Origin of the sequence: Bradyrhizobium sp. SZCCHNR1051 (assembly GCF_032489615.1) — a bacterium.
GTDB lineage: Bacteria > Pseudomonadota > Alphaproteobacteria > Rhizobiales > Xanthobacteraceae > Bradyrhizobium.
This window is the reverse complement of record NZ_JAUEYJ010000008.1, coordinates 54,129-277,576: the sequence shown is the minus strand read 5'-3', so window position 1 is coordinate 277,576 and position 223,448 is coordinate 54,129. Positions and strand designations below refer to the sequence as shown.

The following is a 223,448-nucleotide window of genomic DNA, read 5'->3' as shown; positions in this document are numbered from 1 at the left end:
GCGCTGTCGACCCGCCAGTCGATCGCGGTGTCCGCGCTGTCGCTCGCCAACCAGTCGCAGGCGAGCGTGCTGCAGCTGCTGCGCTGATCCGCAGGCATCGCATCTCGACAACGAAGGCGGCGGGGGAAACCCCGCCGCTTTTCATTGGAGGGGACGAGGAGGGGGGCCGACGGTGCGGATGGCGTATTGCGACGAGCCCGTCAGGACAAAAAAGCCGGCCCGCCATGGGCGGGGCCGGGCCTTCGATCTACGATGTGTTCGGCGGAGGCTCAGGCCGCCGAGCTCACCGGCTTGTCCTGCTGTTCGGCTTCAGCCTGCTCGATCAGCTTCTTCTCATAGGCGACGAGCTTCTTGGCTTCCTTCAGCGCCTGGTAGAGATCGCCGTTGAGGATATGGCCGTTGATCGCCTCGATGATCGGCCAGGCGCTCGGCACCGTCGTGATGATGTCGCGCAGCAGGTTGAAATAGGTGCCGTGATCCGCGTCTGCCCCCGGCGAGATGTACATCAGCTGGACCGCAAGATAGACGAGCTTGGCCGGCGTGTCGGCCGTCTCCGGCGTCAGGATGTCCTTCTCGCGCAGGATCGGAATGTTCTCGCCGTCGATCAGGAGACGCGCGCGCTGGTCGGTGTTGGTGATCACGCAGGAGCCGATGATGATGCGCTCATGCGGCTTCAGTTCGACTTTCAGGGCCATTCTCATTCTCCGTTGCCGCATCGGCGTGGCGCCGAACCTGCTGCGTCGAGGCCGATGACCGGTCCAGCTGCCAGTCTAGATCGCGCGGGGAGTCTGCGCGCTCGATCGGTCGGCGCGCAGCAATCCTTTCCGATCATGGTTAACGGACGGTAAACGGCCGCGCACGCCCGGCGAATATGCGGTGTTTTCAAGGTGATCCGCGGCGAATCACCTCTGCGCGGCCGTGCCGATGCCGCGCATCGGGGACCGCGAGCGGCCGTGACTTCACTGTTTGTTAGCCGCTCGCATTTACCTTAACGCCCGTCGCCCGGTGGTGCAGTCACCGACGGGCTTCGCCTTGATCCTGAATGGATCGGGCAGTTTGTTTCACACCAGAAGGGTATGAAAATGTCAGGTATCGTCCTCTCGGCGTCGGTGCGTCAGAATCTGCTCTCGCTTCAGTCGACGGCTCAGCTCCTCGCCACCACCCAGAACAATCTCTCCACGGGCAAGAAGGTCAACTCGGCGCTCGACAATCCGACCAACTTCTTCACCGCCCAGGGTCTCGACAACCGCGCTTCCGACATCTCCAATCTGCTCGACGGCATCGGCAATGGCGTGCAGGTGCTGCAGGCCGCCAACACCGGCATCACCTCGTTGCAGAAGCTCGTCGACAGCGCCAAGTCGATCGCCAACCAGGTGCTGCAGAGCTCCGTGGGCTATTCCACCAAGTCCAGCGTCACCTCGGCGGCTCTGACCGGCGCGACCGCCACCGACCTGCTCGGCTCCAGCTCGACAGCTGTGACCGGCTCGGTCGTGAACAACGACAATACCTCGAGCGCGGTGGCGATCACCGGCTCGACCAAGCTGTCGGGCACGGCGGGCACCGCGTCGAACAACCTCGCCACCGGCATCACCTCGGGTGAGACGCTGGTCGTCAACGGCACCACCTTCACCTTCGTCACCGGCACGTCCTCGACGGGCACCAGCATCGGCATCGGCGACAGCGTCAGCAACCTGCTGTCGGCGATCCAGACCCAGACCGGCGTCACCGCGTCGATCACGGCGGGTGCGATCACCTTGACGCCGCCGGCGGCGGGATTGACGCTCTCGGGCAGCACCGGCACCTTGGGCAAGCTCGGGCTGACTGCTGTCGGCGACGGCTTGTCAGGTCAGACCTTGACGATCGGCGCGACAGGGGGAGGCACGGCGACGAGTGTCACGTTCGGTCTAGGGACAGGGCAGGTCAAGTCGCTGAACGATCTCAACACCAAGCTCGCAGCCAACAACCTGCAAGCCTCGATCGATACCACCGGCAAGATCTCGATCACCACGACCAACGACGCGGCTTCGGCCACGATCGGTGCGATCGGCGGTACGTCGGCTGCATCCAGCCAGGCCTTCAACGGTCTGACGGCGGCGGCTCCGGTGGCGGATGCGACCGCGCAGACGCAGCGCGCGAGCCTGGTCTCCCAGTACAACAACGTGCTGGCGCAGATCAACACCACCGCGGCCGACGCTTCGTTCAACGGTGTCAACCTGCTGAACGGCGACACGCTGAAGCTGACCTTCAACGAGAACGGCAAGTCGACGCTCTCGATCACCGGTGTGACCTTCAATACCGGCGGTCTTGGTCTGTCGACCCTCACCTCGGGCACCGACTTCCTCGACAACAACTCGGCGAACAAGGTGATCACCCTGTTGAACTCGGCGAGCTCGACGCTGCGGTCGGAAGCCTCCACGCTGGGTTCGAACTTGTCGGTGGTGCAGATCCGTCAGGACTTCAACAAGAACCTGATCAACGTGCTGCAGACCGGCTCGTCGAACCTGACGCTGGCCGACACCAACGAGGAAGCGGCCAACAGCCAGGCGCTGTCGACCCGCCAGTCGATCGCGGTGTCCGCGCTGTCGCTCGCCAACCAGTCGCAGGCGAGCGTGTTGCAGCTGCTGCGCTGATCCTCAGGCATCGCATCTCGACAACCAAGGCGGCGGGGGAAACCCCGCCGCTTTTTTTCGCCTGGTTTGGCCGTCCGGCCCGTATCAATACTGGCACGGAACCGGACGCGAGTGGAGCCAAGGATCGCAACCAGTCGTTAAGCAAGAAATTTAAAGCGCCATTAACCATGTTTTAAAAGTGGCTGGACTAGAACCTCCTGGTGAATAACTAGGAAGGTTTCACACATATGTCCGGTATCGTTCTCTCGGCTTCGGTTCGCCAAAACCTGCTGGCGCTGCAAAACACCGCATCGCTGCTGGCCACGACTCAAAACAACCTGGCCACCGGCAACAAGGTCAACACGGCGCTCGATAACCCCACCGAATTCTTCACCTCGCAATCGCTCAACAACCGCGCGAGCGACATTGCGAATCTGCTCGACAGCATCGGCAACGGTGTCCAGGTTCTCCAGGCTGCGAATACCGGTCTCACCTCGCTTCAGAAGCTCGTCGATAGCGCCAAGTCGATCGCAAGCCAGGTCCTCCAGGCCCCGACGGGGTACACCACCAAGTCGAGCGTGACCTCCGCGGTCATCTCAGGGGCGACGGCGAACAACCTGCTCGGTAGCTCCTCAAACAATTTCGTGACCGGCAGCGCGGTCAACAACGACAACCTCAGCTCGGCCGTTGCGATCACCGGATCCACCAGGCTGTCGGGTACGGCGAGCTCGACCTCGAACGACCTGGCGAGCAGCGTCACCACCGGCGATACGCTCGTGGTCAACGGTGTCGTGTTCACCTTCGTGGCCGGCTCGGTCTCGGCCGGTACCAACATCGGCGTCGGCGACACCGTCAGCAACCTCCTGGCTGCCATCGATTCGGTGACCGGAGCCACCGCAACGCCGTCCACGGTGGCAGCCGGCAAGATCCAGCTGGCGACAGGCACGGCGCAGGATCTGACAGTATCGGGCACGGCCCTGGCCAAGCTCGGATTGACCGCCGGCACGACCACACGAAATCCGCCAGCCTTGACAGGACAGACGCTGACAATTGCCTCGACAGGAGGCGGCGTCGCAACGAACATAACGTTCGGCACAGGTGCTTCGCAGATCTCGACGCTGGCACAGCTCAATACGGCTCTCGCGACCAACAACCTGCAGGCCAGCCTGAGCACGACGGGTCAGCTTACGATCCTCACCACCAACGAAGCGGCATCGTCGACGATCGGCGCGGTCGCCGGCTCTTCGACCGCGGCCAGCATGGCCTTTAACGGCGTGACGGCATCGACCCCGGTGGCCGACACCAACTCCCAGACGACGCGTGCCGGCCTGATCGCGCAGTACAACAACGTCCTGGCGCAGATCAACACCACGGCGCAGGACGCCTCGTTCAACGGCATCAACCTGCTCAACGGCGACACGCTCAAGTTGGTGTTCAACGAGACCGGACGGTCCACGCTGAACATCACCGGCGTGACCTTCAACAGCACCGGTCTCGGCCTATCGGCGCTGGTGGTCGGAAGCGACTTCCTCGACAGCAACTCGGCCAACAAGGTGCTCACGACCTTGAACAGTGCATCGACTGCGATCCGCTCTGAAGCGTCGTCGCTCGGTTCGAACCTCTCGATCGTGCAGATCCGTCAGGACTTCAACAAGAACCTGATCAACGTGCTGCAGACCGGCTCGTCGAACCTGACCTTGGCCGACACCAACGAGGAGGCGGCCAACAGCCAGGCGCTGTCGACCCGCCAGTCGATCGCAGTCTCCGCGCTAGCGCTGGCCAATCAGTCGCAGGCGAGCGTGCTGCAGCTCCTGCGCTGAGCGCGAACGCGCTGGAATGATATCTCATCGAAGCGGCGGGCCATGCCCGCCGCTTCTGCTTTTGGCTATGCCGTGCGTGGCAGCGCGGGTCTCCGTTCGATGTCGGTGGGTGAGCTGCGTGAAGGCGCCGTTGTTCGTGTAGTTCGCGCCGCCGAGGCGTGATGAACAACGTACGATCCTCGTCCGGACATTTTGAATCATCGCGTTCGCAAGAAATTAAGAGGTGCACCAAACAAGGCGATTTGCGGTGCTCCGTGACGCTACGAAACGAATTCCGCTAACGGCCGCTAACCATATTTTAAAGGCACGCAAAGTACAAAACCTGAGCAGTTTGGTCGTGTCCCTGCGTCAGTCCGGAGTAGTTGATGTCATATGCCGCTCAAGCCTATGCCCGCACGTCGCAGACGACGGCATCACCACGGGAGATCGAAGCTCAGGCTCTGTTGAAAGCGGCACGGCAGCTGCAGGAAGTCCAGGCCAATTGGAGCGGCCCTGATCGCAACATGTACAAGGCTCTGCTCTTCAATCGTCGCTTGTGGACGATCTTCATGAGCGCGATGGAGGCGGACGACAATCCGAATCCGCTCGACATCCGCCAGAACATCGCCAACATCGGCGTGTTCGTGATGAAGCAGACGATCGAGATGCAGATGGATCCGGATCCGGCGAAGCTCAAGTCGCTGATCGACATCAACTGCCACATCGCCGCGGGATTGTCCGGGCGGAGCTGACCGTCGGGGACAGGGGCGGGTGGCGCGTCGTCATGACCGATGTCACCAGCATCCTGTCTGCGTCCTACAAGTCGAACCTGCTCAGTACGGCGCGAAGCAACAGCAAATACGTGGCCGTCGATCCGACGCTCTATCAGGGCGGCTGGAGCGGAAAATATGCCAACGGGAAGTCGTTCACGGTCTCGGTCTCCAACGTCAAGGGCTTTCACACCAAGGTTCGCGACCAGGGCGAGGGCGTGAACAAGTATCAGGACGTGCTGATCAGGGATAATGCGTTGGGGATCGGCGGTACGAAGTTCACGCTGACCGGCAACGGCAAGGCCCAGATCAAGAACGTGGTCACCGACGCCGCCTCGGGCCAGACCTATCTCGACACCGCCTACGCGACCCGGAGCAGTTGATCCGCCAAAGCTGCGCCGCTCGATATGACAACGCCGCCCGGTGAGGCGGCGTGCAGGCGGCGGCGGAATGAAGCGGTCGCCCCGTGGGGGCTCAGGCGGTGCGATCGGTCGCCACGACGCGCGGCACGTCCGCCTTCTGCATATCCTTCTGCAGGTCGAGCGTGTTGAAGTAGGCCCGGCGGCGCAGCACGGCCTCATCCGGATATTGGGTCACGACCTGATCGGTCTTGCGGTTGACCACCTGGAACACCAGGGCGGCAGCGGCGCGATCGTAATAGGCCTGCCGCGACACCGACAGATCGTTCGCGACGTTGACCGGGACGTCGTTGCGCACGGAGGCGCCGGGCTCGGCCGCGGTCACGGTCTGGCTGGGAGGAAGGTCCGTTGGAACAGCGCTCACCACCGCCTGGCTCGACGGCGGAATTATCGGAACGGACGCTGGCGTCCCTACCGCTCTTACGCTGAAATCGGAACTCATGGCAGCCTCCTCATGGCCATCGAGTCAATTCCCAACCCATCCCGCTTGCAACTATGCCGATGACCAATCAACGTTATGTTAGGAAATAGGATGAACGGCGCGTTGTGATTCGCCTGGGCCTTTTAAGCTTATCCGAGCGTTAAACGGCGACGGCCGCGCGGCCCTCGAGGCGGCGCGGCGCTGCAATGCAGTGAAGGGTGCCGGTGGTGAGGCTCAGAGCGTCCGGCTGACGGCGAGCGGGGTGAGGTGCCGCGCGCCCGGGGCGGCGCGGCGGCCGCCGGCGGTATACGTGCTGGGGATGTTCTTGCGCTGAACCTCGGCATTGACGCCGCGCACGATCTTTTCCGAGATCGCGTGCGCAGTCGCCAGCACGGTCAGGTTCACCTGCAGCAGGGCGCGGAAGGTGTCGTGGTGACGGTGCAGGGTGGCGAGCAGCTCCGGCGCGGTCTGCTTCATGAACTCCTGGCTCGCCTTGAGGCGGCCCACGGTCGTGACGTAGTGGCGGGACAGCTCGGTCTTCTTCGGGCCGAACGCCATGCCTTCGCGCAGCTTGCCGGCGCGAACCAGCTCGGTCTCCTGCTCGATGACCGCGATCAGCTCGCTCATGACGCTCACCATCTCGTCGGCGAGCGCGCGTGCCTCTGCGGCGCTGGTGGCGGCGGCGTAGGTCGTCTTCTTCGCTTGGCCCTGTGCGGTCATTTCATAACTCCCTTCGGCGTGAGCGTTTGCCGCCCACGCGCTTGTCACGCGAACATTTACGCTTTGCCGTTGGCGCCGGAGCTGCTGCCGGCCTGTTGCAGGATGAGTGTGCGGAAGACGTCGTTGGAGATGCCGACGCCGCCGGCTTTGGCGAAGTTCTTGGAATATTGCTCCGTCAGCATCGAGCGCCAGACGCCGGTGCCCGGCGTGTCGCCGAACGGCCCTTCGCCCTTCACTCCGCTGGTCATCTGCGAAAACATGCTGTTGAGGAACATTGCTTCGAAGTCGGTCGCCGTCGCCTTGGCCCTGGCCTGCGCCTTGGGCGAGACCTTGGTCAGGGCCTCGGCGAGATCGAGATCGGTGCGCGGCGCGGTGACGGCCGCGGCCGTCGGCATGTTGAGAGCGACGCGGCCATGATAGGAGTCGATGAAGGACGTCGCCATCACATCACCTCGATGTCGGCTTCGATCGCACCCGCCGCCTTGATGGCCTGCAGGATGCTGATCAGGTCGCGGGGACCGATGCCGAGGCCGTTGAGGCCGTCGACCAGCTGCTGCAAGGACACGCCGTCCTTGACGACCGCGAACTTCTTGCCTTCCTCGGTGACACCGACGCTGGTGCGCGGTGTGACCACGGTGCGGCCGCGCGACAGTGGATTGGGCTGGCTGACCTGCGGACTTTCGGAGATCGTGACGGTCAGGTTGCCTTGCGCCACGGCGACGGTCGCCACGCGCACGTCGCGGCCCATCACGATGATGCCGGAGCGCTCGTCGATGACGATCTTGGCGGCGAGATCAGGATCGACCTGCAACTGCTCGATCTCGGTCAGGAAGGCGACGACGTTGCCCTTGAACTCGGCGGGAACGCTGAGCTGCACCGTCGACGGGTCGATCGGCTCGGCGGTCTTGACGCCGAGGAAATCGTTGATGGCGGCGGCGATGCGTTTTGCGGTGGTGAAGTCGGCGTTGCGCAGGGCGAGCCGCACGTTCGGCAGCCGGTTCAGCGCGAACTCGATCTCGCGCTCGATGATGGCGCCGTTGGCGATGCGGCCGACCGTCGGCACGCCGCGCACGATCTTGGCGGCCTCGCCCTCGGCCTGGAAGCCGGAGATCGCGAGCGAGCCCTGCGCCACCGCATAGACGTTGCCGTCGGCGCCGAGCAGGGGGGTGACGAGCAGGGTGCCGCCCTGCAGGTTCTTGGCGTCGCCGAGCGCGGACACCGTGACGTCCATGCGCGTGCCTTGCGTCGCGAATGGCGGCAGGTTGCCGGTGACCATGACAGCGGCGACGTTGCCGGTGCGGATGGTGGCGCCGCGGATGTTGACGCCCATGCGCTCGAGCATCGCCTGCAGCGACTGCTTGGTGAACGGGATGTTGTTCAGCGTGTCGCCGGTGCCGTTGAGGCCGACCACGAGGCCATAGCCGATCAACTGGTTCTGGCGCACGCCCTCGATATTGGCGAGATCCTTGATCCGCGAGGTCGCATTCGCAGACATGACGGTAGATGCCAGCGCCAGCACGGCGGCGCAGGCGACCTGAAACAGGCGCGTGGTTCGGACGCGTCGCATCCTATGCTCCCCTCGAACTCTTCAAGTGATCACTCGGCCACTCCCATGACCGCATGATCGACGTTAACTATGCGAGCGTCGTGCCACGGCGATGCTCCGGGCTAACTCATTGAAAGAGTGTGAAATCGACTCGAAGCTTTGTCGCGGTCCAGGGGTGCTCGGGGGGAACGAAGCTGCCGCCCCGGCAGAATTTGCCGGGCCGTTTACGCACCGTTAACCACGGCGGAGCCAATCTCCCGCTCGACACGCGAAGCTTGCGGGAGCCATCGATGCGCATCTACGGACCGAACGGCACGACCCTGGGCTCGTCGACCAGCAGCACGCGGAAGGCCTCGTCCAGCGGCTTCAAGCTGCCTGACGTCGGCACCACGCAGGACACGCGCGCGACGCTCGCGCCGAAGCAGACTGCGAACATCGATGCGCTGCTGGCGCTGCAGGGTATCGAGGAGGAGCCGGCGGAGCGCCGCAAGCGCTCGGTCCAGCGCGGCAAGCGCGCGCTCGACGTGCTCGATGATCTCAAGCTGACACTGCTGTCCGGCAAGCTCGACACCGCGATGGCGCTGCGGCTGCGCGATGCCGCGGCCGACCTGAAGCAGACCTCGGGCGACCCGGGACTGGATGCGATCCTCTCCGAGATCGAGCTGCGCGTCGAGGTCGAGCTCGCCAAGGCCGGGCGGAGCTGAGACGCTTCGCGCGTTCAAGCCGCCTTCGACGGCTGTTGCGCGTCGTAGCGCCGCTGCGCGGCGGTGACCTCCTTGAGATGGCGCTCGGCCCAGTCGCGCAGCGGATCGACCGCGGCGGCGAGCGTCAGCCCGAGCGGCGTGATCGAATATTCAACGGTGACCGGGACGGTCGCGATCGCGCGCCGCCGCACCAGGCCGTCGCGCTCCAGGCTCTTCAGCACCTGGGACAGCATCTTCTGCGAAATCCCTTCGATCGACCGCCGCAACTGATTGAAGCGCAACGGTTCGTTGCGCAGCAGGATCAGGATCAGCACGGCCCATTTGTCGCCGACGCGATCGAGGATCTGTCGCGTTGGGCAGTCGGCCGAATAGACGTTCGCGGCTCTCATCGGTTACTCCGGCGTGACCAGGTGATCTTAAAGTGCGCTCTTAACACCAGCATTCGTTCCGCTATCTAGTCACTATCGGATACCGAGGCGGCTTCGTCCAGATCTCGGATCCGACCTCGTGATCTCGAACATAGGAGTTTCCCCATGAAGATCGCCGTCGCCGGCGCGTCCGGCCGTGCCGGGTCCCGCATTACCGCCGAGCTGGCCAGCCGCGGCCACCAGGTCACCGGCATCGCCCGCAACCCGGAGAAGATCGCCGGTCACGCCAACGTCAAGGCGGTGCGGGGCGATGCCAACGACCGCGCCGCGCTGGCAAAGCTCTGGGCCGGCCATGACGTGGCGATCAGCGCGATCCATTTCTCGGCCAGCGATGTCGAGACCCTGATCGGGGCGGCCAAGGACTCCGGCGTATCGCGTTACCTCGTGGTCGGCGGCGCCGGCTCGCTCGAGGTCGCGCCGGGTGTGCGGCTGGTGACGACGCCCGGCTTTCCGGCCGCCTACAAGGCCGAAGCGGAGAAGGGCGCCGCGTTCCTCGATCGTCTGCGCCAGGAGAAGGAGCTCGACTGGACCTTCCTGTCGCCCTCGGCGATGATCGATTTCGGCGCCCGCACGGGCAAGTTCCGGCTCGGAACGGACCAGTTGCTGGTCGATGCCGACGGCAAGAGTTTCATCACCTTCGAGGACTTCGCGGTCGCGATGGCCGACGAAATCGAGCGTCCGGCGCACCGGCGGGCCCGTTTCACGGTCGGTTACTGAGGCCGTCCACGGCGTCCCGCCGGCTGCGGCCGAATTTGCCTGTGCAACGGCCCGAACGGCGGGGCGCCCGTGCCGATCGAAATATTGTCTGTCACATGAGGCCGCTATATAACGCGGCCGCGAACGGGCGTATTCCGTCCGCCGGTGCCGAAACCGGCGCCAGCACGTACAGATGGGCTGACCTTGGAAAAGTTGAAGAACTACAAACCTTCCGAAAAAGAGCCTTTCATGAACGAACGCCAGCGCGACTATTTCCGCGCCAAGCTGCTGGCATGGAAGGAGGAGATCCTGCGCGAATCGAAGCTCACCCTGCAGGCTCTGCAGGAGGAGAACGTGAACCATCCGGACCTCGCCGACCGTGCGTCGTCCGAGACCGACCGGGCGATCGAGCTTCGCGCCCGTGACCGCCAGCGCAAGCTGATCTCCAAGATCGACGCGGCGCTCCAGCGCATCGAGGACAACACCTACGGTTATTGCGAGGAGACCGGCGAGCCGATTTCGCTGAAGCGGCTCGAGGCCCGGCCCATTGCGACGCTGTCGGTGGAGGCGCAGGAACGCCACGAGAAGCGTGAAAAGGTCTATCGCGACGAGTAGGTCGCGACACTGACCTGAACGAGCGGGGATTGCGGCCGCCTGCCGGGTGCGGCCGCAGTATCTGTTGACGGCTGAGACGGTGCTTGTGCGATCCGCACAGGCTGTGCGGGAGCGAGCGCAAGCGCCTTTGGTTTTCCGAACGTCAGGAACTTTTTCGCGCCTGCTGAATTAACTGCGGTTCCATCTCGGAACGCCGCGGGGAATCATGGGCGAGCCGGACATAGCCAGAGGCGCGCTGGCGACGATGCAGCGCTCCTACGGCGCCCTGAGCATCAAGGGACGCCTCCTTCTGCTGGCCGGCATTCTGTTCCTGCCCTGCGTCGGACTGATTGCCTATGTCATCGTGTCGATGGCGCAATCCGCCGACGCCTCGATTCGGCACGGCCTGTCCTATGCCGCGCAGACGATCTCCGGAGCTGTCGACGCCGAATTGCGGCGCTATATCGCGCTCGCCGAGGTGCTGGCCAAGTCTCCTGATCTCAGCGCGGCCGATCTCAGCGACTTCGAGGCGGAGGCGCGCCGCGTCGGTGCGGTCAGCGGCGAAGGCTGGATCATCGTGTCGGACGCGAGCGGCCGCATCCTGCTCAACACCGGGGCGACGCCGGGCAAGCCGCTCGGCGAGCGCACGCCCGAAGGCCGGCACTCGCAGGAGCGCGCTTTTCAGTCAGGAAGGCCATCGATCTCCGACATCTTCACCGGTCCCAATTCCGGCGCGTGGGTGGCGACCGTCGATGTCCCCGTCGTCAAGGATGGCAAGCCGTTCCGTTGCCTGTCGATCGCCATGCCGGCCGCGAACTACACCCGGCTGCTGGCCCAGCAGCAACTGCCGGCCGACTGGCTGGTCGGCATCATGGACGGCCAGGGCCGCTACATCTCGCGCATTCCGAAGAACGCCACCACGATCGGGCAGCCGGCGTCGGCCGGCTGGCGGGCGACTGCCAAGGCCGAGGGGATCGCGGAGTTTCCGTCGATCGAGGGCGATCGTGTCATCAACGCCAATGCGCGTCCCCAGCTGAGCGACTGGACTGTCGGGGTCGGCATCAAGCAGGCGGCTTTCGCCCAGGCGATCTCCTCGACGGTGCAGACCGCAACCATCGTGGCGACGACGATCTGTGCCCTGGCGCTGCTGCTGGCGGCCGGCATCGGCCGAAGCATCGCCCGGCCGCTCGAAAGCATCGCCGTCAAGAGCGCCATCCCCGGCGAGGCCGCGCCCTCCGATCCTCCGGAGGTCCGGGCGCTCAACGCCCGACTGGCTGCGGCCGAAAAGGCGCAGGCGGAGAGTGCGCGCGTCATCCAGGAGAATTTCGGGATGCTCGCCCAAGCCAGGGACGACGCGTCGCGCACGGCCGGGCAGCTCAAACTCGCCGCGAAATACGGACGGCTTGGCACCTTTACCTGGGACGGCAGATCCGGCGCCAGCCACTGGTCCGACGAGATCGAGGAGCTCTATGGCCTCCAGCCGGGCACGTTCCCAGGGACCTATGACGCCTGGCTGGCGCTGGTGCATTCCGAGGACCAGGCGCGTGCCGATCGGGACAACAAGCAGGCGCTGATCACCGGCGAGCTCGATTCGGAGTGGCGAGTGGCGCTGCCCGACGGCTCAATCCGGTGGATCGAGGCGCGCGCCCGCATGTTGGGCGGCGAGGGCGGCGGCGATCCGTACATGATCGGCGTCAACATCGACGTCACCGCCGCGAAGGAAGCCGACCGCAAGCGCGAGCTGCTCGTGCATGAGCTGGCCCATCGCGTCAAGAACAGCCTCGCCGTGGTGCAATCGCTGGCGCATCAGCTGCTGCCGCGGCACGACGCCAAGGTCCGCGACTTCACGTCACGCCTGCATGCGCTAGCGACGGCGCACACGAGCCTTGCCGAGAACGACTGGCAGGGCGCCGATCTCGCCGCCCTCATCAGGAGTCAGGTCGCGCCGTTCGCCAGCACACCGGATCAACTCGCCACCAGCGGCCCCGCCATCCTGGTCCCGGTCGAGCTGACGACGCAGCTGGCTCTCGTCATCCACGAGATGGCCTGCAACGCCAGCAAATATGGCGCGCTCACCACGCCCAACGGTCACGTCGATGTCAGCTGGTCGTTGGCCCAGGACGCGCTGCATGTCCGTTGGCAGGAGAGCGGCGGCCCGCCGGCGCGCGAGCCTCCGGTGGTCGGCTTCGGCAGCCGGCTGCTGACCCGCACGGTCAGGCATCTGCAGCGCACATTTGCCGAGAGCGGGCTGACCTGCCAGTTCGAGCTGCCCTGGCTCACGACACGTGACGAGAGCTCGATGGCCGCAACGGGCGAGGCGAGTTGAGCGTCAGCGCGCGAAGCGCCGCTCGGCTGGTCCTGACATGGCCTCACATGGCCTCGCCATCGCGCTCTGCCATACCGCGTCCGGGATATCGGCGCAGAGACGGCAATTCCGATGAGCGAGGTACTGGTTATGGGCGGCTGGTCGGTTGAAAGTGCTGCTTGCGCCCGTGGCCGCGCCGTCTCAAATTGTTGATGAAGCTGAGATGGGAGCCAAAATCTCGTTAATAAACAATCCGTTCACCATAAATCCTGCGATGCCGGTTCGGGCCGCGGGCCAGGGGAGTTGAAGGGCCATGGGAGCAGACGAGATCCTTGCCGCTGCGCAACTGATTGTAGATGCCCGCAAGCGGCGGGCGCCCTTGGGCGCTCTGCCGCCGCAGCTTCAGCCGAAGGATGAAGCTGCCGGCTACGAGATCCAGCGTGAAGTCCATTGGCTGCTCGCCGAACAGGCCGGTGACTTCGCTGGCTACAAGATCGGCTGCACCAGCAAGGTGATGCAGGACTATCTTGGTATTCCGCATCCCTGCTCCGGCGGGGTGTTCGCGCGCGGCGTTCACCAGACGGGGGTCGGATTGCGCACGGCCGACTTCGTCCGCGTGGGCGTCGAATGCGAGATCGCCGTGCGGCTCAAGCACGACCTGCTGCCGTTGGACGCGCCGTTCACCATGGATCGTGTCGTCGAGGCGATCGGCGACTGTCATGCGGCGATCGAGATCGTCGACGACCGTTATGTGCAATGGCAGACGCTGGGGGCGCCGACGCTCGTCGCCGACGATTTCTTTGCTGCCGGCTGCGTCCTCGGCCCGGCGCTCCCGCGCGCTGCCGTAGCGGACTTGGCCGCGGTGCAGGGCCGTGCCATCGTCAACGGCACCCTGGTCGGCGAGGGCACCGGTGCGGATGTGCTGGGACATCCGGTCCACGCGCTGGCCTGGCTTGCCAATCATCTTGCCGCCGGTGGTGACGGGCTCGAGGCCGGACAGCTCGTGCTGACCGGCAGCCTGGTCAAGACGATATGGCTGAGCGCGGGCGACCGGGTGCGGATGGAGCTGGACGGCCTCGGTGTGGTCGAGGCGGCGTTCATGTGATCCCGCGTCGAGGAAGACCTGCCGATCTCTGAGCGGGGCGTTGCTCCGCTCCAGCTAGACGAGCTCCATGCGCAGATGACGGCCTACGGCTCTGGCGGCGCGCGCCAGCGTGCCGAGCGTGACGGATTCATTGTCGGGATCGAGCAGCCGGTCGAGCTGGGCGCGGCTGGTCTCCATGCGGGCCGCCAGCTCGGTCTTGGAGATCGCCTCGCGCTTCATTAGCTCCTCGAGCTGCCGTACCAGCACGCGCTTGATCGCGCGCGCCGTCACGGTCTCGTAGAGACCGTCCTCCTTCAGAAAGTCGTCGAAGGCAGAGCCGACCTTGCCGGCAGTCTTAGGTGCGCGCATCACGAAATGTCTCTCATGCGTTTGACGGCCAATTCGATATCGGATGCCGGAGTCTTCTGACTCTTCTTGATGAAGGCATGGAGCAGGATCATCCGGCCGTCTCGCAAGCAAAAGATCACACGGGCGATCCGGCCCTGCGTGAGGCTGCTGCGAACCTCCCACAGTCCATGACTCAATGGCCGACACAGAGGAAGCCCGATCGGCCAAGCAAACTCGACGTCCTTGATATCCTCGCCGAGGATCCGACGATCCTCGGCAGGCAATTCCTTGAGCCAGTCCCGGACGGGTTCGCGGCCGGATGGCAGCGCGTAGAAGAACGCCGGTAGCCGTTTCATTGAAATGTACCATTTTTGGTACGTTCTGCAACAGGGAAAATGCTGAGCAGGCTCTCAGTTGATCGCCAAGTGAACGACACTTGTCTAGGCAAGTAAACGAACACGGCCTCCGGCAGGGGAGCTACCGGAGGCCGTGTATACATCGCCCGCTGCGCCTAGGTTCGCATTGGGCAATGTGGGAGCTCGCTTTCAGAGAAGGGCGGCGGCTGCGGATCATCTCATGACCAGTGTCGCGCTCGGCCAAGTCCTTGTCTGACCCTCCGGGGAGGGATTTTCATCGTGTCTCTTCATCCTTGTCCGATTGCCGACCCAAGACATTCAGGTCGGAGCTTTCGCGGCGACCGGGTGTGGTTGGATCCGCCCGGCCTTTCGATGTGATCTTCGCCTCAGAACGGCAGCAGGATGTCCATCACCTGCTGGCCGTAGCGCGGCTGCTGGACGTCGGAGATCTGGCCGCGGCCGCCGTAGGAGATACGGGCCTGGGCGATCTTGGTGGAGTCGATGGTGTTGTCGCTCTGGATGTCCTCGGGCCGCACGATGCCGGCCACGATCAGCTCGCGGATCTCGTAGTTGACCCGGATCTCCTGCTTGCCTTCGACGACGAGGTTGCCGTTCGGCAGCACCTGCGTCACCACCGCGGCGACGCTGGTGGTCAGGGATTCCGAGCGCTGGATGGTGCCCTTGCCGTCGGAGGACGAGGTGCCGTCGGCGGTCAGGATGCGGCCGGGCAGCACCTTCTGCGCCTGCACGCCGAGCGTCTTCGCGCCGATGAAGTCGGTGATGCCCGAATCCTCCTTGTTGGTGCGGCTGCGCTGGGTCTCGTTGGCGAAATTGGCCTTGTCGGAGATGCTGACCGTGACGGTCAGGAGGTCGCCGACCTGACGGGCGCGCTGGTCCTTGAAGAAGGCGCGCGAGCCGTTGCGCCACAGCGAGTTCGGCGCGTAGGACACCGTCTCGGGCTTGGGCATCGGCATCTGCACCGGCTTGTAGCCCGGCTGTGTGGTCGGGTTGTCGATCTCCGTCAGCTTCGGCCGCTCGCCGATCTGCGACAGCCGGTCGATCGAGGAGCATCCGCCGGCGATCGACAGCACTGCGAAGGAGACCGAGACCAGCGCAACCCGGCGCAGGCTCGAGGCGCCCCGACCATCAAACTTGAACTTCGACATGAAACTTACTCGGCTTTCGGGGTGGCGGAGGTGGGAAGGCGGCTGGCGACGGCGACGGGCGCGGCGATGTCGGCTTCGGAGGTCTGCGCCGGCTTGGCGACGGCGATGTCGACGGAGACCTGGCCGCGACCCGAGACGCGGCCGGTCACGGTGCGCTTGGACTGCAGATTGAGCACGCTGACGACGTCGCCTTCGGTGCCCGACTCCAGCGCCTTGCCGCGCGTGGTGAGATAGATGCCGGCGGTCTGGTAGATCAGCGTGACCGCCTGGTCGCGCTGCACGAGGTCGGGCTTGGCGAGGTCGGTGGTCTTCAGCGCCTGGCCGGCGCGCACCGCGCGGCGCATCTGCATGCCCACTGCGAGCTCGCGCGAGGCAGGCTCGCCGCCGCCGAGCTCGGCGCGCGGCCGCCGCTCGGTCTGCAGGTCGCCTGAGCGGATCATCTCGTTGCGATCGATGTTGCGGGTCAGCACCACGGCCTCGACGGTCTCGATCGCCGTGCCGGTGTAACGCAGCTTGGTCGGGCTCGCGCCATTGGCATGGCCGAGCTCGAAGGTGATGTCGAAGCGGCCGCTGCGGGGGTCGAAGCGGGCGCTGGTCGGCGCCAGCGTGCCTGACGTCGAGGCCTCGAATTTGAGATCCTGCACCGGCTGGTCGAAGCTGATGCTGAGATTCGCGGCATCGCCAAGTCCGTTGCGGTGATCGAGCGCCTGGGCCACTGCAGTGCTGATCTCCTTGGCGTCGATGGCGCGGGCCAGCCGCGTGACCGCGACCTCCTTGATGTCGCGGACCTCGACGCCGATGACCTGGTGGGTGCGCAGGGTCGCTATCACCTGCGCGGCCGGCAGCACGCCGGTCGTGCCGAGATCGGGCGCGCGGTAGACGGCGATGTTGGCCGCGACGCCCGCATTGTCGATCAGGTCGCCGACGCGCACGATGTCGCCGGTGACGTTGACGGTGGAGCGCAGCACGGGCGCCTTGATCTGGTCGTCGGCCTCGCCGGCCAGCGCCGACAGCGCGGTCGAGGCGAGCAGGGCGGCTGCGAGCAGGAAGGGACGGACGGTGCGGGTCATGATGGCGATCTCCCTTCGAACCTCAGCGGAACAGCGCAGTGGTCGACTGCAGCATCTGGTCGGCGGCCGAGATGACCTTGGCGTTCATCTCATAGGCGCGTTGGGCGGCGATCAGCTCGCTCATCTCGCTGACGACATCGACGTTGGCCTGCTCCAGGCTGCCCTGGGTGATGCTGCCGAGGCCATCCTGGTTGGCGACGCCGTCCTGCGGTGCGCCCGACGACGGCGTGTCGGTGAACTGGTTGTTGCCGACCGGCTGCAGGCCGGCCTTGTTGATGAAACGGGTGACCTGGAGCTGGCCAATGATGTTCGAGGTGGTCGAGCCCGGCAGCGTCACCGAGACCTGGCCCTGGGCGTTGACGGTGATGCCCGAGGCGTTCTGCGGGATCGTGATCGTCGGCTGCACCGGGTTGCCCTGCGCGGTGACGATGCGGCCCTGATTGTCCATCTGGAAGGTGCCGTCGCGGGTGTATTGGAAGGTGCCGTCGGGCATCAGGATCTTGAAGAAGCCCTCGCCCGAGATTGCGAGGTCGAGATCGTTGCCGGTCTGCGACAGCGTGCCTTGCGTCATCGAGCGCGGCGTGCCGACGGTCTTGACGCCGCCGCCGATGTCGATGCCGACGGGGAGGATCGTGCCCTGGTCCGACGACTGCGCGCCGACGCGGCGCATGTGCTCGTAGATCAGGTCCTGGAACGCCACCGTCTGCTTCTTGAAGCCGGTAGTGCGGAGGTTGGCGATGTTGTTGGAGATCACCTGAACGTTGAGTTCCTGTGCCGCCATTCCGGTCGCAGCGGTGTGAAGCGCCTGCATGTCACGTCTCCTTCAAGATCTGTCAGGCCGGAACGTCGGCGAGTTTCTCGATCGCGTTCTTGCGCAGGTCGCTCTGGACCTGCAGCATGTTGGCGACCTGGGTGTAGGCGCGCATCACTTCGACCATCTTGCTCATCTCGCCGACCGCGCTGACGTTCGACTTCTCGATGTAGCCCTGCTGGATGGTCGACTTGGTGTTCTGCTGCGGGATGGCGCCGGCGGCGGCGGCGTAGAGGTTGTTGCCCTGCTTCTGCGCGGCCTGCGGATCGGCGAAGTTGACGATGCGCAGCTTGCCGCGGATCGAGTCGGTGCGGTTGACGCCCTCGACCACCGTCACGGTGCCGTCGGGCGAGATGTTGATGTCGTGGTCGGTCGGCTGAAACACGATCGGACCGCCGGTGCCGAGCACCAGGTCACCGGCGGAGGTGACGAGCTGGCCGAGGTTGTTCATGTGCAGGTTGCCGTCGCGGGTGTAGCGCTCGCCGGCCGCGGTCTGCACCGTCAGGAAGCCGTCGCCCGTGACGGCGACGTCGAGCGCGTTGCCGGTGCGCTGCATCGAGCCCTGCGAGAAGTCGCGATAGGTGCCGCGGTCCTGGACATAGGACACCCTGCGGGCGGCGCCCGGAAAATTGTCTTCATGCGCGCCGGAGGAGAGATACTCCTCGAACAGCTGCTGATCGGCCTTGAAGCCGTTGGTGTTGACGTTGGCGACGTTGTTGGCAACGACGTCGAGCTGCCGCTCCAGCACCATCTGCCGCGACAATCCGATGAGAAGCGCATTCTCCACCGGTCGATCTCCCCTCTTAACGAATCCCGTTCGCGGCACCTCTCCCAAGGCGGTCTCGACCGGGTCTTCAACGAACCGTTCAGCTCTCCCAAGCCGGCGGGTTCGCAAGGGGTACAGCGAAAGCCGTGCCAACTCTGAATCTATCGATAAATCAACGATTTGGATTTAAGCCCGGGTTCAGAGCGCCCGGCAATAACGTCTCGCTAACCATAATTGCCCGGCAAGTTTTTCCCACCGCCTCGGCAAAAGAAAGCTTCCGTTAACCATTGTTACCGTAGCGTTCCCTCAACAAAGCGCAGATGCGCTGGGAGCGTTGGTTTCGCGTCATTAAGCTTTCTGGCGGCATCGGCTCGATTTTCCGGAAGGATCCGAAAGCCATGGCCGAGAACGACGCCGGAGCAGGCGAAGGCGAGGAGCAAGCAGGCTCGCCGAAGAGCAAGCTCAAGCTGATCATCATGGTCGTCGGCGCGCTGGCGCTGCTCGGCGTCGGTGGTGCGGCCTATTTCTTCTTCTTCAGCCACAAGAACGACGAGCATCACGCCGAGGCGGCGCCGCCGCCGAAGCCGCCGGCCTTCGTCGAGGTGCCGGACCTTCTCGTCAACCTGGTCGGCAATCCCGGCGACCGCGTCCAATATCTGAAAGTGAAGATCGTGTTGGAGGTGAAGGAGGAGAAGCAGGTCGAGACGATCAAGCCGACGCTGCCGCGCGTCACCGACATCTTCCAGACCTATCTGCGCGAGCTCCGGCCGAGCGACCTCAACGGCTCGGCGGGCCTGTTCAGGCTCAAGGAGGAGCTCACCAAGCGGGTCAACGTCGCGCTGGCGCCGAACCAGGTCAACGCGGTGTTGTTCAAGGAAATCGTGGTCCAGTAAGGCAAAGAAGCTCAACGATCATGGCGGGCAACGATCAAGTCGACCAAGATGCGATAGCCGCGCAATGGGAAGCCTCGCTCGACTCGGAGGATCCCACAGAGGCCGCGGAAGCCGCAGCAGCCAATGAACTCACCGAATCGATGGCCCTGCAATGGGCCGCGATGGTCGAGGACGGCAGCCGCGATTTCGGCGCCACCAAGAACGGCGGCGAGCGGGTGCTGTCGCAGGAGGAGATCGACAATCTCCTCGGCTTCACCGCCGGCGAGGTCAGCCTCGACGACCATTCCGGCATTCGCGCCATCATCGATTCGGCGATGGTTTCCTACGAGCGTCTGCCGATGCTCGAAATCGTCTTCGACCGTCTGGTGCGGCTGATGACGACCTCCTTGCGCAACTTCACCTCCGACAACGTCGAAGTCTCGCTCGACCGCATCACCTCGGTGCGCTTCGGCGACTACATGAACTCGATCCCGCTGCCGGCCGTGCTGTCGGTGTTCAAGGCGGAGGAGTGGGAGAATTTCGGGCTCGCCACCGTCGACTCGACCCTGATCTATTCGATCATCGACGTGCTGCTCGGCGGCCGCCGCGGCAACACCCAGCTCCGCGTCGAGGGCCGCCCCTACACGACGATCGAGACCAACCTGGTCAAGCGCCTGATCGAGGTGGTGCTGAGCGACGCCGAGCAGGCGTTCCGGCCGCTGTCGCCGGTGCGCTTCACCATCGATCGGCTCGAGACCAATCCGCGCTTTGCCGCGATCAGCCGGCCCGCCAACGCCGCGATCCTGGTGAAGCTGCGGATCGACATGGAAGACCGCGGCGGCAACATCGAGCTGCTGCTGCCCTACGCGACGATCGAGCCGATCCGGCCCGTGCTGTTGCAGATGTTCATGGGTGAGAAGTTCGGCCGCGATCCCGTCTGGGAAGGCCACTTCGCCACCGAGATCACCAAGGCCGAGATCGCCGTCGACGCCGTGCTCTATGAGGCCGACGTGCCGCTGAAGCAGCTCATGAAGCTGAAGGTCGGCGACACCCTGCCGCTCGACATCCGTCCCGATGCGCTGGTCGCGGTCCGCTGCGGCAGCACCATGCTGACGGAGGGGCGGATGGGCCGGGTCGGCGACCGCGTCGCGATCCGTGTCACCAAGAATTTGCGCAAGCCGAATACGACCCTTGCGATGTTCGAAGGCTCCGAAGGCCAGAACAAGTTGATGGAGGCCCAATGAACCACTCCCTCGGATTGATCATCGAAAGCCTGGTGGCGGTCCTATTGGTGCTGACCATCGGCTATTGCATGCTGCTGAATTCCAGGCTGAAGCGGTTGAAGGCGGATGAGCATTCGCTCAAAGCCGTGATCGCGGAGCTGATCACCGCGACCGAGATCGCCGAGCGGGCGATTGGCGGCCTCAAGCTCGCCGTGCGCGACGTCAACGACAATCTCGGCAATCAGCTCGCCGCCGCGACGCAGATGTCCGACCAGTTGCGCAAGCAGCTCGCCGAGAGCGACGGCGTGGTGCGCCGGCTGTCGCGCATCGCCAGTGCCGCGCGACCCATCACCTCGCCTGAAGCCGCGCCCGAGCCGGCGCCTGCGCCGGTGCCGGCGATCACGACCGAGCCGGTGCGCGTCTCCGGTGCCAAGGCGGTTGCCGCCGCGGCCCAGGCATTCTCCGAACGTCGAAGGACTGGTGGCCTTGCCGCATGAATGCGTTTCGTAACATCCGCGTCATTCCCGTCGTCCTGATCGCGGTGGCCTGCCTTGCGGTCCTGAAGGTGGCCGGCCTCGTGATCGATGGCGGCTACGTTTTCGACTATGACCCTCACCCGACCAAGCGGTCCTGGGCCCAGGAGAACCTGGGCTATCCGGGCCGCGAGGACAATGACATCGTCACCGGCTCCACGCACGGCGCACCGAAGGAGAAGAAGGAGGAGGCGCCCAAGCCCGCCGCTCCGGACACTAAGCCCGAGGGCGTGGTGATCAAGCCCGAGGAGAACCAGCAGCAGGTGTCGCCGGCGGAGAAGGCGATCCTCGAGCGGCTGCAGTCGCGTCGCCAGGAGCTTGACGCGCGTGCGAGAGAGATCGACATCCGCGAGAGCCTGTTGCGCGCCGCGGAGCAGCGCATCCAATCCAAGACCGAGGAGATGAAGGCGATCGAGGGCCGCATCTCCGGCGCGCAGGCCGCCAAGACCGAGGCCGACAACGCCCGCTTCAAGAGCATCGTCACGATGTACGAGGGCATGAAGCCGAAGGATGCCGCCAAGGTGTTCGACCGGCTCGAGATGTCCGTCCTGATCGAGATCGCCTCGCAGATCGCGCCACGCAAGATGTCCGACATTCTCGGACTGATGACGCCGGAGGCGGCCGAACGGCTCACCGTCGAGCTGGCGCGCCGGGCCGGCGCCGACAGGCCCGAGACCAGCGCCGAGCTGCCGAAGATCGAAGGCAAGATCGTGCCTGTGAAGAGCAATTGAGCCGCATGTTTAATGCGCCCTTAAACGCCGGCACCTAGATTTCCGGCGTGGCGGGGCAGGCGTATCCGTCAAGTTGCGGATGTCGAACCGGAAGCTTGTGACCATGGCGCGCACGACTCCCATTGGATTGCGCTCGAAGGCCCGCGCACGGGCGCGCGCCGGCCTTGCGCTGCTGTCGGCCATCGTCATCGGCCTGGTGCTGTCCACGGTCGCGGCAGGCGCTGCGCCGGTGCCGGGCGAGGCCAGCCTGTCGGCTCAGGACGGCTATGCGCGGCTGGTGCTGAAATTCGCCGAGGACATCAGCGCCGACGTCACCACCGCCGGCTCGATTCTGCTGATCAGGTTCGATCGCGCCGCCACCGTTCCGATCGACCGCTGGGTGGATGCGGCGCCCGACTACATCTCATCGGCCCGCGGCGACCCCGACGGCTCGGCGCTGCGGTTGTCGCTGTCGCGCAAGGTCCGCGTCAACACCATGACCGCGGGCGAACGCGTCTTCATCGATCTGTTGCCCGACAGCTGGACCGGCCCGCCGCCGCCGCTGCCGGCCGAGGTCGTGCGCGAGCTCGCCGAGCGAGCGCGCGCCGCCGAACGGGCGCTGCGGCTGCAGCGCGCCGAGGCGGAATCGAAGAAGCGGCCGCCGATCCGCGTGCGCGCGCTGGTGCAGCCGACCTTCGTGCGCTTCGTGTTCGAGATCCCCGACGGTGTCGGCATCTCCTCGGTGCTCAACGACCAGAAGCTCTCGCTGTTCTTCACCGCGCCGCTGTCCTTCGATCTCGCCGACGCCAAGCTCGTCGCGCCGCCGAACGTCGCCGCGATCAACCAGCGCATCGACGGCAGCAGGACCGTCGTCGAGCTCGGCCTGGTCGGCGAGGTCGACGTTCGCGCCTTCCGCGAGGAGAAGAACTACAACATCGACGTCGCCTATCAGCAGCCGGACAAGAAGGTCTCCGCAGTCTCCTCGGACACGCTGCCGGGCGCCAAGGCGGCCGCGGCCGAGAAGCCCAACGGCAGCAAACCCAATGGCGACAAGCCGAAGCAGGCTGCGCAGCCCGAGATCGTGCCGCCGACCTCCGACACCATCGCCAAGGAGATAAAGACGGAGACCAAGCCGGCGCCTGCGGTCGCGGCGCCAGCCACCGAGCTCGCAGCCGAGCCTGCGCCGTCGGCAGCGGCTGCTGCCGCGCCGGCCGCCGCGAAGGCCGAAGCCGCGCCCGAGGCCCCCAAGCCTGAAGCTGCTGCGCCTGAAGCTGTCAAATCCGAAGCAGCCAAATCCGAGCCAGCGAAGTCCGAGGCGATGAAGCCGGAGGCGGGCAAAGCCGAAGCCGCTAAGCCTATCGAGACCAAGTCTGCCGAGATCAAGTCTGCCGAAACCAAGGCCGCCGAAACCAAGCCGGCCGAGAAGGCAGCTAATGGAGCCGCCACCCTGGAGGCCCTGCGCGACAGTGAGGGCCTGCGGCTCACCTTCGGCTTCGGCCAGGTCACGCCGGCGGCGCTGTTCCGCCGCGGCGACACGGTATGGATGGTGTTCGATTCGACCAAGCCCGTCGACGTCGAGCCCATCCGCGCCAAGGGCGGCGCCATCATCGGCGAGGTCAACAGGATGCCGCTCGACAAGGGGCAGGCGATCCGGATCCGTCTCAACCGCCCGCAGATGCATTCGCTCGGCAGCGACGATGGCGGGCGCAGCTGGAACCTGTCATTCGCCGACAAGGGCCTGACCAATCAGCAGCCGCTGATGGTGATGCGCAACGTCACCGATCCCGCGCTCGCCAATGTCATGGTGCCGCTCGCCAATCCCGGAGCCGGCATGCTGCACCGGCTGACCGACCCGGATGCCGGCGACACGCTGCTGGTCGTGACGGCGCCGCCGCCGATCCGCGGCTTCATCAAGCGCCAGGATTTCGTCGACCTGTCGCTGCTCGATTCGATCCACGGCATCGCGGTGCGTCCGAATTCGGATGACGTCGCCGTCGAGATCGCGCCCGACAAGGTGATCCTCGGCCGGCCGGGCGGGCTGACCCTGTCGTCGATCGGCTTCTCGCCGGAGCGGGCGCCGACCGCCGTACGGCCGATGTTCGACATCGACGAATGGCAGCAGAACCAGACCCAGCCGTTCGTGCCGCGCGAGGATCTGCTGATCAAGGCCGCGGCGAACGCCGAGCCGGAGCGGCGGGCGCAGACGCGGCTGGCGCTGGCGCGCTTCTACATGGCGCGAGCGATGTATCCGGAAGCGCGCGGCGTCACCAATCTGATGATTTCCGACGCCGACCCGCGCACCGACGAGACCGCCATGCTGATGATCCACGCGGTGGCGAGCATCCTGATGGGCCGGCCGGACCAGGGACTCAAGGATCTCGCCACTCCGTCGATCGGCAATAATTTCGATTCGCAGATGTGGAAGGGCCTCGCCTTCGCCCGCCAGGGCAAGTTTGCCGACGCGCGCGAGAAGCTGAAGAACGTCGAATTCGCCATCGCCTCGCTGCCGCTCGACCTGCAGCGCGTCGTGATCGCGGATGCGATGAAGTCGGCGCTCGAGATCAAGGATTTCGCCGGCGCCGCCAAGCGGCGCGCCGAGCTCGACGTGATCGGCGTGCCCGCGGACATGAAGCCCGACATCGCCGTGCTGCGCGGCCGGCTCGCCGAGGCGATGGCGCAGGAGAAGGATGCGCTCGACGACTATCGCTTCGCCGTCAATTCCGACGACCGCCTTGCGGCCGCGGAGGCCAAGCTGCTGGAGATCAAGCTTCTGCAGAAGCGCGGCGAGATCAAGCCGCCGGACGCGCGGAAGGAGCTGGAGACCTTGCAGGCGATCTGGCGCGGCGACGCCATCGAGGTGCAGACGTTGCAGATGATGGCGCAGCTCTACGAGGAGGCGGGGCGCTATGCGGACTCGCTCGAGGCCGCGCGTCAGGCCACCCGCCTGATGCCCAACTCCGATTTGGCGCGGCAGGCCCAGGATGCAGCCTCCCGCCTGTTCTCGCAGTTGTTCCTGAACGGCAAGGCCGACGAGCTGCCACCGGTCGATGCGCTCAGCATCTTCTACGGGTTTCGCGAGCTGACGCCGATCGGCCGCCGCGGCGACGAGATGATCCGCAAGCTCGCCGACCGCTTGGTCGGCATCGATCTGCTCGATCAGGCCGCCGAGCTTCTGCAATACCAGGTCGACCACCGCCTCGAAGGCGCGGCGCGCGCCCAGGTCGCCGCGCGTCTCGCCATGGTCTATCTCACCAACCGCAAGCCCGAACGCGCCATCGAGGCGCTGCGCACCACGCGCATCGCCGATCTCGCGGGCGAGCTGCGCCAGCAGCGGCTGCTGCTGGAAGCCCGCGCCAACAGCGACATCGGGCGTTACGACCTCGGACTGGACATCATCAGCAACATCAGCGGCCGCGAGGCGATCCGGCTGCGCTCCGACATCTACTGGGCGTCGCGGCGCTGGCGCGAGGCGTCCGAGCAGATCGAGCTCTATTACGGCGATCGCTGGCGCGATTTCCGCCCGCTCAATCCGGCTGAGCGCGGCGACATCCTGCGCGCCGTGGTCGGCTATGCGCTCGCCGACGACGCCATCGGCCTCGCCCGCTTCCGCGAGAAATATGCGCCGCTGATGACCGGCGAGGCCGACAAGATCGCATTCGACGTCGCCAGCAAGCCGGCGAGCGGCTCCAGCGCCGAGTTTGCCCAGATCGCGAAGATGGCGTCGAGTGTCGATACGCTCGACGGCTTCCTGCGCGACATGCGGGCGCGCTTCCCGGATGCCACCGGCAAAGGACCGGACGGCGCCAAGGATGCTGCGAAGGCCCCGTCGGAGGCGACCGGCGCCTTGCCGCGCATCCAGGGCGTCAAGCAGGCGATCGCGGGTCGATGACGTCGTGCGTCAAGGCGTGGAGCCGGAGGACCTGGCGACATGACGAAGCCGACCAAGACCGAAGCCGAGCTCATCGCGATGGCCAAGGCGGAGCTGAAGGCGCGGGTCGGTTGTCGCGACGGCATGGCGATCTCGGTGCTCCGCTGGGGCACCAAATGGGAGCTCTGCGCCAAGGCCGATCCCGGCACGGCGACGCGCCCCGGCTATCCGGAGAGCATGTCGACGCTGGTGAAGATCAGCGACGAGCTGAGCAAGCAGTACGATGTCGTGGGGTGAGCGATTCTGAATCCGTCCGAAGCGCGCCAAGACGAAAGTTCGAGACTGCTTTGCGAAGCCAGTGGATCGGTAATTGTCTTGTTCGTTCAGTCAGAGCGATGCGGCGCAAGCGCTTCGATGATGCGGCAGTCGGCAACGGTGCCGTGCTTGCAGCGCCCTATGACATCGGCAAGTTCGTCACGCAGCGCCACGAGGTCTGAGATCTTGCGTTCGATCTCTGCCAGGTGTTGGCCTGCGATGACGTCAACCGCTTCGCACGAGCGGTCTCGCTGATCGGCGAGATCCAGCAGGTCACGGACTTGGTCGATGGAGAAGCCCAAATCGCGGGCACGCCGAATGAAGCTCAGTCGCCCCAGTTGGTCGTTGTCATAGGCTCGGTAGTTGCCCTCGGTTCTCGCCGGAACCGGTAGCAGACCGATCCGCTCATAGTATCGGATCGTCTCCACCTTGGTGCCGGTCCGCTTCGCGAGGTCTCCGATGGTCAGTCGTGACATGGCTTGACCCTGTAGTGGCTACAGGGTCCATATAGGACGTCGCATCATCTTGTAAGAGGCGACGATATGGCTGGTTGTCATGATGACTGCTGTTCGTCTTCCCCTCCGAGGGAACTGGACAGCCCCCGCTGGCGTCGTGCGCTCTGGATTGCGTTGGCCATCAACGGAGCCATGTTTTTGGCCGAGATCGCAGCAGGCGTGGCGGCCGGGTCGGCCTCGCTGCAGGCGGACGCAATCGACTTCCTCGGTGATACGGCCAACTATGCGATCAGCCTCGGAGTGGCGGGACTCGCGTTGACCTGGCGAGCACGCGCCGCCCTTCTGAAGGGCTGGTCGCTCGTCCTGCTTGGCGTCCTTGTCCTTGCCTCCACTGTCTGGCACGCAATTGCAGGCACCCTCCCGGAGGCGAGGACGATGGGGGTCGTCGGCATGCTCGCTCTTGTCGCCAATGCAGGCGTGGCCGTCATGCTCTACCGTTTCCGCGTCGGCGACGCGAATATGAGGTCGGTCTGGATCTGCTCCCGGAACGATGCGCTCGGCAACATCGCCGTACTCGCGGCCGCAGCCGGTGTGTTCGGCACCGGCACGGCGTGGCCGGATCTCATTGTGGCGGCGATCATGGCCGCGCTTGGTTTGAGCGGTGGCTGGCACATCATACAGCGAGCTCGCGTCGAGTTGCGCGGCTCCTCCACATCGCGCCCCGTCGCAAGCCCAATCCGGGCGAACTGATCGAGGGTACGCCTCAATGGGAGACACGAGCCTACTGCCTCTCGCTCATCATGACAGGTGAAACCTACCCGCCGTAGCTCTGCACCAGGCTGCCGGCCACCAGCGACCAGCCGTCGACCAGCACGAAGAAGATCAGCTTGAACGGCAGCGACACCACGACCGGCGGCAGCATCATCATGCCCATCGACATCAAGACCGAGGCGACCACGAGGTCGATGATCAGGAACGGCAGGAACAGCAGGAAACCGATCTCGAAGGCGCGCTTGAGCTCGGAGATCATGAAGGCCGGCACCAGGATGCGCAGCGACAGGTCGTCGGGCGTCGCCGGCGACGGCTCGCCCGAGAGGTCCATGAACAGCTTCAGGTCCTTCTCACGCACGTTCTTCTGCATGAAGCCGCGCAGCGGCACCGAGGCGCGCTGCAGCGCGTCCTCGACGCCGATCTGGTTCTCGACCAGCGGCCGGATGCCGTCCTCATAGGACTTCTGCAACACCGGCCCCATCACGAACGCGGTCAGGAACATCGCGAGCGCGATGATGACCGAGTTGGGCGGGGCGGTCGCAGTGCCCATCGCCGTGCGTAGCAGCGACAGCACGACCACGATGCGTGTGAACGACGTCATCATGATCAGGATCGACGGCGCGATCGACAGCACCGTGAGCAGCGCGATCAGTTGGACCGCGCGTTCGGTGACGCCGCCACCGCCGGCGCCGAGATTGATGCTGATGTCCTGCGCAGCAGCACGTCCCGCCAGTAAACCGGCGGCAGTCAGAACAGCGATGAAGACAACTCTACGCGGGGGAAGCAGCGATCTCACTGAGACGACTTCGGACGTCCGAGCAGCGAGGCCATCTCGTCCTCCAGATTCTCGAAGCTGGTCTTGACCGGTGCGGCTTGCGCCGGAGCCGGCTCGCTGCGTGCGGCCGCCCGGGGACCCGAGGCTGGACCAGCCGACGGATCGGCCGATGGACGCCGCAGCGCGGCCTCGAGCCGTTGCGCCATCTCGGCCAGATTGGCTTCGGCGCTCTGATCGGCCGCTGCGGGCGGCGGCGCAACCGGCGGCGGGGGCGGTGGCGGTGGCATCTGCGCAATCGGCGGCAGCGGCGGCGCCGCCACGCGTTCGACGCGCTCGGCTGCGCGTTCAGCGCTCCGCACCGGCGGCAGCCGGGGCCCCTCGGAGGGGCGCGGCGCCTCTGCCGGCCGTTGCGGCTCGGCGGGGCGCAGCGGGCGCGGCATCACCGGTTCACCGCGGGGCGCCCGCTCGGGGCGCGGCTCCAGGCGGGCTTCGTCGCCGCCGCGCGGCTCTCCACGGACGTCTGCCCGGAGGTCCTGGCGGGGATCGGGACGGCGCGGAGGGAGCGGTGATTCCGGCGGGAATGCCGGTGCCGGCTCACGCCGCTCAGCAGCAGCCGGCCCCGTGCGGCGAACCTCATCGATGAACGACGGCCGCATCGGGCGCTGCGGCGGCTCCGGCATCTGCGGCTCGGCATGCTCGGCGGCCTCGGTCTTCGGCTCGTTGTCGGCCCAGGACGGCGCATCCGGCAGCGGCGCGATGCGCGCCGCCGGCCGCTCTTCATTGATGCCCGGCCGCTGCGGCAATTGCTCGCGCGCCGGCATGGCGCGCACGATGTTGGATTCGACCACGATGTCGGTCGGCCCGCCGATCATCAAAAGATGCTCTATGTTGTCACGGCGCACGAGCACGAGACGGCGGCGGCCATCGACGGCGGCGGCATCGATTACGGCAAGCCGGGGCATGCGGCCGCGATTCGGGTTGGTGCCGAGACGATTGCCCGCGAATCGACGGACCAGCCACGCGGCGAGGCCGATCAGAGCCAGCACCGCCACGAATGCAAAAAAGAACGTCAGTGCCTGCATCTCTGTCCCCGGCAAATACCGCGTCCTTTCGAAGTCTCTCGTCTGTCCAACGCATCGCCGGCAGCGAACGGAGCTTCAGAACCGGAACCAACCTGTTAACGCATGACGGCAGGAACTGCCGCTCGGCCTCTTAATAACCCATGAATCGGCCGGGCCAAAACGACTTCTTGGCGAGCCGCGCCGTCCCGTAATGATGCATCGGTCGGCTGGGACCCCGGCACTTTCCTAAGAAATCGTCAAAACCCCGGGATTGTCCCGGTGGGCATCGCACCGTTTCTTAACTCCTTGTTAACCATATGCACGGCAATTTCTACCTACCCAAACCGTCCGGTAGCCGGACATAACCGAGCAGCGCCATGTCCATCAACGATCTCCCCGTGTTGTCGGCGTTGCGGACCAAGATGCAATGGCACCAGGAGCGCCAGCGCGTGCTGTCGGAGAACGTGTCCAATTCGGATACGCCCAACTTCAAGCCGAAGGATCTGGTTGAGCCGAAGTTCGATTCAACCGGCCAGGCGGTCGGCGGCTTTGCGCCGCTGTCGCTGACCCGGACCAGCACCGCGCACATCGCACCGTCGTCGGGCGAGAGCGCGAGCTTCGACCAGAACCGCAAGGCCGGATTTCAGACGAGGCCCGCCGGCAACGCGGTGAGCCTCGAAGAGGAGATGCTGAAGGTCTCCGCCAACCAGATGGACTATGCCGCGGCAACCTCGTTGTACGGCAAGAGCCTGCATCTGTTGAAGACGGCGATCGGCAAGGCCTGAGCCGGAGTTGAGGACGGAGACCGACAAGCATGGCAAACGACTCCAGCGATTTCCTGCGCTCGATGAGCATTGCGACCTCCGGCCTGCGTGCGCAGGCGGGGCGTATGCGCGTCATTTCCGAGAACATCGCCAATGCCGATTCGACCGCCGCCAAATCGGGTGGCGATCCGTATCGCCGCAAGGTCCCGACATTCACCTCGGCGCTCGACCGTGCGCTTGACGCCAAGGTGGTGGCACTCGGCAAGGTGGTGCCCGATCAATCGTCGTTCCGCGTCAAATACGACCCCAGTAACCCGGCCGCGGACGCGTCCGGCAATGTCAAGTACCCCAACGTCAATCCGCTCATCGAGATGACCGACATGCGCGATGCACAGCGGTCTTACGAGGCGAATTTGAACATCATCGGCGCCACGCGCCGCATGATCCAACGCACACTCGACATTCTGAAGACCTAGGACAGGAACGAAAGTCATGGCCTCCCCAATCTCCGCAGCTAATGCCTATGCGAATTCCGCCCGCGTGCTCGACGCCGGCGGCTCGAGCGGTGCCTTCGGCAGCCTCGGGCGCGTGCGCGACGTGCTAGGCAGCGGCAACGGCGCCGACAAGGGTGGTCCGTCGTTCAGCGCGGTGCTGAAGGATGCGATCGGCAGCGTGATGGAGGCCGGACGCAAGTCGGACAGTCAGGCGGTCGCGATGGCCGCGGGCAAGGCGAACGTCATGGATGTCGTCACGGCGGTCGCCGAAACCGATGTCGCGGTGTCGACGCTGGTGTCGGTGCGCGACCGCGTGATCCAGGCCTATGAAGACGTGATGAAGATGACGATCTAGGCGCAGCTCGTAACGCATCAGGGATTTGCCGTCTGCCGCGACTGCGCGCGATGCGCGATGAGGCGGGTGCCGGACCGGAACCGATCGACAGTGAGGAACGACAGGACATGACAGGAGCTGAAACGCTCGATGTGGCGCGCGATGCGATCTGGACCATCGTGCTGGTCTCCTCGCCGCTGATGGTGGTCGGCCTCGTCGTCGGCGTGGTCGTCTCCCTGTTTCAGGCGCTGACGCAGATCCAGGAGCAGACTCTGGTGTTCGTGCCGAAGATCATTGCGATCTTCGTGACGCTGCTGCTGGCGCTGCCGTTCATGGCCGATGCCCTGCATTCGCACATGATGCGGATCTCGTCGCGAATCATCGGCGGATGAGGCAATGTCCGGGGCAGCAGGGCTAGCCTGCGTGAGGGCGCTGCGAGCGGTCGCGAGGAGCAGTGCGGGGGGCGCTGCTGCTTTCGGCCGTGAGCTGGCGGCCTTTCGGGCGAACTCTTCGCAAGCTGTCTCGTCGCAGGCTGTCTCTTCAAAGACCGTCGTGCCGCACCAGCATGCGGTCGAAAGGGCCGTGACGGCGGACGATGCGCATCGATATTTCCTTCCTTCCGGCGCTGGCCGCCGTGTTCATGCTGGCCTTCGCGCGCGTCGGTGCGATGGTGATGCTGCTGCCGGGCCTCGGCGAGGTCAACATCCCCGTCCGCATCAAGCTCGCGACCGCGCTGCTGCTCACGATGATCGTGCTGCCGCTGCACCGTCAGGCCTATCAGGTCGACCTGCAGGCGTTGTCGCCGCTCTTGGTGATGATGGTGCACGAGATCGTGATCGGCATCGTGCTCGGCGCGACGGCGCGGGTGACGCTGTCGGCGCTGCAGGTCGCGGGCTCCGTGATCGCGCAGCAGATGGGGCTCGGTTTCGTCACCGCGGTCGATCCGACGCAGGGCCAGCAGGGCGTCCTGATCGGCAACTTCCTCACCATGCTCGGCGTGACCCTGCTGTTCTCGACCGACAGCCATCACCTGGTGATCGCGGCGCTCAGCGACAGCTACAAGATCTTCGCGCCGGGCGAATTGATCCCGAGCGGCGACGTCGCCTCGCTGGCGACCAAGGCCTTTGCCACGGCGTTCAAGATCGGCCTGCAATTGTCGGCGCCGTTCCTGGTGTTCGGGCTGGTCTTCAACATCGGGCTCGGCGTGCTGGCGCGGCTGATGCCGCAGATGCAGGTCTATTTCGTCGGTGCGCCGCTCTCGATCCTGATCGGCTTCCTGATCTTCGCGCTGGTCCTGACCGCGATGATGGGAACGTTTCTCGGCTATTTCGAAGGCGTCATGCACGAGATGATGCCGCGGTGAGGGGGCCGATCGATGTCCGATGAGGCCGATTCCGAAGACAAAACAGAAGACCCGACGCAAAAGCGGCTGGACCAGGCGCTCGAGCGCGGCGACGTCGTCAAGAGTCAGGAGCTCAACACCTGGTTCGTAATCGCCTCCGCGACCTTGGTGATGTCGACCTTCTCGGGCTCGATCGGCACCGCGGTGCTGGTGCCGATGCGCAACCTGATCGCCAATTCCTGGATGATCCACACCGACGGCGCCGGCCTGCTGGCGCTGGCGCGCAGCCTGTCGTTCGCCGTGATCGCGGCGATCGGCGTGCCGATCCTGATGGTGATGCTGGCGGCGATCGCCGGCAACATGATGCAGCATCGCCTGGTCTGGTCGGGCGAGCCGATGAAGCCGAGCCTGAGCAAGATCTCGCCCTTGGCCGGCGCCAAACGCCTGTTCGGCAAGCAGGCCGCGGCCAATTTCGCCAAGGGTCTCTTCAAGCTCGTGCTGCTCGGCACGGTCATGGTCATGATCCTGTGGCCGGAGCGGCTGCGCTTGGAATCGCTGCTGCATATGGACGTCAGCGAGCTGCTCGGCGTCACGATGTCGCTGACCACGCATCTGATGGGCTCGGTGGTCGCGCTGCTCGCGCTGGTCGCGATCGGCGACTACCTGTTCCAGTACCGGCAATGGTACGAGCGGCAGAAGATGTCGGTGCAGGAGATGAAGGAGGAGTTCAAGCAGTCGGAAGGCGACCCGCACGTCAAGGGACGCATCCGGCAGATCCGGCAGCAGCGCATGAAGAAGCGCATGATGGCCGCGGTTCCAAAGGCCTCCGTGATCATCACCAACCCGACCCACTACTCGGTCGCGCTGTCCTACGAGCGCGGCATGTCGGCCCCGGTCTGCGTCGCCAAGGGCGTCGACAACATCGCCTTCAAGATCCGGGAGGTCGCCAAGGCGCACGACATCCCGATCGTCGAGAACGTGCCGCTGGCGCGCGCGCTCTACGCCACGGTCGAGATCGACGAGGAGATCCCGGTGGAACATTATCACGCCGTCGCTGAGATCATCGGCTACGTGATGGGGCTGCGGCGCAACCTCTCGGGGCGCCCGCGATGACAACCGATTCGGTCCACGGACGGACCGCAAAATACGGATAAATCATGGAATATCGGCTTGACGGGCTTGCGCTTGACCCGTCGATTCAGGCAGGTGGAAGGGGGAGCCGCGCGAACGGGCTGGGGCTCCCAGCCGACAGGTCGCGTCCCCGAGCCATGAGCGCCGATTCCGACAACGATGGGTTACAGGATCAGGTGGGCCTGCCGGAGCGGCCGCGCCGCAGCGGCAGCATTCTGCTGATCCTGCTGGTGGCGTTCGGTCTCGTCGCGGTCGCGATCGCGTTGATGACGATCGGCCGCGCCCAGGCACAGCCCTACATTCTCGGGCTGCTGTCGCTGCTCGCCACCGTCGGCCTGTTCAATCTGTTCGCGTTCGCCGCCGGCATCGTCCGCTTCGCCGACAAGGCGACCGACGATCCGGTGATGGGCGCGATCGCCGATCACGCCTTCGATGGCCTCGCGGTGACCGATCCGCGCGGCCATGTCGTCTACGCCAACGCCGCCTATCTCAGCATGACGGGAGCGGCGACCGCGCAGGAAGCGCGTCCCGTCGAGCGCGTCTTCATCGGCAATCCCGACGTCTCCGAAGCGGTGTTCCGCCTGCTCAAGGCGGCGCGCGAGGGCAAGCGGCAGCAGGAGGAGGTGCGCATCACTGCGGCCGAAGGCGCGCAGGGGCGCTGGCTGCGGATGCGCGTGCGCCCGCTCGGCCAGACCAAGCGCCATGCCCGCTACGCAGTGTGGTCGATCGCCGACATCACCCGGGATCGCGAGCGCCAGGAGGACGTGTTCCAGGAGCTGCAGCATGCGATCGAATATCTCGACCATGCGCCGTGCGGCTTCTTCTCGGTCAATCCCGAAGGCAGCCTCGTCTACGTCAACGCCACGCTCGCCAACTGGCTCGACTACGATCTCGCCGAGATCGGCTCCGGCGGCCTGAAGCTCGCCGACGTCGTCTCCGGCGACGGCGCGTCGTTGCTGACCTCGATCGTGGCGGTGCCCGGCGAGGTCCGCACCGAGGTGTTCGACATCGACCTGAAGATGCGCGGCGGCAAGACCATGCCGGCGCGGCTCTACCACAAGCTCGCCTTCGGCGCCGACGGCAAGCCCGGGTCGTCGCGCACCCTGGTCATCAGCCGCGCCCGCGACGAGCGCTCCGATCCGGAGCGCGCCGCCGAGGTGCGCTTCATGCGCTTCTTCGACCACACGCCGATGGCGATCGCGACCGTCGACCGCGGCGGCGCCGTCGTCAGGGCCAATGCGCGCTATGCCAAGCTGGCGCAGAGCGTCAGCGGCGACGTGGCCGCGGCGAAATCGATCTTCCGCACCGTCAGCCAGCGCGACCGGCATCTCCTGATCGCGGCGATCAACCAGGCCTCGGAAGGGCAGGCGGACATTCCGCCGGTCGAGGTGATGCTGGAGGGCGCGAAGGAGCGCTTCGGCCAGTTCTTCGTCACCGCCGTCGACGAGGACGAGCGCGAGACCGAAGCCGCGATCGTCTATCTGCTCGAGACCACCGAGCGCCGCGCGCTGGAGAACCAGATCAACCAGTCGCAGAAGATGGAGATGGTCGGCCAGCTCGCCGGCGGCATCGCCCACGACTTCAACAACGTGCTCTCGGCCATCATGATGGCCAACGATTTCCTGCTGAACGCGCACAAGCCGACCGACCCGTCGTTCCAGGACATCATGCAGATCAAGCAGAACGCCACCCGCGCCGCCACGCTGGTGCGGCAGCTGCTGGCGTTCTCGCGCCGCCAGACCTTGCGGCCGCAGGTGCTCGATCTCGGCGATGCGCTGTCGGACCTCACCATGCTGCTGCGCCGGCTGATCGGCGAGAAGGTCAAGCTCGACCTCGTGCACGGCCGCGACCTGTGGCCGGTCAAGGTCGACGTCTCGCAGTTCGAGCAGGTGGTCGTCAACCTCGCGGTCAACGCCCGCGATGCGATGCCCGACGGCGGCAAGCTCTCAGTGCGGACCGCCAACGTCTCGGCCGACGAGGTCGCGCAGGCCGCCTACAAGGGCATGCCGGTCGCCGACTACGTCCGCATCGAGATCAGCGACACCGGCACCGGCATTCCGGCCGAGATCCGCGAAAAGATCTTCGAGCCGTTCTTCTCGACCAAGGAGGTCGGCAAGGGCACCGGCCTCGGGCTGTCGACCGTTTACGGCATCATCAAGCAGACCGGCGGCTTCATCTATGTCGACAGCGAGGTCGGCAAGGGGACCTCGTTCCAGATCTTCCTGCCGCGGCACATCGTCGTTCCGGAGGTCCAGACCGAGCCGCACGCGGTCAACGGCGCCGCCAAGGAGCCGGCCGCAGCGGAAGCGTCGAAGCCGCGCGCCGACCTGACCGGGCAGGGCACCATCCTGCTGGTCGAGGACGAGGAGGGCCTGCGGGCGCTGAACGCGCGCGGCCTGCGCTCGCGCGGCTATAGCGTCATCGAGGCGTCGAATGGCGTCGAGGCGATGGAGGCGCTGGAGGAGTGCGATGGCGTGCTCGATCTCGTGGTGTCCGACGTGGTGATGCCGGAGATGGACGGGCCGACGCTGCTTAAAGCGATGCGCGAGCGCAATCCGGAGATCAAGATCATCTTCGTCTCGGGCTATGCCGAGGATGCGTTCGAGAAGAGCCTGCCGGAGAACCAGCAGTTCGCGTTCCTGCCAAAGCCCTTCACGCTCAGCCAGCTCGTGGCGGCGGTCAAGGAAACCATGGCGCCGCAATAGGTTACCGGAGTTCCTTGGCAAGGCGGCCGAGCGCCTTCATCCCGCGACCCAGCGCCGCAGCCGCGCGGCCTCGTGCCGCCTTCCCTTTTCGCCGGTTGTGCCCATCTTACAGGCATCCCCATTCCGGGGAGTTATGGGAAACACAGATGAGCTTCATGCAGCGCAAAAGCGGCCTCCTCAAGGCGATGGCCGTGGCCCTTTCACTGGCGCTGCCGACGGTGCTCGCCGTCTCGGCGGCCGACGCCCGGATCGGCGGCGGCTCCAGCTCGGGCTCCCGCGGCACGCGCACCTTCTCCGCGCCACCTCCCACCACGACCGCGCCGGGATCGGCGTCGCAGTTCAATCGCACCATCACCCAGCCCGGCCAGCCCGGCGGCTTCAACACGGCTGCGCCGTCGCGTGGCGGGCTGTTCGGCGGCCGCGCGGGTGGCCTGCTCGGCGGTCTCGCTGCCGGCTTCCTGGGGGCCGGCCTGTTCGGCATGCTGTTCGGCGGCGGGCTCTTCTCCGGCCTCGGCGGCTTCGCCTCGATCATCGGTCTGATCCTCCAGGTCCTGCTGGTGGTGTTCCTGGTGCGCATGGCGATGGCCTGGTGGCAGCGCCGCAACCAGCCGGCCTATGCCGCCGGCCCGGCGCCGTCGCCCACCGACGGCCAGCCGAGCCTCCGCTCGGGCCTGAGCGGCCTTGGTGGTTTCGGTGGCTTCGGCGGTGGCAGCAGCACGCCGCCGCTGCAGATCCTGCCGGCCGACTACGAGGCGTTCGAGCGGCTGCTCGGCGAGATCCAGTCCGCCTGGTCGAACGAGGATGTCGGCCGCCTGCGGCTGCTGTCGACGCCCGAGATGGCCTCGTATTTCGAGCGCGATCTCGAGCAGAACCAGGCCCGCGGCGTGGTCAACAAGGTCAGCGCCGTGAAACTGCTGCAGGGTGACCTCGCCGAAGCCTGGCGCGAGAATGGCGCGGACTACGCCACGGTCGCGATGCGCTTCACCTTGGCCGACAAGACCATCGAGCGCGCCTCGGGCCGGGTGGTCGACGGCTCCGACCAGCCGCAGGAGGTCACCGAGATCTGGACCTTCCTGCGCCACGCCGGCGCCGATTGGCAGCTATCGGGAATCCAGCAGGTCAGCTGAGCCTGACTTGAGACCCTCATCAGGCGCCGCGGAGCAATCCGCGGCGCCTTTGCTTGTGGAACAATTCCCATCTCTCGCGGGCCCGATGGCGGCTGTTCCCAGGCCGATCTGAAGAGCACGGGCGGTGACGGGCTGCTATACTGCTTCGCGGCGAACTAACACCGCGTCCGTTGCGTCGTCCGAGCCGAACGTGTGGGCGCATCACTGCGAGGATGGCCCATGCGTTACGAGCTCTACTACTGGCCCATGATCCAGGGCCGCGGCGAATATGTGCGTCTCGCGCTGGAGGAGGCGGGCGCCGCCTATCGCGACGTCGCGCGCGAGGACGGCATCGGTGCGATGACGGCGATGATGGAGGCGGACAGCGACACGCCGCCCTTCGCGCCACCGTTCCTGAGAGCGGGCCGCCGCGTCATCGGCCAGACCGCCAACATCCTGCTGTTTCTCGGCAGCCGCCATGGCCTTGCGCCCAAGGCCGAAGCCGGCCAGCTCTGGGTGCATCAATTGCAGCTCACCGTGACCGACTTCGTCGTCGAGATCCACGACACGCATCACCCGCTGGGGCCGACGCTGTACTACGAGGACCAGCGTGCGCCGGCCAGGAAGCGCACCGCCGAATTCTGGGGCGAGCGGGTGCCGAAATTCCTCGGCTATTTCGAGCAGCTCCTGTCGAAAAGCGGTGGCGCCTACGTCATCGGGCGCAGGCTCACTTATGTCGACCTGTCGCTGTTCCAGATCGTCGCCGGCCTGCGCTACGCGTTCCCGAAGCGCATGATGGCGTTCGAGCGCAACATCCCGAGCCTCGTCGCGCTGCATGACCGCGTCGCCCGCAGACCGAACATCTCAGCCTATCTCGCCAGCGAGCGCCGCATCGCCTTCAACGAGGACGGCATCTTCCGCCACTACAAGGCGCTGGATGCGTGAAGGCGAAGCCCTGCGGCGCCGCGCTTGACGATGTATAAGCATTGGCTTATACATCTGGCATGATCGTCGAAGCCCAGCTGACATCCGTCATGAAGACGCTTGCCGACCCGACGCGGCGGGCCGTGTTCGAGCGCATCGCGCGAGAGGGGGAGGTGGCGGCCACCGGCCTGGTGCAGGGCTCGCGCGTGTCGCAGCCGGCGATCTCACAGCATCTCAAGGCGCTGCGCGACGCCGGGCTGGTCAGCGAACGGCGCGACGGCCGCCACAACTATTATAGCGTCGCGCCAAAGGGGCTGGCGCCGCTGGTCGACTGGCTCGGTCATTACCGCGCATTCTGGCATGAGCGTATTGCCGGCCTCGAGGCACTGTTGAAGGAGACCGAGTGATGGGTGAGACGCATGCGATCGTGGTGGAGAAGCATCTGCCCCATTCGCCCGACAAGATCTGGCGCACGCTGACCACGAGCGACCTGATCGCGAAATGGTTGATGCCGAACGACTTCGTCGCGGCCACCGGGCATCGCTTCACCTTCCGCACCAAGCCGGTGGGCGACTGGGATGGCGTCGTTCACTGCGAGGTGCTCGCCTGTGAGCCGCCGCATCTGCTCAGCTATTCCTGGAAGGGCGGTTCGGACTCCAACCCGGCCTACGGCTTACGGCTCGACAGCGTCGTGACCTGGACGTTGACGCCGGTCGAGGGCGGCACGCATCTGCGGATGGTCCATGACGGCTTCGTCTTCCCGGGCAACAAGTTTCAGTTCGACATCATGGGACAGGGGTGGAGTCGGATCGGCGATGCCATCACACGTATAGCGGCGGACGCCTGAGGCGCCGCCGCTATACGAAGTTGGCCTGAGGGTGTGGGATCGTCAGGCGAGAATGTCGACGCGCGTGCCCTGGCCGGGCGGCAGCGGCGGACGGGAGGCCTGCTTTTCAGCGGCCGCTTCGTCGCCGGTCTTGTCGGGCTTGAAGGCCTGGCTCTGCTGCGTCTGATTCCGGGTCTGCGTGTCTTGGGTCTGCGGCTTGGTCGTCTCGGTCGAGACCGGCGGCGGTGAGGGCGGCGGCGATGACGACGAAACGCTCGAAACGGACATGGTCCAGCTCCTCGCTTGGTGTTGCGATGAGCGTGGCCATCCCTGACGAAAACTTCGTCAACCAGATCGCTCGAATTGTCCGCAACTGTCGGTGGCGCGGCGAATAGTGAACGGGTCGCTGCCGCCGGCGCAGAAACGACAGGGCTGTCGCGTCACGCCGGCCTATTGGTCCTTGCTGCGGCTGATCGTGATCGAGGACTCGGTCTTGGTCCGGGCACAGCGCATGTCGAGCCGGCGGTAGCGGCTGGCGACGTCGTCGCCGCGGAAGATCCCGAGCCGGCGGTAACAGCGTGTGACGCCGCGCTGCATGTCGTCCTTCGGCAAGGTGAACACGATCGCCGCCGCGCTCGCCATCAGGTCGATGAAGGCCGGCGGCGGCTTGCGGTCGGTTTTTCCGAACAATTGATTGCTGACGTTCTTAGACGAGCAGCCGAGCGTGAGCTCGCGCGCCTTGGGATGGGCGAGATAGACCGTGCCCGCCGCGGTCTGTCCGATCTTGATGCCGTCGATGCCGTTCTTCAATTCCTTGGCGAGGTCGTCACAGCGATCGGCGCGCGCGGGCTGCGGCAGCAGAGCCGCGCCCAGAGCAAACACGATGGCAAACAGGGCCGCCCGGCCGAATGAGCAATGATACGAACGCATTTCGAATTCCCCCCGCGCCATTGAACCCGGCGCGAGGAGATCACGCAAGCGCCGATGCTCCGCCTCCGCACAAGATCATCGTGCGTGTGACACGAGTCGGGAGACGCAGTCAGATGTCGGCGAAAGCGGCGCGATCGGTCTATTGGAATAAGCAGCGGCCCTGACGCATCAGCTCTACGCCGGCGGCCAGGCGTTGACAGTCGCTATTATAGGTTTGGTAATTGCAGCCGCAGACCGGCCTGTAGATGCGAGGGCAGGCCCGCGGCTTCACCCGGCAAACGCCCCTTAGGACGAACCCCTGGCCACAATGGTCGACCGGGAGGTCGCAGAACAGGCCGAAATTGCAGGTGTTGCCGTTAAGGCCGCCGCACAAATAACCTGGACCGACCGCACCGGCGCTGCCGGGGAGCATGGTCGCGAGGCTTAGGGCGAAAGTGATTGCAAAGAACAGACCCTTTTTCATGATACCTCAGGCGCAAATGGATGGATCAACAGCTTTAGGTTTAGCAGGGTGCTGCCCTGGTTCAATTCATTTCGCCGTTCGCTCGTGACGGCGTCGAACCGCGGCGGCTTCACGCCGAGGCGATCTGCCGGGCTGTCTCGATCAGCACCTCGAACGTTTCATCAGGCGCCAAGTTCACCACGTCGTGGGCGCAGGCGACGGTGCGCACGGTCCAGGCGGGATCACTGCGCAGACGCTCGTACTGCGCCGTAAACGGTGTCGCGCTCCATCCGGTCGCGTAGACGAAGACGCGCGGCAGCTCGGGATGAGGGCGCGTCAGACGAAGCCGCTGCACGAAAGTGCCGAGCGGATGCGGCCGGCACCGGGGATCGACACCGTCGCGCGGCAGCACCGTGAGCCCGTCATGTCCGGCCTGCGCGATCACCAGCCGTCGATAGTCGTCCCCGGCAAGGTCCCACCAGGCCTGACCATCGTCCGGCGCGAACGCATCCAGGTAGATCAGCGCGGCAAGCCGCTCCGGCGCGCGATCCGCGACTCCCGAGGCCACCATGCCGCCATAGCTGTGCGCGCAGAGAATGACACCTGAGAGATCTTTGACCGCCAACAACTCCAGCACGTCAGCGATATGCGTCTCGAGGTTGATGTGCGCGCCCGGGGCAGGCGTCTCCTCGAGCCCGCTCAGGGTGATCGCATGGGCTGCATGACCGGCCTGGCAGAGACGCGCCGCGAGCGGGGCATACCACCAGCCGCCGCGCCAGCCGCCGGGAATGAGGACAAAAGTCGCCATGTTGATCCTCCGCGATGTGATGTCGAATCGTGTCTCGATCAGCTCTCGCCTTGCAGGCTATCAGCCTTGTCAAGCCCCCCGCCTGGGCTCGCTGGACCCCCCCGCTGCGGACCAGCCGCATGGGCGCCATCCGCAGTCCGGCAGCTTTCTTTTCCCCAAAAAGGGCTTAGAACGGCTCTATCGCCGGGTGCCTCGGACAGGCGTTTTCCGGCCCTTCAACCCACGAGTCTTCCATGAACGCGCCCACCGCTTTCCCCGACCAGTCCAAGCCCGTCCCGCCCTACAAGCACACGCCGCTGTTTCCGCTCGGGCCGGACACCACGCCCTACAAGAAGATCACGGCCGAGGGCGTGCGGGTCGAGAAGGTCTTGGGCCGCGACATGCTGGTGGTGTCGCGCGACGCGTTGCGGACGCTGTCCGAGGCCGCGTTCGGCGAGATCAACCACTTCCTGCGCCCCGGCCATCTGAAGCAGCTGCGCAGCATCCTGGAGGATCCGGAGGCCAGCCCGAACGACAAGTTCGTCGCGCTCGACTTCCTGAAGAATGCCAACATCTCCGCCGGCGGCGTGCTGCCGATGTGCCAGGATACTGGCACCGCGATCATCATGGGCAAGAAGGGCTGCAACGTCATCACCGATGGTGACGACGAGGCGGCGCTGAGCCAAGGCGCGCGCGACGCATACTTGCGCCGGAACCTGCGCTACTCGCAGGTCGCGCCGCTGTCGATGTATGAAGAGAAGAACACCGCCAACAACATGCCGGCGCAGACCGAGATCTACGCCGAGGGCGAGGACGCCTACAAGTTCATGTTCATGGCCAAGGGCGGCGGCTCGGCCAACAAGAGTTTCCTGTTCCAGGCGACGCCCTCGGTGCTGACCAAGGACCGGCTGCTGGCGTTCCTGAAGGAGAAGATCCTGACGCTCGGCACCGCGGCATGCCCGCCCTATCACCTCGCCATCGTGATCGGCGGCACCTCGGCTGAATTGTGCATGAAGACGGTGAAGCTCGCCTCCGCCCGTTATCTCGACGCGCTGCCGACGCAGGGCTCCCCGGACGGCAACGCCTTCCGCGATCTCGAGATGGAGCAGGAAATCCACAAGATGACGCAGTCGCTCGGCGTCGGCGCGCAGTTCGGCGGCAAGTATTTCTGCCATGACGTCCGCGTCATCCGCATGCCGCGTCACGGCGCGAGCTTGCCGATCGGTCTCGGCGTGTCCTGCTCGGCCGACCGCCAGGTGCTCGGCAAGATCACCAAGGACGGCGTCTATCTCGAGGAGCTCGAGCATCATCCGGCGCAGTATTTGCCGGAGGTCGAGCAGGCGCTCGGCGGCGAGGTCGTCAAGATCGACCTCAACCAGCCGATGAAGGACATCCTCGCCACTCTGTCGAAGAACCCGATCAAGACGCGGTTGTCCCTGACCGGCACCATGATCGTGGCGCGCGATGCCGCCCATGCCAAGCTGCGCGAGCGCCTCGACCGTGGCGAGCCGCTGCCGGACTACTTCAAGAACCATCCGGTGTATTACGCCGGTCCGGCCAAGACTCCGGACGGCTACGCCTCCGGCGCGTTCGGCCCGACCACCGCGGGCCGCATGGATTCCTTCGTTGACCAGTTCCAGGCGGCCGGCGGCTCGATGGTGATGGTCGCCAAGGGCAACCGCGCGCCGGCGGTGCGCGAGGCCTGCAAGAAGCACGGCGGCTTCTATCTCGGCTCGATCGGCGGCGCGGCGGCGAACCTCGCCGAGCACTGCATCAAGAAGGTCGAGGTCGTCGAATATCCCGAGCTGGGCATGGAAGCCATCTGGCGCATCGAGGTCGTCGACTTCCCCGCCTTCATCATCATCGACGACAAGGGCAACGACTTCTTCAAGGAGCTGAACCTCGGCTGAGGTGAGGCGGGCGTGATGTTTGTTGCGGCGGCCGGGAGCGATCCCGGCCGTTGGTGTATGGGGGAGGCCCATCTCGCCTGAGTGCGTAGCGTGGCAACCGAATTCGTACGCCGACGGTGCGCTCCCCTCCCCCTTGCGGGGAGGGGTTGGGGGGTGGGGGTCCACGAGTCGCGCTCTATCTGATGGGCGAGGAAACGCAGCGAGATGCGACCTCGCTCTCTCGATAGTTTGGTGGTTGATGTGTATGCGCGCCCATAGCGTTCAGCGCCCGGAGACCCCCACCCCCGACCCCTCCCCGCAAGGGGGAGGGGAGCTCACTGCTGTTGTGGGGCCAGCTCGGCTCCGACTGCCGTGGGGCTCAGCGTGCGTTCGTGGCAAGAGGAGCACGATGCTGAACGAAGCAACTGGTAGTCTGATGTAATGCACGCCAACCGCATCATCGGTCTCGACGGCTTCTCCCGCGGCTGGGTCGCGGTGTCGATTGCAGGCGACCGGCGCGACATCGCCTTTCCCGCCGACGTTTCGATGGCACTATCGGCTCCTTTTGCCCGCGCCGCGATCGACATCCCCATCGGCATGACCGACGACGGCAACAGAACCTGCGACAAGCTCGCGCGCGACAAACTCGCGCCGCATCGCTCGCGCGTGTTCACCGGCGCGCGGCGCTGGCTGTGGGAGAACTACAAGGACCCAGATGAGGCCAATATCGAGGCCTCACGGCGCGGGCAGAAGCGCGCCTCGCGCCAGCTCTGGCATCTCGGCCGCAAGATCATGGAGATTGACTCCTTCGTGCGCGCGCATCTCGATCGCGATATTCGCGAGGTGCATCCCGAGCTAGTGTTCCTGCGCCTCCACGGCGCGCCGTTGCCGTCGAAGAAGACGGAACATGGCGCCAGGCTGCGGCGCGACGTGTTAGTTTCTGCAGGCTTCGCCGCCATCGACGACTGGATGACCCGCGCCCGCATCGGCACCGGTGCCAAGCCCGACGACGTCCTCGACGCCTGCGCGGTCGCGCTGGGCGCTCGCGACTGCGCGGGCTGCGTACCGGAAGAAGCTGCACCGCGCGACGCGCATGGCGTGCCGATGCAGATCTGGTTTTGAGGTGCGGCCCGGCCAAGTTTGTCCCACATCTGCTTCAGCGCGGAGGGCTGGCGTACATGGGGTAAGCGATCAACGGACGGGTTTCCGCTTATCCCTGCATAGGGCTAGGCCGTCGAGTTTCGAGATGCTGCTAGCGGAAATCGCGTGCGTTGAGCGGGTGCTTGTGGTTGGGCACCGGGCCGAATTCGCTGCGTGGTGCAAGAGGGAGCGTCTTTGTTGAGCACTGAACCATGTTCGTGCTGAGATTCAGGTCGCAGTCGTCATAATCCAACGTCACCCGCCGCTTGCAGCTGTTCTTCAGGCTGTACCAGTTGACCCCAGGAGCTTTCGGCCACGCCTTCTCTACCACGCACTGGCTTGGATCTGATTGTGGGGCCGAACTGACTGTCCGCGGCGGTCGAACTACGCTTGATGGTGGCTCGGCAACGGGCTCGGTAATGGGAGTTGCTGCCGGATTCGGCTGCGTTCTGTCCACGCCGAGAATGTCAGCGGTCACATTCTTCGCTGCAGAGCCAAGATCCCGGGAACGAGCGTTTGCCGGTACCGCTCCGATGCGGACAGCGGTGGCGGCCCCGCCATTCGTGGACATGGACTTTCCGTCCGGCTCGAGCGTGTAGTTCCATGTCCCCGCGCTGTTCGTATAGGTCAATACGTTTCCCGAGCAGGTCCACGTACCCTGGACACAAGCCGGGTGTTCGCTGCACAATGCTCTGCCGTCAGGGAGTAGCGTACCTCTGTTGCCACTGCCTGAGTGTCGCCAGTCACCGATAAACTTGGCTGCGCAACTCGATTGCGGAGCGGCCTCTGCCGCGGCGGTACCGGAAAGTAGTACCGAAAGAAGTAAGAAATATCTCATTGTAGTTCCAATGAAGCAGGTTGGACTATAATTACCCAATTCCTAGCTCGAATGTGAGTTAGGTGATCCAATCAGATTCCGATCGCGACCGCAACGATGACCGCTTGAGCCATTGCGGCAGCCGTAGCGATGGATATAGGAAGTCCCCGCCTCACGGTTGATGGCTTCGATGCCTGCCAGGGGGCGAAATACAAACAAGTGCGCGCACTGTCCCGCTGGCCGGACCTCAATGAGGGGGGCGCGGCTTCCCTGACGGGCCATAGGCCAATGTTCGATCCGATTCCAAGGGGAAGGTTCTAAAAAAAATAAATCGCTTGTGATTTTTCCGAAATCGTGATTTTATCTCGCCATCCCGCCTCACTGCGGAGGGGCGTTGCGCGCGATCGTCACGACACGCGAGGCGGGGAGGCGATGGCCGCGATGGAGCCGCAGCGTGTCTTCGGATACGCGGACGAACGGCTTGGCGCGGACGCGAAGTCGCAGCGTGCCGACACCCCGATGCTGGTGTCCAGCGCAATGCGCGCAAGCGCGTTGTCGCGACATGGTGGCCAACAAGCCCGGTGCACCAGGCAGACTGCGTATAAGCGTGAAGACCGTCGCGCAGGGAAGGCCGGGTGTTCTCGGCTGCACCTGTGGTACCTGCCGCCTGCATTTTGTTAGCAGGCGGGCCGCAGGCGTCAGCCGACGCCTGGCCTTCCCTGCGCCCTCTGCATTTGAAGAGGGGCATGTCGATGCATCACCCGGGCGTCATGCGCCGCGGGAATGCGAGCGCTTGTCCATGCTGTTTGAAATGTGAAGCGGATGAAACACCGTGAGCGGAAGAAACTCGGTGTCGTCCCGGGCAAGCCGCGATCGCGCAACAGCGCGGTCGTGGCGCCGACCCGGGACCCATACGCCGCGGCAGATGTGGTGTGCGACCAGCCAACTACGATCCTGCCTCAAACTGCGCCCTGTGGTTATGGGTCCCCGCTTTCGCGGGGACGACAGCGGTGCTTGTTGAGCCGGCAGTTGCCTCGCGGCAAGCGTAGGGTGGGCAAAGCGTCCGCCCGCGGGGCGGGGTGCGTGCCCACCGTCGATTGGCGCACTGCGGAGCTAATGGTGGGCACGGCGCGCGTGGGGCCGCCACGAAGCGGCGGCCGGCGTGGCGTGCCTTTGCCCACCCTTCAGAACGGTGATCAGGCCCGCGCGCCGGTGAACGGGAAGCTGCCCATGAAGCCGATGCCCATCTCGCCGGAGATGGTGTCGCCGGCGACCTTGCCCTTGAAGTCGAGCGTCAGCGGCATCGGGCTGGTGATGGAGACCTTCCAGGCGACGTCGTCGCCGTTGACGGTGCCGTCGAAGATCTCGGCGGAATCGCCCTCCGCGGCCTGGGTCCCCGTCAGCGTCGCGCCCGAGCTCTTCACGCTCAGCGTCGCGCTGCGCTCGCCCATCGGCGTATTCAAGGTCAGATTCCAGTTGCCGTCCACAGCCATCGATCGTTCTCCTGGCGTTGCCATCCCGCACCCCGAAGCACTGTTCGAGGAAGCCTCGGGGCGCCCCTATAGCGCATCTTTGCTGATAAGCCCAATACGGCGATCGGTTGCGTCACGCGCGCGCGGCCCGCAAGCGGTTGGCGACCACGAAGCGGAAGGCGACGAACTGCAGTGCAAAAGCCGCGACCTTGGCGCCGCCCGCGACCACGGTGATGTAGAGCACCCACAGCTTGATGTCGCCGGTCATGGCGACCGCGATGGTGCCGAGACCAAGCGCGAACATCAGCGCCGCCCAGGCGAAGCCGGCGACGTTGACGTATTCCGGAATGGTCTCCGCCACGATCGGCGGAACGTAGCGCAGCATCCAGCCGCGCTTGAGCATGATGAGGCCGATGGCGAAATGGCCGATCGCAGGCTTGGCGAACATGAAGCGCGGGTCGTTGGTCAGCAGCGTGACGCCGCCGAGCACGATGACGAGGCCGACGCTGGCATAGGCCATGAAGCTGAGGCTCACACCCCTGACGCGGGCGTAGACCACCTGGACCACCGCGACGGCGACCGCGGCGGCCGTGGCCAGCACGACGTTATCGGTAGCGATATACAGGATGAAGAAGACCGCAGCCGACAGGAAGTCGGCCGTCAGTTTGGCAAACACGTCCTTCACGCACGTCTCCCTGGGGCACACCCCGTCACGAATCCTGGCCGGACATTGCGGCCGCAGTCGGTGCGGCGATGTCTTTCGTCTTACGATACTCAGGATACCAGCGCGTGAAATAAAGTGCACTGTTGCGTGCGGCAAAGGCGATGGCGAGGCCGGTCCAATAGGGCAGGCCGGGGACGTAGAGCGTCATCAGGTTGCCGACCATCATCAGCAGCGCCGACAGCGTCCAGGCGCCGGTGATGACGTAATTGGCGCGCAGAAAGCCGGGAATCGCCACGGTTTCCGGCGGGACCGCCTCGAGCGCATATTGCAGCGTGAACGGAGTGCGCAGCAGCATCGAGCCGAGCGACAGCGCGAAAATGCCGCAGTCGACCGCCAGGCGCACCGCCGAGGCGCTCAGCGTCGGGTCGATGAGGCTGAGGTAGGCGGCTACGCTTGCGAACACGATCGCCGAGCCCAGGCCGAGGATCTTGATCGAACGTCCCTTGGCGACGTCGAGCGCAATCACGGCCAGGCACATCACCGTGGCTACGGCGAGGCTGAGCGTGGCCGAGACCACCATCATCAGCGCCGCGTAGACGCCGTAGGGCGCAAGGATAAGGAAGATCGTCATAGCGTTGGTCTGGCCAATCTTTACACTGCCAAGATTGATAGGGCGCGGACGGCGCCGCGTCAAGCAAATCTTGACAGTGTCAAAATTTCGTGAAATCGCGAATTAATCCAGGCTGATCAATGGTTTGTATTTTCGCTGCCGACCCAATTGCCGTGGAAGCCATCGGGCACGCGGTGTCCGAGATGCACCAGGGCGACGGGACCGCCGCCGATATCGGTGGCGTTGAAGACGGCGAGGTCGCTGGTGTTGGAGCCGGCGCGCCAGACCACGGTCAGCAGCCAGCCGTCGCCCTCGGCGGCATCGAGGCTGCGCGGCACGAACACCGGCTCGGACAGGGTGTCGCCTGCGGGCAGCAGGTGGGTCGCCTGGCGCGTGCCGGCGCCGTCGACATGGGCGAGCCCGGAGAGCGCGCCGAACAGCGGGCCATCCGGATTGGCGCAGGCGTACCAGCCGTGACGGCTCTTGAGCCCGGCGCGGCGGTCGTCGATGCGGGGGAATTCGCCGGTGAGGTCGTCGAGATAGGTTTGCGTGAAGCGGTCGGTGCTTCCGGCGAGGTCGAAGCTCCAGCGGCACAGCCGCGCGACCGACTTTGCCGGATCGGTCGGGCGCCCGTCGGGATGCGGAAACAGCGGCGCTTCCTCGAACTGCATGACGTCGGCGACGATGCGGCCGCCGTCCTCCCAGGCGTTCATGATGTGGAAGACGTAGCAGGCGTCACCGCGAAACCAGACGATGTCCTTGATGTCGCCGCTGCGCTTCATCACACCGACATAGGCGCCCTTGTCGGGCTCCCAGGCATAAGGCGGCTTGCCGGACATTGCGCGCTCGATGCTGCCGGTGAGCGGCAGGATTGGAAACAGCACGTGGTTGGCCGTGACGATGAAGTCGTGCACCATGCTGGCATAGGGCGCCTCGAAACGATCGATGCGCGTCAGTTTGCCGGCCGCATCGACCGTGCCGTAAGACAGCGCCGGCGTCAGCGGACCGGCGGCGTTGTAGCCGAAGAACAGCAATTCGCCGGTGACCGGATCGGTCTTCGGATGCGCGGTGAAGGCGCCGCGCAGGCGGCCGCCGAAATCGTGGTAGCCGCGGGTGGCGAGCGTGCCCGGCTCGATCTCGGTCGGCAGATGCGCCTCTTCGAGCGCGAGCAGGCGGCCGGCATGGGCGATGATGTTGGTGTTGGCGACGCCGCCATCAGTGACGTCGGCGGGCGCGTCCGCCAGCCGGCGGCCGAAGCCGCCGAACAGGGCGTGGCCGGCCTTGCGCTCGGCCTCGAATTTCGGCGTGCGGATCCAGCGGTTGCGATAGGACGCGCGGCCGTTCTCGAGATGGAAGGCGTGCAGCATGCCGTCGCCGACGAACCAGTGCGAGCCGGGCGAAGCGAATTGCGGGTTGGGGCCATTGCGATAGAGCGTGCCGTTCAGCTCACGCGGCAGCTCGCCGGTAATTGCGAGGAACGGCGCGTCGCATTCGAACGGGATCGGCGCGAGATTGCTGCGCTCCTTCCGAGTCTGCCGGGCGGTCGTCGGCGTAGCTTCGCTCATGGTCGTTCCTCCACTTTATCTTTACGTTGTAAAGATAAAGCTAGCGGGCGAACATGGCGGGGTCAAGCCAAATCTTTACGCTGTCAAAATTGCTTGTATAAGGAGGCTCATGACGAGCAAGATTGAAAAAGTCCGGGCGCAGCCTCGACGCATCGCGACATCGGCGGCACGGGCGCGGGTGCGGCGGGCGGCCGGCACTGCGGGCGAGGCGGCGACGCCCTATCATCACGGCGCGCTGCGTGATGCGCTGCTGGAGGCGGCCGAGCGCGTGCTGGAGCGCGACGGGCTCGCCGGACTCACCTTGCGCGCAGTGGCGCGCGAGGCCGGCGTGTCGCATGCGGCGCCGACGCATCATTTCAAGGATCTCACCGGCCTCGTCAGCGAGCTCGCCGCGATCGGCTTCACGCGCTTCAACGCCGCGATGAAGGCGGCGGGCGAGCAGCCGGGCACGCCGATCGAGCGCGCGATGGCGCGCGCCCGCGCCTATGTCGCCTATGCGCAGGCCAATCCCGGCATGTACGGGCTGATGTTCCGCACCGAGCGGCTCGACTATTCGCGGCCGTCGCTGCACGAGGCGGCCGAGGCCTCGTTCGCCGGGCTGGCGGGCTCGGTGGCCGCACGCAGCGAAGGCCAGGTCGGCAACGAGGAGCTGTCGCTCGATCAGGCCGCCGCGATCGCGCGCGCCTGGTCGCTGGTGCACGGCTACACGATGCTGCTGCTCGACGGCCGTCTCGCCGACATCCTGCGCCGCTCGCCTGCTGGCACCAACGCCGAATCGCTGCTCGAGGCGATGCTGAAGGCCACCGTGCCGAGGCTGCCGCCTGGCGCGCAAGTCGCGGGATGAGGACCAGGAATGCAAGAGAAAGCGGCTTGCGGCCCGCGCAAACTGGGGACGGCTCGAAACGGCGGCCGGAAACACCTGACAGCGTCGCCAAATTATCCTAGAACGACGGCCTCGCGAGGTTCATCTCTTCTCATCGATCATGCCTGTCATCCCGCCGACCAAACCCTATCGCATCGGCCGCTCCAAGACGGGGCTCGGCCTGTTCGCAACCCAGCCGATCAAGAAGGGCACCAAGATCGTCCGCTATTTCGGTCCGCTGCTGGATTCGAAGAAGGCGGACGAGGACGCGATCGAGAACAAATATCTGTTCGAGCTCGACAAGCGCTGGACCATCGACGGCTCGGTCCGTGAGAACGTCGCCCGCTATATCAATCATTCCTGCAAGCCGAACGCCGAGTCCGACGTCAAGCCGCGCAAGAAGAAGATCTTCATCCGGGCCATCAAGAACATCGAGCCGGGCGAGGAGATCAACTACGACTACGGCACCGACTACTTCAAAGCCTATCTGAAGCCGATCGGCTGCAAATGCGACGCCTGCGAGAAGAAGCGGGCGAAGCAGAAGGCCGAGGCGCGCGCCGAGCGGACGCGGGTGAAGGCGAAGGCCGAGAAGAAGGCGAAGAAAAAGGTCGAGAAGCCCGTCAAGGACAAGGCCAAGCAGCGGCCCAAGGCCAGAGCCAAATCGGGCGGCGAGGCTGCTCGCGGCAAGGCCAAGACCCGGCGCCCGGCTGCCGGCAATCGCGGTAAGACCAGATCCACCCCGGCGAAGACCCTGACCAGCCGCGCCAAGGCGGCCTGAGCCGATCAGCTCGTTTCCGGGATCTCTCAGGACGGCTTGCCGAAGGCCAGCGTCGTCCAGGTGACGCCGGCAACCCGGTTCTCCGCGCCGAGCGACTCGCCATGCCGGTTGAGCTGGAGCGTCAACCCGAGCTGCCGCGCCGGCTCAACGATCGCCTCGGCCGCGATCTCGAACATCCGGCGGCCCGGCGGCACCGGACCATGCCGCACCGTCATGATCAGCATTCCGCCGGGAGCAATCCGCGCCGCGATGTTGGGAAGCGCGCGTCGCCGCTGCTCCTCATCGAGATGCATCAGGACGGCGGTCAGCATGACGAGGTCGAACTGCTCATCACGAGCGGCCAGTGTGGCGAGCTCCGGAAGGCTGTCGTCGATCCAGGTGATCGCAGGCGAGGCATGCAGCCGCATGGCGCCGACGCGCAGCGCATCGGTCGGCTCGACAGCAACCACCTGATGTCCGAGGCCTGCCAACCACGCGGCGTCGCGCCCCGTGCCCGCTCCAATGTCGAGCACGCGTGCGGGCGTATTCGGCAGCAGATGAAGCACGGCGGCATGAACCTGTTCCGACGGGATGCTTTCGTACCGCACGAAGAGACCGTCGGCTTCGGCGGCGTAGCCTTCCGTTCCGCTCACCTGCGGCTGCATCGCTGCGATCTCCTGTCGGTCGCCGATTATGCCGAAGGTGCATTCGCCGCGCATGCCCAAATATCGGTTGGGGCGGGAGCGCCGGCCCGCGCGAGCACGATGGCCGGCGCTCATCACCGATCGGCGTCACGCCGTTACGGTGCCGGAACTGCGGCGCAAGCCGATATATTGCAGCTCGGCGAAGACGCCGGTGCCCACCGCCTGGGCCGCGACGAAGATTTCGCCGGGCACGTTCGGTGTGACGAGGCCGGAGAACAGCAGCGCGATGCTGCCGACCGTCCATGCCGCATTGCCGGCGATGACCAGAAGGATCAGCGGCCTTGGCGCCATCGGCCGCGCGCCCAGCCAGCCGACGAAGGCCGCGTAGACGATCAGGAACAGACCGGTCTCGCGCAGCAGCGCGTCGGGCAGTTGCAGCAGCGCCGCCAGCGGCGAGGCGCCGAATGTGAGCGCGAGCCCGGCAATGCCGCTGAAGGCGGCATCGGCGAGCAGGGCGCGGCGGAGCAGGGCGGACGAGGTGATCATGTCGGGTCTCCTTTGGTTTGGGGGAGGGCGGTTCAGCGGAACCAGGCCAGGAGCTGACGGCGCAGGCGCGCCGGGCGCAGCGAGCGTGCTGCCCTTGTCTCGATGGCATAGACCTGCGCGAAGACGAGGCTGCCCGTGACGTGCAGCAGCGGCTCCGGCAGGTTGAGCGAGCGCGCCAGCAGCGATGTCGCGAGACCCGCCAGCCAGTGGCCGACTGCGGTGAAGGGAAAGGTCTCGGGATTGCGCTGCCTGCTCATCGTCATCTCCTGTGGTGAGGACGATGACCTGCGCCGGGAGGCATTTCGATTACCTGGCAGGTCATGGAGGCGCTGACGTCAGCGTGATAGGTCTTGGCCCATGAATGCACAGCTTGCTTCGGCGCGCGCCGACCGCGCCAGACCCGTTCATGTCGGTGAGCACCTGCGGCAATGGCGGCAGCGCCGGCATCTCAGCCAGCTCGATCTCGCGCTCGATGCCGAGATATCGGCGCGCCATCTGAGCTTCGTGGAAACCGGCCGCGCCGCGCCGTCGCGCGACATGGTCCTCAAACTCGCGGAGCGACTGGACGTGCCCTTGCGCGAACGCAACGTGTTGCTCGTGGCGGCCGGCTACGCGCCCGCCTTCCAGCAGCGCCCGCTGGATGATCCGGCGCTCAAGCCCGCGCGCGAGGCGATGAACCTCGTGCTCAAGGCCCATGAGCCCAACCCTGCGCTCGCGATCGACCGGCACTGGAACCTGGTCGCGGCGAACCGGATGATCGCGCCGCTGCTGACAGGCGTCCCACCGCGGCTGCTTGCGCCGCCGCTCAACGTGCTGCGCGTGGCGCTGCATCCGGAGGGGCTCGCAGCGCGGACGGTGAATCTCGCCGAATGGTCCGGACATCTGCTCGAGCGGCTGCACCGGCAATGCGAGGCGACGGCGGATGCCGATTTGCTGAAGCTTTATCAGGAGCTGAAGTCCTATCCGTTCCCGGCGCGATCGGCGCCGCTCGCGGCCGACAGCGTCGCGATCCCGCTGCGGCTGCGGGTCGGGATCGACGTGCTGAGCTTCTTCTCGACGACGATGGTGTTCGGCACGCCGGTCGACATCACGTTGTCGGAGCTGGCGCTGGAGACCTTCTTTCCGGCCGATGAGCTCACGGCCATCAGGCTGAAGGAGATGGTTACCTCGCCGTGACCGCGCTTGTCTCGGCGATGCAGAGGCTTATCTTGCGCGGATCGCAAGCGAACCTGGAGCGAGGCGCATGAGCACCTTGAAGCCGCTGATCATTGATGTCGTCTCCGACGTCGTCTGTCCCTGGTGCTACATCGGCAAGAAGCGCATCGAGGATGCGCTGGAGCTCGTGCCGGACGTCCCGGTCGAGGTGAATTTCCGGCCGTTCTTCCTCAATCCCTGGGTGCCGCGCGAGGGCATCAGCCGCGAGCAGTACCTGACGACCAAGTTCGGATCGGTCGAGGCCTACAAGGGCATCGCGGGCCGCGTGGTGGCGGCCGCGGAGCAGGAGGGGCTGAGCTATCATCCCGATCGTGTTGCCCGTCAGCCCAACACGATCGATTGTCATCGCCTGATCCGCTGGGCGGGCGAGATCGGCAGGGCGCCCGAGATGAAGCAGCGGCTGATGGAATTGTATTTCCGCGACGGCGGCGATCTCACCGATATCGATGTGCTGGTGCAGGCCGCAGCGGATTGCGGGCTCGATGCCCAGGTGGTCCGCAAGATGCTGGCGACCGACGAGGATGTGGCGCTGGTCTCTGCCCAGGCGCAGGAGGCCGCGGAGAAGGGCATCTCCGGAGTTCCGACCTACGTCTTCGCGCAGAAATACGCCGTCTCCGGTGCGCAGGATCCGCAGATGCTGGCCCGTGCCATCCGGCAGGTGTCGGCGGAGGTCAACGCCGAGGCGGCTGAGTAGTCGGCCGGCGCTTTCGGATGGCGCGGATCGCGTGCACGGCGCGACGTGCGATGGCCAGGCCTTCGCGTCGTGCCGTCAACGCAGCGTGGATCAGCTCGACGATCGGATCGCGCGCGTAGAGCGGGATCAGCACGTCACCGATGGCGAGGCGCTCGCGCCAGATCGGGTTGATCATGGGATGGTCGGGACCGGCAGTGGAATCGGCGGCGTTGATCTTCGGATCCGCGCAAAGGTGCCGTGTCAGGTCGAGCGTCAGCTGGACACCGGGCGAGTATTTCGCGAAGCGCTCGTCGACGCCGAGCTTGAAGAAGAAGGCGCGGTCCTGATGGCGCAACACGACGCCCGCGGCGACGGTGGTGTCGCCCGCCCGGAGGCTGATGATCTCGCAGGCCTCGTGCTGCGCAAGCGCCGGTACCGCGCGTCGGATGAACGCCGCGTCGCCGTCGTGCTGGATCAGCGCAGTGCCGCGGCGTCCCTTCCAGCCGCTCGCCTCCAGGACCAGAAACGTCTCCAGCGCAGCGGAGACGTCGCCGGGGGAGCGCGCGACCTCGAAGCGAACCGCGCCATGTTCGGCCAGCCGATGACGCAGGCGGCGCAACTCCTTCAGCTTCTTGGCGCCGAGCGCGTCATGCAGCACTTGGTCGGCGTCCCCGGTCGCATCGAGAAAGGCTCTTTCATAGCAATGCAGCATGCGCGGGCGCAGGCCGCTGCGACGAAGGGCCGCGTCGAAAGCCTGCATCACGGAGCCTGCCAGCGACATGTCGCGCAGCAGCACGGCGCGAGCGCCTGTTCGTCGCGCTCCGTCGAGCATCTGCGCCGCAGCCGGCTCCGCGCTCCCTGCGTCGAGCAGCGGCGTGCACAAAGTGCCGTAGGGATGGCCACTGGCGAGCGCGGGCAGTGGAAGCCTGCAGGCATGCCATAGGGAGGTCGTGGGCATCAGGCCGATGAGACGCGAGGGCTGATCGTCGTCCCATGCGCACAGCGCCGATGTTCCGGTGCGGCCGCGCGCGGTGGCGTTCACCGCGCGTTCCCATCCGGGCAGGTAATAGCCGTTCGGCTCGCGCGCACGCTCCGCGAGATCCTGCCATGCCTGCGGTGAAACGGTCTCGAGCGGCACCAGGTGGGCGGCGCGCACGCACGCGAGCGGATCGGCCTGGTGGTTCCTTGCCGTCGATGAAGCAGTCGCAATCGCGCGATCGATGATCTCGGCCACGTCCCGATGGTCCCCTCGCGGCGCGGACAACCCGCACCGCGGGCGACACTAGCGCAAAGCTGACAAGAGACACTTGACGTTGGCAGACAATTCGAATCGATGCGTTAACGGCCGGTTCAGCCTATCGCCGGCTGCGATCAGCGGATCAGCGCCACCTCGCGGAAGGCGCCGATCAGGGGCTTCTCGAGCTTGCCCTCCATCTCCTGGAGGATCTCATAGGCCTTCTCGCGCGTCATCACCGGCTTGTAGCTGCGATATTCGATCAGCGCAGAGAAGATGTCGGAGATGGTGAGGATGCGTGTCAGATCTGGAATGTTGTCGGCCATCAGCCCATCGGGATAGCCGCTGCCGTCGAGAAATTCGTGATGGTGGCGCACCGCCTTGAGCACTTCGTCGGTGATCGCTGCGTTGTCCTTCAGCGCTTCGTAGCCGGCCACGGGATGGGTTTCCACCAGCGTGCGTTCCTTGACGTCGAGCCGTCCCGGCTTGTCGAGAATGGTCAGCGGGATTTTGGCCTTGCCGATGTCGTGGAACATCGCGGCCATGTAGAGACGCTCCAGATCGGAACTGTGGACGCCGAGGCTCAAGCCGAAATCCACGGTGATGCCGGTCACGAGCAGGCAGTGTTGATAGGTGCCTTCGTGATGGCGGCGAACGGTGGCGAGCCAATCGGACAGACCGTTTTCTGCAATGCATTCGGCAATCCGCTTGCCGGCGCGCCGGGTCTCCTCGACGTCGATCGCTGCACCGCCCAGCACGGCTGCAAACATCGAGGCGATGCAGGACGCGCCGGCAAATGCGGCCTGTCGGCCGTCGACCGCGATGCTCTTGGCCGCAGAACCGGGGCGCACATCGAGCAGCTTTCCGAGCAACTGATTGCGGCTCGGCATGCTCGACAGCACGCTCGTCGCGCCGAGCGCATAGGCCTGGACCGTCGACAGACGGGATTTGTTGTTGGTCAGGAAGATCCGCCGCGGAATACGCGAGAGCCGGTCGGAGATCTCCTTCAATGCGGTGATGTTGTCGACGCGGCGCAGATCGGCGGCCACGACGATCGCGTCGATGTCTCCGCCTTTGAAGTCGGCGTCACCGATCAGTTCAGATGTGAGCGAGCAGCGCTCGGCCAGCATGCCGCGAAGCAGAGCGAGCTTGGCCGTGTCATCGCCGACGAGGTGAACGTTCATGGAAAGCCAGGTCCAGGGTCATTCCGCGCCTTTTGCGAACCAGATGTTCCGCAGGAATCGTTAAATTTGAGCCATTCGTTCGCTGTGCGGTTGCGGAATTGCGTTAGCTAAGAACTAACAATCCGCAACCGATGCGGTAGCCCGTTCCAGCACGCCAACTGGCGTGGCGAGTTCCAGTCGACGTGGCGGATCCAGATCGCCTTCGGGTCAAAATCACTTCGTCGGCAGGACGGCTTTGTAATCTTCAGAAACACAGCCGTCGGCGGACGCCGCGCGTCGCCGGTCGATGATCTCGTTGTGCCTGATCGTGAGCCGATAGGTCTGGCGCCGGAGCGTGGCGCCGCTCACCGAGATGATTCCGGCCCGCACGCAGGCGGTCCATGTATCGCCGGCATCGGTCTGTCGGGCGGATGTGGCCTCGAGATCGCGCGGCAGCGTCGTTGCGACGAAGATCATGTCGAGATTCTTGCGCACCAGAAGTGCGACATCCGGCGCGGCTTCGGGTTGCGGCGGCGCGGGCGCCTTGGCGCGCATGAAGGCCGGCAGGCGCGCATTGCTGTCGGCGGCGCAGCCGGCCAGAAGCAGGGCCGAGAGCAGCCCCACCTGTGACGCAATCCGCCGCATGTCTCATCGCCCCCATTGCGGCGCGCACGCTAGCCAGCGATCGCGGCATTGCTACGGGGATCTCGTGCAGCAACGATGTCCGGCCGCGGGCGGCAAGGGCGCGAACGGCGCCGGCCGTGCGGCATCGTGCTCACCGGATTGTGCCCGTCGGGATGAACCGGGTCACGAACCGGCCCGACCAACAGGCACGCCATGAGCAGATTGGAGGTCCCATGTTTCGGCACGCTCTCAGGGCTGCATTGCTCGCCGGCGGCCTGTTTGCCGGCCTCACTCCCGCATTGGCCGAAACCAGCAGGCTGGCGCTGGTGATCGGGCAGTCGGCCTATCGTTCGGTGACGCCGCTGCCGAATCCCGCCAACGACGCCAAGGTCATGGCGCAGATGCTGGGGGAGGCGGGGTTCGAGGTGACGATGGCCGCCGATCTGTCGCAGCGGGACCTCAACAGGGAGGTGGGCGACTTTGCCGCCAAGATCGCGGCCAAGGGACCCGACACGGTCGCGCTGGTGTTCTATGCCGGCCACGGCCTGCAGATCGATGGCGAGAACTATCTCGTGCCCGTCGACGTCGATCCGCGACGTGAAGCCGACATTCCGCTGCAGGCCGTGCGTCTCAACGATCTCCTGAACACGCTGAATTCTGTGCCGAGCCGGATGCGCATCCTGCTGCTCGATGCCTGCCGCAACAATCCGTTTCCTGCCATCAGTCAGAACGCGGGCCGCGGCCTTGCGCTGGTGGACACCAAGACCGGAGCACCGGGCACGTTCCTGTCCTACTCGACCTCGCCTGGCGCAGAAGCCGAGGATGGCACCGGCGCCAACAGCCCCTACACCACGGCGCTGCTGCAGGCGGCGCGGGAACCGGGCCTTCCGATCGAGCAGGCGTTCAAGCGCGTGCGCGTCGCGGTGAACAAGGTCACCGAGGGTCGGCAGACGCCGTGGGATTCGTCGTCCTTGACGGAGGATTTTCGCTTCGTGGTGTCGGCGGATGCGGGCGCTGCCAATGCCGGCCCGCGGCCGGTCGTCGCCAAGCGCAGCGTCGACGAATGGAAGCGCAACCTGCAGGGCAAGCCGATCGAGGCCGCCAACGAAATCATCGTCGGCGACGGCAGCGTCGAGGCGTACGAGGCCTTCGTGGCGCTCTACACCGCGCCGCCCTATGGCCCGCAGGCGCGCGAATGGCTCGACCTCCACAACAGGATGGCAGCCTGGAACGAGGCGGTGCTGATCAATACGGTGGCGTCCTATCAGGGCTTTCTCGACCGCTATCCGAACAGCGACCTGACCGCGACCGCGCGCAAGCTGATCGAGCGCTTGCGCAACCGGCCTGTGGTGACGCCGGTGGTGGCGGCCGCCAACGCAGCGATCCCGGCCGCCGCTCCGGCAACCCCGCCGGTCGTGCCGGCCGTTGCCGCGGCTGGTCCCACCTGTCCATGCTCGCAGACGCCTCCGCCGGGCCGGAAGTCCGAGACGCAGAAGCGGGTCGAAGAGAAGCCGGCCCGAAAGCGCGACGAGGATCCGCCCAGGCGCGCCAGCCGCACACCCCGTCGCGACCCAGATGATGTCGTCGTCTATGCGCCGCCGCCTCCGCCGCGCGAGTATTATGGACCGCCGGTGCGCGTGGCGCCGCCGGTCAGTATCGGGATCGGCATCGGCGGTGGCTATGGCGGTGGTTATGGGCGGGCTCCGCAGAGCTATCCGACACGGCGTGGTTACGGCTACTGAAGCTCGCTGACCTCTGCGCATCGATGTGGCCGTCCGCAGGGGCGGCCACTGACGTTTGAGAGGTTCGTTCGGGTCATCCTCTCGGTTCCGCCATCCGTCATCGCCCACCACCACTCGTCCCGCGGATGCCGCCGCCCGTCCCATCCCGCTCGATCCGCCTGCGAAGGCTGCTTTCATGGCCCGGCTGCGTCGCCTCGGATGCAGTTTGCGGGAGGAAGAGGTCCATGTCATTGCGTCGAGCGGGTGTTTGCGCGGTCGTCATCTGGAGCCAACTGATGGTGGCGCCGGCCGTCTCCTGGCAGCACTGGGGCGGCGATGCCGGTGGGACGCGGTTCTCTCCGCTGGCGCAGATCACGCCTTCCAATGTCGATCGGCTCGTGCCTGCCTGGGACTATCACACCGGGGATCTGCAGAGCCGGCCGCCCGCGGCCGCCTTGCGGACCAAGTTCGAGGCGACGCCGATCCTGGTCGAGGACAGCCTGGTGTTCTGCACGCCGTTCAACGAGGTGGTGGCGCTCGATCCCGGCACCGGCGTTCAGCGCTGGCGTTTCGATCCCAAGGTCGGCAACGGACGGCGCCCGGCCAATCGCTATGCCTGCCGCGGCGTTGCCTATTGGGTGGACGAGCGGGCGCCGGCCGGCGCGGCGTGCCGCAGCAGGTTGTTCATGGGCACGGTCGATGCCCGCCTGATCGCCCTCGATGCCCGGACAGGGCAGCCCTGCGCCGGCTTCGGAGCGGACGGTGAAGTGCGGATCGACATCGCCAAGGACCTGCTGTGGCCGGGCGAATTCCAGATCACCTCGGCGCCGGTGGCGAGCAGGGGTGTCGTGGTGGTCGGCTCATCGATCGGCGACAATGTGCGGGTCGATGCGCCCGAAGGCACGGTCCACGGCTTCGATGCGCGCACCGGCGAGCTGCGCTGGCGTTTCGATCCGCTGATCCATGACGGCATCGCGGCGGGACATGCGAACGTCTGGGCGCCGATGTCGGTCGACGAGGTGCGCGGCCTCGTGTTCCTTCCGACATCCTCGCCCAGTCCGGATTTCTTTGGCGGTGCGCGTCCGGGTGACAACAGGCACGCCGATTCCGTGGTCGCTCTGCGGATCGAGAGCGGCGCACTGGCCTGGTCGTTTCAGACCACGCATCACGACGTCTGGGACTACGATCTGCCGGCGCAGCCGACCCTGGCGCGGATTGAGACCGGGCAGGGTGCACGTGACGTCGTGATGCAGCCGACCAAGCAGGGTTTCGTGTTCGTGCTCGACCGCGACACCGGCGCGCCGATCTGGCCGGTGGAGGAGCGCGCGGTGCCGCAGGGCGCCGTCGAAGGTGAGGTTCTGTCGCCGACGCAGCCGTTCCCGACCCATGTGCCGCCGCTGCTGAATCAGCACTTCGAAGTGGCAGAGGTCTTCAGGGCCGTGCCGCGCGTCGTCGATTCCTCCTGTGACGATCAGCTCGCGGCGTTGCGCAATGATGGTCTCTACACGCCACCGACGACCCGGGGCGCGTTGCTGTTTCCAATGACCGGAGGCGGCGTGAACTGGGGCGGCGTGGCGTTCGATCCCGTGCACCAGATCCTCTACGCCAATATCAGCCGCGCCATCCACATCGTCAGGCTGATCCCGCGCGCCGAAGCTGACCGGATGACGCCGCCGCGCGGTGTCGATTTCGGATTGCAGCGCGGGTCACCGTTCGCGGTGACGCGGGTGGTCGCCATGTCCAGGCTCGGCCTGTTGTGCAACCGGCCGCCATGGGGCGAAATGGTCGCGGTCGATCTCAAGGCCGGCAGGATCCTGTGGCGCTCGACGGTCGGCACCACCGAGGATCGCGCGCCGCTCGGGCTGGCGTTCAAGTGGGGCACGCCGCTCGTCAACGGCGTCGTGGTCATAGCCGGCGGCCTCGTCTTCACCGGCGCGATGGACGCCTATCTGCGCGCCTTCGACGCTGTCTCAGGTCAGGAGCTCTGGCAGGGCCGGTTGCCGGCGCCGGGCATCGCCAATCCGATGACCTATGAATGGAAGGGCGAGCAATTCGTGGTGATCGCATCGGGCGGCCATTCGGAGGCGGGCACATCGCTCGGCGACAGCGTCGTGGCGTTTCGGCTGGCGCGCGATGGCGAAAGGCCCTCGCTGTGGTCACGGACGATTGATCGTCCGGGCGGACGGTTCGCCGCCGGCGCCCTGCTCGCGGTCGGGGTGCTGGTCGGTCTGTTGGTGACGTTGTGGCGATGGCGCCTGCGGCGGGTCTAGCCCGCCGCGCCGCTATCAGTCGAATGCCACGCCGATCCGCTTGTCGTGGCTCCAGACTGCGTGGCAGCGCCGCGTGAACTTGTCGGCCGGGATCACCAGCGTGAAGGCTTCGGGCAGACCGACCGGGCTGACCACCTCGACCCTGGCGCCGGTGTCGGACATGTTGCGGACCATGCAATCGACCGCGCCGCCGCCGTCGAATGCCAGCCTGCCCTGCTTCAGCACCCGATGCCTCGGTGCAATGCGCTTGTCACTCGTCTCGCTCATGGCCTGTAACCCGGTGCCGAATGGCGTCACCTTTCGCGTCAAAAGCACCTAAAATAAATCAGTCTCGCGTTTCGATCAGATGAATCCGGCCTGCGAAGCCCGGGCCGTCGCCTTCATGTTTCGTTAACCCCCCCGCCGGGCCGCGGATCAGAGAGGCCGCAGATCAGAGCATCGCGAAGGCGCTCGACACCATGGCCACCGGCTTGCCATCGCTGGCGCTGGTCAGTGTGACCCGCCCGAAGCTCATGGTGCGGCCCATCCGCACCACGCGCGCATCCGCCAGCACGTCAGCGGAGGCAACGGCGCGCATGAAATGCGTGGTCTGGTCGACAGTGGTCATCGGCCGGTAGCCGCCGCTCGCGGTGACCATCCCGATCACCATCGCGGTATCGGCAAAAGCCATCAGCGCCTGGCCGCAGACGACGCCATTGTCGCGGCAGAGCCGCGGCGAGAACGGCATGCGCAGGATGGCGCCGGCTTCGCCCTGCGGAGACGGCGCGATGTCCTCGACGATCAAGCCAAGATCCTTGATCCAGGGCGCGAACACGTCATCGAGGATGCGCCTCGCGTCGTCGGTGGTGAAGTTCAGGGTCTCGTTCGGCACGCGCGGGGGTCCTTCCATGATCGTGTCATCGATTTGTCTTGGCATCGACTTGCCTCGCCGCGATCGGCGGAGCCGCCGGAATGTTGCCGCAGAGCGGCGGCTTGAAAAGGCCGGAGTTGGAAAACTATGATGAGGGCACACCGTGGAACAGACGGCAGGTGCGCGCAGACGATGCGGCCGTGAACATCTCGACCTGCGGGCCACCGTTCCGGCACAGTGCCGCGGGCTTGGCGCATGGCGAAGCGATGGTATAAGGCGCCTATACCGGGGAGTAACCAATGAAGAAGCTGATCGTGACGATGGCGGTCGCCGTGCTGGCCGGCTGGGCGGTTCCCGCAATGGCGCAGATGCCCAACATCAACCTTCTCGCCGACGGTCCCTCCAAGTCGCCCGAGGAGAAAGAGGCCGAAGCGGCGCGGGAGCAGGCCTACAAGGACACCATGCGCAAGATTCCGGACGCCAAGACGAGCGCCGATCCCTGGGGCAACGTCCGGGCGGCGGAGCAGCCCAAGGCGGCGCCTGCCATGAAGACCACCGCGGCCAAGAAGCCGAAGGCTGTCGGCAGCACCAACTGAGATTTATCGCGTTCGGGTCGGGCGGGCTCTGACCCTCCCGGGCCCGCTTGCCCGATTGCGGACTCGGATTCCTCGCGGCCCCGTCTATATTGACGGTGTGGCAGCGCGTTGGAGTTCGTCGATGGGGATGCGTCCTCGAGACATTGCCAGCCGGATGGCGGCCCGGCGCCAGAAGAAGAGCGCGGGCCCGGTTCGCGACGGCTACGTTCGTGACACGTTCACGCTGCCGCGCGAGCAAGCGCGCGCCAAGGCCCGCGATTATCTGACCCGCTATCCCAAGGCCGGCTACATGAGCGCCGTCGAAAGTTGGCGCGAGCTTCCCGATGGGGCCATCGAGTTCACGATGCGGCGGCTTCCCAGCGCCGATTGAATCATTCCGGCTAGCGCCTCATTCCTTCTCGCCGAGAAGCTTGCGCGTGTCGCGATTGATGAAATGAAGCCGCGTGCAGGCCTTGCAGACCACGGTTTCATAGGCGTACGCGGGATCGCCGGGCTTCGGCTCTTCCAGCCAATGCTGCACGTTCATCCCCGTTCGCGGACATTTGAAGATCAGATTACCCATACAAATTTAAATGTCTGCCAGGATGCAGACAGGCATTTTGATCTGGATCAAGCTCGGCTGGCGAAATGACGCGCAGTCACCTCGCCGGCCACAGGCTTCGGTTGTGGTTCTCGTCTGTGACGATCTACAAGAGGTGTGGCGAGCCGTCAGGCCTGATCCAGCGACTCGGCGACGATCCGGATGCGGAAGACCGGCTGCCGTGCCTCGTCGAGCAGCTCCATCTGCCATTCGGAGTTTTCGGCGAGCTTGCGCGAGATGCTGCTGGCCATGTCGGCACAGACGGTGGTCATCTCTTTCCAGGCTGCGTTGCGGTCGGCGCACTCGGTCCCATACTCGGACGCGCCTGAGAAGTGGCCGTTACGGATACGAAAGAAATAGAGCGGCATTGCAAAACCGGTGAGCCCTGACCGCCCCAGGCCGCTGGGTTTGATGTACGCATCGCAAATGGAAGCGCAAAACCCCCTCGGATCAATTCCGGTAAAATACGGTCGGTCGCGCTGTCCGCTCGGTTGAGCTGATTGCCGTTGGGGATGTGCGGCGCAATCGGGCGGATTGCGGGCCAACGAATGAGCCTCGGACCGCCGCGGTCCGAGGCTCGGCGTCAACGTCGTAGCTTCCCAGCGAGGGCAGTTCGGCAATGACGTAGTTAGATTAGTGCGAAACTTGTAGGCGTGCCTTGCGTCAGATCAAGGTTGCCATCTCGATCAATCGCCGTGGGACGCGCGCCTAGCTGTGATCGAAGATCCGTTCCGGCACGACTGTCAGTCGGTAGGCGATCTGCGTCGCGCCGTCGACCATTTCCAAGAGTTCATCGCAAGCCGGACAACGCCTCTCTCCCGCGGCGCCTTGCTGCGAGTGAAGCTCGATCCTTTGAAGGCCGGCCCTGCAGGACGGGCACGTCACGTCATCTCTTGTCATCGCCAATATGAAGCGCAACGCAAGCGATCCGTTCCTCGACATCACGACAATGACGGGGGGGATGCATCCCGAGCGGAGCTATCAACGTCGAAAGCCCCGGACGTCGTCCGGGGCTTTCTTTCGGCGCGGATGGTTTCAGGGCCGGGCGCCTACGGGTGACGGAGCCTGCAAATGTTGTAGCTGGCAGGCTGCAAGGGATCGGTCGACGGCACACCACGGGCGATACACCAAAGGCGATACACCACTGACAATGTGCGGCGACCATCATCGCAACGAACAAACAAATCCGGGGCTGATCAAAAATTTGCTCAGACGTACGACAACCATGATTCTATAACGCAACCCAAAGTTTATGACAATGGTTTGTGGCTTGAAGATGTCGTGAGCGCCGCGTGCTGCGTGATGCGGATCACGCCGGCTTCCATTCGGCCCACTCATTCGCCCGGTCATAGGGGGCTGCGCGAACGGCTCTCGTGGCTCCGTCTGGCATGGCACGAGACAGCGTCCTGGCGGGCGCCGTTTCATCTGTCGCTCGTCATATGGCGGCCGTCGAGCTGTTCGCGCGCCGGCCATTGCTCCGGTCGGAACGCAGGGTGCCATTCCGCCTCAGAAAGCCGCGGCAGATCCGCGGACGCTTCTGTTGCGGAACTTCTGGCTGGATACAGCTTGCGCGCGGCCGAGCATTGCATGCGCATCTGCATCGAAACCGTGCGCCTGCACGCACGATGAGCCGAACAAAAGCAGAAGAGGCGAGGGAACTTCGTTCCTGTCAGGAGAACCCCGGAATGTGCGATCTACGCACGCGTGTAGGAGTTTGGTAGTTTCAAGGGAAAGACCTGACGAGCACGATCGGTCCAACGATCGCGGCGTTGAAGTCGGCGAGGTCTTCGCTGGGAATCCAGTACTCGAGATGCTCGCGGCCGCCGGCCTCGCGCACCTCGTAGTTGTCGATGAAGCCTCGCAGGATCGCGAAGCGTAGCACATGGCCGCGGCCGCTCGCCGGCACGTTCCAGTCACGTGCGATCTTCACGGCATAGTCCTCGGTCAGCACCGGGTAGAAGATCGGCTGCTCAGGAAGGCGCGGCGGAAACGCACGCATGCCCAACGCCTCGATCAAGGCAAGCTCCTTTGGGCCAACGGGGCGCCACAACGTGAGGGTCTGTTCCTTGTTGGATCCGGTCATGCTGGTCCCGAAAATTGGAAGCGGTGTGCGAGGCTCATAGAGAAGGACCAGCAGGATGATGGGGCACGGCCGGGACGACACTAACAACTTATAATTGAGTTGATGTCTGCCGCAGGCGCGGTGGGCGAGGTTGGAGCGCTCGGACAGGCTGGTCATCATCCGCGCGATCGCCGGTCGGCGGCTGCGCCGCTCGCGCACATGGCTTCCGCCTCCAGCCGGATCAGGATCCTTTCGCGGTCGCCGTCATCCAGCACCCCGTACTTCGCTTCTGGGCGCGCTGATCGGGCAGCGCTCCCTCGCTGCTGCTCGGTGGACTGCGCGCCGGCCCTCGAGTGGCAGGCGTGTCCCCGCGGTTGTCAGGGGGGCTGAGAGCGATGATTGTTGAGAAGAACATATTGCGAACAAAGAACGGATGGAGTACATTCACCTCAAGATTGCTGGCCGACCTCGTTAACCGTTTGTCCATCTCGCGAATCCCCGCCATAAGGAGCGCCAATGTCCGCCACCGCCCTGCGTATCGTCGAAGGTTCCTCAATGGATAAGAGTAAGGCGCTCTCTGCTGCGCTGTCCCAGATCGAACGTCAGTTCGGCAAGGGTTCGGTGATGAAGCTGGGCAAGAACGACCGCTCGATGGATGTCGAGACGGTGTCGACCGGCTCGCTCGGGCTCGACATCGCGTTGGGGATCGGCGGGCTGCCAAAAGGGCGGGTGGTCGAGATCTACGGGCCGGAATCGTCGGGCAAGACCACCCTGGCGTTGCACACGGTGGCCGAGGCGCAGAAGAAGGGCGGCATCTGCGCCTTCATCGATGCCGAGCACGCGCTCGATCCGGTCTATGCGCGCAAGCTGGGCGTCAACATCGACGAGCTCCTGATCTCGCAGCCGGATACGGGTGAGCAGGCGCTGGAAATCTGCGACACGCTGGTGCGTTCGGGGGCGGTCGACGTGCTGGTCGTCGACTCCGTCGCGGCGCTGGTGCCCAAGGCCGAGCTCGAGGGTGAGATGGGCGAGTCGCTGCCCGGCCTGCAGGCCCGCCTGATGAGCCAGGCGCTGCGCAAGCTGACCGCTTCCATCAACAAATCCCACACCATGGTGATCTTCATCAACCAGATCCGCATGAAGATCGGTGTGATGTATGGCTCGCCGGAAACCACCACGGGCGGCAACGCGCTGAAGTTCTATGCCTCGGTGCGCCTCGACATCCGTCGCATCGGCGCGATCAAGGAGCGCGATGAGGTGATCGGCAACACCACCCGCGTCAAGGTGGTGAAGAACAAGCTGGCGCCGCCGTTCAAGCAGGTCGAGTTCGACATCATGTATGGCGAGGGCGTGTCCAAGATGGGCGAGATCCTCGATCTCGGCGTCAAGGCCGGCATCGTCGAGAAGTCCGGCGCCTGGTTCTCCTACGATAGCCAGCGTCTCGGGCAGGGACGCGAGAATTCGAAATCGTTCCTCAAGGCCAATCCGGACATGACTGCCAAGATCGAAGCCGCGATCCGCCAGAACTCCGGCCTGATCGCCGAGCAGATCCTGGCCGGCAATGCCGAGCGCGACGCCGACGGTGAGGAGCCGGCGGAAGAGTAGGGGTACGGCGGCGGCGGGCGCCGTGGACGTTGAGTTGCCGACGTTCCAGCGCCCGTTTGCAGATGTGTGGTGCTCTGCCGAAATCTGCGGCTGCTGCATTCCCGAATGCAGCGAGTGGGCGTTTCTGAGCGCCGGATACGATCTTCAACGCGAATAACTGAAAGCGCGTGCGCGGACGAGCGGACCGGATCCGCGCGGCGGCACCGGGATTTCCGACGCCGATCCTGGGCGCCGGGAGCCGATCGCGAATATGTTGATAGCGCCTTGAGGCAATCGGGCCGTGCCGGAGCCAACAGCATGACGCGTTTGATTCTAGCGGCCGATGATCCGAGCGCCGGAGCGCTTCGGAGGGGCGGCTTTGCCGACCTGGTGGTGCCAATTCTCCATCGTTTCGTGTGGGGACCGCTGCCATCCGATGCCGAATTATCGGCGTATCTCGTCCAGCGCACCACGCGACGGAAGCGGGGGCATTGGTTGGATTTCGCCTCGCGTAGCGACGTCATGGCGGCCGGCGGGCGGAATCACAGTTTTCTCGAACTTGTTGACCGCTGCGATAGCGTCGAGCTGTGGATGGGGACCCGTCCGAATGACCAGTTGGTGCTGATCTGGCTCTTGGATTATCTGCGCCATCACGCGGAGATCGCGACGAAGATCGTATTGCGGCATGTCGATGTACCGCTATTCGATGCCCCGGCCGGGCGACTCGCCGGTCGGACCATTGCCGGCGTAGAGCTCGCACGTGAGCATCTCGACCTGGGTCATCTGGCATGGCGGGCGTTTCGGGCGCCGACGCCGCAAGCCTGGTTCGATCTGTTGAAGCAGGATCTCAGTGCACTGCCGCAGCTTCGCCGCTGCGTGCAGGAGATGCTCGATGAGCTTCCCGGTGTTGCGACGGGCCTCGGAGCGTCGGAGCTGAGAATCCTCGAATTGCTGTCAGCCGGCTATCAGCACCCGTTCGACCTGTTGCCGCATCATCGGGATCGCTTTCAACGGCGCGTCTATGACTATTGGGAAGGAGGCACGTTGCTCGACGGTCTGGCGCTCGCGCCGGTGCCTGCAATTTCGGGCCTCGCCGAATCGCCATTCTCGGTCGAGATGCACGACAGCCGTGAACGCCTCGAGCGCTACAGGGCCAGCACGCTGTCGCTGACACCGCTCGGCAAGGCAATCCTCGCCGGCGAGGAGGATTTCAGCAGCCATAATCCGATCTGGCGCTGGTGGGGCGGCACCGAATTGGTCAACGCCAATCTCTGGCGTTGGCATGCGGTGCTCATCGCTCCGGACCCTGGCACGCCTCACGTCATTGATTGTCGCGAGCCGTGGCGCCCGATCCCTTGGAGCATGCGTGAGGAGGCTTATTCCGCCGCCTGGGCGTAGTCCGCCACCGGCGGGCATGAGCACACCAAATTGCGGTCGCCGTAGACGTTGTCGACGCGGCCGACCGGGCACCAGTACTTGTCGGTGCGCGAGGTGCCCGCGGGGAAGCAGCCCTCGCTGCGCCGGTAGGCCCTGTTCCAATCGTCGTCGGCGATGTCATGCACCGTGTGCGGCGCGTGGCGGAGCGGCGAGGCCTCGATTCCGAAGCGGCCCTGTTCGACCTCGGCGATCTCCTGGCGGATCGCGATCATAGCGTCGCAGAAGCGGTCGAGCTCCGCCTTGGACTCCGATTCCGTCGGCTCGATCATCAAGGTGCCCGCCACCGGGAAGCTCATGGTCGGCGCATGGAAGCCGTAGTCGATCAGCCGCTTGGCGATGTCGTCGACGGTGACGCCGCTGCTCTGCTTGAGCGGCCGCGGATCAATGATGCATTCATGCGCGACGCGGCCGCGCTCGTTGCGGTAGAGCACCGGAAAATGCGCATCGAGCCGCGCCGCGACGTAGTTGGCATTGAGGATCGCGATCTCGGTGGCGCGGGTCAGGCCGTCGCCGCCCATCAGCAGCATGTAGATGTAGGAGATGGTCAGGATCGAGGCGGAGCCATACGGCGCCGCCGAGACCGGCCCGATCGGATGCGCGCTCGCGCCATCGGTCGCAAGGTGACCGGGCAGAAAGGGCGCCAGATGCGCCTTCACGCCGATCGGCCCCATGCCCGGGCCGCCGCCACCATGCGGAATGCAGAACGTCTTGTGCAGGTTGAAATGGCTGACATCGGCGCCGTAATCGCCGGGTCTGGAGAGGCCGACCTGCGCATTGAGGTTGGCGCCGTCGAGATAGACCTGTCCGCCGTGGGCATGGACGATGTCGCAGATGTCGCGGATGTGCTCCTCGAACACGCCATGCGTCGAGGGATAGGTGATCATGATGGCGGCGAGCTTGGCGCTATGCGCTTCCGCCTTGGCCTTGAGATCGGCCAGATCGACATTGCCGCCTGCATCGCAGCCGACCACGACCACCTCCATGCCGGCCATGTGCGCCGAGGCCGGGTTGGTGCCGTGGGCGGAGGAAGGAATCAGGCAGATGGTGCGGTGGCCCTCGCCGCGGGCGGCGTAGTAGCCGCGGATCGCCAGGAGGCCGGCATATTCGCCCTGCGCGCCCGAGTTCGGCTGCAGCGACACGGCATCATAGCCGGAGATCCGGCACAGCCAGTCGGTCAGATCGGCGAACATCGTGTGATAGCCGGCCGCCTGCGCGCGCGGCACGAACGGGTGCAGGCTGGAAAATTCCGGCCACGTCAGCGGGATCATCTCGGTGGTCGCGTTCAGCTTCATCGTGCAGGAGCCGAGCGGGATCATCGCACGATCGAGCGCGAGGTCGCGGTCCGCGAGCTTGCGCAGGTAGCGCAGCATCTCGGTCTCGGAGCGATGCGCGTGGAACACCGGATGGGTCAGGTACGGCCGCTGCCGCTTGAGCTCGGCCGGCAGCGCCTCGCGCGCTTCCGCCTCGATCGCCGTGTAGGAGAGGTCGCCGCCGAATGCGCGCCAGACGGCTTCGACGACATCGGCCGTCGTGGTCTCGTCTAGCGCGATCCGCAGCCTGCTGCCGTCGCGGCCGAGATTGATCCGCTCGCCTTCCGCGCGGGCGATGATCGAATCGGACTTGGCGCCGGCCTCGACGGTGATGGTGTCGAAGAAGGTCTCGCTTTCCGGCGCAAAGCCGAGCTTGCGCAGCCCTGCAGCCAGCACCGCGGTCCGTCGATGCGCGGTGCGGGCGATCGCCTTCAGCCCGTCGGGGCCATGATAGACCGCGTACATCGCAGCAATCACCGCCAGCAGCACCTGCGCCGTGCAGATGTTCGAGGTCGCCTTCTCGCGGCGGATGTGCTGCTCGCGGGTCTGCAGCGCCAGCCGATAGGCGGGGGCACCGCGCGAATCGACCGACAGGCCGACGATGCGGCCGGGCAGCGAGCGCTTCAGCGCATCGCGTACCGCCATGTAGGCGGCATGCGGTCCGCCATAGCCCATCGGCACGCCGAAGCGCTGCGCTGAGCCGATCGCGATGTCGGCACCGAGCTCGCCCGGCGAGGCGATCAATGTCAGCGCCAGCAGGTCGGCAGCGAGGATCGCGAGCGCGCCCTTGTCGTGCAGCCGGGCGATCGCGGGGCGCGGATCGCGCAGCGCGCCCGTCGTATCCGGATATTGCAGCAGGCCGCCGAACACCTCGGCGCTGTCCAGATCCTTGGCCGGGTCGCCGACGATCAGCTGCCAGCCGAGCGGCTCGGCGCGGGTGCGCAGCACCGCCAGCGTCTGCGGGTGGACATCCTGATCGACGAAGAACGCCTTGGTCTTGGTCCGTGCCGACCGCTCGGCCAGCGCCATGGCCTCCGCCGCCGCCGTGGCTTCGTCCAGCAGCGAGGCATTGGCGACGTCGAGCCCGGTGAGATCGCAGATCATGGTCTGGAAGTTGAACAGCGCCTCCAGCCGGCCCTGGCTGATCTCCGGCTGATAGGGCGTATAGGCCGTGTACCAGGCCGGGTTCTCCAGGATGTTGCGCTGGATCACCGCCGGCATCAGCGTGCCGGAATAGCCTTGGCCGATCAGCGAGGTGAAGACCTGATTCCGCGCCGCCAGTGCGCGCATATGCGACAACGCTTCGGGCTCGCTCAGCGCCGGCTCGAGGGTGAGCGGCGCCGTCTGCCGGATCGTGCCGGGCAGCGTCTGCGCCATCAGCTCCGCCACGCTCTTGGCGCCGACGGTCTCCAGCATCGCCGCGACGTCGCGGGGAGAAGGACCGATATGGCGGCGGGCGAAGCTGGTGGCGGCATCATCGAGCGGCTTGAGCGGCGTGGTCATGAGCAAATCCTCTATGCCTCGTCATGCCCCGCGAAGGCGGGGCATCCAGTAAACATCGATGGTGAGATCAGGCGGAGAGAGCGCGGCGTAGTGGATCGCCCGGTCGAGCCGGGCGATGGCAGTGGTGAGTATCGCCGCACCGCACGTCTCACGCCGTATGCGCCTTGTAGGCGGCCTCATCCATCAGGCCGCCGAGCTCGCCCCGGTCGGCGATCTTGAGCTTGAAGAACCAGGCCTTGCCGCCGGCGTCGGTGTTGACGAGCGCAGGCTCGTCGGCGATCGCCTGGTTGACCTCGACCACCTCGCCGCTGATCGGCGCGTAGACGTCGGAGGCGGCCTTGACCGACTCGACCACGGCGGCAGCTTCCGACTTCTTCAGCGCGCGGCCGACCTGCGGCAGCTCCACGAACACGACGTCGCCGAGCTGGGCCTGCGCATAGTCGGTGATGCCGATGGTGGCTGTGTCGCCATCGATGCTGAGCCATTCATGGTCGGAGGTGTAGAGCGTGGTCATGGACGTCCTTCAGCGCTTGTAGGTGTTGGGAACGAAGGGCATGGCGGCGACGCGCAGCGGCAGGCGCTGGCCGCGCACGTCGGCGAACAACGGGGTGTCGAGCGCAGAGAGAGAGGTCGGCACGTAACCCATCGCGACCGGAGCATTCAGCGTCGGGCCAAAGCCACCAGAGGTGACCCGGCCGACCGGCTCGGCTGAATCGGCCGACGCGAACAGCGCAGCTCCCTCGCGCACCGGCGCGCGTCCCTCGGGCCTCAAGCCGACGCGGCGGCGTGTCGCACCGCCATCGAACTGGGCAAGGATCTTGTCAGCGCCCGGGAAGCCGCCAGCGCGGGCGCCGCCGCTGCGGCGGACCTTCTGCACCGACCACTCCAGCGCGGCCTCGACCGGGGTCGTCGCCGTGTCGATGTCGTGGCCATAGAGACAGAGCCCAGCCTCGAGCCGCAGGCTGTCGCGGGCGCCCAGCCCGATCGGCAGCACGTCCTTGTCCGACAGCAGCGCTTCGGCGAGTTGCTCGGCCTTGTCGGCGGGAACGGAGATCTCGTAGCCGTCCTCGCCGGTATAGCCGGAGCGGGAGACGTAGCAGGGGAGCCCGTCGACCATGCGCGGTCCCGCATCCATGAACCGCATGCCCTCGGCCTCTGCACAGAATTTCGCCAGCACGCTCGCAGCCTTCGGCCCCTGCAACGCCAGCAGCGCGCGGTCGGTCAGCGGCTGCACGTCACAAACGTCGGACAGCCCGTCGCGCAGCAGCTTGATGTCGGCGTCCTTGCAGGCGGCGTTGACCACCAGCAGCAGGTGCTCGCCGAAATTTGCGACCATCAGGTCGTCGAGAATGCCGCCGTCGGCGTTGGTGAACTGGGCATAGCGCTGCCGGCCTGCCGGGATGCCGATGATGTCCTGCGGCACCAGCCGCTCCAGCGCCGCTGCGGCATCCGCCACCTTGCCGGATCTCGGCACCAGCGCGACTTGGCCCATGTGGGAGACGTCGAACAGTCCGGCCGCGCTGCGGGTATGGAGGTGTTCCTTGAGCACGCCGGGGGCGTACTGCACCGGCATCTCATAGCCTGCGAAGGGCACCATCTTGCCGCCAAGGCTGACATGCAGCGCATGGAGCGGCGTTCGCTTCAAAGAAAGGGGGGCAGCCGGTTCAGCCATCGATCAGGGGTCCTCGCGCGGTTCCTCGGGACCAGTCCCGAAAAACGCCACCGAAGCCCCATCTGTCGCTGTGCCTGAGAGTATTATCCCGTCGGCGGACGCGGTCCGGTCAAAGCCCGGCCAGCGTCTCTTTCCAGATGCAGTTGCAGTCGCGAGGGTCCTTTTGCCTGAGAGTTTCCGGGGCGGTTGCTCCTTCGGCGCCGACCCTTGAAGTTCAACCAGAACCTCAGAAGACCGGTCTCTCCCGACGCGACTGTCGTCTATGTCCCGGACCAAACACCAGCCCGCGCAGGCTGTCAACGCGTCACTCGGGCTTTCAACCAGCTTTAGGAGCCGTGCAGCAAGCCCATGATGTTTCTGCACAGTTTCTGGACACGCGAAGTCCCCTTGTCTAAAAGCATCACCGCCGAATTCCCGGACTTCTTCGATTGGATTGCTATGAGCGGCGTCAACGAGATCAGGTCGACCTTCCTCAACTTCTTCGCCGCGAACGGCCACGAGATCGTGCCGTCCTCGCCGCTCGTGCCGCGCAACGACCCGACCCTGATGTTCACGAACGCCGGCATGGTGCAGTTCAAGAACGTCTTCACCGGCGTCGAGAAGCGCGCTTACAACCGCGCCACCACGTCGCAGAAATGCGTGCGCGCCGGCGGCAAGCACAACGACCTCGACAATGTCGGCTACACCGCCCGCCACCACACCTTCTTCGAGATGCTCGGCAACTTCTCGTTCGGCGACTATTTCAAGGAGAACGCCATCGAGCTCGCCTGGAAGCTCGTCACCAAGGAGTTCGGCCTGCCGACGGACAAGCTGACCGCGACCGTCTACATCGACGACGACGAGGCGTTCGGGCTCTGGAAGAAGATCGCCGGCCTGCCGGAATCCCGCATCATCCGGATCGCCGGCTCGGACAATTTCTGGCAGATGGGCGACACCGGCCCGTGCGGCCCGTGCTCGGAAATCTTCTACGACCACGGCGACAAGATCTGGGGCGGCCCGCCCGGCTCGCCGGAGGCCGATGGCGACCGCTTCATCGAGATCTGGAACCTCGTGTTCATGCAATATGAGCAGCTCGAGGGCGGGGTCCGCAATCCGCTGCCGAAGCCGTCGATCGACACCGGCGCGGGCCTGGAGCGCGTCGCCGCGGTGCTGCAGGGCAAGCACGACAATTACGACATCGACCTGTTCGTCGCCCTGATCCGCGCCATCGCCGACCTCACCAATGCCGACCCGCAGGGCCCGCAGAAGGCGTCGCTCCGCGTCATCGCCGATCATCTCCGCGCCTCGTCGTTCCTGATCTCCGACGGCGTGCTGCCGTCGAACGAAGGCCGCGGCTATGTGCTGCGCCGGATCATGCGCCGCGCGATGCGCCACGCCCAGTTGCTCGGCGCCCGCGAGCCCCTGATGCACAAGCTGGTCGGTACGCTCTCCCGCGAGATGGGCCAGGCCTATCCGGAGCTGATCCGCGCCGAGGCGCTCATCAAGGAGACGCTGCGACTCGAAGAGACCCGCTTCCGCAAGACCCTGGAGCGCGGGCTGGCCATCCTCGACGAGAAGTCTGCCACTCTGAAGAAGGGCGACATGTTCGACGGCGACGTCGCCTTCACGCTGTACGACACCTACGGCTTCCCGCTCGATCTCACCCAGGACGCGCTGAAGTCGCGCGGCATCAGCGTCGACCAGGCTTCCTTCACCGACGCCATGGACCGCCAGCGCGCCAAGGCGCGCGCGGCCTGGGCCGGCTCCGGCGAGGCTGCGACCGAGACCGTCTGGTTCCCGCTGCGCGAGAAGCTCGGCGCCACCGAGTTCCTCGGCTATGAGACCGAGACCGCCGAAGGCGCAGTGACCGCGCTGGTCAAGGACGGCGCCGAGGTCGAGAGCCTCAAGTCCGGCGAGAGCGGCGTCATCGTGCTCAACCAGACCCCGTTCTACGGCGAATCCGGCGGCCAGGTCGGCGACACCGGCCTCATGACCGGCGACGGCGTCCGCGTCCGCATCACCGACACCCAGAAGAAGGCCGGCGACCTGTTCGCGCATATCGGCACGGTAGAGCAGGGTACGCTCAAGCTCGGCTCCGCGCTGCAACTCGACGTCGATCACAGCAGGCGCTCGGCGATCCGCGCCAACCATTCGGCGACCCATATCCTGCACGAGGCGCTGCGCCAGGTGCTCGGCGACCACATCGCCCAGCGCGGCTCGCTGGTCTCGCCCGACCGCCTGCGCTTCGACTTCGTCCATCCGAAGCCGATCACCCCGGAGGAGCTCGCCCGCGTCGAGGACATCGCCAACGACGTCGTGCTGGAGAATGCCGAGGTCACGACCCGCCTGATGGGGCTGGACGATGCCCGCGAGGCCGGTGCCCGCGCGCTGTTCGGCGAGAAATATGGCGACGAGGTCCGCGTCGTCTCGATGGGCAACGTCGCGCGCGAGCAGGGCTCGAACGCGATGGGCTGGTCGGTCGAGCTGTGCGGCGGCACCCATGTCAGGCGCACCGGCGACATCGGCCTGATCGCGGTGACCTCCGAGAGCGCGGTGGCGTCCGGCGTCCGCCGCATCGAGGCGCTGACCGCTCGCGGCGCCCGCGCGCATGCCAACCACAATCTGTCGCTCGCCAAGGCCGCCGCGGCCGAGCTGCGCACCACGGTCGAGGACGTACCGGCGCGCATCACCGCGCTGATGGAGGAACGCAAGAAGCTCGAGCGTGAGCTGTCGGACGCGCGCAGGAAGCTCGCCATGGGTGGCGGCCGGGAGACCGGCAACGGCGCTCCCGCCGGGATCCGCGACGTCGGCGGCATCAAGCTGATGGCCCGCGCCGTCTCGGGCATCGAGATGAAGGATCTCAAGTCGCTGGCCGACGAGGCCAAGAAGCAGCTCGGCTCGGGCGTCGCCGCGATCGTCGGCGTCACCGAGGACGGCAAGGCCGGCGTCGTGGTCGGCGTCACCGCCGATCTCACCGCGCGTTTCAATGCGGTCGACCTCGTGCGCGCCGCGTCCGAGGCGTTGGGCGGCAAGGGCGGCGGCGGCCGTCCCGACATGGCCCAGGCCGGCGGCCCCGACGGCGGCAAGGCGGAGGCCGCGCTGGCCGCGATCGAGAGCGCGATCGGCAAGGCCGGCTGATCGTGCCGCCGCTCGGGCCGGGCGAGAGCGTTCGCGATCCCGATCTGCGCGACCGGCTGTACGAGCTGCTCGAGCACGACCATCTGCCGAGCACGCACGGCTCGCGCGTCGTCCAGTTCATCGTGCTCGTCATCACGCTCGACGTGCTGGCGGTGGTGCTGGCATCGGACCCGGACATCGCGGCCGCCATTGGCGGACTGCTGCGCGCGATCAAGATCGGCGCGCTGATCGTCTTCGCCGCGGAGTATGTCGCCCGTCTCTGGAGCGTCGCCGGCCACATGCCGCGGCGGCAGTCGCCGCGCCAGGATCGCTTCGCTTACGCCTTCTCCGCGCTCGGTGTCGTCGACCTCCTGTCCTTCGTGCCGGCCGCGATTGCGCTCGTGCTTGGCGACCGCAGCCTGGAAGCGGTGTGTATCGTGCTGCCGTTCCTCAAGCTGGTGCGCTATTCGCCGGCGCTGCGCTCGCTGCTGTCGGCGGTGCAGGCCGAGCGGCGCATCTTGATCGGCTGCCTCGTCATCCTGGCCGGCGCGGTGCTGCTGTTCGCCTCGCTGCTCTATGCGGTCGAGCGCGACGTCCAGCCGGACAAGTTCGGCACCATCCCGCATGCGATGTGGTGGGCGATCGTGACGCTCGGCACCGTCGGCTATGGCGACGTCGTGCCTGTGACGCCGCTCGGCCGCATCATCACGGTGTTCGCGATCATCTGGGGCTTTGCCATGATCGCGCTGCCGGTCGCGATCATCTCGACCGCGTTCGCCGAGGAGATCAAGCGGCGCGACTTCGTCGTCACCTGGGGCATGCTGGCGCGGGTGCCGCTGTTCTCGCATCTTTCGGCGTCCGAAATCGCCGACATCATGCGGCTGCTGCGCGCGCGCACGATCGAGTCCGGCGAGGTGCTGGTGCGGCGCGGCGATGCCGCCTCCTCGATGTATTTCATCACTGCCGGCGAGGTCGAGATCGAGCTGCCGACGCAATGCGTCAAGCTCGCCGACGGCACGTTCTTCGGCGAGATCGCGCTGCTGCATCGGACCAAGCGCTCGGGCACTGTGACGGCGACACGCAAGACCCGGCTGCTGGTGCTCGACGCGCAGGATTTCCACGCCTTGATCGCGCGGATGCCGGCGCTGGCCGCGCATGTCCGGACCATCGCCAAGGCGCGCATGGCCGATTCCGGCGACCTCGCCCTCGCCGAGCTGTCGCAGGCCGAGCACGACGACCAGACGGACGGGTAGGTCCGAACAACGAGTCCTGCTGTCACCCTCTCCCTCCAGGGGAGGGTGAGACCGAGATCGCCGCCCAAGACAGATTGCCCATCAACGTCCTCGCTGCGGCGAGCGGGGAGTGGCGCAGCTACGAGCTTGATCTCATTTACCAACCAGTCAAACAGCCGGGCATGCACACGCGGTCCCGCGGCGCGGTCGCGCCCGGGGGATGCGGAAAGCATTCGCCCTCGATAGTGATGAGGGCGCAGGGAATGCCGGGTGAGGGCCTCACCCATGGCCCGCCTGCGAAAAAAATGCAGGCGGCAGGTACCACAGGCAAAGCCGGTTCATCCGGCATTCCCTGCGCGGCGGTTTTAACGCTTATACGCGATCTCCTCGGTGCACCGGGCTTGTTGGCCACCGTGCGCGACGACGCGCTTCTCGCTCGCCGCCGCGGGGACACCAGCTTCGGGGTGTCAGGACCACGCGACTTCACGTCCGCAAGCGCATCATTCGTCCGCGCATGAAGCGCGCTGATGCCCTCACGTCCACCGCATTGCCGGCCCAACGTTTCGTGACGACGCGTACGCCCCTCATCCGGACCGGAACGAAGGGAGCATAGACATGATCTGCTGATTTTCGGAAGTAGTTTATTTTTGCGCGAAGCTCTTGAAATGAGCGATGATATTGAAGTCGCTGACGAAACGCGCCGTTCCGGCGAGCGCCGATCGGGGGTCGGCGGAGACCGATTTCGTTGCATGAAAGGCAGGGACGCTGCTCGTCGGGCAAATCAACGAACAGGAGGTCACGACCGAATTCGACCCCATCGCTCTGACCTGCGCGGCGCAGCAAGCCGGCGGCTGTCTGCGGTACAACGGCCATGGCGCTCAGGCGTTCGAGACGGCAGCTTGTGATCAGAGTGCACGTTGCAAACGCAAGCGTTACAGGTAAATCGCGCAACCTCGTTCTTCGAGCTCAGCGAACCAGTTCGGGCGTGAGATCGTCGTCACCCAGCGCAGGTCAAGCTTTTCGAGACGTGAAAGCTTGAGCAGCGCTTCCGGCAAGGCGGCGACAGGGTTCCCTCTCAAGTCGATCTGCCGCAGCTCCACCATTGAACCGATCTCTTCCGGCAAATGGGTCAAGCTATTGTTTCTGAGATGCAGCTCACGCAGCCGCGTCAACTTGGAAATGGTCGTCGGCAGAGTCGTCAGGCGATTGTCGGTTACGCGAAGTTCGAGAAGTCCTGACATCTCGGTAACCGCGTCGGGCAGTCTTTCGAATTCGTTTGCGCTGATGTTGAGGTAGCGCAACCGGGTAAGTCGCCCCAACGACGACGGAAGCTCTTTCAGCGCATTGTCGTGCAAGTACAGGAAGTCGCTCAGGCCGACGAGTTCGCCTAGCGCAGCCGGAACCTGCCGTAACAGGTTGTGGCCCAGGTCCAGCGTTCTCAGGGCGCGTAGCTCGCCGACCCTGTCCGAGATCTCCACTAGGCGATTGTCGGCCAGTACGAGCGATTGCAGATTCGTCCGATCCCAGACATGATCCGGCACGGCGCCGAGCGCCTGTTTCCACAAGGACAAGTGCAAGTCCGACGCGTTCCTCACAGCCAGATCATGCCTCGACTTCACCCGGAGACCAAGGGCGGTTCTGATCCATCTCGGGCATTTCGGTCCGCGGCGGAAGTTTACGCGATCGAGGTTCAACTGTAAGCAAGCCGACAGTGACACGACAACGCAGTTTCTGACCCGAAGCTGGCTGACCCGCCAGCCGGCGCGTAACTGGTGTTTACAAACTTGAACCGCAATTGCCGATGCAATTCTGGTGGGTTGGATTTCATGGGATCGATGCTTTGAGAACGGCAATTGCATTGCTGCTTGTTGCAGGTGCGCTGTCAGTGTCCGCACGGGCCGAGAACGACAAATTACGTCAAGTGGTCTCAAACCTCAAAGCCTGCGTCCGCACGCATGCACCAACGGCCAAAGCCGCTGGGGTTAAGACAGCAGGCGACGCCGTCAACTTCTTCATCGAGACATGCGGCCCACCGCCCAGTTATCTTGGGCCAGCAAACGTGGGCACGATCCCTCCTGGTCTGCTTCGGGGCGTCGTTCGCGATGAGTGGAATGCCTTCATCCAAGATGCGCAGCCTCGCTAGGACGTACGACGCGCTCTCTCCTTGTCATTGCGAGCGCAGCGGCGCAGCGAAGCAATCCAGACTGTCTCTCTGAAGGATTCTGGATTGCGTCGCTGCGCTCGCAATGACGCGCGCAGACATCGTGCTTCCAGGCGAGCCGCTCGCCGCCGATCGCCTCACGCAAATTGCGCGAGGCCGTGGCCGACCGACCAGTTCTCCTTGGCGGCGTCGAGGATGGTCATGAACAGGTCCTCCGGCCTGATGCCGGGGCTGTCCCCGAGCAGGTCGGCGATGCGTCGGAACAGCGCCTTCTTCTGCTCTCGCGTGCGGGTGTTGAAGACGGTAATCTGGATGTAGACGAGATCGTCGCTGCGGTTGATGCCGAAGGCGTTGCCATAGCGGAAGTTGGAAGGATCGTGCTCGGTGATGGTCATGAACTGATCGTCCTCCGGCACGTCGAGCGCCTCGCGCATCGCCCGGTAGAGGCTGTCGAAGATCGCCTGCCGGTAGGCCTCCGGCTTGCCCGCGCGCAGCGAGATGTGAAGCAGCGGCATCCCTAATCCTTTCATCCGTGATGTCGGCTGAGAGGTTAGATGCGGCGGTGCGGTTCGGGTATGCTGGGGATCGAGATATCAGTCATAATGGCTGGAAATGACCGAACACCCGCTCGACCTGGACGAGGTCCAGGCCTTCGTCCGTATCGCCGAGCTCGGCAGCTTCACCCGTGCCGCCGAGGCGATGCAGACGACCCAGGCCGCGATCAGCCTGAAGCTGCGGCGGCTCGAGAACCGGCTGGGGTGCCGGCTGATCGAGCGCACGCCGCGTCATGTGCAGCTCTCGGAGCGAGGCAGGGTCTTCCTCGATCCTGCCCGTCAGCTGCTGGCAGCGCACGACCGCGCGCTCGCGGTGTTCGCCGGCGTGCGGCAGCGTCTGATCATCGGCATCAGCGACCATGTGGCCGGGCCAGAGCTGCCGGCGCTGATCGCGCGCATGAACGACCATGATCCGCATCTCGTGGTCGAGATCCGCATCGGATCGTCGGCCGACCTGCTGCAGAGCTACGACCGGCGCGAGCTCGAGGCGGTGATCGTCCGCCTGCATGCCGGACGCAGCGATGGCGACCTCGTGGCCGAGGAGAAGTTCGGCTGGTTCGCTGGCCCGGATTGGGAGCCGCGCGCGGGCGAGCCGTTGCCGGTCGCGACCATGGCCGAGCCGTGCGGCGTGCGCGCGATGGCCGCGCAGCATCTCGATGCGGCCGGCGTGTCCTGGGCCGAAATCTTCGTCGGCGGCGGCGTTGCGGCGGTCGTCGCGGCCGTCACGGCCGGGCTCGGCGTTGCCGCACTCGCGCCGCGCATGCTGCCATCGGGCGCGGTCGATGTCGGCGCAAGGCTCGGATTGCCGGAGCTGCCCCGGCTGCCGGTCGTGCTGCACACGCGGGTGAGGGATGGCCGGGCGCGCGCGGCGCTCGATGCCCTCGTGACGGCCTTCCGAAGCGCGGTGCGGGCATGATGCATGCGGCGCGTGCCGCGGCGCAGGTGATGGAGCTTGGAGCTGAGATCAACTCCGAACGCTATTTCGACGGCCGGATTGATGTCCTGCTCGCGGATGGATCGCGCGTGCCCGCGCGCAGATCTGATCGCTCTTGGAATTGGCTCCTCAGGGGGCGCCGGGGTGGAATTGACGTAAGTCTTATTCCGCAATGCGGGATGTGACACTCATGTCACAGTTACGGTTATACCGACTCCCAAATATAATATGACTATTCAAGGGCGCCCTGGTGCTTGCTAGGATTGCCATCCAATCTCAGGTTGACGAAATCGCTCCTCGAATGAGCGGCGGCCGGGATTGAGCCGTGGGGAAGCGCGTGCCGGGACGGAGGCTCTGGGCCGGACGCGACAGAACAACATCCAGAGCCTGGGGACGCTGCGAGGAGCAGGAAAAATGAGTGGGTTTGCGACGACCGCGCGCATGTGCGGCGTAGGGGTTGCTTTGTCTTGTTTGTTGGGTGGCGGTGGTGCGGTCGCGGCCGATCTGCCGATGAAGGCGCCGCCGATTCCCTATGCGGGTGTCGATGATTTCTGGACGCGGCCGTATCTGTTCGGCGATCTCGGCCGGACCAGGCTGAAGGAGCAGGGCATCTCGCTCGCGCTCACGCTCGGCGACGAAGCCGTCACCAATCTGTCGGGTGGCTCGCGCAACACCGCGGCCAATGCCGGGCAATTGTGGTTCGAAGCCAAGTTCGACATGGCCAAGCTCGCCGGCATCCAGGGCGGCATGATCGGCGTGACGCTGGTCGATCGCTTCGGCAAGAATCTCAACAGCGAGGCCGGCATTCCGGCGCTGCAACTGACCAACGAGGTGTTCGGCCGCGGCAACATCCTGCGCCTCACCGAGTTCTACTATCAGCAGAAGCTGTTCGACGACCGCCTCGTGCTCAAGGGCGGCCGGCTGCCGGTCGGCTCCGACTTCTTCTTCGGCCAGTGCGAGTTCATCAACCTGACCTTCTGCGGCGGCCAGCCGGGCAACATCCAGGGCGGCTACATCTACAACTGGCCGGTGAGCCAGTGGGCCGGCGTCGTGCACTACAACTTCACCAAGGAATGGAAGCTGTCGGTCGGCGTCTACGACGCCAATCCGAACTATCTGACGACGTCGGACGCCGGCGTCTACCTCGCGCCGGGCATTCCGCGCTCCACTCCCGCCTCGGGCGTGCTGGTGCCGGTGGAAGTGGTGTGGGAGCCGAGCGGTCCGCTGAACGGCACCTGGCGCTTCGGCGGCTGGTATGACAGCGCGTCGACGATCGATGGCGGCTTGCCCGGCATCGTCGCCGTCGTCCCCGGTGGTCCCGGCGTGGGAGATCAGAACCTCAGCAGCCAGCGCGGCCGCTACGGCTTCTATGAATCGATCCTGCAGCGGCTGACGGTCGAGGGTCCCAAGGCGCAGGGCTGGTACACCTTCCTCAACACCAGCGTCGCCGATCACCGCACCTCGTATCAGGACTACCAGATCTCCTGGGGCGTCAAGCACACCGGCACCTTCTCGTTCCGTCCCGACGACGAGGTCGGCTTCGCGGTCGGCACGACGCATGTCAACTCGGCGGCGCTGACGCCGAATGCCGGCGGCAACGAGGTGCCGATCGAGGCCTGGTATGGCTGGCAGGCGACCGGCTGGATGAACCTGAAGTTCGACGCCCAGTATGTCATCAATCCGGGCGGACGCGGCTTCAACGCCGCCGGCGTGAAGACCGGCAATGCGGTGGTGCTCGGCCTGCGGACGGTCGTCCACTTCTGATCCTGTGATGTGAGCCGACGGGGCGGGTGTGCAGCATCCGCCCCATCTGCGCGAGGCGTCTCGGCTATCCGGCTCACCGATCCGATGCGGAGCTGGCGCATCCTGCCCATCCGGGTGGGCCGCGATGCGATGACGTCGATTGACTCTTTCGCATTGCGGCACGACATCTCCTGGGTCGCGCCGCCGACCTGCCAGGAGACCGCCATGACCGCAACAGACACCCATCCCGTTGCCGGCCGACGCCTGGGCGACGAGGTCGTGGACTGGCTCACCAACGGCACCCGCGACGAGCGCTTCATCGACAACATCTTCGGGCAGATGTGCAACCGGCTGCAGCGCGCCGGCATTCCGGTGAAGCGGGCCTCGCTGCACGTCCAGATCAATCATCCGCAGTGGCTCGGCGCGCGCATGCTGTGGAGCGACGGCATGCAGGGCGCCGACATCGCCCGCGTCGATTACGACGTCCGGGAGCGCTCCGAATATATCGGCAGTCCCGCCAGCGAAATCCATGAGGGCGTCGAGGAGATCCGAGAGAACCTCGCGCGCGACCCCGAGCTCGGCCGTCGGCACGCGATCTATGACGAGATGCGGGCGCAGGGCCTGACCGACTATGTCGCATGGCCGATGTATCACACGCTCGGCAAGCGCCACATCGTCACCTTCGCGACCGACCGGCGCGGCGGTTTCGACCAGGCGCACATCGACGCGCTGATCAGGCTCGTGCCGGTGCTGGCGCTGGTCAGCGAGATCCGCATCAAGAACCGGCTGGCGCGGACCCTGCTCGAAACCTATGTCGGGCCGCATGCCGGCGAGATGGTGCTGGCCGGCGCCACCCGGCGCGGCAGCGGCACCACGGTGCGCGCCGCCATCATGATCTGCGACCTCCGGGACTTCACCCGCATCTCCGATAACTGGCCGCGCGACGACGTCATCGATCTGCTCAACAGCTATTTCGATGCCATGGTGGAGCCGATCACGCAGCACGGCGGCGAGATCCTGAAGTTCATCGGCGACGGCCTGCTGGCGATCTTTCCGCTCACCGAGCCCGCTGCCTGCGCCAACCTGCTGCACGCCGTGAGCGGCGCCCGTAAGGCGATGACCGAGCTGAACGCGCGCAACGGCGAGACCGGCCGCGCGCCGCTGAACTACGGCATCGGTGTCCATGTCGGCGACGTCATGTACGGCAATATCGGCTCGCGCACCCGGCTGGATTTCACCGTCATCGGCCCCGCGGTCAACATGGCCTCGCGCATGGAGGCGCTGACCAAGCAGGTGGGCCGGCCGGTGCTGCTGTCGCGCGATTTCGCCGAGCTCGTCGAAGGCCCGTTCGCGCTGGAGCGCGTCGGCGAATTCCCGGTGCGCGGATTCAACGACCCGATCGAGCTGTTTTCGTTCGATGGGTAGGGCATTCAGTAGGGTGGGCAAAGGCGCAGCCGCGCTGTCTCCACGTTCGAGATCGTGGTGGCGCCGTGCCCATCATCCTGCTGATGAGTTCGTGGAAAGACGGCGGGCACGCAGCCGCCTGCTGCTTTGCCCACCTTACGCGGACTTCTCCGCCGTTCACGCCTTGTCCAGAAACGGCGCCACAACCTCGCGCGTCTCAGCGCTCGTCACCACCGGCACGATCTCGAACGTCATGCCGGAGTCGCGAGCATTGGAGAGAATCCATTGCTGCAGCAGGCGGGCGTCGTCGCATTCCATCAATTGGAAGCAGCGGTCGAAATTGGGTTCGATCCAGCTGCCGAGATATTTCAGCCCGTCGGGAAACGTGATGCCGGGATCGCGGACGCGGCGATAGACCGGGATCGGATCGCGGTCCTTGAAACGTTCGATCACCATGAACAGCATGCGCGCCTCCGTCCTGACGTGCACGCATTGTGCGGTGAATCGGTGCGGGGTGCCAGCCCGGGGGGACATCGTTCGCCTGACGGACGAGGCCGCGATGGCCTCGTGGACGAGACGCCTTTCCCTGGCGCAGTCCTTGCTTCTGCGAGGGAACTCGCATCCAACGGGAAGAGAAACCCATGAAGAAGGCACGTCTCGTCGCGTACGCTCTGGTTGCAGCGGTGCTGGCCGCACCCGCCTTCGCGGAGGAGCTGACCGGCACCTTGCAGAAGATCAAGGAGACCGGCGCGATCACGATCGGCTACCGCGAAACCTCGCTGCCGTTCTCCTACATCGACGACAACCAGAAGCCGCTCGGCTTCGCGCTCGACATCTGCAACAGGATCGTCGACGAGATCAAGGCGACGCTGACGCTCGACAGGCTGGAGGTGAAGCTGACGCCGGTGTCGTCGGCGACCCGCATTCCGCTGATCGCCAACGGCACCATCGATCTCGAATGCGCCTCGACCACCAACAACATCGAGCGCCAGCGGCTGGTGTCGTTCTCGCCGACCTATTTCCTCACCGCCAACCGCTTCGTCGCCAAGGCCGCGAGCGGCCTCAAGACCATCGACGACCTCAAGGGCAAGACCGTCGCCTCGACGTCGGGCACCACCAACATCAAGCAGCTCTTCGAGGCCAACACGGCGCGCCAGCTCGGCATGAACGTGCTGACGGCCAAGGACAATGCCGAAGGTTTTCTGATGGTCGAGAACGGTCGCGCCGACGCCTATGTGATGGACGACATCCTGCTCGCGGGCCTGGTGGCCAGCGCGAAGACGCCGTCGGACTTCGTGATCTCGACCGATCAGTTCTCGATGCCGGAGCCCTATGGGATCATGCTGCGCAAGGACGATCCGGCCTTCAAGGCCGTCGTCGACCGCGCCGCCACGAAGCTCTATACGAGCCCGGAGATCGCGGCCTTGTACGCCAAATGGTTCATGGCGCCGGTGCCGCCGAAAGGCGTCAACTTCAACTTCCCGATGACATCCGCGCTGCAGAAGGCGTTCGCGCATCCGAGCGACAGCGGCGATCCCAAGGCCTATTAGAGCATGCTGTTTTTATACGGAAACATATCCTGAGTTTCTGAGATAGTTGGCGCACTCCTTTTCCGAGAAGAGATCGAGGAGATCTCCAGCTTTTCGCCAAGTCGCTTCGATGGTGCGAGGTTCTGCATCTCGCATCAGGTGCTTGAGTTTGGCGAAGACCTGCTCGATCGGATTGAGGTCGGGACTGTAGGGAGGCAAGAAGAGCAGGTGCGCTCCTCTTGCACGGATGAGGTCGCGAGCTCTTCTTCCTTTGTGGCTTCCGAGATTGTCGAGGATCACGGCATCTCCCTTGACCAAGGTTGGAGCCAGCTCCTTCTCGACATAGAGGGCGAAGAGTTCGCCGTTGATCGGGCCATCGATGACCCAGGGTGCCGAGATCCGATCGCAGCGCAGTGCTGCGATAAATGTCATCGTCTTCCAGTGACCAAACGGCACAGATGCCTCAAGCCGCTGCCCGCATGGTCCCCAACCACGCAGCGGGGCCATATTGGTCTTGATCCAGGTCTCATCGATAAAGACCAGGCGAGACACATCGATCTTGCCTTGGTGAGCTTTCCAGCGCGCTCGTTTACGAGCGATATCAGGACGATCCTGCTCCGCCGCCCGCATCGTTTTTTTTGAAGCTCAGGCCTTCGGCGTGGACGAAGGTCCACACGGCCCGCACATCAGTCCTGATGCCACGCTCGGCCAGCTCAGCTGTTAACTTGCGCAAGGTGAATGGACCGGAACGGATACGTTTGCGAAGCCATTCGGCATGGGCCCCGGATAATGTCCGCTTCTTGTGGCCACCGATTTTTCCCGGCGCGACGCCTCCAGTCTGCTGTCTGAGGTTCTTCCACTTGCTGATGCAGGACGGGCTGATCCGAAGCGCCTGCGCTATCGAGCGGACCGTCTCGCCTGCATCCGCGCGCGCCAGAGCGCGTTCGCGAATGTCTTCCGAATAGGGCCGTGTCATCCGTGCTGGCCTCCGGCTCCAGCATGGAATCTGAATCAGAAGTTCACCGACTCGGGAATCCTGATTCCGGCAAAAAACATCACGCTCTAGTATCTTCGGCTTATGTCATACGGCGTATCGACAGGATGGGATGAGGCCGGCGCTCGCGCGGGTCTCGTCCCGCGCTACTGCCCCGAGGGCGTGCGCAGCCCGTGCCAGGCGTCGCGCACCTGATGGTAGTGAACCTCGGGCAGGTAGTCCGGCGTGTTCAAATTGAGATTTTTGACGTCGAGCCGGCCGACCGCGCTGAGCAGCGTGTAGGAGGCGATGACGCGGTCGCGCTGGGCGCCGATCAGCCGCGCCTTGGCCTGGATCAGGTCGGCCTGCGAGTTGAGCACGTCGACCGTGGTGCGCTGGCCGCCCTGGGCCTCGCGCGAGACGCCTTGCAGCGCGACGGTGGCGGCCTTCACCTCGGCCTCGGAGGCGCTGACGGCGACCTTGGCGCCTTCATTGGCGACCCAGGCGCTGACCACCGCGGTGCGCGCCTGGTTGCGGACCTGGTCGAGCACGAGGCGGCTCTGCGCCGCGAGCTCCTTGCTCTGGCGGGTCTGCGACGCCGCCGTGCCGCCGTCATAGATCGGCGCGGTGACGCTGCCGACGATCGAGGCCTGGTCGGTGCCGAAGGTGCCCAGCGTCTGATCCGAATCGCGGCTGCGGCTGACACCGCCCTGCAGGGTCACGCTCGGCAGCAGCGCGCCCTCGGCGACCTTGATCGAGGTCGAGGCCGCGTCGACGTCGAAGCTCGCCGCAGCCACGGCCGGATTTTCCTTGTTGCCGAGCGCAATCGCGTCCTCGCGGCTGCGCGGCAGCAGGCGATCGATCGGGTCGGCCGCGCGGAGCTGGCCTGGCGCCATGCCGATGACCTGGGCATAGGTCGCCTGGCTGATGGCGAGGTTGACCTCGGCGGCGTTGAGATCGGACAGGCCGCGCGACAGCCGCGCCTCGGCCTGCGAGGCGTCGGTCGGCGTGACGTCGCCGGCATTGAGGCGGCGCTGCGTGACGGAGAGCGTCTCGCGCAGGAAGGCGACGTTGGAGCGTTGTGCCTCGACCAGCGACTGGTTGGCGAGCACGTTGGTGTAGGCGGTGACGGCGTCGAGCAGCACGCCCTGGCCGACATTGCGCAGCGCCTCGCGGCCGGACTGCACCTGCAGCTCCGCCATGCGCACGCTGTTGGCGGTGCGGAAGCCGTTGAACAGCGTCTGCGTGACGGTCACGCCGATGGTCCAGGGCTTCAGCGTCGCGGTCTGGATCGTGTTGTTGGGGAGCAGGTTGCGCACGGCCTGCAGGCCGGCACCGAGGCTCGCGATCAGTTGCGGGCGATAGCCGGCGAGCGCCTGCGGCACGTTCTCGTCGGTCGCGCGCTGGCGCGCGCGCTCGGCATTGAGCGCCGGGTTGGTCTGATAGGCTTTCGCGAGCGCGGCCGCGAGATCCTCGGCGCGCACAGGCGAGCAGACGACGAGGCTGGCCGCGAGGGTCAGGCCGAGGCCGATCCTTCGCGCACGCACCTCGCCGACGCCAAATTCCTTGGCTCGACCCACCATCCGACTCCGCCGCGTCCCACTGTCTTAACCAGTTGTTTACCTGTTTAGGGCGGATGGCGGCCACACACAAACCGCGGATGTGGAATCCGGCAGGCTTTTCCATGGTTTGTTGTGGCGTGCTCGCCACAGACCGTTTGTCGCAGTGCTGCGACATGGCCGCGCGGATACGCGCTCGGTAGGCGGGTGAGGGGCACCCGTGGACATCAGAGGCAGATCGATTCGTTCAGCTGCGAGTGACCCGCAGCAATCTCACCGGTTCTTGTTCACCGGTTTGCGCTTCTCGATGAAGGCAGCCATGCCCTCGGCGCGGTCCTCCAGCGCGAAGGTGGCGTGGAACAGGTTGCGCTCGACATTCATGCCTTCGGAGAGCGGGGTCTCGAAGGCGCGGTTGACGGCCTCCTTGGCCATCGCCGCCGCCGGGCGCGACATCGCCGCGATCTTCTCGGCCGCAGCCATCACCTCGTCCATCAGCCTGTCGGCCGGCACGATGCGGCTGACGAGGCCGGAGCGTTCGGCCTCGGCCGCATCCATCATGCGGCCGGTGAGGCAGAGGTCCATCGCCTTGGCCTTGCCGATCGCGCGCGTCAGGCGCTGGGTGCCGCCGATGCCCGGAATGGTGCCGAGCGTGATCTCGGGCTGGCCGAATTTCGCGGTATCGGCGGCGATGATGAAGTCGCACATCATCGCAAGCTCGCAGCCGCCGCCGAGCGCGTAGCCCGCGACCGCGGCGATGGTCGGCTTGCGGCAGCGCGCGACGCGGTCGCCGCCGATCGCGGTGAAGTCGCTCGAGAACATGTCGATGAAGCTCTTCGGCTGCATCTCCTTGATGTCGGCGCCGGCGGCGAACGCTTTCTCGCTGCCGGTGATCACGATGCAGCCGATGGCGTCGTCGGCCTCGAGATCATCCACGGCGGCGGCGATCTCGCGGAAGACGCCGAACGACAGCGCATTGAGCATCTTCGGTCGGTTCAAGGTGATGACACCGACCGCGCCTTTGCCCTCGACGATGATGTGCTCGTAGACGCTCATGATGCCAACCCCGAGAAATCAAAACAGCGGGCAATGTGCCCGCTGGATCGATGCGCATCAAGTAGGTGCGGCGCCGCGCGGCGCCTCAGATCATGAACATCCGCGCCGCCGAGCCCAGGGTGAGCAGGGTGCCGCAGGCGATGAAGATCTTGCCGATGATCGAGGCCTTGTCCCAGCCGGAGCTGTCGTCATTGCTGACCGTGACCATGTTCACGGTGACGTCCGAGGCCGCCGGCGCATCGCTCGGCGCGGCGTCGGCCGCTTGCGCCGCAGGTGCGGCCTGAGCCTGGGCTTCGGCCGGCAGCGGCGCCGGGAAGCCGTCCTGCTTCGCCGCCGGAGCGCTCTCGGACCCCACCGGCAAGAACGGACTGTAGCTCTGCTGTTCGGCCGCGCGCGCGAATCCAGTGCCAACGAGGCCCAGAACGAACGCGGCGGCAATGATCAATGCTGAACGTCCACTGGCTTGGATCGTCATCGTCGGCTTTCTCCCCATCCCGCCAGCCCAAGCCGGAGTGAGACCCCGACAGATGTCGAGAACGGGGCAGAAAATGGGTATCTTCCTGCCGCTCACGGCAAAAGCTGGGCACCGCCGCACTTTGCGAGCGGCCCATCAAACCTGATCATGCACCTCGCGATTCGGTGCTATGGAGCGGTTCCAAGACTTGCCCGGTGGCGTGCTCTCGGTGTGGCGTAACTCGGATGGTTCCGAGGCCAATGTCATCATCACGAATTAGTGATGAGGATGGAGCGAGAGTAACAAACTGAGTGTTTCGGGCGAATTGCTGGGGTGGAGCGGAGTTGCGCGAGCGTGACGACGAGTGGACGGGCTGGATGCGCCAGGCCGTCGCCGGTGACGACGAGGCCTATCATCGCCTGCTGAGGGCGATCACGCCCGTGCTGCGCGCAGCATCACGGCGCGGGCTAGCGCGCGCCGGCCAGCCCTCCGACCAGGCCGAGGACATCGTGCAGGAAATTCTGTTGGCGGTTCACCTGAAGCGGCACACCTGGGACGTCGACGCGCCGTTCGCGCCCTGGCTGTTCGCGATCGCGCGCAACAAGCTGATCGACATGCTGCGCCGGCGCGGCCGGCGGGTGTTCGTCGACATCGACGATTTCTCGGAGACGCTGGCCGACGCGCCGCCGGCGCCCACCGTCTCGGCCAGCGAGGTCGAGGCGCAGCTGAAGACCTTGCCGCAGCGCCAGCGCGACGTGCTGCAGTCGATCGCAGTCGAGGCCGCCTCGATCAAGCAGACCGCGGAGAAGTTTTCGATGAGCGAGGGCGCGGTGCGGGTGGCGCTGCACCGGGCGCTCGCAAGCCTCACGGCCAAGCTACGGGATACCTGACCATGGACACCGATCAGCTCATCCGCACCCTCGCGGCCGACAATGCGCAGCGCGCGCAGCCGGTCGGCATCGTGCTGGCGCTGGCCCTGATGGCGGCGACGCCGGTATCGACCGCGATGCTGCTCGTCGGCCTCGGCGTCCGGCCGGACATCTGGCTCGCGGTGCGCAATCCATTCTTCGACCTGAAGTTCGTCGTCACCACGGCGCTGGCGATCCCGGCGCTGATCATCGGCCTGCATCTGTCGCGCCCCGAAGCCTCGCTGCAGGGCTGGAGCTGGCTGCTGATCGCGCCGATCGTCGTCCTCATCGGCGGCATGGCGGCGGAGATGATGCTGCCGCAGCGCACGCCGATGATGGCGCGGCTGGTCGGCCACAATTCGATGGTGTGCATGAGCGCCATTCCCGTGCTGTCGCTGCCGCTGCTGGCCGCCGCGCTGTTCGGCCTGCGCCATGGCGCGCCGTCGCGTCCGGCGATGACGGGCGCGATCGCCGGGCTGGTCTCGGCGGGGATCGCGGCGACGCTCTATGCCGCGCATTGCACCGACGACTCGCCGCTGTTCGTGGCGACCTGGTACACGTTGGCCGCGCTGATCGTGGCCGGGCTCGGCGCGCTCATCGGCGCAAGGGTCCTGCGCTACTGAGGGGGGCTGCGCGACGAGCGAGGTCGCGACTACGCCTGCATCGGCGCCGCGGCGTCCTGCACGCGGTGGAAGCGCAACACCTGCTGCGCGGTGGACCGCCGGAGCCGCTCATAGGTCGCCTTGCAGGCGTCGAGATCGGCCGGCGCGGTGGTGGCGAGCTCGTCGCGCATCAGGATGATCGATTTCACCGTCGGCCAGGACAGCCCTGCGACCTTGGCAAGGATCATCACGCCCTCGGCACGGCTTTCGATCATGATGCTTTCGGCGACCGCGACCGGCACGTTGGCCATGGCTGCGACGGCGGCATTGGCCTCATCGAACTTGCGCTGCTCGGTGAACTGCACGACGAGACGGTCGTCGAGCCGGCCCTCGGCATGCAGCGAGCGCACCAGCGCGTGCGCGATCTCGGTCTGGCTGGTCAGCGCCACCGCGCTCGATCGCGCACGCCGGCCCGCCATGCGCACCGCCGAGGAGACCTCCTGCGCGAGCTTCGGATTTGCCGCCTCGAGCCGCGTGCGGACCGTGGCAGACGCCTTGGCGACCAGCTTCAGATAGAGGTGGCGCGGCAGATTGGGCCGCATGGCGAGGCACGCGGCGAGATTTTCGTCCAGCGCGGCGCGATCGACCAGCGTGTCGAGGCTGGCCCCCGAGACGTCGGCGCCGGGATTGCTGATGGTGCTGTGAACGACCTCGTCGTTGCCGCGCCTGAGCAGGATGTCGGTGACGGCGTGGCTGAGCACGCGCCGGAGCGAGATCGCGAGCAGATGCGCCTGGCTCTTGGTCTCGGCTGTGCGGATCAGCGCGGCCTCGTCGAGCCGTTCCGACTTCGACAGCACGGGGCCTGCGACATCGATGGCGTCGTCATCGGCCAGCCGGTGCAGCGTCCGCGGCGGCGCCGACGCAAGCGGCGCAAGCCGGCGCGCGAGCAAAGCGCGGGCCGAGATCTCGATGTGGTCGATCAGGCATTCGAATACGTCGTCGAACAGCGCGACCTGCTCATCGGCGAAGTCCGTCGCGCCGTCGACGAACAGGTCCGTCACCTTGCGCAGGGTCTCGACCCGCCGCGCGACGGTGCCGTGCGCGAGCGTGTCCTCGAGCTCGTCGAGCAGGCTTTCGTTCGGGGTGGGTTTCGGGGGCATGCCGGGATGGCTCAGGCGCTGGTGACGCGATTGCGGCCCTGCGCCTTCGAGTCGTAGAGCACCCGATCGGCCCGGGCGAGCAGCGAATCGGCGGTCTCGTCGCCGCGCGGGGCGGCCACGCCGGCCGAGAACGTGACCTGCAGGCCGGTCGAGAACGCACTCCAGTCGAGGCCGGCGATGATCTGGCGCAATCGTTCGGCGAGCCGCGCGGCGGCGTCCGCCGGCGCGCCCGGCAGCACCAGCAGGAATTCCTCGCCGCCGTAGCGGCCGAAGCGGTCGCTGCCGCGAATGTTGGCGAAGATCGTGATGGCGAAGGTGCGCAGCACGTCGTCGCCGGTCGGATGACCGTGCGTATCGTTGATGCGCTTGAACCAGTCGAGATCGATCAGCACGACCGAGCAGGGCTGGCCGCCCTGCCGCGCCTGCGCCATCTCCTCGTCCAGCACATCCATGATCGAGCGCCGGTTCAGCGCGCCGGTGAGCTCGTCGATCTCGGCCAGCTCCTCGATGCGGCGATAGGCTTCCTTGAGCTTCTGTCCGCGCTGGTACAGCGTCTCGCGCAGCGCGCTGGAGAAGATGCCGAGGAACATGCAGCCGGCGATGGTGAGGAGGAAGACCAGGAGCGTCGCGAGCCGCTCGAGGCCGCTGTCGTGCGGCATGCCGAGCGGCTTGTCGGTGAGCAGGAACAATCCCGCCAGCCCGATCGCGAGGAACGTCCAGCAGATCGCGCTCTGGCGCGGCGTCGCGCGCAGCGAGGCGAAGGCGACGACGATGTACAGCGTGCACAGGAACAGGATGCTGACTTCGGGCGCGATGTAGCAGAACGCGACCGTGATCATCATGCTGGCGAGCGATTGCGGCACCACGAGGTAGTGGTCGCGGAAACGGTCGTTGAAGCCGCTCTCCGACAAAGCGGTCCACAGCGCGACGGTGAGAACGCCGATCGCTGCGTAGGCTGGCGCGATCGTGACCGGGACGGTGCCCGCCTTGGCGTAGATCAGCAGGATGACGGCGTCGATCAGGTAGCATCCTGCGACCAGCGCCAGCATCTGCCGGCGCCGCCCGGCACGACGCGCGCGCAGGTCGCTGGACGGAGACGGCTGCGCGTCCCCGGCCTCAGCGACATTCGGACTGGGAAAAGGCGGTGCCGTCGTGCCCATGTGCTCGCGATTCTTCGTCGTTGGCTCAAAATCTACGTGGGAAAGCATTTAACTTTGGTATCTATGGGCATGGACGAAGAGGCCGCCGGCGTCGTGCTGCGACGGGGAATCTACGGCTTTCAGGACGCGCAGTTGGCGGGAACGGGCGGAACATGGTAGGCGGGAACCCGTTGGTCGCGATCGACCTGGGCGCTGCAGCGAAATCTGCAAGTCTGTGCGCCAACTCACATTTCGGGACGTATCTTTCCGGTATTTTGAAGATTTTTGCGGTTGTATTCGAACCGCGACGTCAATCCTCCAGACCAATCTTGCGAGACGGCCATTGAGCGTGACAGCAGCGGCGTCAGATGAAACCCTGATTGCCCGGATCGCTCAAGGCGACCGGCTCGCCATGCAGGTGCTGTACGGACGGCACCATGTCAGGGTGTACCGTTTCGGGCTCCGGCTCGTGCGGGACGAGCAGGTCGCGGAAGACCTCATCAGCGAGGTCTTTCTCGACGTGTGGCGTCAGGCCGGCAAGTTCGAGGGCCGTTCTGCCGTCTCCACCTGGCTTCTGGCGATCACGCGGTTCAAGGCCCTGTCGGCACTTCGGCGCCGGAAGGACGTTGAGCTGGAAGACGAGGCCGCGAACGCGATCGAGGATACGTCCGACGATCCGGAGGTCGCGGTCCAGAAGAAGAATACCGGCGAAGCATTGCGCAAGTGCCTGACGGCGCTTTCGCCTGATCACCGGGAGATCGTCGATCTCGTCTACTACCACGAGAAGTCCGTGGAGGAGGTGGCCGAGATCGTCGGAATTCCGGAAAACACCGTCAAGACGCGCCTGTTCTATGCGCGCAAGAAATTGGCCGAACTCCTGAAAGCGGCCGGCATTGAGAGAGGCTGGCCATGATGGCTTTGAGCAAGATGCTGGAGCAAGAGCCCGGAGAGATCGAACTCCTGCTGCCGTGGTACGCCGCCGGCACGCTGAGCGCGCGCGACATGCGCCGGGTCGAGGAGGTGCTTGCCCACGATGCCGATCTCGCCAGGCAGTATGCAGAGATCCAGAAGGAATATGCCGAGACCATCGCGCTGAACGAAAGCCTCGGCGCGCCCTCGATGCGCGCGATGCAGAAGCTGTTCGCGGCGATCGAGGCGGATCCGATGCAAAAGCCTGCCGCGCCGCGCGGCTTCAGCGCGCGGCTGATGGATTTCTTCGACAGCTTGTCGCCGCAGACCTTGGCGTGGACCGTCAGCCTCGGCGCGCTTCTGGTGCTGGCGCAGGCCGGCGTGATCGGCGCCGTGCTGATGCGCTCGCAGACCGCGACCTATCAGACCGCCTCGGTCGAGGACAAGAACGCAGCTCCCGAGCCCGCGAGCAAACCGATGGCCGCGCCGCCGCCGCCGCCGAGCGCTGCTGCGCCGGCCCCGGCGGAGCGGACGCCCGAGAGCATGACGCGTTCGCGGATGGCCGAAGCACCGGCCCCGGCCGCTCCGCTGATCCGCGGCCTTGGATCGCAGGTCGCCGGATCGACCGCGCCCGCCTATGCGCTGGTGCGGTTCGCGCCGGATGCGCGCATGGCCGACATCTCCGCGTTGCTCGACAGCTACCAGGCGTTGATCGTCGAGGGCGCCAGAGGCGGCCTGTTCAAGCTGCAACTCGGCGATCGGCCGCTGTCGAAGGCCGAGGCCGACAGCCTGATCGGCCGTCTGGCGCGAGAGAAGATCGTCAGCCTCGCGGTGGCCGCGCAATAGGCCCGCGCCGTCCGAACGTCATTCGGAGGCTCCATGTCGTCCACTTCGCCGCTACACTTCGCCAGATCGGTGGCGATACTGATTGTCGTCGCAATGCCTGCTTTCGCGGGTGGCGACCTCAGTGCCCATGCCCAGGCGATGATGCGTTCGCCCAACATCAACATCCCGAGCCGGGTGCCGAGCATCAACCCGGGCACCGCGATGCGTGTGCCGCCGCCGACCGGGATGGCCTTGCGCCCGACCTTGCCCAATGCGCGATTTGCACCGAACCTGCAGGCGTCCTGCAACCCGGCGGATCGCAGCGTGTCGGGTGAATGTCTCGACCGCCGGTCGGTGACGGGGGACGGGCAGGGCCGGCGGTCCCAAGGAAGATTGGACAAAGGCAGGTCCGCCAAGGTGACGCAGCGCGGCGAGCCGAAAGCTGCGGCCGCGGTCGACCCGCGGACCGTCGCCAACGAGATCGTCGCCGAGATCGATGACGGTCTCTCGATCGACCAGGCCGACGCGCTGGCGCGCCGCCATGGCCTGCAGCGCATCAGCTCGCAGCGCCTTCCGCTGATCGGCGCCACCATCGGTCTGTTCAGGATCACCGATCGCCGCTCGGTGCAGGCGGTCAGCCGTGCGCTCGCGGCAGATGCCAGGGTGCGTTCGGTGCAGCCGAACTACCGCTATACGCTGCAGCAGCAGAGTGCGCCGCCTGTCGAGGGCGATCCGGCGCAATACGCGCTGGCGAAGCTGCGGCTGCCGGAAGCGCACAGGCTGGCCCAGGGCTCCAATGTCACCATCGCAGTGATCGATTCCGGGATCGATCTCAAGCACCCGGAATTCGCCGACGCGTCGTTCGACGCATTCGACGCGCTCGGCGGTGACGAGGGGCCACATGCGCACGGCACCGGCATCGCCGGCGTGATCGTGTCGCACAAGCGGTTGATGGGCAGCGCGCCCTATGCACGCATCATCGCCATCCGCGCCTTCGGCATGGCCAAGAAAGGCGGCGGGCCGGAGAGCAGCTCCTATGTGATCCTGAAGGCGCTGGACTACGCGGCCCTGCACGGCGCGCAGATCGTCAACATGAGCTTCGCCGGCCCGAAAGATGCGGTGATCGAGCGCGCGATCGCGGCCGTCGCTTCCAAGGGCGTCGTGATGGTCGCTGCGGCCGGCAATGCCGGGGCCAAGTCGCCGCCGCTCTATCCTGCGGGCAATCCGAACGTCATCGCCGTCAGTGCGACCGATGACAGGGATCAGTTGCTGCCGGCGTCGAACCGCGGCAATTACATTGCGCTGGCCGCGCCCGGCGCCGAGATCTTCCTGCCGGCGCCGGACGGAAAATATCAGATCATCTCGGGCACCTCGTTTTCCGCGGCCTATGTCAGCGGGCTTGCGGCGCTGGTGCTGGAGCGCAATCCGGCGTTGAAGCCGGAAACGGTGCGGACCGTGCTGACCGGGACCGCGCGCGATCTCGGGATCCCCGGACGCGACGATCTGTTCGGGGCAGGGGAGGCGGATGCGTTGGCGGCGGTCCAGGCCGTGGTCTCGCCGCAGGATGCGCCCGCTGCTGCTGTGCCTTCCGCGGGGCTGCAAACGGAGCCCGCGGCGGCCCGCGAGTTGCGCCCGGCGCCGGCCGCGGTGACCGAGGCATCTCCAGCCGGCGACACGCTTCGGCCGGCGCAGCAATGACGCCAACGTTTTCGTGAACGTTCCGAAATTCTCCCGCTCGTTTTGAACGTGCAGCGGGGCGGTCACGACAGAAAGCATGTGGGAGCGGTGATCCCCTCCCCAAGGCTATATACGGCGCGAGCGCCCATCCACCCCAAGCGCCCATATGGCTCGACCCGTCCGGTTGTCCCCCCGGACGGGTCTTCCATTTCTGGGCCAGGTCAAATCCCGGCGACATTGATATCCGGCAGTGTTCGCCCGCCCGATGGGCACATCTTCGGGTTGTCAGGCGATGTCGTTGGCCGCGTTCGCGTGGCTGCACTAGGCCGGATTCCGAAAAAGCACGGAGAAAATTTCCGCACGACTACGGTTTGGCCGCCAAACAACATGGCATTAGCTAGACTTTGTTAACCTTTTCCACAAAATATTCACGTCACGTTGCGTTGATTCGTGCCGAGTGCGTCCGTCCCCTTATCTCACGGGCTCCCCCCATGACACATCGACCGGACGTGACTTGCAGCCGCGAACTGGCTGGACGCTGGTGCGCGCTTGCCGAAAGGCGCCTGGACCATCTGACCGAGCTGTTCCAGAGCGGCCGCTGGCGCCGCTACTACACCGAGCAGTCGCTCCTCGACGATATCCGGCACGCCAAGGCCGCGGTGCAGACCTGGCAGGCGCTATCCCGCGCCGAGCCCGAGCAGGTGAGCATCGTGCCGAGCCAGCGGCCGGCTGCGATGGTGGCTGCGCCACCCGCTCCCGTGCGCCCCGCCGAGCCGGAGCCGATCAAACTCCGTCTCAACGAGAATCATCCCATCGAGCGGCGCCCCATCGCGCTGCCGCCCTCGCTCGAAACCATCCTTGCGGAGTCCGAGATCATCGTCGAGCCCGAGATCGAGCTGGCCGCGGATGATCTGGAACCGGACGGCGTCATCGAACCCGACTATGTGTCCGAAGATGCCATCGCGCCGGAGCCGACCGTCGCGCCGCCCCGCATCGACATGTTCGCCCTGGAGCAGGCTTTGAGCATCGGCATTCAGTCCGACGCCGAGTATGACGAGCCGGTGGTCGATCTCGACGCCATCGAGCGCCGCTATCCCGCGCTGGCGGTCGCGTTCTAGGCGCAGGGCGAGCTCCAGACCCACTCCGCATCGCAGCCAAGGGGACCGCAAGCGGCCCTCAATCTGGTCACTTGATTTCAAGACTGAATGGTCCATATATCGGTGATGAGCCGCCAGACTCCGATGCAGTTGCCGCGTGGGCGCCCGCGAAGTTTCGACATGGACGCCGCTGTCGAGCGGGCAATGGGTGTGTTTTGGTCGCGTGGCTATCACGCGACGGCGCTGCCTGATCTTCTTCAGGCGACGAAGCTCTCGCGTGGCAGCCTCTACGCCGCGTTCGGTGACAAACACTCGCTGTTCCTGCTCGCGCTTGACCGTTACATCGCCGATGCCCTGGCCCGGATGGATACCGAGCTCGACCCAAGCAGGGAGCCGGTCGACGGCCTGCGGGCCTATCTTGCCGGCTACGTCGACCGCACCTGCGGGGCCAAGGGTCGGCGCGGCTGCCTGCTGGTGGCGACAGCCATGGAGCTTGCTGGCCAGGACACCGAAGTTGGTCGGCGCATCGCGAGTTTCTTCAAGGCCATGGAGATCCGGGTGGCTGGTGCACTGTCCCGCGCGAAGATGGCGGGCAAGCTGGCCGATGGTGTCGAACCTTCGAGTGCCGCGCGAATTCTCGTCTGTTTCGTTGAGGGGCTGCGCGTGGTCGGCAAGACGGGGCCGACGCCGATCACATCGCAAGCCACCGTTGACGCGCTTCTCGACCGCTTCATTCGATAGAGACCGTTGAGCGCCTTGCTTTCGAGTCGCCTATATCTGGACCGATCAGTCCTTAAATGGAGAATGCCATGACCATCGTCCAGATTCTCTGCTCGGTGGCCGTTCCACTACTGTGGGGTTATCAGTTCGTCGTCATCAAAGTGGGGGTGACGGAGTTTCCGCCGCTGTTCTTTCTCGCGCTTCGATTTCTGGCCATCGCGCTGCTGCTCGTTCCGTTCGTCAAAAGGCCGACGCGTCAACAGCTCGGTCACATCGCAGTCATTTCCGTTTTCCTGGGCGGCCTGAACTTCGGGCTGTTCTATGTTGGTCTTGGGCTCGGCTCGGGAAGCATGTCTGCCGTCGCCTATCAACTCGCCACGCCCTTCACCGTCCTGTTGGCGTGGCCGCTGCTGGCGGAGAAGCCGTCCCTCTCCACATGCGCTGGAGTAGGGCTTGCATTCGCCGGCGTGGTCGTGCTGGCGGCCGAGCCGGGTCTGACGGCAAACGTGCTCCCGCTGCTGCTGGTGGTTGGCGCAGCCTTCGCATTCGCGGTGTCCAACGTCCTGACCAAGCGCTACGGCCCTTTTGAACCGCTGATGCTGATGGGATGGTCATCGCTGCTCACCGTGCCGCAAGTCATGGTCATGTCGTCGTTCCTCGAATATGGCCAGGTGGCGAGCCTTGCCGCGGCGGATGAACGCGGATGGCTGGCGCTCGCCTACACGGTCTTCATCGGCGGAATTGTCGGGTTTGGCGTCTGGTTCTGGTTGATCGCCCGCTACTCCATGAGCCGCGTCGCACCGTTCAGCCTGCTGCTTCCGGTGTTCGCCTTGATCTCGAGCGTATTGTTCCTGGACGAACGGATGACACCGAAGCTGATTGCGGGCGGGCTGCTGGCGATCACCGGCGTCGCGATCACACAAGTGAGGCCGAGCGCTCGGCCGATTTGAAGCGGCGGCTCAGCTTCGTCGCACCGCGTTGCCGCTGACCACGAGCTGCGCATAGCCTTGCGTCCCGTCGCGCGTCAGGTCCGATGTCACCGGCTTGATGTGATCGAGTCCGATCACCGCGCCGCGCGGGGTGCCGGAGATCATGTTGTTGCTGACGAGCGCCGTGCCCGCGCCCGGAACGACGGACACGCCGACGCCCGCGAGCGCATTGCGAATGACGTTGCCGGAGATCACGACGTCCCTGAGATAGCGGCCCCAGCCGGCGACGATACCGTAGGACGGGGCGTTCTCGACGACATTGCCCGTCACCGAGGAGTCCGCCTCGACATAGATCCCGATGCCGGCATCGTCGTCAGGTGCTGTGCCGATCGGCCGCTTCGGGATCAGATTGCGGATGATGTTGCCCTGGACCACCGCGATGCGGCCGCCTTCGTTGAAGTTGCAGACGGAGACGCCGAAGGCGGCACCATCCACCGTATTGCCTGAGATAACGGCGCCCTCGAATGCGAACTCCGAGTAGAGCGCGACCTCGCGCACGTCGCTGACGCTGTTGCCGACGATCTGGATGTTCGAGGCCGAGTTGCCGCGCACTGCCGAGTAGTCGCAGTTCCTGATGCGGTTGCCGCTGATGATGACGTTGCCGGCGCGAAAGGCGTTGATGGCGTTGCCGTACTGGCCCGAGCCGCCGGGGCCGGCCTTGATGTCCTCGATCCGATTGTCGAGCACCATCGTGCCGTCGTCGCCGATCGCAGTGCGCAGGATCTCGATGCCGTTGTCGCGGGTGCCGTTGATGGTGTTGCGCGACACGATCAGGCCGAGCGCGTCGAACGACACGATGGCGGTGACCGCGATGTCGGTGATCACGTTGCCGCTGACGTCGCCCGAGACCTGCTCGAGCCAGATGCCGCTGCCGCCGGAGCGGGTGATCTCGCAATCGGAGATACGGGCGTCGCGGCTAGCGGCGACATGGAGCAGGCCGCGGCGCTGGGGCAGGGCGATGCCGCCGCCGTCGAGCGCGATGCCGCTGACGCCGAGGCCGTCAGCGCCTTCTGCTGACAGCATCGACGGGCCGCCACCGGTGAACACGAGCTTGGCGGCGCCGCGGACGCCGACCAAGTGGCTGCCCCTGGCGAGGCGCAGCATCGAGGTCCTATAGGTGCCTGGCGGCAGCGCCAGCGGCGCCTGCGCGCGGGCGGCCTCGTCGATCGCACGCTGCAGCGCGCGAGTCTGGTCGTCGGGACTGTTGGGCTTGACGCCATACTGTGTGGCGTCGCGCCCGAGCGCGGAGATCAAGGGGGCGGCCTGTGCGACATCCGCCGGCAGGGCCAATGCCCCGGCGGCGCCGGCAGCCGATCCAGCCAGAATGCGGCGGCGATTGACATCCATGGTCAGTGTCTCACGCAAAAGATGATGTGCGGCCACGACTTAAGCTGAAAGCCTCAAAGCTGATGCTGAGGATGAGCGCCTGCGCCCGGGATTGTTGGCGATAGGGTTAAATCTTCACGTCAGATCGCCGCTGGCGTGGGGTTGCCCGTCGAACCGGTGAGCCTCTCCCGAGGGAACCAATGGGACTCGCGGACATTGTTCCCGCAATGGATCGGCGAGGAGAGGGTCATGCATCTGTCAAATGAGAGTCTACTGGTTATTCTGTTCGTCGGCATCGTCGCCGGGTGGCTCGCGGGCCGCGTCATGGAGGGCGGCGGTTTCGGCCTGATCGGCGACCTGGTCGTCGGTCTCGTCGGCGCCTTCATCGGCAACTGGCTGTTGCCGCAGCTCGGAATCCATCTGGGCGTCGGACTGGTCGCCGCGATCATCAACGCCTTCATCGGCGCCGTGGTCCTGCTGCTCCTGCTGCGCCTGATCGGCGGGGGATTTGGCGGTCGGCGCCGTTGGAGCATCTGACACAGCGCTAACGGTCAGCGGTCATACCATTATCGACGTCAGCTCGTGCGACAGGTCGCCTGTCGCACGAGCTTGACCAGCTCCATCAGCATCGCTTCGCCGGCATCGACCAGCCCCTCCAGCGTGATGCGCGAACTGCCTTGCGGCAACGCCATGCCGGCGCGCGGCAAGGGAGGAATATGGACGAAGGCGGCGACCCGCGGCCCTTCGGCGGCTTTGGTCGCCTCGATCGCGCGCCAGCTCAGATAGTTGCAGAGATAGCTGCCGGCATCGCGCGAGGCCCGGGCATCGATGCCGGTGGCGCGCGCCGCGCGCAGCAGCCGCGCCATGTGCGGACCGAACGTCGCCGGATGTGCGCCCGGCGCGATCACGCCCTTGCGCGCGACGTGGCGATCGGCATCGGGGAAGGTCGTGGTGATCGCGTTGCGCGCGCGGGTCTCGATGCGTAGGTATGATGTTCGCCCGGCGAGGCCGAACATCAGGAGCGCATGCGGGCGCCGCTCGGCGATCAGGGCGGGCAGCTCGCGATCCACGGTCGCGTAGGTCACGTGAAAGATGTGGCTCGTGACGTCAACGTCGTCCAGCGCCGGCCGCCGCAGCTCTGACAGCCGCCTCACCAGCGCCATGGTCGGATTGAGCGGCGCGCCGGGAAACGGGCCGAAGCCGGTGATCAGGATGCGCGGCCGCTCGCTCATGTCAGCATCTCCGCGAGTTGCTCGGCGGCGAGCGCCGGCGCGACGCGGCCCTCGGCGACGTCGCTCTCCAGCCTCTTCACCTTCGCGCGGATGGATGGATCGGTGCGCAGCCGCGCCATCAGGCGCCGCTCCAGCATGGTCCACATCCATTTCACCTGCTGGTCGCGGCGACGGGCGGCGAATTCTCCGGAGGCGATCATCGCCTTGCGATGGTCGAGGACCTTCTGCCACAGCTCGGCAATGCCCGTCCCGGCCATCGCCGAATAGGTCACGACCGGCGGATGCCAGTGCTCGGAGCGGGGGCTGAGCAGATGCAATGCGCCGCGATAGTCGGCGGCGGTGATGTTGGCGCGCTTGACGTTGTCGCCATCGGCCTTGTTGATCGCGATCATGTCGGCGAGCTCGATCAGGCCCTTCTTGATGCCCTGCAGCTCGTCGCCGCCGCCGGGCAGCATCAGCGCGAGGAAGAAATCGGTCATGTCGCAGACCGCGGTCTCGGATTGGCCGATGCCCACCGTCTCGACCAGGATCACGTCGAAGCCTGCGGCCTCACACAGCAGCATCGCCTCGCGCGTCTTGGCGGCGACGCCGCCGAGCGTGCCCGACGAGGGCGAGGGGCGGATGAAGGCGTGCTCGTGATGCGACAATCGCGCCATCCGCGTCTTGTCGCCCAGGATCGAACCGCCGGTGCGCGCCGACGAGGGGTCGACCGCGAGCACCGCGACCTTGTGGCCCTGTTCGATCAGATACATGCCGAGCGCATCGATCGTGGTGGACTTGCCGACGCCGGGCGAGCCGGTGATGCCGACCCGGATCGCGTGCCCCGTCCGTGGCAGCAGTGCCTGCACCAGCTCCCGCGCGGCGGCCTGGTGGTCGGCGCGGCGGCTCTCGACCAAGGTGATCGCACGCGCCAGCGCCGCGCGGCTGCCGGCGCTGATATCGTCGGCCAAGGCCGTGGTATTTGGCGAAGGAGAACGAGAGGACATGCGCCCGTTATAGCGGATGCGAGCGGCCCGGCCAGCTAGTTCTCCTCCGCATCCCCCTTCGGCCTCGCGCCGCCGAAGATCGCCTGCCCCTCCGCGCTGAGATAGGGCTTCAGCGTTTCCCAGGGCACGAAGGCGACATAGTCGCCCTCCGCGTAGGCGCCGACGGCGTAGGGCGGATAGTGGAAGGTGAGGCCCGAGCTCTTGCCGGCCAGCGTCGAGGGCGCGAGCGTGACGGCGCCAATGCCGAGCAGCTTCGGCTCGACGCTCTTCAACCACCACTCGTCAGTGTCGCCGGCGTCGCGCGCCTTCTTCTCTGCCCGCAGCGAGGCGATGATCGCCTTGCTGATCGCGGTCATGGTCGGACCGTTGTCGGCGGTCTCGTTGAAGAACGGGCGGATCGAGATGCGCTTGGCGGCGGCCTTGTCCCAGAGGATGGTGTCGACCGTCCGGTTGGGATGGGCGCCATGCGTGTCCATGTAGTCGTTGCGCAGCACGCTGACATAGCGATCGGCGACGATCGAACGCACCGAATAGTCGCGGCCATAGGTGTAAGGGCCGTCGCGGAACAGTTCCTTGTCCGCCTTGTAGTCCTTGGCGGCGTCCGCAGCCTGCTTGTCCATCCACTTGCGGCCTTCGGCGAGGCAATTCGCGGCGAGCGCCGGATCGGCCTTGACGTCGGCACTCAGCGTGACGCTGGCCTCGGCGGCCTTGGTCTTGATCGACGCATCGGGCTTGGCTTCGGCGGCGATCGCCGGCGAGAGGGTGAGCAGGCCGAACAGGGCGGCGACAAGCAGTTTGGTAGAATACATGAGACTTGTGATCCGGGTTTGGTGGTCTGTGCGCGCACCTACCGCAAAGGTTCGATCGTGCCCAGATCGAACGCGCGGCGATTGACTACAGCGCGTCAATAGCTCGACGCTCTCAGGAATGGACGCAAGACAATGTCGAGATTCCGGGTTCAAGGCCTTTGGCATTGCCCCGGAATGACGGTGGGGCGTGACGCAGTCGGACTACTCCGCCGCCTCGCTGTGGCCCAGCCGCGCGTTGAGCTTGTGGATCAGCTCCTCGGCGGCGTCGGCGATCACGGTGCCCGGCGGGAAGATCGCCTCGGCGCCGGCCTTGTAGAGCGCATCGTAATCCTGCGGCGGCACCACGCCGCCGACGATGATCATGATGTCCTCGCGGCCCTGCTTCTTGAGCGCGGCCTTCAGCTCCGGCACCGCGGTGAGATGGGCGGCCGCCAGCGACGAGACGCCGAGAATGTGCACGTCGTTCTCGACCGCCTGCCGCGCCGCCTCGTCGGCGGTGGCGAACAGCGGCCCGATGTCGACGTCGAAGCCGATGTCGGCGAACGCCGACGCAATCACCTTCTGGCCGCGGTCGTGGCCGTCCTGTCCGATCTTGGCAACCAGGATGCGGGGACGGCGGCCCTCGGCCTCCTCGAACGCCTCGATCAGCGCCTGCAGCTTCTCGGCTTTGCCGGACATGGCGGCGATCTCCCGCTTGTAGACGCCGGTGATGGACTTGATCTCGGCGCGATGGCGGCCGAACACCTTTTCCATCGCGTCGGAGATCTCGCCGACGGTGGCCTTGGCGCGCGCCGCGTCGATCGCGAGCGCCAGCAGATTGCCGTTGCCGTCGCCGGCCGAGCGCGTGAGCGCCGACAGCGCCGCATCGACCTCGGCCTGCTTGCGCTCGGATCTCAGCCGGCTGAGCTTGTCGATCTGCAGCCGGCGGACGGTGGAATTGTCGACCTTGAGCACGTCGAGCGGCGGCTCGTCGGTCGGCTTGTACTTGTTGACGCCGATCACCGACTGGCGGCCGGTGTCGATGCGGGCTTGCGTCTTGGCCGAGGCCTCCTCGATGCGCAGCTTCGGCACGCCGGCCTCGATCGCCTTGGCCATGCCGCCGAGCTCCTCGATCTCCTGGATGTGGCCCCAGGCTTTTGCGGCGAGATCGCGGGTGAGGCGCTCGACGTAGTACGAGCCGCCCCAGGGATCGATGATGCGCGTGGTGCCGCTCTCCTGCTGCAGGAACAATTGCGTGTTGCGGGCGATGCGGGCGGAGAAGTCGGTCGGCAGCGCGAGCGCTTCGTCGAGCGCGTTGGTGTGCAACGACTGCGTATGGCCCTGGGTCGCCGCCATCGCCTCGACGGCGGTGCGCACGACGTTGTTGTAGACGTCTTGCGCGGTCAGCGACCAACCCGAGGTCTGGCTGTGGGTGCGCAGGGACAGCGAGCGCGGATCCTTCGGGTTGAACGGCTTCAGCAGCTTCGCCCACAACAGCCGCGCGGCGCGCAGCTTGGCGACCTCCATGAAGAAGTTCATGCCGATCGCCCAGAAGAACGACAGCCGTGGTGCGAAGCGGTCGACGTCGAGACCCGCGGCGATGCCGGCGCGCAGATATTCGACGCCGTCGGCGAGCGTGTAGGCGAGCTCGAGATCCTGCGTCGCGCCGGCCTCCTGCATGTGGTAGCCGGAGATCGAGATCGAGTTGAACTTCGGCATCTTCTGCGAGGTGAAGGCAAAGATGTCGGAGATGATCCGCATCGAGGGAGACGGCGGATAGATGTAGGTGTTGCGCACCATGAACTCTTTCAGAATGTCGTTCTGAATGGTGCCCGACAATTTCTCCGGCGGCACGCCTTGCTCCTCGGCGGCGACGACGAACAGCGCGAGGATCGGCAGCACGGCGCCGTTCATGGTCATCGACACGCTCATCTGGTCGAGCGGAATGCCGGCGAACAAGGTGCGCATGTCGTAGATCGAGTCGATCGCGACGCCGGCCATGCCGACATCGCCGCCGACGCGCGGATGGTCGGAATCATAGCCGCGATGGGTGGCGAGATCGAATGCGACCGACAGGCCCTTCTGGCCCGCGGCGAGGTTGCGGCGGTAGAACGCGTTGGAATCCTCCGCCGTGGAGAAGCCGGCATATTGCCGGACCGTCCAGGGCTGGTTGACATACATGGTCGGGTACGGACCGCGCATAAACGGCGCGATGCCCGGCCAGGTGTCGAGGAAGTCGATGCCGGCGAGATCGGCCTCGCCATAGGCCGGCTTCACCGGAATGCCTTCGGGCGTGAGCCACGGCTCGGCGTGGCCTGCGGGAGCCGGCGTGGCCGTGGGCTCGAACGCGATCGCGGTGAAATCGGGAATGCGGCTCATGGCCTGGCGTCCTCGTCTCTCAATCATGGTCCGGATGCTGATGGCTGACGATGGTCGCCATCTTCTCCGGTCCATAGTTCTGTTGTGTCGTCTGGCTCGGCAGATTGGCGATCGCGACCACCCAGCCAAGTCGCGACTCCGAGCCATATTGTCGCGTCGGCACCACCCGGTCCGGCCGGTCGAAGCTGCCGGTCATGATCTCGATCCGCGGCCCATCAATACGCCCGAAGCCGAGCGGCGTGCCGCAGGCGGGACAGAAGAAGCGCTCGGCGATCGTGGATGAACGGAACGCGGCGGGCTGACCGCGCGTCCAGGCGAAGTGCTCGCGGTCGATCTCAGCGAACGAGGCGAACGGCGCGCCGGAGGCTTTCTGGCACATCCGGCAATGACAGATGCTGACCTTGTTCGGCGTGGTCTTGAACGCGAAGCGGACGGCACCGCATTGGCAGCCGCCGGTCAGGAGAGGCTTGGTGTCGTCGGTCATGCTCACTCCAGATGCGTATAGGCGTCTTCGAGCGTCTTCAGCGCGTCGCCGCCGGCGGACACGAAGCTGCCGATTCCGGCCTCGCGCAGCGCGGCCTCCTGCTCGCTGCCGCGGCCTGCCAGATAGATATGTCGCGCGCCCGCGGCCTGAAGGGCCTTGGCCGCCGGAACCGCGGCGTCGGCATAGACCTTGTCGGACGAGCAGAGGCAGGCGATGGCGGCGCCGGAGGCGCGGAAGGCGGCAGCCAGCGCGGCCGGATCCGAAGCGCCCGCGCCATCGATCGCCGCGATGCCGCCGGCCTCGAAGAAGCTGCGGGCGAAAGTCGCGCGTGCGGTGAAATCGGCGGCGGTGCCGAGATTGGCGAGGAAGATCGAGGGGCGCTGTCCCTTGCTCTTCAACAGGGCGCCGGAGCGATCACGCAGCTTCTCGAACCCGTCTGCGAGACGGATGGGCGCGAGCGCCGTGAAGGTGAGCGCAGCCTTGGCTGTCGCCTGCGGAGCCAGCGGTGCAACCGCTTCGACCGCGACCTCGGCCTCGTTGAGATTTGGAAACTCGCTGGCGCCGGTCAGCACGTCGCGACGCCTGGCGATGTTGGCATTCCGCGCCGCCTTCACCGCGGCGACCTTGGACTGGATCAGCCCAGCCTGCAAGGCAGCCACGACGCCACCGGCCTTTTCGATCTCCTGGAACAGTGCCCAGGCGGTAACGCACAACTCGCTGGTCAGCGCCTCGATGCCGCCGGCGCCGGCGGAGGGATCGGCGACGCGGGCGAGATTGCTCTCCTCCAGCAGCACCAATTGCGTGTTGCGGGCGACACGGCGCGCGAATGCGTCGGGCAGGCCGAGTGCGGCCGTGTGCGGCAGCACCGTCACGGCGTTGGCGCCGCCCAATCCGGCCGCGAACGTCGCAATGGTTGCGCGCAGCATGTTCACGTAAGGGTCGCGCCGGGTGAGCATGCGCCACGCTGTCTCGCCCGAGATGAAGAGCGGCTTCGGTGCCAGCCCGCACGCTTCCTCGATGCGCGCCCACAGCCGCCGCAGGCTGCGGAATTTTGCCAGCGTGAGAAACTGATCGGTGTCGGCGGCGAGCCGGCCATAGATCATGCCGCGCGCGGTCTCGAGCGCGATGCCTTCGGCTTCGAGCGCCCGCAGATAGGTGACACCAGAGGCGAGCACGAAAGCGAGCTCCTGCGCCTCCGATCCGCCGGCGTCGTGCACGACCCGGCCGTCCGCGGCGAAGAACGGGCCTTTGAAGCCGGCCTCGTGCAGTTGCTTGACCAGCGCGCCCGAGTTGCCGCCGAGCATCGATGCGTCATGTGAGCTTGCGCCGCGACTGGCAGCATCCCCGATCGGATCGAGGCCGAATCGGATGTCGCAGCCAGCGGCCTCGACGCCGCGCTGCTTGACGTAGTCGGCGAGAAGCGAGGCGGGCGAGACCGATTCACCGAGCTGCAATTCGATTGCAATCGCAGCATCGAGATGCACGCCGTCGAGCGCGCGCGCCACTGCGTCGGCGCTGGCGGCGAGGCCGAAGCCGTGTGCGGCATTCGACCCGGCGAACACCAGCGACAAGCCGGTCGCGCCGTTCTCGAGGTCGATCAGCGCCTGCGCATTGGCCTTGGCCGGATCGGGATGATCGACGCGCTGCATGATCTGCCATGGCGCCGATGCTGAGCGGCCTGCGACCGGCGCGGCATGCTTGGCGCGCGGATAGATCGGCTGGATCTGGAGCCCGTCATAGGTCTTGCCGACCAGCTTCTCGAAAGCCGCGCCCTTCAGCACGCCATCGACCAGCTTGCGCCAGTCCGCCTCGCTGGCCGGAGCAAAATCGGCAGCCAGTCGCAGATCGTCGGTCTCGGTCGTCATGTCGGCACGCGTCTCCCGGGGCGTCTGTTATCGCGATTGTTGTGGCGCAAAATGCCACGTCAGGGGGGCCAAGCCAAACGGTTGTTTGGCCGGAGACGTCAGCTATTCGGCTGGCAGCGGCCGGATTCCGTCGCGCGAAACGGCGCGCAGGGCCTCATCGACCCGGCGGCCGGCAATCCGTCGCGCCGGCACGATCTCGGCCAGCGGCACCAGTACGAAGCCGCGTTCGAACAGCCGGGGGTGTGGCAACGTGAGATCGGGCGTGTCGATCGCGAAATCGTCGTAGGCGATCAGATCGAGGTCGAGCGTCCGCGGACCCCACCGCGTCTCCTGCGCGCGATTGCGGCCGAACATGCGCTCGACCGCATGCAGAACGCCGAGCAGCGGCCGTGGGGGCATCGCGGTCGCGATCTCGATGCAGGCATTGATGAAGGGCGGCTGCTGCTCCTCGCCCCATGGCGGAGTGATGTAGTCGGACGACCGCGCGACAAGCGCCGCCGAGGCGCGCGCACAGATCTCCGGAATGGCGCGCCGGAACGTCGCCCTGACGTCGCCGACATTGCCGCCGAGAGCAATCAGCGCGCTCGCCATCGCCGTCATGGATGCCGCGAGCGCGTCAGCACGACGCCGACATCCTCGAAGATGGCGGCGATCGGCGCATGCGGCTTATGCACCGTGACCTTGACGGCGCGAATGCGGGCGAAGGTCGACAGGATCGCATCGGCCACCGCGCCGGCCGCGCGTTCGAGCAGGCGGTAGTTGACGTCCTTGAACGCCGCGGTCGCGGTCTCCACCACGTCGGAATAGGACACGGTGTCGGCGAGGCGGTCGCTGCGTGAAGAGTCCGACAGATCGGTGTAGAGCTCGAGGTCGATGACGAAGCGCTGGCCGACCTCGCTCTCATGCTCCATCACGCCATGACGCGCGTGGATGAGAACGCCCTTGATGAAGATCGTGTCGGTCATCCCAGTGCCTCGATTGCGGCGGCCACGCGCACGGCCTGAACCGTCTCGGCGACGTCATGCGCCCGGATGATTGCAGCACCGCGCCGAGCCGCAATCAGATGCGCCGCGATCGAGCCGCCGAGCCGCTCCTGCGGCTCCGACGCCACCACGGTGCTGATGAAACGTTTTCGCGACGCGCCGACCAGCAGCGGCAGCCCGAAGCGCGCGAATGCGTCGAGCCGCGCCAGTGCGGTCATGCTCTGCTGCGCCGTCTTGCCGAAGCCGATGCCGGGATCGAGCACGATGTTACCAATGGGGATGCCGGCCTTGGCGGCGATGTCGAGCGAGCGCGCGAAGAAGCCCAGCATGTCTTCGATGATGTCGATCTCCGGATCGACGGCAGCGCGGTTGTGCATCACCACGACCGGCGCGCCATGCGCCGCGACGACCGCGGCCATCGCGGGATCGCGCTGCAGACCCCACACATCGTTGGCGATCGCAGCACCACGGTTCAGCGCGTAGTCTACAACTTGAGATTTCATGCTGTCGATCGACACGGGGACGCCGAGTGCGACGATCGCGGGCAGGATCGGCTGCAGGCGCGCCAGCTCCTCCTCGGCCGTGACCGGCACCGCGCCCTTGTAGGGCCGGGTGGACTCGGCGCCGATGTCGATGATGTCGGCGCCGGCCGCGATCATGCGCTCGGCCTGCGCGATCGCCCGCTCCGGTGCATCGAAACGGCCGCCGTCCGAGAACGAATCCGGCGTGACGTTCAGGATGCCCATCACCGCCGGGAATGGACGCGCCAGCCACAGCCGCAGCAGCGGGTGGCTCGACGTGAGGTCCGAGGCGGAGTGCGGCGAAATGGCGCTCATGGGCGCCGCTTTGCGCGGTTGCCACCGTCAAGTCAAGGTGTCGCGCCGTACAAGCGCGGTCAATCTAGAGGCTGGTCAATAGCTGATCTTCGGCTCCAGCCGGCGCGCCTTTTCGATGAGCTGGCCGACCGACTTCTCCGACGGCAGGATGCGAACCAGCTTCCGCCGGGTGTTCACTTCCTTGATGTTCTGCGCCAGGCGGGCGGGGTTGCGGTGCGCCAGCTCGCGCACGGTGGGCACGCCGGCCGCGCGGACGAGGCAGACCTTGGCCTTGCCCATGCCGGGAATGCGCATGTAGTCGGCGGAATTTGCCCAATCGAGCAGTTGCTGCTCGCTGATGCCGGTCGTGGCGGCAAGCGCCTTGCGCCCTTTCACGGTCCGGGCGGCTTCGAGAAATGCGTCGGTGGTGCGGATGCCCAGAGCTTTCAGCTTGGCAGCATAGAAGGCCGTCATGCCTTCGAGTTCGGTGATCGGATATGTCATGATGCTCGGCGCGCGCGAAGGTGCTTCAGGTGATCTGGCCCAGGCGGTTGGGCTTTGGGCAACCGGCTCAGGCCGGGTGTGCCTGTCGCGATCGTGCCAACTGATCCGCTTCGGTTTGGTCGCGGCCGAATTTGAAAAGTTCACCGGCGGATCGCTGCTGCTCCCGTCGTTGCCGTCCATTGTCGCTGAGGAGGTCGGGCTCGGTGCCGATGATTTCAGCCACGACTCTACCGATGCCGGCCGTTCTGGCCAGCGGCTCAATCAACTCGTTCATGTGAACCCCGTATCATCCGGTCCCCCAAGACCGAACGTCCTCTCGCTGAATTCATCTTGATCGGACGATCCGTGAATTACAAGCGAGGAGCCGGCCCGGTGCGCGAATCGATTCGTGATCGACGATGAACTGTTGCAGCGATGCAAGACCAGATGTTGAATCCACGGCTCAAACCTGCGTATCCCGCAGCACCAATGTTAAGAAGAGTGCGTGTCGTGCGAAGAGGTAAGGCAGCCTGACCCTAGTTCCCATTCGCGAAACTCAACTATGTTACTGCACGAGATGCTCCGCTCCACGTGCGATGCGAAACAATCACTCTCGAAAGATGGATCATCATGGCACCATCCGGAAAATCCCTGGCTGATACCGACGACAAGATCTTCGTGGGAGCCGGTGAGCAGCCGGCCTGGTTGACGCTTGCGCTCGCCAATCGCCACGGCCTGGTCACCGGTGCAACCGGCACCGGCAAGACCGTCTCGCTGCAGGTGATGGCCGAAGGTTTTGCTCGTGCAGGTGTTCCGGTCTTCGCCTCCGACATCAAGGGTGACCTTTCGGGCATCTCGCAAACCGGCGAAGCGAAGGACTTCATCATCAAGCGCGCGACCGAGCTCGGGCTCACCTATCAGCCCGATCAGTTCTCGACGGTATTTTGGGATGTGTTCGGCGAGCAGGGCCATCCGGTGCGCGCCACCGTCACCGAGATGGGGCCGCTGCTGCTCGCGCGGATGCTTGACCTCAACGATGTCCAGGAGGGCGTGCTCAACGTCGCGTTCCGCGTGGCCGACGAGAACGGCCTCGCCCTGATCGACATGAAGGATCTGCGCGCGCTGCTCGACGCCATCATTCCGGAGGCCGGCAAGAAAGGCGCTGATGCCGACGCCGATCCGCTGGCGCCGATCCGGAAGGCTGCGCAATCGTTCGGCAACGTCACGCGCGCCACCGTCGGCACGATCCAGCGGCAGTTGCTCGTGCTCGAGAACCAGGGCGGCACGAAGTTCTTCGGCGAGCCGGCGCTGATGCTCACCGACTTCATGAAGACCGACCGCGATGGCCGCGGCATGATCAACATCCTCGTCGCCGACAGGCTGCTGGAGAGCCCGCGACTCTACGCGACGTTCCTGCTGTGGATGCTGTCCGAGCTGTTCGAGGAGCTGCCGGAGGTCGGCGATCTCGCCAAGCCCAAGCTGGTCTTCTTCTTCGACGAGGCGCACCTCTTGTTCAACGATGCGCCGAAGGCGCTGATGGACAAGATCGAGCAGGTGGTGCGGCTGATCCGGTCGAAGGGTGTCGGTGTCTATTTCGTCACGCAGAATCCGCTCGATGTTCCGGACCGGGTGCTCGGGCAATTGGGCAATCGCGTGCAGCACGCGCTGCGCGCCTTCACGCCGCGCGATCAGAAGGCGGTGGCCGCCGCCGCCGACACCTTCCGCCCCAATCCCAAGCTGGACACCGCCAAGGTGATCACCGAGCTCGGCAAGGGCGAGGCGCTGGTTTCGTTCCTGGAGGGCAACGGCACGCCGGCGATGGTGGAGCGCGTCCTGATCCGGCCGCCGTCGGCGCGGATCGGGTCGGTGACGCCGGAGGAGCGCAAGGCGGTCATCGCTGCGAGCCCGGTCAAGGGCAAATACGATACCGCGATCGACGCCGAGTCCGCCTATGAGCTGCTGCAGAAGCGGATCAGCGGAACCGCCGTGACGACGGAAGCCTCGTCCGGCAGCGTGCTCGGCAAGATCGGCGACATCGCCGCGACGATCTTCGGCACCAACGTCAAGCGCGGCCAGCTCTCGACGACACAGGTGATTGCGCGCAACGTCGCCCGCTCGGTCTCCGACAAGGTGGTGGGCGGGATTGCGGCCGATCTCGGCAAGCAGGTCGGCGGCTCCTTGGGCAGTTCGATCGGTCGCTCTTTGGTGCGCGGCGCGCTTGGGGGATTGCTGCGGCGATGATCCAGGCAGCGCTCTCCTTCGGCGCGATGCTCTCGCCGCGGGAGGCTGGCCCGGACCGCGCAACGGAGCTACAAGCGGGCCGATCGTCGTCAATTGCTAAAGGGGTCTCGTGGCCATGGCCAATGCGCAGCTTCAATCCGTTCTCGATCACATCGATGCTGATTTCGACAACAGCCTGGAACGGCTGTTTGCGCTGATCCGCATCAAGTCGATCTCGGCCGATCCGGCCTTCACTGAGGATTGCAAGGCGGCGGCCGACCACCTCGCCAAGGATCTTGCGACGCTCGGCTTTGCGACCGAGGTGCGGCCGACCGCCGGTCATCCCGCCGTGGTCGGCAAGAGCAACGGCCATGGCGCCGCCAGGCCGCATGTCCTGTTCTACGGTCATTACGACGTGCAGCCGGTCGATCCGCTCGAATTGTGGCACCGGCCGCCGTTCGAGCCTGTCGTCGCCGATCACGCCGACGGCCGCAAGATCATCGTCGCGCGCGGCGCCGAGGACGACAAGGGCCAACTGATGACCTTCGTCGAGGCCTGCCGCGCCTGGAAGAAGGTGACGGGCGCGCTGCCGCTCGACGTCACCGTGGTGATCGAAGGCGAGGAGGAGGTCGGCTCGAAGAACTTCGTGCCGTTCCTCGAAGCCAACAAGGACGAGTTCAAGGCCGACTTCGCGCTGGTCTGCGACACCGGCATGTGGGACCCGAACACGCCGGCGATCACGACCTCACTGCGTGGCCTGCTCTATGAAGAGGTGAAGATCAAGGCCGCCAACCGCGACCTGCATTCGGGCGTGTTCGGCGGCGGCGCGCGCAATCCGATCCGGGTGCTGACCGAGATTCTCGGCGGCCTGTTCGACGCCGACGGCCGCATCACCATTCCCGGCTTCTATGACGGCGTGAAGGACGTTCCGCCTGAGGTTCTGGAGCAGTGGAAGAAGCTGAACCTCACTCCCGAAAGCTTCCTCAAGCCGATCGGATTGTCGATCCCCGCAGGCGAGAAGGATCGTCTGCTGATCGAGCAGATCTCGTCGCGGCCGACCTGTGACATCAACGGCATCTGGGGCGGCTATATCGGTGAGGGCTCGAAGACCGTGATCCCGTCGCTGGCCCATGCGAAGGTCTCGTTCCGGCTCGTCGAGGGCCAGGACCCGCTGAAGATCCGCAAGGCGTTCCGCGACTACGTGTCGGCGCGCATCCCCGGCGACTGCTCGGTCGAGTTCGGCGATCATTCCGCAGGTGCCGCGATCGCGCTCGACTGGACCATGAAGCCGCTGGCGGCTGCCAAGCAGGCGCTGACCGAGGAGTGGGGCAAGGAGACCATCCTGATGGGCTCGGGCGCCTCGATCCCGATCGTCACCGACTTCAAGAAGACGCTCGGTCTCGATTCACTGCTGGTCGGCTTCGGTCTCGACGACGACAACATCCATTCGCCGAATGAGAAGTACGACCTCAAGAGCTACCACAAGGGCATCCGCTCCTGGGCCCGCATCCTCGCTGCGCTCGCGGAGATGCCGCGCTAGACCCGCTGGCCCTCGCATGAGTCCGTAGCCCGCACGAGCGAGGCGACATGCGGGGGCAACGCGGCAGCGCGTGAGATGCCGGATGTCGCTTCGCTCATCCGGGCTACGACTGCGACGGCGCAGATTGTTTGCACGAGGCTGAACTCACGCTGCGCTGGCGACCGACTTCGCAGCGAGATCGCCGCCGGCGATTTTGCGCAGCGCTGCGAGGTTGGCTTCGGCCGAGGCCAATCGCCAGCAGGATTTCCCGCTCGATTTCGCTTCATACAACGCGGCGTCCGCCGCGAACAGCAGGGCTTCCGGATCGGTGCCGTGCTCGGGTGCGACGGCGATGCCGATACTGATGCCGATCTGGACATGCGCACCGCCCGGCATGACCATCGGGGCGGCCATCACCTCGATGATCCGCTCGCCGAGCGCCAGTGCGTGGTCGATCGTCGGATCGCCGGCGAGCACCACGAATTCGTCGCCGCCGATCCGGGCGATGACGTCGTCCGGAGAGGCGGTCCGCCGCAGCGTATTGGCGACGATCTTCAGCAGCTCGTCGCCTGCGGCGTGACCGAAGGTGTCGTTGACCGGCTTGAAGCCATCGAGATCGAGATACAGGACGGCGAAGCTCCGGTCGCCGCCGGCCTTGTCCGTGAGTCTGCTCTGCAGCGCGTCGATCAGGCCGGCGCGGTTGGACAGGCCCGTGAGCGGATCGCGCCGCGCCCGCTCGTCGCTCTCGCGTTTGGACTGCATGACCGCCACCAGCATCTTGTTGAGCCGGAACGCCGCGCCGGTCATCGCGAGGAAGTAGACCGGCATCTGCAGATACATCGCGAACAACAGCGGCTCATGCGACGTCGCGACGCCCGGGATCACCGGGCCGATACTGAACAGGATCATGGTGCCGACGAGGCGCGGCGCGCTGAAATTGCGAAAGCAGATGCCGCCCACCATGGCGGCCGACGAGATGCAGGTGAGTGACGCGGCGACCCAGTCGCCCGACGCCAGGCTGATGCCGACGCCGAAGCCGACGCTGGCGCTCCAGGCCACCGACAGCAGGATGTGGATGTCGGTCGGCGTCGTTAGCCGCTCGCGCGCGCGGCGGTAGGCAATGATCATCACGATCAGCCGCGACAGGCAGATTACGACTTCCATCACGAACCATGTGATGAAGAGGGCGGTCGGCGTGCGCAGCGCAAGCGCCGCGGCGACCGCCACGGTGTTGATGGCGCCGCCGGCGAAAACCGACCAGCAGCCGTACAGCTCACCCGTCAATGCGAGCCGGATATCTGATGACACCGGATATCCCGGGTCGGCCAGCCAGCGCGTCACGCGCCAGCGTGGCAAACTGAACGCCAAACCATCACCCCGCATTTCAATACCTCCGCGGGGTTGCAATAAGCGCGATGGCACTTAACAGGCGTTTAGAGAGGTATCGGCGTCTCGCTGCATGCTTGATGCACGGTAAAAATTTACTCCACGTGGTATGCGCAGCTAACAGCGAACAGAAGTTGAATTCTCAGCCCGAGGTTCTCGCGCGCGCACGTTCTTCGGTGACTGGCGCGACCTCCACCGTCGCGTTGCCGAGCGCGCGGTCGCGCTCGAACACGAGACGGACGCGCTGCCCGACCGGTGTGAGGCCGATCAGGTTGCGAACCTGCGTGGCGCTGCGCACCGGCATGTCGTTCGCCTTCACGATGATGTCACCCTTGCGCAGTCCCGCGCGTTCGGCCGGCGAGCCCACGGTCACGTCGGCGACGCGCGCGCCCTGAATCCGGCCATCGGCCGGCGCATCCAGGTCGAGCAGGGTCACGCCGATACGGCCGCGATCGACGCGGCCATTGGCGACGAGCTGCTCCATCACCCTCCGCGCCATGTTGATCGGGACGGCGAAGCCGATGCCGACATTGCCGCCGCCGGGCGAGATGATCGCGGTGTTGATGCCGACCAGCTCGCCGCGCAGATTGATCAGCGCGCCGCCGGAATTTCCGGGATTGATCGCCGCGTCGGTCTGGATGAAGTCCTCGTAGCCCTGCTTGCCGAGGCCGGTTCGCCCGAGCGCGCTCACGAGACCCGAGGTGACGGTCTGGCCAAGGCCGAACGGGTTGCCGACGGCGATCACGAAGTCGCCGACCTCGAGCGCATCACTGTCGCCAAGCGAGATGGTCTTGAGGTCGATGGGGTCCCTGATCTGCAGCAGCGCGATATCGGTGGCGGGATCGCGCCCGACCAGGCGGGCGGCGAATTTGCGGCCGTCCTTGGTGCGGATCTGCGCTGTCGTGACGTGCTCGACGACGTGATTGGCGGTCATGACGTAGCCGCGCTGCGCATCGACGATGACGCCCGAGCCGGTGGCGCTGATCTGCTTCTCGACCTGCTTGGGGACATCGAAGAACTCGCGGAACAGCGGGTCCTGGTAGAGTGGGTTGTCCTGGCGGACCTTGCCTTCGACCGAGATGTTGACGACGGCCGGCGTCACCTCCTTGACCAGCGGGGCCAGCGTCGGCACCCGACCGAGCTTGAGATCGGGAATTTGGGCCAAGGCAGGCCCGGTCATCAGGCAAAGCAGAATGGCAGGCGCCAGGACGGCCCGGAGAAAAGGCGGAAGCTGCATCGTGATCCCCAACAAGCGCGATCAGGATTTTTCGGCGACGACAGAGCTGGGAAAGCGGCCGGCCCGGTTCAAGAGCCGCGCTGGCAATCGTTCCCCGAGAGTGCCAAAAAATTTGCGTGACCCTCTTGAACGAAAAGTTCGGCTTTCCTAGGTCGTTGCTCGCTCGGGGGCCTGATGGGACCCGAGGCTTATGACATCGCTGATCTGTAAAGGAGGATGTGCATGCATTTCCGTCCATTGCACGACCGCGTGCTCGTGCGCCGCATCGATGCCGAGGAGAAGACCAAGGGCGGCATCATCATTCCCGACACCGCCAAGGAGAAGCCGCAGGAGGGCGAGATCGTCGCCGTCGGCGCTGGTGCGCGGAATGAGCAGGGGCAGCAGGTCGCCCTCGACGTCAAGGCCGGCGACCGGGTGCTGTTCGGCAAGCCGCGCCATCGATGGACTTCTGATCGCACGAATCCGGGCGGACTGGTCGCAGCCCGGCCCCGGCTGCGCGAAAGAAATATCTACAAACAACTCATCGCTGCCGCGGCCGGTCGTGGATCGGCCACAACGCGCAGCTATCAATCAGGTTGACGATCGCAGTTCGTCCAGAACCGGCCACAATTGCGTTCATGAGCCGGCTGTGAACGGACCGACGGTCGACGGGAGGTGTGGTTGAGCGCTGTCGCGCCGCCCGGTCTCATCAGCAGCGCAGCGCGAGCTCGCAGGCCCGATCATGCCAGCCTGGCAATACGATCATCCGCCGCCCAACCCGACCTCCGTCATGAGCATGGGCGATCCCCGTCGCTTGACGCGGTTTTTGATCGAGAGCGAGCAACGCGTGGTGGCGCACTGCCAGGCCGTGTTGTCGCGTGGCGACATCGATCAGAGCGAGCGCGACCGGCTGGTCAGCGTGCTCCGGGAGGCGACGATGCGGCTGCAACGGCTGTCCGCCGTGGCCGCCTGACGGGTGTTGCGCTGCGATAGAGGCTGCGACAAAAAATTCGATTTTTCCTCTTGAAACGGATGTCGGCTGTTCTAAGTCGTCTGCTGCCGCTTCGGCGGCGCCGGGTGCCGTAAGGGCCCGGTCGATATCTGGGCGCTGACCGGTCGTCTGATACTCAGAAGTTTCTGGGACTTTGAAGTTTGCATCGGCTCGGCGCTCCTTCGTATCCATCTTGCTCTTAGGAGGACTTGGCTATGAGGACCTACGACTTCTCTCCGCTGTGGCGTTCGACCATCGGCTTCGACCGTCTGTTCGACCTGCTCGACGAGACCCAGCGCGCGGTCGAGGACAACTATCCCCCGTACAACATCGAGCGGCTCGGCGACGACCGCTACCAGATTTCGCTGGCGCTGGCAGGCTTCGCCCCGGACGAGCTGTCCATCACCGCCGAGCACAACGTGCTCACGGTGGAAGGGCGCAAGGCCGACAAGGAGACCCGCGAATATCTCTATCAGGGCATCTCGTCGCGTCCCTTCAAGCGGCAGTTCAATCTCGCCGACTACGTGCAGGTGACGAACGCGGCGTTCGACAACGGCCTGCTGCGGATCGAGCTGGTACGCGAGATCCCCGAGGCGATGAAGCCGCGCCGCATTGCCATCGGCACGGCACCGGTCGAGCAGATCGCGCAGCAGAAGGCGGCTTGACGCCTTGTTCGAGCTGCGGCGCGGGCGGAATGTCGCCCGCGCCCTTGCAGCAACTGTCTCTTGTGAAAGGAGTGTAGGAGGAGAGACGCCATGAGCGAGCACCGTTTTTCGATCACCGCCGGCAGTGCCGGATTCCATCCGGTCTCACACTACGAATCGCCGGCAGACCTGCTGAATGACCGCAAGCTGTCACTGGCCGAGAAGCGGCTGATCCTGTCGTCCTGGGCGTCGGACATGTATGCCGTCGAGTCGCAGCCTGGCCTGCGCAAGATTCCCGGCATCTCCAGGCCGCTGCATCTGGCCGACGTGCTCGGTGCGCTGCGTCAGCTCGACCGCGAGGATCAGCCACCGCGCCCGCGCGGCGGGGCCGCCATGCGCATCGTTCCGCCTGTCGATGTCGATGCCGATGGCGCCGCGGCCGACAATCTCCCCGGCGGCCGGATGCGGCCCGCCGCTCGCCTGCGCTTCTCGCGCGAGGCCAATGTGCGGCGCTATCGCAAGCTGCTCGCCACCCGCCTTGCCGAGCACGAGCGGCGCTTCGTCGAGCGCCGGCTGGCCGAGGAACTGCAGCAACTCGACGGTCTGCCTGAGCGGCAGAGCCTGTCTCGGGCGGTGTGCTGCTGACGGACGCATCATCGGACAAATAAAAACGCCGCCCGGAATTGGGCGGCGTTTCATTCCGAAAAGCGTAGAGGGTGATGGACTCAGACTAGCCGATCAGCGGGCGACAATCAATTCCGGTAGCCTGGATTGAGGCGATCGAGCCGGCGCAGCAGTGGCGGCCAGACCAGCTGAGTGGAGCGCAGCTCGACGCGATCCTCATTGTCGAACAGCTTCGCGTTCTTGTCGATGACCTCGTCGCGCACCGGATAGGCCGAGGGTCCCAGCGTGCGCGTCCGCACCTGGATCGAGCAGGCGCGCTCAAGGTGATACATCCGCTCGAAGGCGGAGGCGACCGAGCGGCCGACCGTCAGCGTGCCGTGATTGCGCAGCAGCATGTGGTTCCTGGTGCCGAGGTCGCGCTGCAGCCGCGGCCGCTCGTCATGGTCCAGCGCCACGCCCTCGTAGTCGTGGTAGGCGAGGTCGTGGGTGACGTATTGCGCGATCTGGTTCAGCGGCAGCAGGCCGTCGGCGCAGCTTGACACCGCGACGCCGTCGAGCGTGTGCAGATGGATGACGCAGCCGGCATCCTCGCGCACCTCGTGGATCGCGGAATGGATGGTGAAGCCGGCGGGATTGATGCTGTACTCGCTCTCGGACAGCTGGTTGCCGTAGAGGTCGACCTTGATCAGGCTGGAGGCGGTGATCTCCTCGAACAGCAGGCCGTAGGGGTTGATCAGGAAGTGATGCTCGGGACCGGGCACGCGGGCCGAGATGTGAGTGTCCACCAGGTCGTCCCAGCCGAACAGCGCCACTAGGCGGTAGGCGGCGGCGAGATTGACCCGCTGCGACCATTCGGCCTCGGTCATGTTCGACGGCACTTCCTTGAGGCGCGCTTCGGCTGGCGACATGGCATTCTCCGATTTCCAGGGTTGACCGGAGCCTAGGCGGCACGCCGCCGTGCGGCAAGGCGCAGGGCAGGGCAGCAGTCATGTCGTTTGGCTGAGCAGGCCGCTCAGGGCGCCGGGATCGACAGCAGGCTGGAAATGCTGCGGCCGCGGATGTCGTAGACCCGGGCGAACACGACGTCGTCGCGCTTGATCTCGACCATGACGGGGGCAGTCAGTCCCTTGCAGTAGAACTCGCCGAGCGTCATGGCGAAGTCGGCCGCATGGCTGTCCCAGCCGATGGTGAAATCGGGGCCGAGCGCGACCTGGGCGGGACGCTGCGGGCCGCACACCGCGACCTTCCATTTGTGCCCGATCGGCGGCACCTCCTGGCGCTCGTCGAGCTGCTCCTTCAGCCCGTCGGAGGCCTGCTTCAACGCCAGCCCCCAATAGTCGAGCATGAAGCGGGTGTCGGCCTCGCGCACGGTGCCGGCGATGAAGTTGAAGTGGGTGTACTGATAGGGATGCAGCCGGATCATCTCGGCCAGCGGCAGCAGCAGGCCGAAGCAGAAGGCGGCGATCGCCACCGGCTGCCAGCTGCGGCGCTCGTCGGCGTTGAGCCACGACAGCAACCACGAGAAGGCGATGCCGCCGAGCAGCGCCATCGGCGGGATCACGAACACGAAGTGGCGGATGCCGTTGTAGAGCGCCGGGCGTTTGACGATCGCGATCAGGATCGGCAGCGTCGCCGCCAGCGTCAGCATCAACAGGATGCTCTTCTGGCGTGCCGGCACGTCGGGCCGCGACAGCGACATGATGGAGGCCACGACGCCGGCGACGAACAGCGCAATCATCAATTCAGGCAGCTGCAGCGCGAACAGCGTCGGCAGGTACGACCAAGGCATGTCCGGCACTGAGACCAGCGCACCGTCGAACATCTCCTTCCACGGCTTCTCGAAGAAGTGCGAGAAGTAGGTCAGGGCCCGGAACGGGTTGGCCGGCTCGATGATCGACCAGGGCCAGATCAGCCCCATGATCAGGTAGCCCAGGATCAGGCCGGGGATCAGCACATAGAGCACGTGGGCGAAGCGGCGGATCGCCTCGCGCGGCCCTTGCGTGCGGTATTCCTCCATGAACAGCGGCAGGAAGCCGACCATCGCATAGACGACAGCCATGCCGCCCAGGATGCGCGAGCCGATCGCAAAGCCGGCCCCCAGGCCCAGGATCAGGATGGTGCGCGGCGAGGGGTAGGGATACTCATCGGCGAGGCGGACCAGGCCCATCAGCAGCACCACCATCGCCACCGCGAAGGGCGCATCCTTCGGGTTCATGAACATGTGGCCGTAGAAGATCGGGCAGAGCGCCAGCAGCAGCAGGGCGGCAAGGCCGGCCACCGGGCCGCCGATGCGGCGCGCCAGGCGCCAGGTCACGGCAAGGCCGATCAGCCCGACGATGGCGCCGACCAGCCGGCGGGTCTCGAACAGCTCCAGCGGCAGGATCTTGTGCAGCAGGGCTGCAACCATGTCGAAGCCGCCGCCGTACATATAAAGGTTGGCGAACGACAGCGCCGCCTGATCCCTGAAACCGGAACCGTACATGCGCAGCAACAGATCGGCATATTCGGCATGGGTGTAATCATCCCAGCCGAGGCCGTAATCCCGGAATGTGAGCCCGGCCACCACCGCGACCGCGGCAAGCGCGAACATGGCAAGATCGTCATACGTCCGCTCAAGGGACCGCCGCGTCGGCGTCTCGAGGACCGAAGTGGTTATCGTTGTCATGGCTGAGTGTAACCCGGCGTCCCCTGGCGACCCCGCTTCCGCGTTTCAGGCCTGTGTTCCCCGCCTCCGTATAGCGCGTCCCGGCTTCCGAGGTGTCGGAATTATGGGAAGGCATGCTTCTCGCAGCGCAGCGGGGACCCGAATTTCGGCTGCTGAGCGCCATATTGGCACAGTCAAATGAACGCCCGCTGAACCACAGGGGCCGAAAGAACCCGGGAGGAACCTCAATGAATGCCGAGGGTTGGCCGATGTATATTGTGGCGGCATCATGACGATGGCTGCACGGCGGACGAGAACTTCAGCAGGATTGGCCGAACTTCCGCTGCAAATTGTCGCGGATTTGGACTAGAAACCGGATTCAAGGACGCGGGCAACCGCAACTATCTAATGTGATTTCGGTCGGGACACCGTCCGGAACCGGCGCATTAGGGGATGAGTTCGATGATGAGTGCAATGTTGGCCGCCGGGGCCCTCGCCGTGTTGGCCGGGCTCGGGGCGATCGCCTGGGGAATTCCAGTCAAGGAGTTCAGCGTCGGTAACACGCTGATCCTGTCGGGGACCCTTGGCGTCTGCAGTGGGCTGATCCTGTTCGGACTGTCGGCCGTCCTGAGCGAGCTGAAGATGATCTCGAGTCGGCTGCGGTCGCGTCCGGGCGCTGAGGCTGAGTCCGAACCCAGGCCTCTTCAGCTCCCGCTCGCCGCCGGCAAGACCGACTTCGAGACCGCCCCGGTGCCGCCGACGGAGGACGTCTGGCGCGAGGGCGGCTCGCCACGTCCGCGTCCCCGCATGCCGGACCTGTCGTCTCCCTTGTCCTCGGGGGTGTCGTCGTCGCCACTGTCCTCGTCGCCCTTGTCGGCCTCGCTGCGCGAGTCGAAGCCGGCCTCGGATGAGCCGCCGGCCGAACCCGCCGAGCGGCCCAAGCGCAACCTGCTGTTTGCGTCTTCGTCGCGCCGCGAGCGGGAGCGCGCCGAGAAGCGCGGCGCCGAGCCGCCGCCGACGGATTTCCGGTCTCCGCCCCTCAGCGACCCGCCGCCCGTGTCGCTGGACGAGCCCGCCGCAACCGAATCGGATTCGTCGCTCGACAATGGCTGGTCGCGACCGGAGCGGACGCGGACGCCGGAGCCTCTGCGCCCGCCCTTCCCGCGACGCTTGGCGCGGGCCGCACCGGCCTTCGTCGAGCCCGAGCCAACCCCGCCGCCGCCCGAGCCGAAGGACCTGGACGCGCCGGCCGTCAGCATCGTCAAGTCGGGCGTGGTGGATGGGATGGCCTATTCGCTCTATTCCGACGGGTCGATCGAGGCGCAGATGCCCGAAGGGATGATGCGCTTCGCGTCGATCGACGAGCTGCGCACCCATCTCGAAGGCCGCTCCTGACGGGCCAGACCACACGGTCAGGTTGAGCGCGTCTGGAATATGGTACACAGTACTTGGCAGGTGACAGACTTCTCAAGAAGAAGTCCTCACTATCTTGTCATTTTGCCAGTCAATTGCCCATATTGCTTGTAGAATCGCGAGACAACGCTGTCACTCGGCGTGAGTGATACTTGCGATCGAGGGATACTTTGCGATCGACCGTCACAGGGCGGAGCGGGATGAGGGTTCGATGACCGAAGCGGCCGGCAAGAGCTTTATCGATCTGACGGCCGACATCGTGTCGGCCTATCTCAGCAACAATCCGACCCCGGCGGCGGAGATTCCCTCGCTGATCAGCCAGGTGCATGCCGCGTTGACCCGGGTCGCGGCGGGACGAAGCGAGCCCGCGCCGGAGCCGGCGCGGCCGGCGGTGCCGGTCAAGAAATCGATCCACCCGGACTATCTGGTCTGTCTCGAGGACGGCAAGCGCTTCAAGTCCCTGCGGCGGCATCTGCGCACGCAGTACAACATGACGCCGGAACAATACCGCGACAAATGGAACCTGCCGCCGGACTACCCGATGGTGGCGCCGAACTACGCGGTCACCCGGTCGCAGCTCGCCAAGAAGATGGGCCTGGGCCAGCAGCGGCCCGAGCGGGAGAAGTAGCCGAACCGATCAGGACGCCGTGGCGAGCGCTTCGCGGGCGTCGGCACGGATGCGCTCGACCATCGAGCGCAGGCCGTTGGAGCGCTGTGGCGTCAGGTGCTCGCGGAACCCGAGCTCATCGAACACGGCGGGCGCATCGATGGTCATGATCTCCTGCGGCGTCCGCCCAGAATACAGCGTGAGCAGAATTGCGATCAGACCGCGAACGATATGGGCGTCGCTGTCGCCGAGATAGTTCAGCACCGGCACGGCGCTGCTGCGATCGACGTGCTTCGACAGCCAGACCTGGCTGGCGCAGCCCTGCACCTTGTTCGCGGCGGAGTGCTCGTCCTCCGGCATCGGCGCCAAGGTGCGGCCGAGCTCGATCACGTAGCGGTAGCGGTCGTCCCAGTCGTCGAGCAGGGCGAAATTGTCGCGGATGTCGTCGATCGTCATGATGCTCTTCGGTCCCGATATCGGCCTTCATATAGGCGTTCAGGACGGCGAAAGCGACAGTCGGTTCCGCCGGTTCAGGGCGTCGGCGGCAGTTGCCATTCGGCGGCGAGATCGTCGGCCGAGAGCGTGTCGGCCGGCGCGTCGCCCGGGGGAACCTCCTCGACCACGGGGGTGTCGATCGAGCCGGTGTGATCGTTGCCGCGCTTGTCGAGACTGGCTGGTTTCACCGGGCCGATGAACTTGTCGGCGCCGGCCGGCTTCTCCGCGGCATCGGCCTTGTCGGTGATGATCTGGTAGATCTTGCGCGCGCCTTCCTGGGCGCGGTGGCCGATTACGGTCGCAGCCTGGCCGCCGACCTCACAGGCCTGCGGCTGCCGCTTGCAGAACTGGCTCATGTCGGAGACGGCGGCGGTCGCAGCCTGCACGGCTTCGTGCGCATTGATCTGCGGCAGCTTGTCGGCGTCTTGGCTCTTCTCGCGCGGTAGCAGCACCAGCACGAGCCCGAGCCAGAATGCCATCCGAAGCAGAAAGAACATCACGCAACCCCGACCGTGCTGCTGATCTCGCGTGCTCAAATCGCGCAACCGGGATCGCAGCTGATTGTTCTATGTCGCGACTGCTTGCATTGGGCTTAATTGGTTGAGATTTCGCGAAGCCGGAGGCCGGATTTTCTTCGGAGTAAATTTTTCATTGGCGCAGGCCGCATGCGCCGCGCAACCGGCTGTAGATCGCACAGCTTTCGCAACCGCAGGCCCGGCCGGAAACGATGCATTCACCATCCCGGCCGAATGGCGGGCTCACCGCAGTCTGGCCCTTAGCGTTCGCTTAATGCGAGTCTGACACGGTGACTTACGACGACAGGGGGCGTCCCGGCGCGTTCTCTTTGTGAGAACGACCGACAGGCCGAGGCGCGAGAGCCGTGAGTGTGTTGAGTATCATCCGCGATTGTCTCGATGCGTTATTGCATCCATCGGCTCGAACTGATGCGATGACGCGCGCGCGTCACCGCGCCTTCATCGCGCCGCGCCTGCTCGGCAGCCTCGCCGTCTTCGCCGTGTTTCCTGCCTATCTCGCGATGCGCGGTGCGCCGAGCGCGCTCGAGGTCGGCGCGCTGTCGTGGCTGATCGCGCCCATCCTGCTGTCCTGGTATCTGTCGCGCACCGGCCGCTACGAGAGCGCCTGCGCGCTGTCGTCGCTGGCGTTGTCGGCGTTGATCATGGCGGTCTCGATCGAGACCGGCGGCATCGAATCCTTTGCTGCGGTGTGGCTGATCGTCGTTCCCCTGGAAGCCTCGTTCTCGGCCTCGCGCCGCGTCGTCGTGTTCTCCGCGGGGCTCGCGCTGTGCTGCGCGCTGCTGCTCATCCTCATCGGTCATTTCGGCTGGCTGCCGAAGCCCGAGACCACCCCCGCCTTGCGCACCGTGCTGCTCGCCTTCGGCGTCGCCTCCGCGACGCTCTATGCGGCCGTGCTCGCCTTTGCCGCCGACACGCTCGCGCGCACCAGCGTGACGCTGCTGTCGATGGAGGAGGAGCGCTATCGCCTGCTCGCGCGCAACATGAGCGACGTGATCTCCCGTCATCGCCGCAACGGCGCTGTCATGTTCATCTCGCCCGCGGTCGAGACGCTGCTCGGCGCGCCGGTCGCGCAGTTGCACGGCCATGGCCTGTTCGAACGCGTCCATGTTGTCGACCGGCCGGCCTATCTCACGGCGCTGTCGGAGGCGGCAGGCGGCAGCGAAGCCTCGAGCGTCGAGTTCCGCCTGCGCCGCGATGCGCCGGGCGAGGGGCGCGGCTTTCAGCATCCGGTCGATTTCATCTGGGTCGAAATGCGTTGCCGCCCGCTCGACCGCATCGGCGTGGCGCCGGGCGGATCGGAGCAGGAGGTGGTCGCGGTCATGCGCGACGTCACCGACCGCAAGCTGCAGGAGCAGGCGCTCGAATTGGCGCGCAGCGCCGCCGAGCGCGCCGACGCCGCGAAGACGCGATTCCTCGCCACCATGAGCCACGAGCTGCGCACGCCCTTGAACGCCATCATCGGCTTCTCGGAGATGCTGATGCAGGAGCAAATGCTGGTGCTGAACGCCGCGCGGCGTCGCGAATATGCGCAGCTCATCAACGATTCCGGCCAGCATCTGCTGTCGGTCGTGAACGGCATCCTCGACATGTCGAAGATGGAGTCCGGCAATTTCGAGCTGACGCCGGAGCCGTTCGCGCCACGCGCGGCGCTGATCAATTGCTGCAACCTGCTGGCGCTGCGGGCGCGCGAGAACGGTGTCGATCTGTCGGCCGACGTGCCGCAGGACCTGCCGATGGTCACCGGTGATCCGCGCGCCTTCAAGCAGATCGTGCTCAACCTCGTCTCCAATGCCATCAAGTTCACCGAGCGCGGCGGCCGTGTCACGGTCTCTGCCGGCGTCGACGGCGCGCGCCTGCTGCTGCGAATCACCGACACCGGCGTCGGCATCGCCGCCGATGATCTCAAGCGCATCGGCGATCCGTTCTTCCAGGCCGGCAAGACCTACCAGCGCCGTCACGAGGGAACCGGCCTCGGTCTGTCGATCGTCAAGAGCCTTGTGAACTTGCACGGCGGCGAAATGTCGATAGAAAGCAAGATCGACGAGGGGACCACGGTCACGATCGCGCTGCCGATCAACTTCGTGGCCGAGGCGACCGCGGGCGCCACCATCACGCCGCTGTCGCCCTCGCGCTCCGCCCTGCCAGGGCAGGTCATGCAGGTGAAGAAGAGTGCCTAGACGAACTGCAGAGGATGATCCGGCGCCGCCGCGCCGTCGCAAGCGCGCTGCCGCGGCTGCGGCCGTCGTCGCGGACGAGCGCGGCTGGCTGCTGCGGGCCATGCTCTACAGCCCCAAGGATCTGTTTGCGGGCCTGCTGGCCTGCGCGGCCGGCAGCGCCATCATCGTCAATGCCGTGTTCCTGCAATCCGGACCGCATCCAGCGCCGATGTTCGGGTCCATCGTGACCATTCCGCCCAATCTGACGAGCTCCAATCCGCTGCCGCGGCCCCGGCCGATGGACATCTCGCCCTTGGATCCGAAGGTCATCGAGACGCGGCCCGCTGAAACCAGGGCTGCAGAGCAGAGGGCGGTTGAGCAGCGCGCCACCGAGGCGCGTCCGGATCAGAAATATGCCGATCCTCTGGCTGATCTCGTCCGCTCGGTCAGCGGCGGTCAGGGCAACGTGCCGCGTCCGCAGCCGACGCAGCAGGGCGGCAATGTCCGCCGTGTCGCCGCGGTCCAGCGTGCGCTGACCGAATACGGCTATGGCCAGTTGAAGCCGACGGGGATGGTCGGCTCCGACACCCAGGCCGCGATCCAGAAGTTCGAGCGCGAGCGCAAGCTGCCGGTGACGGGCCAGGTGTCGGACCGCCTGGTGCGCGAGCTTGCGATTGTCATAGGTCACCCGATCGAATAGAGCAGGGGCGGCTGCGACTTGCAGCGCGCTTGCACCTGCATCGAACCATCATGCGATTGAAGAGCAGCATCTGGGTGAGCGCCTATCTGCGGCGTTGCCAGTCGGCCGGCGCGTTCAGCGCGATCCGCCACCGTGGCGCCGAGGAAGCCGGCGCGGTGTTCGTCAAGGTCGCGCTGATGGACGGCACGGCCCAGCTCTATGTTCCCGCGCCGCAGACCGTCTATGACGACAGCCGGCCGATCGACCGCTTCTTCGTACCGATATCGCCGCAGCCGATCGAGGAAGCGCAGATCGAGGAACGCCTGGTCAAGGAGCTGCGCTTCGATCCCGACGCCTGGATCATCGAGACCGAGGACAGGCAGGGCCGTCATTTTCTCGATCTCGTGCGCGAGCGTCCCTGATCATCGCCAAGATTCGGGACAGCGATCGCGCGTCATCGCTTGAAGCCGTCGGTCCCCGTGCGCACGATCGGCCGCGTCGCCGTACCGGCCCGCGCCGTGCTGCCACGGACGTGCTGACGTTCGTCGTCATAGAGCGCCGTGCGATGCTTGGCCCTGATCGCGGCCATCCCGGAGCCGCGCCAGGCCGCCAGCATGATCAGCGCCGCGCGCTCGCTGAGGCGCTCGTAGAAGCGTGACAGCCGAAACACGGTCTGGACGGACTGGCCCATCTCCGGCTTGAGGAACAGCAGCACGCGCTCGAACACCGGCGCCGGCATGCCGAGCGCCTTTGCGGCGCAGGCCAGCGGCTCGCCGTTCGGGTCGTTGACGACCTCGTGGGTCATGCGTGAGGGCAGGATCAGGCTCTCGCCGAGCTCGATCGTGAACGTCTCGACGTCGGCGTTGAAGGCGGCCATCTCGAGCGCCTCGATCGCATGCACCGCGCGGTGCAACGGCGTCGGCGCAGCGGGTCTTAGCGGCGTGGTGGCGAGGTTCTGCAGGATGGCGATGCGTTCGTGCGAGGCGGCGCGCATGAACATCTCGCTGAGCTCGGCGGCATCCTTCGGCTGCATCGACAATCCAGACGCCGCGTCGTCGCGCGGCGGGATCGGAGACGACGAGCGAAGCGATGCAGGAATGGGGCCGGCGAGCGGCGGCGCCGGCTCGCTCTGCGCCGGGCGCAAGCCCAGCTTGTTCAAAATCTCGATCGGCGTCGCCGGATAGATCGCCAGCCGCGCTCGCACCGCCGCACGGGTCGCATCATCGACGTCGTCGACCAGACGGGAGGCCAATTCGACGAACTGCCGCTCCTCGTCGGCGGAATGCGCGCTCGCCTGGACATAGAGGTCGGTCAGGACGCGCAGCAGAGTGGGCTTGATGTCCACGCCCTCGCGGCGCGAGAGCGTGAGCAACCCGTCGAAGCCGGGGAACAGCGATGATCTTGTCATGTCGGGGTACGCAACTTCGGCAATCGTTGCGCCGATTAGAGCGGAGTTGTTTTAATGCGGCGTTAAGGAAAACAATCGGTGAAGATGGGCCGAAATGACCCGGTGAGACAAAGGCGCCACGCTGGCTTGCCTTCTCTCCCGCCGGTACACGCGATCCGTGTCGGGCGGCCCGCGCATTAATATCCTCTTAACCACGTCCTGATCTTAATCGATCCGTTCGATGATCTCGCCTTGGCCGCGTCACGCGGCCAGCCTGATCTTCGCCGCGCCGAATGCCAAAGTGCAGCTTCATGCGCCGGCATTCGTGATCGTCAGTTCTGCGTGCCCTCTTGCCTGCGAAGTTCGGGCGACGGGGAGTTTTCAGGGGGTCAGAACTTCGGGCACGAAAGAGAGTCAACATGGCGACCATCATTGAATTCCCGGCGGGCGTTGCGCGTCGCGCGCGGCCTGCCGTGACCGGCGCGCCGCAGGAGGGCATGGGAACGATCCTGATTCTTCCCGTCGTTCGGATCGAGCGCGAGACCCCGACCGACGACCGCGGGCCCCGCGAGGGCACAGCGCCAAGCCGCCGCCGCCGTCGCCGCTGACAAGGTCGGGGGAAACGGGAATGCCGGCCATCGTGAATCCGGCCCGGCGCGCGGTGCCGGTCCTCGCACTCGTTCTCGTCGGCGGACTGCTCGGCGCCTGCAGCGGCGGCGATTTCGGCCGCACCCGCGCCGACATGCGCAATGACGACATGCACAAATGGATCGGGGCGGAAGCCACCGCCAGCGTCGGCGTCAACCCATCGCAATTCCAACTGACCGACAACGAGCGCCAACTGCGCGATCTCGCTTATCCGCTGATCGAGCCGCCGCATTCGCGCCCTGCCTGGAAGAGCGTGTTCGGCGACTATCAGCCATCGGCCTCGCCCTGGCGCCAGAAGGTCGTGTTCGACCGTACCGCCTATGGCCGCGCCCTGATCGACGAGCCGCACCGCTCGCACGCCTCGCGCTACGGCCAGTTGATCGACGACGTGCGTGACGACATCACCCGCTTCGAGCCGTTCTTCGCATCGGCCATCCGCGTCATCGATCTCGACCGCAAGCGCGATGCCAGCATGAGATACATGACCGAGCTCTCGCCGCGCGAGAAGGCCGATGCGGTCGCGCGCATGCAGGAGAACTCGCTGATCGTGCAATGGGTGCAGATCAGTCTGGAGCAGCGCGTCTCGTCCTACCGCTGGGCCTTGGAGCGCCTGGTGCTCCAGGCTCCCGACGGATTGGCCGCCGACGCCGATCGCCTGATCCATGAACTGGCGGCTCAGACCGCCAATCCGCCGGTCGCGGCGCGGCCCCTGATCGAACGGCCGCTGACGACGCGGGGCTAGCCCGGCGCGACCTTGCTCCGGCGCCGGCCTCGCTTGGCCGGTGCTCCCTTTTGCCGCCCTGCTGTCGCACGGAGCTTCTGCGGCGCTGCCGCGCGCAGCGTTGCGATCAGGATCTTCAGCGCCTCGGATGGAGCACGCGCGGCGGAGTAGGCGAGGCCGACCTGGCGCTTCAACGTCATCTCGATCTCGCGGACCGCAACGTCGCTTCGGCCGTGCACGACGCCTTCGGGAACGATCGCGACGCCGACGCCGGCGGCGACCAGCGCCAGGGCCCAATCCTCGGTTTCAGCAATGGCGGCGATCTCGCGCGGTCCGCCGCTGCGTCGCGCCAGCGCGCTGTGCTCGCAATGGCAGCGGTCGATCATCGCCACGTCGGCGAGGTCGGCCGCGCGCAAGCGCGGCTTCAGCGTGAGCGGATGCGCGAGCGGGAGCGCCGCGACATAGCGCTCGCTCCACAGCGGCAGGAAATACTCGCCGTCGCCGACCAGGCTTTTTGAGACGATGCGTCCGTCGGCCCGCTCGGTCGGACCGACGATGTGAAGCCTGAGATCCTCGCGCGCCGTGAGCGGCTTGAGCAGCGCGGTCACGCGGCGTCCGTCAAGGGTGCGCATGAGCCCGAGCTTGAGCGCCTGCTTCGGCGCGCCGTGCCGGAACAGGTTGCGGGCGGCATCGGCCTCGCCGACGATCCGGCGGGCGATCGGCTGCAGGCGTTCAGCCGCCTCCAGCGGCACGACACCCTTGCGGTGGCGGAGGAACAGCTCGGTGCCGAGCTCGGCCTCGAGATTGGCGATCGCCAGTGAAATCGATGGCTGCGAGACGAAGCAGCGCGCCGCGGCTCTGGTCAGGCTGCGTTCCTCGAACACGGCGGAGAAATAACGGAGCTCGCGGATATCCATAGGAGCTGCCTATGATGCGTATCACTGATCAATATTTTACTTATCTCAGGCCGGCACGCAAGGATGCGCCCGATATCGGCAATGAAGGAGGAGATCGATGCGCGTCCACCACCTCAACACCGGCACGATGTGTCCACGCGGCGGTCGGCTGGTGAGCGGCAGCGGCGGCCTGTTCGCGCGCGCCCGCCTCGTCTGCCACTGCCTGCTGATCGAAAGCGATGACGGCCTCGTCCTCGTCGACACCGGCATCGGCACTGGCGACATCGCCGCGCCCGCACGATTGGGGGCACGCTGGGTGAGGCAGGCCGCGCCGCTTCTCGATGCGTCGGAGACGGCGCTGCAGCAGGTGAGGGCATTGGGCTTCTCGCCCGATGACGTCAGGCACATCCTGCTCACTCATCTCGACCGTGACCATGCCGGTGGCATCGGCGATTTCCCGAAGGCCAAGGTGCACGTTCATCGCGCGGAGCATGCGATGGCCGTCGAGGGCTCTCCGGCGCCGCCGCGCGGCCGCTACGTCGCCGGCCAATGGCGGCATCGTCCCGACTGGCAGTTCTACGGCGATAGCGGCGAGGACTGGTTCGGCTTTCGCGGCGTCCGCGCTGCCGTCGATCGCAGCGGCGACATCCTGATCATTCCTCTGCCGGGCCATACGCGCGGGCATTGCGGCGTCGCCGTGCGTCGCGGCGACAAATGGCTGCTGCACGCCGGCGATGCCTATTTCTTCCACGGCCAGCTTGATCCGCGGCCACGCATGCCGCTGCTGCTCGGGCTATTCCAGCGCAAGGGCGATCAGGATCGCACGATGCGGATCGCCAACCAGGAGCGGCTGCGGCGCCTGAAATGCGATCATGGCGACCGGGTCACGATCGTGAACAGCCACGATCCCGTTGCCTACGAGACGTGCCGCTGCGGTGATCTGGCCGCAGCGCTCATTCCGGCCTGAGCAGGCGGAACGCCTCCTCGAGCAGATGCGGCGTGTGCTTGCCGGTCGAATCACGGCAAGCGCGTTCGAAATAGTCCGCCAGCGCCGGCCGGAATTTGGGATGCGCCGCCTGGTCGATGATGGCGCGGGCCCGCTGTTTCGGCGACAGGCCGCGCAGATCGGCGAGGCCGCGTTCGGTCACGAGAACCTGTACGTCGTGCTCGGTGTGGTCGACATGGGTGACCATCGGCACGATGCAGGAGATCGTCCCATTCTTTGCCGTCGAGGGCGTCATGAAGATCGATAGATAGGCGTTGCGGGCGAAGTCCCCGGAGCCGCCGATGCCGTTCATGATGCTGCTGCCGCGGACATGGGTCGAATTGACGTTGCCGTAGATGTCGGCCTCGATCATGCCGTTCATGGCGATGACGCCGAGCCGGCGGATCACCTCCGGGTGGTTGGAGATCTCCTGCGGCCGCAGCACGATGCGGTCGCGCAGGAACTCGATCTCGCGGTTGAATTCGATCGCAGCTTCCGAGCTCAGCGACAATGCGGTCGCGGAAGCGAGATCCATCCGGCCCGAGCGGATCAAATTCAGCATGCCGTCCTGCAGCACCTCGGTGTAGGCGGTGAGATGCGGGAACGGCCCGTCGTCGAGCCCGGCCATGACGGCGTTCGCGACATTGCCGACGCCGGATTGCAGCGGCAGCAGATTGCGCGGGAGGCGGCCCTGCTTCACCTCGTGTGCGAAGAACTCCAGGATGTGCCCGGCGATCGCGCCGGAGACATCGTCGGGCGCGGCGAAGCTCGTGTTGCGGTCCGGCGCATGGGTCTCGACGACCGCGATGACCTTGTCCGGATTGCAGCGATAGGTGGTCTCGCCGATGCGGTCGCCGGGCGCCACGATCGGGATCGGTTTGCGATGTGGCGGAAGGCGCGTGCCGTAATAGATGTCGTGCATGCCGAGCAGCGCCGGGTTCATCCACGAATTGACTTCGATGATGACGCGGTCCGCCAGATCGAGCCAGGTCTTGTTGTTGCCGATCGAGGTCGATGGGATCAGCCGCCCGTCGGGCAGGATGCCGGCGCATTCGATCACGGCGACGTCGAGATGGCCGAGAAAGCCAAACCACACGAACTGTGCGACATGGCTGAGATGCAGATCGATATAGTCGATGCTGCCGGCGTTGATGCGCTGTCGTGTCGCCGGATCGGACTGATAAGGCAGGCGCAGGTCGATGCCATCAGCCCGGGCGAGTGCGCCGTCGAGCTCGGGCGCGGTGCTTGCCCCGGTCCATACGCCGATGCGGAACGGCTCGCCGCGCGCATGTGCGGCTTCGATCCGGCGCGCCAGCGCGAGCGGCACCGCTTTCGGGTAGCCCGACCCGGTGAAGCCGCTCATGCCGACATGGTTGCCGGGCTCGACCAGCGCGGCAGCCTCGTCCGCCGACATGATCTTGGCGCGCAGCGCCTGTGACATCACCTGCGATGAACTCATCGTGCAAACTCCATGCGCGATCGTTCAGACCGCCAAGTCCGCGCTGTTTAAGGTGGGCCCTCGACGGGTGATTTGACAGGGGTCAAGCCGCAACGGCCCGTGCGTGCATCACAGCCCTGCAAGGCGCGCGCGCCGCAGCTCCCGGACTTTCGCCGCCCGCGAGCGCTCCGTCAGCATGTTAGCCTTGCTGTAGCGCGGATCGCCGGTGACCTCGTCGCCGACCCAGTCGGGAAGGGTCACGACGGTCGTTTCGGTCGGCAGCTCGATCTCGGCGATGACGACGCCCTCGAGCGCGTCGTGGTAGACGTCGACCTCCCAGACGCCGCTTTCCGCGGGCACGTAGTGACGCGTCTTTTCGAGGATGCGCCCATTGCAATGCGCGAACAGTACCGCGGCGTGGTCCGCGGGGATGTCGTATTCGAATTCATCTCGGGTCAGGCCGCGGCGGCCGCTCTTCACGCACAGCGTCGTCCGGTTGCCATAGCAGCGAACGCGAACCTTGAGGCCGTCCTGACGTGCGACGAGTCCGTCGCGCAGGCGTTCACTGTGCGTCGCCTGATCCCGCCAAGCATCGGACTTGACGAGAAACTTCCGTTCGATTTCGAGAGCCATGACCTGATGTTGAGCGAAGCGCCGCCGTCCTGATCCATCATAGCAGCGGCGCGCGACAACGACTATGCCACCAAGGGTGAAGAGAGTGTTGTCGAATTCATCCAGGGCGTCGTATTGACTTATCGTTTGCCGCGCGGCTTCTCGGCCTTGGCCGGTGCCTCGGTCTGTACGCCGCAGCTTGCCGCTGCAAGGGAGGCCTGCGCCTGCGGCATGAGACCCGGCTCGGCGGCAAGGGCCTTCAGCACGATCAACCCGGTCGTCGTCGGCGAATCGATGATCAGCCGGTCGGCGGCCGTGATCTCCTCGTCCTCGGGCAGGTCTTCATGCTGCGCCTCGGTCATCAGGTTGAGCTCGATCACGCGCTTGCCGGCGGAGCGATCGTTGATGGCGTAGTAGGCAATCTCGTTGCGCGTGTAGAACGACACCGACGTATAGGCCTGGCTCACCGGAACCGTGAGCTTGAGCGGTCCGTCGGACAGATCGTAGCGGCAGATCGCCATCGCGAAAGCCGGGTCCATGAACGGCATCGGCGAATTGCCGGGATCGGCGAGCGGCAAGGGCGTCACGGCGTTCAGCTTGGTCATCGGCGTCAGCCGGGAATAGGCGTCCTGGGTCGAGATCCGCGGCAACGCCAGCACGCTGACGAGATGGACCACGCCGCCGAGCAGCACGCCGACGACGACCGTGAACAGCAGCCGGATCATGATGGGCAGCCCACTGTCGTGATCGACGGCATCGGCGCGTCGCGCTGCGTGCGGGTTGCGACACCGACTGGCGTGTCGTAGAGCCGCAGCATCAGCGCGTAGCGCTCGATGCCGCCGGTCGGCAGCCAGTTGCCGGAGCGCGAGCGCGCGGCGACGCGAATCTCGAAGGAGCCATCGGCACCTCGCACCAGCTCCTGGCTGGTGAAGCCGTAGCGCTGCAGCGTGTTGGCGACGAGGTGGCCCTTGCGGTCGTAGAGCGTGAGCGTCCAGAAGCGGGCGGGTGGCGTGACGCCGCTGACGAGGATGTCGCAGCGACCGTCGAGCGGCTTCTTCTTGTCGTCTCTGGTGGCGGTGAAGGCCACGCCGTCGCCGGTGCCGATCGGCAGCTCGCCGTTGCGGGTGATGGTCGCGCGGGCATAGGGGTCGACGTCGGCCGTGCCCGTCTTCGGACGCGCCGTCCACGCGCCGATCGTCAAGGTGCCGAATTCGGTGCCGCGGGTCGTCGTCATCCAGGTCGCGCCGATGCCGACGCCGGTGGCGATCAGGAGCGTAAGCAGGGTGATGAAGAGCAGCCGCACGGGGATCGCTGACGTCAGTTCTTGCGCAGGGCAGGAGTGGTCACGCCGTCGGCCGTTGCCGCGACGTAGTTTTCAGGAAAGGCCAGCGCGCTCGACGACACCGGCTTGGCGGGTTTGCGCGGATCGACGGGCGCCGCCTTCTCGGCCACGCGCGCGGCGTCGTCCAGCATCTTCTCGACCTGGACCAGGACGTCGGCGCCGCGACGGGTCAGGACCGGCGGTGGGCCGGGCTTGATCTCCAGCGTTTTCGGCTGGCCGGCCTGCGCCATCGCGGCGGACGCGGGCTGCGGTGGCAGCTTCTCGCCCATGCCGACTCCGGGCAGCTCCTTGACCTCGATGCCCTGATGCGCGGCGACCATGATGTCGTGCCACGTCTGTGCCGGCAGCGAGCCGCCGGTCATACGGTTGGTCGGCGAATAGTCGTCATTGCCGTACCAGACCGCGCAGGTGAAGTTGCCGGTGTAGCCGACGAACCAGGCGTCCCGATAGGCATTGGTGGTGCCGGTCTTGCCGGCGGTCGGAATGCCGTCGAGTGCGGCGCGGCGTGCGGTGCCTTCGCTGACGACGTGGCTCATCATGCCCGCCATGTCGGCAGCAACCGAGGCCGGGATCGCCTGCTTCGGCTTCGGGCCGTCGCGGTCCCAGCGCCAGACCAGGTCGCCGCCGCCGGTGCGGACCTCGAGCACGGAATGCGGCGTCACCGCCTTGCCCTTGTTCGGGAAGGTCGCATAGGCGACCGCGTGCTCCAGCACCGTGACCTCGTCGGAGCCGATCGGCATCGACGGCGTGTCGGGCAGCGGCGCCTTGAGGCCGAAGCGCCGGGCGACCTCGATGATCTTGGCGCGGCCGGCCTTTGGTCCCTCCCTGCCGCCAAGCGCGATCGACAGCTTCACAGGCACGACGTTGATCGAGCGCGTGATCGCCTGCGTCAGCGTCACCGAGCCGGAATAAGAATGGCCATAATTCTGCGGGCACCAATTGCCGATGCAGACCGGACCGTCGACCACGATCGACGTCGGCTTGAAGCCGTTCAGCAGTGCGGTGGTGTAGACATACGGCTTGAACGACGATCCCGGCTGCCGGTAGGCGTCCACGGCGCGATTGAACTGGCTGGCGCCGTAGTCGCGGCCGCCGACCATGGCGCGGATGCCGCCGTCGAGGTCGGAGACGACAGTTGCCGCCTGGGTTGCGTGATAGTCGCGGCCGAACTGGCGCAACTGGTTCTCGATCGCCTCGTCGGCCGCATGCTGCACGGTCATGTCGATCGAGGTCCGCACCACGAAGACGCGCTCGGTGTAGGATTTCGGGAACGTGTCGACCAGCTTGCGCATCTCGTCGAAGGCGTAGTCGAGGAAGTAGTTCGGCGAGCTCTCATCGCGGCGGTCGACCGCGAAGGCCGGGTTGCGGCGGGCGCCGAACACCTGGCCTTCGGTCATGAAGCCGGCGTCGACCAGATTGTCGAGCACGACGTTGGCGCGGGCGCGGGCGGCGGGCAGGTTGATGTGGGGGGCGAACTTGGTCGGCGCCTTGAACAGGCCGGCCAGCATCGCGGCTTCGGCGAGGTTGATGTCGCGCACCGACTTGTTGAAATAGAAGTGTGCCGCGCCGTCGACGCCGAAGGTGCCGCCGCCCATATAGGCGCGGTCGAGATAGAGCTTGAGGATCTCGTTCTTTGTCAGCCGGGTTTCCAGCCAGATCGCCAGGAACGCCTCGTTGACCTTGCGCTCGATGGTGCGCTCGTTGGACAGGAACAGGTTCTTGGCGAGCTGCTGGCTGATCGAGGAGCCGCCCTGGCGGACGCCGCCGGCCTGGGCGTTGGTGACGAGGGCGCGCGCCGTGCCGGCGATGTCGATGCCGAAATGATCGTAGAAGCGGCGGTCCTCGGTGGCGAGCGTCGCCTTGATCAGATTGTCCGGAAAGTCCTCCAGCGGGATCGAGTCGTTGTGCTTGATGCCGCGGCTGCCGATCGGGTTGCCGTAGCGGTCGAGGAAGGTGACGGCGAGGTCGGACTTCTTCAGCCAGTCCTCGTCGGCTGTTTCCCGGAAGGCGGGGATCGCGAGCGCCAGCATAAGCACCAGGCCGCCGAGCCCGATGGTGGCGGCCTCCGAGAACGGCTCGACGAACACCCAGCGCTTCCAGCCGCCGACATAGAAGCGGTCCATGAACGCCGAATAGCGTTCATACAGCTCGCGGGTGCCGCGCAGGGAGGAGAACAGCGCCGAATCGAAGCGGGCGTCGAGATCCAGGCGGAAATTGTTGATCCGCTTCTTCCAATCGTCTGGAATGATCTGCCGCACGGGAACCCTGGTCGTTTCGAAAGCGTGTCAGCTGGCTTCGAAAGCACTCAGCAAGTGGGGCTGGGGGCCATCGAAGGGTCTTGCGCGATTGTTGCGGCAAACCCATGGCACTGCACAGTCAGCCGCCCGAACCCGAGCACCTGACCCCAAGCCGCGTTGCCGGCGCCGCGCCGGAGTGACTCAACTATGTATCTAGCCGAGCGGAGGTCACAAACCAATGGTTCCGCTCACAATTTGATGCACAAAGCTAACGTGCCGCCGTAATCGGCAAAGCCCCTTGCGCGGCTCGGGGCCGGGCACCTAGATGGCGGCCACGCCATGCCCTCCTTGAGAATCGCCCGATGACCGCACCGCTCAAACGTCCCTCGGGCCAGGAGGGAATGTTCTGGAAAACCAAGATCTTGGAAGAGATGTCCGAGGCAGAATGGGAAAGCCTGTGCGATGGCTGCGGGCGCTGCTGCCTGGAGAAGCTGGAAGACGAGGATACCGGCGACATCTACTTCACCCACATCTCGTGCAAGCTCTTGGATGCCGGGCTATGTGCCTGCAAGAACTACCCGAATCGTTCCGAACAAGTGTCGGATTGCGTTCGCCTGACGCCTGAGAACGTCCGCACCCTGACGTGGCTGCCGCCGAGCTGCGGCTACCGCCTCGTGGCCGAGGGGCGCGATCTCTACTGGTGGCATCCCTTGATCTCGGGCGATCCTCAGACGGTGCATGAAGCCGGCGTCTCGGTGCGCGGACGGGTCGAAGGGACCGAGGACGACGTTCCGGACGACCAGCTCGAGGACCACATCGTGCAATGGCCGGTGCTGCTGCCGAAGCGGGCCAAGCTGAAGCGACGGCCGAAATAGGCTCGATCACCTCGCGTTCGCAGCAAATCACGATGATGCGACCGTTCTCGTGCTGTCGGGATGCACCCATGCGCCCGGCCGGCTGCCGCGGGGGAAATTTATGCCTTAAGTAGTTCGCCAGTCAGCGAATCCGCGCGGCGTTGGTCGCGCCCGGCATAGCATTCATCCCATGAACAAGTTCGATCGGCAGAGCCATTGTCCTGCCGCGTCCCAATCCCTGCCCGAAGAGATCGCCGCCGAGCTGCCGGCCATTCCGCCGCAGGTGCAGGCGATCGAGGATGCGCCGCCGCTCGCGCCGCCCGTGCCGCTGACCCAGGCCGAGGTGCGGACCATCCTGATGAGCCTGCTGCTGACGATGTTCCTGGCCGCGCTCGACCAGACCATCGTGGCGACCGCGCTACCGACCATCGGCCGCGAGTTCCAGGACGTCACCAATCTCTCCTGGGTGATCACCGCCTACCTGCTGGCGTCGACCGCGGTGGCGCCGGTGTTCGGCACGCTCTGCGACATCTATGGCCGCCGCTCGATGATCATCACCGCGCTCAGCCTGTTCGTGGTCGGCTCGGTGGTCTGCGCGCTGGCGCCGAACATGCCGGTGCTGATCCTCGCCCGCGGCCTGCAGGGGCTGGGTGGTGGCGGCATCATGCCGGTGGTCCAGACCGTGATCTCCGACGTCGTCAGCCCGCGCGAGCGCGGCCAGTACCAGGCCTATTTCAGCGGCGTCTGGCTGCTCGCCGGCCTGCTCGGGCCGGTGATCGGCGGCTTCTTCGCCGACCATCTGCACTGGTCGATGATCTTCTGGATCAACGTCCCGCTCGCGATCGCCGCTCTCGCCTTGCTGCTGCCCAAGATGGGCCGGCTGCCGGTCTATCACCGGCTGCGCAAGGTCGACTGGGCCGGCGGCCTGCTGCTGATGGCCTCGGCCGTCGTGTTCATGCTGGTGCTGACCTGGGGCGGCCACAAGCTGGCCTGGCTATCGCCGACCCTGCTGGCGATGATCGGCAGCGCGGTGGCGCTGGGCTTGGCCTTCGTCTGGCACGCCAGACGGGCCGATGAGCCGTTCCTGCCGCTGTCGCTGATGGGCGGCACGGTCGTGCCCTACGGCATGCTGGCAAGCGGCTGCGCACTTGGCGCGCTGATCGGGCTCACGGTCCATCTGCCGCTCTATTACGAGCTGGTCTATCATTTGACGCCGAGCGAGGCCGGCCTCGGCCTGATTCCGATCGCGGCGATCTCGACCTTCGGTGCGGCGATTGCCGGCCGCACCATGGCCCGGGTCAGGCACTACAAGCGCGTCGCCATCGTGGGCACGATCATCGGCACCATCGCCGCCGCGGTCATGACGGTGACCACGCCCTCGCTCTGGGTGCTGATGGCGCTGCTGTCGATCTACGGCATCGGGCTCGGAACGGCGTTCCCGATCTCGGTGGTCTCGCTGCAGAACGCGGTGGACCGCTCCCAGATCGGCACCATCACCGGCGCGATGAACTTCTTCCGCTCGATGATGTCCTCGTTCACGGTTGCGGCCTTCAGCGCCATCCTGCTGATGGCGCTGGGCGCCGACATTTCGCTGGCGGAGGGCGCCCATGGCGCGGTCAGCGGCATCGCGGAAGCCGACATGATCCATGCCTTCCGCTTCGTCTATGCCGCGGCCACCGCGATGCTGGCCTGCGCCTCGGTCTGCATGATGCTGATGGAGGAGCGGCCGCTGGCCGGCCCGTCGCGCACCGAGCCGGTGGAGATGGCGGAATAGGAAAGACAGGTAGGGTGGGCAAAGGCGCCCGGCACAGCCGTTGTTCCAAGGCACCCTGTCGCGCGCGCCGTGCCCACCGTCGTCAAGCACAGCCCGCGGCGAGATGGTGGGCACGGCGTCACCACGATGGGACGTGAGGAGAGAGCACAGCAGCGCCTTTGCCCACCCTACGGTTCGTCAGTTGGGGCCGCTACTCGCGCGGCTGAGGGATCTCGATGTTGTCCTGCCCGCGCGAGCCGTCGTCGAGCGATGACTTCACCAGACCAGCCTCGACGCGTTTCGCAAATTCGGTCGATCCGCCGTTCGCCAGCTCCCTGGCTTGGCTGATCCATCGCTCGCGCTCGATCCGTCCTGCGAACGCCAGATACGAGCCGACCCATTTGGCGTGCTCGGCGGTCCAGGCTGCGATCTGCTCGAAATGCCAGATGCCGAGGCCGTGCAGCCGGGCCTCGTTCTGCTTGCCGATGCCCTTGATGAGCTTGAGATCGTCGGCCTGGCCGCCGCGCGGCGCCGCCAGTCCGAGCGGGCGGGCGCCGCCATGGACGTCCTCGTTCTCGACGGGCGGCATCAGCGCCGGCAGGTGGGCCAGGAGGTAGCTCGCCTCGTCCTCGCTCAGCGGCGCGTCGGCCTGATCATCGATCGTGATCGCGCCCGACTTCACCGCAGTCGAATGCGCGGTGTCGAGGCCCGCGGCGAGCAGCTTGGCCTGCGCGATCCAATGCTCGCGCTCGATGCGGCCGGGGAAGGCCATGTGATGGCCGACCCAGCTCGCATGGTCAGGCGACCACGCCGCGATCTGGCTGAAATGGTGGATGCCGATGTCGTTGAGGACGCGCTCGTTCTTGGGTCCGATGCCCTTGATCAGCTTGAGATCATCGGCTGCACCGTTGGGTGCGGGCAGGGCCGGCGGCCTGCCGTCGGCTGTGGCTGGGATCTCCGGCGCCGATGATGCGGCAACCTCGGCGGCAAGCCGTTCCGCCTCGGCGTCTGCGGCGAGGTCATCGGCGTCCGTCCTTGCGGCCGCTTCGGCGGCGAGGCGATCGGCCTCGGCCTTGGCGGTCGCTTCGGCCACGAGACGCTGAGCCTCCGCCTCGGCTTTCGCGACGGCCTCCGCCGCAAGACGGTCTGCTTCGGCTTTCGCCGCTGCCTCAGCGGCCAAGCGTTCAGCTTCGGCCTTTTCGGCCGCTTCTGCCGCAACACGATCGGCCTCTGCTTTCGCGGCTGCTTCCGCAGCGAGGCGGTCCGCTTCGGCTTTCGCGGCGGCCTCCGCAGCAAGGCGCTCGGACTCGGCGTTCGCCGCCGCCTCGGCAGCGAGCCGTTCGGCTTCGGCCTTCGCTGCGGCCTCGGCAGACAGACGATCAGCCTCGGCCTTTGCCGCGGCTTCCGCGGCGAGCCGCTCAGCCTCGGCCTTTGCGGCCGTTTCGGCGGCTAGACGCTCGGCCTCCGCCCTTGCAGCGGCTTCGGCCGCAACACGATCGGCTTCGGCCTTTGCGGCGGCTTCAGTGGCGAGGCGATCGGCCTCGACGCTGGCTGCGGCCTGCGCAGCCGGGGATGGGCTGTCCGCCCAAGGACTGGCCGCCGCCGTTGCGCCGGCGAACGCGACGCTGTGTCCAGGACCGCCCGGCGACATCGCACTGGTGTCACCCAGCCCGACATAGTCCTTGAGCTGTCCGCCGATCAGGCAGCCGAGCACATAGGCGCCGACCATCAGCAGGCCGACCTCGAGCCACAGGCCGGCACGTCCGGGCAGCACGCTCAGCAGCGCCATCACGATCCCGATGACGAGGGCGAGCGTCGCCGGCAGCAGCCAGCTTCTCAGCCAATCCGGCCGCGGCGCGTCCGACCAGGTGCGCCAGCCGACAAAGCCGCCGATGCCGACGGCGAAGATGATCCAGAACGGAAATGTCGCAAGGTCGTACATCATGATGTCAGCGCCTCACTTGACGACGAATTCGATGCGGCGGTTCTGCGCGCGGCCTTCGGCCGTGTCGTTGGAGGCGACCGGCTTGGTCTGGCCGTAGCCTTCCGAGGTCATGCGCGAGGTGTCGATGCCGGCGTCGCCGATATAGCCGACCACCGCGGCAGCCCGGCGCTTGGAGAGGTCCATGTTGTTAGCTTCGTCGCCGACATTGTCGGTGTGGCCTTCGATCGCGATCTCGGCGTCCTTGCAGCGCTGCGCAACCTCGATCAGGTGATCGAGCAGCGCCAGCGACTCGCGGCTGAGCTCGGCGCTGCCGGTGCTGAAGCGGACGCGGCCCTTGGCGAGCAGCCCGTTGAACGCCGGCTGGCACTCCGCGACCGCGAGTGGCGGGCTTTCCGGCTTGAGGCCGATCTTGACGTCGTCGAGCTTGAAGCCGCTGCCGACCGCATCGGCGAGCTCCTTGCGGACCTGCTCTGCCGACTTGTCGTAGATGGCGAGCCCGTCGACCGTGATCGCCGCGTCCTTCGCCGTCAGCGCACCCGACCACAGCCGCGCCAGCGCCGGGAACGTCGCCTTCAGCGACTGCACGTAATCCTTTGGCGCACCGTCGCCGATCTTCAGGCCGTCCTCGACCGTCTCGGTGATGAACGTCGACGTGGCGGCGTCGACGAGATCGCGGCGGGCGGCATCATCAGGCACGTAGCCGCTCAGCATGACACGGCCGTCCTGCTTCTGCAGTCCGAACGCGTAAGGCGAGACCGGGCCGTCGCGGACGTCGATGGACGCGAGCGCAAACGGCGCGGGCAGGGCGCCGGCCAGTTGCTCGCGCACGGCTGCGCCGGTGACGTTGGCGAGTCCGACGCCCCTGAGCGAGACCTGGGTGTCGTTGATCTCGGCGCGCCCCTGCGAAAGCCGGGCGAGCTGCTGCAGCAGGCTCGCGCTCGCTTTGGCAAGGTCGCCATCCGGGGCGCCGCGGGCGATGCCGATCTGGCTCTTGATCGGCTTGCCGTCGAACTGTCCGCTGGCGGAGCCCAGCATCGCATCGCGGGTCGCTCCGCTCGGCGCGAGACCTGTGAGGCTCAAGCCGGTGCCGTCGAACTCCGCCGACCAGCGATAGGGCTTGATCTCCGGCGGCAGAATGTCGGCCTTCGCCAAGGTCAGCCCGGTCGGCAGCTTGCCGACACCGGCCATCGTTTCGTCATAGGCGGCGGTCGAGGGCGCCTCGCCCGAAATCGTGTAGGTGGCGTCGGAGATGACGACGCGGCCCGTGCTCAGCCTGGTGAGCTCCGTCAGCGCATAGGACGTGTAGGCACCAAAATCGCCAGCAGGCGCGCCACGCGCGATCTGCATGTGATGCATCACCGACGCGCCGGGCCAGGCCTTGATCGCGGCGGCCTCAAGCGCGCGCCTGATGTCGTCATTCGGAACGACGCCGGACATCACCAGCGTGTTGCTCTCGCGAACCGCGCTCCAGATGAACGGTTTTGCCTCCGGCGGCAGGATCGCGACCTTGTCGAGCACGGCGCCGCCCGGCAACTGCCGCGTCGCGGCGATGGCGGCCTCATAGGCGTCCGACGATGCGGCGGCACCTGCGATCGAATAGGCCTTGTCCGCGAGCGCGAACGCGCCGCCGCTGAGCTTGGCGGCCTGGACCGATCCGTGGCTCGCGATGGCCGCGAAGTCGGCCGGAGCTCCCAGCGCATAGCCGAGGCGATCGACCACCTCACCGCCGGACGAACGGACGGCATTGAGCACGGCATTCCGAACGGCGGGCGTCGGCACCGCGCCTTCGAGCACGAGCTGGCTGCCGTTTCGCGTGGCGCGGAAGGCATACGGTTTCGGTGTCGGCAGCTTGTCGTAGGTGCCGTCGACGAGCCGAACGCCGTTGACCGACGCGGCGTCCTCCAGTTTCGTCGACTGATCGGGACTGAACTCCGGCCCTTCGATGCGAACGTCACGCCCCGCGACAGAGACCTTGAGAGCCGCGGCTGTGTCGGGGACGGCGGCGGCAACGGCGGCACGTGCCCGCGGTGCGATATCGTCCTCGACCCCCGCCGTCTTGAAGCTCATGGCCGCGAGCCACAGCACGGCAACAGCGATCAGTCCCGCCCACCATTTCGATGGTTGATGCATGTGAGAGCCCCTCGTTTCCCCACCTGCGCCCGGTTCACCCGGATCGTTCCGTTGTCATGAACCACGTGTCGAGCCTATCAGAACAGCTCTCGGAGACCAGCCGTCGGCACGTTGTGTGTTTCAATATGCACAAGCTGCGAGAGCGTCGCCGTCTGCGAGCTTCGCACCGCACCCGATCGTCCTCAAGGTGCGATCAAAGTGTGACCGTTCGACGACGAACATCGCAGGCGCGCAGCCTTCGCGGCTACGCCGCTCGCATCACTCCTCCAGCGCCCGGCGCAGGCGGCGGATGATGACGCCGCGGGCGCGATCGTCGGCGGCCTGTTCGATCCGCTCGTGGATGTCGAGCAGCAGACCCGACATGTCGTTGTGCCAGTCCAGCCGGGTGACCGCCTCCGGCGCCAGCCGTCGTCGGCGCGCGACGTCGAGCGGCGTCGGCACTGCGCTCGTCAGCTCATAGACGTCGTCGAGCAGGGGCGAGAACACTTTCGCCGCCGGCACGATCCGCTCGGTGACGCGCGTCGCCAGCGCCGCGATCGCAGCGTCCTCGCCGTGGGACAGGAAGAGGCCGCGCGCGATCGGGCGGCGGGCCGCGATCCAGCGCGCGATCTCGGCGCCGTCGGCGTGGCCGGAATAGTCGTCGATCATGCGGATGCGCGCCGCGACCTTGATCTCCTCGCCCTGGATGCGCACCGCCTTGACGCCGTCCTGCAGGAAGCGCCCAAGCGTGCCGTTGGCCTGGTAGCCGACCAGCAGCACGGTGGCGCGGCTGTTCCACAGCCAGCGCTTGAGATGATGGCGGATGCGACCGGCATCGCACATGCCGCTGGCGGCGATGATGATGTGGAAGCCGGTCAGCTTGGCGATCGCCTTGCTTTCATCGACGGTCTCGGTGAATCGCAGATGCGACGACGACAACAGACGGCCGACATCGCTGCCGCCGTCGAGGCTCTCGGTGTGCGCGCGAAACACCTCGGTGGCGTGGATCGCCAGCGGCGAATCCAGGAACATCGGCGCGGCCGGAATCTCGCCACGCTCCATCAGGCCGACCAGATCGACGATCAGCTCCTGCGTCCGTTCCACCGCGAAGGCCGGGATCAATAGCGCGCCCTGGGCCGCCGCCGCGTCGCGCACCTCGCCGGCCAGACGGCCGCGGCGCAGCTCCGGCGTGGTCGGCTCACGGATGCGGTCGCCATAGGTCGCCTCCGAGATCACGTAGTCGAAGCCCTCGGGCGCTTTCGGATCCGGCTGCAGCAGCTTGGCGTCGGGCCCGACATCGCCGGAGGCGAGCAGCCGCAGCGGCGCGCCGTCGGCGCCTTGTCCTGCGAATTCGATCTCGATCGAGGCCGAGCCCAGCAGATGCCCGGCATTCCAGTAGCGGGCGCGGACGCCGGGAATGATCTCGGTCCAGGTCTCGTAGGGGACGGCTTGGAAGTATTGCAGCGCGGCGATGGCATCGTCCTGGGTGTAGATCGGGCTGACCTCGCCGCGGCCGCGCGCGGTGTTGCGGCGGTTCAGCGCCAGCACCTCCTGCTCCTGGATGTTGCCGGCATCGGGCAGCATCCAGGAGCAGAGATCGATGGTGCCGCGCGTTGCGAAGATCTTGCCGTCGAAGCCCATGCGCACCAGTTTCGGCAGCAGGCCGCTATGGTCGATATGCGCATGCGTCAGCAGCACGGCGTCGATATCGGCGGGACGGAATGGGAAGTCGCCGTAATTGAGCTCCTTCAGCGTCTTCTGACCCTGGAACAGGCCGCAGTCGATCAGCATCTGTCCGTTGTCGGTCCGGACCAGATAGCAGGACCCGGTGACGGTGTGCGCCGCACCGCAGAATCGAACGGTCACACTCATGCGGCGGTCTCCCGAGGACGATGGATCGATGCTCGACGACGGTTCATCACGAACGACCGTTCGCGCCGTCGGCGAAGCTATAGCCGTGGTTGGCGGCGGCCGCGGCTGCGGCCAGATCATGCTCCGACGGATCGCAGGTGAACACGCGATAGAGTGGCTCACCCCGGTCGACACGATCGCCGATCTTCCTGAACAGCATGATCCCGGAGCCCTTGTTCACGGGCGCGCCGGCGGTGCGCGCCAGGCGATTGAGCCGCAGGCAATCGATCGCGGACACGATACCGTCGTGTTCGGCCTTGACGTCGAAGGCGAGATCGCCGAGCTCGCTGCGGCATTCCGGTGGGCCCTGCGCATCGATGATCTTCAGCATCTGTTTGAGCGCCGCGCCGCTGTCGAGCAGCTCGCGCGCCCTGTTATAGCCGGCGCCGCCGCGCAGCTTCGGATCATATTCGAGCAGATGCGCCGCCAGCCGCAGCGATTTCTCGCGCAGGTCAGCCGGGGCCGACGGCTCGTTGCCCAGCACCGCCATCACGTCGCGCGCCTCCAGCACCGGCCCGATGCCGTTGCCGATCGGCTGGCGGCCGTCGGTGGTGATCACCTCGACCTTGAGACCGAACCTGTCGCCGACGAACTCGAACAGCTTGCGCAGGCGCATCGCCTCCGCGCCGCTGGTCAGCTTGGCGGTCGGGCCGACCGGCAGGTCGAGCAGCAGATGCGTCGAGCCGGCAGCGAGCTTCTTCGACATGATCGAGGCGACCATCTGCTCGCGGGTATCGAGGCTGAGCGGGCGCTCGACCGAGATCAGGATGTCATCGGCCGGCGACAGGTTGACGTGGCCGCCCCAGATCACGCAGCCATTGCAGGCGGCGACGATCGATTTCATTTCCTCCGCGCCGACATTGACCCGCGCCAGCACCTCCATCGTGTCGGCGGTGCCGGCCGGCGAGGTGATCGCACGCGAGGAGGTCTTCGGGATGGTCAGGCCGTGGGCGGCGACGATCGGCACCACCACCATCGAGGTGCGGTTGCCGGGGATGCCGCCGATGCAATGCTTGTCGACCACGACCGGGTCCGGCCATTTGAGCTGAGTGCCTGCATTGGCCATGGCGCGCGTCAGCGCCAGCAGCTCACCCGAGGTCATGAAGCTGGCCGACCCGATCAGGAAGGCTGCGATCTCCATGTCCGAATAGCGGTAGTGGGTGAGGTCCTCGATCACGGCAGCGATCGCCTGGTCGCTCAAGGTCTCGCCCCGGATCTTGGCCCGGACCGCCTCCATGCTGTCGGGCGGCGTCGCGGGCGACACGGTCGCGAGCGTGCCGGCCGGCTCGGCAAAGCGCCGCAGCGCCGGCTCCGATAGGCCGATCTCGTCGGGCCCGATCAGTGCGTCGTCGTCGGTGATCAGGAGTGTGGCCAGCAGCGTCCGCGAGTTGCAGCGCAGCTCGACGCGGCTGAAGCCGCGGAAGACCTCGGGCCGCAGCGCCTTCGAGCGGCGGGAGATCACGACAACGTTCTCGCGGCCGGTGTCGAGCGCGACGCTGCGGATCTTGAGCTGGGGGCGGGCGGAATCTGTTGTGCTCATGGCGACCAGGATAACCTTTAGGGCGGTCCACGCCATCGCCGTTGACCCAGATCATGACGTGGCATCTGGCGGATAAGCCGAATTTTTTCTGAATGTGTCGGACGAGGATTCAGCGGCTCGGCTTTGCCGCCAACCGGCCGGGGGCCGTGGACTGAGAATAAAGCGAAGCAAATTCAGTTGCTTGCACTCCGGTTCGGATCTCGGACGTCGGGTGAGGGCGGGCCTGCGATGGAATGCCGGCTCCGAATCTGGGCCGCGCAGGTACCTCATCGGGTTAACCGATTGTTCAAGCCGATGACGGAGGGTTTCCGGCGGGGCGTCCATCCCGGCCTCGGCGCGCCCTTCCGGCGCGTCAGATGATCGAGCCCGACCGGAGAGGTAGATGCGGCAGTTGATTGCGAGCTTCCTGAAGAATCAGGCTGGCGCGACCTCGATCGAATACGCCATCATTGCCGGCGGATTGAGCATCGTGATCCTGGCGGCCGTCAATGGCCTGGGCTCGGGACTCAGCAGCAAGTTCACCGCGATCAACACCTCGATCAAGTAGAGCCCGCCGGTCAAATTGCCGCGCGATCAAGTCGGCGCGTGATCAACTCATTGGCCGAATCAACTCATTGGCCGATCAAGTCACAGGCGTCGTGATTGTGCACGACGCCTGCTGCATTGTGCCCCATCCCATTCTGTTGCATGCGACGCGCCGCCAGTCTCCACGAACGAAGCTTCCGGCGGGGGCATCGCCGGAAGCTCGTCGAGCAGTCAGAGGTTCAACAGCCCAGCTTCAAAAGTTGCGCTGGGCGCGCAGCAGCATGCTCACCGTGTCCTGGTCCTTGAGCTGGTAGATCGCGGCCGGCTTCGCCGTGCTCGTGACGGCCGGAGCAATCGCCGTGCCCGAATATTTCTGGTCGAGGTGGCTGTAGGTCACGTCGGCCGAGAAGGTCAGGCCCTTGACCGGCGTCCATCGGGTGATGAGGCCGATCTGTCCGAGATTGAAGTCGGGGTTGCAGGTCGAGCCCGCCGTCAGCATCGCGGTGGCGGCAATGCCAGCACAGATGAGGCTCGATCCCGTCTGGCCATAGCGCACCTGGGCATAGGCGCCGTACAGCGCCGTATTCCAGCGCGGATCCCAATTGTGGGTGAAGGCGCCGCGCATGCCCCAGGTCTGCACGGTCGACAGGCCCGTGCCGGTGCCGAACACCGCGTCGGCGACGCCGGCGAAGCCGATGCTCTGATAGGCGCCGGCTACGTTGGTGCCGCCGTACATCGCGTAGGTCGTGTTGGCGAGGCTCTGGAAGTTGTAGCGGCTCGCGCCGTCGGTGTAGACCGCCTGCAGGTTGACGACGTCGCCCGGACCGGTCGGGATGTTCTTGATCGACAGCGCCAGTTGCGCGGCCCAGCCCCACTTGTCGGAGGGATGACCCGAGGTCTCGGTCGCGCCGTAATAGGCGGCATGATTGTCATGCGCGGCGAACGACGCCTGGAAGATGCCCCACGCCTGGTCGACGCGAACCATGCCGATGATGTCGGGAGACACCGTCCCGCCGAAGCTGCTCGAGCCATAATTGCCGCCGAGCACGCCGGCCGCGGTGATGCCGGAGGTGTTCCAGATGTTGGTGGTGAAGAATTGCGTCTGGTCTTCCAGCGAGACCGCGGCGGTGATGCCCTGGCCGAAATCGGCGGTGTAGGTGAACTGGTTGACGCCGTTGTTGGAGCCGCTGCCGCCGACCAGGCCGTCGAAATTGTTGCCGGGATAGTTGGTCCAGGGCGCGTCGAAGGTCGACACCGCCTTGCCCATTGTGAAGCCGGCGAACTGAATGAAGGCGTAGTAGACGCCGACGATGCCGCCCGAGATGGCATCGCCGGTGTAGGAGGTGGCGCCGGCGCCCGCGCCGCCATAGGAGCCCGAAGTCCAGTTCAGCACGGTCTCGAAGTAGGTGCGCACCACGCCATATTCGGTCGCGGTGCGCGTATCGATGTTCAGATCCTGGCGCGAACGGGTCTGATAGCGGTTGCTCAGGCGGTTGTCTGCGCCGGCCTGGCCTGAATAGGCGCCACCGTAATTGCTGTTGGTCCACAGCGCGGTCTCGGCGCGCAGATAGCCGCCGAGCTTGATGCAGGTGTCGGTGCCGGGAATGTAGTAGAAGCCGGTGCCGTACAGCGAGCACACCTTCACATATTCGACGGCCTTGGCCTTCAGCGGAAGATCCGCGGCCTGCGCCGCCGCGGCGGACAGTATCACTGCTCCCGTTCCGAGTAGCAGGCCCCTCAACGTCTTCATTTCCGTTTCTCCGGTTGACGGCGATGCACACGGCCCCCCGCGTGTCGCCTCTGGCTTCGCCAGATTGCTGCTCTCACACATTTGATTCCGGCGACGGCTTGATCGGCGCGACTGGCGGAATGGTTGAATGCAGTGTGCATGAGCCAATTTCGATTTGATGAATGTGCTCTGCTTGTTCGAGGCACACTCGATCGTCGTTAACACGCTGCTCGCACGCACCAGCGTCGACGCGGTCACGCCGCAGTTTTGGCCTCGCTGTGTCAATTTGTTAATGGTGATAATCGTGAATAGGTTAGATGGGAATCCCGAACAATCCCGCTGCACATCGCAGACTGCGCGCATCATGGCGTTTCGCAGCGTCGCTGCCGACGCGCGAATGATCTCTCCGGCCTCGCACGTGATCTCAGCGGCGGTTGGGCTCGACGTGCATCGGCGTTCGATGTGACGTCGCTGCTACCAACCCGTGTGCGCCGTAATCCGCCGCGCGCGACATCGCGTCCAGGGTGACGCCGCTGCGCCAGCGCTTGACGAAGTCGAGAAAGACCTGCAGCGGCATCGGCGGTTGCCGGCGGCTCGGATGGTACAGGAACAGTCCGGGCGTCGTGTAGCTCCAGCCGGGCAGCAGCCGCATTAGCCGTCCTTCGGCCAGATGCGGCTCGATCATCGGCTCGACGAGATAAGCGACGCCGATGCCGTCGAGTGCGGCATTCAGCGCGAGATCGAAGTCGTTGACGATGAGGGAGCCGTCCACAGCAATCTCGGTGCGCTCGCCGCCCTTTTCGAAGATCCAGGGCTGCAGCGTATCGTCGGCAGGGACCCGATGCCGGATGCAATTATGGGCCTGGAGATCCTCGGGCACGGCCGGCGCGGGATGCGCCGCGAGATAGCCGGGGGCGGCAACCGCAACGAAGCTGCACTCGTCGAAGACGCGGATGACCTTCATGTCGCGCTCCACCCGGTGTCCGGATCTGATGCCGGCATCGAAGCGATTGCGCACGATGTCACTGTTGGTGTCGTCGACAGCCAGTTCGATATGGATGTCCGGGTATTCGGCCAGGAATGACCTGATCAGGGGGCCGAGCCCCCTTACGGCGAACACGCGGGATACGGTCAGGCGCAGGGTGCCCATCGGCTTGTCGCGGAACGCGTTGATGCTCTCGATGGCCTGGTCGACCCGTTCGAGAATCGGCTGGATCTCCGCCAGCAGGCGCTCGCCGGCCTCCGTGAGGGCCACGCTGCGTGTCGTCCGGTTGAACAGCCTGACGTCCAGCCGCTCCTCGAGGCTCTTGATGGTCTGGCTGATGGTGGGCAAGGAGCAGCCGAGATAAGCGGCGGCCTTGGTGAAGCTCAACGAATCCGCGACGGCTGCGAAAGCGGAGAGCTCGGACAGCTGAACCCGTGCCATCGCTAGGCGTACTGCGCCCGGCGTTGGTCCGCATCGTGCTGAAACATCCATATCCCCCTGATACGCCGCGTCGTGCGGCTGGGACGACTTCGCCAGCGTCGTCCCGACCGACCAGGCACATCGATCTTCCATCAGGAAGCTGTACGCCCGGATCACCATCCCGCGCCGCAGAGCTAGGCGCGACGTGATCATTCCGCAAGCATCGAAGCGATGTCGACACGATCACAAATCCGCGCCTGATCGCTGGATCACCGTCGCAGGATCAACTTACCTGACCAAGGCAGATGTTTCCGCCGTGAATGGGACGGCGGCGATCGATGCGGTGTCCTTGGTGGATGACAGACCCGTGGTGTCACGCGCGGTGTGGCGTGCCCGCTGCAACACCTGGAACTCGCGGCAGTCGCGGCCGAGCGACCGCTATGCAGAGGACCCGTACGCCGTGCAGAGGTCCGGAGGTCGCTCGCCGTATCGAAGCCTCAACTCGCCTTTCGTGAGCGTGCGGTGGTTCGCACCGGCTTCTCCGACTTCTTCGGCTCCTCGGCCTTCTTCGTCTCGTCCTTGGCCTTCTTGCCGCTGATCGGCAGCAGCATCTCGCGCTGGCCTTCGACGCGCTTCTTCGGCTTCTTGGCCTTGGCCTTCGGCGCGGGGGCGGCCGCGGCGGGCGCCTTGTCACCCTCGCTGGCAAGGCTGCGCTTCAGGGCGTCCATCAGGTTGATGACGTTGCCGCTCGACTTCGGCGCGGTCTTGGCGGCGATCGTCACGCCGCTGCGCTTCTTGTTGATGAGCTCGATCAGCGCGGCCTCGTAGTGATCCTCGAAGTTCTCCGGCTGGAAGTCGGCCGATTTCTTCTCGACGATGTGCTTGGCAAGATCCAGCATGTCGCTGGTGATCTTCACATCCTGGATATCGTCGAAATATTCTTCCTCGTTGCGCACTTCGTAGGGGTAGCGCAGCAGCGTTCCCATCAGGCCCTTGCCGAGCGGCTCCAGCGCGATGATGTGCTCGCGGTTGGTGAGCACGACACGGCCGATCGCGACCTTGTCCATGCTGCGGATGGTCTCGCGAATGACCGCGAAGGCGTCATGGCCGACCTTGCCGTCAGGGACGAGGTAATAGGGGCGGATCAGATAGCGGCTGTCGATGTCGGTGCGCGGCACGAACTCGTCGATCTCGATGGTGTGCGTCGATTCCAGCGCGATGTCCTCGAGCTCGTCCTTGGTGACCTCGATGTAGGTGTCGGTGTCGACCTTGTAGCCCTTGACGATGTCGTCATTGGCGACTTCCTCGCCGGTCTCGGCATCGACCCTGCTGTATTTGATGCGGTGGCCGGTCTTGCGGTTGATCTGGTTGAAGGAGACCTTCTCGGACTCCGACGTCGCCGGATAGAGCGCGACCGGACAGGTCACGAGCGACAGGCGCAGAAAACCCTTCCAATTGGCGCGCGGGGCCATGACCTACTCCACTTAACTCCGAACTAACGGCTTGCTCCGAACCGGGCTGCTGCGGACGTCGTTCTCGCGGCAGCCGCGAGGATAACACCCGAGGCTGCGGATTCAACAAGCTGGCCGGCAGATTCTCGGATCGGCGTTAACCCGTCGCAGGGGGGCGCCGTACCGGAACATCACCTGGCTGCCGACGTTGCCAACGAGAGTGCGTGACAGAGCGCTTTACCGCTCGAACGCGGATAACAGTCAGCTGAGGGCACCATGGCAGCCAGACGACCGACGCAGATCGTCGAGACCCCCACCGAAGCGCGGCAGGGTGAGCCTGGACCGTCCGTCCTGGCGATCCTGGCCATCTCCACCGGACTGGCGCTGCTGGTCCTTGGCCTGGTCTGGTTCGTGTTCTTCCGCACGTGACACGAGGACCGTTCGACCCGCTCCGTTGCGTGGCTGGGGAGGGGACCGGGGGAGCAACGTCCGTCCGCGTCCCCGCAGGTCTGCGTTCGAGCCCCGCCATCGGTGCGGCGGGTCTTCACATGCCCATCCTCCAGAGCTTATATCCGCCCCAATTCTGTCGGCCCTTGCCGGCGGTCCCGATCGAGATGACCAAAAAGTAACTTGGTCGCTCGGGTTCCGTTCATGCACGGTTCACGGCCTTCCGGTTCATCTTGAGGGCGGAAATCGTGCAGTTCAGCTTTGGAGGCAAGCGTGCGTCTGCTCGTTGTCGAGGACGATCCGGATCTCAACCGTCAGCTCACCACGGCCCTGAGCGACGCCGGCTACGTTGTGGACCGTGCGTTCGATGGTGAGGAAGGGCACTATCTGGGAGACAGCGAGCCCTACGACGCTGTCGTGCTGGACATCGGCCTGCCCAAGATGGACGGCATCTCGGTGCTGGAAGCCTGGCGGCGCAATGGCCGGGCGATGCCCGTGCTGATCCTGACCGCGCGCGACCGCTGGAGCGACAAGGTCCAGGGCTTCGACGCCGGTGCCGACGACTATGTCGCCAAGCCGTTCCATCTCGAGGAAGTCCTGGCGCGCATCCGCGCGCTGCTGCGCCGCTCGGCCGGCCATGCCCAGAGTGAGCTGACCTGCGGGCCGGTCACCCTCGACACCCGCACCGGCAAGGTCAGCGTGTCGGGCAACCCCGTCAAGATGACCTCACACGAATACCGCCTGCTGTCCTATCTGATGCATCATTCCGGTCGCGTCGTCTCGCGCAGCGAGCTGGTCGAGCATCTCTACGACCAGGACTTCGACCGCGATTCGAACACGATCGAGGTGTTCGTCGGCCGCATCAGGAAGAAGCTCGACTGCGACGTCATCCAGACCGTGCGCGGCCTCGGCTACCTGCTGACCCCGCCGCCGGCCGCAGGCGCCTGATCCGTTTCCGGAGCATGCCATTCGAGGTGGCCGGGCGCCGGCCGTTTCGCTAGTTTGCGGTCATGCGCCAGAGTTCACTTGCCACCCGGTTGTTCCTGTCCGCGACCGCGTGGCTCGTGGTCATTCTCGCAATTACGGGCATCGTGCTGTCCTCAGTCTATCGCAACGCGACCGAGCGCGCCTTCGACCGACGGCTCAACCTCTATCTGCGCACCCTGATCGCCGAGGTCGCCACCCCCGATGATCCACCGGACCGCCAATTCCAGTCATTGGGTGAGCCGCTGTTCGAGCTGCCGCTGTCCGGCTGGTACTGGCAGATCACCCGTACCGACGCCGAGAAGCCGGAGGTACGGGCCTCGCGCTCGCTGTGGGACAAGAAGCTGCCCAAGCTGGAGGAGCAGGGGGTCGAGCTCACGGCGGCCGGGATCCGGATCGGCTATGTCGAGGGGCCGGAGAACCAGGACCTGCGCATGGTCGAGCGCCCGGTGGATCTCGGCTCCGACGGCAAATTCCTGGTCAGCGTCGCCGGCGATGCCTCGGAGATCTTCGACGAGACCCGCAGCTTCGACTATTACCTCGGCGGCACCTTCACGGCGCTCGGGATCGTGCTGCTGCTCACGACCATCTTCCAGGTCCGCTATGGCCTCGCGCCGCTGAAACGCATCTCCGAATCGATCGCCGACATCCGGTCCGGGCGCGCCGAGCGGCTGGAAGGGGAGTTTCCGGTCGAGATCGCGCCGCTGGCCCGCGAAACCAATGCGCTGATCGATGCCAATCGCGAGATCGTCGAGCGGGCGCGCACGCATGTCGGCAATCTCGCCCATGCCATCAAGACGCCGCTCTCCGTCATCGTGAATGAAGCGGCGACCCATGCGGCGGACCCCTTCGCGGCCAAGGTCATGGAGCAGGCGGACGTCATGCGCGACCAGGTCGCCCACCACCTCGAGCGGGCGCGGATCGCCGCGCGTGTCACCATCGTATCCACCGTGACCGAGGTGGCGCCGGCCATCGAGGCGCTGCGGCGCACCATGGAAAAGATCTACCGCGACCGCAGCATCGTGGTCGAGGCGACCGCCGATCCCGCCGCGAGGTTTCGCGGCGAGCGCCAGGATCTGGAGGAGATGGTCGGCAATCTGGTCGACAATGCCTGCAAATGGGCGGCTTCGCGGGTTTCGGTCGAGCTCACGGTGGAGCCGCCGGCCCAGTCCGGGGCGTCGCCGATGCTGCGGATCGTGGTCGACGACGATGGCCGCGGCCTCTCGGCCGCCGAGCGCGCCCAGGTGCTGCGGCGCGGCCAGCGGCTGGACGAATCCAAGCCGGGGTCGGGGCTCGGGCTGTCGATCGTCACCGATCTGGCCGCGCTCTACGGCGGCCGCCTGACCCTGGGCGATGCCCCGACCGGGGGACTGCGGGCGGAGCTGAGATTGCCCGGCGTTTGACGGGGCGGCGAATTTCGCCATCCTAAAGGTGTTCTTAATACCGCGGACGCTATGGTTCGGGCAGGGGTGCGCGATGTGCGCTCTCGCCGTGGAAATTTGCACGCCGGCGCATGGGTCAGACAGCTCACGAGCGGTTAAGGGAATATCTCGGGCAGCTGCCGCCGAACGCGCAGTCGCTCCTGATGCGCGAATTCGAGCGCGCCATCGAGCGCGGCCAGGACGTCGCCGTGGCGACCCTGGTGCTTGAGCAGCTGCGCAAGGTGGTGCGTCCCGTCGCGCCGCCGGCTCCCGCGCCAACAGCGGACCCGGCGCGGCCCCAACCCGCCATCGAGGTCGCCCGTCCGCAGGCCCGCGAGGAGCGCCGCCAGAGCGGCGATGGCCCGCGTCGGCTGTTCCGGCCGCTCGACCCGTTCCTCACCGATTCCACCGGCCCTCTCCGTCCCGGCCAGATCCGCCGTGCCTCGCTGCTGCCGGTCTGGCAGTGGCTCGGCCGCGAAGGGGCGCCGGAGCGCTACGCCGAATTCGAGGCCGCGATGGCGGTCTCCAGCGACAGTTCGCGCGAGGTCGAGATGGCCGCGCGCAAGCTGCAGCGCGCCGCCGCCGACGCGCTGATGAACCTCGTCGGCCCCAACGCGACCGGCGACCGCCAGCGCGCGCTGGCCCGCATCGGCGCGCCCAGCGTGATCGAGGATCTCCTGCCGATCGGGCTGGTGCTGCAGAATCGCGAGGCGCTCGACGGCCTCAACGGCCGGTTGCCCGGCATCATCCGCGTGCTCGGCGATTCGCAGATTGCCTCCGTCACCGAAGCCATCAACGTGCCGTCGCTGCAGACGCCCTCGATGCTGCCGTTCGCATTGTCGCTGGTGATGCAGCGGCTCGCCGCGCCCTGGCAGATCATCCGGCTCGCCACCAAGATCGCGGCATCGGACGACGAGATCCGCGTGGCTGCGACCCCGTTCGGCGTCGCCGTCACCATCGCGCTCAACGATCTCGCCGGGCTCGCCTCGGTGCTGCGCGCCGACATCCGGCGCGGTCATTTCTCCAATCTCGGCGATACGCTGAAGACGCTGCATGACGGCGTTCGCGGCCTGCGCACCGAGCTCGACCTGCGCTCGGAATCGAACTGGGGCAAGCAGCTCACCGCGATCCGCGCCGACATCTCCAATGCCCTGCAATCGGAGATCGACAGCGTGCCGGGCCGCGTCCGCCGCATCCTGCGCCAGCGCGCCGACAAGGACATTCCGGCCGGCGCCGGCGTCGACGGCAGCGAGGTCGAGGAGGTGGCGGCGCTGATCGAGTTCGTCGCCGTCTGCCGCAACTATGCCAGCGAGCTCGCGATCAACGAGGTGACGCTGCGGACCTATTCCGACCTGCAGCAATATGTCGAGAAGGCCACCGAAGCGCTGGTGCAGTCGCTGCGCTCGGGCGATGCGCGGGCGCGCGCCTATCGGCAGTCGCAGGTGTCGGCGGCGATCCGCTTCTGTCACGTCCTGTTCGGCAACGACTACGCCCAATTGATGAGCAGGGCGGCCGAGAACGCGATGAACGGCGAGCGAAAATCCTCGCGCGCCGGCTGAGATTTTCTGCTAATCTGTTTACGTTTTTGATTTTGCAATTTCAGGTTGACCCCGCCCCGGGGCCACGCATAGGTTCCCGCCAGGTTCCATCCTTTTTCATCAAGACCATGATTTCCGTCATCAACTTCGTCGAGGTCGAGAACCGCGTCGTTCGCGCGACCTATCGCAACCTCATGATCAAGGCGAAGGTCGTGCTCGTCGACAAGACGAGCGGGGCGCCACTCGCCGATCCCGTCATCACCATCGCGTCTCCGGTCCCGGTCGGGTCGCTGCGGATCAGGCTCACCGACCATGTCAGGCCGGGGACCTATTTCCTGGTGGCCCTGAACGGGCGCGGCAGCTATCTCGCCAAGAGCGCCGAGTTCGAGGTCCCCTAATTACGTAATCCTCCTGAGTTTTTTGGCGCGGACGGCTGGGCTACCACGGCGGCAAATGTGAATTGCCGCCGGGAACGGTGCTGGTTAAAAGCGGCGCGAGGCGCGCCTGCCGGTGGGCGCTGACTGGAACTCTGTCCGATGACTCTCTGGTTCGTGTTCGCCGTGATGACGGCCGCGGCGATCTTCGCCGTCCTGCTGCCGCTCGGCCTGGGCGCGCGGGCCTCGTCGGACGGTCGCGAGGTCGTCGTCTACAAGGACCAGCTGGCCGAGATCGAGCGCGACGTCGAAACCGGGCTGATCGGCAAGGTCGAGGCCGAGGCCGCGCGGGTCGAGATCGGCCGCCGCCTTTTGGCCGCCGCGGACCAGGAGGGCGAGGCCGCGGTGAAGCCGAGCCTCGGCCTGCGCCGCGCGTCGGCCGTGCTGGCGCTGATCGGGGTGCCGATCGTGGCGCTCGCGGTCTACCTGCCGCTCGGCTCGCCGCAACTGCCGGATTTCCCGCTCACCGCACGCGCGGCGCCGCCCACCGGGACGCAGCCGCTGGAAACGCTGGTGGCGCAGGTCGAGCAGCATCTGCAGAAGAATCCGACCGACGGCCGCGGCTGGACCGTGCTCGCCCCGGTGCTGGCACGGCTCGGCCGCACCGATGACGCGATTCGGGCCTATCGCAACATGATCACCTATGCCGGCGACGGCGCGGCCAAGCGCGCCGATCTCGGCGAGGTGATCACGGCCGCCGCCGGCGGCGTCGTCACCGCCGAGGCGAAGGCGGAGTTCGAGCGGGCCCATGCGCTCGAGGCCGACGAGCCGAAGTCGAACTACTACCTCGGTCTCGCCGCCGAGCAGGACGGCCGCAAGGACGATGCGGGCGCGATCTGGCGGGCGATGCTGGGCAAGGCGCCGGCGGATGCGCCGTGGCGGCCGCTGGTGACGGCGGCGCTCGGCCGGGTCGGCGGCGGCGAGGTGCCGGCGCTGCCGAGCGAGGCGATGGCCGCGGCCAAGAGCATGAGCGACGGTGACCGCGAGACGATGATCCGCGGCATGGTCGACCGGCTGGCGGCGCGGCTGAAGCAGAACGGCGACGACGTCGAGGGCTGGCTGCGCCTGGTGCGCGCCTATGTCGTGATGGGTGATCTCGACAAGGCCAAGGGGGCGCTGTCGGATGCGCGGCAGGCGGTGTCCGGCGATGCCGAGCGGTTGCGGCAGCTCAACGAGGGCGTGAAGACTTTCGGCTTGGATGGATGAGCGGCGCTTCCGCCGCCAACGGGATGACGGGATGACACGCAAGCAGAGGCGTTTGACGATCATCGGCGGTGCGCTGTTCGTGCTCGCGGTCGCGGCAGGGCTGGTGCTCAACGCGCTGCGTGACTCCATCGTGTTCTTTTCGACCCCGACCATGGTGGCGGAGAAGCATATCGGCCCGGGCAAGCGCTTCCGGCTCGGTGGCCTGGTGCAGCCGGGCTCGCTGAAGCGCGGCGACGATCTCGACATCAGCTTCGAGGTCGCCGACGGCGGGGCCAAGCTGCCGGTCGCCTACAAGGGCATCCTGCCGGACCTGTTCCGCGAAGGGCAGGGCGTCGTCGCCGAGGGCGCGCTCGATGCCAACGGCGTGTTCAAGGCCGACACCGTGCTCGCCAAGCACGACGAGACCTACATGCCCAAGGAAGTCGCCGACAGCCTGAAGAAGCAGGGCCATTGGAAGGACGATTACGGCAAGCCGCAAGCCGGCGCCAAGCCAGCCGGCGCAGCCACACCAAGCCCGGTGTCGATGCGCGAGGGAGCTGACAAGAGCGCGGCAGGAGCGACGCAGTGATTGCAGAGAGCGGACATTATGCCCTGGTGCTGGCGCTCGCGCTGGCGCTGATCCAGTCGACCGTGCCGATGCTCGGCGCCTCCCAGCGCGACGTCGCGCTGATGAATGTCGGCCGCTCGGCGGCGCTGGCGCAATTGCTGTTCGCCGGCCTGTCCTTCATCGCGCTGATCACCCTGCACGTGACCTCGGATTTCTCCGTCGCCAACGTGTTCGAGAACTCGCACTCGATGAAGCCGCTGCTCTACAAGGTCACCGGCGTGTGGGGCAACCACGAAGGCTCGATGCTGCTGTGGGTGTCGATCCTGGCGCTGTTCGGCGCCATGGTCGCGGCCTTCGGCAACAACCTGCCGCTGTCGTTGCGCGCCCGCGTGCTCGCCGTGCAGGCCTGGGTCGCGACCGCGTTCTATCTGTTCATCCTCACCACCTCGAACCCGTTCACGCGCCTCGCCACCCCGCCGATCGAGGGCCGCGACCTCAACCCCGTCTTGCAGGACATCGGGCTCGCCGTGCATCCGCCGATGCTCTATCTCGGCTATGTCGGCTTCTCGATCTCGTTCTCCTTCGCCATCGCCGCGCTGATCGAGGGCCGCATCGATGCCGCCTGGGCGCGCTGGGTGCGGCCGTGGACCCTGATGGCCTGGATCTTCCTGACGCTCGGCATCGCCATGGGCTCGTACTGGGCCTATTACGAGCTCGGCTGGGGCGGCTGGTGGTTCTGGGACCCGGTCGAGAACGCCTCGCTGATGCCCTGGCTCGCCGGCACCGCGCTGCTGCACTCCGCCGTCGTCATGGAGAAGCGCAACGCGCTCAAGGTCTGGACCATCCTGCTGTCGATCCTGACCTTCTCGCTGTCCCTGCTCGGCACCTTCCTGGTGCGCTCCGGCGTCATCACCTCGGTGCACGCTTTCGCCAGCGATCCCACGCGCGGCGTCTTCATCCTCGGCATCCTCGTGCTGTTCATCGGCGGCAGCCTGACGCTGTTCGCCGGCCGCGCCACCGCGCTGAAGCAGGGCGGCCTGTTCGCGCCGATCTCGCGCGAGGGCGCGCTGGTCTTGAATAATCTGCTGCTCACCGTGTCCTGTGCCACCGTGCTGTTCGGCACGCTCTATCCGGTGATCATGGAGGCGCTCGACTTCAAGCTCTCGGTCGGCGCGCCCTTCTACAACATCACCTTCGGCCCCTTGTTCGCGCTGCTCTTGCTGATGGTGCCGTTCGGCCCGATGCTGGCCTGGAAGCGCGGCGATCTCGTCGCTGCGATGCAGCGGCTGCTCGCGGCTGGCGTCACCGCGCTGGTGGCGATCGCGATCGCCTGGGCCTGGGCGCGCGGCGGCAGCGCGCTGGCGCCTGTTGGCATCGGCCTCGGCGTGTTCGTGATCACCGGCTCCGTCGTCGATCTGGTCGAGCGCAGCGGCGTGGCCCGCGTGCCGTTCAGGACCGCGCTGCACCGGACCCGCGGCCTGCCGCGCTCGGTGTGGGGCACGGCGTTCGCGCATGCCGGCCTCGGCGTCGCGCTGCTCGGCATCGTCTGCGAGACCACCTGGAACAGCGAGCTGATCAGCACGCTGCGTCCCGGCGACGTCCGCAATCTCGCCGGCTACCAGATCAAGTTCGACGGCATGACCCAGCGCCAGGGCCCGAACTTCAGCGAGGTCGTCAGCACCTTCGTCATCAGCGAGGACGGCAGGCAGCTCAGCGTCCTGACGCCGAGCAAGCGCAGCTTCGCCACCCGCGGCATGTCGACGACGGAAGCGGCGCTGATGACCCGCGGCGTCAGCCAGCTCTACGTCTCGCTCGGCGATGCCACCGCCGACGGCGGCCTCGCCGTGCGCATCTATCACAAGCCGCTGGTGCTGCTGATCTGGTTCGGTCCGGTGCTGATGGCGTTCGGCGGCCTGCTGTCGCTGTCCGATCGTCGTCTCCGTGTCGGTGCGCCGCGGCCGGCGCGTGCCGCGCACGCGCTGCAGCCGGCGGAGTAGGGCGGATGCGACGCATTCTCGGTCTCGCGGCGCTCGCGCTGCTGCTGCTCGCGGCGCCGGTGGCGCATGCGGTGCAGCCCGACGAGGTCATGGCCGACACGGCCAAGGAGCAGCGCGCCCGCGCGCTGTCGCGCGAGCTGCGCTGCATGGTCTGCCAGAACCAGTCGATCGACGATTCCGATGCGCCGCTGGCGCGCGACCTGCGCCTCCTGGTGCGCGAGCGTCTCGCCGCCGGTGATAGTGACAATCAAGTGCTGGATTTCCTGGTCGCGCGCTACGGCCAGTTCGTGCTGCTGAAGCCGCGCTTCGAGCGCCAGACCCTGTTGCTGTGGCTGCTGCCGCCGGTGCTGCTGCTCGGCGGCGGGCTTGCGCTGTGGCTGCAGGTGCGCCGCCGCGGCCAGCGCGGCCCGGAGGCCACGCCGAAGCTGACGGCCGACGAGGAGGCGCGGCTTGCGGCGCTGATGGCCGCGGAGAAGCAGCCGCCGGCGACATGAAGTGCGCGACTCATGGTCGATGCGCCGCGCCGGTTTCGGAGCTCACCCTCATGGTGAGGAGGCGCGCAGCGCCGTCTCGAACCATGAGGCCACAGCGCGGGCCTCGCCCTTCGAGACGCCCGCCTGCGGCGGGCTCCTCAGGGTGAGGAGCGGAAGGCAGAACGTGGCCGGAATGGTCAGCGTCCAGCACGCCTTCGATGCTCCATCTTGCTTCGGCCGGTAGCCCGCAAAACCCCGTGCTCGTCCCGTCTCCCGGCTTTCAGCTTATTTTACCTTTGTCTGGAAGTGTGCGTTGACATTCCGTCTGACGTACCCGGGCAAATCCGATGTTCTCCAACAGTAATCTGACGATCCGCTTCCTCGTGGGGGGCGTCGTGGCCTCTCTCCTCATGCTGTTGGCGATCGGCGGCGGCACCGGCTTCATCGCGGTGCTCTATCTCAACAACCAGATCACCAGCCTGTCGTCGGATTTCGCCAGTCTCAGCGGCCCGGCGCGTGATCATGCGATGCTGACCTATCAGCAGGCGCATTCGGCGTTCTCCTACTTCCTCATGGCCTGCGTCGCCATTGCCGTGTTCGCCAGCGCCGTCTGCCTGATGACCTACGCCGCCGTGCAGAACGGCATCCTGCGCCCGCTCGCCGCGATGGTCAGCGCCATGCGCGACGTCGCCGACCAGAAATTCGACACCCGCATTCCCGGCCTCGGGCTCAGCAACGAGATCGGCCAGCTCGCCGGCGCGCTGGAGGTGTTCAAGACCAACGGCATCGAGCGCCAGCGCCTCACGGAGCGCGAGCTGCAGGAGGCGCAGCGCCAGGGTGAGCGCTCGCGCTTTCTCGACGGCCGCATCCACTCCTTCAACGAGCTCGTCGCCAGCGTCGTCGGCAGCGTGGCGTCCTCGGCGGTCCGGCTGAAGAGCAATGCCGAGACCCTGTCGCGCGCCGCCAACGACACCTCTGCCAAGGCCAATGCGGTCGAGGCCGCCGCCAACCACGCCAATCGCAGCGTGCAGACGGTGGCCGGCTCGGCCGAGGAGATGTCGAGCTCGATCGGCACCATCAGCCGCCGCGTCTCCGACGCCACCCAGCGCGCCGAGGGCGCGGCGTCGCAGGCCGAGAAGAGCAAGAACACCATCCATTCGCTGTCGGACGCCGCCGAGAAGATCGGCGCCGTCGTCCAGCTGGTGCAGGCGATCGCCTCGCAGACCAACCTGCTGGCGCTGAACGCCACCATCGAGGCCGCCCGCGCCGGCGAGGCCGGCAGGGGCTTCTCGGTCGTGGCGTCGGAGGTGAAGAACCTCGCCAACCAGACCAGCAAGGCGACCGACGAGATCTCCGCGCACGTCGCCAGCATCCAGGGCATCACCGCCGAGACCCGCGGCGCCATCGACGGCATCTCGACCACGCTCTCCGAGATCAGCGCCATCATGTCCGGCATTGAGGTCGACACCTCGCAGCAGCGCAACGCCACCCAGGACATCTCCAAGAGCGTCCAGGAAGCCGCCCGCGGCACCCTCGACGTCTCCAACCACATCGCCCAGATCACCTCCACCTCCGCCGAAACCGGCCGCCTCGCCTCTGAGGCCCGCGACGCCGCCGGCGAGCTGTCGCAACAGGCCGAGACGCTGAAGCGCGAGGTCGATGCGTTCATCGTGAGCGTGAAGGCGAGTTGAGAGTAGGCGGTGCTCCACGCGCAACTGTCATCCCCGCGAAGGCGGGGATCCAGTACGCCGCGGCCTCTCGATCAATCACCACTGTCTCGGATTACGGGATCGCCTGGTCGAGCCGAGTGCCGAACCAAGAGAAAGTCTCCGCCGTCATTCCGGGGCATTCGCGGAACGCGAATGAGCCCGGAATCCATAGCCACTACGCGTGATGTGACGAAGACCGTTGCGGCCTCTCGATCCGACAACGAACAGCCGTGGCTATGGATTCCGGGCTCGCGCTGACGCGCGCCCCCGAATGACGGTGGAAAGAGGTTTCCTCCTCCACCGATCTTTACGTCGGGTTAGAAAGGAATTTGGACAACTCGTCTCTGAGGGGCGCAAAATTTGGAGCCAACGCAGGCAACTCGTTGAGTATCACGACGAAATCCAGCGCATCGATGGTTCTTTGAGCATCTGAAGCAGATTTCGCGTACGGCACTCCTGCGAGCATGTAGATTTGGTTCAAGAGATGAGCCGGCTCGGGAATAGCCTCAATGAGATGCGTCAGAAGATCAATACCCAAAGTTTCTCTGACGTAGGAGGGAGTCAGTGTCGGAGCTATCCTGGCGAAATGTGAATAGTCGGCTACAAACCACGCTTCAATTTCTAAAGCAGCAAGTATGAGCTGAGGTGCGATTGGGTCGTTGGGCACTACCCGTGAAAACGTCGCTTTTAGACGCGGCACGTCAGCCAGCGAAAAATCCGGTCTCACATCTCGCAACGCAAGGATCACCTCGTACCCGCTCGTTACGAGGTTTTGGTACTGATCTCGGACATCTGAGGTCACTCGTCCATCGGTACCGCAGTCTACGATCATAGCGAAATATCGAGCTTCCGCCGCGGGCGGCTGAGAGCGCACTAGAAATGTGCTCCTTGGAAATCTCCGGCCGCCATGGGCCCTATGTGCTTCAATGGCCAACCCCTTGGTGCCGACCATCACCCTTAAAAGCGCTTCGACAAAGATTTGTTCTGTCTGACCCTCTGTAAAAATTGCGATTTTACGTACGGCTGTCTTCTGTTCGGATGAAGTCTGTAGCGAGGAAGTCAAAGTTGTTAAGCCCAGTAAATCTGAAATCTTCGAACTTATCGCGTGAATTACCTTCATTATAGACATGTACGGTAGAGCCTTCCCTATCGAGTAATGTCCAGTACTTGAGAGGAACACTATTCATCACAAACCTGTCGTTTGAAGCCATTAACAATTGCATGCGCGTCTTTTCTGCTTTTGAAACTACCGTCTTGATCAATGCATCGGAGCGCGCAAAATCGAGGCCTTCCCCTATATCATCGATAATGACGCAACCTGCTCTTCGGGAGAACAGTCCGAAGTTCAAGTGAATGAAAATGGACAATGCGCGGAACATGCCCTGCGACATATCGATCTGCTCGGTGAGGCTCTTAAGCCGATCCTCCTGAACGGCAAGACAGTAAAGATTTAGTTGGATCGGTGCGGTAACAACCTGGATAGTTGTCGGAGCGACAAGCTTGACGGTGCTAATGGAATAGCCAATCGCCCTCATGTCTGCGACAACCGCCGACACGTAGTCTTGCCCAAACTCTTTCTCCGCCTTTTTGAAGACCGCGGAGGTCTGTGTCGCATCATAGATGTTTGGTTGTGGCGCACCCTCATGTCCAAAGCTCCCCAGTAGTCCTTGTCCCAGATCCCTCCCAAAAGGATAGTAAAACGTCGCGTCGGCCCAGTCCTTAAGGTGCCGCAGGAAGCCATGCTGGATCGCATCCAAGCGCGTAAAGGCTGCGACCGAAGTCACTGGCGTCTGGAAGCGCATCATCTTATCCATCTCTTCCGAGTAGATGAGCCCCTCTCCGTTGTCATGGCGTTCGAGCAGTACGTTCTTGCCTCGAATGAGACTTTCGTGGGTTACATTCTGATTCTCAATGGCGAGTACATAGCGCCATTCCTCTGCGTCTTGTCGGAACAGGGCGTCGAATTCACTTGAAAGTGACAGCGACGTGGCACGCCCCGAAAGGGTGTTGGCAAGACCGTTTACGATCGACAAAGCTCTCGATTTTCCGCTGGTGTTTCTCCCTACGATCAAATTGATCTGCTGAAGTTGGAGTGGCTCAAGCGTCCACTCACGCGGGTCGTTTCGAAATTGTCTGTAGGCAATTTGCTGAAGGATCATTTTCGCTCTTCCGTTCAAGATATCATAACTCAGTTTCGTGACCCGTGTTAGGGGTGTAGGCCGCCCCCAGGGAACAGTCTTTTCGTCGTTCTCGCTCTTTGGTTAGCCGGGCCCGAACGAGCGATTTGAGAGCTTGAAAAGGATCTAAGCTGTCGCGCGAGGGGACCGGTAGCGCAAAGCTTCACTAAGGAGCTCCTCCTCGCCAGCCGATCTATTTCATAATTCGGAAAAAACGTCAACTGTTTTCGAAAATCAAAAATGCTCTTGCGCTTCACCCCAAATCACCCTTATCCTCCGCCCGTTCTGTTCCGCTGAGGGGGCGTATCGCGATCGTCACGGACGTCGGGATGGAATGCGATGGACGCGGGCGGCCGCAAACGGGGTTTTGGCCTCGCCGACGAACGGCTGACTGCGGACGGGAAATCGTGTGGTCCTGGTCGCCCGATGCTGCGGCCAAGCCGGGGGTGATGATCCGCCGGTGACGGGGTCAAGAAGCCGGTCTCCGGGGAGATCACGTATAATCGTTAACACCATCGCACAGGGAGGGCCGGGTGTGTTCGGCCAGACCTGTGGTACCTGCCGCCTGCATTTTTTTCCGCAGGCGGGCCACGGGCGCGGCCAGCGCCCGGCCTTCCCTGTGCCCTCGCTGCGAGGGCACGAGTTCAAGGGCATAGCTCGGGCGCGGGATGCGTCGCGAGGATGATGGGGCTCGTCTCTCGGTTATGTTCTCCAAGTGCTGTTTGATAGTGTGGATCGAGATCTCTCCGCGTCATTGCGAGCGCAGCGAAGCAATCCAGAGTCCCGCCCACCACCCTGGATTGCTTCGCTGCGCTCGCAATGACGGAGATTGGGACAGGCGGTGTGCCTCACACTCCACTGTCATCCTCCGCGAAAGCGGGGGATCCAGTACGCCGCAGCGGTCATTGTTGAACCGAGAGGGCTCGGCGTGCTGGATTCCCCGCTTTCGCGGGGAATGACAGGATGGAGTGGAGCGGCGGCTTTCGCCTAACTGTCATCGCCCGGCCGAGCGGCCCGGTCGGGCCGTCGCTGGGTGCGACTTTGGTTGGAGCGGCCAAAATGATGGCGGCCAGAGGGCGGCCGAGGCTTTGGCAAGTTATTGGGCGCAAACGTCTTTTCACCCGCGCTCCACCATCTGCGCCATTCCGCCGCAGTGTTCGTGTCCGTCCATTACAGAAGTTTAACGCCGCAGCCAGCACGCCGTAAGGCGGCGGCCCCCATCTTCACTGGCGAACGGGGCGCACAGCCCGGGACCCCAGTTTAGACCTTGACCAAAATCGCTTGCGGAGAAAACCGTATGACTGACCGTCCGACCGACCTGTCCTCGCTTCCGTCCTATCGCCAGCCCCGGCGCGGGCTGTTCTCGGCGCGCAAGTTCGCGCTGATGGCCTCCGTGGTCGCGGGCCTCGGCGTCGCCGCCTATGGCCTGTCGCCGCAGGGGGCGCCGGTCGATCTGCTCTCGACCTCGGCGCACGCGCAGGTCGCCAACGAGGTCAGCAAGGTCGCGCGCCCCGTCGGCTTTGCCGACATCGTGGAGCGGGTGAAGCCGTCGGTGATTTCGGTCAAGGTCAACATCGCCGAGAAGGTCGCCAAGGACGACAGCGACGACGATACGCCGTTCCAGCCGGGCTCGCCGATGGAGCGCTTCTTCCGCCGCTTCGGCGGTGAGAACGGCATTCCCGGCATGCCGGGTCGCGGCGGCCGCGGCGGTGGTCGCGCCGTGACCGGGCAGGGCTCCGGCTTCTTCATCTCCGCCGACGGCTATGCCGTGACCAACAACCACGTGGTCGACGGCGCCAACAAGGTCGAAGTGACGACCGACGACGGCAAGACCTACAGCGCCAAGGTGATCGGCACCGACCAGCGTACGGATCTGGCGCTGATCAAGGTCGAGGGCAGCACGAACTTCCCGTTCGCCAAGCTCGCCGACGGCAAGCCGCGCATCGGCGACTGGGTGCTGGCGGTCGGCAATCCTTTCGGCCTCGGCGGCACGGTGACGGCCGGCATCGTCTCGGCCGTGGGCCGCGACATCGGCAACGGCCCCTATGACGATTTCATCCAGATCGACGCGCCCGTGAACAAGGGCAACTCCGGCGGTCCGGCGTTCGATGTCGACGGCAATGTGGTCGGCGTCAACACCGCGATCTATTCGCCGTCCGGCGGCAGCGTCGGCATCGCGTTCTCGATCCCCGCCTCGACGGTGAAGAGTGTGATCGCGCAGCTCAAGGACAGCGGCTCGGTCAGCCGCGGCTGGATCGGCGTGCAGATCCAGCCGGTGACGCAGGATATCGCCGACAGCCTCGGCATGAAGAAGGCCGAGGGCGCGCTGGTCGCAGAGCCCCAGGCCAATGGTCCGGCGGCGAAGGCCGGCATCCAGTCCGGCGACGTCATCACCGCGGTCAATGGCGAGCCGGTGAAGGACGCGCGTGAGCTCGCCCGCACCATCGGCGGCATTGCGCCGGGCGCCTCGGTCAAGCTCAACGTCCTGCAGAAGGGCCAGGAGAAGACCATCAACCTGACGCTCGGCAAGCTGCCGAACACGATCGAGGCCAAGGCCGACACCGGCGGCGACAATGCGAGCCCGACCCGCGGCGCCGACGTGCCGAAGCTCGGCATGACCGTCGCGCCCGCGTCGAGCGTTGCCGGCGCCGGCAAGGACGGCGTCGTCGTCACCGAGGTCGATCCGAAGAGCGCGGCCGCCGATCGCGGCTTCAAGGAAGGCGACGTCATCCTGGAGGTCGCGGGCAAGTCGGTGACCTCGGCCGGTGACGTCCGCGAGGCCATCAACGCCGCGAAGGCCGACAACAAGAACAGCGTGCTGATGCGTGTGAAGAGCGGCGGCCAGTCGCGCTTCGTCGCGGTGCCGCTGGCCAAGGGCTAAGAGCCCTTACGAGATGGGAGGCCGCCGGCAAGTGCCCCCGCGTCGGCGGCTCTTCCTGGGGCGGGCTTAAAGTTCCGCTCCCACAGACCTTCCGTTGGACAACGCCCCCCTCCGTCGGAAGGAACTCGGGCGGTGAGGTCCCCCAACCTCACCGCCCACTTTGCTGCCGATCAACCCCGGGCCCACGCCGCCTTGCACGGAAACCGCGGCCGGTCCATGTAGATGGACACCAACCGTGACCACCGCCCCCGTTTCCGCAATGCGCCTCCTGATCATCGAAGACGACCGCGAGTCCGCCGACTATCTGGTCAAGGCGTTCCGCGAGGTCGGACATGTCGCAGACCTCGCCAGCGACGGCGAGGAGGGGCTCGCCATGGCCGAAAGCGGGGATTACGACGTGCTGGTGGTCGACCGCATGCTGCCCAAGCGCGACGGCCTGTCGCTGATCGGCGCGCTGCGCGACGAGGGCAACCGGACGCCGGTGCTCATTCTGTCGGCGCTCGGCCAGGTCGATGACCGCATCAAGGGCCTGCGCGCCGGCGGCGACGATTATCTGCCGAAGCCTTACGCCTTTGCCGAGCTGCTCGCCCGCGTCGAGGTGCTGTCGCGCCGCCACGGCGGCCCGGCCGAGGAGACGACCTACAAGGTCGGCGATCTCGAGCTCGACCGTCTTTCTCACAGGGTTGCGCGCGGCAAGGACGAGCTGACCCTGCAGCCGCGCGAGTTCCGCCTGCTCGAATACCTGATGAAGCACGCGGGGCAGGTGGTGACGCGCACGATGCTGCTCGAGAACGTCTGGGATTATCACTTCGATCCGCAGACCAACGTGATCGACGTCCACATCTCGCGGCTGCGCTCCAAGATCGACAAGGGTTTTGACCGTCCGCTGCTCCACACCATCCGCGGCGCGGGGTACATGATCCGTGACGGCCTTCGGTAAGCTGATCCGCACCACGGCGTTCCGGCTGACGCTGGTCTATCTGCTGTTGTTTGCGCTGTTCGCAGCCTCGCTGCTCGGCTATTTCGCCTGGAACACCCGCCGCCTCATCACCGAGCAGATCTCGACCACGGTCACCTCCGAGATCAGCGAGATGACCGACATCTTCGCCCGCTGGGGCCTGCGCGGAATCGTCGGCGCGATCGAGAGCCGCGCGCTGCGGCCCGGCGCCAATCTCTATCTCATCACCACGCCGACCGGGCAGGCCATCGCCGGCAATGTCGGCTCGCTCGCGCCGGGCGTGATGGGCTCGTCCGGCTGGTCGGAGACGTTCTACCGGCGGCTCGACGACAGCACCGAGCACAGCCACCGCGCGCTGGTCTATGTCACGCAGCTCTCCAGCGGTTTTCGGCTTTTGATCGGCCGCGATCTCGAGGAGCGCCGCCGCCTGTTCGGCATCGTCGCCAAGGCGGCGCAATGGTCGGTGCTGGTGGTGGTCGTGCTCGGCATCGGCGGCGGCATCTTCGTCGCGCGGCGCGTGCTGCACCGGATCGATGCCATGACCGGCACGACGCGGCGGATCATGGATGGCGATCTCTCCGGCCGTCTGCCGGTCGGGCGCAGCGGCGACGAGCTCGATCGCCTGGCCGAAAATCTCAATGCGATGCTCGAGCGCATCGAGGCGCTGATGACCGGCCTCAAGGAGGTCTCCGACAACATCGCGCATGACCTGAAGACGCCGCTGACGCGGCTGCGCAACCGCGCCGAGGAGGCGCTGGCGAAGTCGCGCTCCGAGGACGAATATCGCGCCGCGCTGGAGCGCACGATCGAGGAATCCGACGGCCTGATCCGGACCTTCAATGCGTTGCTGATGATCGCGCGGGCGGAGTCGGGGCAGGCGCGCGGCGACATGGTCGAGTTCGACGCGGCCGAGGTTGCCGGCGGCATCCACGAATTGTACGAGCCGCTGGCCGAGGACAATGAGATGACCTTGCGGGTCAAGGCCGCGGCCGCGCCGGTGCATGGCAATCGCGAGCTGATCAGCCAGGCGCTCGCTAATCTCGTCGAGAACGCGATCAAATACGGCAAGCCGGCCGCGCTGCCGCTCGATGCCGCCGCCGCCGCTGATAGCCGCGAGATCCTGATCGAGGCGCGGCGCGAGGGCGGGCAGGTGCTGCTCAGCGTCACCGATCATGGCGAGGGCATTCCCGAGGCCGAGCGCAAGCGCGCCGTCGAGCGTTTCGTCCGGCTGGAGGCGAGCCGCACCTTGCCCGGTTCCGGCCTCGGTCTCAGCTTGGCGTCCGCCGTCGCGACCCTGCATGGCGGCGAGCTCCGGCTCGCCGATGCCAGGCCGGGCCTGATCGCGACCCTGGTGCTGCCGGCCGGTGCCGGCGTGCCCGCGAAGCTTGCGGCGCCGGCGCAGGATGTGCCACAGAAGGCCGCATGACCTCCTCCGCGCCGGGAAACGCGGACGGGCAGATGCTGGCCGAACGTTTCGTTGCCGGCCCGCATGTCCGTGCGCCCGACAAAGCCGAACACCGCCTCCACGAGTGGCTCGCCGAGCTCGAGCCGTCCTTGGCGGTCTCGCTCCGCGCGCTGCTCGCCGGCGGCTGGCCGCGAACCATCCTGCTCGGGATTGCGGAGTGCTCGCCCTATCTGTTCGATCTCGTCCGCGCCGACGGCCATCGTCTGGACCGTCTTCTGCGCTGCGACCCGCAGGCGCACCTTTCCGAGCTGATCGCCCGCACCGGCCGCGAGGTGTTCGCCGCCTCCAGCGAAACCGAGGTGATGAGCCTGCTGCGGCGGCTGAAATCCGAGGCGGCGCTGCTGATCGCGCTGTGCGACATCGGCGGCGTGTGGCCGGTGATGCAGGTGACGGCGGGGCTGACCGACGTCGCGGTGTCCTCGGTGCAGATGGCGCTGCGGTATCTGCTGCGCCTGGAGACGGTGCGCGGCCGGCTTGCGCCCGTTGATGCCGACGATCCGGAGCAGGGCAGCGGCCTGTTCGTGCTCGCGATGGGCAAGATGGGCGCGGGCGAGCTCAACTATTCGAGCGACATCGACCTGATCGTGTTCTTCGACCCCGAGGTCAATTCGCTGGCGCGCGACATCGAGCCGCAGCCGTTCTTCGTCCGCGTGACGCAAGCGATGGCGCGGCTGCTGCAGAGCCGCACCGCGGACGGCTATGTGTTCCGAGTCGATCTCCGGCTGCGGCCGGATCCGGCCTCGACGCAGGTGGCGATGTCGACCGAGGCGGCGCTGCACTACTACGAGCGCGAGGGCCGCACCTGGGAGCGCGCCGCGATGATCAAGGCGCGGGTCTGCGCCGGCGACGTCGTCGCGGGCGAGGCGATGCTGGCCGAGTTGTCGCCCTTCGTGTGGCGCAAGCATCTCGACTTCCAGGCGCTGACCGACGTCCACGACATGAAGCGGCAGATGCAGGTCTATCGCGGCCACAGCGAGATCGCGGTCGAGGGCCACAACGTCAAGGTCGGGCGCGGCGGCATTCGCGAGATCGAGTTCTTCGCCCAGACCCAGCAACTGATCGCCGGTGGAAGACACCCCGAGCTGCGGGTGCGTCCGACCCTGCAGGCGCTCGACGTGCTCACCGCCAGCAAGTGGATCACGGAGCAGGCGCGTGACGAGCTCACCACGGCTTATGAGTTCCTGCGCCGGGTCGAGCACCGGCTGCAGATGATGGCGGACGAGCAGATCCACAGCCTGCCCGACGATATCGAGGGCGTGAGCCGCTTCGCATGCTTTTTCGGCTACGACAGCCGCGAGCGGTTCGCGACCGATCTGCTGTTCCATCTCGACGTCGTGCAGGGACACTACGCCCGGCTGTTCGAGGGCGATCCCACCGGCACCGTCAGCCTGCCGGCGGTGAACTACGGCGCCGGTCCCGACGAACCGCGCCTGATGGAGCATCTTGCCGCATTGGGCTTCCGCGATCCCGTGATGGTCGCCAAGACCCTGCAGCAATGGCTCGCGGGCGAGTACCGCGTGTTCCGCACCGATGCGACGCGCACCGCGTTCACCGATTTCCTGCCTGCGCTGATCGATGGGCTCGCCCATGCCGACGAGCCGGATCGCGCGGTCGTCGCGTTCGACCGTTTCCTGCAGGCACTGCAGCTCGGCGGCCGCCTGATCACCCTGCTCGGGCAGAACCGCGATCTCGTGGCGCTCGTCGCGCTCGTGCTCGGGGCGGCGCCTCGGCTCGGCGACATGCTGGCGCGGCAGCCGCGGCTGATGGACGGTCTGATCGATCCGCGCTTCTTCGGCGCCATCCCGGACCGGCGTGAATTGTCGGAGCGGCTGGCGTCGACGCTGCAGGATGCCGGGACCTATGAGGAGTTTCTCGATCGTCTCAGGCTGTTCGGCCAGGAGAGCCTGTTCCTGATCGGCACGCGCATCCTCTCCGGGACGGTGTCGGCGCAGCAGGCCGGCACCGCGTTCGCCGATGTCGCCGAGGGCATCGTGCACACCGTGCATGATCTCGTGACCGACCGCTTTGCCGCCCAGCATGGCCGCATCAAGGGCCAGGAGACCGCGATCGTCGCGATGGGGCGGCTCGGCGCGCGCGAGATGACGGCCTCGTCCGATCTCGACCTGATCCTGCTGTACGACTTCGACGCCGACGCGCCGGATTCCGACGGCGAGCGCTCGCTGCAGGGCGCGCACTATTTTGCGCGCTTCACCCAGCGGCTGATCTCGGCCTTCACCTCGCGCACCAATTACGGCGTGCTCTACGACATCGACATGCGGCTGCGGCCGTCGGGCCGCGCCGGTCCGCTGGCCTCGCACATCGACTCCTTTGCGCATTATCAGGAGCAGGAGGCGTGGACCTGGGAGCACATGGCGCTGACACGCGCGCGGGTGATCTCGGCGTCGCCGGCGTTTCGGGCGCGCATCGAGGAGATCATCCAGGCGGCGCTGCGCCGGCCGCGCGACAGGAGCGCGATCGCGCGCGACGTCGCCGACATGCGCCGCGCGATCGCCGCCGAGAAGGGCGAGGCCGATCTGTGGGATCTCAAGCACGCCGCCGGCGGCATGGTCGACATCGACTTCGTCGCGCAATATCTGCAGCTCGTCCATGCCGCGACGACGCCGGAGATTCTCGATGTCAGCACGCTTGCGGTGCTCGACAATGCCGAGCGGCTCGGCGTGCTGCCGCGTGCTGAAGCCGTGATCCTGCGTCAGGCCGCGCGGCTGTATCACGATCTGACGCAGATCGTGCGGCTGTGCGTCAGCGACAAGTTCAAGCCGGATCAGGCCGGCGAGGACCTGCTGCGGGTGATGACCCGGGCGGGCGACGCGCCGGATTTCTCGGCGCTCGAGGCGAGGCTGCGCGAAACGCAGACCGAGGTGCGGCGCGTGTTCACCGCACTCGTGGAGGGATGACCGGACCAGGCGCGCGGTAGGACAGCCGGCCGCCTATGCCTTTTCCTTGGTGACCGCCGCCTGCTTCAGCCGGCCGATCGCTTCCTTCACCGCCGGGTCGAGGCCGGCGCCGCCAGCATCGTGATGCGCATAGATCGTCTTGAGCATCCGCGGGTCCCAGAACTTCTTGATGTGCTCGGCGACGCCGGCGACCTCTTTCTCCTGGCCCTGGCTCTGGAAGAACTTGCCGATCTGGTTGGCCATGTAGACGAGGCGCTCGGAGGGGTTATGCGACATAGGTGTTGTCCGTCTGTGTTGATCGCGCGCCGGTCTCGGCGCTCGCGACGATCCGGTCGGGATGGGTGAAGATTTCGAAGCCGTCGTTGCGGGCCACCGCAATCAGTGTGATCCCCGCGGACTCGGCCATGCGGATGGCGAGCGCGGTCGGTGCTGACACTGCGACCAGAACGGGGGCGCCCATAGCCGCGGCCTTCTGCACCAGCTCGACGGAGACGCGGCTCGTCATGAGCACGATGCCTTCGGTCGCAACGCTTCGCGCCTGCGCGAGGTGGCCGGCGAGCTTGTCGAGCGCATTGTGGCGGCCGACATCCTCGCGGAGCGCAACGATGCCGCGCGCCGGCGTCCAGAACGCCGCGGCGTGCACGGCGCGGGTCTCGCGATTGAGCTTCTGCAGCGGCTCGATCGCGGCGAGCGCGGTCATGACGTCGCGCGGCGCGAAGCGCCGGCCCGCGGGCACGCGCGCCACCGGCCGCACCGCTTCCGCGATGGAGTCGATGCCGCATAGTCCGCAGCCCGTGGGACCGGCGAGGCTGCGCCGGCGCTCTGCCATGCGGGCAGCAAGCTCCGGCGGCAGCCACATCCTGAGCTCGATGCCGTCGGTGAGCTCGACGACATCGAGCGAGATGATGTCGTCGCGGCTGGCGATGATGCCCTCGTTGAGGCTGAAGCCGATGGCGAAGTCGGTGAGATCCTGCGGGGTCGCCATCATGACGGCCTGGGTGCCGCCATTGTAGGTCAGCGCGACCGCGGTCTCCTCCGGCACGCGGCGGTGGCCCTCGGTGAGGGCTCCGCCGCGCCAGACCAGACGATCCGCGATGCGCACTGCATCGGTCATGCTACTCCGCCGCCTCCACGATCGGGGCGATGCGACGCGAGTTGCGGGCCTGCTCGTCATAGGCCTTCTGCCAGTCCGACGGTCCGTTGGACTGCGACACCTGCACCGCCGTGACCTTGTACTCCGGACAGTTGGTCGCCCAGTCCGAATAGTCCGTCGTGATGACGTTGGCCTGGGTCAGCGGGTGGTGGAAGGTGGTGTAGACCACCCCCGGCGCCACGCGCTCGGAGATCAGCGCATGCAGCGTGGTCTCGCCGGCGCGGCTGGTCAGCCGCACCCAGTCGCCGTCGCGGATGCCGCGCTGCTCGGCGTCGTGCGGATGGATCTCCAGTACGTCCTCGCCATGCCACACCACGTTGTCGGTGCGCCTTGTCTGGGCGCCGACATTGTACTGCGACAGGATGCGGCCGGTGGTCAGCAGCAGCGGGAAGCGCGGGCCGGTGCGCTCGTCGGTCGCGACATACTCGGTGACCACGAACTTGCCCTTGCCGCGGACGAAGCCGTCGACATGCATGATCGGCGAGCCCTCGGGGAACTTCTCGTTGCAGGGCCACTGCACCGAGCCCATCTCCTCGAGCTTCTGGTAGGAAACGCCGGCAAAGGTCGGCGTCAGCGCCGCGATCTCGTCCATGATCTCGGACGGATGGTTGTACTTCATCTCGAAGCCCATCGCCTTGGCGAGACCGATCGTGACCTCCCAATCGGCGAGGCCGTTGCGCGGGCTCATCACCTTGCGCACGCGCTGGATGCGGCGCTCGGCGTTGGTGAAGGTGCCGTCCTTCTCCAGGAAGGTCGAGCCGGGCAGGAACACGTGGGCGTAGTTGGCGGTCTCGTTCAGGAACAGGTCCTGGACGATGACGCATTCCATCGACGACAGCGCCTGCACCACATGCGTGGTGTTGGGATCCGACTGCAGGATGTCCTCGCCCTGCACGTAGAGGCCCATGAAGGTGCCTTCGATCGCGGAGTCGAACATGTTCGGGATGCGCAGGCCCGGCTCAGGGTTGAGCTTGACGTTCCACATCGCCTCGAACTGGTCGCGCACGGCGTCGCCCGAGATGTGCCGGTAGCCCGGCAGCTCGTGCGGGAACGAGCCCATGTCGCACGAGCCCTGCACGTTGTTCTGGCCACGCAGCGGGTTCACACCGACGCCGCGGCGGCCGATATTGCCGGTCGCCATCGCGAGGTTGGCGATCGCGATCACCGTGGTCGAGCCCTGGCTGTGCTCGGTCACGCCGAGGCCGTAATAGATCGCGCCGTTGCCGCCCTTGGCGTAGAGCCGGGCCGCGCCGCGGATCGCTTCCGGGTCCACGCCGGAAATGCTGGCGATCGCCTCGGGGCTGTTCTTCTCGAGCGCGACGAACTCGGCCCAGTCCTGGAACTCGCTCCAGTCGCAGCGCTCGCGCACGAAGGTCTCGTTGACGAGGCCTTCGGTGACGATGACATGCGCCAGCGCGGTCAGGATGGCGACGTTGGTGCCGGGCAGCAGTGGCAGATGATAGTCCGCCTTGATGTGCGCCGACTTCACGAGGTCGATCTTGCGCGGATCGACGACGATCAGCTTGGCGCCCTGGCGCAGCCGCTTCTTCATGCGCGAGCCGAACACCGGATGCGCATCGGTCGGGTTGGCGCCGATCACCATGATGACGTCGCTGTCCTCGACCGAGTCGAAGTCCTGCGTGCCGGCGGAGGTGCCGAAGGTGGTGGCAAGGCCGTAGCCGGTCGGCGAGTGGCAGACGCGGGCGCAGGTGTCGACATTGTTGTTGCCGAAGCCGGCGCGGATCAGCTTTTGCACCAGATAGGTCTCTTCGTTGGTGCAGCGGGACGAGGTGATGCCGCCGATCGAGTCGCGGCCATGCTTCGCCTGGATGCCGCGCAGCTTGTCGGCTGCGAACTTGAAGGCCTCGTCATAGGAGACCTCGCGCCAGGGCTGGTCGATGGTCTCGCGGATCATCGGCTTGAGGATGCGCTCCTTGTGGGTCGCATAGCCATAGGCGAAGCGGCCCTTGACGCAGGAATGGCCGCGATTGGCCTTGCCGTCCTTGTAGGGCATCATGCGCACGACTTCTTCGCCGCGCATCTCGGCCTTGAAGGTGCAGCCGACGCCGCAATAGGCGCAGGTGGTGACGGCGGAATGCTCGGGCTGGCCGATCTCGATCACGCTCTTCTCGGTCAGGGTCGCGGTCGGGCAGGCCTGCACGCAGGCGCCGCAGGACACGCATTCCGAGCCGAGGAAGCTCTCGCTCATGCCCGGCGACACCCGGCTGTCGAAGCCGCGGCCGGAGATGGTCAGCGCGAACGTGCCTTGCACTTCCTCGCAGGCGCGGACGCAGCGCGAGCAGACGATGCACTTGGAGGGATCGTAGGTGAAATAGGGGTTCGACTCGTCCTTCGGCAGCCAGGCCGGATTGGCCTCGCCGCAGGCGTCGGCGAACACGTGGTTCTCACCCTGGTTGCCGTAACGGACGTCGCGCAGGCCGACCGCGCCGGCCATGTCCTGCAGCTCGCAATCGCCATTCGCGGCGCAGGTCAGACAGTCGAGCGGATGGTCGGAGATGTAGAGCTCCATCACGCCCTTGCGCAGCTTCTTCAGCCGCTCGGTCTGGGTGTGGACGACGAGGCCCGCGGCCACCGGTGTGGTGCAGGAGGCCGGGGTGCCGGCACGGCCTTCGACCTCGACGAGGCAGAGGCGGCAGGAGCCGAACGCATCGACCATGTCGGTCGCGCACAGCTTCGGGATCTGCGTGCCGGCCTCCATGGCCGCGCGCATGATCGAGGTGCCTTCGGGAACGGTGATGCTCTGACCGTCGATGGTGAGCGTGACCATCGTCTCGGACTTGGAGCGGGGCGTGCCGTAATCGGTTTCGTGGATGAGCGACATGGTCGGTGTCCTTTCCCGATAGCCTATTCCGCGGCCTGCAGGCGCGGCTGCTGGGGTCCGAAATCTTCGCGGAAGTGCCTGAGCGCTGATAGCACAGGGTAGGGCGTGAAGCCGCCAAGTGCGCACAGCGAGCCGAGCTTCATAGTGCCGCAGAGGTCCTCGACCAGAGCGATATTCTCGGCGACGCGCTCGCCGCGGCGGATCTTGTCGATGGTCTCGGCGCCGCGGGTCGAGCCGATGCGGCACGGCGTGCACTTGCCGCAGGATTCGATGGCGCAGAACTCCATCGCGAAGCGTGCCTGCTTCGACATGTCGACGGTGTCGTCGAACACGACGATGCCGCCATGGCCGATCAGGCCGTCCTTGGCCGCGAACGCCTCGTAGTCGAACGGCGTGTCGAACAGCGCACGCGGGAAGTAGGCGCCGAGCGGCCCGCCGACCTGCACCGCGCGGACAGGGCGGCCAGTGAGGGTGCCGCCGCCGACGTCGTCGACGAGTTCGCCCAGCGTGATGCCGAACGCGGTCTCGAACAGGCCGCCGAACTTGACGTTGCCGGCGATCTGGATCGGCATCGTGCCGCGCGAGCGCCCCATGCCGAAATCGGCATAGGCCTTGGCGCCTTCATTGAGGATGAAGGGGATCGCGGCGAACGATAGCAGGTTGTTGACCACGGTCGGCTTGCCGAACAGGCCATGATGGGCGGGCAGCGGCGGCTTGGCGCGAACCAGCCCGCGCTTGCCTTCGAGGCTTTCCATCAGCGCGGTCTCTTCGCCGCAAACATAGGCGCCGGCGCCGGTGCGCACCTCGAGATCAAAGGTGTGGTTGGAGCCGGCGATCTTGTCGCCGAGCAGGCCGGCCTTCCGGGCGATGTCGATCGCCTTGGTCATGGTGGCGATCGCGTGCGGATATTCGGAGCGCGTGTAGATGTAGCCCTTGGTGGCGCCCACCGCGATGCCGCAGATGGTCATGCCTTCGATCAGCACGAAGGGATCGCCTTCCATCAGCATACGGTCGGCGAAGGTGCCGCTGTCGCCCTCGTCGGCATTGCAGATGACGTATTTGCGGTCGGCCGCCGTCTGCGCCACCGTCTTCCACTTGATGCCGGTCGGGAAGCCGGCGCCGCCGCGGCCGCGCAGGCCCGACGTCGTGACCTCGGCGATCACCGCATCCGGCGACAGCGTCAGCGCGCGCGTGAGACCCTTGTAGCCGCCATGGGCGCGGTAGTCCTCGAGTGACAGCGGGTCGACGATGCCGCAGCGGGCGAAGGTGAGGCGGGTCTGCCGCTTCAGCCACGGGATCTCCTCGGTCAGGCCGAGCGAAAGCTTGTGCGACTTGTCGGCGATGATCGCATCCAGCAGCGACGGCACGTCCTCAGCGGTCACGGGACCAAAGCCGAAGCGGCCCTGCGCCGTCTCCAGTTCGACCAGCGGCTCCAGCCAATACAACCCACGCGAGCCGTTGCGGACGATCTCGATGTCGACATTGCGCTCCAGCGCCGCCTTGTGCAGCGCCTGCGCGACCTCATCGGCGCCGACAGCGAGCGCGCCGGCATCACACGGGACAAAAAGACGCACGCTCATCGCTGGGCCTCCGAGACGAGAGCATCGATCCGGGCTTCGTCGAGCCGGCCGACCAGGCGTCCATCGAGCATGGCCGACGGCGCGGTTGCGCACAGCCCGAGACAGTAGATCGGCTCGAGCGTGACGCGCTCGTCAGCCGTGGTGTTGCCGAGGGCGACGCCGAGCTTGGCCTCGGCGCGCGCCGCGAGCGCATCACCGCCGGCTGCCTGGCAGGCTTCGGCGCGGCACAGCTTCAGCACGTGACGACCGGCCTTCTTGGCGCGGAAATCATGGTAGAACGTGAACACGCCGTAAACCTCGGCGCGCGACAGGTTCAGGGCGGACGCGATCATCGGAATGGCATCCTCCGGCACGTAGCCGAACGTCTCCTGCAACGCATGGAGGATGGGCAAGGTTGCGCCCTCCATGCTGCTATGTTCGGCGATGATCTCGGCGCCGCGCGCCGCGTCCCAACTTTCGTACACCGGCGTCATCCTGATCCCGATTCTGCGTTGCAAGCGTTTCGCACATCCAAATTGGAATTGCTCGAGATATCAATAAAGCAGTCCCGTGCTGCGATAGCGAAACGCAATCGAGAGATAGCTAGAAGTTGACGAAAAACAGGCGTTCGCGCGACAGGGCTGCGGCGTGTTTTACCATGTCGGCGCCCCCCTCGTCGTGATAGGGTTTCACCATGGCTGGCAACGCCGAAAACGTGCGGAACCGGGCCGTTCAACCGCTGGAAGGCCGACCTCTTGATCGACAAGCTCGAACTGCTGCTGGCGTTGGCCAAGGAGCGTCATTTTGGCCGGGCGGCGGAGGCGTGCGGCGTCACCCAGCCGACCATGTCGACCAGCATCAAGCAGCTGGAGGAGATCCTTGGCGTGATGCTGGTGCAGCGGGGATCGCGGTTCCAGGGGTTCACGCCCGAAGGCGAGCGAACGCTGGACTGGGCGCGCCGGATCGTCGGCGACTTCCGGGCGATGCGCCAGGAGATCAACGGCCTCAAGGACAAGCTGTCGGGCGAGATCCGCATCGCGGCGGTGCCGACCGTGCTCGGCATGGTGGCCTCGCTGACGACGCCGTTCCGCGCCAAGCATCCGGAGGTCCGGTTCCGCATCATGTCGTGCACGTCGGCCGACGTGCTCGGCCTCTTGGAGAATCTCGAGGTCGATGCCGGCCTGACCTACATCGAGAACGAGCCGATCGGCCGTGTCAGAACCATCCCGCTCTACAACGAAAGCTACCGCCTGCTGACCGCGCCCGACGCGATGTTCGGCGATCGCGAGCAGGTGACTTGGCAGGAGGTCGGGCAGGTGCCGCTGTGCCTGCTGACGCCGGACATGCAGAACCGCCGCATCATCGATCGCGCGCTGCGCGCCGCCGGTAACGACGTCACGCCAACGCTCACCTCGAACTCGCTGCTCGTGCTCTACACCCATGTGAAGACCGGCCGCTGGGCCAGTGTCATGCCGGCCAAGCTTGCCGAGACGCTCGGCCTCGCCGACAAGGTGCGCTCGATCCCGATCATCGATCCCGTGATCAACTACCAGATCGGCCTCGTCATCCCGCAGCGTGACCCGATGACGCCGCTGATCGCAGCCCTGGTGCAGGTCGCGCGCGAGGTCGCACCGAGCCTGCAGGCGTGAGGCGCATGTCCGGCAGCTGAGTTGCCGCTGACGCCGTGTCTCACCACCGGCGGTGAACAATGGCCTGGATTGCGCTCACCATGACGGCGCAAATTGCCTCCTCTCGTCATTGCGAGCGCAACGAGGCAATCAGGTTGCTGCCGTGGCGACGGTCGGCGTCGTCACCGACCTCGCTGGCGTCATCGGCAGACTTCGGGCTCTTATGCGGTTGGGGAACCCTGACCTTGCGCGTGGCGCGTGGTCTTCAGCTCATAATGCGCGGCATGGCTGTCATAGCGGCTGAGCAGCTTCCGCGCCGCGGGCGGCACCACCGCCGTGTCATGCGCCGGACCCGCAAATCGAACCACCGCCGCCTGATCGACGAAGGTCATGATCGTCACGAATTCGACCTCGGCCTCCAGCGGTCTGCGCAGCAGCTCGATGCCTAGAAATCCTTCGATTGCCTGATCCACAATGGCCGGAAAGATTGTCGACCTCAGCAGCTCCTCATAGGCGTCGGCATCCGCCGCCCTGGTCCAGCCGCGCCATATACGCTTCAGCATCTGATCGTCCTCCGTCGTGACGATGTTCACCCGAGAACTCGCACAGGCCGGTGGCAGTGCACTTGGTCAAAATTGCGCTTTCTGCGACCGACGTGTCAGACAGCCACCATCGTTCCGGGGCAAGACCTATAGGCCTTGAACCCGAAATCCGCCGTCCCGAACCATATGGAGTTCCAGCTTCCATCGTCAGCGAGGCCGCTTCGCGCCCTCCCATTGACGCCCCCCGAATTGAGGGTGATCGTGGCGTGGCAGGACTAATAGCCCGCAAACCTCTCCCGCATCACTTTCTCCTCTTGCCGGATGCGCAAGACGAGCGGCACGGCATAGATGGTCATGCCGACCACGAGCGTGACATAGGCGTGCAGCGTCAGGGCGTAGCCGATCAGCTCGGGCAGGATGTTGAGGAAGTAGTTGGGATGGCGGACCATCCGGAACAGCGGATGCGTCACCAGCGCATGGTCCCGCGCGATCATCAGCTTGACGGTCCAAAACCGGCCGAGCAGCCGTGACACCACGAACAGCATCACCGCACCGAACAGATAGATCACGAACCCCGTGATGCTGACGGCGTCGACCGGGGCGTCGCGGACAAGGCCCTCGGTCGTCGCGGCGAGGTAGAAGGCGACATGGGCGATCGCAAGCCAGCGCGAAACCGATTCTCCGTATTCGGTCGCGCCGTTGGCGCGCAGCCGCTTCTCGTTGCGGATCGAGACGGCGAGCATGGCGAAACGATAGGCAAAGGCGGCGACAATGAAGGCGATGATCACGCTCGGCACTCCAGATTTCGGAGCGATTGCCTTAGTTGCCGATGCGCAGGTGCGTCAATACCACATTCTGCTAATGTTGCTTACTAAGTGCGAGGCCGATGTCAGCGCACGCGGCGAAAAGGGCAGCTGATTGCAGACCTTGGGCGTCATGTACCGCAAGAGGTTGCTGGGACGACAGCGGTCTTTGTCGATGCAGCCGTGCAGGACGACGTTTTTGTAGCTGGCGTAGGGTGGGCAAAGAGCCGCCCGCAGGGCGGCGCGTGCCCACCGTCTGCGTCGCGAACATCGGTGAGCACGGCGCGCGAGAGAGCACAGCTCAACGCGCGTCTCGCGGGCGCGCCTTTGCCCACCCTACGGCACCACGCACGCAACTCATGCCGCGACGGAGATGCTCGCTGTTGCCTTATGGGCGTCGCGGGGCAGCGTGACGCGGACCACGGTGCCGAACTCCAGCCGCGAGCGCAGCCGCATCGAGCCGCCGTGCAGCTGGGCCAGCGAGCGGGCGATCGCGAGCCCCAGGCCGGAGCCGTGATAGGTCTTGGTCATCTGGCTCTCGACCTGCTCGAACGGTCGGCCGAGCCGCGCCAGCGACTGGGCGGGGATGCCGATGCCGGTGTCGGCGATGATGAGCACGACCTTGTCCTCGAACACGCGGCTGCGCATCGTGACCCGGCCGCCTTCGGGGGTGAACTTCACCGCGTTGGACAGCAGGTTGACCATGATCTGCTTGGTGGCGCGGCGGTCGGCGACGACGGGGATGCTGCCTCCGATGTCGGCGTCGAGCACCAGGCTCTTGTCCTGGGCGCGGCCGGAGACGACGCGCAGGGATTCGGCCAGCGTCTTGGCGAGGTCCAGCGGCTCCATGTCGAGCTTCATGCGGCCGGCCTCGATCTTCGACATGTCGAGGATGTCGTTGATCACTTCGAGCAGATACTGACCAGAGGTCAGGATGTCGTGGCAGTACTCCTGATACTTCTCCGAGCCGAGCGAGCCGAACATGCCGCTGCCCATGATCTCGGAGAAGCCGATGATGGCGTTGAGCGGCGTGCGCAGCTCATGGCTCATATTGGCGAGGAATTTCGACTTGGTCTGGTTGGCTTCCTCGGCCCGGGTCTTCTCCTGCGAGTACTTCTCGGCGAGGTCGGCGAGCTCGATCGCCTGGCGCTCCAGCGCGCTCTGCGAGCGCTGCAGGTCGATCACGGTGGCGCGCAGCCGCAGGTCGTTGTCGACGAGCTTCTGCTCGTGCTCCTTGATGCGGGTGATGTCGGTGCCGACCGAGACGTAGCCGCCGTCCTTGGTGCGGCGCTCGGAGATGTGCAGCCAACTGCCGTCGTCGAGCTGGGCCTCGAAGGTGCGCCCGCCCGGCGCCTGCTGGCTGTGGTCGTGCAGCCGGGTGCGGATCTCCGGCATCTTGCCGACCTCGATGACGGTCTCGTAGGAGGTGCCGGGGATCACGGCGGAGTCCGGCAGCTTGTGCAGCTTCTGGAAATGCGAGTTGCACAGCACGAGCCGGTTGTTGGCGTCCCACAGCACGAAGGCTTCCGAGATCGTCTCGATCGCGTCCCGCAGGCGGAGGTCGGCCTCGACGGTCTTCTCGACCAGGCTCTTCTGCTCGGTGACGTCGACCGCGATGCCGATCAGGTGCAGGCCGGAGTCGGAGGTGCCCTGGCTGAGCTCGCAACGGACCCGGAGCCAGATCCAGTGGCCCTCGGTGTGGCGCATCCGGAAGCTCTGGTCGATCTGGTGGATGCCGCCGGCGACGAGCTGGTCGGCGATCGCGAACAGGTCGATGTCGTCCGAGTTCACCAGCGCGTTGACCTCGCCGAAGGTGAGGAGGTCGGTGCGGTTTTCGAGGCCGAGCATCGCGAACATCGAGTTCGACCAGAAGATGCGCCCGCGCGACAGGTCCCAGTCCCACAGCCCGCAGCGGCCGCGGTTGAGCGCGGTGTCGATGCGGCCACGCACCGCGTCGTTGATCAGGTCGCCTTCGCGGGCGCGGGTCGACTGCCAGTGGAAGGCGAAGCCCAGGATCAGAACGACAAAGCCCGTCGTCGCCGACAAGGTCACCGAGAGCGCGGCGTCCGAGCCCCAGATCGGCTCAAGCTTCTCCTGGATCACGACGACGCGGCCGGGCAGCGCCTTGATCAACTGCGACACCGCGAAGGCCGGACGGCCGTTCGGTAAGGTGATCTCGGTGACCGCGCCCTGCAGGCCGGGCGTGGCCAAGAGCTGCGCGGTCGAGATCAGATCGAGGATGCGGTCGTTCTCGCCGAGCGCTGCGTCGACCGGAACCCGGGCCAGGATGCGGTGGTCGGCGCCGGTGACGATCACGTGGCGTCCGGCCGCCGCTCCCCAGGCGGGGATCAGGTCGGGCAGCAGGCTCTGCAGATGCTCGATGTGGGCGATGCGGTCCGGGCGCATCGCCAGATGACCGATGCGGTCGGCGAGCAGGTCGGAGATCGCGGCCAGGTCGCGCTTGGTCGCGCCGCGCTTCTGACGGCTCTGGTCGAGCACCTGGACGAAGGCGCCGAGACAGATGGTGACGAGAAAGGCGATGATCAAAGTAGGGACAGCACGACGCAATACCGGCTCAGCAGTCAGCAGTCTTTGATAGGCCGGTTTCGCGATCGATTGCGCCAACCCTTTGATGGAATCAGAAGATTGGACGCACGCGTTCGCGGCATGCGCACGCGCCATGCTGTAGACCCCCGAAACTTCTTGGATACCCGAATTTCGAAAGAGCTCCAGCCGCTTCCGAATCAAGTTGATTTGAATCCAGATTTGTCGGGCTGTCGAGAGTCAACGATTTGGCAAAAGCTAATAAATCTTATCCAATGCGGAATTGCCATGGCGAAAAGCCGGCAGAGTGAGTCCGAAGCGGGAACGCAGCATGACTTTCATGCTTCAGCCGTGCGGCGGCTCGGCGTGACTGATGACGCGCTTGACGCTCGGGAAGGCGCGACGCACCCCGCGCTCGATGTGGTCGACATTGTCGTGCACCTTCAGCACGCTCATCGACGGCGCGGCGCGGCAGTGGAAGTTGACGATCTCGCCAGCCTCGGTGTTGCGGACGCGGACATTGTGCACGTCGTACATGTCGGTCTCGGCGGCGAGGCGCTGCAGGGCCTCGGCGATCTCGGCGATCCGCTGCGCTGGCGCATCGACGCCGAATGGCAGCTCGGGCTCGAGCGGCTCGATATGGGTGTCGACCTCGACGTCGGCGCCGAATTCGGCGCGGATGCTGCGTTCCAGCTCGTGCGCGATCGCATGCGCTCCGAACAGGCTCATGTCGCCGTCGACCTCGAGGTCGATCGCGACGATCAGGCGGCCACCGACGTCATGGACGGTGACGTGATGGATCGCGAGGCCGGAATTGCGCGCGATCACCATGATGCGCTCGCGCACGCTCTCGTTGCTGAGCGCGACCGGCACCGTCGTGAAGGTGACGTCGGCGCCGGACAGGCTGGCATCGACTGCGGCCTGCGCATCGCGCTTGATCTCGTGCACGCGGTCGATCGGGTAGGTGCGCGGCACCTGCACCGTGGCGTCGACGAAATGCGTCGCGCCGACGAGCCGGACCCGTAGCCGCTCGACATCGACGACGCCATTGATCGAACGGATCGCGGCGCGCGCCTTCTCGGCCGCACCCTCTGGCGCGCGGTCGAGCAGTGTTTCTACGGTGGAGCGCGCCAGCCGCAGGCCGAGCACGGAGATCATCAGGGCGACCGCGACCGCGGCGGCGGAATCCCCCCACCAGAACCCGAGCGCGGTGAGGACGAGGCCGGCGATGACGGCGATCGAGCCGAGCACGTCGGAGGCGAAATGCAGCGCGTCGGCGGCGAGCGCCTGGCTGTGGGTCTCGTGCGCGGCGCGGTGCAGCGCGCGGGCGCGCCAGAAGTTGACGGCGATGTCGACCAGCAGCACCACGAACGGAATCGCCGACAGCGACGGCGGCGCCGCCGCCTCGCGCAGCCGGCTGACGGATTCCACCAGCACGCCGCCGGCCAGCACGTAGAGCAGGGCGATGACGCCGAGCGCCGACAGGCTCTCCAGCTTGCCGTGGCCGTAATGATGCTCGTCGTCGGCCGGCCGGTCCGATACCCGAACCACCATCCAGGTGATTACGGTGGCGACGACGTCGACGGCGCTGTGCAGTGCCTCGGAGACGAGCGCGAGACTGCCGATCAGGATGCCGACGATGAACTTCGCCGCGGCCATGCTGGCGCTCGCCGCGATCGAGATCGCGGCGACACGGGTTTTCCCGGAATCGATATGGGAGGCGGCGTCTCTCATGGCGGCGGATGTAGCAGCCGAGGCCGCACCATGAAAGCCAGGATCGCGCGGTCCATGGGCGTGGACCGCGCGCTGTTTCGAGTGCCTCTAAATCTCAGAAGCTTGCGTTCACAAGGTCACCACGATCTTGCCGAGATGCTTGTTCGCCTCCATGTGCGCGAACGCCGCGCCAATGTCGTCGAAGGCGAAGACGCGGTCGATCGGCAGCCGCAGCGCGCGCTGCTCGACCGCACTCCAGATGTCCTTTTTCACCTCGTCGAAGATCGTACGGATCTCCTCGATCGAACGGGTGCGGAAGGTGACGCCGACATAGGTGATGCGGCGCGCGGCGTGGAGGTCGAAGTTGAAGTCGGCATGGGTGCCGCCGAGCCGGCCGACATTGACGATGCGGCCGATGACTTTGGTCGCGGCGAGGTTCTGATTGGCGACCTTGCCCGACACCTGGTCGATGATCAGATCGACGCCCTCGCCGTTGGTCGCCTGTAGCACCTGATCGACCCAGGCGGGATCGCTGGAGTCGATGGCGAGATCGGCGCCGAACTCGTTGAGCCGTTGGCGGCGCATCGCATCGGTCGAGGAGCCCACCACCAGCGAGGCGCCCTTGAGCTTTGCGATCTGCATCGCCATCAGGCCGACGCCGGAGCTCGCGCCCTGCACCAGCACGCGCTGGCCCGGCTGCAAAGCGCCGTTGGTGATGACGGCGTTGTGCATCGTGGTCAGTGCGATCGGCAGCGTGGCGGCCTCGTGGAAGTTCATGTTCGACGGCGCGTGGAACAGGCGGCCATGGTCGGCAAGGGTGTATTCGGCGAACGCCGCGCTGCCCGAGCCCATGACCTTGTCGCCGATCTTGACGCCCCTGGCGTCGGGACCGAGCTCGGCGACCTCGCCGGCCCATTCCATGCCGAGCACGGTGCCGACGCCGCCGGCGGCGCCATGCACATGCCCCTTTGTCATGCCGAGGTCGGCGCGATTGAGGCCGCAGGCGCGCACGCGCACCAGGAACTGCGTGCCCTTCGGCGCGGGCTTGGCGATATCGGTGATCGCGGCGCCCTGGGCGCCGTAGACATAGGCTTTCATCGCGAGGAATCCTGTCGGGTCGGCATGAGCGGCGACCTTACTGTGCCGCTCCTCTCTGCGCACCGCCTAGAGCATGCTGTTTTTATACGGAAACATATCCTGAGTTTCTGAGATAGTTGGCGCACTCCTTTTCCGAGAAGAGATCGAGGAGATCTCCAGCTTTTCGCCAAGTCGCTTCGATGGTGCGAGGTTCTGCATCTCGCATCAGGTGCTTGAGTTTGGCGAAGACCTGCTCGATCGGATTGAGGTCGGGACTGTAGGGAGGCAAGAAGAGCAGGTGCGCTCCTCTTGCACGGATGAGGTCGCGAGCTCTTCTTCCTTTGTGGCTTCCGAGATTGTCGAGGATCACGGCATCTCCCTTGACCAAGGTTGGAGCCAGCTCCTTCTCGACATAGAGGGCGAAGAGTTCGCCGTTGATCGGGCCATCGATGACCCAGGGTGCCGAGATCCGATCGCAGCGCAGTGCTGCGATAAATGTCATCGTCTTCCAGTGACCAAACGGCACAGATGCCTCAAGCCGCTGCCCGCATGGTCCCCAACCACGCAGCGGGGCCATATTGGTCTTGATCCAGGTCTCATCGATAAAGACCAGGCGAGACACATCGATCTTGCCTTGGTGAGCTTTCCAGCGCGCTCGTTTACGAGCGATATCAGGACGATCCTGCTCCGCCGCCCGCATCGTTTTTTTTGAAGCTCAGGCCTTCGGCGTGGACGAAGGTCCACACGGCCCGCACATCAGTCCTGATGCCACGCTCGGCCAGCTCAGCTGTTAACTTGCGCAAGGTGAATGGACCGGAACGGATACGTTTGCGAAGCCATTCGGCATGGGCCCCGGATAATGTCCGCTTCTTGTGGCCACCGATTTTTCCCGGCGCGACGCCTCCAGTCTGCTGTCTGAGGTTCTTCCACTTGCTGATGCAGGACGGGCTGATCCGAAGCGCCTGCGCTATCGAGCGGACCGTCTCGCCTGCATCCGCGCGCGCCAGAGCGCGTTCGCGAATGTCTTCCGAATAGGGCCGTGTCATCCGTGCTGGCCTCCGGCTCCAGCATGGAATCTGAATCAGAAGTTCACCGACTCGGGAATCCTGATTCCGGCAAAAAACATCACGCTCTAACAGGCGGCGCGCTGCTCCGACAAGACTCTCTCAGTCATGAACCGGTTCCGCTGACCGGGCTGGACGCGTCAGGCGGCGACCGGAGCTTCCGCTTCGTCGAAGGCGCTGGAGACGTCGCGCATGCTGATGACGCCGGCGAGCGCGAAGTCGACGATGACGGGGAGGTGGCGGATGTGGTGCACGTTCATCAGGTGCCGCACGTGCTCGAGCGTATCCTCGGTGCTGCAGGAGATCAGCCGCTGCGGCGAGATCAACTGCGAGACCTTCAGGTTGACGCCGGCGGCGCCATGCTCGGCGATGGCGCGTACGACGTCGCGTTCGGTGAACATGCCGGCCGCGGTGTTGCCTTCGGTGCGGACGACGTCCTTGACGACGAGGGCGCTGACATTGCTGGCGCGCATCAGCTGCGCCGCGACGCCGACGGTCTCGTTCATTCGCACCGTGATCACACGCGCCGTCTTGTTGCGCAGGATGTCTCCGACTTTCATGGCACCCTCCCGTTTGTTGATAGTGAACGGAGGGAAGTCTGGTATACGTTATGCCAGAAGTCAATCGGGTTTGACGGCTTTTCGTGCGCTCGGCCACCGAAAAAACACGTCAGCGACACTGCCGGAGCTGCCGGATATGACGCGCCAGCGTCCTGCCCCGGCGCAAAAAAAGGAGGCGCACCGTGGTGCGCCTCCTGAAGTCGCGGGAAGAAACAGTGGCGTCACGCCATCCGGGCGTCCTGCGTCACCGGCTCGGTAACCGGCTCCTTGCCGAGGATGAAGGCGCGGCGCAGCGGCTTGATCACGAACAGCGCCATCAATGCGGCCGTCGCGTTCAGCCCGACGCCGATCACGAACACGGCCTGCCAGCCATATTTTGCGGAGACGAGGCTCGCGAGCGGGACCAGCAGCGAGGCGGTGCCCTTCGCGGTGTAGAGCATGCCGTTGTTGGTCGCGGCGTATTTGCTGCCGAACGTATCGCCCGAGGTCGCCGGAAACAGGCTGTAGATTTCGCCGAACACGCCGAAATAGACGGCGGTCGCGAGCACGAACACGATCGGGTTGTGCCCGTAGCTCGACAACGTCAGCAGCATCAAAGCGGCCGTGCCGAAGGCAATGAACATGGTGTGCTCGCGACCGATCGTGTCGGAGATCCAGCCGAACACAGGGCGGCCGAAGCCGTCGAAGATTCGATCGAGCGAGATCGCAAACGTCAGCGCCGCCATCTGGAAGCCGGCGAGCGTCACCGGCTCGTTGGCGATCTTGAAGTCGTGGGCGATCGGGGCGATCTGGGCGGCGGTCATCAGGCCGCCCGAGGCCACCATGACGAACACCAGATACATGATCCAGAAGATCGGCGTGCGCAGCACCTGCGGCGGCGTGTAGTCGATCTTGCTCTGCGGCAGATTGAGCTGCTTCTTGCGGGTCGGCGCCGCAACCGTCGGCGGCCGCAGGAAGATCGCGAGCACGAACACGACCAGCCCCTGGCCGATGCCGAAGGTGAAGAAGGCGCTCTGATAGCCGCTCGAGGCGATCATGCTGGCGATCGGCACCACGGTCAGCGCGGCACCGGCGCCGAAGCCCGCGGCGGTGGCACCCGCGGCGAGGCCGCGGCGGTCGGGAAACCATTTCAGCGCATTGCCGACGCAGGTGCCGTACACTGCGCCCGCGCCGATGCCGCCGATGACGGCGCCGGCGTAGAGCAGGGTGAGCGAGTCGGCGTAGGAGTTCAGCATCCAGGCTAGCGAGATCATGACGCCGCCGAACATGATGACGACGCGCGGACCGTATTTGTCGACGAACCAGGCCTCGACCGGCACGAGCCAGGTTTCGGTGACGACGAAGATCGTGAAGGCGAGCTGGATCGCCGTGCGACCCCAGTGAAACTTCGCGTCGATCGGATCGACGAACAGCGTCCAGCCATATTGCAGGTTGGCGATCATCGCCATGCAGACGATGCCCATTGCGAGCTGGATCCAGCGGAAGCCGCTGGACTGTGCCTGGACAGGCGGTGTTGCCTCTGTGCTGGAAACCATGTGTCCTCCCAAACGCGCTCTCTTGGAGGATGCCGCTGCAAGCGCGCTCCTCATCTGCGCACGGAACCATTCTGGTATAATATATTCCAGTCCGCAATATGGCCTGCGACACAGGGTGCGACATGTTGCTTTGCAGCGAGACCGAAATCGTCCGCCAAGCAAAAGAAAACGCTCGGCAAAATGCCGAGCGTCGTCGATCTGGAAGCGTTCTTTTTATTTTTGTTGCAGCGCGAAGGGATGCGTCAGAGCGTCGATTTCTGCACCACGACCCTCCGCCAGGGCTTGAGCACCGCGATCGCGAGGATCGATGCCAGGATGTTGGCGCCGGCCGCGATGATGAAGACGCGATCCCAGTTGCCGCTCGATTGCTGCATGTAGTTCGCGATCGGCACCAGCAGCGCGGCCGTGCCCTTGGCGGTGTAGAGCAGGCCGGCATTGGTGGTGGCGAACTTGGTGCCGAACGTGTCGGTGCAGGTCGAGGGGAAGAGCGAGTAGATCTCACCCCAGGCGAAGAACACGAAGCCGGAGAGGATCACGAACCACACGGGATCATGGCCCAGCATGTACAGCGCCCAGATGCCGATGCCTTCCATGCCGAACGCGATGAACATCGTGTTCTCGCGGCCGATGTTGTCGGAGATCCAGCCGAAGAACGGACGCGTCAGGCCGTTCAGCACGCGGTCGATGGTGGCTGCGAAAGTCACCGCCGTCATGGTCATGCCGATCAGCGTCACCGGAATGTTGTCGACCTTCCAGTCGCCGGCGATCGGCTTGAGGTTGGCCGTCACCATCAGGCCGCCGGCGCCGACGATCACGAACATGAAGTACATCAGCCAGAAGATCGGCTGACGGATCACTTCGGTCGGGTTGTAGTTGCGACGGCTCTGCACCAGGTTCGTGTTCTGAGCAACGGCCGGCACCTGGCCTTCTTTGGGCGCGAACAGGAAGAAGGCGAGGATGACGATGATGATGCCCTGGCCGAGACCGAAATACAGGAAGGTGGTCTGAAAGCCGGAGTCGCGGATCATAGCCTGGATCGGCGCGACTGTCAGCGCCGAGCCGGCGCCGAAGCCGGCTGCCGTGATGCCTGCCGCGAGGCCGCGCTTGTCCGGAAACCACTTCAGCGCGTTGCCGACGCAGGTGCCGTAGACGCCGCCGGCGCCGATGCCCGCGATGATCATGCCGAGATAGTAGCCGTTGAGCGAGGTGGCGTAGGCGTTGATCATCCAGCCGATCGCGCAGAGCACGCCGCCGACGAGCACGACGATGCGCGGGCCGTATTTGTCGACGAACCAGCCCTCGACCGGCACGAGCCAGGTTTCGAACAGCACGAACAGGGTGAAGGCCCACTGGATCGAGGCGCGATCCCAGCCGAACGTCTTGGCGATATCCGGGACGAAGAAGGTCCAGCCATATTGATAGTTGGCGATCATCACCATCGCCAGGACGCCAACCGCGAGCTGCGTCCAGCGATAGGCGTCGCTTACTCTTGCAGATGCGGGCGCCCCCGCGTGAGCCAAGTCCGTCATGTTTCCTCCAGGGCTGTCTATTTTTGTCCTAACAGCTATGCGGAGTTTGGTATATGATATGCCAATAGACAAGCGGATTCATCGACCCCGTGCTCGCTGGTAGCCCAGCGATCGACGAAAAAAGCCTGTAGAAGCAAGGCAAATCGCTGCAGCGACAATACGACGCAGCAGAGGATATTTGTAGCTCAACTATCGGAGTAGGGGCGAGTTACGCGGCGACGGCCCGCAACCGGTTGTAGCCCTGCTGGATCGCCGACCAGAACAGCGCGATCAACCCGAGCGCCATGATGGTGCCGACCAGTCCGTTGGAGAAGAATATCGCGAGCGATCCCTGGGATCCCAGCAGCGACTGCCGGAAGGCCTCCTCGGCCTTGTCGCCGAGCACGATGGCGAGCACCAGCGGCGCGAGCGGATAGCCGCACTTCTTGAACAGATAGCCGAGCACGCCGAACACCAGCATCAGCACGACGTCGAACGTGCTGCTGTGCACCGAATAGGCGCCGATGGCACAGAGCACCAGGATGAGCGGGGCGATGATGCTGAAGGGAATGCGCAGGATCGCCGCGAAGACCGGCACGCAGGTCAGCACGACGAGCAGGCCGGCGAGGTTGCCGAGATACATCGAGGCGATCAGACCCCAGACGAATTCCTTCTGCTCGACGAACAGCATCGGGCCGGGCTGGAGGCCCCAGATCAAGAGGCCGCCGAGCAGCACCGCCGCCGTGGGGGAGCCGGGCACGCCGAGCGACAGCATCGGCAGCAGCGCAGCCGTGCCCGCCGCATGGGCCGCCGTCTCCGGCGCGACGACGCCCTCGATCTCGCCATGGCCGAAATTCTTGCCGCGCTTGGAGAGGCGCTTGGCGATGCCGTAGCTCATGAACGACGCCGGTGTCGCGCCGGCGGGGGTGATGCCCATCCAGCAGCCGATCACGCAGGAGCGCAGCGACGTCAGCCAATACGCCGGCATCTCCTTCCAGGTGTGCAGCACCACCCGCAGATTGATCTGCGCGTTGCCGCCACGGAAGCTCAGGCCTTCCTCCATCGTCAGCAGGATCTCGCCGATGCCGAACAGGCCGATCACGGCGATCAGGAAGTCGAAACCGTTGAGCAGCTCGGTGATGCCGAAGGTGAGCCGGAGCTGGCCGGTGATGGAATCCAGGCCGACGGCCGCGAGTGCGAAGCCGATCATCATCGCCGCGATCGTCTTGAACGGCGGCTCCTTGCTCAGGCCGACGAAGCTGCAGAAGGCGAGGAAGTAGACGGCGAATTTCTCGGCCGGGCCGAACTGAAGCGCGAAGCCGGCCACCAGTGGCGCGATCAGCGTGATCATGATGACCGCGAACAGCGCGCCGACGAAGGACGAGGTGAACGCTGCCGTGAGCGCCTCGCCGGCCTTGCCCTGCTGCGCCATCGGGTAGCCGTCGAACGTGGTCGCGACCGACCATGGTTCGCCGGGTATGTTGAACAGGATCGAGGTGATGGCGCCGCCGAACAAGGCGCCCCAATAAATGCAGGACAGCATGATGATGGCCGAGGTCGGCGGCATGCTGAAGGTCAGCGGCAGCAGGATCGCGACGCCGTTGGCGCCGCCCAGTCCCGGCAGCACGCCGATGATCACCCCGAGCACGATCCCGAGGATCATCACCATGATGTTGAAGGGCTGGAGCGCGACTGCGAAGCCGTGAAACAGATTGGCGAGTTCTTCCATGCCAGCTTGGTCCTGCAACCCTCAGCGGATGAGTTTTCTTGTCAGAGTCCGAGCCAATCCTCGACCGGCCCCTTGGGGAGGGGGACCATGAACCAGCGCTCGAAGATCAGATAGGTCACGACCGGCATGCCGATCGCGACCGCTGCCACCGTGAACCAGCCATATTTGCCAAGCCAACGCATGAACCAGGCGATGAAGATCATGGAGGCGACGTACAGGCCGGTGAAGGGCAGGGCGCCGACATAGATCGCCGTCGGCACCACCACGCTCATGACCTGGCGGAGCTGACGCCATTCGGCGAAGACGCTGCCGTCAGCCTCGCGCAGCGTGTTGCGGACATTCATCGCGCTCGCCGCGATGATGAACAGGCCGACGTAGAACGGGAAGAATCCCGCGCGCGGCCCCTCGGCGCCCCAATTGATCCCCGCCTTCACGCTGCCGAGGATCACGATGATCCCGAACAGCGCGATCGCGAGCGTGACGCCGAGTTCGACCGCCTTGTGGCTGGGCCCGGCGGATCCTCCCTGGCTTCTCATGCGAGCCGCTCAGTTCGAGGCGAGGAAGCCGGCTTCCTTCATCAGGAGCTCGTGACGCTTCTCTTCGGTCTCAACCCACTTCGCGTAGTCCGCACCGGTCATGAAGGTGGTGTTGAAGGCGCCGGTCTTCATGAAGTCCTGCCATTCCGGGGTTTCCCGCACCTTCTTGAACAGGTCGACGTAGTATTCGATCTGGTCCTTGGTGGCCCGCGGCGACATGAAGATGCCGCGCAGCATCAGGTATTCGATGTCGAGGCCCTGCGACTTGCAGGTCGGAATGTCCTTCCAGGCCTTGCCGTCGGTGATCGGCTCGCCGTAGCCCATCGGCCTGTCGTCGAACACGCAGAGCGGCCTGACCTTGCCGCCGCGCCATTGCGCCACCGCTTCGATCGGATTGTTGACGGTGGAATCGATGTGGTTGCCGACCAGTTGCACGGCCACTTCGCCACCGCCCTTGTAGGGGATGTAGGTGAACTTGGCGCCGGTCGCCTTCTCCATGGCTACCGTGATGATCTGGTCTTCCTGCTTCGAGCCGGTGCCGCCCATCTTGAGGGTGCCCGCGCCTTGCTTGACCGCGTCGATGTAGTCCTTGGCGGTCGTGTAGGGCTTGTCGGCGTTGACCCAGAGCACGAATTCGTCGAGCGCCAGCATGGCGACCGGTGTGAGGTCCTTCCAGCTGAACGGAATGCCGGTCGCGAGCGGCGTCGTGAACAGGTTCGACAGGGTGATGATGATCTTGTGGGGGTTGCCGGCTGACGCCTTGACGTCGAGGAAGCCTTCGCCACCGGCACCGCCGGACTTGTTGATGACGACCAGCGGCTGCTTCATCAGATTGTGCTTGGTGACGATGCCCTGAATCGTCCGAGCCATCTGGTCGGCACCGCCGCCGGTTCCGGCCGGAACGATGAACTCGACGGGCCGGACGGGCTCCCATCCCGCCAGAGCCGGGATATGCCCCACCATCAGGGCGACGCCGGCCACAACGGCCACGCGCATGGAACGCTTCATCGACGCTTTCTCCCCTTCATTCCCGGACCGCACGGCTTCTTCCGGCCGCTATGCCCAATCGAACCACTGACCCGTCGAGTCCGGCTGGTGTCATCCTCCACCGTGACGCGCTTCAGGTCGTCGCCGGCCTTGGACACTCTCGCAAGGCCCATGCAGCCAAAAGTTGTGGTGGCGGCCTGGGTCATGCAGCAAGACGTGCATCCGCAGCAAATCGACCGATTTGATTTTGGTATGAAGAGGTGACCGACCGCAATTGAGGAGATCGGTTGGGATGCTCACGGGGCCAATTTGTCGCAGGCCGCGGGGGTGTCGCAAAAGCAAAAGCCCCGGAGGTCCGGGGCTCTTGATTGGGCTTCGATGCTGCTTGCGCGCGCGAAGCGCGCCGGCCTCAGAGGCCGAAATACGGCAGGTCGCCGTTGCGGTTGGCGGCGCGGGCGCTGGTCATCAGCACGCGGTCGAGGGCGGCCAGGAAGCGGCCGAACAGGGACACGGAGTTGACGAGGGGGAGGGCGACGGTCTTGGCCATGGTTTGTCTCCATCAGTTGGGCGGTAGGACGTTCTGACTGAGGAGAATTTACGTATACCAGATGCCAGATACAATGGATCATATTGCATGGCGGTATGAGGATTTTGCGCTGCAGCAGGAATGTTACAATTTGAATTCCCTATCGAAGGCGGCATTTTCATATGGAAAGAGCCGCCCAACCTGGGCACCGGATCGTCTCGATCCTGCTTGGCGGACCGAGCCGGCAAAAGTCGGGGTATCTCGGCGACTGCTGAGAGCTGCCATCCCATTCGTCGATCCCCCCGCGTGCAACGCGACGGAACAATCGGCCCGAGGTGAGGGAACTGTGCTGCCCGGGCCGCAGTTACTCTGCAATGAAGCGGAGTGGCGCCGCCGGATGTTGATCGTTCAGTCCGTCGCGCTGTATTCCTCGAAACGTATCATCAGCAGACCTGAGGGCGAAGGAAAGGCCATGCGCGCCTTGATCCTGGCACTGTCCATCCTGGCGATCGCCGGAAGCGCGCAGGTCGCTCACGCTGGTCTGAGCAGCACACCTCGTGAAGCGTCGGCACCCACCGATACCGTGATCGCTGCCCAGGACGCCAATCAGCAGGCCGAGAATCAGATCGGCCTCACCAAGGCGAAGCGTCGCGCCGTGCAACGAGGGCTGACCCGGCTCGGGTTCGGCACCAAGATCAACGGGACGTTCGACGATTCGACCCGCGCCGCCCTCGTCCATTGGCAGGAGGAGCGCGGCTACCCCGCGACCGGCTTCCTCAACGCCGCCCAGCACAAGGCGCTGATGGACGCGGCCACCGAGGCTGCCAAATCCGACCGCCAGGCCCGTCGCAGCGCGGGGCGCGCGCGACATCAGCGGAATGTGGGAGGTCCCATCGGCGCGATCGGCGGCGCGATGCATCGGGTGGTGGGCGGAATATTCGGCAGGTAAGCGTTCAACCTCGAAAGAGCTGGAAGACGTCTAAGGCAAGCTTGTCTGTTCGAGGACGGCCCGTCGGGCCGCATGGCTGCGCAGGAGTGTCAGCCACCATTCGTTAATCACGGCTTAGATCAAGCAGGCACGGGCAGCTTAGGAAGCGAGCCCGTAGTAGCGCCGGTAGAAAGCAAGGTGTTGCCGCGGCATGAAACCATCAAAAGCGCCGGCGCGCTTATCATCCTGAAGTCTGGCAAGAAGCTCTTTCGCTTCGGCGGCGCTGCTCGAACGCAGGAATTCTTCAGTGGCTTCGAGACCAGCCCCGCAGACGAACTGAATGTCGATATAGCATCCTGCGTCGAACGACGACATCTTGGCCTCGTAGATCAGAAGAGCATCACTGGCGTTGCCGGCCGAGAACAGCTGTATGCACAGCAGCAGCAACGGCTCATTGCTGGCGCGAGCGGTGTCGGCCGTCTCGGCTTGGAGGAGACGTCGGATCTCAGGAAGATCCTCCGCAACCGGCGTGAGACCGAAGCGGGCGAGCAGTTCGTTTTCGTCCATGCGAGCAGAATCGAGCGGATCGGCGGTGCGGTCAACTCACATGCCGGCAAATCTCCAAGCCGACCATTGCTGCTCCAGAAATCCGTTGACTGTGAAGGAGGGGGTGTAGTGATAGTTGCCCGCTATCGGGCTGGCAGGGATCGAGGGGGCGTTCATGGGGCGAACGTGGCGGCCGGGGAAGAGGTTGGCGTCCCTGAGCGGCATTGTCGTTTGTGCGTTGACGCTCATGGCGTGCAGTAGCGCCGAGCGGCGCGCGTTTTTCCCGCCTGAGAGGCCCGACCCGAGAGAGACAGCCGCCGTTGCGGCCGAGATGCCCAGGAACTACCGGTCGCTGGTGGCCGAGCAGATCCGGGCGTTCTACCGCTATCGCCACGTGCTGCGCGATGCCAAGATCACGCCGCCCTACCAGCGCTATGGCGGGCTGCTGCGCGGCGGCACGATGCCGGCCGTGTGCGTCGCGCTGTATCGCGCGAACGCGTTCGGAATCGTGGTGAGGGACAATCTCGTCTTTGCCTACCGGGACGGGGAGATGCTCAGCATTCTTCTCGGAACGGAGTCCTGCAGCGACCTGTCCGACTTCACCGAGCTCAAGCGCTCCTGACGCGTCGACGGAACACAGCAACCGTATGAGTTGCGTTCGATTAAGATCATCAAGGGGGATCTGATGAAACTCGCGCTGGACGGGCATTTCGACGTGATCGTGCATGGTTGCAATTGCCAGTGCGCCATGGGGCAGGGCTTGCGAAGCGCATCAAGGAATCCTTTCCCGAGGCCTGTGCGGCCGATCTGTCGACGACGAAGGGCAGCCGCGAAAAGTGGGAGCCATATCGGCGGCGACCGTCACCCAGTTCCACTGGCGCGGGCCCGGCGTTCTCGTTGATTACGCTGCCGTCAGAGCGGTCATGAAGGAAGTGAAACTCAGATATCCCGAGCACCGAATCGGTTATCCGAAGATCGGCGCCGGTTTGGCCAAGGGTGATTGAACACTGATCGCAGAGATCATCGACGCCGAGCTCGAGGAGGAGGATCACACCCTGGTGGAGTATGTGCGCTGAGCACGTGCGACACGCTTGGCGCTCAACAATACGGCCCAGCCATCCATCGCGTGATGCGCCACCGAATGATCGAGAAGCGGTTTCGAAAGCGTGCTGGATTTGATCCGCCCGGTTCACAGAGTCCGAAGTGATCGGACTTGGACGGAAGAGTCCGTCCGCCCTCGCGCCACGCCAGGCTTTGATGGGGCAGTGCGGTTGCCTATCGAAACATCCAGAAATCGCCAACTGGTCCAGCCGGTTCTCTTTTGGGCGGCCCCAGGACGTCGCTTTGACCTAGGCTGCCCGACTGCGCGATCGTGCAGACTCTCGTCTGCAAGGTCTCGGTTTTCTTGTGGCCGGCCTTGAGCATATCCACGACGTCAGGCCGAATTCTGCAATCGGTCGAATGAGCTTCGACATATTCGATCATCTTGAGTTCGGCCTGAGAGAAACTGCGAATTAGTTCACAGGCGTCTTCCGGCGTTGCGCGGCGCTCTGCGGCAGCCTTGATCAGCTGCCCGCGCCGCTGTGCCTCCTCGCGCAAGGGAAAAAATCCCTTGCAGACGTCCGAAGGGCCGCCAGCAGTCGCCGGCGCGCTGTCGAACTGTGGAGGGGCGGCGGCCTGCCCCGGTAGCGGCGCTGGGAATGCGCCCTGCGCAAAGGCGTGACCCACGGCCGGGGTCATCGCGGCAACGACGAAGCGCAAAATCAGGCGCCGGGCGACCCTTGCGATCACGATCCGCGCTTCGTCAGCATTGTCTCCGAAAGCTCCAGCCATTTGGCGCGATCCCTTTTGACTTGTAACCTCGCTGAGCAACGACAGCTTTCCGTCACACATGGGCAGGCTTAGGAGGACAGCCCGTAGTATCGCCGAAGGTTTGGTGACAGTGCATTGAACTCAGCCCGGCGGCGATGGCGCGACGCGCCGAATGATCATGTGCTTCGAGGCCCGAAGGAGTTTTATACACTGTCATCGTGTGTTCCACCGTATTTCTGCCACGGTACTTCGTGGCGAGGTTCGTAAAAGATCTCGTTCCCTTCTGAACCCGAACCACGGCAACCGACGACCAATCGGCGCTGGGCATGTGTGCGGCACAGGCGTGATCCAGCCGCTCGCGCCGTCGGTGAACGAGTTCCTGCAGAATGGAGTTGTTGCGTGCGTATATTGCTTCTTTTGGTTGTTTTTGCCACGACGTCGCCGGCGCTCGGCAGGTTTGTGGCCGTGGAAGTGGAGCAGGTCCCGGTCGCCCGGCTCATTGCAAACCTGGAAAAGATCGTCAGGGACAATCCGGCCAGCCTCGAGGCATGGGTGAACCTTGGTCGTGCGCATGGCATGGCCTATGCCCAGAAGGCCGACCCGCTGGCGGTGCCGAAGGCCTACCATGGCATGGCGCCGCCGGTCGTTCCTTTTGGCGTGGTCAGGTCTGCCGCTGACCCCGCGTTGAACGCGGCCTCCTGGGCTCATCTCCAAGCCGCGTTGAAAGCCTACAAGCAGGCACTGGAGCTGGACAAGGACGACCTCGTCATCCAGCTCGGCCTCGCTTGGCTGACGGAGCAGGCCGGCAACAAGGACGATGCGGTGAAGCTCTATCGAAAGATCGCAGCCGCCGCCTGGGAGAAGGAAAAGAGCCTCACGATGCTTGGTCTCGGCGGGCAGACGCTGACCGGCGAAGTCGCCTCCTACCTCATCCCGCTTCTCAGCGCCGTGTGGGACAAGCGCGAGATCGAGACATTAAAGGATCGCGTCGCCACCCTGGGGAAGCTGCCGTACGCGGTCACTCCCATTGCCGTGCCGCTGGCCGATGGGCTTACTCCCGCCGACCTCGAAGCCCCCGACGCGCGGGTGACGTTCGACGTGGACGGCAGCGGGCTGGGTCGCGAATGGAGCTGGATTACCCCCAAAGCGGCCTGGCTGGTGAGCGACCCGACGCGCGATGGCAAGATCACCAGCGGACGGCAGTTGTTCGGCAACGTGACGTTCTGGATGTTCTGGAACAACGGATATGCGCCGCTGGCCGCACTAGACGACGACCGCGACGGAGTCTTGACCGGCAACGAACTGGCCGGCCTCGCCCTGTGGCGCGACGCCAACGGCAATGGTGTCGCAGCCCCCGGCGAGGTCGAGCCGGTTTCGGCATATGGCATCGTTGCTCTGTCCTGCGCGTGGCGGACGCTTGACGGCAACGCCGACAAGATCGCCTTCAGCCCAGATGGCGTGGTGTTCCAGGACGGAAAGACGCGCCCCAGCTTCGACCTGGTCTTGAAGGCGCAGCCTAGCTCCCAGGTCACGCGTCGTGCGGCAAGTTTGTCGGGCAACAGTCCCTGACCACACCACCGCTTGGCCGTATTCACAATTCGGTGCCAGTTTGATACTGCCTCGGCGGCTGGATCAACGTCATAGCAAATTGGCGTCGATCTCTGCCTTCGGGTGCAAATGTGGCTGACAAGAAAATCGCCCCTCGTCTGTTTGTGATATTTGCCCGTGAAGCCCATGAAGCCGTCGTCTTCCGTCGGGGTCCGTCGGACTGGTTTCATGTCATCCGCTGGAACACGAAGAATGATGCGTTCTATCCGGGCGCCTGGCTGAAGGGACGCATCTATCCTGAAAAATGCGATTTGTCGCCTGACGGCAAATTGCTTCTGTCGTTCATCCATCAAGGACGCAAAATGAAGACTGACTACAGGTCGTCGTGGAGCGCGATCAGCCGGAGTCCCTGGCTTCATGCCCTTGGACTGTGGCCTCAGGGTACGACGTATGGCGGAGGCGGACGCTTTACAGACGATCGAAGCGCCGTCCTCAGATTTTATCCGGTCGCAGCACATCCAGATCACCCGGGAGCTGGGCTCGACGTCAGCTTCATTGCCTCCGACACGAGCTTTGCCAGAAAAAACGATCTTGCTCCTTTACATCGGTCGACTTGTGAAATTGAGGGGGCTGAGTGGACCGGTCGAGATCAACGCGGCAGATTGATTTACACGGCTGATGGCAAGCTCATCTGCGCGGGTACAAAGACACGGGAAGCGACCTGCCTCGCCGACTTCAACAATTTCGTTCCGGACCCGCAACCGCCTCCCTTCTCCGCAACTGTGCCGGTCGGAGCGAAGAAGCGTCAACGACGTGCCGGACCCAAATGAGGATAGCTACCTCATGCGCGAACGACGGCCGCAGTTCCGAGTCCGGGTCTCGTCGATCGCGGTGAAAGGGAAAAATCCTTCCACCGGAGGAATCAAAAAGCCGCCGGGTCTACCGGCGGCTTGATGAATTGACGCAGCAAGCGCGGCGGCAATCGCGCCGCGCCTGTCCTGTGGCTTGCTTACTCCGCGGCTTCCTTGCGCGGCGGATCCAACGCGCCGGAGTCGTGGATTTCGGCGACCTGGTGGTCGCTGAAGCCCAGCACCTGGCGCAGGACCTCGTCGGTGTGCTCGCCGAGCAGCGGCGAGCGGGTGACGTCGGCCGGGCTGTCCGACAGCTTGATCGGGTTGCCGACCGAGAGATACTTGCCGCGGGTCGGATGGTCGACCTCGACCAGGGTGCCGGTCTTGCGCAGCGACTCGTCCTCGGCGATTTCCTTCATCGACAGGATCGGGCCGCAGGGGATGTCGAACTCGTTCAAGATGTCCATGGCCTCGAACTTGGTCTTGGTCATGGTCCACTGCTCGATGCGGCCGAAGATCTCGTTCAGGCGCGGCAGGCGGGCGGCGGGCTTGGCGTAGTTCGGATCGGTCTTCCAGGTCGGCTCGCCGATCACGTCGCAGATCTTCTCCCAGACCGGGGCCTGGGTGATGAAGTAGATGTAGGCGTTCGGGTCGGTCTCCCAGCCCTTGCACTTCAAGATGCGGCCCGGCTGGCCACCGCCGGAATCATTGCCGGCGCGCGGCACGGCATCGCCGAACGGCACGCCCTCGCCGAACTGGCTGTATTCCTTGAGCGGACCGTGGTCGAGGCGCTGCTGGTCGCGCAGCTTGACGCGGCAGAGGTTGAGCACGCCGTCCTGCATCGCGGCGGTGACGCGCTGGCCCTTGCCGGAGTGGGTGCGCTGATAGAGCGCGGTGACGATGCCGAGCGCGAGGTGCAGGCCGGTGCCGGAATCGCCGATCTGCGCGCCGGTGACCAGCGGCAGGCCGTCACGGAAGCCGGTGGTCGAGGCGGCGCCGCCGGTGCACTGGGCGACGTTCTCGTAGACCTTGCAATCCTCGTAGGGGCCAGGGCCAAAGCCCTTGATCGAGGCGACGATCATCTTCGGGTTGATCGCCTGGATCTTCTCCCAGGGGAAGCCCATGCGATCGAGCACGCCGGGGCCGAAATTCTCGACCAGCACGTCGCACTTCTTGATCAGCTCGGTCAGAACCTCCTTGCCCTTGGGGTTCTTGGTGTCGAGCGTAATCGACCGCTTGTTGTGGTTCAGCATCGTGAAATAGAGGCTGTCCACGTTGGGAATGTCCTGGAGCTGGCCGCGGGTGATGTCACCCACGCCCGGCCGCTCGACCTTGATCACGTCGGCGCCGAACCAGGCCAGCAGCTGGGTGCAGGTCGGTCCGGACTGGACGTGGGTGAAATCGAGAATGCGAACGCCCTCGAGCGCCTTGGTCATGTGTTGCTCTCCGTAACGATTGGTCATCCCGCATCGGCGGGCAGGTGATGTCTTGCGGGTGGCCTTACTTCTTCTTCGTCAGCACGCTCTGCGGATTGAGGTTGCCGATACGGCCGCTCTCGGATCCGGCTGCAGGATCGATCACGGCATTGATCAAGGTCGGCTTGCCGGAATCCATCGCTTCGTTGACGGCGCGCTTCAGCTCGTCTGGCGAGGTCGCGTTGACGCCGACGCCGCCGAAGGCTTCCATCATCTTGTCGTAGCGGGCGCCCTTGACGAATACGGTGGTCGCCGGATCGTCGCCCGCCGAGTTCTGGTCGGTGCCGCGATAGATGCCGTCATTGTTGAAGATGACGACGCAGATCGGAAGATTGTAGCGGCAGATCGTCTCGACCTCCATGCCGGAGAAGCCGAAGGCGCTGTCGCCCTCGATCGCCAGCACCGGCTTACCGGTCTCGACCGCGGCGGCGATGGCCGAGCCCATGCCGATGCCCATGACGCCCCAGGTGCCGACGTCGAGGCGCTTGCGCGGCTGGTACATGTCGATCACGCCGCGGGCGAGGTCGAGCGTGTTGGCGCCCTCGTTGACCAGGATCGCGTCCGGACGCTCCTTGATGATGGTGCGGAGCACGCCGAGCGCGCCGTGATAGTCCATCGGCGAGTTGTTGTTCATCAGCCGCGGCGCCATCTTGGCGACGTTGTCCTCGCGCTTCTTCTGCACCGAAGAGGTCCACTCGACCGGTGCCTTGGCCCAGTTGCTGCCCATCGCCTCGGAGAAGGCCGTGACGACCGAGCCGATGTCGCCGACCACGGGGGCGGCGATCTCGACGTTGGAGTCCATCTCCTTCGGCTCGATGTCGACCTGGATGAACTTCTTAGGTAGCTCGCCCCAGCTCTTGCCCTTGCCGTGCGACAAGAGCCAGTTGAGGCGGGCCCCGATCAGCATGACGACGTCGGCGTCCTTCAGCACCGTCGAGCGCGCCGCGCCGGCGCATTGCGGATGCAGGTCGGGCAAGAGGCCCTTGGCCATGCTCATCGGCAGGAACGGCGCGCCGCTCTTCTCGACGAAGGTCTTGATCGCCTCGTCGGCCTGGGCATAGGCAGCGCCCTTGCCGAGGATGATCAGCGGACGCTTCGCGTTCTTCAACAGATCGAGCGCGCGCTTGACCGAGTCGGGGGAGGGGATCTGCGCCGGAGCCGGATCGATCACCTTGACCAGCGAGGCTGCGCCGGCCTGCGCATTCATCACCTGGCCGAACAGTTTTGCCGGCAGGTCGAGATAGACGCCGCCGGGGCGGCCCGAGACGGCGGCACGGATCGCGCGGGCGAAGCCGATGCCGATGTCCTGCGCGTGCAGCACGCGGAACGCCGCCTTGCACAGCGGCTTGGCGATCGCGAGCTGATCCATCTCTTCGTAGTCGCCCTGCTGCAGGTCGACGATCTCGCGCTCCGACGAGCCGGAGACCAGGATCATCGGGAAGCAGTTGGTGGTGGCGTGCGCCAGCGCCGTGAGGCCGTTGAGGAAGCCGGGAGCCGAGACCGTGAGGCACACGCCCGGCTTCTTGGTGAGGAAGCCGGCGATCGCGGCGGCGTAGCCGGCGTTCTGCTCGTGACGGAAGGAGAGCACGCGGATGCCTTCAGCCTGCGCCATGCGACCGAGATCGGTGATCGGAATGCCCGGCACGTTGTAGATCGTGTCGATCCCGTTCAACTTCATCGCGTCGATGACGAGATGAAAGCCGTCCGTGAGCTCCTCGTGCGTGTCCGGTGCCTCGGTCTTAACAGCAGTCTGCGCCATGCGCCTCTCTCCCTGGTCGTCTGTGAAGGCGCTTTGCGGCGTCTTCTTCTGTTTGAACCTGTCAGCTGAATAGTTCCTGGCCGTGCGTCTCGACATAGGTCGCGAGGCCCAGCGTATGATCACGGGCGCGCTTCTCGGCGAGCTCGGTGTTGCGTTCCTCCAGCGCCTCGATGATCGCCAGATGCTCGGGCAGGGACGCTGCGATTCGATCGGTGCGCCCGATCGTGAGCTGGCGATAGCCGCGCACGTGAAGGAGGATGTCGTTGGTCATGTCGACGAGCACGGGCGATTCCGACAGCGAGATCAGCGCCTGATGAAACGCGATGTTCGCCTTCGAATATTCCTCGATGTGCTCCTGCGGCGGGCGGTCCTTGCCGAAATCCTTGAAGTAGTCGCGCAGCGCGCTGATGTCCTTCTTGCGCGCGATCGTCGTGATCAGGCGCGCCGCCATGCTCTCCAGCGCCGCCCAGGCGCGGATCATGTCGACGATTTCGGTCTTGGTCCGGCGCACCACGACGATGCCACGACGCGGCACGGTCTTCACGAAGCCGTCCTGCTCCAGCATCGCGATCGCTTCGCGGATGGGCGTGCGGCTGACACCGAGGCGCTCGGACAGAGCGCGCTCGTCGAGCATCACCGGCTCGGGCGACGCGTAGATGTCCATCTTGAGAATGGCTTCTTTCAAGGCCTCGTAGGCCTTATTCTTGAAGCTCGTCTCCGGGGCGATGCGAGTGATCGCGATGTCGGCCTCGGCCATGATGGGCAATGCCTTGTTTGTTTTCTCTGTAGACAAGACCGATCTCCTCTCCTTGGGAGATGCCTGTGTACAGCATTTTGCGTCCAATATTTTTGGCATGCCAGATGCCAGACTGTCAAGGCGACCGATTTTTCCGCGTTTCCACATCTTCGATGCGCTTGACAAAGTTTGCTTCTGGCATACCAAATGCCATAAACGACGACCAATCCCCAGGAGGAAGCCCCCAATGTCTGACGCCATCCCGAACGCCAAGGCCACGATCCGCGAAGTGCTCGATCGGGTGAAGGCCGACAAGCGCACCAGCCTCACCGCCCCCGAAGGCAAGGTGGTCTGCGACGCCTATGGCATTCCGGTGCCGAAGGAGGGATTGGCCAAATCCGCCGCCGAGGCGGCCAAGCTGGCCGGCGACATGGGTTTCCCGGTCGTCATGAAGATCGTATCGCCCGACATCCTGCATAAGACCGAGGCGGGCGGCGTCATCGTTGGCGTCAAGACCGCTGACGACGCGCAGAAGGCGTATGAGACCATTCTCGCGAATGCGAAGAAGTACAAGGCCGACGCCAAGATCGAAGGCATCCAGGTACAGCAGATGCTGACCGGCGGGACCGAGGTGATCGTCGGTTCGATCACCGACGGATCGTTCGGCAAGCTGGTGGCCTTCGGCCTCGGCGGCGTGCTCGTCGAGGTGCTGAAGGATGTGACATTCCGTCTCGCCCCCGCCACCAAGGAAGACGCACTGTCGATGCTCGACGGCATCCAGGCGCATGAGATGCTGAAGGGCGTGCGCGGCGGCGACGCGGTCAGCCGCGAGGCGCTGTCCGACGTGATCGTCAAGGTGTCGCAGCTGGTCAGCGATTTCCCGGAGATCGTCGAGCTCGACCTCAACCCGGTGTTCGCGACCAAGAACGGTGCGATCGCCGCCGACGTCCGCATCGTCGTCGATTTCGACTACAAGCCGCGTCCGGCGCCGCGCTCGAACGAGGAAATCGTGACCGCGATGAAGCGGATCATGATGCCGAAGGCGATCGCCGTGATCGGCGCCTCCGCCGAGGACGGCAAGATCGGCAACTCGGTGATGAAGAACCTGATCAATGGCGGCTACAAGGGCGAGATCTATCCGATCCACCCCAAGGCGTCCGAGATCCTCGGCTACAAGGCCTATAAGAGCGTCAAGGACGTCGCCGGCGTGATCGACACCGCGGTGTTCGCGATCCCCGCCAAGTTCGTCGCCGGCGCGCTGATCGAATGCGGCGAGAAGCAGATCCCCGGCGCGGTGCTGATTCCCTCGGGCTTTGCCGAAGCCAACGAGCCCGAGCTGCAGGCCGAGATCGTCGAGATCGGCAAGAAGTACAACGTCCGCCTGATGGGGCCGAACATCTACGGCTTCTATTACACTCCGGCCAATCTCTGCGCGACCTTCTGCACCGCCTATGACGTCAAGGGTCATGCGGCGCTGTCGTCGCAGTCGGGCGGCATCGGCATGGCGATCATCGGTTTTTCGCGCTCGGCGAAAATGGGTGTGTCTGCCATCGTCGGCCTCGGCAACAAGTCCGACATCGACGAGGACGATCTGCTCGCCTTCTTCGAGCAGGACCCCAACACCAATTTGATCGCCCAGCACTGCGAGGACCTCAAGGACGGCCGCGCCTTCGCCGAAGCCGCCAAGCGCGTTTCCAAGAAGAAGCCGGTCATCGTGCTCAAGGCCGGCCGCACCTCGGCCGGCGCCAAGGCGGCCTCGTCGCACACCGGCGCGCTCGCCGGCAACGACAAGATCTACGAGGACGTGCTGAAGCAGTCGGGCGTCATCCGCGCCCGCTCGCTGCGCCAGCTGCTCGAGTTCGCCCGCGGCGTGCCGGTGCTGCCGACGCCGAAGGGTGAGAACGTCGTCATCATCACCGGCGCCGGCGGATCGGGCGTGCTGCTCTCCGACGCCGTCGTCGACAACGGCATGTCGCTGATGGCGATGCCGGCGGATCTCGATGCCGCCTTCCGCAAGTTCATCCCGCCGTTCGGTGCCGCCGGCAATCCGGTCGACATCACCGGTGGCGAGCCGCCGATCACCTATGTGAACACGGTCAAGCTCGGCCTGTCGGACGACCGCATCCACGCGCTGATCCTCGGCTACTGGCACACGATCGTGACCCCGCCGATGGTGTTCGCGCGCAACATGGTCGAGGTGAAGAAGGAGATGGAGGCGAAGGGCTTCGTCAAGCCGATCGTTGCCTCGCTCGCCGGCGACGTCGAGGTCGAGGAAGCCGCCGAATATCTCTACCAGAACGGCATCCCGGCCTATGCCTATTCGACCGAGCTGCCGGTCGAGGTGCTCGGCGCCAAGTACAAGTGGGCGCGCGGCGCCGGCCTGCTCTGATTGATCTGACGCGAATGCCGCTCCGGCCCCTCGCCGGAGCGGCACTTTCTTTGTAGGCATACCCAAGCAAGATCCGTCCGTCCTGCAACGGCGCCGCCTTCGATGACGGTGCAAAGAGGCGCCACGTGATCCGTCGCAAGACGATTGAGTCCCGCGCAGATGCCGCGGCCGAGCCCCGCGACGGCGGCGTGCAATCCGTCGGACGCGCCCTGCAGATCCTTGAGATTCTCGCCGAGGACGATGAAGGCTATCGCCTCAGCGATCTCGCCGTGCGTGCGGGCTTGTCGACCTCCACCGTCCATCGATTGCTGACGACGCTGGAAAAGCGCCGCTTCGTGCAGTTCGACCGCATGGAGTCGAAATGGCATGTCGGCGCGCAGAGCTTCGCCGTCGGCGCGACCTTCACGCGCCGGCGCAATTTCGTGGCGCTGGCGATTCCCTACCTGCGAAGGCTGCGCGACCAGTCGCGCGAGACCGCCAATCTCGCCGTCGTCGACGATGAATCGCTGATGGTGCTGATGCGGCTGGACAGCCGCGAGATCATGCGCTCGCTGACCAAGGTCGGCGGCCGGCTGGCGATGGTCGCCTCCGGCATGGGCAAGGCCGTGCTCGCGACCTATTCCGACGACGACGTCAACGGCATCATCCACCGCCAGGGCATGCCGCGCCTGACCGAGAAGTCCATCATCCGCGCCAGCGACCTGTTCCGCGAACTGGATACGATCCGGCGGCAGGGCTACGCCGTCGACGACGAGGAGGCCCGCATCGGCCTGCGCTGCATCGCCGCCGTCGTCCACGATTCCTGCCGCGAGCCGTTGGCGGCGATCTCGGTCTCGGGCCTGGCGAGCCGGCTGACCGATGAGCGGGTGGCTGTGATCGGAGCAATGGTGCGGGATGTCGCGGCCGAGCTCACGGCGGCGCTCGGCGGCGTGACGCCGCCGGCCGGAACGTTTCGGTAACAGGACGTTTCGGCAGGGTGCAACGTTTCGATGACAGTGCAACTGACTCCAACGCACGGGCGGAGGGGTGAGTGCACCATCACCGGAATGATTCCCTCGTTCGTCGCTTGGGGCGCCTTCTGTCCAAAATTCAGCTCAACCCTTTCCTCGCGTGCCGTTGAGCGATTTCGCGCTTCTGCTCGTTGCCGATATGCAATCTCTATGATATTATGCTAATAAATGTAATTTAAAGTTGCCGTTGCACTTACTAGGCTAAGCGGCGTCGGTGCGACCGTCCCGCAAAGCTGGAGTGTCGGGCGATGACAAATGTTGTTCGCCCTGAAGCCGGCCAACGTTCTGAAGCCGCGGCCTGATTATGAAGGCCTTGCAAACGAAGGGAGCTTGATATGGCCACTCATGTGCGGACGAAATCGCGGTCAGCCAACCACGGCGACGACTTGACTGCGTGGCATCGGCGAAGGAGGGGCGGGAGCATTCCGATCATCGGTGCCTTGGCCCTCGGCCTGTTATTTGTCTCCGAATCGGCATTCGCCCAGGCCCCGGGCCCGGGGACTTGCACAGCCGTCAAGCGTGCCTCCCCGCGTGGACCTCATTGCGTCCTTACGCAAGACCATTGCACCAAAGGCAACAAGCCGCACATGACGCTCACGGCAGCCGGCTGCAACTGCGTCTGCGCGCCGTAGCAGCAGTGAGCATTGCCGCGTTGTGAAGGAGCGTCCGTAAGGACGCTTCGGCCCGGCCTGAGTTGCTGTCGAGCTCCCTGGCTCGTCGGCTCGAGCGTTGGGCAATCCGATGTTGCGGTCCGTCTCCGAGGACAATGGAGGCGCGGATATTTCGAGGGGAGGGAGGAGGGGGGCTATTCACCCGCTGCTCAAGCCGTGGTCAGGGCTGCCGATCTATTTGGGCTTGCCGGGACGCGTGCATCGCGCAACCATCGCGGTGCATCGCCCAACACGTCCAGCGAGTTCGTGCCATGACCAAACTCACCCGCTTCTCGGTCGCCCCTCTGCACACGATGACGCGGCGCCTCGCCGATGTCGCTTCGGGCCGCGTTGCGCCCGATCTCGTGATCACCGGCGCGCGCGTGCTGTCGACCTATTCGGAGCGCATCCACCCCTCGCGCGAACTGTGGATCACCGGCGGGCGGGTCGCGGCGGTGAAGCCGGCTGGTGCCCACAAGGCGCTCGGCAGCGGTTTCGCGCTCCATGACGCGGCCGGCGGCATCATCGCGCCGGGGCTGGTCGATCCGCACATCCACATCGAATCCTCGATGGTGACGGCCTGCGCCTATGCCGAGGCCGCGCTGCTCAACGGCACGACGACGATCTTCTGCGACAGCCACGAAATCGGCAACGTGATGGACGTCGCCGGTGTCGAGGCGATGCTGGAGGATGCGCGGCAGGCGCCGCTGTCGATCTTCCTCACCGTGCCCTCGACGGTGCCGGCGACATCGGCGGCGCTGGAGACCGCGGGCGGCGACCTCACGCCGGACAAGATCGCCGGCCTGTTCGACCGCTGGCCCGAGGCGGTCGCGCTTGGCGAGAAGATGGATTTCGTGCCGGTCTGCATGGGCGACGAGCGCAGCCATGCCATCCTTGCGGCGGCTTTGCAGCGGGGACGGCCGGTGTCGGGCCACGTCTATGGCCGCGAATTCGTCGCCGCCTATGCCGCGAGCGGTGTCACCGACACGCATGAGGCGATCGACCGCGACATCGCCGACGACCTGCTCGATGCCGGCGTCTGGATCTTCCTGCGCGGCGGACCGCCCACGACCCCGTGGCACAGCCTGCCGCAGGCGATCCGCACCATCACCGAGCTCGGCGCCTCGCATAAGCGCACGGCGGTGTGCACCGACGATCGCGATGCCGACGATCTCATGCTGTTTGGACTCGACTGGGTGGTGCGCGAGGCGGTGAAGGCGGGGATGTCGCCGGAGCAGGCGTGGTCGATGGGCTCGCTGCACGGCGCGACGCGCTTTGCGATGGATGGCGAGATCGGCGGCCTCGGCGGCGGCCGCCGCGCCGATCTGGTTTTGCTCGACGACGGCCTCAAGCCGCAATCGACCTGGTATGGCGGCGAGCTCGTCGTCGACAAGGGCAGGATCACGCCGCGTCTCGATCAGGCGCTGTCGCAGCGCTATCAGTACCCGAAGGCCGCCTATGCCACGGTGAAGCTGCCAAGACAGATGACGCTGACGCCGGAGCTGCCCACCAAGGCCTGCACCGTGAATGCGATCAAGACGGCGCTGCCCGGCATCACGCTGATCCACGACAAGGTCGCGATCGAGCCGGCCAACGACTGGGCGACGCTGTTCGCACGCCACGGCCTCTGTTTCGTCGCGGTGATCGAACGTCACGGCAAATCGCCGGGCAACGTCGCGCATGGGCTCCTGAAGGACTTTGGCCTCAAGCGCGGCGCCGTCGCATCCAGCGTCGGCCATGACAGCCACAACATCATCGTCGCCGGCACCAACGAGGCGGACATGCAGGTGGCCGTCGCTGCGATCGGTGACCAGCAGGGCGGTGTCTGTGTCGTCGCCGACGGCAAGGTGAGGGCGATGGTTCCGCTGCCGATCGCCGGGCTCCTGTCCGACAAGCGCATCACCGAAGTCGCCGAGCAGGTGAAGCTTTTGAAGACGGAATGGGTGGAGGCGGGCTGCACCATTCCCTACATGGGCTTCAATTTGATTCCGCTATCGGTCATTCCGGAAATTCGCATCACCGACAAGGGCCTCGTGCTGGTGCCGCAGATGGAGCTGGCGCCGCTGTTCGAATAGCGTGATCGAGCCATCACGCTGTTAGGACATGTCACCTGTCTTCTGTCGTAACTAACTGAGGCCGCCGGTGTTTTGCGAAGCATGCCGCATCGTGGGAAAGATCGACGACTGAATTGAGATCGCAGCCGTCAGCAGCGAAGCTCGCGCATCAACCAGACAGGGAGACGCGAGATGGCGAAGATGCGGGCGATCGATGCTGCGGTGCGTATCTTGGAGAAGGAAGGCGTCACCTGCGCCTTCGGCGTTCCCGGAGCCGCAATCAACCCGCTCTATTCCGCGCTGCAGCGGCGCGGCTCGATCCGCCACATTCTCGCCCGCCACGTCGAGGGCGCCTCGCACATGGCCGAGGGCTACACCCGCGCCAAGGCCGGCAACATCGGCGTGTGCATCGGCACCTCGGGCCCGGCCGGCACCGACATGATCACCGGGCTCTATTCGGCGATCGCAGACTCCATTCCAATCCTCTGCATCACCGGCCAGGCGCCGCGGGCCCGGCTCCACAAGGAGGATTTCCAGGCCGTCGATATCGAGCAGATCGCCAAGCCCGTGACCAAATGGGCGGTCACGGTGCGCGAGCCTGGCCTCGTGCCGCGTGTGTTCAGCCAGGCTTTCCACATCATGCGCTCCGGCCGCCCGGGACCGGTGCTGATCGACCTGCCGCTGGACGTGCAACTCGCCGAGATCGAGTTCGACCACGAGACCTACACGCCGCTGCCGGTCTACAAGCCCGCGGCGAGCCGCAAGCAGATCGAGAAAGCGCTGGAGATGCTCAATGCCGCCGAGCGCCCGCTGATCGTCGCCGGCGGCGGCATCATCAACGCCGATGCCAGCGAACTCCTCGTGACGTTCGCCGAGACCGTCAACGTGCCTGTCGTGCCGACCCTGATGGGGTGGGGCGCCATTCCCGACGATCATGTGCTGATGGCCGGCATGGTCGGCCTGCAGACCAGCCATCGCTATGGCAACGCCAATTTCCTGGAGTCCGATTTCGTGCTCGGCATCGGCAACCGCTGGGCCAACCGCCACACCGGATCGATCGAGACCTACACCAAGGGTCGCAGCTTCGTGCATGTCGACATCGAGCCGACCCAGATCGGCCGCGTGTTCAATCCCGAGCTCGGCATCGTCTCGGATGCGAAGGCGGCGCTCGAGCTGTTCATCACCGTCGCGCGCGAGTGGCGCAAGGCTGGCAAGCTGCGCGAACGGCAGGCGTGGCCGGCGGCGTGCCAGGATCGCAAGCGCACGATGCTCCGGCGCAGCGATTTCGATCAGGTGCCGATCAAGCCGCAGCGCGTCTATCATGAGATGAACAAGGCGTTCGGCCGCGACACCTGCTATGTCAGCGTCATCGGCCTGTCGCAGATCGGCGGCGCGCAGTTCCTCAGCGTCAACCACCCGCGCCACTGGATCAATGCGGGGCAGGCGGGGCCGCTCGGCTGGACCCTGCCGGCCGCGCTCGGCGTCCGCGCCGCCGATCCCAGGCGCGAGATCGTCGCGCTCTCGGGGGACTACGACTTCCAGTTCCTGATCGAGGAGCTCGCGGTCGGCGCCCAGTTCAACCTGCCTTACATTCATGTCGTCGTGAACAACGCCTATCTCGGCCTGATCCGGCAGGCGCAGCGCGGTTTCTCGATGGACTATCAGGTCCAGTTGTCGTTCGAGAACATCAATGCGCCGGAGGTCGGCGGCTACGGCGTCGATCACATAGCCGTCGCCGAAGGCCTCGGCTGCAAGGCCATCCGCGTGACCGATCCCGACAAGGCGCAGGCGGCGTTTGCGACCGCGCGCGAATGGATGGCGGAGTATCAGGTGCCTGTCGTGGTCGAGTTCGTGCTCGAACGCGTCACCAACATCGCGATGGGGACCGAGATCGACAACGTCGTCGAATTCGAGGAGGTGCTCGACCTGCCGGTGGACGACACCCCGGCCGAGCCGCCGCGCACCTTGCTGCCGGCCTGATCGCAGCGACCGCTCTCATTCGAGGACCAATTCGAGGACCATGACATGCCGCGCTTTGCTGCGAATCTCACCATGCTCTTCAACGAGCTTCCGTTCGTTGACCGCTTTGCCGCCGCCAAGGCGGCTGGCTTCAGCGGCGTCGAGTATCTGTTCCCGTATGATTTCGACAAGGCGGAGCTGCGCGAGCAGCTGGCGCGCCACGGGCTGACGCAGGTGTTGCACAATCTGCCCGCCGGCAATTGGGCCGCGGGCGAGCGCGGCATCGCGATCCTGCCGGATCGCGTCGACGAATTCCGCGACGGCGTTCGTCGCGCCATCGAATACGCGCGGGCGCTCGACTGCCGCCAGCTCAACTGCCTCGTCGGCATTGCACCGGCCGATTCCGATCCGCGTCAGCTCAATACGACGCTGGTTTACAACCTGCGCTTTGCCGCGACCGCGCTGAAAGCGCAGGGGATCAAGCTCTTGATCGAGCCGATCAACACGCTCGACATCCCCGGCTTCTTCCTCTCTCGCACCGCCCAGGCGCTGCAGCTGATCTCGGAGGTCGAGTCCGACAATCTGTTCGTCCAGTACGACATCTACCACATGCAGATCATGGAGGGCGATCTGGCCCGCACGATGCAGAAGCATCTCGCCCGCATCGCGCACATCCAGCTCGCCGACAATCCGGGCCGCCACGAGCCCGGCACCGGCGAGATCAACTACGCCTTCCTGTTCCGCCACCTCGATGCGATCGGCTATCCCGGCTGGATCGGCTGCGAATACAAGCCGCGGGCAGGGACGGTGGACGGGCTGGGCTGGCTGATGGACGGCACGCTCGCCCCGGCGAGCTGAGCTGAACAAGGGGCCATGCGGCCCAGATGATCGCGCAACACGACGCCAGGCGATCGCGCGGCCACCGAACCGCGCTCCGCCGTCATTCCGGGGCAGCCGCGCAGCGGCTGAGCCCGGAATCCATAGCCACGAACGGCAGATGCCGGACGAGATGGAGCCGACACGCGGCTCGCCTCATCGCAGACAATCGTGGCCATGGATTCCGGGCGTCGTCAGGCACCGCGCAGGGAACGCGCCTTTGTCTGGGCGATGCAGTGATGAGCTGACGGAACGATCATTTGCATTCGACTCCCACATCGCGACAGATGACGATCGCTGAAACTTCAATCGGAGGTCACCGATGTCATCTGTTGCGACCGTGTTTGCACAATCCTTCTTTCACGGCACGCGAGCCGATTTGCGGCCGGGCGACATGATCGCGGTCGGATATGCCTCCAATTTCACCGAGGCGGAGCCGCTGTCGTGGGTCTACTTCACGGCGACGCTGGATGCCGCGATCTGGGGCGCCGAGTTGGCTACCGGTGACGGACGGGGACGGATCTACGTCGTCGAGCCCACAGGTCCGTTCGTTGACGACCCGAACCTGACGGACAAGAAGTTCCCGGGAAATCCGACGCGGTCTCATCGATCCCGCGCGCCGCTGCGCGTCATTGCCGAGGTCGTCCTGTGGCAGGGGCACGCGCCGGAGGTGGTGAAGCAGATGAAGGAGGGCGTTGCGCGCGCGATGACCGAAGGGCCGGGCATCATCGACTGAACGGCGCGGCGGCATCGCACTGGCGTCGATCCGTCGCGCCCGATGGCTGTTTGCGGACGCTGCTACGCGCTCGCCACGCGGCGTCCTCCGTCCAGAACATCGGAAAAGTCCGGTGGCAAGGTCCGTTCGAACTGGTGTCGACTCACGAAATCTCCTCCTCATGAGCCGAGCCTATCGCCGAGAGGCGAGGGTTGGACCTGTCGTCCATGATTGATCGGAGGCGCCGCTCTGCAGCGTCGCTCGCCTTTCGGCGACGGCATGGTTGAAGAGTTCGAGGACGAGGCCGAATGCCGCCAAGTCCTCCTGTTCGATGGCTCCATCGTCATAGCCCTTGAGGGTCTCGGCGATGATCCCGTCGACCTCCCGTTGCCAGGTCAGCAGATCGTGTTCCGAGCCGGCATTGCGCACCTCCGACACCGCCGCAAGAATGCGGTTGCGGCCGCTGGTGTTGTCCTCCAGTTCATCCCGGTTCAGATAGCGGCGCAGCCATTCGGCGGCCGAACCGATGCCGGAAAGAACGAGCAAGGCGAACCAGAAGTAGTCGCTGTACTTGTCCAGAAAGGTTCGCTCCGTGCCGTTGATCACCGCCGCGGCGCCTCGATGCACGGAAGGCTCGGTCTCCTTCTCCGTGTCGGGTTTCATGATGTGCGAAGCGCCGGCGAGGCCTTGCGTGATCGTGTCGCGGACCGCGAAAAGCTGCCGGTAGAAGGCCGCCGCCTTGGCTTCGGAGAGCCCCCTCTTGGCCAGGATCAGGTGATTGACGCTGATCGTGTCGACCTTGTCCTCCGGCCAGGCCGGTTTCGCGTTGAAGACGCTGGCTGGAATTTCCTCGGCCTCGTAGCGCGGATGCTTCAGGGCAATGGCCTCCGATGCTTCGATCGGAAGAAACGTGGGTGCTCCGCGTGCCCGGGAGGTCGCGGTGATCGCGTCCACCGTGATCTTGCTGTCGAGCGGACCGACGGCGAGATACGCATCGAGGGTGGGGTCTTGCGCAAGCTTCTCGATCTCGTCTGTCCCGAATTGAGCCGTGGCAACCTTATCGGGCTGCACGCCGGAGCCCTCCAGAATGGCCTGGAGCACTGCGACGTTTGCTCCGGTCCGCCCGATGATGCCGACCTTGTGACCTGCCAGATGGGCGATATCTGCGATCTTGCCGCTGGCCTTCTGCTTGGGCTCGTTGCCGCGTCGCCCGGAGGGCGACCACAGCACGACATAGTTCTTGCGCAGGACCGCCAGTGTTTGCGCATCGGGCGGCATGCCGAGGTCGCCGCGGCCGACCGCCAGATCGGTTTTGTCGGCGGCCAGCAGGGCCAGGGATTCAGCCGCTCCGCCGGTCGTGATCGGGGAGAGCCGGACGGTCCTGCTTTCCTCACCGAAGGCGTCGGCCATCGCCTGGACCACCTTGTGGTCGTCGCTCGCCGCCGGTCCGACGGCGATCCGGAGAGTTTCGGGCTGCAAGACGTAGAACAGGCCCGCCGCGGCGGCGCCAAAGGCGACAAATCCCAAAGCCAGCACGATCAGCAACCGGCGTTGGCGGCGATCGTGAGCGCTCCTGACCACATCGGACGATGACATCAGCGGACCCTCTGAGAAAACGCGTGGCGGCTCCAAGCGCACTGGAACTTGGGCGAACCGGTGTCAACCCGGAATGTTCCGCCGCGGCCGGCGAGAGTTGATGAAAGCAAGCCTTGGTGGGTCGCTTGGGGTCAAAAGGGGCCCTGAGGCACTCCGGCGCCTACTTCCGATCGGGCCCGAGAGCGGACATTCTCAGCGCCACTCCGGAAGGTCCGGAACGGGCCATATGCAGACAGTCGATCACGTCTCCATCCACTCTATCGACTTCGGGAGCGTCTCAGATTCAGCAAACTCTTGAGCGGCAATTAGGCCCTTTTCAAAGGGTATCACATATTTGCGCGGAAACTCCGTGTGATGAGCGAGCCCGACGTAGCAAGTCATAACCGGATGCGTGCTGGACTGATCGCCGCGACTTACATAGTACGGCGGATTGTGGTGACCGAACTGAAAAGCGAGGACGGTCTCGTCGCCACCCACGACCAACGCAAGATCATTGCCGTTTGGGGCCTGGAGGGAGATGATGTTCAACGTGTCCAGCGTTCGCGCTTCGTCGCGAGCCATGCGGATTACTCTTTCAAATTCTGCAAGCGTTGAGACCCGCACGGCCTCCTCGGCATCGTGAACGATAATCGAAAGATCCACGATCTAGCTCCCCTGGTGGCCGCCCTCGGCTGGACAATATCCGTTGCTCCGCAGTCCGTCATTGCGTCCGCTGTGGGTCAAAAGCCGCCTTTCGGTCCCGCCGTGGATTACTTCCGGTTGAGCCCCCCGAGCGGACATCACACGCGACGATCGAAAGGTCCGAGATGGGCCACAAGCTGACGTCCTTGGGGTACGAGGTCATCGAATTGAAACACTGGCTGAGCGTCGTGTGAAGCGGCGAATCCCGTTGAGTAGAGTCCTCGCCCTAAACACTAGAGCTATAATCCATTCTGGCATTCCCAGATGACGAAGAATCTCCGCATGGCCCTGATCTATTTTCTGCCACATGTTTTGGTCGGTATAGGATGTGTCCTTCTCATTGTGTCGGTCGAGCCTCCAAGTGATCTCTTCGTGCAGGGCGTCGACTCCTGACAAATGCCGAGCAAAATCAAGTTCTCTTCGAGCGCAAATCCGTTCGATCCGGTGGCGGGCCGCTTCGTCGTAGCGGATACCCCATTTCTCCAGCCTGGCATGGGTCGCCTCGTGTACAATCGCGGTTGCGATCCATTCGATCGATGCGTTTTCAGAAGCCATGACGCGTTCGTCCAGCAAGCAGGCGTTCATCGAATGCCGATAGCAACCGGCTCCGTGCGGAACGAGCGTCACCCAAATTCGAGATAGGTTATTCTTGACACGCTGGTAGTGAAGTGGGGCGTACTGTTCAATCAGATGAAGCGCCGCTTCGACGCGCTGGAGATCTGGCTCCGAATCCGATTGAGAACTTCCGATCCAAAGACCATTTGTAATGCGGCCTGTCGACACCCACAGTGCAAATCGATCAGCCAGAGAGAGTATTGTCGCCGGGGCGGCGCGAGACATGGGACAACCATCGCTTCGGACTATGTTAGGATATCTTCAAACTAGTCGGTGGGGCCACTTCCGCCCATTTACACGCTTAATAGTGATTTATCGATTGCTTAGGCCACGTCCGCAATGGGTCAGAAGCAGACATGGCAGCTTTACGAGGTGAGCCCGCAATATCGCCGATAAAGCGCAAGCTGCCGTTGAGGCGCAAAGCCGTCAAAATCACCGGCGCGTTTACAGTCCTTTAGCAATTCAAGAAGCGGCTCGGCTTCAGACTCGGTATTTGAACCCAACTCTTGAGTGGCCTCGAGCCCGGCCGCTGCGAGGTCGTCTCGTCATGGTGACCCGGCGCAGCATCATTCGTGGGCACTGGCTACCGTGGCTGGCCGCGTCCACCTTCGACATCGGTGGTGCAGGGCCGATACAGCGCTTGGAGTTGCCGGCCGCGGAGGTAGATCGCGCGCGCGGTCATGCCGCCGTGTCGCGTAATCCATTGCCTGACCGCGGGTGGGTAACGATCATAGAGCATCTGCGTGGCTTCAGGGTTGGGAATTGCCTTCCCATCGGGCCCAGGATTGTCCGCGACCCTGAAGCCGAACACGGCTCTTGGGGTCACGCAGATGCTGTCGTGGGGAATGTACGCCAGCACGAGCGTGCAGGCGCCGGCGCAGATCCCGTCGATGATGACGGACGCGCCGAAGTCGCGTAAAAGTTTGAACCTGTCGATATAGTTTCCGATCCGCCCGCCCTGATCAAAAACAATGCGCACGGCGGCATGACTCGGTTGCATGCTCCCAAGCATGAACGCCGCGACCAGCGTCACCCTCACCAGCTTCATCTGTCCATCATCCGATCGATCGAACTCCATCGCCTTGCGCAATAACGGCTGCCGGTTCCGCTTTGGTCAAGAGCTGTCTGCCGACCATTCCACGATTAGCTTCGATGTGGCCTCCAGCGCAGACATCGCCGGCATCGACCGGGAAGGTCGTGACGGGCCAGAAGCGATCCGAAGAACAAGGGTTGCGCGCTCGTCGGGCAAATCAGTCTGGGCACTTTGTACGCACGTGGTTGAAACGCGCGCCGCCAGGGCTACGGCACGTCGCATCGGACGAATCGAATTCGTCCATGAAATCAAGCTGATCTCGCGCACATCGCTGCGAAGCCAAGAAATTGCTTTCCATTTTTCAGAAATCATGCATGATGCGTGCATCCTGTCTCGCCGAGAGGGGCGTTGCGCGCGATCGTCACGACACGTGAGGCAGGGATGCGGTGGCCGTGAGATGTCGCAGCGTGCGCTTGGCGCATGTGGACGAACGATGCATCACGGACGCGAAGTCGTGTGGTCCTGGCCTCCCGGTGCCGAGGTCAAGCGCGCGACGAGGGCACTGCCCTCGCGCGGGCGACGGGGTCAATCAGCCGGTCCCCGAGGAGAGCGCGAAGGAAGCGTTAAGACCGCCGCGCAGGGAATGCCGGTTGATCGGCTGAACCTGTGGTACCTGCCGCCTGCATTCTTTTCGCAGGCGGGCCATGGGTGAGGCCTTCACCCGGCATTCCCTGCGCCCTCTCGATTCATCGAAGGGCGGTCGATCGCAGGACTCGGGCGTGATCAGCCGCGAGAGTGCGAACCTGCGCGCAGTTGTTTGAAACGTGGATAGCGACTGAGCAATCTCTCCATCATCTCCGACGATGGTGAAGGGTTCGAGGTTTGGTTCCGGTGGCATGATGAAGTTTCGGCCATTTGGAACCGGAACTGCAGGCGATCCCTTGGTGTTGATCGGCATCTCGAAAGCACTGGAGGAGAGACAATGATGAGAACCCGTCTTGCCGTTTCGCTGATCGCCACCTCGCTGCTGGCGTCGACCGCTGCGTTCGCACAGTCCACGACCGTCGAAGGTGCCGCCAATGGCGCTGCGGCCGGCGGCGCCGTTGCCGGTCCGGTCGGCGCCATGGTGGGTGGAACGGTCGGTGCCGCCGTCGGTGCGGGCCTGGAAATTCCGAACGCGGTGATCAACTCGATCGAGGCCGAGCGCGCGCCGTCGGTGGTCGTCCATGAGCGCGTCGTGGTCGGCGAGCCGCTGCCCGCCACCGTCGAGCTGCGTCCGGTGCCGCGCTACACCGAGTATCGCTACGCCGTCGTGAACGATCGCCGCGTGATCGTCGATCCGCGCACGCGCCGCGTCATCAAGATCATCGAGTGATCTGACGTTCTGACGGACAGGGGCCTCGTCGCATCAGCGGCGGGGCCTCTCGTCATGCGGTCTGCGTGCGGATCTGTCGGATGAGCCAGTCGATGGCCGCGGACAGGCCAAATCCGAGGCAGGCGGCCGCGGCGTCGACGATGAAGTCTTCCAGCCGCGCGTGACGTCCCGGCGCCAGGAACTGCGAGAGTTCGAGTGCACCGATCAGGATCACCGCAATCCCGGTGGTCAGCAGCCGATGACTGCGATAGGCGAGGCCGAAGGCAAGGCCGATCAGGATGAAGGCGAGGGCGTGTTCGCCGTCCTGTCCCAGGTGCGAATGTGGCCTATAGTTGGGCGGGCCCAGCGTTGCGAAGGCAACGGCTGCGGCGAGCAGCCAGGCCGAGAGGCGAATGACGATCATCATGGACGCTGCTTAGCACGTTCCGGGCCACGAACCGGGGTCACGGTCGCTTGAGGCACCGGTTTAGTTAACGTGGCTCGGAAGCCGGAACATGGCCTTCTCATCGTACCGCGAACAGCTTTCGTCCGGCGCCTCAGATCGGCTGCCGGACTCCCAGACCCTGCATGAAGCGCTCGCGGATCTGTGCCGGATCGCGCCTGGTGGCGCCCATACCGGGCTTGTCGTCGATCTTCGCCGCAATCAGCACCGGGCCGGGCGCCTCGAACGCAAGAGCGATCAAGCGTTCGAAATCTTCCTCGTCTGCGGCCCAATGGCTGGCGCCAATGCCGCAGCCGGCGGCAATGGCGACGATGTCGGCGTTCCGGGCCGGCGTCGGCTGGTTTCCGGTGATCTGGTAGACGCCATTGTCCATGACGATGATGGCCAAATTCTTCGGCGCCAGCGTGGCAATCGTGGTCAGGCAACCCAGTTGCATCAGCAGCGAGCCGTCGCCTTCGAGCGCAAACACAGGGCGTTGCGGCTGCGCCAGCGCGACGCCGAGCGCGATCGGGCAGGCCAGCCCCATGCTGCCGAGCATGTAGAAATTCTGCGGCCGCGGGCCCGCCGCCCACAGATCGAAATTGGTGTTGCCGATGCCGCCGATCACCGCTTCCTCGTGCGTCAGCCGCGCGACCAGCCGGCAGGTGAGGTCGTAGCGGTTCATGATCTTGGTGTTGCTGTGAGGGGCGCTCATGCGAACACCTTTCCGCCGGTGAGCAAAGGCGAGAGGATGAGCGCCACCGGCGCCTGGGTCGCCACCGCCTGCTTGATCGAGCGGTCGACGACGAATTCGAGCTCGTCGAGCCGCGTCATGGTGTGGTGCTCCATGGCCAGCGCATCGAGCACCGGCCGCATGGTTCGGCACACCAGCGACTGGCCGACATTGAACTCGCCCAGCGTGCCGCGCTCGGACACGATCATGATCAGCGGGATCTGGCAGGGCACGATCAGCGAGGCCAGCACGTTGGCGAGCGTGGCGAAGCCCGAGGTCTGCATCAACAGCGCGCCGCGCCGGCCGCCCATCCAGGCGCCTGCGAGAATGCCGACCGCTTCCTCCTCGCGCGCCGTCGCAAAGGTCGTGAAGAACGGATCGTCGTGCAGGGTGTGGATCAGCGGCGTCAGGACGCGGTCGGGAACGTAGGGGATGAGGTCGACGGCGTTGTGCTTGAACGTCTGCAGCACGATCTCGTGCCAATTCGGCACAGCGGTTGCTGATCGCGCCGCATCGGCATCGGCGGCCATTGCTGTTCCTCCGGTCGTTCCTGATGGGGGCCCGGCGCACGGGGCTTGGCGCTGAGCTTGACGGCACCGGAACGATTGTCAACATGCCGGCCCGGCCGGTCAGGCATCCGCCTTTCAAGTCCGAAATCAAGAACCAAGAAACCAGGAGGTCGGCTGTTCATGGCCGCGAATTCCAAGCGCGTCTTCTACGTCAAATACCTGGCCCACCCGATCTTCAGCGAGCTGCTCGCCGCGCGTCCCGACGTCCGGCTCGACCGGCTGGAGAACGAGAGCTCCGAGGCCGAGACGGCGCTGATCCTCGCGGCGGCTCACGCCTACCAGATCGGGGCGGCCCGCGACGAGCTCGCGCCGCGCTTCCATGTCGATGCAGACCTGCTGCGCCGCGCCCCAAACCTCCTCGTCGTGTCTAGCAACGGGGCCGGATACGACCCGGTCGACGTCGACGCCTGCACCGAGGCCGGCGTCCTCGTCGTGAACCAGTCCGGCGGCAACGCCCATTCGGTGGCGGAGCACACGCTCGGCATGATGCTGACCCTGTCGAAGCGCATCATCCAGTCCGACCGCCGGCTGCGCCGGGAGCG

General features: G+C 65.5%; 213 protein-coding genes, 1 pseudogene and 1 riboswitch (1 of these 215 only partly in view). Of the genes and pseudogenes, 104 read left to right on the top strand and 110 right to left on the bottom strand.

Going from position 1 to position 223,448, the window contains the following annotated elements:
* Positions 1-269: 269 nt before the first annotated feature.
* Positions 270-695: a flagellar biosynthesis repressor FlbT gene (flbT, locus tag QW868_RS12670; protein WP_315715996.1), complete on the bottom strand. Its 426-nt coding sequence runs from the start codon at positions 693-695 to the stop codon at positions 270-272.
* A gap of 387 nt (positions 696-1,082) precedes the next feature.
* Between flbT and QW868_RS12665 the strand changes: the two genes are divergently transcribed.
* From QW868_RS12665 to QW868_RS12650, 4 genes are all read left to right on the top strand, one after another.
* On the top strand, positions 1,083-2,630 hold the full coding sequence (locus QW868_RS12665) for a flagellin (protein WP_316162781.1): 1,548 nt from the start codon (positions 1,083-1,085) through the stop codon (positions 2,628-2,630).
* 227 nt (positions 2,631-2,857) lie between these two features.
* Positions 2,858-4,429: a flagellin gene (locus QW868_RS12660; RefSeq protein WP_315738794.1), complete on the top strand. Its 1,572-nt coding sequence runs from the start codon at positions 2,858-2,860 to the stop codon at positions 4,427-4,429.
* Positions 4,430-4,794: 365 nt separating this feature from the next.
* Positions 4,795-5,160 carry a flagellar biosynthesis regulator FlaF gene (gene flaF / locus QW868_RS12655; RefSeq protein WP_315738793.1) on the top strand — a complete coding sequence of 122 codons (366 nt, stop codon included), beginning with the start codon at positions 4,795-4,797 and terminating at the stop codon, positions 5,158-5,160.
* Between the two features lie 32 nt (positions 5,161-5,192).
* Positions 5,193-5,561: a hypothetical protein gene (locus tag QW868_RS12650; RefSeq protein ID WP_316230683.1), complete on the top strand. Its 369-nt coding sequence runs from the start codon at positions 5,193-5,195 to the stop codon at positions 5,559-5,561.
* Positions 5,562-5,652: 91 nt separating this feature from the next.
* Here the strand turns inward: QW868_RS12650 and QW868_RS12645 are convergent, their stop codons facing one another.
* The 4 genes from QW868_RS12645 to QW868_RS12630 form a co-directional block, all read right to left on the bottom strand.
* Complete coding sequence (locus QW868_RS12645; protein ID WP_315738790.1) at positions 5,653-6,039, bottom strand: hypothetical protein; 387 nt, start codon at positions 6,037-6,039, stop codon at positions 5,653-5,655.
* A gap of 213 nt (positions 6,040-6,252) precedes the next feature.
* On the bottom strand, positions 6,253-6,738 hold the full coding sequence (locus tag QW868_RS12640) for a hypothetical protein (RefSeq protein ID WP_315738789.1): 486 nt from the start codon (positions 6,736-6,738) through the stop codon (positions 6,253-6,255).
* A 56-nt stretch (positions 6,739-6,794) separates the two neighbouring features.
* Positions 6,795-7,181, bottom strand: coding sequence for a flagellar assembly peptidoglycan hydrolase FlgJ (gene flgJ / locus QW868_RS12635; protein ID WP_315756568.1), 387 nt, complete (start codon positions 7,179-7,181; stop codon positions 6,795-6,797).
* Positions 7,181-8,305, bottom strand: coding sequence for a flagellar basal body P-ring protein FlgI (locus tag QW868_RS12630; RefSeq protein ID WP_315738786.1), 1,125 nt, complete (start codon positions 8,303-8,305; stop codon positions 7,181-7,183). Before QW868_RS12630 ends, flgJ begins: the two co-directional genes overlap by 1 nt.
* Before the next feature lie 269 nt (positions 8,306-8,574).
* On the opposite strand from QW868_RS12630, the gene QW868_RS12625 reads away from it, so the two are divergent.
* Entirely contained in the window at positions 8,575-8,988 is a 414-nt protein-coding gene (locus tag QW868_RS12625; RefSeq protein ID WP_315716005.1) for a flagellar assembly protein FliX, read from the top strand.
* 14 nt (positions 8,989-9,002) lie between these two features.
* Here the strand turns inward: QW868_RS12625 and QW868_RS12620 are convergent, their stop codons facing one another.
* Complete coding sequence (locus QW868_RS12620; RefSeq protein ID WP_315716006.1) at positions 9,003-9,377, bottom strand: helix-turn-helix domain-containing protein; 375 nt, start codon at positions 9,375-9,377, stop codon at positions 9,003-9,005.
* A gap of 144 nt (positions 9,378-9,521) precedes the next feature.
* Here QW868_RS12620 and QW868_RS12615 point away from each other — a divergent pair, with 144 nt between their 5' ends.
* The 4 genes from QW868_RS12615 (at position 9,522) to QW868_RS12600 (ending at position 14,116) form a co-directional block, all read left to right on the top strand.
* Positions 9,522-10,133 (top strand): NAD(P)-dependent oxidoreductase, encoded by a 612-nt coding sequence (locus QW868_RS12615; RefSeq protein WP_315778475.1) that lies wholly within the window; start codon positions 9,522-9,524, stop codon positions 10,131-10,133.
* 228 nt (positions 10,134-10,361) lie between these two features.
* On the top strand, positions 10,362-10,727 hold the full coding sequence (gene dksA / locus QW868_RS12610; RefSeq protein WP_170323279.1) for an RNA polymerase-binding protein DksA: 366 nt from the start codon (positions 10,362-10,364) through the stop codon (positions 10,725-10,727).
* 205 nt (positions 10,728-10,932) lie between these two features.
* Positions 10,933-13,032: a sensor histidine kinase gene (locus QW868_RS12605; protein ID WP_316230682.1), complete on the top strand. Its 2,100-nt coding sequence runs from the start codon at positions 10,933-10,935 to the stop codon at positions 13,030-13,032.
* Between the two features lie 292 nt (positions 13,033-13,324).
* Positions 13,325-14,116 (top strand): 2-keto-4-pentenoate hydratase, encoded by a 792-nt coding sequence (locus QW868_RS12600; protein WP_316179124.1) that lies wholly within the window; start codon positions 13,325-13,327, stop codon positions 14,114-14,116.
* 54 nt (positions 14,117-14,170) lie between these two features.
* On the opposite strand, the gene QW868_RS12595 is transcribed toward QW868_RS12600, so the two are convergent.
* From QW868_RS12595 to flgF, 6 genes are all read right to left on the bottom strand, one after another.
* Positions 14,171-14,464, bottom strand: a complete 294-nt coding sequence (locus QW868_RS12595; RefSeq protein WP_315738781.1) for a helix-turn-helix transcriptional regulator — start codon at positions 14,462-14,464, stop codon at positions 14,171-14,173.
* Entirely contained in the window at positions 14,464-14,799 is a 336-nt protein-coding gene (locus QW868_RS12590) for a type II toxin-antitoxin system RelE/ParE family toxin (protein ID WP_315738779.1), read from the bottom strand. The genes QW868_RS12595 and QW868_RS12590 overlap by 1 nt, the downstream gene beginning before the upstream one ends.
* A gap of 386 nt (positions 14,800-15,185) precedes the next feature.
* Positions 15,186-15,965, bottom strand: coding sequence for a flagellar basal body L-ring protein FlgH (gene flgH / locus QW868_RS12585; RefSeq protein ID WP_315786433.1), 780 nt, complete (start codon positions 15,963-15,965; stop codon positions 15,186-15,188).
* Between the two features lie 5 nt (positions 15,966-15,970).
* Positions 15,971-17,038, bottom strand: coding sequence for a flagellar basal body P-ring formation chaperone FlgA (gene flgA / locus QW868_RS12580; RefSeq protein WP_315739125.1), 1,068 nt, complete (start codon positions 17,036-17,038; stop codon positions 15,971-15,973).
* Between the two features lie 19 nt (positions 17,039-17,057).
* Positions 17,058-17,846, bottom strand: coding sequence for a flagellar basal-body rod protein FlgG (gene flgG, locus QW868_RS12575; RefSeq protein WP_315756560.1), 789 nt, complete (start codon positions 17,844-17,846; stop codon positions 17,058-17,060).
* A gap of 22 nt (positions 17,847-17,868) precedes the next feature.
* Entirely contained in the window at positions 17,869-18,633 is a 765-nt protein-coding gene (gene flgF / locus QW868_RS12570) for a flagellar basal-body rod protein FlgF (RefSeq protein ID WP_316230681.1), read from the bottom strand.
* A 377-nt stretch (positions 18,634-19,010) separates the two neighbouring features.
* On the opposite strand from flgF, the gene fliL reads away from it, so the two are divergent.
* From fliL to QW868_RS12540, 6 genes are all read left to right on the top strand, one after another.
* A complete protein-coding gene (gene fliL / locus QW868_RS12565) occupies positions 19,011-19,505 on the top strand; it encodes a flagellar basal body-associated protein FliL (RefSeq protein ID WP_315738773.1) in 495 nt (164 codons plus the stop codon).
* A 20-nt stretch (positions 19,506-19,525) separates the two neighbouring features.
* Positions 19,526-20,728 carry a flagellar motor switch protein FliM gene (gene fliM, locus QW868_RS12560; protein ID WP_315738772.1) on the top strand — a complete coding sequence of 401 codons (1,203 nt, stop codon included), beginning with the start codon at positions 19,526-19,528 and terminating at the stop codon, positions 20,726-20,728.
* Entirely contained in the window at positions 20,725-21,204 is a 480-nt protein-coding gene (locus QW868_RS12555) for a DUF6468 domain-containing protein (protein ID WP_315716016.1), read from the top strand. Before fliM ends, QW868_RS12555 begins: the two co-directional genes overlap by 4 nt.
* Complete coding sequence (locus tag QW868_RS12550; protein WP_315716017.1) at positions 21,201-21,971, top strand: flagellar protein FlbB; 771 nt, start codon at positions 21,201-21,203, stop codon at positions 21,969-21,971. The genes QW868_RS12555 and QW868_RS12550 overlap by 4 nt, the downstream gene beginning before the upstream one ends.
* A gap of 103 nt (positions 21,972-22,074) precedes the next feature.
* Positions 22,075-25,839, top strand: coding sequence for a tetratricopeptide repeat protein (locus QW868_RS12545; protein WP_316230680.1), 3,765 nt, complete (start codon positions 22,075-22,077; stop codon positions 25,837-25,839).
* A 39-nt stretch (positions 25,840-25,878) separates the two neighbouring features.
* Entirely contained in the window at positions 25,879-26,115 is a 237-nt protein-coding gene (locus QW868_RS12540) for a hypothetical protein (protein ID WP_315799253.1), read from the top strand.
* A gap of 86 nt (positions 26,116-26,201) precedes the next feature.
* Here QW868_RS12540 and QW868_RS12535 read toward each other — a convergent pair whose 3' ends face one another.
* Positions 26,202-26,609 (bottom strand): helix-turn-helix domain-containing protein, encoded by a 408-nt coding sequence (locus QW868_RS12535; protein ID WP_315756555.1) that lies wholly within the window; start codon positions 26,607-26,609, stop codon positions 26,202-26,204.
* A 66-nt stretch (positions 26,610-26,675) separates the two neighbouring features.
* On the opposite strand from QW868_RS12535, the gene QW868_RS12530 reads away from it, so the two are divergent.
* Positions 26,676-27,338: a cation transporter gene (locus QW868_RS12530; RefSeq protein ID WP_315799254.1), complete on the top strand. Its 663-nt coding sequence runs from the start codon at positions 26,676-26,678 to the stop codon at positions 27,336-27,338.
* 64 nt (positions 27,339-27,402) lie between these two features.
* Here the strand turns inward: QW868_RS12530 and fliP are convergent, their stop codons facing one another.
* Both fliP and QW868_RS12520 read right to left on the bottom strand, forming a co-directional pair.
* The gene (fliP, locus tag QW868_RS12525) at positions 27,403-28,155 is read right to left on the bottom strand and encodes a flagellar type III secretion system pore protein FliP (RefSeq protein WP_316230679.1); all 753 of its coding nucleotides are present in this window, start codon (positions 28,153-28,155) and stop codon (positions 27,403-27,405) included.
* On the bottom strand, positions 28,152-29,216 hold the full coding sequence (locus QW868_RS12520; RefSeq protein ID WP_316230678.1) for a flagellar biosynthetic protein FliO: 1,065 nt from the start codon (positions 29,214-29,216) through the stop codon (positions 28,152-28,154). Before QW868_RS12520 ends, fliP begins: the two co-directional genes overlap by 4 nt.
* Before the next feature lie 356 nt (positions 29,217-29,572).
* Between QW868_RS12520 and flgB the strand changes: the two genes are divergently transcribed.
* The 12 genes and pseudogenes from flgB (at position 29,573) to QW868_RS12460 (ending at position 38,842) form a co-directional block, all read left to right on the top strand.
* Positions 29,573-29,980 carry a flagellar basal body rod protein FlgB gene (gene flgB / locus QW868_RS12515; protein WP_315756551.1) on the top strand — a complete coding sequence of 136 codons (408 nt, stop codon included), beginning with the start codon at positions 29,573-29,575 and terminating at the stop codon, positions 29,978-29,980.
* 29 nt (positions 29,981-30,009) lie between these two features.
* Positions 30,010-30,435, top strand: coding sequence for a flagellar basal body rod protein FlgC (gene flgC, locus QW868_RS12510; RefSeq protein ID WP_315738762.1), 426 nt, complete (start codon positions 30,010-30,012; stop codon positions 30,433-30,435).
* Positions 30,436-30,451: 16 nt separating this feature from the next.
* Positions 30,452-30,808, top strand: coding sequence for a flagellar hook-basal body complex protein FliE (gene fliE / locus QW868_RS12505; protein ID WP_315738761.1), 357 nt, complete (start codon positions 30,452-30,454; stop codon positions 30,806-30,808).
* A 107-nt stretch (positions 30,809-30,915) separates the two neighbouring features.
* A complete protein-coding gene (gene fliQ, locus QW868_RS12500; RefSeq protein WP_008965881.1) occupies positions 30,916-31,179 on the top strand; it encodes a flagellar biosynthesis protein FliQ in 264 nt (87 codons plus the stop codon).
* A gap of 203 nt (positions 31,180-31,382) precedes the next feature.
* Positions 31,383-32,150, top strand: a complete 768-nt coding sequence (gene fliR, locus QW868_RS12495; RefSeq protein ID WP_315738760.1) for a flagellar biosynthetic protein FliR — start codon at positions 31,383-31,385, stop codon at positions 32,148-32,150.
* A 12-nt stretch (positions 32,151-32,162) separates the two neighbouring features.
* A complete protein-coding gene (gene flhB, locus QW868_RS12490; protein ID WP_315738759.1) occupies positions 32,163-33,242 on the top strand; it encodes a flagellar biosynthesis protein FlhB in 1,080 nt (359 codons plus the stop codon).
* Between the two features lie 155 nt (positions 33,243-33,397).
* Positions 33,398-35,965, top strand: a complete 2,568-nt coding sequence (gene cckA / locus QW868_RS12485) for a cell cycle histidine kinase CckA (protein WP_316230677.1) — start codon at positions 33,398-33,400, stop codon at positions 35,963-35,965.
* 155 nt (positions 35,966-36,120) lie between these two features.
* The gene (locus QW868_RS12480; RefSeq protein ID WP_316230691.1) at positions 36,121-37,092 is read left to right on the top strand and encodes a Tim44 domain-containing protein; all 972 of its coding nucleotides are present in this window, start codon (positions 36,121-36,123) and stop codon (positions 37,090-37,092) included.
* A 56-nt stretch (positions 37,093-37,148) separates the two neighbouring features.
* Positions 37,149-37,251: pseudogene (locus QW868_RS12475) on the top strand (lectin); the annotation flags it as partial.
* Positions 37,252-37,311: 60 nt separating this feature from the next.
* Positions 37,312-38,016 (top strand): glutathione S-transferase, encoded by a 705-nt coding sequence (locus tag QW868_RS12470; protein WP_316230676.1) that lies wholly within the window; start codon positions 37,312-37,314, stop codon positions 38,014-38,016.
* 59 nt (positions 38,017-38,075) lie between these two features.
* Entirely contained in the window at positions 38,076-38,402 is a 327-nt protein-coding gene (locus QW868_RS12465; protein ID WP_315756586.1) for a metalloregulator ArsR/SmtB family transcription factor, read from the top strand.
* Positions 38,402-38,842 (top strand): SRPBCC domain-containing protein, encoded by a 441-nt coding sequence (locus tag QW868_RS12460; protein ID WP_315756547.1) that lies wholly within the window; start codon positions 38,402-38,404, stop codon positions 38,840-38,842. The genes QW868_RS12465 and QW868_RS12460 overlap by 1 nt, the downstream gene beginning before the upstream one ends.
* A 42-nt stretch (positions 38,843-38,884) precedes the next feature.
* On the opposite strand, the gene QW868_RS12455 is transcribed toward QW868_RS12460, so the two are convergent.
* From QW868_RS12455 to QW868_RS12440, 4 genes are all read right to left on the bottom strand, one after another.
* A complete protein-coding gene (locus QW868_RS12455) occupies positions 38,885-39,109 on the bottom strand; it encodes a hypothetical protein (protein WP_315738755.1) in 225 nt (74 codons plus the stop codon).
* A gap of 162 nt (positions 39,110-39,271) precedes the next feature.
* Positions 39,272-39,751 carry a hypothetical protein gene (locus tag QW868_RS12450; protein ID WP_316230675.1) on the bottom strand — a complete coding sequence of 160 codons (480 nt, stop codon included), beginning with the start codon at positions 39,749-39,751 and terminating at the stop codon, positions 39,272-39,274.
* 139 nt (positions 39,752-39,890) lie between these two features.
* On the bottom strand, positions 39,891-40,163 hold the full coding sequence (locus QW868_RS12445) for a Kazal-type serine protease inhibitor domain-containing protein (protein ID WP_315739121.1): 273 nt from the start codon (positions 40,161-40,163) through the stop codon (positions 39,891-39,893).
* 160 nt (positions 40,164-40,323) lie between these two features.
* The gene (locus QW868_RS12440) at positions 40,324-41,001 is read right to left on the bottom strand and encodes an alpha/beta hydrolase (protein WP_315812657.1); all 678 of its coding nucleotides are present in this window, start codon (positions 40,999-41,001) and stop codon (positions 40,324-40,326) included.
* Positions 41,002-41,234: 233 nt separating this feature from the next.
* On the opposite strand from QW868_RS12440, the gene QW868_RS12435 reads away from it, so the two are divergent.
* Together QW868_RS12435 and QW868_RS12430 are read left to right on the top strand one after the other, a co-directional pair.
* On the top strand, positions 41,235-42,890 hold the full coding sequence (locus tag QW868_RS12435; RefSeq protein ID WP_315738752.1) for a fumarate hydratase: 1,656 nt from the start codon (positions 41,235-41,237) through the stop codon (positions 42,888-42,890).
* 420 nt (positions 42,891-43,310) lie between these two features.
* Entirely contained in the window at positions 43,311-43,991 is a 681-nt protein-coding gene (locus tag QW868_RS12430; protein WP_316230674.1) for a DUF429 domain-containing protein, read from the top strand.
* Between the two features lie 130 nt (positions 43,992-44,121).
* Here QW868_RS12430 and QW868_RS12425 read toward each other — a convergent pair whose 3' ends face one another.
* The 5 genes from QW868_RS12425 to QW868_RS12405 all read right to left on the bottom strand — a co-directional run bounded on the left by QW868_RS12425 (position 44,122) and on the right by QW868_RS12405 (position 49,137).
* Positions 44,122-44,640 carry a hypothetical protein gene (locus tag QW868_RS12425; protein WP_316230673.1) on the bottom strand — a complete coding sequence of 173 codons (519 nt, stop codon included), beginning with the start codon at positions 44,638-44,640 and terminating at the stop codon, positions 44,122-44,124.
* Positions 44,641-46,022: 1,382 nt separating this feature from the next.
* Positions 46,023-46,319 carry a hypothetical protein gene (locus QW868_RS12420; protein WP_315739925.1) on the bottom strand — a complete coding sequence of 99 codons (297 nt, stop codon included), beginning with the start codon at positions 46,317-46,319 and terminating at the stop codon, positions 46,023-46,025.
* Between the two features lie 112 nt (positions 46,320-46,431).
* Entirely contained in the window at positions 46,432-46,983 is a 552-nt protein-coding gene (locus QW868_RS12415) for a septation protein IspZ (RefSeq protein ID WP_315739924.1), read from the bottom strand.
* Positions 46,984-47,008: 25 nt separating this feature from the next.
* Positions 47,009-47,593 carry a hypothetical protein gene (locus tag QW868_RS12410; protein ID WP_315777516.1) on the bottom strand — a complete coding sequence of 195 codons (585 nt, stop codon included), beginning with the start codon at positions 47,591-47,593 and terminating at the stop codon, positions 47,009-47,011.
* 116 nt (positions 47,594-47,709) lie between these two features.
* The gene (locus tag QW868_RS12405) at positions 47,710-49,137 is read right to left on the bottom strand and encodes a carotenoid oxygenase family protein (RefSeq protein WP_316230672.1); all 1,428 of its coding nucleotides are present in this window, start codon (positions 49,135-49,137) and stop codon (positions 47,710-47,712) included.
* 109 nt (positions 49,138-49,246) lie between these two features.
* Here QW868_RS12405 and QW868_RS12400 point away from each other — a divergent pair, with 109 nt between their 5' ends.
* Together QW868_RS12400 and QW868_RS12395 are read left to right on the top strand one after the other, a co-directional pair.
* Complete coding sequence (locus tag QW868_RS12400; RefSeq protein WP_316230671.1) at positions 49,247-49,981, top strand: TetR/AcrR family transcriptional regulator; 735 nt, start codon at positions 49,247-49,249, stop codon at positions 49,979-49,981.
* Between the two features lie 139 nt (positions 49,982-50,120).
* On the top strand, positions 50,121-50,777 hold the full coding sequence (locus QW868_RS12395) for an SET domain-containing protein (RefSeq protein WP_315786756.1): 657 nt from the start codon (positions 50,121-50,123) through the stop codon (positions 50,775-50,777).
* A 26-nt stretch (positions 50,778-50,803) separates the two neighbouring features.
* On the opposite strand, the gene QW868_RS12390 is transcribed toward QW868_RS12395, so the two are convergent.
* The 3 genes from QW868_RS12390 to QW868_RS12380 all read right to left on the bottom strand — a co-directional run bounded on the left by QW868_RS12390 (position 50,804) and on the right by QW868_RS12380 (position 52,203).
* Positions 50,804-51,421 (bottom strand): class I SAM-dependent methyltransferase, encoded by a 618-nt coding sequence (locus tag QW868_RS12390; RefSeq protein WP_316230670.1) that lies wholly within the window; start codon positions 51,419-51,421, stop codon positions 50,804-50,806.
* A 126-nt stretch (positions 51,422-51,547) separates the two neighbouring features.
* A complete protein-coding gene (locus QW868_RS12385; protein WP_315739918.1) occupies positions 51,548-51,946 on the bottom strand; it encodes a hypothetical protein in 399 nt (132 codons plus the stop codon).
* Positions 51,947-51,978: 32 nt separating this feature from the next.
* Positions 51,979-52,203, bottom strand: a complete 225-nt coding sequence (locus QW868_RS12380) for a hypothetical protein (RefSeq protein ID WP_315739917.1) — start codon at positions 52,201-52,203, stop codon at positions 51,979-51,981.
* A gap of 100 nt (positions 52,204-52,303) precedes the next feature.
* Between QW868_RS12380 and QW868_RS12375 the strand changes: the two genes are divergently transcribed.
* Both QW868_RS12375 and QW868_RS12370 read left to right on the top strand, forming a co-directional pair.
* Positions 52,304-53,122: a helix-turn-helix transcriptional regulator gene (locus QW868_RS12375; protein WP_316179152.1), complete on the top strand. Its 819-nt coding sequence runs from the start codon at positions 52,304-52,306 to the stop codon at positions 53,120-53,122.
* Between the two features lie 67 nt (positions 53,123-53,189).
* Entirely contained in the window at positions 53,190-53,855 is a 666-nt protein-coding gene (locus tag QW868_RS12370; RefSeq protein ID WP_315770492.1) for a DsbA family oxidoreductase, read from the top strand.
* On the opposite strand, the gene QW868_RS12365 is transcribed toward QW868_RS12370, so the two are convergent.
* From QW868_RS12365 to QW868_RS12355, 3 genes are all read right to left on the bottom strand, one after another.
* Complete coding sequence (locus QW868_RS12365; RefSeq protein WP_410051292.1) at positions 53,833-55,068, bottom strand: GNAT family N-acetyltransferase; 1,236 nt, start codon at positions 55,066-55,068, stop codon at positions 53,833-53,835. The genes QW868_RS12370 and QW868_RS12365 overlap by 23 nt on opposite strands.
* Positions 55,069-55,205: 137 nt before the next feature.
* Positions 55,206-56,252 (bottom strand): HD-GYP domain-containing protein, encoded by a 1,047-nt coding sequence (locus QW868_RS12360; protein WP_316230669.1) that lies wholly within the window; start codon positions 56,250-56,252, stop codon positions 55,206-55,208.
* A 213-nt stretch (positions 56,253-56,465) separates the two neighbouring features.
* Positions 56,466-56,876, bottom strand: a complete 411-nt coding sequence (locus QW868_RS12355) for a hypothetical protein (protein ID WP_316230668.1) — start codon at positions 56,874-56,876, stop codon at positions 56,466-56,468.
* A 212-nt stretch (positions 56,877-57,088) separates the two neighbouring features.
* Here QW868_RS12355 and QW868_RS12350 point away from each other — a divergent pair, with 212 nt between their 5' ends.
* Complete coding sequence (locus QW868_RS12350; RefSeq protein WP_316230667.1) at positions 57,089-58,597, top strand: caspase family protein; 1,509 nt, start codon at positions 57,089-57,091, stop codon at positions 58,595-58,597.
* A 275-nt stretch (positions 58,598-58,872) separates the two neighbouring features.
* Positions 58,873-60,846, top strand: coding sequence for a pyrroloquinoline quinone-dependent dehydrogenase (locus tag QW868_RS12345; protein WP_316230689.1), 1,974 nt, complete (start codon positions 58,873-58,875; stop codon positions 60,844-60,846).
* A gap of 15 nt (positions 60,847-60,861) precedes the next feature.
* Here QW868_RS12345 and QW868_RS12340 read toward each other — a convergent pair whose 3' ends face one another.
* Positions 60,862-61,113, bottom strand: a complete 252-nt coding sequence (locus QW868_RS12340) for a PilZ domain-containing protein (protein ID WP_315716061.1) — start codon at positions 61,111-61,113, stop codon at positions 60,862-60,864.
* A gap of 163 nt (positions 61,114-61,276) precedes the next feature.
* On the bottom strand, positions 61,277-61,735 hold the full coding sequence (locus tag QW868_RS12335; RefSeq protein ID WP_316230666.1) for a PaaI family thioesterase: 459 nt from the start codon (positions 61,733-61,735) through the stop codon (positions 61,277-61,279).
* Between the two features lie 260 nt (positions 61,736-61,995).
* Here QW868_RS12335 and QW868_RS12330 point away from each other — a divergent pair, with 260 nt between their 5' ends.
* Both QW868_RS12330 and QW868_RS12325 read left to right on the top strand, forming a co-directional pair.
* Positions 61,996-62,292 (top strand): hypothetical protein, encoded by a 297-nt coding sequence (locus QW868_RS12330; protein WP_315739911.1) that lies wholly within the window; start codon positions 61,996-61,998, stop codon positions 62,290-62,292.
* A gap of 121 nt (positions 62,293-62,413) precedes the next feature.
* Positions 62,414-62,662, top strand: a complete 249-nt coding sequence (locus tag QW868_RS12325; RefSeq protein WP_316230665.1) for a hypothetical protein — start codon at positions 62,414-62,416, stop codon at positions 62,660-62,662.
* Between the two features lie 18 nt (positions 62,663-62,680).
* Here the strand turns inward: QW868_RS12325 and QW868_RS12320 are convergent, their stop codons facing one another.
* The 3 genes from QW868_RS12320 to QW868_RS12310 form a co-directional block, all read right to left on the bottom strand.
* Complete coding sequence (locus QW868_RS12320; RefSeq protein ID WP_315739909.1) at positions 62,681-62,818, bottom strand: hypothetical protein; 138 nt, start codon at positions 62,816-62,818, stop codon at positions 62,681-62,683.
* 182 nt (positions 62,819-63,000) lie between these two features.
* Entirely contained in the window at positions 63,001-63,240 is a 240-nt protein-coding gene (locus QW868_RS12315; protein ID WP_012045383.1) for a DUF6894 family protein, read from the bottom strand.
* Positions 63,241-64,595: 1,355 nt separating this feature from the next.
* Positions 64,596-64,889, bottom strand: coding sequence for a hypothetical protein (locus tag QW868_RS12310; RefSeq protein ID WP_316230688.1), 294 nt, complete (start codon positions 64,887-64,889; stop codon positions 64,596-64,598).
* Positions 64,890-65,450: 561 nt separating this feature from the next.
* Between QW868_RS12310 and recA the strand changes: the two genes are divergently transcribed.
* Together recA and QW868_RS12300 are read left to right on the top strand one after the other, a co-directional pair.
* Positions 65,451-66,539 (top strand): recombinase RecA, encoded by a 1,089-nt coding sequence (gene recA, locus QW868_RS12305; protein ID WP_315739908.1) that lies wholly within the window; start codon positions 65,451-65,453, stop codon positions 66,537-66,539.
* Positions 66,540-66,836: 297 nt separating this feature from the next.
* The gene (locus QW868_RS12300; RefSeq protein WP_316230664.1) at positions 66,837-67,916 is read left to right on the top strand and encodes a DUF1835 domain-containing protein; all 1,080 of its coding nucleotides are present in this window, start codon (positions 66,837-66,839) and stop codon (positions 67,914-67,916) included.
* Here the strand turns inward: QW868_RS12300 and gcvP are convergent.
* The 3 genes from gcvP to gcvT form a co-directional block, all read right to left on the bottom strand.
* Complete coding sequence (gene gcvP / locus QW868_RS12295) at positions 67,895-70,768, bottom strand: aminomethyl-transferring glycine dehydrogenase (protein WP_316230663.1); 2,874 nt, start codon at positions 70,766-70,768, stop codon at positions 67,895-67,897. The two genes, QW868_RS12300 and gcvP, sit on opposite strands and share 22 nt — an antisense overlap.
* 148 nt (positions 70,769-70,916) lie before the next feature.
* Positions 70,917-71,282 (bottom strand): glycine cleavage system protein GcvH, encoded by a 366-nt coding sequence (gene gcvH / locus QW868_RS12290; RefSeq protein ID WP_315812641.1) that lies wholly within the window; start codon positions 71,280-71,282, stop codon positions 70,917-70,919.
* A gap of 9 nt (positions 71,283-71,291) precedes the next feature.
* A complete protein-coding gene (gcvT, locus tag QW868_RS12285) occupies positions 71,292-72,440 on the bottom strand; it encodes a glycine cleavage system aminomethyltransferase GcvT (protein WP_316230662.1) in 1,149 nt (382 codons plus the stop codon).
* 145 nt (positions 72,441-72,585) lie between these two features.
* A riboswitch (glycine riboswitch) is annotated at positions 72,586-72,697 on the bottom strand.
* A 181-nt stretch (positions 72,698-72,878) separates the two neighbouring features.
* Between gcvT and alaS the strand changes: the two genes are divergently transcribed.
* Positions 72,879-75,557, top strand: coding sequence for an alanine--tRNA ligase (gene alaS, locus QW868_RS12280; RefSeq protein WP_316230687.1), 2,679 nt, complete (start codon positions 72,879-72,881; stop codon positions 75,555-75,557).
* A 2-nt stretch (positions 75,558-75,559) separates the two neighbouring features.
* Entirely contained in the window at positions 75,560-76,789 is a 1,230-nt protein-coding gene (locus QW868_RS12275; RefSeq protein ID WP_315739936.1) for a cyclic nucleotide-gated ion channel, read from the top strand.
* A gap of 911 nt (positions 76,790-77,700) precedes the next feature.
* On the opposite strand, the gene QW868_RS12270 is transcribed toward QW868_RS12275, so the two are convergent.
* Positions 77,701-78,339, bottom strand: a complete 639-nt coding sequence (locus QW868_RS12270) for a leucine-rich repeat domain-containing protein (RefSeq protein WP_315756524.1) — start codon at positions 78,337-78,339, stop codon at positions 77,701-77,703.
* 727 nt (positions 78,340-79,066) lie between these two features.
* Positions 79,067-79,444 carry a tautomerase family protein gene (locus tag QW868_RS12265; protein ID WP_315798343.1) on the bottom strand — a complete coding sequence of 126 codons (378 nt, stop codon included), beginning with the start codon at positions 79,442-79,444 and terminating at the stop codon, positions 79,067-79,069.
* Between the two features lie 97 nt (positions 79,445-79,541).
* On the opposite strand from QW868_RS12265, the gene QW868_RS12260 reads away from it, so the two are divergent.
* From QW868_RS12260 to QW868_RS12250, 3 genes are all read left to right on the top strand, one after another.
* The gene (locus QW868_RS12260) at positions 79,542-80,399 is read left to right on the top strand and encodes a LysR family transcriptional regulator (RefSeq protein WP_316230661.1); all 858 of its coding nucleotides are present in this window, start codon (positions 79,542-79,544) and stop codon (positions 80,397-80,399) included.
* A gap of 432 nt (positions 80,400-80,831) precedes the next feature.
* Positions 80,832-82,181, top strand: a complete 1,350-nt coding sequence (locus QW868_RS12255) for a carbohydrate porin (protein ID WP_315739900.1) — start codon at positions 80,832-80,834, stop codon at positions 82,179-82,181.
* Positions 82,182-82,385: 204 nt separating this feature from the next.
* The gene (locus QW868_RS12250) at positions 82,386-83,585 is read left to right on the top strand and encodes an adenylate/guanylate cyclase domain-containing protein (RefSeq protein WP_315798344.1); all 1,200 of its coding nucleotides are present in this window, start codon (positions 82,386-82,388) and stop codon (positions 83,583-83,585) included.
* 156 nt (positions 83,586-83,741) lie between these two features.
* Here QW868_RS12250 and QW868_RS12245 read toward each other — a convergent pair whose 3' ends face one another.
* A complete protein-coding gene (locus tag QW868_RS12245) occupies positions 83,742-84,029 on the bottom strand; it encodes a DUF3303 domain-containing protein (protein ID WP_316230660.1) in 288 nt (95 codons plus the stop codon).
* Positions 84,030-84,205: 176 nt separating this feature from the next.
* Here QW868_RS12245 and QW868_RS12240 point away from each other — a divergent pair, with 176 nt between their 5' ends.
* Positions 84,206-85,114 carry an amino acid ABC transporter substrate-binding protein gene (locus QW868_RS12240; protein WP_315770475.1) on the top strand — a complete coding sequence of 303 codons (909 nt, stop codon included), beginning with the start codon at positions 84,206-84,208 and terminating at the stop codon, positions 85,112-85,114.
* A gap of 12 nt (positions 85,115-85,126) precedes the next feature.
* Here QW868_RS12240 and QW868_RS12235 read toward each other — a convergent pair.
* The 4 genes from QW868_RS12235 to QW868_RS12220 all read right to left on the bottom strand — a co-directional run bounded on the left by QW868_RS12235 (position 85,127) and on the right by QW868_RS12220 (position 89,153).
* A protein-coding gene (locus QW868_RS12235) for an IS630 family transposase (protein ID WP_316230128.1) occupies positions 85,127-86,069 on the bottom strand; the annotation gives its coding sequence in 2 pieces (ribosomal slippage) (positions 85,127-85,732 and positions 85,734-86,069; 942 coding nt in all).
* Positions 86,070-86,233: 164 nt separating this feature from the next.
* Complete coding sequence (locus QW868_RS12230; protein WP_315785070.1) at positions 86,234-87,649, bottom strand: TolC family outer membrane protein; 1,416 nt, start codon at positions 87,647-87,649, stop codon at positions 86,234-86,236.
* Positions 87,650-87,898: 249 nt separating this feature from the next.
* The gene (locus tag QW868_RS12225) at positions 87,899-88,678 is read right to left on the bottom strand and encodes an enoyl-CoA hydratase (RefSeq protein ID WP_315739895.1); all 780 of its coding nucleotides are present in this window, start codon (positions 88,676-88,678) and stop codon (positions 87,899-87,901) included.
* Positions 88,679-88,763: 85 nt separating this feature from the next.
* The gene (locus QW868_RS12220; protein WP_315756518.1) at positions 88,764-89,153 is read right to left on the bottom strand and encodes a hypothetical protein; all 390 of its coding nucleotides are present in this window, start codon (positions 89,151-89,153) and stop codon (positions 88,764-88,766) included.
* A 323-nt stretch (positions 89,154-89,476) separates the two neighbouring features.
* On the opposite strand from QW868_RS12220, the gene QW868_RS12215 reads away from it, so the two are divergent.
* Both QW868_RS12215 and QW868_RS12210 read left to right on the top strand, forming a co-directional pair.
* Positions 89,477-90,022 (top strand): sigma-70 family RNA polymerase sigma factor, encoded by a 546-nt coding sequence (locus QW868_RS12215; protein ID WP_315785073.1) that lies wholly within the window; start codon positions 89,477-89,479, stop codon positions 90,020-90,022.
* A 2-nt stretch (positions 90,023-90,024) separates the two neighbouring features.
* Entirely contained in the window at positions 90,025-90,663 is a 639-nt protein-coding gene (locus QW868_RS12210) for a DUF1109 domain-containing protein (protein WP_316230659.1), read from the top strand.
* A 29-nt stretch (positions 90,664-90,692) separates the two neighbouring features.
* Here the strand turns inward: QW868_RS12210 and QW868_RS12205 are convergent, their stop codons facing one another.
* Together QW868_RS12205 and QW868_RS12200 are read right to left on the bottom strand one after the other, a co-directional pair.
* Complete coding sequence (locus QW868_RS12205) at positions 90,693-91,802, bottom strand: DUF2336 domain-containing protein (protein ID WP_316230658.1); 1,110 nt, start codon at positions 91,800-91,802, stop codon at positions 90,693-90,695.
* Between the two features lie 11 nt (positions 91,803-91,813).
* Complete coding sequence (locus QW868_RS12200) at positions 91,814-92,962, bottom strand: GGDEF domain-containing protein (RefSeq protein ID WP_316230657.1); 1,149 nt, start codon at positions 92,960-92,962, stop codon at positions 91,814-91,816.
* A gap of 322 nt (positions 92,963-93,284) precedes the next feature.
* Here QW868_RS12200 and QW868_RS12195 point away from each other — a divergent pair, with 322 nt between their 5' ends.
* The 6 genes from QW868_RS12195 to QW868_RS12170 all read left to right on the top strand — a co-directional run bounded on the left by QW868_RS12195 (position 93,285) and on the right by QW868_RS12170 (position 99,119).
* Positions 93,285-93,854, top strand: a complete 570-nt coding sequence (locus QW868_RS12195) for a sigma-70 family RNA polymerase sigma factor (RefSeq protein WP_008961196.1) — start codon at positions 93,285-93,287, stop codon at positions 93,852-93,854.
* On the top strand, positions 93,851-94,696 hold the full coding sequence (locus QW868_RS12190) for a hypothetical protein (protein WP_316230656.1): 846 nt from the start codon (positions 93,851-93,853) through the stop codon (positions 94,694-94,696). The genes QW868_RS12195 and QW868_RS12190 overlap by 4 nt, the downstream gene beginning before the upstream one ends.
* Positions 94,697-94,729: 33 nt before the next feature.
* On the top strand, positions 94,730-96,373 hold the full coding sequence (locus tag QW868_RS12185; RefSeq protein ID WP_316230655.1) for a S8 family serine peptidase: 1,644 nt from the start codon (positions 94,730-94,732) through the stop codon (positions 96,371-96,373).
* Positions 96,374-96,843: 470 nt separating this feature from the next.
* Positions 96,844-97,470, top strand: a complete 627-nt coding sequence (locus QW868_RS12180; RefSeq protein WP_316230654.1) for a TIGR03809 family protein — start codon at positions 96,844-96,846, stop codon at positions 97,468-97,470.
* Positions 97,471-97,593: 123 nt separating this feature from the next.
* Positions 97,594-98,190, top strand: coding sequence for a TetR/AcrR family transcriptional regulator (locus QW868_RS12175; RefSeq protein ID WP_316230686.1), 597 nt, complete (start codon positions 97,594-97,596; stop codon positions 98,188-98,190).
* Between the two features lie 68 nt (positions 98,191-98,258).
* Positions 98,259-99,119, top strand: coding sequence for a DMT family transporter (locus QW868_RS12170; protein ID WP_315777538.1), 861 nt, complete (start codon positions 98,259-98,261; stop codon positions 99,117-99,119).
* Between the two features lie 9 nt (positions 99,120-99,128).
* Here the strand turns inward: QW868_RS12170 and QW868_RS12165 are convergent, their stop codons facing one another.
* The gene (locus QW868_RS12165) at positions 99,129-100,505 is read right to left on the bottom strand and encodes a TIGR03808 family TAT-translocated repetitive protein (protein ID WP_316230653.1); all 1,377 of its coding nucleotides are present in this window, start codon (positions 100,503-100,505) and stop codon (positions 99,129-99,131) included.
* 228 nt (positions 100,506-100,733) lie between these two features.
* Here QW868_RS12165 and QW868_RS12160 point away from each other — a divergent pair, with 228 nt between their 5' ends.
* Complete coding sequence (locus QW868_RS12160) at positions 100,734-101,021, top strand: GlsB/YeaQ/YmgE family stress response membrane protein (protein ID WP_315739884.1); 288 nt, start codon at positions 100,734-100,736, stop codon at positions 101,019-101,021.
* Between the two features lie 38 nt (positions 101,022-101,059).
* Here the strand turns inward: QW868_RS12160 and QW868_RS12155 are convergent, their stop codons facing one another.
* The 10 genes from QW868_RS12155 to QW868_RS12110 all read right to left on the bottom strand — a co-directional run bounded on the left by QW868_RS12155 (position 101,060) and on the right by QW868_RS12110 (position 110,520).
* Positions 101,060-101,716 carry a pyroglutamyl-peptidase I gene (locus QW868_RS12155; protein WP_316230652.1) on the bottom strand — a complete coding sequence of 219 codons (657 nt, stop codon included), beginning with the start codon at positions 101,714-101,716 and terminating at the stop codon, positions 101,060-101,062.
* Entirely contained in the window at positions 101,713-102,702 is a 990-nt protein-coding gene (gene meaB / locus QW868_RS12150; protein ID WP_316230651.1) for a methylmalonyl Co-A mutase-associated GTPase MeaB, read from the bottom strand. The genes QW868_RS12155 and meaB overlap by 4 nt, the downstream gene beginning before the upstream one ends.
* Before the next feature lie 35 nt (positions 102,703-102,737).
* Positions 102,738-103,511 carry an RsiV family protein gene (locus tag QW868_RS12145; protein ID WP_316230650.1) on the bottom strand — a complete coding sequence of 258 codons (774 nt, stop codon included), beginning with the start codon at positions 103,509-103,511 and terminating at the stop codon, positions 102,738-102,740.
* A 201-nt stretch (positions 103,512-103,712) separates the two neighbouring features.
* Complete coding sequence (gene scpA / locus QW868_RS12140; RefSeq protein ID WP_316230649.1) at positions 103,713-105,869, bottom strand: methylmalonyl-CoA mutase; 2,157 nt, start codon at positions 105,867-105,869, stop codon at positions 103,713-103,715.
* Between the two features lie 19 nt (positions 105,870-105,888).
* On the bottom strand, positions 105,889-106,353 hold the full coding sequence (locus QW868_RS12135; RefSeq protein ID WP_315716096.1) for a GFA family protein: 465 nt from the start codon (positions 106,351-106,353) through the stop codon (positions 105,889-105,891).
* Positions 106,354-106,355: 2 nt separating this feature from the next.
* Positions 106,356-108,218 carry a methylmalonyl-CoA mutase subunit beta gene (locus tag QW868_RS12130; protein WP_316230648.1) on the bottom strand — a complete coding sequence of 621 codons (1,863 nt, stop codon included), beginning with the start codon at positions 108,216-108,218 and terminating at the stop codon, positions 106,356-106,358.
* 102 nt (positions 108,219-108,320) lie between these two features.
* Positions 108,321-108,809, bottom strand: a complete 489-nt coding sequence (folK, locus tag QW868_RS12125) for a 2-amino-4-hydroxy-6-hydroxymethyldihydropteridine diphosphokinase (protein WP_316230685.1) — start codon at positions 108,807-108,809, stop codon at positions 108,321-108,323.
* A 5-nt stretch (positions 108,810-108,814) separates the two neighbouring features.
* Positions 108,815-109,183, bottom strand: a complete 369-nt coding sequence (folB, locus tag QW868_RS12120) for a dihydroneopterin aldolase (protein ID WP_009028138.1) — start codon at positions 109,181-109,183, stop codon at positions 108,815-108,817.
* Positions 109,180-110,037, bottom strand: a complete 858-nt coding sequence (folP, locus tag QW868_RS12115) for a dihydropteroate synthase (protein ID WP_316230647.1) — start codon at positions 110,035-110,037, stop codon at positions 109,180-109,182. Before folP ends, folB begins: the two co-directional genes overlap by 4 nt.
* A gap of 75 nt (positions 110,038-110,112) precedes the next feature.
* Positions 110,113-110,520 carry a DUF4332 domain-containing protein gene (locus tag QW868_RS12110; protein WP_315739877.1) on the bottom strand — a complete coding sequence of 136 codons (408 nt, stop codon included), beginning with the start codon at positions 110,518-110,520 and terminating at the stop codon, positions 110,113-110,115.
* Here QW868_RS12110 and QW868_RS12105 point away from each other — a divergent pair.
* From QW868_RS12105 to QW868_RS12095, 3 genes are all read left to right on the top strand, one after another.
* The gene (locus QW868_RS12105; protein ID WP_315739876.1) at positions 110,519-110,854 is read left to right on the top strand and encodes a hypothetical protein; all 336 of its coding nucleotides are present in this window, start codon (positions 110,519-110,521) and stop codon (positions 110,852-110,854) included. The two genes, QW868_RS12110 and QW868_RS12105, sit on opposite strands and share 2 nt — an antisense overlap.
* A gap of 275 nt (positions 110,855-111,129) precedes the next feature.
* The gene (locus QW868_RS12100) at positions 111,130-112,740 is read left to right on the top strand and encodes a helicase HerA-like domain-containing protein (protein WP_315739875.1); all 1,611 of its coding nucleotides are present in this window, start codon (positions 111,130-111,132) and stop codon (positions 112,738-112,740) included.
* A 115-nt stretch (positions 112,741-112,855) separates the two neighbouring features.
* Positions 112,856-114,259 carry a M20/M25/M40 family metallo-hydrolase gene (locus tag QW868_RS12095; protein WP_316179208.1) on the top strand — a complete coding sequence of 468 codons (1,404 nt, stop codon included), beginning with the start codon at positions 112,856-112,858 and terminating at the stop codon, positions 114,257-114,259.
* A 144-nt stretch (positions 114,260-114,403) separates the two neighbouring features.
* On the opposite strand, the gene QW868_RS12090 is transcribed toward QW868_RS12095, so the two are convergent.
* Together QW868_RS12090 and QW868_RS12085 are read right to left on the bottom strand one after the other, a co-directional pair.
* Positions 114,404-115,621, bottom strand: a complete 1,218-nt coding sequence (locus tag QW868_RS12090; RefSeq protein ID WP_315812622.1) for a GGDEF domain-containing protein — start codon at positions 115,619-115,621, stop codon at positions 114,404-114,406.
* A gap of 145 nt (positions 115,622-115,766) precedes the next feature.
* The gene (locus QW868_RS12085) at positions 115,767-116,861 is read right to left on the bottom strand and encodes a trypsin-like peptidase domain-containing protein (RefSeq protein WP_316230646.1); all 1,095 of its coding nucleotides are present in this window, start codon (positions 116,859-116,861) and stop codon (positions 115,767-115,769) included.
* A gap of 222 nt (positions 116,862-117,083) precedes the next feature.
* On the opposite strand from QW868_RS12085, the gene QW868_RS12080 reads away from it, so the two are divergent.
* The 4 genes from QW868_RS12080 (at position 117,084) to QW868_RS12065 (ending at position 119,120) form a co-directional block, all read left to right on the top strand.
* Positions 117,084-117,440 carry a co-chaperone GroES gene (locus tag QW868_RS12080; RefSeq protein WP_316230645.1) on the top strand — a complete coding sequence of 119 codons (357 nt, stop codon included), beginning with the start codon at positions 117,084-117,086 and terminating at the stop codon, positions 117,438-117,440.
* Between the two features lie 142 nt (positions 117,441-117,582).
* Positions 117,583-117,813 (top strand): hypothetical protein, encoded by a 231-nt coding sequence (locus QW868_RS12075; RefSeq protein ID WP_316230644.1) that lies wholly within the window; start codon positions 117,583-117,585, stop codon positions 117,811-117,813.
* A gap of 233 nt (positions 117,814-118,046) precedes the next feature.
* Positions 118,047-118,496 carry an Hsp20 family protein gene (locus QW868_RS12070; protein WP_315739871.1) on the top strand — a complete coding sequence of 150 codons (450 nt, stop codon included), beginning with the start codon at positions 118,047-118,049 and terminating at the stop codon, positions 118,494-118,496.
* 90 nt (positions 118,497-118,586) lie between these two features.
* Positions 118,587-119,120 (top strand): hypothetical protein, encoded by a 534-nt coding sequence (locus QW868_RS12065; RefSeq protein ID WP_316230643.1) that lies wholly within the window; start codon positions 118,587-118,589, stop codon positions 119,118-119,120.
* 107 nt (positions 119,121-119,227) lie between these two features.
* Here the strand turns inward: QW868_RS12065 and QW868_RS12060 are convergent, their stop codons facing one another.
* Together QW868_RS12060 and QW868_RS12055 are read right to left on the bottom strand one after the other, a co-directional pair.
* On the bottom strand, positions 119,228-120,007 hold the full coding sequence (locus QW868_RS12060) for a class II aldolase/adducin family protein (RefSeq protein WP_315785119.1): 780 nt from the start codon (positions 120,005-120,007) through the stop codon (positions 119,228-119,230).
* Positions 120,008-120,111: 104 nt separating this feature from the next.
* Positions 120,112-121,764: a glycosyltransferase family 39 protein gene (locus QW868_RS12055; protein WP_315785123.1), complete on the bottom strand. Its 1,653-nt coding sequence runs from the start codon at positions 121,762-121,764 to the stop codon at positions 120,112-120,114.
* A gap of 441 nt (positions 121,765-122,205) precedes the next feature.
* Between QW868_RS12055 and QW868_RS12050 the strand changes: the two genes are divergently transcribed.
* Positions 122,206-123,138, top strand: coding sequence for a hypothetical protein (locus QW868_RS12050; RefSeq protein WP_316230642.1), 933 nt, complete (start codon positions 122,206-122,208; stop codon positions 123,136-123,138).
* 229 nt (positions 123,139-123,367) lie between these two features.
* The gene (locus QW868_RS12045) at positions 123,368-123,784 is read left to right on the top strand and encodes a MucR family transcriptional regulator (protein WP_172112134.1); all 417 of its coding nucleotides are present in this window, start codon (positions 123,368-123,370) and stop codon (positions 123,782-123,784) included.
* A gap of 9 nt (positions 123,785-123,793) precedes the next feature.
* Here the strand turns inward: QW868_RS12045 and QW868_RS12040 are convergent, their stop codons facing one another.
* On the bottom strand, positions 123,794-124,219 hold the full coding sequence (locus QW868_RS12040; RefSeq protein ID WP_315739864.1) for a SufE family protein: 426 nt from the start codon (positions 124,217-124,219) through the stop codon (positions 123,794-123,796).
* 74 nt (positions 124,220-124,293) lie between these two features.
* Positions 124,294-124,755 carry a DUF5330 domain-containing protein gene (locus QW868_RS12035; protein ID WP_315777551.1) on the bottom strand — a complete coding sequence of 154 codons (462 nt, stop codon included), beginning with the start codon at positions 124,753-124,755 and terminating at the stop codon, positions 124,294-124,296.
* Between the two features lie 452 nt (positions 124,756-125,207).
* Between QW868_RS12035 and QW868_RS12030 the strand changes: the two genes are divergently transcribed.
* From QW868_RS12030 to QW868_RS12020, 3 genes are read left to right on the top strand one after another with little or no spacing between them, the layout of a single operon-like run.
* Entirely contained in the window at positions 125,208-126,971 is a 1,764-nt protein-coding gene (locus QW868_RS12030) for a PAS domain-containing sensor histidine kinase (protein WP_315812619.1), read from the top strand.
* Entirely contained in the window at positions 126,964-127,650 is a 687-nt protein-coding gene (locus QW868_RS12025; protein ID WP_316230641.1) for a peptidoglycan-binding domain-containing protein, read from the top strand. The genes QW868_RS12030 and QW868_RS12025 overlap by 8 nt, the downstream gene beginning before the upstream one ends.
* A gap of 50 nt (positions 127,651-127,700) precedes the next feature.
* Positions 127,701-128,051 (top strand): DUF1491 family protein, encoded by a 351-nt coding sequence (locus QW868_RS12020; protein WP_315739860.1) that lies wholly within the window; start codon positions 127,701-127,703, stop codon positions 128,049-128,051.
* A 32-nt stretch (positions 128,052-128,083) separates the two neighbouring features.
* Here QW868_RS12020 and QW868_RS12015 read toward each other — a convergent pair whose 3' ends face one another.
* Complete coding sequence (locus tag QW868_RS12015; protein WP_316230640.1) at positions 128,084-129,037, bottom strand: DUF2336 domain-containing protein; 954 nt, start codon at positions 129,035-129,037, stop codon at positions 128,084-128,086.
* Positions 129,038-129,435: 398 nt separating this feature from the next.
* Here QW868_RS12015 and QW868_RS12010 point away from each other — a divergent pair, with 398 nt between their 5' ends.
* Both QW868_RS12010 and QW868_RS12005 read left to right on the top strand, forming a co-directional pair.
* A complete protein-coding gene (locus QW868_RS12010) occupies positions 129,436-129,624 on the top strand; it encodes a hypothetical protein (RefSeq protein ID WP_315777554.1) in 189 nt (62 codons plus the stop codon).
* Between the two features lie 20 nt (positions 129,625-129,644).
* Positions 129,645-130,406 carry a hypothetical protein gene (locus QW868_RS12005; RefSeq protein ID WP_316230639.1) on the top strand — a complete coding sequence of 254 codons (762 nt, stop codon included), beginning with the start codon at positions 129,645-129,647 and terminating at the stop codon, positions 130,404-130,406.
* On the opposite strand, the gene QW868_RS12000 is transcribed toward QW868_RS12005, so the two are convergent.
* Positions 130,403-131,302: a LysR family transcriptional regulator gene (locus tag QW868_RS12000; protein ID WP_316179222.1), complete on the bottom strand. Its 900-nt coding sequence runs from the start codon at positions 131,300-131,302 to the stop codon at positions 130,403-130,405. The genes QW868_RS12005 and QW868_RS12000 overlap by 4 nt on opposite strands.
* A gap of 97 nt (positions 131,303-131,399) precedes the next feature.
* On the opposite strand from QW868_RS12000, the gene QW868_RS11995 reads away from it, so the two are divergent.
* Positions 131,400-132,248, top strand: coding sequence for an MBL fold metallo-hydrolase (locus tag QW868_RS11995; protein ID WP_316230638.1), 849 nt, complete (start codon positions 131,400-131,402; stop codon positions 132,246-132,248).
* On the opposite strand, the gene QW868_RS11990 is transcribed toward QW868_RS11995, so the two are convergent.
* The 5 genes from QW868_RS11990 to QW868_RS11970 all read right to left on the bottom strand — a co-directional run bounded on the left by QW868_RS11990 (position 132,235) and on the right by QW868_RS11970 (position 137,916).
* On the bottom strand, positions 132,235-133,725 hold the full coding sequence (locus QW868_RS11990) for an acetyl-CoA hydrolase/transferase family protein (protein ID WP_315739854.1): 1,491 nt from the start codon (positions 133,723-133,725) through the stop codon (positions 132,235-132,237). The two genes, QW868_RS11995 and QW868_RS11990, sit on opposite strands and share 14 nt — an antisense overlap.
* A gap of 108 nt (positions 133,726-133,833) precedes the next feature.
* The gene (locus QW868_RS11985; RefSeq protein WP_315777559.1) at positions 133,834-134,337 is read right to left on the bottom strand and encodes a CYTH domain-containing protein; all 504 of its coding nucleotides are present in this window, start codon (positions 134,335-134,337) and stop codon (positions 133,834-133,836) included.
* A gap of 119 nt (positions 134,338-134,456) precedes the next feature.
* Positions 134,457-135,041: a DUF1254 domain-containing protein gene (locus tag QW868_RS11980; protein WP_315739852.1), complete on the bottom strand. Its 585-nt coding sequence runs from the start codon at positions 135,039-135,041 to the stop codon at positions 134,457-134,459.
* A complete protein-coding gene (locus tag QW868_RS11975) occupies positions 135,038-135,619 on the bottom strand; it encodes a DUF1214 domain-containing protein (protein ID WP_315777560.1) in 582 nt (193 codons plus the stop codon). Before QW868_RS11975 ends, QW868_RS11980 begins: the two co-directional genes overlap by 4 nt.
* 14 nt (positions 135,620-135,633) lie before the next feature.
* Positions 135,634-137,916, bottom strand: a complete 2,283-nt coding sequence (locus tag QW868_RS11970; protein WP_315756480.1) for a PBP1A family penicillin-binding protein — start codon at positions 137,914-137,916, stop codon at positions 135,634-135,636.
* A 341-nt stretch (positions 137,917-138,257) separates the two neighbouring features.
* Here QW868_RS11970 and QW868_RS11965 point away from each other — a divergent pair, with 341 nt between their 5' ends.
* Together QW868_RS11965 and QW868_RS11960 are read left to right on the top strand one after the other, a co-directional pair.
* Positions 138,258-138,770: a YcgN family cysteine cluster protein gene (locus QW868_RS11965; RefSeq protein ID WP_316162694.1), complete on the top strand. Its 513-nt coding sequence runs from the start codon at positions 138,258-138,260 to the stop codon at positions 138,768-138,770.
* Between the two features lie 169 nt (positions 138,771-138,939).
* Positions 138,940-140,523: an MDR family MFS transporter gene (locus QW868_RS11960; protein ID WP_316162692.1), complete on the top strand. Its 1,584-nt coding sequence runs from the start codon at positions 138,940-138,942 to the stop codon at positions 140,521-140,523.
* 190 nt (positions 140,524-140,713) lie between these two features.
* On the opposite strand, the gene QW868_RS11955 is transcribed toward QW868_RS11960, so the two are convergent.
* The 4 genes from QW868_RS11955 to QW868_RS11940 form a co-directional block, all read right to left on the bottom strand.
* Positions 140,714-142,447, bottom strand: coding sequence for a cell envelope biogenesis protein TolA (locus QW868_RS11955; protein WP_316179230.1), 1,734 nt, complete (start codon positions 142,445-142,447; stop codon positions 140,714-140,716).
* Between the two features lie 12 nt (positions 142,448-142,459).
* On the bottom strand, positions 142,460-144,577 hold the full coding sequence (locus QW868_RS11950; RefSeq protein WP_316179232.1) for an OmpA family protein: 2,118 nt from the start codon (positions 144,575-144,577) through the stop codon (positions 142,460-142,462).
* Between the two features lie 258 nt (positions 144,578-144,835).
* On the bottom strand, positions 144,836-146,428 hold the full coding sequence (locus QW868_RS11945) for an MBL fold metallo-hydrolase (RefSeq protein WP_315756476.1): 1,593 nt from the start codon (positions 146,426-146,428) through the stop codon (positions 144,836-144,838).
* Positions 146,429-146,474: 46 nt separating this feature from the next.
* The gene (locus QW868_RS11940; protein WP_315756475.1) at positions 146,475-148,007 is read right to left on the bottom strand and encodes a thymidine phosphorylase family protein; all 1,533 of its coding nucleotides are present in this window, start codon (positions 148,005-148,007) and stop codon (positions 146,475-146,477) included.
* Between the two features lie 382 nt (positions 148,008-148,389).
* Between QW868_RS11940 and QW868_RS11935 the strand changes: the two genes are divergently transcribed.
* A complete protein-coding gene (locus tag QW868_RS11935) occupies positions 148,390-148,554 on the top strand; it encodes a Flp family type IVb pilin (protein WP_315716136.1) in 165 nt (54 codons plus the stop codon).
* 231 nt (positions 148,555-148,785) lie between these two features.
* On the opposite strand, the gene QW868_RS11930 is transcribed toward QW868_RS11935, so the two are convergent.
* The 3 genes from QW868_RS11930 to QW868_RS11920 form a co-directional block, all read right to left on the bottom strand.
* Positions 148,786-150,282 (bottom strand): porin, encoded by a 1,497-nt coding sequence (locus tag QW868_RS11930; RefSeq protein ID WP_315756474.1) that lies wholly within the window; start codon positions 150,280-150,282, stop codon positions 148,786-148,788.
* Between the two features lie 403 nt (positions 150,283-150,685).
* The gene (locus QW868_RS11925; RefSeq protein WP_315756577.1) at positions 150,686-151,687 is read right to left on the bottom strand and encodes a LysR family transcriptional regulator; all 1,002 of its coding nucleotides are present in this window, start codon (positions 151,685-151,687) and stop codon (positions 150,686-150,688) included.
* 476 nt (positions 151,688-152,163) lie between these two features.
* Positions 152,164-153,138 (bottom strand): Ku protein, encoded by a 975-nt coding sequence (locus tag QW868_RS11920; protein WP_315756473.1) that lies wholly within the window; start codon positions 153,136-153,138, stop codon positions 152,164-152,166.
* A gap of 255 nt (positions 153,139-153,393) precedes the next feature.
* On the opposite strand from QW868_RS11920, the gene QW868_RS11915 reads away from it, so the two are divergent.
* From QW868_RS11915 to QW868_RS11870, 10 genes are all read left to right on the top strand, one after another.
* Entirely contained in the window at positions 153,394-153,546 is a 153-nt protein-coding gene (locus QW868_RS11915; protein ID WP_315739841.1) for a hypothetical protein, read from the top strand.
* A gap of 291 nt (positions 153,547-153,837) precedes the next feature.
* Positions 153,838-154,512, top strand: coding sequence for a response regulator transcription factor (locus tag QW868_RS11910; RefSeq protein ID WP_006614547.1), 675 nt, complete (start codon positions 153,838-153,840; stop codon positions 154,510-154,512).
* Between the two features lie 62 nt (positions 154,513-154,574).
* Positions 154,575-155,951 (top strand): sensor histidine kinase, encoded by a 1,377-nt coding sequence (locus tag QW868_RS11905; RefSeq protein WP_315739840.1) that lies wholly within the window; start codon positions 154,575-154,577, stop codon positions 155,949-155,951.
* 110 nt (positions 155,952-156,061) lie between these two features.
* Positions 156,062-157,528: a hypothetical protein gene (locus QW868_RS11900; protein ID WP_316230637.1), complete on the top strand. Its 1,467-nt coding sequence runs from the start codon at positions 156,062-156,064 to the stop codon at positions 157,526-157,528.
* 107 nt (positions 157,529-157,635) lie between these two features.
* Positions 157,636-157,905 carry a hypothetical protein gene (locus QW868_RS11895; RefSeq protein ID WP_315785165.1) on the top strand — a complete coding sequence of 90 codons (270 nt, stop codon included), beginning with the start codon at positions 157,636-157,638 and terminating at the stop codon, positions 157,903-157,905.
* Between the two features lie 138 nt (positions 157,906-158,043).
* Positions 158,044-159,147, top strand: coding sequence for a c-type cytochrome biogenesis protein CcmI (gene ccmI / locus QW868_RS11890; protein ID WP_316230636.1), 1,104 nt, complete (start codon positions 158,044-158,046; stop codon positions 159,145-159,147).
* Positions 159,148-159,178: 31 nt separating this feature from the next.
* A complete protein-coding gene (gene ccmE, locus QW868_RS11885; protein WP_315756469.1) occupies positions 159,179-159,715 on the top strand; it encodes a cytochrome c maturation protein CcmE in 537 nt (178 codons plus the stop codon).
* Positions 159,712-161,691 carry a heme lyase CcmF/NrfE family subunit gene (locus QW868_RS11880; RefSeq protein ID WP_316230635.1) on the top strand — a complete coding sequence of 660 codons (1,980 nt, stop codon included), beginning with the start codon at positions 159,712-159,714 and terminating at the stop codon, positions 161,689-161,691. Before ccmE ends, QW868_RS11880 begins: the two co-directional genes overlap by 4 nt.
* 5 nt (positions 161,692-161,696) lie before the next feature.
* Positions 161,697-162,185, top strand: a complete 489-nt coding sequence (locus QW868_RS11875; protein ID WP_315812609.1) for a cytochrome c-type biogenesis protein — start codon at positions 161,697-161,699, stop codon at positions 162,183-162,185.
* A 326-nt stretch (positions 162,186-162,511) separates the two neighbouring features.
* Positions 162,512-163,855 (top strand): HAMP domain-containing methyl-accepting chemotaxis protein, encoded by a 1,344-nt coding sequence (locus tag QW868_RS11870; protein WP_315798377.1) that lies wholly within the window; start codon positions 162,512-162,514, stop codon positions 163,853-163,855.
* Positions 163,856-164,180: 325 nt separating this feature from the next.
* Here the strand turns inward: QW868_RS11870 and QW868_RS11865 are convergent, their stop codons facing one another.
* Both QW868_RS11865 and QW868_RS11860 read right to left on the bottom strand, forming a co-directional pair.
* The gene (locus QW868_RS11865; RefSeq protein ID WP_316230634.1) at positions 164,181-164,621 is read right to left on the bottom strand and encodes a hypothetical protein; all 441 of its coding nucleotides are present in this window, start codon (positions 164,619-164,621) and stop codon (positions 164,181-164,183) included.
* Positions 164,622-164,886: 265 nt separating this feature from the next.
* Positions 164,887-166,032, bottom strand: a complete 1,146-nt coding sequence (locus QW868_RS11860) for a hypothetical protein (RefSeq protein WP_316230633.1) — start codon at positions 166,030-166,032, stop codon at positions 164,887-164,889.
* 1,315 nt (positions 166,033-167,347) lie between these two features.
* Here QW868_RS11860 and QW868_RS11855 point away from each other — a divergent pair.
* The 4 genes from QW868_RS11855 (at position 167,348) to QW868_RS11840 (ending at position 174,269) form a co-directional block, all read left to right on the top strand.
* Positions 167,348-168,931, top strand: a complete 1,584-nt coding sequence (locus QW868_RS11855; protein ID WP_316230632.1) for a Do family serine endopeptidase — start codon at positions 167,348-167,350, stop codon at positions 168,929-168,931.
* Between the two features lie 259 nt (positions 168,932-169,190).
* A complete protein-coding gene (locus QW868_RS11850; protein ID WP_315739932.1) occupies positions 169,191-169,871 on the top strand; it encodes a response regulator transcription factor in 681 nt (226 codons plus the stop codon).
* Positions 169,855-171,315, top strand: coding sequence for a sensor histidine kinase (locus tag QW868_RS11845; protein WP_315716154.1), 1,461 nt, complete (start codon positions 169,855-169,857; stop codon positions 171,313-171,315). The genes QW868_RS11850 and QW868_RS11845 overlap by 17 nt, the downstream gene beginning before the upstream one ends.
* Complete coding sequence (locus QW868_RS11840) at positions 171,312-174,269, top strand: bifunctional [glutamine synthetase] adenylyltransferase/[glutamine synthetase]-adenylyl-L-tyrosine phosphorylase (RefSeq protein WP_316230631.1); 2,958 nt, start codon at positions 171,312-171,314, stop codon at positions 174,267-174,269. The genes QW868_RS11845 and QW868_RS11840 overlap by 4 nt, the downstream gene beginning before the upstream one ends.
* Before the next feature lie 33 nt (positions 174,270-174,302).
* On the opposite strand, the gene QW868_RS11835 is transcribed toward QW868_RS11840, so the two are convergent.
* From QW868_RS11835 to QW868_RS11815, 5 genes are read right to left on the bottom strand one after another with little or no spacing between them, the layout of a single operon-like run.
* Positions 174,303-174,545, bottom strand: coding sequence for a formate dehydrogenase subunit delta (locus QW868_RS11835; protein WP_315739826.1), 243 nt, complete (start codon positions 174,543-174,545; stop codon positions 174,303-174,305).
* Positions 174,535-175,383, bottom strand: a complete 849-nt coding sequence (gene fdhD / locus QW868_RS11830; RefSeq protein WP_316230630.1) for a formate dehydrogenase accessory sulfurtransferase FdhD — start codon at positions 175,381-175,383, stop codon at positions 174,535-174,537. Before fdhD ends, QW868_RS11835 begins: the two co-directional genes overlap by 11 nt.
* 1 nt (position 175,384) lies before the next feature.
* Complete coding sequence (gene fdhF / locus QW868_RS11825) at positions 175,385-178,264, bottom strand: formate dehydrogenase subunit alpha (RefSeq protein ID WP_315812603.1); 2,880 nt, start codon at positions 178,262-178,264, stop codon at positions 175,385-175,387.
* A 23-nt stretch (positions 178,265-178,287) separates the two neighbouring features.
* Positions 178,288-179,844, bottom strand: a complete 1,557-nt coding sequence (locus QW868_RS11820) for an NADH-quinone oxidoreductase subunit NuoF (protein ID WP_315785187.1) — start codon at positions 179,842-179,844, stop codon at positions 178,288-178,290.
* The gene (locus QW868_RS11815; protein WP_315739931.1) at positions 179,841-180,317 is read right to left on the bottom strand and encodes a formate dehydrogenase subunit gamma; all 477 of its coding nucleotides are present in this window, start codon (positions 180,315-180,317) and stop codon (positions 179,841-179,843) included. The genes QW868_RS11820 and QW868_RS11815 overlap by 4 nt, the downstream gene beginning before the upstream one ends.
* A 261-nt stretch (positions 180,318-180,578) precedes the next feature.
* Between QW868_RS11815 and QW868_RS11810 the strand changes: the two genes are divergently transcribed.
* Positions 180,579-181,472 carry a LysR family transcriptional regulator gene (locus QW868_RS11810; RefSeq protein WP_315739822.1) on the top strand — a complete coding sequence of 298 codons (894 nt, stop codon included), beginning with the start codon at positions 180,579-180,581 and terminating at the stop codon, positions 181,470-181,472.
* A 200-nt stretch (positions 181,473-181,672) separates the two neighbouring features.
* Here QW868_RS11810 and QW868_RS11805 read toward each other — a convergent pair whose 3' ends face one another.
* A complete protein-coding gene (locus QW868_RS11805; protein ID WP_315777644.1) occupies positions 181,673-182,014 on the bottom strand; it encodes an antibiotic biosynthesis monooxygenase in 342 nt (113 codons plus the stop codon).
* Between the two features lie 254 nt (positions 182,015-182,268).
* Positions 182,269-182,781 (bottom strand): isoprenylcysteine carboxyl methyltransferase family protein, encoded by a 513-nt coding sequence (locus QW868_RS11800; protein ID WP_315777581.1) that lies wholly within the window; start codon positions 182,779-182,781, stop codon positions 182,269-182,271.
* Here QW868_RS11800 and QW868_RS11795 point away from each other — a divergent pair.
* Positions 182,765-182,911, top strand: coding sequence for a hypothetical protein (locus QW868_RS11795; RefSeq protein WP_315739820.1), 147 nt, complete (start codon positions 182,765-182,767; stop codon positions 182,909-182,911). The two genes, QW868_RS11800 and QW868_RS11795, sit on opposite strands and share 17 nt — an antisense overlap.
* 242 nt (positions 182,912-183,153) lie before the next feature.
* On the opposite strand, the gene QW868_RS11790 is transcribed toward QW868_RS11795, so the two are convergent.
* Both QW868_RS11790 and QW868_RS11785 read right to left on the bottom strand, forming a co-directional pair.
* Positions 183,154-185,478 (bottom strand): PAS domain-containing sensor histidine kinase, encoded by a 2,325-nt coding sequence (locus QW868_RS11790; protein ID WP_315739819.1) that lies wholly within the window; start codon positions 185,476-185,478, stop codon positions 183,154-183,156.
* Positions 185,479-185,685: 207 nt separating this feature from the next.
* Positions 185,686-186,999: a cation diffusion facilitator family transporter gene (locus QW868_RS11785; RefSeq protein ID WP_315739818.1), complete on the bottom strand. Its 1,314-nt coding sequence runs from the start codon at positions 186,997-186,999 to the stop codon at positions 185,686-185,688.
* Between QW868_RS11785 and QW868_RS11780 the strand changes: the two genes are divergently transcribed.
* Positions 186,980-187,108: a hypothetical protein gene (locus tag QW868_RS11780; RefSeq protein WP_315739817.1), complete on the top strand. Its 129-nt coding sequence runs from the start codon at positions 186,980-186,982 to the stop codon at positions 187,106-187,108. The genes QW868_RS11785 and QW868_RS11780 overlap by 20 nt on opposite strands.
* A 74-nt stretch (positions 187,109-187,182) precedes the next feature.
* Here the strand turns inward: QW868_RS11780 and QW868_RS11775 are convergent, their stop codons facing one another.
* The 9 genes from QW868_RS11775 to QW868_RS11735 form a co-directional block, all read right to left on the bottom strand.
* A complete protein-coding gene (locus QW868_RS11775; protein WP_316230629.1) occupies positions 187,183-188,151 on the bottom strand; it encodes a zinc-binding dehydrogenase in 969 nt (322 codons plus the stop codon).
* A gap of 82 nt (positions 188,152-188,233) precedes the next feature.
* A protein-coding gene (locus tag QW868_RS11770) for an IS630 family transposase (protein ID WP_316230128.1) occupies positions 188,234-189,176 on the bottom strand; the annotation gives its coding sequence in 2 pieces (ribosomal slippage) (positions 188,234-188,839 and positions 188,841-189,176; 942 coding nt in all).
* Between the two features lie 158 nt (positions 189,177-189,334).
* Positions 189,335-189,754, bottom strand: a complete 420-nt coding sequence (locus QW868_RS11765; protein ID WP_172114347.1) for a CBS domain-containing protein — start codon at positions 189,752-189,754, stop codon at positions 189,335-189,337.
* Positions 189,755-189,975: 221 nt separating this feature from the next.
* Positions 189,976-191,289 carry an oxalate/formate MFS antiporter gene (gene oxlT / locus QW868_RS11760; RefSeq protein ID WP_315739815.1) on the bottom strand — a complete coding sequence of 438 codons (1,314 nt, stop codon included), beginning with the start codon at positions 191,287-191,289 and terminating at the stop codon, positions 189,976-189,978.
* A gap of 242 nt (positions 191,290-191,531) precedes the next feature.
* The gene (oxlT, locus tag QW868_RS11755; RefSeq protein WP_315739814.1) at positions 191,532-192,818 is read right to left on the bottom strand and encodes an oxalate/formate MFS antiporter; all 1,287 of its coding nucleotides are present in this window, start codon (positions 192,816-192,818) and stop codon (positions 191,532-191,534) included.
* Positions 192,819-193,026: 208 nt separating this feature from the next.
* Positions 193,027-194,526: a tripartite tricarboxylate transporter permease gene (locus tag QW868_RS11750; RefSeq protein ID WP_315756453.1), complete on the bottom strand. Its 1,500-nt coding sequence runs from the start codon at positions 194,524-194,526 to the stop codon at positions 193,027-193,029.
* A 41-nt stretch (positions 194,527-194,567) separates the two neighbouring features.
* On the bottom strand, positions 194,568-195,062 hold the full coding sequence (locus tag QW868_RS11745; RefSeq protein WP_316230628.1) for a tripartite tricarboxylate transporter TctB family protein: 495 nt from the start codon (positions 195,060-195,062) through the stop codon (positions 194,568-194,570).
* Between the two features lie 9 nt (positions 195,063-195,071).
* The gene (locus QW868_RS11740; RefSeq protein ID WP_410051293.1) at positions 195,072-196,058 is read right to left on the bottom strand and encodes a Bug family tripartite tricarboxylate transporter substrate binding protein; all 987 of its coding nucleotides are present in this window, start codon (positions 196,056-196,058) and stop codon (positions 195,072-195,074) included.
* A 400-nt stretch (positions 196,059-196,458) separates the two neighbouring features.
* Complete coding sequence (locus QW868_RS11735; RefSeq protein ID WP_284420614.1) at positions 196,459-196,596, bottom strand: hypothetical protein; 138 nt, start codon at positions 196,594-196,596, stop codon at positions 196,459-196,461.
* A gap of 451 nt (positions 196,597-197,047) precedes the next feature.
* On the opposite strand from QW868_RS11735, the gene QW868_RS11730 reads away from it, so the two are divergent.
* Positions 197,048-197,524 (top strand): peptidoglycan-binding domain-containing protein, encoded by a 477-nt coding sequence (locus tag QW868_RS11730; RefSeq protein ID WP_316179264.1) that lies wholly within the window; start codon positions 197,048-197,050, stop codon positions 197,522-197,524.
* A 138-nt stretch (positions 197,525-197,662) separates the two neighbouring features.
* Here the strand turns inward: QW868_RS11730 and QW868_RS11725 are convergent, their stop codons facing one another.
* Positions 197,663-198,070 (bottom strand): hypothetical protein, encoded by a 408-nt coding sequence (locus tag QW868_RS11725; protein WP_316230626.1) that lies wholly within the window; start codon positions 198,068-198,070, stop codon positions 197,663-197,665.
* Positions 198,071-198,380: 310 nt separating this feature from the next.
* Between QW868_RS11725 and QW868_RS11720 the strand changes: the two genes are divergently transcribed.
* Complete coding sequence (locus tag QW868_RS11720; RefSeq protein ID WP_316230625.1) at positions 198,381-198,671, top strand: hypothetical protein; 291 nt, start codon at positions 198,381-198,383, stop codon at positions 198,669-198,671.
* A gap of 103 nt (positions 198,672-198,774) precedes the next feature.
* Positions 198,775-199,053: a hypothetical protein gene (locus QW868_RS11715; protein ID WP_315812596.1), complete on the top strand. Its 279-nt coding sequence runs from the start codon at positions 198,775-198,777 to the stop codon at positions 199,051-199,053.
* 271 nt (positions 199,054-199,324) lie between these two features.
* On the opposite strand, the gene QW868_RS11710 is transcribed toward QW868_RS11715, so the two are convergent.
* Entirely contained in the window at positions 199,325-199,882 is a 558-nt protein-coding gene (locus tag QW868_RS11710) for a hypothetical protein (protein ID WP_409999348.1), read from the bottom strand.
* A gap of 378 nt (positions 199,883-200,260) precedes the next feature.
* On the opposite strand from QW868_RS11710, the gene QW868_RS11705 reads away from it, so the two are divergent.
* Complete coding sequence (locus QW868_RS11705; RefSeq protein ID WP_316230624.1) at positions 200,261-201,430, top strand: hypothetical protein; 1,170 nt, start codon at positions 200,261-200,263, stop codon at positions 201,428-201,430.
* Positions 201,431-201,540: 110 nt separating this feature from the next.
* Positions 201,541-202,239 (top strand): hypothetical protein, encoded by a 699-nt coding sequence (locus tag QW868_RS11700; RefSeq protein WP_316230623.1) that lies wholly within the window; start codon positions 201,541-201,543, stop codon positions 202,237-202,239.
* 179 nt (positions 202,240-202,418) lie between these two features.
* Here the strand turns inward: QW868_RS11700 and frc are convergent, their stop codons facing one another.
* The 3 genes from frc to QW868_RS11685 all read right to left on the bottom strand — a co-directional run bounded on the left by frc (position 202,419) and on the right by QW868_RS11685 (position 206,251).
* Positions 202,419-203,696 (bottom strand): formyl-CoA transferase, encoded by a 1,278-nt coding sequence (gene frc / locus QW868_RS11695; protein ID WP_315739807.1) that lies wholly within the window; start codon positions 203,694-203,696, stop codon positions 202,419-202,421.
* 64 nt (positions 203,697-203,760) lie between these two features.
* Positions 203,761-205,494: an oxalyl-CoA decarboxylase gene (gene oxc, locus QW868_RS11690; protein WP_315739806.1), complete on the bottom strand. Its 1,734-nt coding sequence runs from the start codon at positions 205,492-205,494 to the stop codon at positions 203,761-203,763.
* Between the two features lie 61 nt (positions 205,495-205,555).
* Positions 205,556-206,251 carry a GntR family transcriptional regulator gene (locus tag QW868_RS11685; RefSeq protein WP_409998125.1) on the bottom strand — a complete coding sequence of 232 codons (696 nt, stop codon included), beginning with the start codon at positions 206,249-206,251 and terminating at the stop codon, positions 205,556-205,558.
* A 226-nt stretch (positions 206,252-206,477) separates the two neighbouring features.
* Here QW868_RS11685 and QW868_RS11680 point away from each other — a divergent pair, with 226 nt between their 5' ends.
* From QW868_RS11680 to arr, 6 genes are all read left to right on the top strand, one after another.
* Positions 206,478-208,619: an acetate--CoA ligase family protein gene (locus tag QW868_RS11680; RefSeq protein ID WP_315739805.1), complete on the top strand. Its 2,142-nt coding sequence runs from the start codon at positions 206,478-206,480 to the stop codon at positions 208,617-208,619.
* Between the two features lie 125 nt (positions 208,620-208,744).
* The gene (locus QW868_RS11675; protein WP_316230622.1) at positions 208,745-209,578 is read left to right on the top strand and encodes an IclR family transcriptional regulator; all 834 of its coding nucleotides are present in this window, start codon (positions 208,745-208,747) and stop codon (positions 209,576-209,578) included.
* Between the two features lie 973 nt (positions 209,579-210,551).
* Positions 210,552-212,354, top strand: coding sequence for an adenine deaminase (locus QW868_RS11670; protein ID WP_316230621.1), 1,803 nt, complete (start codon positions 210,552-210,554; stop codon positions 212,352-212,354).
* A gap of 171 nt (positions 212,355-212,525) precedes the next feature.
* Complete coding sequence (gene gcl, locus QW868_RS11665; protein WP_316230620.1) at positions 212,526-214,313, top strand: glyoxylate carboligase; 1,788 nt, start codon at positions 212,526-212,528, stop codon at positions 214,311-214,313.
* A 45-nt stretch (positions 214,314-214,358) separates the two neighbouring features.
* Entirely contained in the window at positions 214,359-215,150 is a 792-nt protein-coding gene (hyi, locus tag QW868_RS11660) for a hydroxypyruvate isomerase (RefSeq protein ID WP_316230619.1), read from the top strand.
* 340 nt (positions 215,151-215,490) lie between these two features.
* The gene (gene arr, locus QW868_RS11655; protein ID WP_316230618.1) at positions 215,491-215,904 is read left to right on the top strand and encodes an NAD(+)--rifampin ADP-ribosyltransferase; all 414 of its coding nucleotides are present in this window, start codon (positions 215,491-215,493) and stop codon (positions 215,902-215,904) included.
* Positions 215,905-216,075: 171 nt separating this feature from the next.
* On the opposite strand, the gene QW868_RS11650 is transcribed toward arr, so the two are convergent.
* The 4 genes from QW868_RS11650 to QW868_RS11635 form a co-directional block, all read right to left on the bottom strand.
* Complete coding sequence (locus QW868_RS11650) at positions 216,076-217,479, bottom strand: ABC transporter substrate-binding protein (protein ID WP_316230617.1); 1,404 nt, start codon at positions 217,477-217,479, stop codon at positions 216,076-216,078.
* 240 nt (positions 217,480-217,719) lie between these two features.
* Entirely contained in the window at positions 217,720-218,121 is a 402-nt protein-coding gene (locus QW868_RS11645; RefSeq protein WP_315770435.1) for an Imm1 family immunity protein, read from the bottom strand.
* A 198-nt stretch (positions 218,122-218,319) separates the two neighbouring features.
* Entirely contained in the window at positions 218,320-219,000 is a 681-nt protein-coding gene (locus QW868_RS11640) for a hypothetical protein (protein ID WP_316230616.1), read from the bottom strand.
* A gap of 358 nt (positions 219,001-219,358) precedes the next feature.
* A complete protein-coding gene (locus QW868_RS11635; RefSeq protein ID WP_315770431.1) occupies positions 219,359-219,823 on the bottom strand; it encodes a hypothetical protein in 465 nt (154 codons plus the stop codon).
* On the opposite strand from QW868_RS11635, the gene QW868_RS11630 reads away from it, so the two are divergent.
* Entirely contained in the window at positions 219,786-220,520 is a 735-nt protein-coding gene (locus QW868_RS11630) for a hypothetical protein (protein ID WP_316230615.1), read from the top strand. The two genes, QW868_RS11635 and QW868_RS11630, sit on opposite strands and share 38 nt — an antisense overlap.
* 273 nt (positions 220,521-220,793) lie before the next feature.
* Positions 220,794-221,183 carry a DUF1236 domain-containing protein gene (locus QW868_RS11625; RefSeq protein WP_315718467.1) on the top strand — a complete coding sequence of 130 codons (390 nt, stop codon included), beginning with the start codon at positions 220,794-220,796 and terminating at the stop codon, positions 221,181-221,183.
* 52 nt (positions 221,184-221,235) lie between these two features.
* Here QW868_RS11625 and QW868_RS11620 read toward each other — a convergent pair whose 3' ends face one another.
* From QW868_RS11620 to QW868_RS11610, 3 genes are all read right to left on the bottom strand, one after another.
* Complete coding sequence (locus QW868_RS11620; RefSeq protein WP_315739787.1) at positions 221,236-221,589, bottom strand: VanZ family protein; 354 nt, start codon at positions 221,587-221,589, stop codon at positions 221,236-221,238.
* 130 nt (positions 221,590-221,719) lie between these two features.
* Entirely contained in the window at positions 221,720-222,319 is a 600-nt protein-coding gene (locus tag QW868_RS11615; protein WP_316230614.1) for a thiamine pyrophosphate-dependent enzyme, read from the bottom strand.
* Positions 222,316-222,867, bottom strand: a complete 552-nt coding sequence (locus QW868_RS11610; protein ID WP_316230613.1) for a thiamine pyrophosphate-binding protein — start codon at positions 222,865-222,867, stop codon at positions 222,316-222,318. Before QW868_RS11610 ends, QW868_RS11615 begins: the two co-directional genes overlap by 4 nt.
* A gap of 159 nt (positions 222,868-223,026) precedes the next feature.
* Between QW868_RS11610 and QW868_RS11605 the strand changes: the two genes are divergently transcribed.
* On the top strand, positions 223,027-223,448 hold the 5' end (the start) of the coding sequence (locus QW868_RS11605) for a hydroxyacid dehydrogenase (RefSeq protein ID WP_316230612.1). It continues 628 nt past the right edge of the window; 422 of the gene's 1,050 nt are visible here — the first part of the coding sequence; its start codon is at positions 223,027-223,029; its stop codon lies beyond the right edge, outside the window.

Bases quoted from the DNA above. Each gene is read 5' to 3' on its own strand.
- folP (WP_316230647.1), bottom strand. From the start codon at position 110,037: ATGAGCGCCATTTCGCCGCACTCCGCCTCGGACCTCACGTCGAGCCAC.
- QW868_RS11905 (WP_315739840.1), top strand. From the start codon at position 154,575: ATGCGCCAGAGTTCACTTGCCACCCGGTTGTTCCTGTCCGCGACCGCG.
- QW868_RS12660 (WP_315738794.1), top strand. From the start codon at position 2,858: ATGTCCGGTATCGTTCTCTCGGCTTCGGTTCGCCAAAACCTGCTGGCG.
- QW868_RS12035 (WP_315777551.1), bottom strand. From the start codon at position 124,755: ATGTTCTTTCTGCTTCGGATGGCATTCTGGCTCGGGCTCGTGCTGGTG.
- QW868_RS11875 (WP_315812609.1), top strand. From the start codon at position 161,697: ATGCGACGCATTCTCGGTCTCGCGGCGCTCGCGCTGCTGCTGCTCGCG.
- QW868_RS12145 (WP_316230650.1), bottom strand. From the start codon at position 103,511: ATGTATTCTACCAAACTGCTTGTCGCCGCCCTGTTCGGCCTGCTCACC.
- QW868_RS11860 (WP_316230633.1), bottom strand. From the start codon at position 166,032: ATGATCCTTCAGCAAATTGCCTACAGACAATTTCGAAACGACCCGCGT.
- QW868_RS11940 (WP_315756475.1), bottom strand. From the start codon at position 148,007: ATGAGCACAACAGATTCCGCCCGCCCCCAGCTCAAGATCCGCAGCGTC.
- QW868_RS12590 (WP_315738779.1), bottom strand. From the start codon at position 14,799: ATGAAACGGCTACCGGCGTTCTTCTACGCGCTGCCATCCGGCCGCGAA.
- QW868_RS11670 (WP_316230621.1), top strand. From the start codon at position 210,552: ATGACCAAACTCACCCGCTTCTCGGTCGCCCCTCTGCACACGATGACG.
- recA (WP_315739908.1), top strand. From the start codon at position 65,451: ATGTCCGCCACCGCCCTGCGTATCGTCGAAGGTTCCTCAATGGATAAG.
- QW868_RS12005 (WP_316230639.1), top strand. From the start codon at position 129,645: ATGCCGGCCATCGTGAATCCGGCCCGGCGCGCGGTGCCGGTCCTCGCA.
- fliE (WP_315738761.1), top strand. From the start codon at position 30,452: ATGGCCTCCCCAATCTCCGCAGCTAATGCCTATGCGAATTCCGCCCGC.
- QW868_RS12520 (WP_316230678.1), bottom strand. From the start codon at position 29,216: ATGCAGGCACTGACGTTCTTTTTTGCATTCGTGGCGGTGCTGGCTCTG.
- QW868_RS12640 (WP_315738789.1), bottom strand. From the start codon at position 6,738: ATGACCGCACAGGGCCAAGCGAAGAAGACGACCTACGCCGCCGCCACC.
- QW868_RS11835 (WP_315739826.1), bottom strand. From the start codon at position 174,545: ATGTCGCATAACCCCTCCGAGCGCCTCGTCTACATGGCCAACCAGATC.
- QW868_RS12360 (WP_316230669.1), bottom strand. From the start codon at position 56,252: ATGAACGTTCACCTCGTCGGCGATGACACGGCCAAGCTCGCTCTGCTT.
- QW868_RS12300 (WP_316230664.1), top strand. From the start codon at position 66,837: ATGACGCGTTTGATTCTAGCGGCCGATGATCCGAGCGCCGGAGCGCTT.
- QW868_RS12470 (WP_316230676.1), top strand. From the start codon at position 37,312: ATGCGTTACGAGCTCTACTACTGGCCCATGATCCAGGGCCGCGGCGAA.
- QW868_RS11805 (WP_315777644.1), bottom strand. From the start codon at position 182,014: ATGCTGAAGCGTATATGGCGCGGCTGGACCAGGGCGGCGGATGCCGAC.
- QW868_RS12050 (WP_316230642.1), top strand. From the start codon at position 122,206: ATGATGAGTGCAATGTTGGCCGCCGGGGCCCTCGCCGTGTTGGCCGGG.
- QW868_RS12010 (WP_315777554.1), top strand. From the start codon at position 129,436: ATGGCGACCATCATTGAATTCCCGGCGGGCGTTGCGCGTCGCGCGCGG.
- QW868_RS11855 (WP_316230632.1), top strand. From the start codon at position 167,348: ATGACTGACCGTCCGACCGACCTGTCCTCGCTTCCGTCCTATCGCCAG.
- QW868_RS12040 (WP_315739864.1), bottom strand. From the start codon at position 124,219: ATGACGATCGACGACATCCGCGACAATTTCGCCCTGCTCGACGACTGG.
- QW868_RS12540 (WP_315799253.1), top strand. From the start codon at position 25,879: ATGACGAAGCCGACCAAGACCGAAGCCGAGCTCATCGCGATGGCCAAG.
- QW868_RS12130 (WP_316230648.1), bottom strand. From the start codon at position 108,218: ATGACGACCGAGACCGACGATCTGCGACTGGCTGCCGATTTTGCTCCG.
- QW868_RS12080 (WP_316230645.1), top strand. From the start codon at position 117,084: ATGCATTTCCGTCCATTGCACGACCGCGTGCTCGTGCGCCGCATCGAT.
- QW868_RS12065 (WP_316230643.1), top strand. From the start codon at position 118,587: ATGAGCGAGCACCGTTTTTCGATCACCGCCGGCAGTGCCGGATTCCAT.
- hyi (WP_316230619.1), top strand. From the start codon at position 214,359: ATGCCGCGCTTTGCTGCGAATCTCACCATGCTCTTCAACGAGCTTCCG.
- QW868_RS11680 (WP_315739805.1), top strand. From the start codon at position 206,478: ATGTCTGACGCCATCCCGAACGCCAAGGCCACGATCCGCGAAGTGCTC.
- QW868_RS11745 (WP_316230628.1), bottom strand. From the start codon at position 195,062: ATGAGAAGCCAGGGAGGATCCGCCGGGCCCAGCCACAAGGCGGTCGAA.
- flaF (WP_315738793.1), top strand. From the start codon at position 4,795: ATGTCATATGCCGCTCAAGCCTATGCCCGCACGTCGCAGACGACGGCA.
- flgH (WP_315786433.1), bottom strand. From the start codon at position 15,965: ATGTCGAAGTTCAAGTTTGATGGTCGGGGCGCCTCGAGCCTGCGCCGG.
- QW868_RS12600 (WP_316179124.1), top strand. From the start codon at position 13,325: ATGGGAGCAGACGAGATCCTTGCCGCTGCGCAACTGATTGTAGATGCC.
- QW868_RS12085 (WP_316230646.1), bottom strand. From the start codon at position 116,861: ATGCAGCTTCCGCCTTTTCTCCGGGCCGTCCTGGCGCCTGCCATTCTG.
- QW868_RS12260 (WP_316230661.1), top strand. From the start codon at position 79,542: ATGACCGAACACCCGCTCGACCTGGACGAGGTCCAGGCCTTCGTCCGT.
- QW868_RS12545 (WP_316230680.1), top strand. From the start codon at position 22,075: ATGGCGCGCACGACTCCCATTGGATTGCGCTCGAAGGCCCGCGCACGG.
- QW868_RS12000 (WP_316179222.1), bottom strand. From the start codon at position 131,302: ATGGATATCCGCGAGCTCCGTTATTTCTCCGCCGTGTTCGAGGAACGC.
- QW868_RS11995 (WP_316230638.1), top strand. From the start codon at position 131,400: ATGCGCGTCCACCACCTCAACACCGGCACGATGTGTCCACGCGGCGGT.
- QW868_RS12620 (WP_315716006.1), bottom strand. From the start codon at position 9,377: ATGAGAGCCGCGAACGTCTATTCGGCCGACTGCCCAACGCGACAGATC.
- QW868_RS12255 (WP_315739900.1), top strand. From the start codon at position 80,832: ATGAGTGGGTTTGCGACGACCGCGCGCATGTGCGGCGTAGGGGTTGCT.
- folB (WP_009028138.1), bottom strand. From the start codon at position 109,183: ATGACCGACACGATCTTCATCAAGGGCGTTCTCATCCACGCGCGTCAT.
- QW868_RS12175 (WP_316230686.1), top strand. From the start codon at position 97,594: ATGCAGTTGCCGCGTGGGCGCCCGCGAAGTTTCGACATGGACGCCGCT.
- QW868_RS12400 (WP_316230671.1), top strand. From the start codon at position 49,247: ATGACGAGCAAGATTGAAAAAGTCCGGGCGCAGCCTCGACGCATCGCG.
- QW868_RS12615 (WP_315778475.1), top strand. From the start codon at position 9,522: ATGAAGATCGCCGTCGCCGGCGCGTCCGGCCGTGCCGGGTCCCGCATT.
- QW868_RS11915 (WP_315739841.1), top strand. From the start codon at position 153,394: ATGGCAGCCAGACGACCGACGCAGATCGTCGAGACCCCCACCGAAGCG.
- QW868_RS11925 (WP_315756577.1), bottom strand. From the start codon at position 151,687: ATGGCACGGGTTCAGCTGTCCGAGCTCTCCGCTTTCGCAGCCGTCGCG.
- flgJ (WP_315756568.1), bottom strand. From the start codon at position 7,181: ATGGCGACGTCCTTCATCGACTCCTATCATGGCCGCGTCGCTCTCAAC.
- QW868_RS12200 (WP_316230657.1), bottom strand. From the start codon at position 92,962: ATGGGCACGACGGCACCGCCTTTTCCCAGTCCGAATGTCGCTGAGGCC.
- QW868_RS12595 (WP_315738781.1), bottom strand. From the start codon at position 14,464: ATGCGCGCACCTAAGACTGCCGGCAAGGTCGGCTCTGCCTTCGACGAC.
- QW868_RS12165 (WP_316230653.1), bottom strand. From the start codon at position 100,505: ATGGATGTCAATCGCCGCCGCATTCTGGCTGGATCGGCTGCCGGCGCC.
- QW868_RS12090 (WP_315812622.1), bottom strand. From the start codon at position 115,621: ATGCGGGGTGATGGTTTGGCGTTCAGTTTGCCACGCTGGCGCGTGACG.
- QW868_RS11795 (WP_315739820.1), top strand. From the start codon at position 182,765: ATGAAGGCGATGATCACGCTCGGCACTCCAGATTTCGGAGCGATTGCC.
- QW868_RS11900 (WP_316230637.1), top strand. From the start codon at position 156,062: ATGGGTCAGACAGCTCACGAGCGGTTAAGGGAATATCTCGGGCAGCTG.
- folK (WP_316230685.1), bottom strand. From the start codon at position 108,809: ATGGCGAGCGCGCTGATTGCTCTCGGCGGCAATGTCGGCGACGTCAGG.
- QW868_RS11840 (WP_316230631.1), top strand. From the start codon at position 171,312: ATGACCTCCTCCGCGCCGGGAAACGCGGACGGGCAGATGCTGGCCGAA.
- oxlT (WP_315739815.1), bottom strand. From the start codon at position 191,289: ATGGTTTCCAGCACAGAGGCAACACCGCCTGTCCAGGCACAGTCCAGC.
- QW868_RS12020 (WP_315739860.1), top strand. From the start codon at position 127,701: ATGCGATTGAAGAGCAGCATCTGGGTGAGCGCCTATCTGCGGCGTTGC.
- QW868_RS12100 (WP_315739875.1), top strand. From the start codon at position 111,130: ATGGCACCATCCGGAAAATCCCTGGCTGATACCGACGACAAGATCTTC.
- QW868_RS12245 (WP_316230660.1), bottom strand. From the start codon at position 84,029: ATGCTGTTCATGGTGATCGAACGTTTCAAGGACCGCGATCCGATCCCG.
- QW868_RS11815 (WP_315739931.1), bottom strand. From the start codon at position 180,317: ATGACGCCGGTGTACGAAAGTTGGGACGCGGCGCGCGGCGCCGAGATC.
- gcvT (WP_316230662.1), bottom strand. From the start codon at position 72,440: ATGGCTGAACCGGCTGCCCCCCTTTCTTTGAAGCGAACGCCGCTCCAT.
- QW868_RS12605 (WP_316230682.1), top strand. From the start codon at position 10,933: ATGGGCGAGCCGGACATAGCCAGAGGCGCGCTGGCGACGATGCAGCGC.
- QW868_RS12395 (WP_315786756.1), top strand. From the start codon at position 50,121: ATGCCTGTCATCCCGCCGACCAAACCCTATCGCATCGGCCGCTCCAAG.
- QW868_RS12535 (WP_315756555.1), bottom strand. From the start codon at position 26,609: ATGTCACGACTGACCATCGGAGACCTCGCGAAGCGGACCGGCACCAAG.
- QW868_RS12335 (WP_316230666.1), bottom strand. From the start codon at position 61,735: ATGGAAGGACCCCCGCGCGTGCCGAACGAGACCCTGAACTTCACCACC.
- fliR (WP_315738760.1), top strand. From the start codon at position 31,383: ATGCGCATCGATATTTCCTTCCTTCCGGCGCTGGCCGCCGTGTTCATG.
- QW868_RS12650 (WP_316230683.1), top strand. From the start codon at position 5,193: ATGACCGATGTCACCAGCATCCTGTCTGCGTCCTACAAGTCGAACCTG.
- flgB (WP_315756551.1), top strand. From the start codon at position 29,573: ATGTCCATCAACGATCTCCCCGTGTTGTCGGCGTTGCGGACCAAGATG.
- QW868_RS12075 (WP_316230644.1), top strand. From the start codon at position 117,583: ATGCCAGCCTGGCAATACGATCATCCGCCGCCCAACCCGACCTCCGTC.
- QW868_RS11650 (WP_316230617.1), bottom strand. From the start codon at position 217,479: ATGTCATCGTCCGATGTGGTCAGGAGCGCTCACGATCGCCGCCAACGC.
- QW868_RS11790 (WP_315739819.1), bottom strand. From the start codon at position 185,478: ATGGCGCGTGCGCATGCCGCGAACGCGTGCGTCCAATCTTCTGATTCC.
- arr (WP_316230618.1), top strand. From the start codon at position 215,491: ATGTCATCTGTTGCGACCGTGTTTGCACAATCCTTCTTTCACGGCACG.
- QW868_RS12105 (WP_315739876.1), top strand. From the start codon at position 110,519: ATGATGCTCGGCGCGCGCGAAGGTGCTTCAGGTGATCTGGCCCAGGCG.
- QW868_RS11740 (WP_410051293.1), bottom strand. From the start codon at position 196,058: ATGCGCGTGGCCGTTGTGGCCGGCGTCGCCCTGATGGTGGGGCATATC.
- QW868_RS11930 (WP_315756474.1), bottom strand. From the start codon at position 150,282: ATGAAGACGTTGAGGGGCCTGCTACTCGGAACGGGAGCAGTGATACTG.
- QW868_RS12665 (WP_316162781.1), top strand. From the start codon at position 1,083: ATGTCAGGTATCGTCCTCTCGGCGTCGGTGCGTCAGAATCTGCTCTCG.
- QW868_RS11735 (WP_284420614.1), bottom strand. From the start codon at position 196,596: ATGGCCAAGACCGTCGCCCTCCCCCTCGTCAACTCCGTGTCCCTGTTC.
- QW868_RS12410 (WP_315777516.1), bottom strand. From the start codon at position 47,593: ATGACGATCTTCCTTATCCTTGCGCCCTACGGCGTCTACGCGGCGCTG.
- QW868_RS12430 (WP_316230674.1), top strand. From the start codon at position 43,311: ATGCACGCCAACCGCATCATCGGTCTCGACGGCTTCTCCCGCGGCTGG.
- QW868_RS12155 (WP_316230652.1), bottom strand. From the start codon at position 101,716: ATGAGCGAGCGGCCGCGCATCCTGATCACCGGCTTCGGCCCGTTTCCC.
- QW868_RS11990 (WP_315739854.1), bottom strand. From the start codon at position 133,725: ATGAGTTCATCGCAGGTGATGTCACAGGCGCTGCGCGCCAAGATCATG.
- QW868_RS12070 (WP_315739871.1), top strand. From the start codon at position 118,047: ATGAGGACCTACGACTTCTCTCCGCTGTGGCGTTCGACCATCGGCTTC.
- QW868_RS11935 (WP_315716136.1), top strand. From the start codon at position 148,390: ATGCGGCAGTTGATTGCGAGCTTCCTGAAGAATCAGGCTGGCGCGACC.
- QW868_RS12030 (WP_315812619.1), top strand. From the start codon at position 125,208: ATGACGCGCGCGCGTCACCGCGCCTTCATCGCGCCGCGCCTGCTCGGC.
- gcvP (WP_316230663.1), bottom strand. From the start codon at position 70,768: ATGACCACGCCGCTCAAGCCGCTCGATGATGCCGCCACCAGCTTCGCC.
- flgC (WP_315738762.1), top strand. From the start codon at position 30,010: ATGGCAAACGACTCCAGCGATTTCCTGCGCTCGATGAGCATTGCGACC.
- cckA (WP_316230677.1), top strand. From the start codon at position 33,398: ATGAGCGCCGATTCCGACAACGATGGGTTACAGGATCAGGTGGGCCTG.
- QW868_RS12170 (WP_315777538.1), top strand. From the start codon at position 98,259: ATGACCATCGTCCAGATTCTCTGCTCGGTGGCCGTTCCACTACTGTGG.
- dksA (WP_170323279.1), top strand. From the start codon at position 10,362: ATGAACGAACGCCAGCGCGACTATTTCCGCGCCAAGCTGCTGGCATGG.
- QW868_RS12550 (WP_315716017.1), top strand. From the start codon at position 21,201: ATGAATGCGTTTCGTAACATCCGCGTCATTCCCGTCGTCCTGATCGCG.
- QW868_RS12185 (WP_316230655.1), top strand. From the start codon at position 94,730: ATGTCGTCCACTTCGCCGCTACACTTCGCCAGATCGGTGGCGATACTG.
- flgG (WP_315756560.1), bottom strand. From the start codon at position 17,846: ATGCAGGCGCTTCACACCGCTGCGACCGGAATGGCGGCACAGGAACTC.
- fliL (WP_315738773.1), top strand. From the start codon at position 19,011: ATGGCCGAGAACGACGCCGGAGCAGGCGAAGGCGAGGAGCAAGCAGGC.
- QW868_RS11635 (WP_315770431.1), bottom strand. From the start codon at position 219,823: ATGAAGCTGGTGAGGGTGACGCTGGTCGCGGCGTTCATGCTTGGGAGC.
- frc (WP_315739807.1), bottom strand. From the start codon at position 203,696: ATGACCAAGGCGCTCGAGGGCGTTCGCATTCTCGATTTCACCCACGTC.
- QW868_RS11965 (WP_316162694.1), top strand. From the start codon at position 138,258: ATGACCGCACCGCTCAAACGTCCCTCGGGCCAGGAGGGAATGTTCTGG.
- QW868_RS12530 (WP_315799254.1), top strand. From the start codon at position 26,676: ATGGCTGGTTGTCATGATGACTGCTGTTCGTCTTCCCCTCCGAGGGAA.
- QW868_RS11980 (WP_315739852.1), bottom strand. From the start codon at position 135,041: ATGATCCGGCTGCTGTTCACGGTCGTCGTCGGCGTGCTGCTCGGCGGC.
- QW868_RS12250 (WP_315798344.1), top strand. From the start codon at position 82,386: ATGACCGCAACAGACACCCATCCCGTTGCCGGCCGACGCCTGGGCGAC.
- QW868_RS12345 (WP_316230689.1), top strand. From the start codon at position 58,873: ATGGTGGCGCCGGCCGTCTCCTGGCAGCACTGGGGCGGCGATGCCGGT.
- scpA (WP_316230649.1), bottom strand. From the start codon at position 105,869: ATGAGCCGCATTCCCGATTTCACCGCGATCGCGTTCGAGCCCACGGCC.
- QW868_RS12375 (WP_316179152.1), top strand. From the start codon at position 52,304: ATGAATGCACAGCTTGCTTCGGCGCGCGCCGACCGCGCCAGACCCGTT.
- gcl (WP_316230620.1), top strand. From the start codon at position 212,526: ATGGCGAAGATGCGGGCGATCGATGCTGCGGTGCGTATCTTGGAGAAG.
- fdhF (WP_315812603.1), bottom strand. From the start codon at position 178,264: ATGTCGCTCATCCACGAAACCGATTACGGCACGCCCCGCTCCAAGTCC.
- QW868_RS11765 (WP_172114347.1), bottom strand. From the start codon at position 189,754: ATGAAAGTCGGAGACATCCTGCGCAACAAGACGGCGCGTGTGATCACG.
- QW868_RS12240 (WP_315770475.1), top strand. From the start codon at position 84,206: ATGAAGAAGGCACGTCTCGTCGCGTACGCTCTGGTTGCAGCGGTGCTG.
- QW868_RS11685 (WP_409998125.1), bottom strand. From the start codon at position 206,251: ATGGCCGAGGCCGACATCGCGATCACTCGCATCGCCCCGGAGACGAGC.
- QW868_RS12180 (WP_316230654.1), top strand. From the start codon at position 96,844: ATGACACATCGACCGGACGTGACTTGCAGCCGCGAACTGGCTGGACGC.
- QW868_RS11775 (WP_316230629.1), bottom strand. From the start codon at position 188,151: ATGAAAGCCTATGTCTACGGCGCCCAGGGCGCCGCGATCACCGATATC.
- QW868_RS12015 (WP_316230640.1), bottom strand. From the start codon at position 129,037: ATGACAAGATCATCGCTGTTCCCCGGCTTCGACGGGTTGCTCACGCTC.
- QW868_RS11615 (WP_316230614.1), bottom strand. From the start codon at position 222,319: ATGAGCGCCCCTCACAGCAACACCAAGATCATGAACCGCTACGACCTC.
- QW868_RS12190 (WP_316230656.1), top strand. From the start codon at position 93,851: ATGATGGCTTTGAGCAAGATGCTGGAGCAAGAGCCCGGAGAGATCGAA.
- QW868_RS11630 (WP_316230615.1), top strand. From the start codon at position 219,786: ATGAACGCCGCGACCAGCGTCACCCTCACCAGCTTCATCTGTCCATCA.
- QW868_RS12380 (WP_315739917.1), bottom strand. From the start codon at position 52,203: ATGAGCAGGCAGCGCAATCCCGAGACCTTTCCCTTCACCGCAGTCGGC.
- fdhD (WP_316230630.1), bottom strand. From the start codon at position 175,383: ATGACCGATGCAGTGCGCATCGCGGATCGTCTGGTCTGGCGCGGCGGA.
- QW868_RS11625 (WP_315718467.1), top strand. From the start codon at position 220,794: ATGAGAACCCGTCTTGCCGTTTCGCTGATCGCCACCTCGCTGCTGGCG.
- QW868_RS12420 (WP_315739925.1), bottom strand. From the start codon at position 46,319: ATGGCTGTGGACGGCAACTGGAATCTGACCTTGAATACGCCGATGGGC.
- QW868_RS12630 (WP_315738786.1), bottom strand. From the start codon at position 8,305: ATGCGACGCGTCCGAACCACGCGCCTGTTTCAGGTCGCCTGCGCCGCC.
- oxlT (WP_315739814.1), bottom strand. From the start codon at position 192,818: ATGACGGACTTGGCTCACGCGGGGGCGCCCGCATCTGCAAGAGTAAGC.
- QW868_RS11725 (WP_316230626.1), bottom strand. From the start codon at position 198,070: ATGGACGAAAACGAACTGCTCGCCCGCTTCGGTCTCACGCCGGTTGCG.
- QW868_RS11820 (WP_315785187.1), bottom strand. From the start codon at position 179,844: ATGAGCGTGCGTCTTTTTGTCCCGTGTGATGCCGGCGCGCTCGCTGTC.
- QW868_RS12265 (WP_315798343.1), bottom strand. From the start codon at position 79,444: ATGCCGCTGCTTCACATCTCGCTGCGCGCGGGCAAGCCGGAGGCCTAC.
- QW868_RS11950 (WP_316179232.1), bottom strand. From the start codon at position 144,577: ATGCATCAACCATCGAAATGGTGGGCGGGACTGATCGCTGTTGCCGTG.
- flhB (WP_315738759.1), top strand. From the start codon at position 32,163: ATGTCCGATGAGGCCGATTCCGAAGACAAAACAGAAGACCCGACGCAA.
- QW868_RS12435 (WP_315738752.1), top strand. From the start codon at position 41,235: ATGAACGCGCCCACCGCTTTCCCCGACCAGTCCAAGCCCGTCCCGCCC.
- QW868_RS12390 (WP_316230670.1), bottom strand. From the start codon at position 51,421: ATGCAGCCGCAGGTGAGCGGAACGGAAGGCTACGCCGCCGAAGCCGAC.
- QW868_RS11620 (WP_315739787.1), bottom strand. From the start codon at position 221,589: ATGATGATCGTCATTCGCCTCTCGGCCTGGCTGCTCGCCGCAGCCGTT.
- QW868_RS11710 (WP_409999348.1), bottom strand. From the start codon at position 199,882: ATGGCTGGAGCTTTCGGAGACAATGCTGACGAAGCGCGGATCGTGATC.
- QW868_RS11730 (WP_316179264.1), top strand. From the start codon at position 197,048: ATGCGCGCCTTGATCCTGGCACTGTCCATCCTGGCGATCGCCGGAAGC.
- QW868_RS12405 (WP_316230672.1), bottom strand. From the start codon at position 49,137: ATGAGCGAAGCTACGCCGACGACCGCCCGGCAGACTCGGAAGGAGCGC.
- QW868_RS12205 (WP_316230658.1), bottom strand. From the start codon at position 91,802: ATGCCCCCGAAACCCACCCCGAACGAAAGCCTGCTCGACGAGCTCGAG.
- QW868_RS11985 (WP_315777559.1), bottom strand. From the start codon at position 134,337: ATGGCTCTCGAAATCGAACGGAAGTTTCTCGTCAAGTCCGATGCTTGG.
- QW868_RS12135 (WP_315716096.1), bottom strand. From the start codon at position 106,353: ATGACCGACGACACCAAGCCTCTCCTGACCGGCGGCTGCCAATGCGGT.
- QW868_RS12315 (WP_012045383.1), bottom strand. From the start codon at position 63,240: ATGCCGCTCTATTTCTTTCGTATCCGTAACGGCCACTTCTCAGGCGCG.
- QW868_RS11720 (WP_316230625.1), top strand. From the start codon at position 198,381: ATGCCCAGGAACTACCGGTCGCTGGTGGCCGAGCAGATCCGGGCGTTC.
- QW868_RS12320 (WP_315739909.1), bottom strand. From the start codon at position 62,818: ATGAACGTGCAGCATTGGCTGGAAGAGCCGAAGCCCGGCGATCCCGCG.
- QW868_RS12045 (WP_172112134.1), top strand. From the start codon at position 123,368: ATGACCGAAGCGGCCGGCAAGAGCTTTATCGATCTGACGGCCGACATC.
- QW868_RS11920 (WP_315756473.1), bottom strand. From the start codon at position 153,138: ATGGCCCCGCGCGCCAATTGGAAGGGTTTTCTGCGCCTGTCGCTCGTG.
- QW868_RS11945 (WP_315756476.1), bottom strand. From the start codon at position 146,428: ATGAGTGTGACCGTTCGATTCTGCGGTGCGGCGCACACCGTCACCGGG.
- QW868_RS12350 (WP_316230667.1), top strand. From the start codon at position 57,089: ATGTTTCGGCACGCTCTCAGGGCTGCATTGCTCGCCGGCGGCCTGTTT.
- fliQ (WP_008965881.1), top strand. From the start codon at position 30,916: ATGACAGGAGCTGAAACGCTCGATGTGGCGCGCGATGCGATCTGGACC.
- oxc (WP_315739806.1), bottom strand. From the start codon at position 205,494: ATGGCGCAGACTGCTGTTAAGACCGAGGCACCGGACACGCACGAGGAG.
- QW868_RS12055 (WP_315785123.1), bottom strand. From the start codon at position 121,764: ATGACAACGATAACCACTTCGGTCCTCGAGACGCCGACGCGGCGGTCC.
- gcvH (WP_315812641.1), bottom strand. From the start codon at position 71,282: ATGACCACGCTCTACACCTCCGACCATGAATGGCTCAGCATCGATGGC.
- QW868_RS11895 (WP_315785165.1), top strand. From the start codon at position 157,636: ATGATTTCCGTCATCAACTTCGTCGAGGTCGAGAACCGCGTCGTTCGC.
- ccmI (WP_316230636.1), top strand. From the start codon at position 158,044: ATGACTCTCTGGTTCGTGTTCGCCGTGATGACGGCCGCGGCGATCTTC.
- QW868_RS12480 (WP_316230691.1), top strand. From the start codon at position 36,121: ATGCAGCGCAAAAGCGGCCTCCTCAAGGCGATGGCCGTGGCCCTTTCA.
- QW868_RS12330 (WP_315739911.1), top strand. From the start codon at position 61,996: ATGAAGAAGCTGATCGTGACGATGGCGGTCGCCGTGCTGGCCGGCTGG.
- QW868_RS12230 (WP_315785070.1), bottom strand. From the start codon at position 87,649: ATGGTGGGTCGAGCCAAGGAATTTGGCGTCGGCGAGGTGCGTGCGCGA.
- QW868_RS12645 (WP_315738790.1), bottom strand. From the start codon at position 6,039: ATGAGTTCCGATTTCAGCGTAAGAGCGGTAGGGACGCCAGCGTCCGTT.
- QW868_RS12210 (WP_316230659.1), top strand. From the start codon at position 90,025: ATGGACACCGATCAGCTCATCCGCACCCTCGCGGCCGACAATGCGCAG.
- QW868_RS12555 (WP_315716016.1), top strand. From the start codon at position 20,725: ATGAACCACTCCCTCGGATTGATCATCGAAAGCCTGGTGGCGGTCCTA.
- QW868_RS12225 (WP_315739895.1), bottom strand. From the start codon at position 88,678: ATGAGCGTCTACGAGCACATCATCGTCGAGGGCAAAGGCGCGGTCGGT.
- QW868_RS12355 (WP_316230668.1), bottom strand. From the start codon at position 56,876: ATGCGGCGGATTGCGTCACAGGTGGGGCTGCTCTCGGCCCTGCTTCTG.
- QW868_RS12460 (WP_315756547.1), top strand. From the start codon at position 38,402: ATGGGTGAGACGCATGCGATCGTGGTGGAGAAGCATCTGCCCCATTCG.
- QW868_RS12095 (WP_316179208.1), top strand. From the start codon at position 112,856: ATGGCCAATGCGCAGCTTCAATCCGTTCTCGATCACATCGATGCTGAT.
- QW868_RS12465 (WP_315756586.1), top strand. From the start codon at position 38,076: ATGATCGTCGAAGCCCAGCTGACATCCGTCATGAAGACGCTTGCCGAC.
- QW868_RS11640 (WP_316230616.1), bottom strand. From the start codon at position 219,000: ATGTCTCGCGCCGCCCCGGCGACAATACTCTCTCTGGCTGATCGATTT.
- fliM (WP_315738772.1), top strand. From the start codon at position 19,526: ATGGCGGGCAACGATCAAGTCGACCAAGATGCGATAGCCGCGCAATGG.
- QW868_RS12060 (WP_315785119.1), bottom strand. From the start codon at position 120,007: ATGTCGCCAGCCGAAGCGCGCCTCAAGGAAGTGCCGTCGAACATGACC.
- QW868_RS11785 (WP_315739818.1), bottom strand. From the start codon at position 186,999: ATGGCCGCGGCGAAGTTCATCGTCGGCATCCTGATCGGCAGTCTCGCG.
- QW868_RS12385 (WP_315739918.1), bottom strand. From the start codon at position 51,946: ATGATCACCTCGTCCGCCCTGCTCCGCCGCGCCCTGCTCGCCGATGCC.
- QW868_RS11850 (WP_315739932.1), top strand. From the start codon at position 169,191: ATGCGCCTCCTGATCATCGAAGACGACCGCGAGTCCGCCGACTATCTG.
- QW868_RS11750 (WP_315756453.1), bottom strand. From the start codon at position 194,526: ATGGAAGAACTCGCCAATCTGTTTCACGGCTTCGCAGTCGCGCTCCAG.
- flbT (WP_315715996.1), bottom strand. From the start codon at position 695: ATGGCCCTGAAAGTCGAACTGAAGCCGCATGAGCGCATCATCATCGGC.
- QW868_RS12450 (WP_316230675.1), bottom strand. From the start codon at position 39,751: ATGCGTTCGTATCATTGCTCATTCGGCCGGGCGGCCCTGTTTGCCATC.
- alaS (WP_316230687.1), top strand. From the start codon at position 72,879: ATGAGCGGCGTCAACGAGATCAGGTCGACCTTCCTCAACTTCTTCGCC.
- QW868_RS12440 (WP_315812657.1), bottom strand. From the start codon at position 41,001: ATGGCGACTTTTGTCCTCATTCCCGGCGGCTGGCGCGGCGGCTGGTGG.
- QW868_RS11955 (WP_316179230.1), bottom strand. From the start codon at position 142,447: ATGATGTACGACCTTGCGACATTTCCGTTCTGGATCATCTTCGCCGTC.
- QW868_RS11870 (WP_315798377.1), top strand. From the start codon at position 162,512: ATGTTCTCCAACAGTAATCTGACGATCCGCTTCCTCGTGGGGGGCGTC.
- QW868_RS12340 (WP_315716061.1), bottom strand. From the start codon at position 61,113: ATGAGCGAGACGAGTGACAAGCGCATTGCACCGAGGCATCGGGTGCTG.
- QW868_RS11780 (WP_315739817.1), top strand. From the start codon at position 186,980: ATGAACTTCGCCGCGGCCATGCTGGCGCTCGCCGCGATCGAGATCGCG.
- QW868_RS12160 (WP_315739884.1), top strand. From the start codon at position 100,734: ATGCATCTGTCAAATGAGAGTCTACTGGTTATTCTGTTCGTCGGCATC.
- QW868_RS12220 (WP_315756518.1), bottom strand. From the start codon at position 89,153: ATGACGATCCAAGCCAGTGGACGTTCAGCATTGATCATTGCCGCCGCG.
- ccmE (WP_315756469.1), top strand. From the start codon at position 159,179: ATGACACGCAAGCAGAGGCGTTTGACGATCATCGGCGGTGCGCTGTTC.
- QW868_RS12370 (WP_315770492.1), top strand. From the start codon at position 53,190: ATGAGCACCTTGAAGCCGCTGATCATTGATGTCGTCTCCGACGTCGTC.
- meaB (WP_316230651.1), bottom strand. From the start codon at position 102,702: ATGTCCTCTCGTTCTCCTTCGCCAAATACCACGGCCTTGGCCGACGAT.
- QW868_RS12110 (WP_315739877.1), bottom strand. From the start codon at position 110,520: ATGACATATCCGATCACCGAACTCGAAGGCATGACGGCCTTCTATGCT.
- QW868_RS12455 (WP_315738755.1), bottom strand. From the start codon at position 39,109: ATGTCCGTTTCGAGCGTTTCGTCGTCATCGCCGCCGCCCTCACCGCCG.
- QW868_RS12325 (WP_316230665.1), top strand. From the start codon at position 62,414: ATGGGGATGCGTCCTCGAGACATTGCCAGCCGGATGGCGGCCCGGCGC.
- QW868_RS11960 (WP_316162692.1), top strand. From the start codon at position 138,940: ATGAACAAGTTCGATCGGCAGAGCCATTGTCCTGCCGCGTCCCAATCC.
- QW868_RS11610 (WP_316230613.1), bottom strand. From the start codon at position 222,867: ATGGCCGCCGATGCCGATGCGGCGCGATCAGCAACCGCTGTGCCGAAT.
- QW868_RS11715 (WP_315812596.1), top strand. From the start codon at position 198,775: ATGGTTGCAATTGCCAGTGCGCCATGGGGCAGGGCTTGCGAAGCGCAT.
- QW868_RS12445 (WP_315739121.1), bottom strand. From the start codon at position 40,163: ATGCTCCCCGGCAGCGCCGGTGCGGTCGGTCCAGGTTATTTGTGCGGC.
- QW868_RS12625 (WP_315716005.1), top strand. From the start codon at position 8,575: ATGCGCATCTACGGACCGAACGGCACGACCCTGGGCTCGTCGACCAGC.